The organism is Flavobacterium sp. B330r, assembly GCF_056824325.1.
This window is the reverse complement of the sequence record NZ_CP124860.1, coordinates 3,229,600-3,460,285: the sequence shown is the minus strand read 5'-3', so window position 1 is coordinate 3,460,285 and position 230,686 is coordinate 3,229,600. Positions and strand designations below refer to the sequence as shown.

General features: G+C 33.1%; 202 protein-coding genes, 2 tRNA genes and 2 pseudogenes (2 of these 206 running past the window's edge). 135 read left to right on the top strand and 71 right to left on the bottom strand.

Annotated features, from left to right (window positions below):
• The 3 genes in view from QLQ95_RS15275 to QLQ95_RS15265 are tightly spaced (at most 53 nt apart) and all read left to right on the top strand, a layout consistent with a single transcriptional unit that may run on beyond the window.
• A protein-coding gene (locus QLQ95_RS15275) for a serine hydrolase domain-containing protein (protein ID WP_482500482.1) crosses the window boundary here: on the top strand, window positions 1-120 show its 3' end. It extends 975 nt beyond the left edge of the window; the window shows 120 of its 1,095 coding nt (coding positions 976-1,095); the start codon falls outside the window, past its left edge; its stop codon occupies window positions 118-120.
• A gap of 53 nt (window positions 121-173) precedes the next feature.
• Window positions 174-413 carry a hypothetical protein gene (locus QLQ95_RS15270; RefSeq protein ID WP_482500481.1) on the top strand — a complete coding sequence of 80 codons (240 nt, stop codon included), beginning with the start codon at window positions 174-176 and terminating at the stop codon, window positions 411-413.
• Between the two features lie 20 nt (window positions 414-433).
• Entirely contained in the window at window positions 434-706 is a 273-nt protein-coding gene (locus QLQ95_RS15265) for a hypothetical protein (protein WP_482500479.1), read from the top strand.
• An 88-nt stretch (window positions 707-794) separates the two neighbouring features.
• On the opposite strand, the gene QLQ95_RS15260 is transcribed toward QLQ95_RS15265, so the two are convergent.
• The gene (locus QLQ95_RS15260) at window positions 795-1,166 is read right to left on the bottom strand and encodes a GreA/GreB family elongation factor (protein ID WP_482500477.1); all 372 of its coding nucleotides are present in this window, start codon (window positions 1,164-1,166) and stop codon (window positions 795-797) included.
• 514 nt (window positions 1,167-1,680) lie between these two features.
• Here QLQ95_RS15260 and QLQ95_RS15255 point away from each other — a divergent pair.
• The 10 genes from QLQ95_RS15255 (at window position 1,681) to QLQ95_RS15210 (ending at window position 10,346) form a co-directional block, all read left to right on the top strand.
• Window positions 1,681-3,588 (top strand): S9 family peptidase, encoded by a 1,908-nt coding sequence (locus tag QLQ95_RS15255; RefSeq protein ID WP_320494007.1) that lies wholly within the window; start codon window positions 1,681-1,683, stop codon window positions 3,586-3,588.
• Window positions 3,589-3,741: 153 nt separating this feature from the next.
• Entirely contained in the window at window positions 3,742-4,236 is a 495-nt protein-coding gene (locus tag QLQ95_RS15250; RefSeq protein ID WP_482500476.1) for an SRPBCC family protein, read from the top strand.
• Between the two features lie 4 nt (window positions 4,237-4,240).
• The gene (locus QLQ95_RS15245) at window positions 4,241-4,720 is read left to right on the top strand and encodes a hypothetical protein (protein WP_482500475.1); all 480 of its coding nucleotides are present in this window, start codon (window positions 4,241-4,243) and stop codon (window positions 4,718-4,720) included.
• A 35-nt stretch (window positions 4,721-4,755) separates the two neighbouring features.
• Window positions 4,756-5,184 (top strand): hypothetical protein, encoded by a 429-nt coding sequence (locus QLQ95_RS15240; RefSeq protein ID WP_482500473.1) that lies wholly within the window; start codon window positions 4,756-4,758, stop codon window positions 5,182-5,184.
• A 7-nt stretch (window positions 5,185-5,191) separates the two neighbouring features.
• Window positions 5,192-5,605 carry a lysozyme inhibitor LprI family protein gene (locus QLQ95_RS15235; RefSeq protein WP_482500472.1) on the top strand — a complete coding sequence of 138 codons (414 nt, stop codon included), beginning with the start codon at window positions 5,192-5,194 and terminating at the stop codon, window positions 5,603-5,605.
• Window positions 5,606-5,701: 96 nt separating this feature from the next.
• Entirely contained in the window at window positions 5,702-8,011 is a 2,310-nt protein-coding gene (locus QLQ95_RS15230; protein WP_482500470.1) for a type IA DNA topoisomerase, read from the top strand.
• A 334-nt stretch (window positions 8,012-8,345) separates the two neighbouring features.
• Window positions 8,346-8,822 carry a DUF6265 family protein gene (locus tag QLQ95_RS15225; protein ID WP_482500469.1) on the top strand — a complete coding sequence of 159 codons (477 nt, stop codon included), beginning with the start codon at window positions 8,346-8,348 and terminating at the stop codon, window positions 8,820-8,822.
• Between the two features lie 49 nt (window positions 8,823-8,871).
• Window positions 8,872-9,300 (top strand): hypothetical protein, encoded by a 429-nt coding sequence (locus tag QLQ95_RS15220; RefSeq protein ID WP_482500467.1) that lies wholly within the window; start codon window positions 8,872-8,874, stop codon window positions 9,298-9,300.
• Window positions 9,301-9,343: 43 nt separating this feature from the next.
• Entirely contained in the window at window positions 9,344-9,805 is a 462-nt protein-coding gene (locus tag QLQ95_RS15215) for a hypothetical protein (protein WP_482500466.1), read from the top strand.
• Window positions 9,806-9,815: 10 nt separating this feature from the next.
• Window positions 9,816-10,346: a hypothetical protein gene (locus tag QLQ95_RS15210; RefSeq protein WP_482500465.1), complete on the top strand. Its 531-nt coding sequence runs from the start codon at window positions 9,816-9,818 to the stop codon at window positions 10,344-10,346.
• A 112-nt stretch (window positions 10,347-10,458) separates the two neighbouring features.
• On the opposite strand, the gene QLQ95_RS15205 is transcribed toward QLQ95_RS15210, so the two are convergent.
• Window positions 10,459-11,619, bottom strand: coding sequence for an MFS transporter (locus QLQ95_RS15205; RefSeq protein ID WP_095929814.1), 1,161 nt, complete (start codon window positions 11,617-11,619; stop codon window positions 10,459-10,461).
• 218 nt (window positions 11,620-11,837) lie between these two features.
• Here QLQ95_RS15205 and QLQ95_RS15200 point away from each other — a divergent pair, with 218 nt between their 5' ends.
• The 4 genes from QLQ95_RS15200 (at window position 11,838) to QLQ95_RS15185 (ending at window position 18,989) form a co-directional block, all read left to right on the top strand.
• Entirely contained in the window at window positions 11,838-14,156 is a 2,319-nt protein-coding gene (locus QLQ95_RS15200) for a TonB-dependent siderophore receptor (RefSeq protein WP_482500463.1), read from the top strand.
• Window positions 14,157-14,301: 145 nt separating this feature from the next.
• Complete coding sequence (locus QLQ95_RS15195) at window positions 14,302-15,027, top strand: DUF4198 domain-containing protein (RefSeq protein WP_482500462.1); 726 nt, start codon at window positions 14,302-14,304, stop codon at window positions 15,025-15,027.
• A 282-nt stretch (window positions 15,028-15,309) separates the two neighbouring features.
• Window positions 15,310-17,538, top strand: a complete 2,229-nt coding sequence (locus QLQ95_RS15190; protein ID WP_482500461.1) for a TonB-dependent siderophore receptor — start codon at window positions 15,310-15,312, stop codon at window positions 17,536-17,538.
• Between the two features lie 140 nt (window positions 17,539-17,678).
• The gene (locus QLQ95_RS15185) at window positions 17,679-18,989 is read left to right on the top strand and encodes an APC family permease (RefSeq protein WP_482500460.1); all 1,311 of its coding nucleotides are present in this window, start codon (window positions 17,679-17,681) and stop codon (window positions 18,987-18,989) included.
• A 56-nt stretch (window positions 18,990-19,045) separates the two neighbouring features.
• On the opposite strand, the gene QLQ95_RS15180 is transcribed toward QLQ95_RS15185, so the two are convergent.
• From QLQ95_RS15180 to QLQ95_RS15170, 3 genes are all read right to left on the bottom strand, one after another.
• A complete protein-coding gene (locus tag QLQ95_RS15180; RefSeq protein ID WP_320493991.1) occupies window positions 19,046-21,397 on the bottom strand; it encodes a hypothetical protein in 2,352 nt (783 codons plus the stop codon).
• The gene (locus QLQ95_RS15175; RefSeq protein ID WP_428237871.1) at window positions 21,357-22,382 is read right to left on the bottom strand and encodes a hypothetical protein; all 1,026 of its coding nucleotides are present in this window, start codon (window positions 22,380-22,382) and stop codon (window positions 21,357-21,359) included. Before QLQ95_RS15175 ends, QLQ95_RS15180 begins: the two co-directional genes overlap by 41 nt.
• A 177-nt stretch (window positions 22,383-22,559) precedes the next feature.
• On the bottom strand, window positions 22,560-25,193 hold the full coding sequence (locus QLQ95_RS15170) for a valine--tRNA ligase (RefSeq protein ID WP_482500459.1): 2,634 nt from the start codon (window positions 25,191-25,193) through the stop codon (window positions 22,560-22,562).
• Between the two features lie 289 nt (window positions 25,194-25,482).
• On the opposite strand from QLQ95_RS15170, the gene QLQ95_RS15165 reads away from it, so the two are divergent.
• Window positions 25,483-25,863 carry a DUF1573 domain-containing protein gene (locus tag QLQ95_RS15165; RefSeq protein WP_320493987.1) on the top strand — a complete coding sequence of 127 codons (381 nt, stop codon included), beginning with the start codon at window positions 25,483-25,485 and terminating at the stop codon, window positions 25,861-25,863.
• 106 nt (window positions 25,864-25,969) lie between these two features.
• Here the strand turns inward: QLQ95_RS15165 and QLQ95_RS15160 are convergent, their stop codons facing one another.
• From QLQ95_RS15160 to QLQ95_RS15140, 5 genes are all read right to left on the bottom strand, one after another.
• Window positions 25,970-26,452, bottom strand: coding sequence for a hypothetical protein (locus QLQ95_RS15160; RefSeq protein WP_095929808.1), 483 nt, complete (start codon window positions 26,450-26,452; stop codon window positions 25,970-25,972).
• A gap of 138 nt (window positions 26,453-26,590) precedes the next feature.
• Window positions 26,591-28,720: an OmpA family protein gene (locus QLQ95_RS15155; protein WP_482500458.1), complete on the bottom strand. Its 2,130-nt coding sequence runs from the start codon at window positions 28,718-28,720 to the stop codon at window positions 26,591-26,593.
• A 10-nt stretch (window positions 28,721-28,730) separates the two neighbouring features.
• Window positions 28,731-29,657 (bottom strand): PorP/SprF family type IX secretion system membrane protein, encoded by a 927-nt coding sequence (locus tag QLQ95_RS15150; protein ID WP_095929807.1) that lies wholly within the window; start codon window positions 29,655-29,657, stop codon window positions 28,731-28,733.
• Between the two features lie 30 nt (window positions 29,658-29,687).
• The gene (locus tag QLQ95_RS15145; protein ID WP_482500457.1) at window positions 29,688-32,324 is read right to left on the bottom strand and encodes a T9SS type B sorting domain-containing protein; all 2,637 of its coding nucleotides are present in this window, start codon (window positions 32,322-32,324) and stop codon (window positions 29,688-29,690) included.
• A 148-nt stretch (window positions 32,325-32,472) separates the two neighbouring features.
• Window positions 32,473-33,798, bottom strand: a complete 1,326-nt coding sequence (locus QLQ95_RS15140) for a PDZ domain-containing protein (RefSeq protein ID WP_482500456.1) — start codon at window positions 33,796-33,798, stop codon at window positions 32,473-32,475.
• 123 nt (window positions 33,799-33,921) lie between these two features.
• Here QLQ95_RS15140 and QLQ95_RS15135 point away from each other — a divergent pair, with 123 nt between their 5' ends.
• From QLQ95_RS15135 to QLQ95_RS15125, 3 genes are all read left to right on the top strand, one after another.
• Window positions 33,922-35,115: a pyridoxal phosphate-dependent aminotransferase gene (locus QLQ95_RS15135; RefSeq protein WP_482500455.1), complete on the top strand. Its 1,194-nt coding sequence runs from the start codon at window positions 33,922-33,924 to the stop codon at window positions 35,113-35,115.
• Between the two features lie 249 nt (window positions 35,116-35,364).
• Window positions 35,365-36,909, top strand: coding sequence for a DUF6770 family protein (locus tag QLQ95_RS15130; protein WP_482500453.1), 1,545 nt, complete (start codon window positions 35,365-35,367; stop codon window positions 36,907-36,909).
• 5 nt (window positions 36,910-36,914) lie between these two features.
• Window positions 36,915-38,510 carry a hypothetical protein gene (locus QLQ95_RS15125; RefSeq protein WP_482500451.1) on the top strand — a complete coding sequence of 532 codons (1,596 nt, stop codon included), beginning with the start codon at window positions 36,915-36,917 and terminating at the stop codon, window positions 38,508-38,510.
• A 21-nt stretch (window positions 38,511-38,531) separates the two neighbouring features.
• Here the strand turns inward: QLQ95_RS15125 and QLQ95_RS15120 are convergent, their stop codons facing one another.
• Window positions 38,532-39,833, bottom strand: a complete 1,302-nt coding sequence (locus tag QLQ95_RS15120) for a M48 family metallopeptidase (protein ID WP_482500450.1) — start codon at window positions 39,831-39,833, stop codon at window positions 38,532-38,534.
• Between the two features lie 232 nt (window positions 39,834-40,065).
• Between QLQ95_RS15120 and folE the strand changes: the two genes are divergently transcribed.
• The 4 genes from folE to lgt all read left to right on the top strand — a co-directional run bounded on the left by folE (window position 40,066) and on the right by lgt (window position 43,704).
• Complete coding sequence (gene folE / locus QLQ95_RS15115) at window positions 40,066-40,737, top strand: GTP cyclohydrolase I FolE (RefSeq protein WP_095929803.1); 672 nt, start codon at window positions 40,066-40,068, stop codon at window positions 40,735-40,737.
• A gap of 130 nt (window positions 40,738-40,867) precedes the next feature.
• Complete coding sequence (gene cysS, locus QLQ95_RS15110) at window positions 40,868-42,349, top strand: cysteine--tRNA ligase (protein ID WP_482500448.1); 1,482 nt, start codon at window positions 40,868-40,870, stop codon at window positions 42,347-42,349.
• A 109-nt stretch (window positions 42,350-42,458) separates the two neighbouring features.
• The gene (gene yidD, locus QLQ95_RS15105; RefSeq protein ID WP_428237878.1) at window positions 42,459-42,707 is read left to right on the top strand and encodes a membrane protein insertion efficiency factor YidD; all 249 of its coding nucleotides are present in this window, start codon (window positions 42,459-42,461) and stop codon (window positions 42,705-42,707) included.
• Between the two features lie 64 nt (window positions 42,708-42,771).
• Window positions 42,772-43,704 (top strand): prolipoprotein diacylglyceryl transferase, encoded by a 933-nt coding sequence (gene lgt / locus QLQ95_RS15100; RefSeq protein WP_320493975.1) that lies wholly within the window; start codon window positions 42,772-42,774, stop codon window positions 43,702-43,704.
• Window positions 43,705-43,759: 55 nt separating this feature from the next.
• Here the strand turns inward: lgt and QLQ95_RS15095 are convergent, their stop codons facing one another.
• The 12 genes from QLQ95_RS15095 to QLQ95_RS15040 all read right to left on the bottom strand — a co-directional run bounded on the left by QLQ95_RS15095 (window position 43,760) and on the right by QLQ95_RS15040 (window position 62,329).
• Window positions 43,760-44,371, bottom strand: a complete 612-nt coding sequence (locus tag QLQ95_RS15095; RefSeq protein ID WP_482500446.1) for an acyloxyacyl hydrolase — start codon at window positions 44,369-44,371, stop codon at window positions 43,760-43,762.
• Window positions 44,372-44,457: 86 nt separating this feature from the next.
• Window positions 44,458-47,448: a protein translocase subunit SecDF gene (secDF, locus tag QLQ95_RS15090; protein WP_482500445.1), complete on the bottom strand. Its 2,991-nt coding sequence runs from the start codon at window positions 47,446-47,448 to the stop codon at window positions 44,458-44,460.
• A 225-nt stretch (window positions 47,449-47,673) separates the two neighbouring features.
• Window positions 47,674-48,609: a malate dehydrogenase gene (gene mdh, locus QLQ95_RS15085; RefSeq protein WP_250835262.1), complete on the bottom strand. Its 936-nt coding sequence runs from the start codon at window positions 48,607-48,609 to the stop codon at window positions 47,674-47,676.
• Between the two features lie 110 nt (window positions 48,610-48,719).
• Window positions 48,720-50,660: a DNA topoisomerase (ATP-hydrolyzing) subunit B gene (gyrB, locus tag QLQ95_RS15080; protein WP_095931436.1), complete on the bottom strand. Its 1,941-nt coding sequence runs from the start codon at window positions 50,658-50,660 to the stop codon at window positions 48,720-48,722.
• Between the two features lie 374 nt (window positions 50,661-51,034).
• Window positions 51,035-52,651, bottom strand: a complete 1,617-nt coding sequence (gene asnB, locus QLQ95_RS15075) for an asparagine synthase B (protein ID WP_482500444.1) — start codon at window positions 52,649-52,651, stop codon at window positions 51,035-51,037.
• Between the two features lie 311 nt (window positions 52,652-52,962).
• The gene (asnB, locus tag QLQ95_RS15070) at window positions 52,963-54,639 is read right to left on the bottom strand and encodes an asparagine synthase B (protein WP_482500442.1); all 1,677 of its coding nucleotides are present in this window, start codon (window positions 54,637-54,639) and stop codon (window positions 52,963-52,965) included.
• Between the two features lie 441 nt (window positions 54,640-55,080).
• On the bottom strand, window positions 55,081-55,278 hold the full coding sequence (locus QLQ95_RS15065; protein WP_482500441.1) for a hypothetical protein: 198 nt from the start codon (window positions 55,276-55,278) through the stop codon (window positions 55,081-55,083).
• A 12-nt stretch (window positions 55,279-55,290) separates the two neighbouring features.
• Entirely contained in the window at window positions 55,291-55,740 is a 450-nt protein-coding gene (locus QLQ95_RS15060; protein WP_482500440.1) for a hypothetical protein, read from the bottom strand.
• Window positions 55,741-55,805: 65 nt separating this feature from the next.
• Entirely contained in the window at window positions 55,806-56,336 is a 531-nt protein-coding gene (locus QLQ95_RS15055) for a GNAT family N-acetyltransferase (RefSeq protein ID WP_482500439.1), read from the bottom strand.
• A 131-nt stretch (window positions 56,337-56,467) separates the two neighbouring features.
• Window positions 56,468-58,219, bottom strand: coding sequence for a TonB-dependent receptor (locus QLQ95_RS15050; protein WP_482500437.1), 1,752 nt, complete (start codon window positions 58,217-58,219; stop codon window positions 56,468-56,470).
• Between the two features lie 139 nt (window positions 58,220-58,358).
• Entirely contained in the window at window positions 58,359-59,222 is an 864-nt protein-coding gene (locus QLQ95_RS15045; RefSeq protein WP_482500436.1) for a PhzF family phenazine biosynthesis protein, read from the bottom strand.
• A gap of 92 nt (window positions 59,223-59,314) precedes the next feature.
• Window positions 59,315-62,329 (bottom strand): tetratricopeptide repeat protein, encoded by a 3,015-nt coding sequence (locus tag QLQ95_RS15040; RefSeq protein ID WP_482500435.1) that lies wholly within the window; start codon window positions 62,327-62,329, stop codon window positions 59,315-59,317.
• 309 nt (window positions 62,330-62,638) lie between these two features.
• Here QLQ95_RS15040 and QLQ95_RS15035 point away from each other — a divergent pair, with 309 nt between their 5' ends.
• From QLQ95_RS15035 to QLQ95_RS15025, 3 genes are read left to right on the top strand one after another with little or no spacing between them, the layout of a single operon-like run.
• Window positions 62,639-63,322 (top strand): cell division ATP-binding protein FtsE, encoded by a 684-nt coding sequence (locus QLQ95_RS15035; protein ID WP_095931427.1) that lies wholly within the window; start codon window positions 62,639-62,641, stop codon window positions 63,320-63,322.
• A complete protein-coding gene (locus tag QLQ95_RS15030) occupies window positions 63,322-64,203 on the top strand; it encodes a glycosyltransferase family 2 protein (RefSeq protein ID WP_482500434.1) in 882 nt (293 codons plus the stop codon). The genes QLQ95_RS15035 and QLQ95_RS15030 overlap by 1 nt, the downstream gene beginning before the upstream one ends.
• Window positions 64,204-64,209: 6 nt before the next feature.
• Window positions 64,210-65,139: a glycosyltransferase family 2 protein gene (locus QLQ95_RS15025; RefSeq protein ID WP_095931425.1), complete on the top strand. Its 930-nt coding sequence runs from the start codon at window positions 64,210-64,212 to the stop codon at window positions 65,137-65,139.
• Here the strand turns inward: QLQ95_RS15025 and QLQ95_RS15020 are convergent.
• Window positions 65,122-65,529 carry a sugar 3,4-ketoisomerase gene (locus QLQ95_RS15020; RefSeq protein ID WP_253251869.1) on the bottom strand — a complete coding sequence of 136 codons (408 nt, stop codon included), beginning with the start codon at window positions 65,527-65,529 and terminating at the stop codon, window positions 65,122-65,124. The two genes, QLQ95_RS15025 and QLQ95_RS15020, sit on opposite strands and share 18 nt — an antisense overlap.
• Window positions 65,530-65,531: 2 nt before the next feature.
• Window positions 65,532-66,611 carry a glycosyltransferase gene (locus QLQ95_RS15015; protein WP_095931423.1) on the bottom strand — a complete coding sequence of 360 codons (1,080 nt, stop codon included), beginning with the start codon at window positions 66,609-66,611 and terminating at the stop codon, window positions 65,532-65,534.
• 46 nt (window positions 66,612-66,657) lie between these two features.
• Between QLQ95_RS15015 and QLQ95_RS15010 the strand changes: the two genes are divergently transcribed.
• Window positions 66,658-67,794, top strand: a complete 1,137-nt coding sequence (locus tag QLQ95_RS15010; protein WP_095931422.1) for a glycosyltransferase — start codon at window positions 66,658-66,660, stop codon at window positions 67,792-67,794.
• On the opposite strand, the gene QLQ95_RS15005 is transcribed toward QLQ95_RS15010, so the two are convergent.
• The 6 genes from QLQ95_RS15005 to QLQ95_RS14980 form a co-directional block, all read right to left on the bottom strand.
• A complete protein-coding gene (locus QLQ95_RS15005) occupies window positions 67,791-69,065 on the bottom strand; it encodes an O-antigen translocase (protein ID WP_253251868.1) in 1,275 nt (424 codons plus the stop codon). The two genes, QLQ95_RS15010 and QLQ95_RS15005, sit on opposite strands and share 4 nt — an antisense overlap.
• A gap of 1 nt (window position 69,066) precedes the next feature.
• Window positions 69,067-70,164, bottom strand: coding sequence for a DegT/DnrJ/EryC1/StrS family aminotransferase (locus QLQ95_RS15000; protein WP_482500432.1), 1,098 nt, complete (start codon window positions 70,162-70,164; stop codon window positions 69,067-69,069).
• Window positions 70,161-71,111, bottom strand: coding sequence for a GNAT family N-acetyltransferase (locus QLQ95_RS14995; RefSeq protein ID WP_095931420.1), 951 nt, complete (start codon window positions 71,109-71,111; stop codon window positions 70,161-70,163). The genes QLQ95_RS15000 and QLQ95_RS14995 overlap by 4 nt, the downstream gene beginning before the upstream one ends.
• A gap of 6 nt (window positions 71,112-71,117) precedes the next feature.
• Window positions 71,118-71,720, bottom strand: coding sequence for a trimeric intracellular cation channel family protein (locus tag QLQ95_RS14990; RefSeq protein ID WP_095931419.1), 603 nt, complete (start codon window positions 71,718-71,720; stop codon window positions 71,118-71,120).
• A 176-nt stretch (window positions 71,721-71,896) separates the two neighbouring features.
• Window positions 71,897-72,751, bottom strand: a complete 855-nt coding sequence (locus tag QLQ95_RS14985) for a hypothetical protein (RefSeq protein WP_095931418.1) — start codon at window positions 72,749-72,751, stop codon at window positions 71,897-71,899.
• A 106-nt stretch (window positions 72,752-72,857) separates the two neighbouring features.
• Entirely contained in the window at window positions 72,858-73,601 is a 744-nt protein-coding gene (locus QLQ95_RS14980) for an RDD family protein (RefSeq protein WP_482500430.1), read from the bottom strand.
• A gap of 20 nt (window positions 73,602-73,621) precedes the next feature.
• Between QLQ95_RS14980 and QLQ95_RS14975 the strand changes: the two genes are divergently transcribed.
• The 18 genes from QLQ95_RS14975 (at window position 73,622) to QLQ95_RS14890 (ending at window position 92,329) form a co-directional block, all read left to right on the top strand.
• A complete protein-coding gene (locus tag QLQ95_RS14975) occupies window positions 73,622-74,602 on the top strand; it encodes a stage II sporulation protein M (protein WP_095931416.1) in 981 nt (326 codons plus the stop codon).
• Between the two features lie 9 nt (window positions 74,603-74,611).
• Entirely contained in the window at window positions 74,612-75,388 is a 777-nt protein-coding gene (locus tag QLQ95_RS14970; protein WP_482500428.1) for a DUF4129 domain-containing protein, read from the top strand.
• Complete coding sequence (locus QLQ95_RS14965; RefSeq protein WP_428237887.1) at window positions 75,381-76,583, top strand: DUF4350 domain-containing protein; 1,203 nt, start codon at window positions 75,381-75,383, stop codon at window positions 76,581-76,583. The genes QLQ95_RS14970 and QLQ95_RS14965 overlap by 8 nt, the downstream gene beginning before the upstream one ends.
• A gap of 98 nt (window positions 76,584-76,681) precedes the next feature.
• Window positions 76,682-77,695 (top strand): AAA family ATPase, encoded by a 1,014-nt coding sequence (locus QLQ95_RS14960; protein WP_320493958.1) that lies wholly within the window; start codon window positions 76,682-76,684, stop codon window positions 77,693-77,695.
• 115 nt (window positions 77,696-77,810) lie between these two features.
• A complete protein-coding gene (locus tag QLQ95_RS14955; RefSeq protein ID WP_095931412.1) occupies window positions 77,811-79,142 on the top strand; it encodes a DUF58 domain-containing protein in 1,332 nt (443 codons plus the stop codon).
• 121 nt (window positions 79,143-79,263) lie between these two features.
• Complete coding sequence (locus QLQ95_RS14950; protein WP_428237888.1) at window positions 79,264-80,349, top strand: phosphoglyceromutase; 1,086 nt, start codon at window positions 79,264-79,266, stop codon at window positions 80,347-80,349.
• A 182-nt stretch (window positions 80,350-80,531) separates the two neighbouring features.
• Window positions 80,532-81,320, top strand: a complete 789-nt coding sequence (locus QLQ95_RS14945) for a TrmH family RNA methyltransferase (protein ID WP_428237889.1) — start codon at window positions 80,532-80,534, stop codon at window positions 81,318-81,320.
• Window positions 81,321-81,504: 184 nt separating this feature from the next.
• Window positions 81,505-83,724: a RelA/SpoT family protein gene (locus QLQ95_RS14940; RefSeq protein ID WP_095931408.1), complete on the top strand. Its 2,220-nt coding sequence runs from the start codon at window positions 81,505-81,507 to the stop codon at window positions 83,722-83,724.
• A gap of 17 nt (window positions 83,725-83,741) precedes the next feature.
• Entirely contained in the window at window positions 83,742-84,284 is a 543-nt protein-coding gene (locus QLQ95_RS14935; protein ID WP_428237891.1) for a hypothetical protein, read from the top strand.
• A 183-nt stretch (window positions 84,285-84,467) separates the two neighbouring features.
• Window positions 84,468-84,932 (top strand): Fur family transcriptional regulator, encoded by a 465-nt coding sequence (locus tag QLQ95_RS14930; protein ID WP_008462215.1) that lies wholly within the window; start codon window positions 84,468-84,470, stop codon window positions 84,930-84,932.
• A 100-nt stretch (window positions 84,933-85,032) separates the two neighbouring features.
• Window positions 85,033-86,304 carry an adenylosuccinate synthase gene (locus tag QLQ95_RS14925; RefSeq protein WP_095931407.1) on the top strand — a complete coding sequence of 424 codons (1,272 nt, stop codon included), beginning with the start codon at window positions 85,033-85,035 and terminating at the stop codon, window positions 86,302-86,304.
• Window positions 86,305-86,358: 54 nt separating this feature from the next.
• Window positions 86,359-86,943, top strand: coding sequence for an NUDIX domain-containing protein (locus QLQ95_RS14920; RefSeq protein WP_320493953.1), 585 nt, complete (start codon window positions 86,359-86,361; stop codon window positions 86,941-86,943).
• Between the two features lie 55 nt (window positions 86,944-86,998).
• Window positions 86,999-87,823, top strand: a complete 825-nt coding sequence (locus QLQ95_RS14915; protein ID WP_482500424.1) for a DUF4261 domain-containing protein — start codon at window positions 86,999-87,001, stop codon at window positions 87,821-87,823.
• A gap of 154 nt (window positions 87,824-87,977) precedes the next feature.
• A complete protein-coding gene (locus QLQ95_RS14910; RefSeq protein WP_095931403.1) occupies window positions 87,978-88,862 on the top strand; it encodes a L,D-transpeptidase in 885 nt (294 codons plus the stop codon).
• A gap of 301 nt (window positions 88,863-89,163) precedes the next feature.
• Window positions 89,164-89,754, top strand: coding sequence for a TetR/AcrR family transcriptional regulator (locus QLQ95_RS14905; protein WP_482500422.1), 591 nt, complete (start codon window positions 89,164-89,166; stop codon window positions 89,752-89,754).
• A 110-nt stretch (window positions 89,755-89,864) separates the two neighbouring features.
• Window positions 89,865-91,004 carry an FAD-dependent oxidoreductase gene (locus QLQ95_RS14900; protein WP_482500420.1) on the top strand — a complete coding sequence of 380 codons (1,140 nt, stop codon included), beginning with the start codon at window positions 89,865-89,867 and terminating at the stop codon, window positions 91,002-91,004.
• A gap of 52 nt (window positions 91,005-91,056) precedes the next feature.
• Window positions 91,057-91,428: a hypothetical protein gene (locus QLQ95_RS14895; protein WP_482500419.1), complete on the top strand. Its 372-nt coding sequence runs from the start codon at window positions 91,057-91,059 to the stop codon at window positions 91,426-91,428.
• 67 nt (window positions 91,429-91,495) lie between these two features.
• Window positions 91,496-92,329, top strand: a complete 834-nt coding sequence (locus QLQ95_RS14890) for a hypothetical protein (RefSeq protein ID WP_482500418.1) — start codon at window positions 91,496-91,498, stop codon at window positions 92,327-92,329.
• Window positions 92,330-92,398: 69 nt separating this feature from the next.
• On the opposite strand, the gene guaB is transcribed toward QLQ95_RS14890, so the two are convergent.
• The 4 genes from guaB to QLQ95_RS14870 all read right to left on the bottom strand — a co-directional run bounded on the left by guaB (window position 92,399) and on the right by QLQ95_RS14870 (window position 96,956).
• A complete protein-coding gene (guaB, locus tag QLQ95_RS14885) occupies window positions 92,399-93,871 on the bottom strand; it encodes an IMP dehydrogenase (RefSeq protein ID WP_095931398.1) in 1,473 nt (490 codons plus the stop codon).
• Between the two features lie 198 nt (window positions 93,872-94,069).
• Window positions 94,070-95,464, bottom strand: a complete 1,395-nt coding sequence (locus QLQ95_RS14880) for a DUF5723 family protein (RefSeq protein WP_482500416.1) — start codon at window positions 95,462-95,464, stop codon at window positions 94,070-94,072.
• Window positions 95,461-95,937: a hypothetical protein gene (locus tag QLQ95_RS14875; RefSeq protein WP_379797547.1), complete on the bottom strand. Its 477-nt coding sequence runs from the start codon at window positions 95,935-95,937 to the stop codon at window positions 95,461-95,463. Before QLQ95_RS14875 ends, QLQ95_RS14880 begins: the two co-directional genes overlap by 4 nt.
• Before the next feature lie 152 nt (window positions 95,938-96,089).
• Window positions 96,090-96,956, bottom strand: coding sequence for a hydroxymethylglutaryl-CoA lyase (locus QLQ95_RS14870; RefSeq protein ID WP_095931395.1), 867 nt, complete (start codon window positions 96,954-96,956; stop codon window positions 96,090-96,092).
• 210 nt (window positions 96,957-97,166) lie between these two features.
• On the opposite strand from QLQ95_RS14870, the gene QLQ95_RS14865 reads away from it, so the two are divergent.
• A complete protein-coding gene (locus QLQ95_RS14865) occupies window positions 97,167-97,781 on the top strand; it encodes a hypothetical protein (protein WP_428237898.1) in 615 nt (204 codons plus the stop codon).
• The gene (locus QLQ95_RS14860; protein ID WP_320493945.1) at window positions 97,778-98,494 is read left to right on the top strand and encodes a DUF3307 domain-containing protein; all 717 of its coding nucleotides are present in this window, start codon (window positions 97,778-97,780) and stop codon (window positions 98,492-98,494) included. Before QLQ95_RS14865 ends, QLQ95_RS14860 begins: the two co-directional genes overlap by 4 nt.
• Here the strand turns inward: QLQ95_RS14860 and QLQ95_RS14855 are convergent.
• On the bottom strand, window positions 98,480-99,514 hold the full coding sequence (locus tag QLQ95_RS14855; protein WP_428237899.1) for a quinone-dependent dihydroorotate dehydrogenase: 1,035 nt from the start codon (window positions 99,512-99,514) through the stop codon (window positions 98,480-98,482). The two genes, QLQ95_RS14860 and QLQ95_RS14855, sit on opposite strands and share 15 nt — an antisense overlap.
• A 245-nt stretch (window positions 99,515-99,759) precedes the next feature.
• On the opposite strand from QLQ95_RS14855, the gene QLQ95_RS14850 reads away from it, so the two are divergent.
• The 5 genes from QLQ95_RS14850 to QLQ95_RS14830 all read left to right on the top strand — a co-directional run bounded on the left by QLQ95_RS14850 (window position 99,760) and on the right by QLQ95_RS14830 (window position 105,249).
• A complete protein-coding gene (locus QLQ95_RS14850; protein ID WP_482500413.1) occupies window positions 99,760-100,980 on the top strand; it encodes an OprO/OprP family phosphate-selective porin in 1,221 nt (406 codons plus the stop codon).
• A gap of 73 nt (window positions 100,981-101,053) precedes the next feature.
• Complete coding sequence (locus QLQ95_RS14845) at window positions 101,054-102,040, top strand: DUF6515 family protein (RefSeq protein WP_482500411.1); 987 nt, start codon at window positions 101,054-101,056, stop codon at window positions 102,038-102,040.
• Window positions 102,041-102,136: 96 nt separating this feature from the next.
• Window positions 102,137-103,267 (top strand): formylglycine-generating enzyme family protein, encoded by a 1,131-nt coding sequence (locus tag QLQ95_RS14840; RefSeq protein WP_482500410.1) that lies wholly within the window; start codon window positions 102,137-102,139, stop codon window positions 103,265-103,267.
• A gap of 117 nt (window positions 103,268-103,384) precedes the next feature.
• On the top strand, window positions 103,385-104,662 hold the full coding sequence (gene pepT / locus QLQ95_RS14835) for a peptidase T (RefSeq protein WP_095931388.1): 1,278 nt from the start codon (window positions 103,385-103,387) through the stop codon (window positions 104,660-104,662).
• 8 nt (window positions 104,663-104,670) lie between these two features.
• A complete protein-coding gene (locus QLQ95_RS14830) occupies window positions 104,671-105,249 on the top strand; it encodes a YdeI/OmpD-associated family protein (protein WP_428237904.1) in 579 nt (192 codons plus the stop codon).
• A 165-nt stretch (window positions 105,250-105,414) separates the two neighbouring features.
• Here the strand turns inward: QLQ95_RS14830 and yajC are convergent, their stop codons facing one another.
• From yajC to QLQ95_RS14815, 3 genes are all read right to left on the bottom strand, one after another.
• Complete coding sequence (gene yajC, locus QLQ95_RS14825) at window positions 105,415-105,690, bottom strand: preprotein translocase subunit YajC (protein ID WP_053471036.1); 276 nt, start codon at window positions 105,688-105,690, stop codon at window positions 105,415-105,417.
• A gap of 110 nt (window positions 105,691-105,800) precedes the next feature.
• Window positions 105,801-106,712, bottom strand: coding sequence for a transcription antitermination factor NusB (nusB, locus tag QLQ95_RS14820; RefSeq protein WP_095931444.1), 912 nt, complete (start codon window positions 106,710-106,712; stop codon window positions 105,801-105,803).
• A gap of 286 nt (window positions 106,713-106,998) precedes the next feature.
• Window positions 106,999-108,105: a Glu/Leu/Phe/Val family dehydrogenase gene (locus QLQ95_RS14815; RefSeq protein ID WP_095931386.1), complete on the bottom strand. Its 1,107-nt coding sequence runs from the start codon at window positions 108,103-108,105 to the stop codon at window positions 106,999-107,001.
• Between the two features lie 203 nt (window positions 108,106-108,308).
• On the opposite strand from QLQ95_RS14815, the gene QLQ95_RS14810 reads away from it, so the two are divergent.
• The 4 genes from QLQ95_RS14810 (at window position 108,309) to QLQ95_RS14795 (ending at window position 112,072) form a co-directional block, all read left to right on the top strand.
• Window positions 108,309-110,087 (top strand): ABC transporter ATP-binding protein, encoded by a 1,779-nt coding sequence (locus tag QLQ95_RS14810; RefSeq protein ID WP_428237905.1) that lies wholly within the window; start codon window positions 108,309-108,311, stop codon window positions 110,085-110,087.
• Window positions 110,088-110,155: 68 nt separating this feature from the next.
• On the top strand, window positions 110,156-110,524 hold the full coding sequence (locus tag QLQ95_RS14805) for a PUR family DNA/RNA-binding protein (RefSeq protein WP_306157030.1): 369 nt from the start codon (window positions 110,156-110,158) through the stop codon (window positions 110,522-110,524).
• Window positions 110,525-110,678: 154 nt separating this feature from the next.
• Complete coding sequence (locus QLQ95_RS14800; RefSeq protein ID WP_482500407.1) at window positions 110,679-111,503, top strand: alpha/beta hydrolase; 825 nt, start codon at window positions 110,679-110,681, stop codon at window positions 111,501-111,503.
• A gap of 23 nt (window positions 111,504-111,526) precedes the next feature.
• A complete protein-coding gene (locus QLQ95_RS14795) occupies window positions 111,527-112,072 on the top strand; it encodes an RBBP9/YdeN family alpha/beta hydrolase (protein ID WP_482500405.1) in 546 nt (181 codons plus the stop codon).
• Window positions 112,073-112,293: 221 nt separating this feature from the next.
• Here QLQ95_RS14795 and QLQ95_RS14790 read toward each other — a convergent pair whose 3' ends face one another.
• Window positions 112,294-112,629: a tRNA-binding protein gene (locus QLQ95_RS14790; RefSeq protein WP_202000200.1), complete on the bottom strand. Its 336-nt coding sequence runs from the start codon at window positions 112,627-112,629 to the stop codon at window positions 112,294-112,296.
• A 130-nt stretch (window positions 112,630-112,759) separates the two neighbouring features.
• Between QLQ95_RS14790 and QLQ95_RS14785 the strand changes: the two genes are divergently transcribed.
• From QLQ95_RS14785 to QLQ95_RS14775, 3 genes are all read left to right on the top strand, one after another.
• A complete protein-coding gene (locus QLQ95_RS14785) occupies window positions 112,760-113,653 on the top strand; it encodes an alpha/beta fold hydrolase (protein WP_095931380.1) in 894 nt (297 codons plus the stop codon).
• A 127-nt stretch (window positions 113,654-113,780) separates the two neighbouring features.
• Complete coding sequence (locus QLQ95_RS14780) at window positions 113,781-114,335, top strand: thioredoxin family protein (protein ID WP_428237908.1); 555 nt, start codon at window positions 113,781-113,783, stop codon at window positions 114,333-114,335.
• A gap of 372 nt (window positions 114,336-114,707) precedes the next feature.
• A complete protein-coding gene (locus QLQ95_RS14775; RefSeq protein WP_095931379.1) occupies window positions 114,708-115,103 on the top strand; it encodes a GreA/GreB family elongation factor in 396 nt (131 codons plus the stop codon).
• Window positions 115,104-115,209: 106 nt separating this feature from the next.
• On the opposite strand, the gene QLQ95_RS14770 is transcribed toward QLQ95_RS14775, so the two are convergent.
• From QLQ95_RS14770 to QLQ95_RS14760, 3 genes are all read right to left on the bottom strand, one after another.
• Window positions 115,210-115,515 (bottom strand): cytochrome c, encoded by a 306-nt coding sequence (locus QLQ95_RS14770; protein WP_428237909.1) that lies wholly within the window; start codon window positions 115,513-115,515, stop codon window positions 115,210-115,212.
• Between the two features lie 103 nt (window positions 115,516-115,618).
• Complete coding sequence (locus tag QLQ95_RS14765; protein WP_250835211.1) at window positions 115,619-116,551, bottom strand: peptidylprolyl isomerase; 933 nt, start codon at window positions 116,549-116,551, stop codon at window positions 115,619-115,621.
• A gap of 42 nt (window positions 116,552-116,593) precedes the next feature.
• Window positions 116,594-117,748 carry an MFS transporter gene (locus QLQ95_RS14760; protein ID WP_253251866.1) on the bottom strand — a complete coding sequence of 385 codons (1,155 nt, stop codon included), beginning with the start codon at window positions 117,746-117,748 and terminating at the stop codon, window positions 116,594-116,596.
• A gap of 440 nt (window positions 117,749-118,188) precedes the next feature.
• On the opposite strand from QLQ95_RS14760, the gene QLQ95_RS14755 reads away from it, so the two are divergent.
• Window positions 118,189-120,852 carry a CDC27 family protein gene (locus tag QLQ95_RS14755; protein WP_482500403.1) on the top strand — a complete coding sequence of 888 codons (2,664 nt, stop codon included), beginning with the start codon at window positions 118,189-118,191 and terminating at the stop codon, window positions 120,850-120,852.
• A gap of 197 nt (window positions 120,853-121,049) precedes the next feature.
• Here the strand turns inward: QLQ95_RS14755 and QLQ95_RS14750 are convergent, their stop codons facing one another.
• The 5 genes from QLQ95_RS14750 to QLQ95_RS14730 all read right to left on the bottom strand — a co-directional run bounded on the left by QLQ95_RS14750 (window position 121,050) and on the right by QLQ95_RS14730 (window position 124,191).
• On the bottom strand, window positions 121,050-121,400 hold the full coding sequence (locus QLQ95_RS14750; RefSeq protein ID WP_482504062.1) for a cupin domain-containing protein: 351 nt from the start codon (window positions 121,398-121,400) through the stop codon (window positions 121,050-121,052).
• A gap of 4 nt (window positions 121,401-121,404) precedes the next feature.
• On the bottom strand, window positions 121,405-122,313 hold the full coding sequence (locus QLQ95_RS14745; protein ID WP_320493929.1) for a reprolysin-like metallopeptidase: 909 nt from the start codon (window positions 122,311-122,313) through the stop codon (window positions 121,405-121,407).
• A gap of 9 nt (window positions 122,314-122,322) precedes the next feature.
• Window positions 122,323-123,201, bottom strand: a complete 879-nt coding sequence (locus QLQ95_RS14740; protein WP_320493928.1) for a sugar phosphate isomerase/epimerase family protein — start codon at window positions 123,199-123,201, stop codon at window positions 122,323-122,325.
• A gap of 31 nt (window positions 123,202-123,232) precedes the next feature.
• Window positions 123,233-123,769, bottom strand: coding sequence for an NADPH-dependent FMN reductase (locus QLQ95_RS14735; protein ID WP_482500402.1), 537 nt, complete (start codon window positions 123,767-123,769; stop codon window positions 123,233-123,235).
• 68 nt (window positions 123,770-123,837) lie between these two features.
• Window positions 123,838-124,191, bottom strand: coding sequence for a hypothetical protein (locus QLQ95_RS14730; RefSeq protein WP_095931442.1), 354 nt, complete (start codon window positions 124,189-124,191; stop codon window positions 123,838-123,840).
• 179 nt (window positions 124,192-124,370) lie between these two features.
• Here QLQ95_RS14730 and trmD point away from each other — a divergent pair, with 179 nt between their 5' ends.
• Window positions 124,371-125,051, top strand: a complete 681-nt coding sequence (trmD, locus tag QLQ95_RS14725; RefSeq protein ID WP_095931371.1) for a tRNA (guanosine(37)-N1)-methyltransferase TrmD — start codon at window positions 124,371-124,373, stop codon at window positions 125,049-125,051.
• A gap of 77 nt (window positions 125,052-125,128) precedes the next feature.
• On the opposite strand, the gene QLQ95_RS14720 is transcribed toward trmD, so the two are convergent.
• Complete coding sequence (locus QLQ95_RS14720; protein ID WP_482500400.1) at window positions 125,129-125,866, bottom strand: hypothetical protein; 738 nt, start codon at window positions 125,864-125,866, stop codon at window positions 125,129-125,131.
• Window positions 125,867-126,125: 259 nt separating this feature from the next.
• Between QLQ95_RS14720 and rplS the strand changes: the two genes are divergently transcribed.
• From rplS to QLQ95_RS14635, 17 genes are all read left to right on the top strand, one after another.
• On the top strand, window positions 126,126-126,476 hold the full coding sequence (gene rplS / locus QLQ95_RS14715) for a 50S ribosomal protein L19 (protein ID WP_095931369.1): 351 nt from the start codon (window positions 126,126-126,128) through the stop codon (window positions 126,474-126,476).
• Window positions 126,477-126,756: 280 nt separating this feature from the next.
• On the top strand, window positions 126,757-128,976 hold the full coding sequence (locus QLQ95_RS14710; RefSeq protein ID WP_095931368.1) for an NADP-dependent isocitrate dehydrogenase: 2,220 nt from the start codon (window positions 126,757-126,759) through the stop codon (window positions 128,974-128,976).
• A gap of 143 nt (window positions 128,977-129,119) precedes the next feature.
• Window positions 129,120-131,501, top strand: coding sequence for a TonB-dependent receptor (locus QLQ95_RS14705; RefSeq protein ID WP_482500397.1), 2,382 nt, complete (start codon window positions 129,120-129,122; stop codon window positions 131,499-131,501).
• A gap of 31 nt (window positions 131,502-131,532) precedes the next feature.
• Window positions 131,533-132,354, top strand: coding sequence for a DUF4249 domain-containing protein (locus QLQ95_RS14700; protein ID WP_482500395.1), 822 nt, complete (start codon window positions 131,533-131,535; stop codon window positions 132,352-132,354).
• A 3-nt stretch (window positions 132,355-132,357) separates the two neighbouring features.
• A complete protein-coding gene (locus QLQ95_RS14695) occupies window positions 132,358-132,840 on the top strand; it encodes a GyrI-like domain-containing protein (protein WP_095931365.1) in 483 nt (160 codons plus the stop codon).
• A gap of 21 nt (window positions 132,841-132,861) precedes the next feature.
• Window positions 132,862-133,440, top strand: coding sequence for a hypothetical protein (locus QLQ95_RS14690; RefSeq protein WP_482500393.1), 579 nt, complete (start codon window positions 132,862-132,864; stop codon window positions 133,438-133,440).
• Window positions 133,441-133,453: 13 nt separating this feature from the next.
• Window positions 133,454-133,900, top strand: coding sequence for a DinB family protein (locus QLQ95_RS14685; RefSeq protein WP_482500391.1), 447 nt, complete (start codon window positions 133,454-133,456; stop codon window positions 133,898-133,900).
• Between the two features lie 126 nt (window positions 133,901-134,026).
• A complete protein-coding gene (locus QLQ95_RS14680; RefSeq protein ID WP_320493921.1) occupies window positions 134,027-134,689 on the top strand; it encodes a thiamine diphosphokinase in 663 nt (220 codons plus the stop codon).
• A gap of 134 nt (window positions 134,690-134,823) precedes the next feature.
• On the top strand, window positions 134,824-136,116 hold the full coding sequence (locus tag QLQ95_RS14675; protein WP_482500389.1) for a Fic family protein: 1,293 nt from the start codon (window positions 134,824-134,826) through the stop codon (window positions 136,114-136,116).
• 195 nt (window positions 136,117-136,311) lie between these two features.
• Window positions 136,312-137,262, top strand: coding sequence for a 23S rRNA (adenine(1618)-N(6))-methyltransferase RlmF (gene rlmF / locus QLQ95_RS14670; protein ID WP_482500387.1), 951 nt, complete (start codon window positions 136,312-136,314; stop codon window positions 137,260-137,262).
• A gap of 80 nt (window positions 137,263-137,342) precedes the next feature.
• A complete protein-coding gene (locus QLQ95_RS14665) occupies window positions 137,343-137,579 on the top strand; it encodes a uroporphyrinogen decarboxylase (RefSeq protein ID WP_111365373.1) in 237 nt (78 codons plus the stop codon).
• An 82-nt stretch (window positions 137,580-137,661) separates the two neighbouring features.
• Window positions 137,662-138,603 carry an alpha/beta fold hydrolase gene (locus tag QLQ95_RS14660; protein ID WP_482500385.1) on the top strand — a complete coding sequence of 314 codons (942 nt, stop codon included), beginning with the start codon at window positions 137,662-137,664 and terminating at the stop codon, window positions 138,601-138,603.
• A gap of 157 nt (window positions 138,604-138,760) precedes the next feature.
• A complete protein-coding gene (gene uvrB / locus QLQ95_RS14655) occupies window positions 138,761-140,752 on the top strand; it encodes an excinuclease ABC subunit UvrB (protein ID WP_250835195.1) in 1,992 nt (663 codons plus the stop codon).
• Between the two features lie 114 nt (window positions 140,753-140,866).
• On the top strand, window positions 140,867-142,096 hold the full coding sequence (locus tag QLQ95_RS14650) for a hypothetical protein (RefSeq protein WP_320493917.1): 1,230 nt from the start codon (window positions 140,867-140,869) through the stop codon (window positions 142,094-142,096).
• A 41-nt stretch (window positions 142,097-142,137) separates the two neighbouring features.
• Entirely contained in the window at window positions 142,138-143,148 is a 1,011-nt protein-coding gene (locus tag QLQ95_RS14645; RefSeq protein WP_095931357.1) for a dipeptide epimerase, read from the top strand.
• A gap of 1 nt (window position 143,149) precedes the next feature.
• Window positions 143,150-144,184: an aminotransferase class I/II-fold pyridoxal phosphate-dependent enzyme gene (locus tag QLQ95_RS14640; protein ID WP_482500383.1), complete on the top strand. Its 1,035-nt coding sequence runs from the start codon at window positions 143,150-143,152 to the stop codon at window positions 144,182-144,184.
• Between the two features lie 36 nt (window positions 144,185-144,220).
• Window positions 144,221-144,688, top strand: coding sequence for a DUF1456 family protein (locus QLQ95_RS14635; RefSeq protein WP_320493915.1), 468 nt, complete (start codon window positions 144,221-144,223; stop codon window positions 144,686-144,688).
• A 135-nt stretch (window positions 144,689-144,823) separates the two neighbouring features.
• On the opposite strand, the gene QLQ95_RS14630 is transcribed toward QLQ95_RS14635, so the two are convergent.
• Together QLQ95_RS14630 and QLQ95_RS14625 are read right to left on the bottom strand one after the other, a co-directional pair.
• Window positions 144,824-145,537 (bottom strand): LytR/AlgR family response regulator transcription factor, encoded by a 714-nt coding sequence (locus QLQ95_RS14630; RefSeq protein ID WP_379797477.1) that lies wholly within the window; start codon window positions 145,535-145,537, stop codon window positions 144,824-144,826.
• Between the two features lie 3 nt (window positions 145,538-145,540).
• Window positions 145,541-146,581, bottom strand: coding sequence for a sensor histidine kinase (locus QLQ95_RS14625; protein WP_427872575.1), 1,041 nt, complete (start codon window positions 146,579-146,581; stop codon window positions 145,541-145,543).
• Window positions 146,582-146,802: 221 nt separating this feature from the next.
• On the opposite strand from QLQ95_RS14625, the gene QLQ95_RS14620 reads away from it, so the two are divergent.
• Complete coding sequence (locus QLQ95_RS14620) at window positions 146,803-147,600, top strand: DUF5694 domain-containing protein (protein ID WP_095931352.1); 798 nt, start codon at window positions 146,803-146,805, stop codon at window positions 147,598-147,600.
• 82 nt (window positions 147,601-147,682) lie between these two features.
• Window positions 147,683-148,480 carry a DUF5694 domain-containing protein gene (locus QLQ95_RS14615; RefSeq protein WP_095931351.1) on the top strand — a complete coding sequence of 266 codons (798 nt, stop codon included), beginning with the start codon at window positions 147,683-147,685 and terminating at the stop codon, window positions 148,478-148,480.
• Between the two features lie 270 nt (window positions 148,481-148,750).
• Here the strand turns inward: QLQ95_RS14615 and sucC are convergent, their stop codons facing one another.
• Window positions 148,751-149,944 carry an ADP-forming succinate--CoA ligase subunit beta gene (gene sucC / locus QLQ95_RS14610; protein ID WP_095931350.1) on the bottom strand — a complete coding sequence of 398 codons (1,194 nt, stop codon included), beginning with the start codon at window positions 149,942-149,944 and terminating at the stop codon, window positions 148,751-148,753.
• Between the two features lie 416 nt (window positions 149,945-150,360).
• Here sucC and gltB point away from each other — a divergent pair, with 416 nt between their 5' ends.
• The 20 genes and pseudogenes from gltB to QLQ95_RS14510 all read left to right on the top strand — a co-directional run bounded on the left by gltB (window position 150,361) and on the right by QLQ95_RS14510 (window position 169,321).
• A complete protein-coding gene (gene gltB / locus QLQ95_RS14605; protein ID WP_320493911.1) occupies window positions 150,361-154,878 on the top strand; it encodes a glutamate synthase large subunit in 4,518 nt (1,505 codons plus the stop codon).
• Window positions 154,879-155,009: 131 nt separating this feature from the next.
• Window positions 155,010-156,464: a glutamate synthase subunit beta gene (locus QLQ95_RS14600; protein ID WP_012024227.1), complete on the top strand. Its 1,455-nt coding sequence runs from the start codon at window positions 155,010-155,012 to the stop codon at window positions 156,462-156,464.
• A 433-nt stretch (window positions 156,465-156,897) separates the two neighbouring features.
• Window positions 156,898-158,124 (top strand): annotated as a pseudogene (lysA, locus tag QLQ95_RS14595) (diaminopimelate decarboxylase); the annotation flags it as partial.
• A gap of 135 nt (window positions 158,125-158,259) precedes the next feature.
• A complete protein-coding gene (locus tag QLQ95_RS14590) occupies window positions 158,260-158,733 on the top strand; it encodes a DUF6934 family protein (RefSeq protein ID WP_095931347.1) in 474 nt (157 codons plus the stop codon).
• Window positions 158,730-158,885, top strand: coding sequence for a hypothetical protein (locus QLQ95_RS14585; RefSeq protein WP_482500379.1), 156 nt, complete (start codon window positions 158,730-158,732; stop codon window positions 158,883-158,885). Before QLQ95_RS14590 ends, QLQ95_RS14585 begins: the two co-directional genes overlap by 4 nt.
• Window positions 158,886-159,114: 229 nt before the next feature.
• Window positions 159,115-159,648 (top strand): hypothetical protein, encoded by a 534-nt coding sequence (locus QLQ95_RS14580; RefSeq protein ID WP_095931346.1) that lies wholly within the window; start codon window positions 159,115-159,117, stop codon window positions 159,646-159,648.
• An 89-nt stretch (window positions 159,649-159,737) separates the two neighbouring features.
• Window positions 159,738-160,141: pseudogene (locus QLQ95_RS14575) on the top strand (helix-turn-helix domain-containing protein).
• Window positions 160,142-160,304: 163 nt separating this feature from the next.
• Entirely contained in the window at window positions 160,305-160,607 is a 303-nt protein-coding gene (locus tag QLQ95_RS14570; protein WP_482500377.1) for a hypothetical protein, read from the top strand.
• Between the two features lie 418 nt (window positions 160,608-161,025).
• Entirely contained in the window at window positions 161,026-161,478 is a 453-nt protein-coding gene (locus QLQ95_RS14565) for a hypothetical protein (protein WP_482500375.1), read from the top strand.
• 44 nt (window positions 161,479-161,522) lie between these two features.
• Window positions 161,523-161,990 (top strand): DinB family protein, encoded by a 468-nt coding sequence (locus QLQ95_RS14560; protein WP_482500374.1) that lies wholly within the window; start codon window positions 161,523-161,525, stop codon window positions 161,988-161,990.
• A gap of 76 nt (window positions 161,991-162,066) precedes the next feature.
• Complete coding sequence (locus QLQ95_RS14555; protein ID WP_095931341.1) at window positions 162,067-162,432, top strand: hypothetical protein; 366 nt, start codon at window positions 162,067-162,069, stop codon at window positions 162,430-162,432.
• Between the two features lie 218 nt (window positions 162,433-162,650).
• Complete coding sequence (locus QLQ95_RS14550) at window positions 162,651-163,811, top strand: acetyltransferase domain-containing protein (protein WP_482500373.1); 1,161 nt, start codon at window positions 162,651-162,653, stop codon at window positions 163,809-163,811.
• Window positions 163,812-163,910: 99 nt separating this feature from the next.
• Window positions 163,911-164,474 (top strand): hypothetical protein, encoded by a 564-nt coding sequence (locus QLQ95_RS14545; protein ID WP_320493903.1) that lies wholly within the window; start codon window positions 163,911-163,913, stop codon window positions 164,472-164,474.
• Window positions 164,475-164,506: 32 nt separating this feature from the next.
• Window positions 164,507-164,980, top strand: a complete 474-nt coding sequence (locus tag QLQ95_RS14540; protein WP_482500372.1) for a DUF1572 domain-containing protein — start codon at window positions 164,507-164,509, stop codon at window positions 164,978-164,980.
• A gap of 59 nt (window positions 164,981-165,039) precedes the next feature.
• On the top strand, window positions 165,040-165,405 hold the full coding sequence (locus QLQ95_RS14535) for a hypothetical protein (RefSeq protein ID WP_095931337.1): 366 nt from the start codon (window positions 165,040-165,042) through the stop codon (window positions 165,403-165,405).
• A gap of 242 nt (window positions 165,406-165,647) precedes the next feature.
• Window positions 165,648-166,835, top strand: a complete 1,188-nt coding sequence (locus QLQ95_RS14530; protein ID WP_320493901.1) for a hypothetical protein — start codon at window positions 165,648-165,650, stop codon at window positions 166,833-166,835.
• A gap of 155 nt (window positions 166,836-166,990) precedes the next feature.
• Entirely contained in the window at window positions 166,991-167,317 is a 327-nt protein-coding gene (locus QLQ95_RS14525) for an ArsR/SmtB family transcription factor (RefSeq protein WP_095931335.1), read from the top strand.
• The gene (locus QLQ95_RS14520; RefSeq protein ID WP_482500371.1) at window positions 167,307-167,804 is read left to right on the top strand and encodes an SRPBCC family protein; all 498 of its coding nucleotides are present in this window, start codon (window positions 167,307-167,309) and stop codon (window positions 167,802-167,804) included. The genes QLQ95_RS14525 and QLQ95_RS14520 overlap by 11 nt, the downstream gene beginning before the upstream one ends.
• A gap of 47 nt (window positions 167,805-167,851) precedes the next feature.
• Window positions 167,852-168,355, top strand: a complete 504-nt coding sequence (locus tag QLQ95_RS14515) for an SRPBCC family protein (RefSeq protein WP_320493900.1) — start codon at window positions 167,852-167,854, stop codon at window positions 168,353-168,355.
• A 96-nt stretch (window positions 168,356-168,451) separates the two neighbouring features.
• Window positions 168,452-169,321: an alpha/beta hydrolase gene (locus tag QLQ95_RS14510; protein ID WP_482500370.1), complete on the top strand. Its 870-nt coding sequence runs from the start codon at window positions 168,452-168,454 to the stop codon at window positions 169,319-169,321.
• 55 nt (window positions 169,322-169,376) lie between these two features.
• Here QLQ95_RS14510 and QLQ95_RS14505 read toward each other — a convergent pair whose 3' ends face one another.
• Window positions 169,377-170,912, bottom strand: coding sequence for a YifB family Mg chelatase-like AAA ATPase (locus QLQ95_RS14505; protein ID WP_482500369.1), 1,536 nt, complete (start codon window positions 170,910-170,912; stop codon window positions 169,377-169,379).
• A 154-nt stretch (window positions 170,913-171,066) separates the two neighbouring features.
• Here QLQ95_RS14505 and QLQ95_RS14500 point away from each other — a divergent pair, with 154 nt between their 5' ends.
• On the top strand, window positions 171,067-171,768 hold the full coding sequence (locus tag QLQ95_RS14500; protein WP_482500368.1) for a DUF1963 domain-containing protein: 702 nt from the start codon (window positions 171,067-171,069) through the stop codon (window positions 171,766-171,768).
• Here QLQ95_RS14500 and QLQ95_RS14495 read toward each other — a convergent pair whose 3' ends face one another.
• The gene (locus QLQ95_RS14495) at window positions 171,769-172,731 is read right to left on the bottom strand and encodes a Gfo/Idh/MocA family protein (RefSeq protein WP_482500367.1); all 963 of its coding nucleotides are present in this window, start codon (window positions 172,729-172,731) and stop codon (window positions 171,769-171,771) included.
• Window positions 172,732-173,046: 315 nt separating this feature from the next.
• Between QLQ95_RS14495 and QLQ95_RS14490 the strand changes: the two genes are divergently transcribed.
• On the top strand, window positions 173,047-174,363 hold the full coding sequence (locus QLQ95_RS14490) for an ammonium transporter (protein WP_095931329.1): 1,317 nt from the start codon (window positions 173,047-173,049) through the stop codon (window positions 174,361-174,363).
• Window positions 174,364-174,661: 298 nt separating this feature from the next.
• On the opposite strand, the gene QLQ95_RS14485 is transcribed toward QLQ95_RS14490, so the two are convergent.
• The 3 genes from QLQ95_RS14485 to QLQ95_RS14475 form a co-directional block, all read right to left on the bottom strand.
• Window positions 174,662-176,743, bottom strand: a complete 2,082-nt coding sequence (locus tag QLQ95_RS14485) for a protein-disulfide reductase DsbD family protein (RefSeq protein ID WP_428237940.1) — start codon at window positions 176,741-176,743, stop codon at window positions 174,662-174,664.
• Window positions 176,743-178,053, bottom strand: coding sequence for a tRNA lysidine(34) synthetase TilS (tilS, locus tag QLQ95_RS14480; RefSeq protein ID WP_482500366.1), 1,311 nt, complete (start codon window positions 178,051-178,053; stop codon window positions 176,743-176,745). Before tilS ends, QLQ95_RS14485 begins: the two co-directional genes overlap by 1 nt.
• Window positions 178,054-178,216: 163 nt before the next feature.
• Window positions 178,217-179,503 (bottom strand): anthranilate synthase component I family protein, encoded by a 1,287-nt coding sequence (locus tag QLQ95_RS14475; protein WP_482500365.1) that lies wholly within the window; start codon window positions 179,501-179,503, stop codon window positions 178,217-178,219.
• 299 nt (window positions 179,504-179,802) lie between these two features.
• Between QLQ95_RS14475 and QLQ95_RS14470 the strand changes: the two genes are divergently transcribed.
• A complete protein-coding gene (locus QLQ95_RS14470) occupies window positions 179,803-180,177 on the top strand; it encodes a DoxX family membrane protein (protein WP_095931855.1) in 375 nt (124 codons plus the stop codon).
• A gap of 57 nt (window positions 180,178-180,234) precedes the next feature.
• On the opposite strand, the gene QLQ95_RS14465 is transcribed toward QLQ95_RS14470, so the two are convergent.
• Window positions 180,235-180,777, bottom strand: coding sequence for a lipocalin family protein (locus tag QLQ95_RS14465; protein ID WP_320493892.1), 543 nt, complete (start codon window positions 180,775-180,777; stop codon window positions 180,235-180,237).
• A gap of 265 nt (window positions 180,778-181,042) precedes the next feature.
• Here QLQ95_RS14465 and QLQ95_RS14460 point away from each other — a divergent pair, with 265 nt between their 5' ends.
• On the top strand, window positions 181,043-181,612 hold the full coding sequence (locus tag QLQ95_RS14460; RefSeq protein WP_482500364.1) for a hypothetical protein: 570 nt from the start codon (window positions 181,043-181,045) through the stop codon (window positions 181,610-181,612).
• 58 nt (window positions 181,613-181,670) lie between these two features.
• Here QLQ95_RS14460 and lpdA read toward each other — a convergent pair whose 3' ends face one another.
• Both lpdA and QLQ95_RS14450 read right to left on the bottom strand, forming a co-directional pair.
• Window positions 181,671-183,074 (bottom strand): dihydrolipoyl dehydrogenase, encoded by a 1,404-nt coding sequence (lpdA, locus tag QLQ95_RS14455; protein ID WP_320493890.1) that lies wholly within the window; start codon window positions 183,072-183,074, stop codon window positions 181,671-181,673.
• A 387-nt stretch (window positions 183,075-183,461) separates the two neighbouring features.
• Complete coding sequence (locus tag QLQ95_RS14450; RefSeq protein ID WP_095931859.1) at window positions 183,462-183,920, bottom strand: Lrp/AsnC family transcriptional regulator; 459 nt, start codon at window positions 183,918-183,920, stop codon at window positions 183,462-183,464.
• A gap of 325 nt (window positions 183,921-184,245) precedes the next feature.
• On the opposite strand from QLQ95_RS14450, the gene QLQ95_RS14445 reads away from it, so the two are divergent.
• A complete protein-coding gene (locus QLQ95_RS14445) occupies window positions 184,246-185,490 on the top strand; it encodes an aminotransferase class I/II-fold pyridoxal phosphate-dependent enzyme (protein WP_482500363.1) in 1,245 nt (414 codons plus the stop codon).
• 241 nt (window positions 185,491-185,731) lie between these two features.
• Here QLQ95_RS14445 and QLQ95_RS14440 read toward each other — a convergent pair whose 3' ends face one another.
• Both QLQ95_RS14440 and QLQ95_RS14435 read right to left on the bottom strand, forming a co-directional pair.
• Window positions 185,732-186,826 carry a DUF695 domain-containing protein gene (locus tag QLQ95_RS14440; protein WP_482500362.1) on the bottom strand — a complete coding sequence of 365 codons (1,095 nt, stop codon included), beginning with the start codon at window positions 186,824-186,826 and terminating at the stop codon, window positions 185,732-185,734.
• Window positions 186,827-186,974: 148 nt separating this feature from the next.
• Window positions 186,975-188,909, bottom strand: a complete 1,935-nt coding sequence (locus tag QLQ95_RS14435; protein WP_095931867.1) for an amino acid permease — start codon at window positions 188,907-188,909, stop codon at window positions 186,975-186,977.
• Between the two features lie 364 nt (window positions 188,910-189,273).
• On the opposite strand from QLQ95_RS14435, the gene QLQ95_RS14430 reads away from it, so the two are divergent.
• The gene (locus QLQ95_RS14430) at window positions 189,274-190,434 is read left to right on the top strand and encodes a Gfo/Idh/MocA family protein (protein WP_482500361.1); all 1,161 of its coding nucleotides are present in this window, start codon (window positions 189,274-189,276) and stop codon (window positions 190,432-190,434) included.
• Window positions 190,435-190,677: 243 nt separating this feature from the next.
• Here the strand turns inward: QLQ95_RS14430 and QLQ95_RS14425 are convergent, their stop codons facing one another.
• The gene (locus tag QLQ95_RS14425; protein WP_482500360.1) at window positions 190,678-193,584 is read right to left on the bottom strand and encodes an FAD-binding and (Fe-S)-binding domain-containing protein; all 2,907 of its coding nucleotides are present in this window, start codon (window positions 193,582-193,584) and stop codon (window positions 190,678-190,680) included.
• A gap of 280 nt (window positions 193,585-193,864) precedes the next feature.
• Entirely contained in the window at window positions 193,865-194,308 is a 444-nt protein-coding gene (locus QLQ95_RS14420; protein ID WP_482500359.1) for a DUF6896 domain-containing protein, read from the bottom strand.
• A 370-nt stretch (window positions 194,309-194,678) separates the two neighbouring features.
• Between QLQ95_RS14420 and QLQ95_RS14415 the strand changes: the two genes are divergently transcribed.
• The 3 genes from QLQ95_RS14415 (at window position 194,679) to QLQ95_RS14405 (ending at window position 196,518) form a co-directional block, all read left to right on the top strand.
• A complete protein-coding gene (locus QLQ95_RS14415) occupies window positions 194,679-195,653 on the top strand; it encodes an IS110 family RNA-guided transposase (RefSeq protein WP_320494668.1) in 975 nt (324 codons plus the stop codon).
• 100 nt (window positions 195,654-195,753) lie between these two features.
• On the top strand, window positions 195,754-196,098 hold the full coding sequence (locus QLQ95_RS14410) for a hypothetical protein (protein WP_428237949.1): 345 nt from the start codon (window positions 195,754-195,756) through the stop codon (window positions 196,096-196,098).
• 186 nt (window positions 196,099-196,284) lie between these two features.
• Window positions 196,285-196,518, top strand: coding sequence for a hypothetical protein (locus QLQ95_RS14405; protein ID WP_066035086.1), 234 nt, complete (start codon window positions 196,285-196,287; stop codon window positions 196,516-196,518).
• An 89-nt stretch (window positions 196,519-196,607) separates the two neighbouring features.
• On the opposite strand, the gene QLQ95_RS14400 is transcribed toward QLQ95_RS14405, so the two are convergent.
• From QLQ95_RS14400 to QLQ95_RS14390, 3 genes are read right to left on the bottom strand one after another with little or no spacing between them, the layout of a single operon-like run.
• Window positions 196,608-196,982 (bottom strand): hypothetical protein, encoded by a 375-nt coding sequence (locus tag QLQ95_RS14400; protein WP_482500358.1) that lies wholly within the window; start codon window positions 196,980-196,982, stop codon window positions 196,608-196,610.
• A 33-nt stretch (window positions 196,983-197,015) separates the two neighbouring features.
• On the bottom strand, window positions 197,016-197,972 hold the full coding sequence (locus QLQ95_RS14395) for a DUF3137 domain-containing protein (protein WP_482500357.1): 957 nt from the start codon (window positions 197,970-197,972) through the stop codon (window positions 197,016-197,018).
• A complete protein-coding gene (locus QLQ95_RS14390; RefSeq protein WP_095931747.1) occupies window positions 197,972-198,529 on the bottom strand; it encodes a LemA family protein in 558 nt (185 codons plus the stop codon). Before QLQ95_RS14390 ends, QLQ95_RS14395 begins: the two co-directional genes overlap by 1 nt.
• Window positions 198,530-198,737: 208 nt before the next feature.
• Between QLQ95_RS14390 and QLQ95_RS14385 the strand changes: the two genes are divergently transcribed.
• The 18 genes from QLQ95_RS14385 (at window position 198,738) to QLQ95_RS14300 (ending at window position 216,637) form a co-directional block, all read left to right on the top strand.
• Window positions 198,738-199,946 carry an anhydro-N-acetylmuramic acid kinase gene (locus tag QLQ95_RS14385; protein WP_482500356.1) on the top strand — a complete coding sequence of 403 codons (1,209 nt, stop codon included), beginning with the start codon at window positions 198,738-198,740 and terminating at the stop codon, window positions 199,944-199,946.
• Window positions 199,947-200,111: 165 nt separating this feature from the next.
• The gene (locus QLQ95_RS14380) at window positions 200,112-201,683 is read left to right on the top strand and encodes a glycoside hydrolase family 10-like protein (RefSeq protein ID WP_320495649.1); all 1,572 of its coding nucleotides are present in this window, start codon (window positions 200,112-200,114) and stop codon (window positions 201,681-201,683) included.
• Window positions 201,670-202,941, top strand: a complete 1,272-nt coding sequence (locus QLQ95_RS14375; protein WP_482500355.1) for an MFS transporter — start codon at window positions 201,670-201,672, stop codon at window positions 202,939-202,941. The genes QLQ95_RS14380 and QLQ95_RS14375 overlap by 14 nt, the downstream gene beginning before the upstream one ends.
• Window positions 202,942-202,962: 21 nt before the next feature.
• Window positions 202,963-203,304, top strand: coding sequence for a hypothetical protein (locus tag QLQ95_RS14370; protein WP_379797308.1), 342 nt, complete (start codon window positions 202,963-202,965; stop codon window positions 203,302-203,304).
• 25 nt (window positions 203,305-203,329) lie between these two features.
• Window positions 203,330-203,776 (top strand): GNAT family N-acetyltransferase, encoded by a 447-nt coding sequence (locus QLQ95_RS14365; protein ID WP_320495651.1) that lies wholly within the window; start codon window positions 203,330-203,332, stop codon window positions 203,774-203,776.
• A 2-nt stretch (window positions 203,777-203,778) separates the two neighbouring features.
• Complete coding sequence (locus QLQ95_RS14360) at window positions 203,779-205,392, top strand: glycoside hydrolase family 3 protein (protein ID WP_482500354.1); 1,614 nt, start codon at window positions 203,779-203,781, stop codon at window positions 205,390-205,392.
• Window positions 205,393-205,515: 123 nt separating this feature from the next.
• The gene (locus QLQ95_RS14355) at window positions 205,516-206,154 is read left to right on the top strand and encodes a peroxiredoxin (protein WP_012024184.1); all 639 of its coding nucleotides are present in this window, start codon (window positions 205,516-205,518) and stop codon (window positions 206,152-206,154) included.
• A 186-nt stretch (window positions 206,155-206,340) separates the two neighbouring features.
• The gene (locus tag QLQ95_RS14350; protein WP_007805605.1) at window positions 206,341-206,649 is read left to right on the top strand and encodes a thioredoxin family protein; all 309 of its coding nucleotides are present in this window, start codon (window positions 206,341-206,343) and stop codon (window positions 206,647-206,649) included.
• A 110-nt stretch (window positions 206,650-206,759) separates the two neighbouring features.
• The gene (locus QLQ95_RS14345) at window positions 206,760-207,017 is read left to right on the top strand and encodes a DUF6952 family protein (RefSeq protein ID WP_008462029.1); all 258 of its coding nucleotides are present in this window, start codon (window positions 206,760-206,762) and stop codon (window positions 207,015-207,017) included.
• A gap of 839 nt (window positions 207,018-207,856) precedes the next feature.
• Window positions 207,857-208,354 (top strand): thiol peroxidase, encoded by a 498-nt coding sequence (tpx, locus tag QLQ95_RS14340; protein ID WP_095931755.1) that lies wholly within the window; start codon window positions 207,857-207,859, stop codon window positions 208,352-208,354.
• A gap of 13 nt (window positions 208,355-208,367) precedes the next feature.
• On the top strand, window positions 208,368-208,742 hold the full coding sequence (locus QLQ95_RS14335; protein ID WP_095931756.1) for a diacylglycerol kinase family protein: 375 nt from the start codon (window positions 208,368-208,370) through the stop codon (window positions 208,740-208,742).
• Between the two features lie 18 nt (window positions 208,743-208,760).
• A complete protein-coding gene (locus QLQ95_RS14330) occupies window positions 208,761-211,214 on the top strand; it encodes a DNA translocase FtsK (RefSeq protein WP_482500353.1) in 2,454 nt (817 codons plus the stop codon).
• Window positions 211,215-211,287: 73 nt separating this feature from the next.
• A complete protein-coding gene (gene lolA1, locus QLQ95_RS14325) occupies window positions 211,288-211,914 on the top strand; it encodes an outer membrane lipoprotein periplasmic chaperone LolA1 (protein WP_465254288.1) in 627 nt (208 codons plus the stop codon).
• A gap of 8 nt (window positions 211,915-211,922) precedes the next feature.
• Entirely contained in the window at window positions 211,923-213,377 is a 1,455-nt protein-coding gene (locus QLQ95_RS14320) for an LptF/LptG family permease (protein WP_250835139.1), read from the top strand.
• Window positions 213,378-213,379: 2 nt separating this feature from the next.
• Window positions 213,380-214,513: a 3,4-dihydroxy-2-butanone-4-phosphate synthase gene (gene ribB, locus QLQ95_RS14315; protein ID WP_172426962.1), complete on the top strand. Its 1,134-nt coding sequence runs from the start codon at window positions 213,380-213,382 to the stop codon at window positions 214,511-214,513.
• Between the two features lies 1 nt (window position 214,514).
• Window positions 214,515-214,913: an acyl-CoA thioesterase gene (locus QLQ95_RS14310; RefSeq protein ID WP_320495669.1), complete on the top strand. Its 399-nt coding sequence runs from the start codon at window positions 214,515-214,517 to the stop codon at window positions 214,911-214,913.
• 151 nt (window positions 214,914-215,064) lie between these two features.
• Window positions 215,065-215,152: transfer RNA gene (locus QLQ95_RS14305), tRNA-Ser, on the top strand.
• A 261-nt stretch (window positions 215,153-215,413) separates the two neighbouring features.
• Entirely contained in the window at window positions 215,414-216,637 is a 1,224-nt protein-coding gene (locus QLQ95_RS14300; RefSeq protein ID WP_482500352.1) for a site-specific integrase, read from the top strand.
• A gap of 477 nt (window positions 216,638-217,114) precedes the next feature.
• Here QLQ95_RS14300 and QLQ95_RS14295 read toward each other — a convergent pair whose 3' ends face one another.
• Entirely contained in the window at window positions 217,115-218,137 is a 1,023-nt protein-coding gene (locus tag QLQ95_RS14295; RefSeq protein WP_482500351.1) for a PDDEXK nuclease domain-containing protein, read from the bottom strand.
• Window positions 218,138-218,974: 837 nt separating this feature from the next.
• Here QLQ95_RS14295 and QLQ95_RS14290 point away from each other — a divergent pair.
• The 5 genes from QLQ95_RS14290 to QLQ95_RS14270 all read left to right on the top strand — a co-directional run bounded on the left by QLQ95_RS14290 (window position 218,975) and on the right by QLQ95_RS14270 (window position 226,779).
• Window positions 218,975-220,348 (top strand): hypothetical protein, encoded by a 1,374-nt coding sequence (locus tag QLQ95_RS14290; protein WP_482500350.1) that lies wholly within the window; start codon window positions 218,975-218,977, stop codon window positions 220,346-220,348.
• The gene (locus QLQ95_RS14285; protein WP_482500349.1) at window positions 220,321-220,992 is read left to right on the top strand and encodes a chromosome partition protein MukE; all 672 of its coding nucleotides are present in this window, start codon (window positions 220,321-220,323) and stop codon (window positions 220,990-220,992) included. Before QLQ95_RS14290 ends, QLQ95_RS14285 begins: the two co-directional genes overlap by 28 nt.
• Window positions 220,989-224,141 (top strand): hypothetical protein, encoded by a 3,153-nt coding sequence (locus QLQ95_RS14280; RefSeq protein WP_482500348.1) that lies wholly within the window; start codon window positions 220,989-220,991, stop codon window positions 224,139-224,141. The genes QLQ95_RS14285 and QLQ95_RS14280 overlap by 4 nt, the downstream gene beginning before the upstream one ends.
• Window positions 224,138-225,055, top strand: a complete 918-nt coding sequence (locus QLQ95_RS14275) for a hypothetical protein (RefSeq protein ID WP_482500347.1) — start codon at window positions 224,138-224,140, stop codon at window positions 225,053-225,055. The genes QLQ95_RS14280 and QLQ95_RS14275 overlap by 4 nt, the downstream gene beginning before the upstream one ends.
• 662 nt (window positions 225,056-225,717) lie before the next feature.
• Window positions 225,718-226,779, top strand: coding sequence for an AAA family ATPase (locus QLQ95_RS14270; protein ID WP_482500346.1), 1,062 nt, complete (start codon window positions 225,718-225,720; stop codon window positions 226,777-226,779).
• Between the two features lie 5 nt (window positions 226,780-226,784).
• Here QLQ95_RS14270 and QLQ95_RS14265 read toward each other — a convergent pair whose 3' ends face one another.
• Window positions 226,785-229,220, bottom strand: coding sequence for a S8 family peptidase (locus QLQ95_RS14265; protein ID WP_482500345.1), 2,436 nt, complete (start codon window positions 229,218-229,220; stop codon window positions 226,785-226,787).
• Window positions 229,221-230,052: 832 nt separating this feature from the next.
• On the opposite strand from QLQ95_RS14265, the gene QLQ95_RS14260 reads away from it, so the two are divergent.
• A tRNA-Ser gene (locus tag QLQ95_RS14260) sits at window positions 230,053-230,140 on the top strand.
• Between the two features lie 171 nt (window positions 230,141-230,311).
• On the opposite strand, the gene QLQ95_RS14255 is transcribed toward QLQ95_RS14260, so the two are convergent.
• Window positions 230,312-230,593, bottom strand: a complete 282-nt coding sequence (locus QLQ95_RS14255) for a helix-turn-helix domain-containing protein (protein ID WP_482500344.1) — start codon at window positions 230,591-230,593, stop codon at window positions 230,312-230,314.
• Between the two features lie 43 nt (window positions 230,594-230,636).
• Window positions 230,637-230,686: the end of a hypothetical protein gene (locus tag QLQ95_RS14250; protein ID WP_482500343.1), read on the bottom strand. 379 nt of this gene lie beyond the right edge of the window; 50 of the gene's 429 nt are visible here — the last part of the coding sequence; its start codon lies off the right edge, out of view; its stop codon occupies window positions 230,637-230,639.

The window sequence follows — 230,686 nt, the reverse complement described above, 5'->3', positions numbered from 1 at the left end:
ATGGTAATTTTACTCAACCACAACAGTCCTCAATTAATTGGAGAATTAATGGATGCCAATTACGAGCAGGTCTTTAAGAAAAAGATTGCTTCAAATAACACTAAAAAAATGCAGCTTTAAGTGTTGGATTAATAAAAAACAAATCATGGAAAACTTCGACTGAACCGCTTAAAATGGATTTTGAACAAATAATAGTAGGACGAATTATTCTGGAGTTTTTAGGCGCTTCAGCGAGATTTCTTGGTTATAATTTATGGACTCTTTCCAACGACAATGATTTTAGAACATTTTCAAGTTTCTGGTCGCCAAGCGGAAGTAACCAGAAAAAAGATGATAACAGTAATCGAAATCATATGATTGGGGTTCTTTTTTTAGGCGGTTTCATAATGCTGCTCATTATCTTTAATACGTAATAAGAAACCATTCAAGTAAAATGGGATATCATTTTTACAATGTTGAAACAGAGATTTTATATCTCAATAATTCTAGCGAATACGATACTTTGTCGGTTTTTAAATTCTGCGCCAATCATCTTTACAGAATAAACGAAAGGATTAAAAACGGAGAAACGATCAAAATCATTGAAAATATTGGCAAAGAATATACTAAAACGTATGTAATTGAAAATACCGCAGATTTTAAAAAATGGGTCGAAAAAATATACAACGGAGGTTTTGAAGATTATCTCGAAACTGGAATGAAATAGATTATTCTAAAATAGTATTCATAAAAAAAATCCCAAAAGAAATACTCTTTTGGGATTTTACTAAACTTAAAACGAAACGATAGTAAACCTACTCCTCTACTTTTAAAATCTCTAATTTGAGATTTCCTTTTTTAGCAGGCCATTCAACAATATCGCCTTCTTTGTAACCTACCATTGCAATTCCTTCGTCTGAAAGAACCGAAATTTTGTTTTTACTTGCTTTTGCTTTATCTGGACCAACTATGAGAATTGTTTTTTCTTCGTTATTGATATGATCTTTGTAAGTAACTTTTCGATCTATCGAAACTACATCTTCAGGCAAATTTTTTCGCAATACTTGCGTAGCATGTTTTAGCTGGCCTAATAAAAGTTCTTCTTCTTGTATGGTTACTTTTTTTCTTCTTACGTGATCTTTAATTAAATCGTATGTTCCTGTTGTTAAAATTATATTTTGTGACATGACTTTCTTGTTGGTTTCATTTTCTCTAAAATAGGACACAACTCTTCAGTGAATAGCACGCAAAACGAACTACTCAGTGATATCCTATCCGGAATAAAAATGAGATTAAATAATAAAAATTAAATACTAAAATATCCCCCTGTCTAGAGTTGTGACAGGGCTAAAGAAATAAACTCTTTTGAGTTTTTTAAGAAAGTATCGTCATGCAAATACAATAACGTGCACATTAAGCACATTAAAGAACTGTTTATTAAATAAAAATTTGCAGTGACCATTATAATATCAAATTATTTTGGCAATATACGCCTTTTTTATCTTACAAAAAAATGAAGCGTCTAGAGAACTTCCTTTAATTTTTCTAGTGCTATCCAATAAAGCAGCAAAATAATTTAACTCCATTTATATTGCAAACTTTTTCCTATTTTTGAGTTGATAAAAAACAGATTATCAATACCATTACAATATATTCCCAGAGTAGTTTTATAATTCATCAATCACCAAAAACAAACCAAACATGATTAAAAAATCCATTTTATCCATTTTAGTTCTTTTGGCAATCACTTTAAATTCCTGCAAACAGGAACCAAAAGAAACACCTGCCCCATTAATTGATGTAAAGACCTTCTTCAAGAATGGAGAAAAAAGCTCTTTCAAAATTTCGCCCGACGGAAATTACTTTAGCTATCGTGCCGATTATAAAGGAAAAACCAACGTTTTTGTTCAGAAAGTAAACGACACCAAAGCGGTTCGCGTAACAAACGACACTTTGCGAAGCATTTTCAATTATTTCTGGAAAGGTGACCGAATTATTTATGCGCAAGACGTAGGCGGAGACGAGAATTTCCAACTCTTTTCGGTAAAAACAGATGGAACCGATTTAAAAGCATTAACACCTTTTCCGGGTGTTAGAAGTGACATTATAGACGCTCTAATTGATGTTCCAGGCAAAGAAAAAGAACTAATTGTACAAATCAACAAAAGGGTAAAAGAATACTTTGATCCTTATCTTTTAAATGTCGAAACTGGAACTCTGACACTTCTTTACGACAACAAGGAAAATTTTGACGGATGGGTTACAGACAATAATGGCGTTATCCGTCTTGCTTCAAAAACGGACGGTGTAAACATTACTTGGAATTATCGAAATTCTGATAAAGAACCTTTTACGCCTCTTATTACCACAACTTTCAAAGATTTCTTTTCTCCTGCTTCTTTTGACAAAGACAATAAAAACATTTATGCTTTGAGTAATATTGGCAAGGATAAAGTGGTTTTGGTTGAATATGACCCAATTGGCAAAAAAAATGTAAAAGAATTGTTTGCTGACCCTAAATATGATTTAGATGCGGTTAATTACGATCGAAAAAAACAAGTCTTGACTTCTGTAACTTGGGAAGCCGAAAAACAAGAAGAACATTTTTTTGATAAAGAATGGGAAGCAATCAAAAACAATCTGAAAAAGCAGATTGAAGGTTACGAAACTGAAATTGTAAACTACGACGATGCAAGAACCAAAGCTATTGTTTGGGCTGGAAACGATAGAACTCCAGGAAAATACTATATATACGATTTCAAAACTACAAAAGTTAAAGAAGTTGCGAATCCGTTTCCTTGGATCGAAGAGAAACACATGAGCCATATTAAACCTATTACGTATAAATCGAGAGATGGTCTTGAAATTCACGGCTATTTAACGCTTCCGTTGGGAGTTGAACCTAAAAATCTGCCTGTCATTATTAACCCTCATGGCGGTCCGTGGGCAAGAGATGGCTGGTATTATAATCCAGAAGTTCAGTTCTTGGCAAATCGTGGTTACGCTGTCTTACAGATGAACTACAGAGGAAGCACCGGTTATGGAAAGGAATTTTGGCAATCTAGTTTTAAACAATGGGGTAAAAAAATGCAAGACGACATTACCGATGGTGTCGAATGGCTGAAAAAAGAAGGCATTGCAGACCCAAATAGAATTGCTATTTATGGCGGTAGTTACGGTGGTTATGCAACACTTGCCGGAATCACTTTTACACCCGATTTGTATGCCGCGGCTGTAGATTATGTGGGCGTGAGCAATTTGTTTACTTTCATGAATACGATTCCGCCTTATTGGACACCTTATCTAGATCAGTTTCATGAAATGGTGGGCGATCCTAAAAAAGATAGTTTGTTGCTGGCCTCTGCATCGCCTGCATTACACGCAGACAAAATAAAAACGCCTTTGTTTATTGCACAAGGAGCAAACGATCCAAGAGTAAATAAAGCTGAAAGCGACCAAATGGTTGAAGCGCTGAAAAAACGTGGTGTCGTTGTAGAATACATGGTTAAAAATGATGAAGGACATGGTTTTAGAAATCAAGACAATCGTTTTGATTTTTATGGCGCCATGGAAAAATTCCTAGACAAACATTTGAAACAAAAGAAATAAATAATATCAAGCGTAAAATTAAAAGCTGCAGAGAAACATTTTCTGCAGCTTTTTTTCTGAAATAAAAAGTAAGAAGAAATAGCTTACATTTGTTTTAATCAATGTTATAATTTTAGATCTCTTTTCGCTAACCGCAAAATACTATAAACCATCATGGAAAACTTCGATTGGACTTCTTTCACCAAAAAAATAGCCGTTAAAGCTCAACTTTCAGACATTTACGATGCTTGGACAAAAGCAAATGAGTTAGAAAAATGGTTTCTTGAAAAAGTATCTTTTTTTGGCGCTAATCAGGAATCTATAGGCAAAGACAAAAACGCAGAAAAAGATAATACGTACGAATGGCTTTGGTATTTGTATGATGATGCTATGTCAGGAAAAATCGTTTCTGCCAATGGAATTGATCAACTGCAATTTACTTTTGAAGGAAACTGTCTTGTAGATATAAATCTAAGCCAGAAAGACGATTACACGATTGTAGAACTTCGCCATTACAACATTCCAACAGATGATCATTCGAAACAATACATTAGATTGGGCTGTTCCAACGGTTGGCATTTTTATCTCACAAATCTAAAATCGGTTTACGAAGGTGGATTAGATTTGAGAAATAAAGATCGTAATTTGGATCCGATGATTAATAATTAAGAATATGATATCACAAATTGATATTAGCGAATTCAGAAAAAGACTTAAAGCCAATACCAAACAAGGAAATCCAAAAATTAGTGGCACTCCTCTTCATGCCTTTAATATGATTGGAGAAAAAGACAAACTTTTTTTTGGCATAATAAATCAAAATGATTTTAGAATAACCCAAAATGCTATACTTCATCCTATTCCATTTATTTTAAAAGGAAAATTTAAATCAAAAAATGCAACTCAAACAGAGATTTTATATGAAATAATTCCAATTAAGTTTGGCTATTACTGGAGTCGTTATTTTCCTTATTTTGCATTTTTATTATTCAATACAGTATTTATTGTTAAAAAAGCGCCATTTATAGTATACATTATTTTCAATTCGTTTCTTTTAATTGCTAGTTTGATTTCCAGAACAATCACCAGCTACAAAAAAAGAAAATTTATAAACAATTTTAGAAAAGTATTTGAAATAACAGACAATGAATAAGAAATAATCCGCTAAAATTCAACCAATTAAACTCTATGAAATCACTAATCACCTCTTTTCTTTTAATTCTCACCTTAACTTTATCCGCACAATCCAATCAATTTGTTGGCGAATATTCTCGTTCACTTTCTGAAAAAGAAAAACACACAATCGAATATAAACTGACTTTAAACCCAGACGGAACTTTTCTGTTTCATTCGTATTCGAAAATACAAGGCGGAAATTCAGCAGAAGACAATAAATACGGAAAAGGAAAATGGATTGCAAAAGACAATCTGATTACTTTTTCAGCAAACAAAAAAGAAGATTTCGACTCAAAATATACTTTAGATTTCAATAATTCAACCGCTAGATTTATTGCTAAAAATCCGCGAGATAAAAGCGATAAGGTTGTTAAGACCAAACTTCAATTTTTAGAATCGGAAATTTTCTGGATGAAGAGTATCGATGTTTTTAAATTATAAATGAAAAATGAAAAAAGTATTTCTTTTAACTTGTCTGATTTTATCAGTCGCAGCATTTTCACAAACCAAAAAAGATTATCCAATCGATCTTTTAGAATCAAAATGTATAAATCAAAAAGACATCTCTGATGCAGACAAGTGCAATTGTATCATACAAGCCCGCGAATCTTGGGACAAAGAATTGAACAAAAGTTATAATTTACTAAAAACAAAACTCCCAAAAGAAAATTTTGAAACTTTAAAAGAATCTCAAAAACAATGGCTTCTTTTTCGCGATAAAGAATATGAGTTTAGCTCGAAATACTTTTCCGAAATAAAGCAAGGAACTTTGTGGTATGCCGTTTCCGAAAGCTTAAAAAGAGACTTAGTAAAAAGAAGAGCGATTGAATTGGAGGCATATTACAAAATGTTTGATTATTAAACTTTCTTTTAGAAAGCTTTGCCCCTTTGGACCTAATAATCTTTGCCCCTTTCCCATAAAATCCGTACTTTCGCATGTCAAACTAGAAAAGAAAAAATGAAGGTCTGTATTGCTGAGAAACCAAGTGTAGCGCGTGAAATTGCATCTGTTTTGGGTGCCAATACCAAACACGATGGCTATTACGAAGGGAATGGTTATGCAGTAACTTACACTTTCGGGCATTTATGCACTTTAAAAGAACCCAACGATTATAAACCGCATTGGAAAAGCTGGGATTTGAACAATCTGCCCATGCTTCCTGAAAAGTTCGAAACCAAAGTGGTTCAAAACTCAGGAATTCAAAAACAGTTTAAAATCATTAAAAGTCTTTTTGAGAAAGCCGACGTGGTTATCAACTGCGGGGATGCTGGACAAGAAGGAGAATTGATTCAGCGCTGGGTGATGAACGAAGCGCATTACAAAGGCGAAATTCAGCGATTATGGATTTCATCTCTTACCACAGAAGCTATTAAAGAAGGTTTTGAAAACTTAAAACCCTCTGCCAACTACGATAATTTATTCTACGCCGGATTTTCTAGAGCTATCGGCGATTGGCTTTTAGGAATAAATGCCACACGTTTGTACACTGTAAAACATGGCGGCTACAAACAAGTTTTGTCTATCGGTCGTGTACAAACGCCAACGTTGGCGATGGTTGTAGAGCGTTTTAGAGAAATCGAAAACTTTAAACCGCAGCCGTATTGGGAATTGCAGACTTTATACAGAGAAACGCTTTTTAGTTACGAAGAAGGACGTTTCCTAAACCAAGAAGATGGACAAGTTATCGCAGCCAAAGTCAAGGAAAGTGATTTCGAAATCGTCTCTGTTGATAAGAAGAACGGAAATGAATATGCTCCAAAGCTTTTCGACTTAACGGGTCTACAAGTTTATTGCAATCAAAAATTTGGATTTTCTGCCGAAGAAACATTGAAGATTGCACAGACTTTGTACGAACAGAAAGTGATTACATATCCCAGAGTTGATACGACTTTTTTACCAGGTGATATATATCCGAAAGTGCCTGGAATTCTGCAGAAATTAACCAATTATGCCGAATTGACTCAGCCTCTTTTAGGAAAAAAAATCAAAAAATCGCCAAAGGTTTTCAATGATAAAAAAGTAACCGATCACCATGCGATTATTCCAACGGGAGTTCAAAATAATCTGCCTCATAATCAGCAGCAGGTTTATGATATTATTACCCGACGCTTTATTGCTGTTTTTTATGATGACTGTTTGGTTGCCAATACCACAGTTATTGGAAAAGCTGCCGATGTGACTTTTAAAGCGACCGGAAAAGAAATCTTGAAGAAAGGTTTCCGCGTTGTTTTTGAAGATCCGAATGCAAAGGAAAAAGAACCCGATTTACTGCCGAGTTTTACCGTGGGCGAAAAAGGTCCACACGAACCTTCATTTCTTCAAAAAGAAACCAAGCCGCCCAATCAGTTTACAGAGGCAACTTTACTGCGTGCCATGGAAACCGCAGGAAAACAGGTTGATGACGAAGATTTACGCGAATTAATGAAAGAAAACGGAATCGGTCGTCCGTCAACGCGTGCGAATATTATTGAGACGCTTTTCAAACGCCAATATATTGTTCGAAACAAAAAACAAGTTTTACCCACTTTGACTGGAATTCAATTGATTGATACGATTCAGAACGAATTGGTAAAATCGGCCGAACTTACAGGAACTTGGGAAAAACAATTGAAAGATATTGAAAAAGGGACTTTCACCGCAGCGGCCTTCATCAGAAACATGAAACGTATGGTTGAAGCTTTGGTTTATGAAGTTCGAAGCGAAACCAAGCACGCCAATATTTCGCATGCGGCAACGATTCAGAAACCAGTTGTAAAAGCGGAAAAAGAGAAAAAGAAAGCCTCTGGAATTTCGGCAGAAACTTGTCCGAAATGCCAAAAAGGAAAGATACTGAAAGGAAAATCGGCCTTTGGCTGCAGCGAGTACAAATCGGGCTGTGATTTTGTATTGCCTTTTGTTTTTCATGATAAAAAAATAACCGAAAGTCAGTATTTACGATTGGTTCAGAAAGGTTCTACAGTAAACATAAAAGGCTTTAAAACCGATTCTGGAACTGTTGAAGGCTTAATTCGTTTTGAAGAAAATTACAAACTGAAATTGGAACCAAAGAAAACCGATAAAAAAGCCGAACCCAAAGAAAGTTCAGATGCATTGGTTTGTCCGAAATGTAAAAAAGGAACAATTCTAAAAGGCAAAACGGCTTATGGTTGCGCAGAATATAAATCGGGCTGTGATTTTAAAGTGACTTTTGACGAAGTTCGCGAAAAACTAAAAGATCAAAAACCAACTAAGGAATTGGTTTACTCTATTTTGAGTGCAAGCGTTTGATTTTTTTTTAGCCACGAATTCACGAATTTTATTTTTACAATCTTTGAGCAAAACAAAAAACTTGTGGTTATTTTTTACTCGCAGATTTAGCAGATTTGACAGATTTTTATAATGCAGAGTACAAAATAAATCTGCTGAATCTGCTAAATCTGCGTGAGACAAAATCATTCTAATCTTTTTAATCTGTGGCTAAAAATAATTTTACTCTTCAATAATAATTCGAAAAATTCACAGAAAACTTTCCATTCCGTTTATCAAGAAAAATTCGTGAATTCGTGGCTAAAAAAATTTTCATACTTTAGTAGCATATTACCAAACCCAAAATCTCATAAATATGTTTCAGAAAATTACTCTTTTAGCACTTGTTATAGCCGCAGTTTCATGCCAGAAAAAAGAAACGGTAGAAAAAGATAAAATCAAAAAAGCCGACTGGTTAATTGGAAACTGGGAAAACAAAACTCCTGAAGGCATTTTATCTGAAAACTGGCAAAAACTAAACGACAGTACTTTTAGCGCTTCTTCTTATTTTATAAAAGGAAAAGACACTCTACATTTTGAAACTATTGTTTTGGCGCAATTAGGCGAAACACTAACTTACAAAGCAACTGTAAAAGGTCAAAACGATGACAAACCCGTTTTCTTTCCTTCTACTTCAGAAACAGAGCAACAATTGATTTTTGAAAATCCGAAACACGATTATCCTCAAAAAATCACTTATACAAAAGGGGCAAATAATACTTTAACCGCAGAAATCTCTGGGAACATGAATGGAAAACCAAGTTCTGAGAAGTTTGTTATGACGAAGAAGTAATTCAATGTTTTTTGTAAAAAATAAAATGACAAAAAGAAGAATTAGAATAATGATTAATATTATTTTAATTCTTCTTTTTGTGTCTTGTAACAATTATCTATTAAGCTATAAAAGCATTAAATCAGGTTTTTTGTATAACGATGGAATTTACACTATTTCTGGAAAGGATCGAAATATTTTGATCAAAGAACTAAAAGATGGATCGAAAATATTTGCCATAAGAAACAGTAAAAACAAAATACTGTTTCAACAAAACTTAGATGAAACTTTTAGCGCTTATCACTATTGGGTTTTATATGTGGATAAAAATGCTGATGTATGGTATTATAATTCAGATTACCTTTCGTCTCAGGCAGTAATTTTTAATAAAGAAACTCAGCAATATGAAATAAAAGATATCTGTAAATTTAAATTAGAATTACCTATCGAATTTAAAAAGGAAATAGAATCGAAAGGAGCTAAAATGTGTGATTTTTGATATAAAGTTTTGTCTTTTCAGAAAATAAATAACTATAACTTTAATGAAAAAGCTTTTCTTATTAATTCTGTTTTCAACTTTAATAATAAGCTGTAACGAAAAAACTCAAAATTATATTGATACTATTTGGGATAATTTTTCATTTAATTCTACATTATCAAATAGTACTCAAATCGTCATAAAAGCTTATGATTCGACTGCAACATATAGAAGATCTAGCAATATAGAATCTTTTAACCCAATAAAAGAATTTAAAACCAATAACAGACAACAAATAAAAGACTTTGAAAGTGTCTTTAAAAATGCAGAAAAAACAGGCTATTGTTGTTGTCCAACTAGTTCCTATTCTATTCATTTCCTTAATCAAAAAGAGCAGCTTGGCTTATTTTATGTTGATACATTACAAATTAAAGATAAGGTTCGAATTTATGAAGGGAGTTTTCAATATTCTTATATTATAGAAAAAGAAAAATGGAAAGAATATCTTAAAGAAATATCAGATTAAAGTGTACAAATTGCCTAAAGTAAATCAATCAAGCCGAAAATTTATTTTTGGAAAATTAGAAGCGAGAAAATTTATAGTATCCGATTATTTATATTTAGCCGGATACATAATTGGAATAATGTTATATGTGTTTGCTAGCAAATATCAACCAAGAAATATATTTGCAATCTCTTTTACTGTATCTATAATATGTGGTGGACAAACAATTTCGTCACCCTTTGGGCTGAGATTTAGAAACGTTTATTTTTCAATTCTCTGGTTAATACTTTCTCTCATTTTTTTAATTGCTAATTATTTTACAGCATTGATTCCTCTATTAACTTTTATTCTCTATCATATAATCAGAATGATATTTTGGAAGAAAAACAAAAGAGAATTTATTCCATATGAAACTGGAAAAGGGCAAATGTACCGATACAAAAGTTATTTTGAAGGCAGATATGGAGATCTGAAAGATAAAAGATATACTAAAATTCTTTTAGGAATCGGTATTTTAATAATCCTTCTTTGTTTTATCCAAACAATTGGATTAAAGGTTTAAAACGACAGTATGCCTAATTTAAAGCTATGTATAAATTAATTAATTAATTTATATAATAATCCTAAAAAACCTTAGAACCTCAGCATCTCAGAACCTTAGCATCTTAAAAAGACTACTCATTCTCCCCAATCTTATTCACCATAAAAATCATCAGAATACCGAGAAGCGCCATAACTAGAAATGCCCATTTCATGCTTAAATATTCAGAGATAAAACCAACCATTGGCGGAACCAATAAAAATCCGAGGTAACCAATTGTTGATATCGAAGTTAAAGCAGAACCACTGCTTAATTTTGAAGATCTTCCGGCAATACTAAATACTAACGGAACCACGCAAGAAACCCCAAATCCGATTAAAACATAACCGAAAATTGTTGGGTAGGCATACGGCAAAATAAAACAAACACCGAAACCAGCTGTGATTAAAATTCCGCTATAAAGCAAGATTTTTTTAGTTCCAAATTTCATTACGCCATAATCTCCAAATATACGTCCTAACGTTACTGCCGAAGCAAAAAACACGAATGCTGCACTGGTTAATTTTGGAGAAGCTTTCAATATATTTTCGAAATAAATTCCGCTCCAGTCGTACATGGTATTTTCACAAGCCATTGAAACGAAACAAATTAGAGAGAATTTTACCAGATTTTTTTCCGGCATCGAGAAGAACTTCTTTTTAACTGGAACAGGTTCATTGTGAATACTCATCGGATAAAAACAAGCCGTTAGCGCCAGCATAAAAATACTTACTCCCAATAAATGATGCGATGGTGCAATTTTCTGCGTCACCATTACATAACCTAATCCCGCACCCGAGAAAACGGCAATACTCCAAACGGCATGAAAACGCGTAATAATAGATTTCGGATATAGTTTCTGCACTTCTAGAGACTGTGCATTTATAGATAAATTGAAAATATTACGAGAAGCCCCAAAGAATAAAAGTATAATAACCAACTGCCAAACAAATGCCGCCAAACCAGGCAAAGACAGTGCAATATTGAACATAACCGCACCAAGAAGCATGATATAACGGCTGCTGTATTTATTTAATAGTTTTCCTGTAAAAGGCATTGTTAGCATTAAACCTATCGGAAAAGCAAATAAAACTGCACCAAATTCGGCCTCAGACAATTTTAATTGGGCTTGTATATGTGGAATTCTTGAAACCCACGAAGAATATCCAAAACCAGAAAGGAAGAAAAAAACAGTATTGGCAATACGATATCCTCTAGGCGTATTTTGAATCTTTTTAAAGAATGGTAAAATCATGAAGTCATTTTTCAGACTGCAAAATTAAGGCTTTAAAACTTTATCTCGCTAAAACATCAACTAAGAATTTCATTTAATTATCTCAATAATCAACATTTAACAATTTCAAAACTAAATGACAAAAAAATAAAATTGTTAAAGTTATTTTAATTTTTACATTTGCATTGTTTTTATTTATTCTAAATAAATATTATTTATAAACCAATTAATAAATAGCAATGAATTACCTCAGTTTGAAAACTTCACGTTTTCTATTTTCTATCAGTTTTTTATTTTCGTTTTTATCTTCCTTTGCACAAAACCACGGAAAAATTAAAGGAACCATAACTACCTCAGACGGCGATGCTGCTGCAGGTGTAAATATTATTCTTAAAAGCACAAAATACGGTACCGTTTCTAATGACGATGGCACTTTTGATTTTAATAAAGTAAGAGCCAATTCTTATACACTTCAAGTATCTTTGGCAGGTTACGAAACCGCAGAAACTGAAGTTACAGTTACAGAAAATGAAACCTCAACAATTAATTTACAGCTTAAGGTTTCTAATAAGGAATTGAATGAAGTTATCGTAAATGGCAAGAAAAGCAACTTATCAAAAAAGACCGATTATGTAGCCAGAATGCCACTAAAGAATCTGGAAAATCCTCAGGTTTATAATGTTATTCACAAAGAACTATTACAAGAGCAAATTGCGGTAGACATAAGAAGCGCGGTTCAAAATGCTACGGGCGCAATCTCAAAAATATATCCTTCTGGCGGACTTGAAATTAGTTTTAGAGGATTCAGCACGGGTGTAAATGCACGAAACGGCATGGAGACTCTTTCTGGACGAAGCTCTATCTCAATTGATAATGCCGAACGAATTGAGGTGCTAAAAGGGCCTTCTGGAACTTTGTTTGGTTCTTCTGTTTCTTCATTTGGAGGAGTTGTAAACTTGGTTACCAAAAAGCCTTTTGAAACTAGCAAAACAGAGATATCTTATACAGGAGGAAGCTTTGGACTACAGCGCGTTGCGGTTGATTTTAATATGCCTTTGACTCCAAACAAAAAAGTTTTGTTTAGAATGAACGCTTCGGCAAATACAGAAAACAGCTTCTTAAATTATGGTTTTAATAAAACGGTCTTATTTGCACCGAGCATTATTTATAAAGCAACCGATAGGTTAACGCTGAGTTTAGACACCGAGATTTTCAATACCAACAATACACGCCCTACTTATGGACGTTCGTATGCGGCAGGACTTACCAACCCAACAGACCTAAAAGTAGATTACAGAACAAGCTTATTTGCAGATGATCTTGATGCTAAAACAAGTTCTCCTAAAATATTTGCTCAGGCAGAATATAAACTTTCTGATAATTGGAAATCTACCACACTATTCTCATTGGTAGACGAACGTGTCGATCATAGTTATCAGTACTATACTGCATGGCAATCGCCAACAGAAGTTCAAAGAATGGTATCCCGTTTTGGACCAATTCATAATAATTTTACCAATTTTCAGGAAAATATTAATGGTGAATTTTCTACAGGAAGCATCAAACATAAACTCTTAACAGGTATTAATTACAGATTTACAAAAGGAACATTTAAATATGCTACCACACAAGTATTAGATGAAATTGATGTAACAACAGATTTCGAACCAATTCGAAAAAGCGATGTAGACCCAAAATTGAAAGAAATGCAATTTGGCGTTCCAAATGAACAGACTTTTAGCGTTTATGCTTCAGATGTAGTTAGTTTTACAGATCGCTTATCTGTAATGCTTAGTCTTCGTTTGGATAACTTTGTTCAGAAAAAAATCGAAGATACAGAGGGCTACAACCAAACTGCTTTGTCTCCAAAATTAGGTTTGGTTTATGAAGTAGTTAAAAATCAGGTTTCTTTATTTGGAAATTACATGAATGGTTTTCAAAATTCAGGTCCAGTAAATCAGCCAGATGGATCAATATTAATCTTAAAACCAGTTTATGCTAATCAATATGAAGGCGGTGTAAAAGTAGAAGCTTTCAATAAAAAATTAAGCACAACACTGAGCTATTATAACATTACAATTGATAATGCTACAAGAACAAAACCAGACGGATACAATGTTCAGGATGGAAAACAAGTAAGTAAAGGAATTGATTTTGAATTTATTGCCAATCCAATAAACGGTTTAAACGTGACGGCTGGTTATGCTTATAATGACAATCGTATCGTTAAATCGTCTGACCCTCTAATTGAAGGCAACAAAGCTAGCGGAGCACCAGAAAATGTGGTTAATTTTTGGGTTTCGTACAAACTTCAAAACACACTAAAAAATTTAGGCTTTGGTTTTGGAGGAAATTATGTAGACAAACAGTATAAATTTGAAGACGAAAGCTTTTATGCTCCTTCTTATTCTATTTATAGTGCAACAGTATTTTACGACAGACCCGTTTGGAGACTTGGAGTTAAATTCAACAACCTGACCAACACAAAGTATTGGGATTCTTATGGAATGGCTCAAACTCCAGCAAACTTCTTAGTAAACCTAACCGTAAGACTTTAGTTTTCTTACTCAAATATTTTCCACAACCTCGAAATACGTTCCATATGAAATGAATTTCGAGGTTTTTTAGTGTTTTATTTTTAATTATTCTAAATAAGACTTATGTTTGTAAAAAATATCATTCTAATAATTTAAACTTGATCTTATGAAATCAAATACTTTAAAAACACTAAGCTTTTTATTTCTAATGCTTTTTGCTGCACCTCAGCTTTTTGCCCATGCTTTATGGATTGACACCAATGCAACAGGAACAAAAGGAAAAGCTCAGGAAATTTCTGTTTATTTTGGAGAATTCTCTGATAATGATATTACAAAAGCTGATAAATGGTTTTCTGATTTAAAGGATTTCTCTTTAGTTGTAATTTCTCCTTCAAAAAAAGAAACTAAACTAACTTCTAAAGCTCTAGATAATAAATACCAAGCTTTCTTTACACCAGATGAAGACGGAGTTTATACAATCGTAATGCATCATACCGTTGGAGATGTTTACGGAACAATGAAATTAGACTACAATTCAAGCGCAACCGTTGTTGTTGGAAACAAATCGGCTGGAAATGTAGCTGCTGCTAACAATAATAAAATTAGCGTTTTTTCTGAAAATGCCGATATCGCGAAAAAAAATACTGTAATTAATGTTTCTGCTTTATACGAAGGTGCTATTGCAAAATCTCAAAAAATTAAAGTAATCGCTCCAAACGGATGGGAAAAAGAATTGTGGACAAATGATAAAGGAGAAATCTCTTTTACTCCTATCTGGTCTGGAAATTATATGGTTGAGTTTGCTTATACAGAGAAATCTGCAGGTGAACATAACGGAAAAAAATACGATGAAATCTGGAAAATGGCAACTTACCAAATTGCTGTAAAATAACTTCAGGAAATCTCATTCTTAGGTTTTAATTTCAATTGAAACAGGGCTGACTCAAAAATGAGCCAGCCCTGTTTTTTTATAAAATACCTTCCTAGAATATCCTATGAGACATTTTAATCTGTTTTAAATACAAAATTAAAATAACATTAGAAAATCCTTAAGCAAATCTTAAGAAAAGACTAAGAAAGGTTTAAGTAAGAAATCCACTTCATAATTTCCTGTTAAAGAATATGTCTATTTATATTTGCACTCGACAATTTTTATTGAATCTAAATAAATACCATGAAATATAATTTACTATTTGTATTAGGATTATTGAGTTTTGCCTCTTATGCGCAAGATTATTCAAGCGCCGAATCTACTTCTTCAGTAAACGATACCGTTAAGAATAAAAAAGGGGAAATTTTAAATGAAGTAGTTGTTACTAAAACCAAAGAACCAAAACCCGTAACAGCGGTTCGCTCTGGATTAAAACCAATGGATAATCCACAAAGCATACAAGTTATTGGTTCTGAAATTATCGAACAACAGCAAGCAATTAGATTAAGCGAAGTTCTTAAAAACGCTAACGGTGTTTACGTTGGTTCTGCTCGTGGTGGTGCGCAGGAATCTTTCTTCTCTAGAGGTTATGACATGTCTGCAAACAATATGTTTAAAAACGGATTCCGTTATAATGCAGGATCAATTCCAGATGTTTCTGGCTTAGATAAAGTAGAATTCTTAAAAGGTGGTTCAGCATTACTATTTGGAAACGTAGCGCCAGGAGGAATTCTTAATTTAGTAACCAAAACACCTCAATTTAAAAGTGGCGGAGAAGTTTCAATGCAAATTGGAAGCTACTCTTATTATAAGCCAGCATTTGATTTATACGGAGGTCTTACTAAATCAATCGCCTTTAGAATTAACGGTTCTTACGAGAATTCTGAAAGCTTTAGAGATGTTGTAAAAAACAAACGTGTATATGTAAATCCATCGTTGCTTTTTATCATTAATCCTAAAACTCAAATTACACTACAAGGAGATTATTTAAGTGCAGATTGGACACCTGATTTTGGAACTGGAATTATTGGCACACAAATTCTTGATTTACCTAGAAATACTTTTTACGGAGCACTTTGGTCTAATGGTAACACAAAATCGGCTAGTGCATCTGTATTCTTAAATCACGATTTCAATAAAAACTGGAAGCTTAACTTCAATAGCTCTTATCAGACTTATGACAGAGCTTCGAAATCTACCGCGCAGTTATCTTCAGTAAAAGAAAATGGAGATTGGACAAGACCTTTGGTTCAAAACGATAATTCGGAGCAAATTTTAGGAGATCAATTAAGTCTTCAAGGAAACTTTAATACAGGATCTGTAAAACATCAAATTTTTACAGGTGCAGACTGGGAAAACTCATTTGCAACAGCGTATACTTTTGCATTTAATCCTGCAAATTATGATACTATCAATCTTTTCAACTTTGATCCGTCAACACAAAGAAATGATATTCCAGATGCTAGAGCAACTCAAATTGCAAAAACAGAAACCAACCGTTTTGGTGTTTATTTTCAAGATTTAATTTCGATTACAAAGAAGTTTAAAATATTAGCAGGTGTACGTTGGTCTTGGCAAGAAGCTGAAGTTACAACTTACAAAGAAACTTTTGCTGGAGGAAAACAAACTGTTACGCCTGAAAATGCAGTTCCTACAGTAGGCGCTAAAAAATTAGACAATGCATTTTCTCCAAAATTTGGATTAATTTATCAGCCTAGAAAAGAGGTTTCTATCTTTGGTAGCTACTCTACTTCGTTTACTCCAAACACAGGAACCACAGCAGATTTAAAACCAATTGAGCCCTCTATTATCGATCAATATGAAGCTGGTATTAAAACCGATTTCCTACAAGGATTGTTAAGCACAAATATTACGGTATATCAAATTACAAACAACAACTTGGCTCAAACTGCAGAATTTAAAGCTGATGGAAGTTTAAACACAGACACAAACGTAAAAGTTTTAAGTGGCGAAACTAAAAGTAAAGGTGTTGAAGTGGATGTTACTGCAAGACCAATTGATGGACTTAGCATTATTGCAGGTTACAGCTACAACGATATGCGTTATACTAAAACATCTGGTTTAAACGGAAGTTTTATAGAAGGCGATCGTCTTGTTAGAACTCCAGCAAACACAGCCAACTTAAGTTTCTTTTATACGGTACAAGAAGGCTTATTTAAAAATTTATCTGTTGGAGCTGTTGGAAACTACATCGGTGATCGTTTAGGAGGCTGGAATGACCAATACAGTACAGATCTTACTAAATATCCTGATGGAATCTACCATAGAGAAATTCCGTTAGAAGGTTATATTACAATTGATGCATCTGTTGGATATACTTGGAGAAAATTCTCGATCCTTTGTAAATTATCAAACATTACAAACGAATTAAATTACACCGTTCACGAAAATTATAGTGTGAACCCAATCGCGCCTCGTCAAGTTATGACAAGCTTGCGTTACAAGTTCTAAAATATTGAATTAGAGTTTTGATTTTATCCCAAGATTTTCAGTTTCACTCGAAAATCTTGGGATTTTTATTTTAAGCTCAAAACTAATTCAATTAATACTATTTTTGCTTGAAATTATAATCCTTAAAACCCAATTCAAGAATGCCAGATTCTACAAAAAACCAATTACAAAAAAGTTTAGGACTTAGTTTCAATATTGCCGTTTTAATTGGCGGAACAATTGGTGTTGGAATTTTAAGAACGCCAGGAACTATTGCAGAAATGTTGAATAATTACTGGCTTATTCTTGCTTCTTGGCTCTTTGGAGGTTTGTATGTTTTATTAGGAGCAAATTCGTATTCAGAATTGGCTACAATGCTGCCAAAAGCCGGTGGATCGTACAATTATATTAAAAGAGCTTTGGGCGAGTATGCCGGTTTTCTTTCTGGCTGGTACGATTATATTGTAAACGCTATTCCGCCCGCGTTTTATTGCATCGTAATTAGCGAATACACGATTATTTTATTTCCGCAATTAGCCAATTATTCGACAGTATTGTCTATTTCTTTATTGGTTGCATTTGTTTTGCTGCACTTAAGCGGCGTAAAAAACGGAAGTGTAATTCAGCAGATTACCAGTTTACTAAAAGTCATTTGCTTTGTGGCTTTGGTTGTGGCTTGTTTTATGTATTCTGGAGTTGAAGTTCCAGCGATAAAAACGGATAGTTCTATTTTTCAAATCGGGCTTATTTTTGGATTTTTTAAATCATTACAACTCATTATTGGAACTTATAATGGTTGGAATGCCGTTTGCTTTTTTGCAGAAGAAAATGATAATCCAAGTAAAAATATTCCGAAATCTTTATACAGTGGTGTTTTACTAGTTGTGGCCATTTATATTTTGGTAAACGCAGCATTTTTTCATGTTTTGCCAATCGAAACTTTAGCCAAATCTAATCTAGCTGCTGCCGATGTTGCCAAAATTCTTTTTGGAGAAAGTGGTGCAAAAATTGTAACCGTAATTTCGATCTTCTCTTTAATTAGTATTTTGAATGCCTTTATGATGATTCCGCCAAGAATCCTTTACGGATTAAGCCGTGACGGTTTCTTTATCGAAAAAGGAACAACAGTAAACAAAGGTGGAACTCCAATTGTTGCGCTATTGGTTTCCTCTCTTTTCAGTTTGTTTTTAATTTGCATTGGCTCTTTTGAAGTATTATTTTCTTTCGCTGCCTTTATCTCTATAATCGTTTGGGGATTGGCTTATTATTCGCTTTTAAAACTAAGAACTTCTGAACCTGATTTGCCAAGACCTTACCGTTCTTTCTGGTATCCTTGGACAACTATAATTGCGATTATATTTTCTATTGCATTACTTGGAGGATTTATTTACAGTGACCCTAAAAGTTTTATTATTATTGTTGCGATTACGATAGTTTCTTATCCTTTGTTTTTGTTTTTGAAGAAGAAGTAAAATATTATAACAAAACAAAATCCCAATACTGAAATTCAATATTGGGATTTTGTTTTTTACCTTCTCGCCTTAAAATATTCTTCAAAAGAACTGCAGTCAGACATTAGATCAACATAATCATCTGCATATTTCGATTTTAAATCCTGATAGTATTTATTTTTACTTAAAAGAAAATCATCGTAATTTTCAATTTGGCTATTGTAATCATCAGGGTATTGATATTGTAGTTTGTTTTTTTCGCACCTTCCTATCATTCTCAAGCATAAAGCTTTAAACTTCTCTGTTTTAGCATGCTTTAACGCTAAAAGATAATATTGCTGTGCTAAATTACCTTGAAAATATTCTTTCTCATCTTCAAATGGAGTATCATCAACATAATGATGCCAATTGTAACGGCGCATCATCCATGAATTTCCATTTTGTGTCATGTTATAATAAGCATTCCCTGCTAAAAAATAATAATAGTCCTTATTGACTTCTTTCGGATTAGAAGCCTTTTTAAGATATGATATTAAATGTTCCGTAATGCTTCTTTTATTTAATCTAAAGGACTTTTCTTGCTTAATAAACTCAGGAGTATACTTAAGGACAAAAAACGGATTTACATCAAACATATCTGATTCTTTGCAATTTGGTTTTTCCCAAAGACAATCTGCATAACTGGCAATTTCGTCAATATCCAATTTACCAAAATAGTCAGAGGCTAGTTTGAGATTGTTTTGACGAATGTATTTTGTTCCAATCAAATCGTATAATCTTGGAATTTCTTTTTTAAGATAACTTTGTTTCCATTCTGAAAACGAATCTAGCTTCTCTCTTTTATTTTCAATCCTTTCTACTATTTCCCGCACTTGTTCTGGCGAATAAATCACATCAATGTATTCAAAGTAATTAGAATAAAAATCCCTGTATGAATTGCTTTTGTTTTTTAAAGTTTTCCAAACTGCTGTATTATTTTCAGAATAATCAGCAGGCTCTGTCACAACTTCATTAAGTTTTGAATATAAAAAAGCGGCATCCAATGTATTCTGCTTGTATTCTAATTCCCTTCCAATAGCAAATAAAAATTTTCTATTTTTTTTATTTTCAAGAAGAATTGGTTTTACTGCATCCAAAATGACAGCTTTTCCTTTTTCCTGATTGGCAGTTAAGGCTAATGCTTTTATAATTTTTATTTGATTATAAAGGGGACCTGTTTTCGGAATTTCCTTTTCTATAATGGCAATTTCATTCAAACAGCTCTGGTTGTCTTTTGTTACAAATGATAAATAAGACTTTCCTAACTTCCATAAAATTGGGTCATTAATTTTTTTAAGTTTTACGTTGCTTACAAATTGCAACACTTTGCCAGCGTAAATCCTATCATTTTCTACCCTATTTAAAACATCTTTTATCGAATTATTTGCATCTTCTGACCAATAGTCATATTTTGAAACTGCTGGGTTAAATAAAGAATAATAAGGTGTAAAAACCCAATCCTCAATTTTATGAATTTCTCTAAGAAGCAAAAAAGAAAGACCTTCAAATTTCGGATAGTACTGATAGACTTTCTCTAAACAAAACAAGGCTTGATCGCTCTTTTTTACACCTGCTAAAAAATAAACATTGGCCCTTTCTTCATCATTTTTAGCATACTTTAAAACATCTTCCAATGAAATTTTAGAGTTAAATACCTGAGAAATCATAAAGCGCTTATCTGGAGCTTTTACAAAAACCTGTGCCGCATAAAAATTTGCTAAGGCTTTATCGGTTTCGGCAAATGTCCTAAAATATAAACTCCAGTAATTAAGTATATCTTTCTTTTTTTGGTTTTTAAAAATAGTATCATACAATGATTTGATTTGTTCCAAATCATTATTATAATAGGCTAGTCTAATAGCCAAAAAAGTATATCGTAATTTGATTTCTTTATCTTTAACCTTATTAGAAATTTTTATGGCTTTATCTATAAGATTTTTTCTCTTTGGCATTGTAGCTCCTTCCTTTTTTTCCCATGGATCGCCATACATTCCATTAAGAGATTCACAGGTTTTAGCAAATTTCAAATAATTTATGGCTTCTATATTTTTAGTTTTATAAAAATACAGAAGCATTTCATTCGAAGATTTTTCATTAATATCCTCTTCATTAAAATCATATAAAATGCTTCGTATAGCTTCGATAGAAACTTTACTTCGACAATATTTCATCCAAAGGTTTTCATTCTCATCGATTGAACCTTGCGGGTACACTCCGTCAATATTTGGATAGAATGAATTATAAGAATAATTAAATTCTGAATAAGAATAGTAATTAAAATTCGAAGGGTTAAAAAATGAATATCGGATTTCTTCCCCAAACGGATAAAACCCACAAGCAAAAATGCTATTACTTACTAAAATTGCTATAAAAACTAGAAAGTTCTTCATTGCTATAATTACTTAATTGTTCTTCGTCTAAATGAAATAATGTTACTGTTGTATTGGCGTCAAAGTCGACATTCTTTTTGATGACTTCAATTGCCTCATTAATTTTCTTTGAGGTTAAATTTTCGTATTTAATCTTGTCTCCAATTCTTAAATAAAAATTATCGACGACCGTATCTTTTGTAACCTCATACCATAAAGGTTTAATTTCTTTTAAAGATTTTAAAACCTCTTTCTGTCCCTCATAAATCACTTTGTAGAAATGATCATTTTTATATACCTGCATCCAAGAATAAGTGGGCAGCGCAATATCTAAGTGGAGTGGATATTTTCTTTTCTTATTGAGATAAAGTTTTAATTCTTCTATATCTAGAATGGAGTTTTTAGAATGATTCGCTAATGGGTTTATCAAATTATAACACATTAAAGTAGCTTTATCAACTGGAGGAATACCCATTTTTTCAGGATATTTATAAGGATATAATCTCAATGTGCAGCTAATTTCTTTTTTTGAAACTGCCTTTAATTTCTTCAAAAAATAAAAATAATTATCCTTTGTTGTCAAAGTCCAATCACAATCCATTTGAAATTCTTTTGCCGCAATAGCACCTTCAAATCTTTCATTTATATATTTATTAATCAAAAAAGCAACATTATTGGCAAGTGTATCTATCCTTTCTCTATTCGTATCTTTAAAAACCTCATTTTTAATATATACCGTTGGAACAATTAAAAAAGCTTCCTTTTGATAAAAATGTAAAGACGTTTTGGAAACAGGAAAATCTCCATAAGCTTCATTATGATCAATCTCAAAAAACTTAATGTACAATTTCTTGACTTCTAAATCTTTTAAAACCTGACTTTCCTTTGAATTCAAACTCCAGTTGTTACTTTTCCAGTAATAAAAAGATTTCTCAACATTCTCAATTTTGTTGGAGCAAGAGAAAAAAAGAGTCAAAATGGATGCAAAAAATAAGATTTTTTTCATTTGAAAAAGAAAATTTAGGTAGTGAAAAATCGTATTAAATTTATACCTTTTTGAAATACAAAAATCATAAAAGTCCGATTTATTTTTTATAAAAAAATTGATGTGATTTACACCAAAATAAAACCCGACAAATTTTAAAAATCTGTCGGGTTTAGTATTAAAACTAAGTTTGATTTCTTACTTCAAACCAGCCAAACTCTGCTCAATTGTAGCAATTTTTGCTAGAGCATCAGCTTGTTTTTGTTTTTCTAAATTAAGGACTTTCTCTGGAGCTCCGTTTACGAATTTCTCGTTTGAAAGTTTTGCTTCAACAGATTTCAAGAATCCTTTAGTATAATTTAATTCTTCTGTCAGTTTTGCAATTTCAGCCTCAACATCAATGTTTCCCGTAATCGGAATGAAATATTCATTTGATTTTACACGGAAAGACAATGCTCCGTCTACTTTTTCTGAAACATATTCGAATGCAGAAACGTTTCCTAGTTTCCTTATGATTGAATCAAAATAAGTAGAAACATTTTCGCTGTTGATTCCTTTTAATTCGATGGCATCTTTAAACGGAATATTTTTGTCTTTTCTAATTGTTCTAATTCCAGAAATTACTTCAATTGAGTTTTCAAAATCAGCAATTAATTTTGCGTCAAACGGTTTAACTTCTGGCCAAGTCGAAACAATTAAAGCTTCTTCTGGAGTTCTTTCTGCAATTAACTGCCAAATTTCCTCTGTTAAGAAAGGCATAAACGGATGCAATAACTTCAAGTTGTTTTCTAACATTTCGATCGCTTTCGCGAAAGTTACGCTGTCAATTGGCTGTTGGTATGCAGGTTTGATCATTTCTAAGAACCAAGAACAGAAATCGTCCCAAACCAATTTATAAATTGCCATAAGAGAATCTGAAATTCTGTATTTCTCAAAATTATCTTCGATGTCAACTAAAGTCTGCTGTAATTTCGCTTCGTACCATTCAATAGCCACTTTTGATGATTCTGGCTGTGCGATAGTTTCTGAAACTTCCCAACCTTTAATCAATTTAAAAGCATTCCAAATCTTGTTTGAAAACGCTTTTCCTTGACTGCACAATTCCTCATCAAACATAATGTCGTTTCCAGCAGAAGCACTTAAAAGCAATCCTACACGAACTCCGTCTGCACTAAATTTATCGATCAAATCTAAAGGATCAGGAGAATTCCCTAATGACTTAGACATTTTACGACGTTGTTTATCACGAACTAAACCAGTCAAATATACATTTGTAAATGGTTTTTCTCCTGCATATTCATAACCTGCAATAATCATTCTCGCAACCCAGAAAAATAAAATATCCGGACCAGTTACCAAGTCGTTTGTTGGATAATAGTATTTAAAATCTGGACTTTCTGGATCCATAATTCCACCGAAAACTGACATTGGCCATAACCAAGATGAAAACCATGTATCTAAAGCGTCAACGTCTTGTTTTAAGTCAGATGTTGTAAGTGAGCTGTTAGATGTTTTTTCTTTTGCTAAAGCTAAAGCATCTTCGATATTTTCTGCAACTACAAAATCTTCTTTTCCGTCTCCATAATAGTATGCTGGAATTTGTTGTCCCCACCATAATTGACGAGAAATGTTCCAGTCACGAATATTGTTTAACCAATGCGCATATGTATTTTCGAAACGTTTTGGATGTAATTTAATTTCTCCTGTTTCTAAAACCGACTTAATTGCTGGTTTTACTAATTCTTCCATTTTCAAGAACCATTGGTCAGATAATCTTGGTTCGATTACCGCTTTGGTTCTTTCAGAAGTTCCTACTTTATTTAAGTGTGTTTCTGTTTTTGCTAAAGCCCCAATTTCTTCTAGTTCTTTTGCAATTTCAGTACGAACCACAAAACGGTCTTTTCCTTGATAATGTAATCCGAAGCTGTTTAATGTCGCATCTTCATTAAAAATATCAACAATCTCAAGGTTATGTTTTTCACCAAGAGTTTTGTCGTTCATGTCGTGCGCAGGTGTTACTTTCAAACATCCTGTTCCGAATTCTACATCAACATATTCATCTTCAATAATTGGAATTACTCTTCCGCAGATTGGAACAATCGCTTTTTTACCTTTTAAATGTGTAAAACGCTCATCGTTTGGATTGATACAGATGGCAGTATCTCCAAAGATAGTCTCAGGACGTGTCGTTGCAATCGTCAAGAAATCTTCTGAACCTTCAATTTTATATTTTAAGAAAAATAATTTTCCTTGCTGTTCTTCATAGATTACCTCTTCGTCAGAAAGAGTCGTTTTTGCTTCTGGATCCCAGTTAACCATACGGTATCCTCTGTAGATCAAACCTTTGTTGTATAAATCTACAAACGATTTAATTACAGATGCAGACATATCTGGATCCATCGTAAATTTAGTACGTTCCCAATCGCAAGAAGCTCCTAATTTCTTAAGTTGTTCTAAGATTGTTCCACCATATTTATCTGTCCATTCCCAAGCATGTTTTAGGAATTCTTCGCGGGTCAAATCGTTTTTATTGATTCCTTCTGCTTTTAATTTCGCTACCACTTTTGCTTCAGTTGCAATAGAGGCGTGATCTGTACCTGGAACCCAACAAGCGTTGAATCCTTTAAGACGTGCACGACGAATTAAAACATCCTGAATCGTATTATTCAACATATGTCCCATGTGAAGGACTCCAGTGACGTTTGGCGGCGGAATTACAATGGTGTACGGTGTTCTATGATCTGGTTCTGAATGAAAATAGTTGTTTTTCATCCAGTAATCATACCATTTACTCTCAATCGTCTTAGCGTCAAATTGTGCTGGAATTGTCATTTACTAGGGTTGTTTAATCGTTAATTTGTTTAACCGTTTAATCGGTTTTGATCATCGAATTTCAAATTGATTTGTTTTCTTATTTTCTGTTAAAAAAAGTCTTTTATAAATCAATCTCAACGATTAAACAAATAAACGACTAAACAGTCAAACAAAAAACTGGTTCAATTTTTGTATTTATAACTGACAGCAAAAGTAAATAATTAAGTAGACTATAAAAAGAGAAATAATAATTTGTGTGTTAATTAAAAGAATGTATATTTACTTACAATTAAAAAAAAGATTTCATATGAAAAATGCAGCCTCTTTTATTGCAGTCTTATTGTTTAGCGCAGTAAGTTATGCACAAAACGGCCCGAAAATTGAATTTGCAGCCCCAGACAATACAATTGATTATGGAAAAATTTCTAAAGGTGACAATGGACTTCGTTCCTTTGAATTTACAAACACTGGTGATGCTCCTTTATTAATTACAGGCGCAGAATCTACGCTAAGTTCAATCGTTGTTACCAAACCTGCAGCAGCAATTATGCCGGGCAAAAAAGGGAAAATCGATGTAAAATATAACATGGTAGCAGGACCTATTCGTAAAACAATTACTGTTGAAACAAACGCAGTAAACTATCCTGACGGAAGAGTAGCTCTTAAAATTAAGGGTGAAGTTCAATAAGAATTTAAAAACTTTAAATAACAAAAGCCGTTTCTAAATCTAGAAACGGCTTTTTATCTTTATAAAGAAACTCTTGCTTCTCACATCTTTATTCTTTATTCTTTATTTACTTCGCAGCGCATTCAACAGAATCAAATTTATATTTTACGCTTTCAAAATCAATTGGCTTATCTTTTACCAAATAAGTAACACCCATTGTAGTTTGCATAACACCATTTCCTAAAATAAGCTGGTTGTTACGCTTTAAAAGTGCCATCGGGTTCTTGAATGTTTTTTCTCCATTTACATTGTCTTTAAAAGTGTAGTCCACAAATAAAGTATCGCCATGAAACTCACCTGCAACTTCTCCTGTTCTAACAGTTGAAGGCGCAACTCTCATAATCATATCTCCTGCTAGTTTTCCGTTTTTTAAAGTATTCAATTTTAAATCTATTGTGTCCTTTTCATAAATCGCTTTATAGCATGCAGTGCTTACCACCGCTTCACCTTCTGCTTTTGCAGCTTCAGTAGCTTTTTGTTTTTCTTCATTTTTACAGCTTTGCAATCCAATAAAGGATAAAAGCAAACAAGACAAGGTTAGATTTCTCATATTTTTTTCTATTTCGTTGATATCACTATAAAATTAAAGAAAAAAGATTTCCGCAAAAAGGTTTTGGCAAAGTTTTTCTGTAAAAATGAAACCCGCCAGTTTTTTAAAATCTGTCGGGTTTACTATGTTTCAAAAAAATTACAAACTTTTGATTACAAATTCAGATCGTCTGTTCAATTCATGTTCTTCCTCTGAGCAAGATTCGTCTGTTTTACATTTTATAATTGGCACCGATTCTCCGTAGCCTTTTGCTGTAACTCGTTTTGCATCAATTCCAGACTGAATTATAAATTCTCTTGTCGAATTGGCTCTTTTTTGAGACAAATCTTCATTAAATTTGGCATTCCCTCTAGAATCGGTATGCGAACCAATTTCGATTTTCATATCTGGATATTTCTTCATCAGCTCTACTACCCTGCCCAAAACTACTTTTGATTCTTTTCGGATATACCACATATTGTAATCAAAGTAAATTGGATCTGTTTTAATGATTAAACGATCTTTATCTTTAACAACATCTTTTTCCTTTGCCAATATCTCTTTTACTTTTTCCTGCTTTTTAACTTCAGCTGCAACTATTGCCGCTTCTTTGGCTTTTTTCTCTTTTTCTTTCAATTCAATTGCCACCAAAGCTTCTTTTTTCTTGTTTTCTTCTTCAATAATAATTTCTTGCTTTCTCTTATTTTCAGCAATTAATTTTTCTTCCTGTTTAATAACTTCCAATGATTTTAAAGCTAAAGAACCGTCATTAACTTTATCTCTTGTTTTGTCTAAAGTCAGTATTTTTGAAGCATTTGTATAGTTTTCTTTGGAAGCTGAAATTTTATACGAAGCCTCGCAAGGAACCGTAAAACTGAATTTCCCATCAGCAGAAGTTGTAATGGTATTTAAAGTCTTATTTTCTGAATCTTGTAATAATACCGTTGCATTTTCTAGAGCCAATTGCGTATCAATATCTGTAATTGTTCCCGCGATTAATTGCTTGCAATCTTCAACAATCAAATCTTTTATTTCTTTGAATTGATAAATATCATCGCTCCCTTTCCCTCCTTCTCTATTAGAAGCAAAAAATCCTTCTTTGGTATTAGAATCAATGTTAAACGCGAAATCATCTAAATTAGAGTTTACTGGAAGTCCGACATTAATAGGTTTTGAATATTCATTTCCGTTAATATCAGAAACAAAAACATCTAAAGATCCGTAGCCCAAATGTCCGTCAGAAGAAAAATAAAGCTTATTATCTGCTGAGGCAAAAGGAAATTGCTCCCTTTTATCTGTATTAATTTCTGGACCCAAATTTTTCGGAGTATCAAATGCTCCTTTATTAATATTAACAGAATAAATATCGAAAAAACCCAGAGATCCTGGCATGTCTGAAGCAAAATACAATACTTTTTCATCTGCACTCAAAGCAGGATGCTCCACAGAATAATTCGGACTGTTGAATGGAAGCGACGTAATATTTGTCCACTTTCCTTCAACCCATTCTGCTTTAAAAATCTGAAGATTGGAAATTTTCTTGTCGTCTTTTTTCTTCTTTCCGTTTTTAGAATTGTTTCGGGTAAAATACATCGTTTTGCCATCTTTTGTAAAAATAGCATTCGATTCGTGCATTCCGGTTTTTAATTCTTTAGCAAAATAATGAACTATAGAATCTCCTGAATTAATATTTTTTAAAGGAATTGAAACCAAATTCAAATACGTTTCGTTATCCCATTTAAACTTTTTATCAAATAAACCAGGCTTCAATTTCACCCCAGCAAAAACTAAATCCTCTTTATATTTTACAGCTCCAAATTCAGAATTTGGTGTATTTATCGCAAGGTTTTTAATCTCAAAACGTTTGCCAATTGCCGTAACATTTTCTAATGTTTTAATGTCTTTTTCAAAATTGGCAAGATCGTCTGCATTGGCAGATTTAGAATAATATTCTTTTAAATTGGCATTTGCATCGTCATAACTATTTGTTGCTTTAAGAGTCTGTGCGTATCTAAAATAATATTCTCGGTCTAAATTATTGCTGTAATTTGAAATCAAAAGACGATAATAACGCTGTGCTTTTACTAAATTGTTAGTATAGAAATAAGAATCGGCTAGATTTTTAATGACTTCTTGAGACGGTTTTTCGTCTGCCAATTTTTGGTATAAAATAATAGCTTCGCTGTAATATGTTTTATCAAAAAAACGTTTTGCTCTAGCTAGTTCTAGATCCTGTGCATTTATAAACTGTATTGAAAATACGAATATAATAACGAGTAATTTTTTCATATTTTTCATTTTAGAAGAATCTTGGAGATTTATCAAATCCTTTTCCTAACAAGTCCAGATCGAACAACAGCATAATTTCATGTGTTCCAGAATTAAACTGTCCGAAGTTTGTAAGCGTATAATCGTAAGCATACCCCACTCTTAAGGTCGGTGTAACATTAATATTGAAAAGCGCACTTACAGAATCATCTATTCTATAAGAAGCTCCAAATTCGAACTTTTCGTTGTAAAGAACATTGGCTGAAACATCTAAAGTTATTGGCGCACCTTTTACAAATTTTGACATAAATGCAGGTTTCAATTTCAATGCGTTGTTGAGCTGAAAAACATAACCAGCAGTCAAAAAAGTATGAATCTCTTCGGAACCAAAAGCATTCATTCCTGACTTTTCTTCAATATATTTTGACTTCAATAAGTTTGGGGCAGACAATCCCACATAAAGATTATCTCTAAAATAATACGCTCCAACTCCAATATTAGGTTTTGTTGCATTTATATTTTCTGAAAAAGCAATATCTGTTTGAGGGTCAGTAAAACGAAAACCATTAAAATTGCTTTGCATAGACGAAAATCCAGCTTTTAAACCCAGAGACAATTTATTTTTTCCGCCTAGTTTTAAAACATATGCAAAATCGGCATACACATTATTCTCTTTTTTAGCTCCATCTCCTATATCATCTGAAACGAATGAGATACCGGCTTCTATTTTATCATTAATAGCTGTGTGTCCAAAAAAGGTAAATGTTTTTGGAGCGCCATAAGCACCAACCCATTGCGTTCTGTACAATCCGCCAAAATTCATCATGGCAGGAACTCCAGTCGCATAAGCAGGATTGACCACACTCATGTTATACATATAATGGGTATATTCTGGATCTTGCTGAGCAGAAACGGATAAATAGAAAAGGAAATTTATAAGAAGTATTATTTTTTTCATTTGAAAATTATATTAAAATGTAAAAAGGTTTTATCGATTTAAATAAAGACGGCCTTGCTGTGGCGGTTTATTGTCTTTATTGAAATGCAACACATAAAAATAAACTCCATTGGGTGCAACACCTCCAGCGATACCGCTTTTTTCGTAGTTTTTGCCATCCCAAGCAGGTTTATTATTATCTCCTTTATACATTCCGTTTCCGTATCTATTATAAATTTCAAGTGTATAATTTGGATATAAAAATTCAATATCTTTTATCACAAACGAATCGTTTACACCGTCTCCGTTTGGCGAGAATCCATCTGGAATAAAGAACTCGTACTGTGCGACCTCGCAGTCCTGCAGTGAGACTTTTACTTCTTTATAGCTTTCTGACAAACAGTGGGTTGTTTCATTTAAATCATATCCAAAATAAATCGCATTATGAACTAATAATGTGGTCGATGCCAGTAAATTTCCATCCACCGCATCATACCAAGCCACCGTTGCTGGAACATTTGTTTTATTAGAAAGATCACTTATTTTTGGATTGGCCAGTCCGCAAAAATCTGCCGTTTCATTCATTTCCGGTGCAGCTGTATCATTTATAAGTACCGAAACTTTTGCAGGTTCTGAAACGCAGCCTGTAGCAGCAGTTTCTCTAACGAAGTAATCTTCTGTTTTTAAAACATAATCGACTGCAAGTGGCGTAGTTGCTGTTGCAGAATTGTACCATTTGTACTGAGTTCCCTTTGGCTCTAAATTGGCTATTACAGCTTCATCAACTTTACAAAATTGCTGATCTGAAACAGTTGGCGCTGGAGGAATCGGATTTATTATAAAATTATCTGTAACGTTGATTAAATCTACATCACAATTTGTAACTGTATTCGTTAGATTCAATAATGTAATTTTTGTCTCACCTGCATTTAAAAGCAATTCGGCAGGAATAACAAAATCTAGCTTACCATTTGCTACTGCTTTAGTAATGGTTTGTACCGCAGAAATATTAGCTTCTGACAATGCATAAGAAATACTGACATTAGTTAAAGTTTCTAATCCTGAAACGGCAACAGTAACAGGCGCATTCAAACAATAATCTTTTACCGCAGCTTTTACTGTTATGGCATTTGGCAATGGATTTATATACAGATTTCCTGCAACATTTGCTGTATTGGTACATTGTGGTGAAGGATTGGTAATATTTGTTATGCTATAAATAGTAATTACCGACAATCCGCTTCTTCTGCTCAAGTTACCTGGAATTGTAAATGATGCTTTTCCGCCAACAGACTGTATTTCTGCTGTTTCGCCTAGAGCTAGATTGTCTCCGTTTATATTGTAGGAAATACGATAAAGCCCATCAAGTAATTGAGGTGCAGCAATTTCAATTGTTGCCACATCATTTTGGCAAATTGGAAGTGCTGTTAATGTAGCATCATTTAAGCGTGGCAACGGATAAATCTTTAAAATAGTTGAAAACGGATTAAATATGTTTACACATGTTCCTTTGCTTGTTGTAGACGTTATACCTGTAACAGTAATAGTATAATCTCCTACTTGCTTAAAATAAGACGCTCGTATTGGGAAATTAAATTCGCCATTTACAAAATTCCCCCTTACATTTTCAGATGATGACACTCCTGGACCGACAACACTAAAATTGATATCGTATGTTCCATTAGGAATATTATCTGGCCCTTGCGTAATTTTTGCCGAATAAGTCGCTGTCGAAATCTCAGATTCGCAAATATCTTTGCTAGCTTCAATTTTAGATCCTGTAAAATCAAGTCTTTTTTCAAGAGTTATATTTACTTTGACATCTTTATTGGCGCATATATTATTACCAGGAACTGCTAAAACAGTATAGGTATAAGAATATACTCCAGGTCCATTCGTATCAAACAATTCTTGAAGATTAATATTATGATCTGTAGCAGAGGTTAAACCTATACCCGTCCAGGCACCACCTCTGTCTCCTCCAATTAGCTGGTCAAATAAATCTAAATTGGTGTAACCTGCCAAATCTGTAGTTCCGCATAACTCCAAATCTTGTGGTTTTCCTATTTTCGGAGCTATATAAATGGTTACTTGCACATTGGTCGATTTTGAGCTAGGAGAACAAGCAAGCACTGGCGGCACAGTATAAATGAAGTTAAGTGTCGTTTTGGTTGTATATTGTCCGATCGCTATTGTAGATTCTACAGGCTGACCTGTATCTGTGGTAAATCTTCCGTTTACATGTGGTCCCATTACCTTACTATCAAAAGCGGTAAAAAGATTAAAAAAATTGTTTTCATTACAAACTGTTGCTTGAGATCCGACTCCAACGTATGCACCAATAGTAATCGTGACTACCGCTTTGTTATCAGTACAGCCCGAAGTAGCTGGAGCTGTGTAGGTATAGTGATATTCTCCTCCGCTAAGGATAAATTGCGCATTTAAAATACCAGTAGAAGGATTTAGGCCTTGTAAATTATTATCATCTGTCCATGTTCCGCCAGGAACTGGAGAACCGCCTAACAAAGAAAATAAATCTACGGTTTGATAAATCGGATTAGTAACATCGCAAATTAATTCATTTACGTTATCAACACCAGCACATTGTGCCGTTAGTTTTGAAGGAAGAACGGTAAAAAAAATAAAAAACAATACAAAATGTAAGTAGCTAATGTAGTTTTTTGCCATAGATTAATTTTTTGTTAAACATAAGAAAATATTTAACCAAAAAACTAATTTTTAACAAACTTATTTTCACAAAAAACAGTCATTCCTTCAATATAGCAACATGAAACGCGGTTTTTAAAAAATCGACCAAATACTATAATTCAATCTTTTACAATTCATCTTCCAGTTTAAATCTAAATTTAAGCACCAAACTATTTCGTTCGACTTCAAGATTAATCCAAACATCATCTTCTGATTTTAAAAGATTATTTATTTGCTGGAGAGTATATTTATAGGGCTGCGTTTTGTTAATACTGACAATAATATCTCCTTTAAGCAATCCGCATTTTTCGGCAGCAGAATTTTTTCGCACATTCACTATTTCATAAACAGGCTTAAGAGCAAATTTATATTTAAAATTATTGTCGTTTTTGTCCTTTTCCTGTAATTCTCCCATTGAAGATGCAACTCGTACGGTTTCTAAATGCACTGTTTCCTGTACCCACTGAAGTCCGTTGTGCTGAACAGTGATTCCACTTTTATTATATGTAAATGGTTCTCCAAATTTCCCATTTTTTTTCAAGTACAGTTTTTTTCCTCCATAGTCTAAAACCAAAGTAAATCGTTTCAAAACTTCGCCTCCAACAGATCCTATACGTCCTGGAACCATCTTAACGTTGCGAACCGATACAGAATCAGGAAAAGAAACAATTGGCTTTTTAAAATCAAATTCGTCAATAGAAAATTTATCGATTTTAGCACGATGTCCTTCAATGTCTCCACTGAATCCTTTTCCTAGAAAGTCAGGAAAATTTTTATTCGGAAGTTTGATTTTATCATTTTCAAAAATCCAGAAAGCATCGCTATTTCCAATATCAATTAAAAGCTTCGCTGGAACTTGCTCATTATTAACTGTCGCTGTTGTCATGATGTATGGTTTCGCTTTTTCAACAGTTATCGGAACCATTTTGAACTTTTTTTCTAATTTTTCTTGATATTTAGCAGTCTTTGCATGAACTATTATTTTCTTTTTCTGATAATTAACTTCGACAAAATTATCTCTAAAGAATTTATGACCGATAATTCCGTTGACAGGAATTCCGATATGAGAAGACAAATTAAAACTTTGATCTAGGATAATAAAAACCATATGATCGTTTGATTTTAGACCATGAGTTTCTAAAATATTTTTTGTCGATTTTAGACCTTCTATTTCCTCTTCACTTCCTAAACCACGAAGCTTAATCTTTACAACATTATTAAAACTAACTTCTTGTTGTTCTTCCATACTAAACAGAATTGTTTCTTCGACGCCCGAATCCAACAGAAAATTTAGCTCGACTCCATTTACTTTTATAGGAATAAAAATAAGATTATTAATCAGTTTAAAAGGTATTGTAGCCTTAGTTGCATTGTTTTCCAATATGAAATCGCCTTGTCCAAAAAGCAAAAAAGGTAAGAATAACCCAAAAAACAATACTATATATTTTTTCATTGACAATATTTTATTATAAAATTAGTAAATATATTTATTATTGTTACATTTTTAGAAGTACCCTTATTATTTACGTTAAATACGAAAAAAATATGCAAATTTGCACTTCAATAATTTATACTCATGCCGACAATTTCACTCAAGGGAAAAAACATGCCCGAATCTCCGATACGCAAGCTGGCTCCTTTTGCTGATTTAGCAAAGAAAAAAGGACACAAGGTGTATCACTTAAACATTGGTCAACCGGATATCAAGACACCGGAAGTGGCCATCGAGGCGGTAAAAAATATTGATTTAACTCTTATAGAATACAGTCCGTCTGCCGGATACGAAAGCTATAGAAAAAAATTAGCAGAATTTTACCAGCGCCAAAATGTAAACGTTAACACAGAAGATATCATTGTAACTACTGGTGGTTCTGAAGCCTTACTTTTTGCACTGGCCACAATTACAGATCCTGGAGATGAAATTATTATCCCAGAACCTTTTTATGCTAATTATCATGCTTTTGCATCTTCAACAAGTGCAACTGTAGTTCCATTAGTTTCTACTATCGAAACTGCTTTTGCATTACCAAGTATTGAAGAAGTTGAAAAATTAATTACACCCAAAACAAAGGCCATTCTGATTTGCAATCCTGGAAATCCGACTGGATATTTATATTCTGAAGCAGAAATTAAACAACTGGCTGGTTTAATTAAAAAACACGATTTATACTTAATCGCAGATGAAGTGTATCGCGAATTTTTATACGATGGAGATGATGTTCATTTTTCCGTAATGAATTTAGAAGATGTACAGCAAAATGTAATCATGGTCGATTCTGTTTCTAAACGTTACAGTATGTGCGGGGCAAGAATTGGATGTTTGGTAACAAAAAACAAAGACGTTTTAGCAACAGTAATGAAATTTGCTCAAGCACGTTTGAGTCCGCCAACAATTGAACAAATTGCCTGCGAAGCTGCAATTGATACACCTCAAAGTTATTTTGATGAAGTAATTGCAGAATATAAAGAACGCCGCAACACACTGATTGCCGAATTAAATAAAATTGAAGGCGTTATTGTAACAAAACCAAAAGGTGCTTTTTATTGTATTGCAGAACTTCCGATAAAAGATTCAGATGATTTTGCGCAATGGCTCCTTGAAAGTTACAATTTAAATGGCGAAACGGTAATGATTGCTCCTGCCAAAGGTTTCTATTCGACACCTGGAATGGGACTAAATCAGGTTCGTATTGCTTATGTTTTAAACAAAAAAGATCTGATTACAGCGGTAAATATTTTAAAAGAAGCACTTTTAGTTTACAAGAAATGAGTACAAACATATTCAAAGCAAGTAATATTTAAATAATATTATCTTTTAATTTTTAGCCACAAATTCATAAGTCACTTTATGAATTTGTGGCTAAACTTGTTTTTAGAGCTTTCAACAATTGAAATACATGAAAAACATTTAAATTTCTTACAAATTAATTTTTTATTAATATATTTATATAGGTTTTTTCTTATTTTTGTATTGTTTCTTCACTTTATGAAGTGCAAAAGCAATAATTAAAAAATATTTATGAAAAAACATTTTATACTATTATTTCTTCTTTTAGCTATTGCTGTAGGAAGATCTCAATCACAAGATTTAGCAAATTTAGCTAATGGAACTCTAATTAATTTTAAAATACTATACGAAAAAAATGATAAACTCTTCGGATATTTCGCCTTGTACACGACCGGAAAATTAGAAGAGGGCAAAAAAAACTTTGAGTATATTATCTTAGATAAAAATCTGAATAAAGTTGCAAATAATGAATTTGAAGCTGAATCAGTTGTAGAAACTTATGATGCTTACATAAATATGCATAGTAAAATCGTTTTGACACCTTCGATAGATGCAGGCGATAAAAGCTATAAAAGTAAACACTTCATATATCCAAGTTCAAAAATTATAGACATTAAAAAGAATGAAATTGAAAAAGAAGAAAAGTTTTGTTATGAAAACGGTGCCGTTATGCATTGTTCAAATAGCAAATCTTTAAGCGATAAAAAGAAAGATAACGAAATTGAACTCAAAGAAAAAGGTTATATATATGAGTCTGTTGTAAAAGAAATAAAACAAGGGGGGTTTATAATTCTAGATTATCAAGATCACAAAGAATACGCTAATAACAATAACATTACTAGATTTAATGAAAATAAAAAAAAACTATGGACATATTCTTACAATCAAGATGGCAATAAAAAAAGCTATGAATCTCTTAATGTGATAGATATTGATGACAAGAATATGTATTGCATTTTGGAAAAAACAGAATCACGTACCAAATACAGTTTTTCTTTAATCGTACTTGATTTAGCGACAGGTAAAATTGTTGCTAATTCACCTTTAAATAATGATCTGGATAAACGTACAATACAAAATATAACTACATTTTATTCTCTTTTTCCAACTTACAGAGTAAACAATAGTAAATCTTTTGATAACGACAAGATTGTACTAGTTGGAAAATATTTTTCTAATAAATTTATGAATGCTCATGATTATGATTTTAATGGATATATCCGACTATTGATTGATAAAAAAACATTTGAAGTTCGTACCGATGTTATAGATTTTGCAACTGACTTAAAAAAATACTTCCCAGAAATTGATCGTATCGGCACACTAAAAAATAGATATTCTCTAGAAATAAGGGATTTCTTTTTTATGAAAGATGGAAGTACTGGAATACTTACAGAAAAAATCAAGGTAGGAGATGGCAACAATACTTCCGACATGGTATATCTAAATACAGATAAAGATTTTAAATTACAAGGAATAAAAGCTTTTGAAAAAGAAAAAGATAAAAGGTACACTATTAATGATTATCTCTTTTCTCAATATTGTAATGATGATAAAGATTTTGTCTTCTTTTACAAAGACGAAGGAAAAGATAAAAAAACATCTCTTTTTATAAATACTATAATTAAAGGTAAATTTAACCAAGAACAGATTACGATTTCATCTGAAAATATTAAAATCACTCCATATGTTGCCAAGGAAGGTTATATTCTGCTAAGAGAAAATAACGAAAACGAAAAATACAACCAGATTCGTTTAGAGAAACTGAATTATTAAAAAAGATGAAAAAAATAACACTTATAATTTTCTGTTTTCTTACGATCTCAGTTACAGCTCAAACACAAGATTTAATTAATTTATCATCTGGGCGAATGTTAAATTTTTCAGCTTTATATAAGCCCGAATATAATAAAAATGGAGTACTAAGAAACAAGCTTTGGGGATATTATGCCATTTATGATTTAGGAAAATCAGATAAAAATCAGATAAAAAGAAAATTGATTTTTTTTGATAAAAATCTTAATAAATTTAGTGATTTGGAGTTTAATCAAATTTTTGATCAAACAAAATTCTTAAGATATAGTATATATATTAATTTAGATTCCGAAATTAAACTAATATCACAATTTTCAAATAAACTAAACATCTACAATGTTATTGATTTAGATAAATCAGAAATCGGTAATCCTTTTGTTTATGTTTTTGGACAAAGGAAGGAGCTAAAACCGTCTAAAAATAATTTTAAAACTCTTACCAAAGATTATTTAAAAATGTTTCCGGATAAATCGAATTTATACGTTAAAAATGATTTTACTACATACGTATATGAGGACAAAGATCATTATTATAAAAAACACCATAAGGGTCTCGGCAAATATGATGATGATAGCTATTGTGTGACTACGATGGAATATTGTCAAACAAAAGATTCAACAAAATTGTGGGAAATCGAGGTTAATAAATTATTCGATGCTAAAAAAGACGAATACTCTAATAATGAACTTTCGGATTTAGGGCTTAAAGATGATAATTATTTTTATTTTATGATACTATCTAAAGCAACTTCTTCTTATATCATTAAAGGAATTAAGGTAGTTGAGAAAACATCTGGAAAAGTAGTTTATGAAACTAATAACCTAAATACTAAATCTGAAAATTTATTAGATTATAAAATTATTACAAATCATCAATTAATTATTTTAGAAGGAACTCCTAATACTAATAAAAATGATTGTTTATATAAAAAAATTATAATTAATTTGGATGATAATGGCAAAAACATTTCAGAAACACATTTTCAATTTTTAGATGCCAAAGATTTCATTACCGTAGACAAACACGGTAAGATGGATGGCAAATTTAATTTAGGTCAAAGAGATTTTACTATTCATGAAGACGGGTCTATTGCAATGCTTTTTGAAAAATATAAAGATGAAAAAAGACCTCTTACTGCACTATCATTTATACCAATTGCTGGTGTAATTGCTGATTTGGCAACCAGATCTCCTTATAAAACAGAGGACTTTTTACTATTCAATTTTGATAATAACTTTAAATTAAAAGAAGTAAAAACCATTTATAAGGATATTAGCAAAGGAGAATATTCTGATTTTCTCTTTTCACAATATATCAAAGATGATTTGGGATCTGTCTATTTCTATAGTGATCAAAGAAAAGATGAAATAACCAAAGAAAAAACTTGGATTCTAGGTATTATCTCTGTTATTAATGGTAAAGTAAATACTGAAGAATTTCCTATTACTTCTAAAGAAAATACTATTGTTCCATATGTTGCCAAAGACGGCTATCTTATTTTAAGAGAATACAACGAAAAAGAAAAATACAACCAGATTCGTTTAGAGAAACTAAACTATTAAAAAAGCAAAAGCTCCTAAAATTTAGGAGCTTTTGTTATTATAAAAATCAGCGAAGTTTTTTAATTCATCCAAAGAGAGATTCCACATAAAACTTAAAAATTGCTGATAGCTCTCACTTTGATTTTTAGGGTCTATTCGGTCGAGATAACGATTGAGGGTATAGTTTTTTCGAGCTTCATATATTTTCTGAAAACATTTACCCATCCATTCTTTGTAATAAATAACATCATTATCTCGTTGCAAATTTAATAAGGCCAAATAAATTCCAACTCCATAATCCTCACTGCCATAAAGGTTAGGAAGTCTTTCATATTCAGCAACCTTACTTAACTCGTTAAATGAATCTGTTGTTTTAACTTCCTTGCTTTTCTCGTTAAGCTCTGGAAAAAGTTCTTTTAGTCTTTTTATTCGGTCTGCCATCTCAGGATGAGAACTTAAAGAATCCTTATTCAGTTTTTCTTTATATAAAGAATAATCATAAGACGAGAAATCTTCTCTCTTAAGCCAATTTTCTTTAAATTCCTGATTCGGAAGACTAAAATATTTTTTATAAACTTCTACTTTTAATTCTTTCGATTTTAATGTATCATACTTCGCTAATAATTCTAAGGCACTGACAAAACTCAATTTATCATATTTTGTTTCTTTTAATAATTGATAACCTAAAGAATCTGCTTGTAGCTCTGCGGTTCTTTTATAATCGGCTGTTTCGTAGGTTTTGTTTTTAAAAAGTTCAAAAGCAGTGGCAGAACGATTGTATCTCTGCTTTTTAATTTGTTTTACCTTATCTTTATCCTGTTCGTTTTGATTAATTCGTCTCAATTGACTTTTTGTAGAATGGCTTAATAGATAATGACCAAGTTCGTGACAAATTACGCTTGCAACCTGATCTTCGTTTTCAAGAAGATAATACAATCCCATATTTACAACAAAAGTTCTATCGCCCATACAATACGCATTTGGAGTATTATCTTTTGAAATTAATATTTGCAAATCATCTGGAACACTATCATTTGTCTTTCTAATTTCAGTAATAACATTATTAAGGTCATTACTAAATTTAGGATAAAAAGAAAAACTTCCCTTACTTATTTCTTTTATAAATTCTCCTTGAAACTCTTTATAATTTTGCTCTAATTCCCTTCCCGTTTTACCTGAGTACTTTGCTCTAATGTTTTTATTAAATTTTTCACTTACCTGCTTATAATGAGTGATAAATTCATCTCTTTGAGGTCTATCTAGTGTATCTATAGGAACATAATTTTGTGAGTAGCCAAATACAGCTGCTATTAATAAAACAAAACACAATATCTTTTTAATCATAACTATGGTTTTAAAATGCAAACATATTCAATAGTAAAGAATAATCCTACAATTAAAATTAAATAGCTAAATTATTAAGAATTATAAAATCCAAACTATCAATAGATTTCTTATAATTTAAATTATATCCAAAAACAGACGATTAAATAGTAAAAACGATAGAAAAGGTTTCCTATTTATTAATTATCTTTACCGCCTTAAAAAGGAATACATATACTAATAGTAGTTTTTAATGATAAACAACGAAGAATTTTTAGACGAAATAGGAGATAATCACTTTAGCAGTAATGCAAAAAATCCTCTAAGAGAAGATGCTTTTGATATAACTGACGAAGAAAAAATAGAAAAAATTAAAAAAGATGTTGAAAGCATTCTGCAAACTCTTGGAATGGATTTGACAGACGACAGCATCAAAGGAACTCCAAACCGAGTTGCAAAAATGTTTGTAAAGGAAATTTTTGGTGGTCTTAACCCAGCAAAACAGCCAAAAGCTTCTACTTTTGACAACAATTATAAATATGGCGAAATGCTTGTAGAAAAAAACATTACGGTTTATTCTACTTGCGAACACCATTTACTGCCAATTATCGGGCGTGCTCACGTGGCTTATATCTCAAGCGGACGTGTAATTGGTTTATCAAAAATGAATCGTATCGTTGAGTATTATGCTAAAAGACCTCAAGTACAGGAGCGTCTTACAATGCAGATTGTTCAAGAATTACAAAAAGCTTTAGGAACAGAAGATGTTGCTTGCGTTATCGATGCAAAACACCTTTGTGTAAACTCTCGCGGTATTAAAGATATCGAAAGTAGTACAGTAACTTCTGAGTTCGGCGGAAAATTCAAAGATCCTCAAACGAAAAGAGAATTCTTAGACTATATTAAACTAGACACTCAGTTCTAAATATACAATATTTCTATTATATTTATGATCTAGCCCTGATGGAAGCGACATCCTTTTATGGTCTCGTTTTCACGAGATAAAAGATACAGCGTACAGCAGGAATAGCTTCTAAAAAAATCAACTAAAAAATATGCCACTATATAGCAGTCAACCGCTCAAAATATACAATTCGCTTTCTGGCGAAAAAGAAGATTTCAAACCCATCCATGATGGAAACGTTGGAATGTATGTTTGTGGACCTACCGTATATAGTAATGTCCATTTAGGAAACGTGAGAACTTTTATGTCTTTTGACGTAATCTTCAGGTATTTTCTGCATTTGGATTATAAAGTTCGCTATGTTCGAAATATTACCGATGTTGGGCATATCGTAGATGATGTGGATGAAGGTGAAGATAAAATTGCTAAAAAAGCACGTTTGGAGCAATTGGAACCTATGGAAGTTGTACAGCGCTATACTGTAGATTTTCATAACATTCTAAAAGCTTTCAACTTTTTACCGCCAAGCATTGAACCTACAGCTACAGGCCATATTATTGAGCAAATCGAAATTATTAAAAAAATCATAGATAAAGGCATTGCTTATGTTGCCAATGGATCTGTATATTTTGATGTTGTAAAATATAACGAAACAAATAATTACGGTATCTTAAGCGGTAGAAATATCGACGATATGTTGGCAAATACGCGTGATCTTGACGGACAATCTGACAAGAGAAACCCACAAGATTTTGCATTGTGGAAAAAAGCCGAGCCAGAACATATCATGAGATGGCCTTCTCCTTGGAGCGATGGTTTCCCAGGATGGCATCTTGAATGTACTGCAATGAGCACCAAATATCTTGGCAATCATTTTGACATTCACGGAGGTGGAATGGATTTAAAATTCCCACACCACGAATGTGAAATCGCTCAAAACGAAGCTTGCACAGGTCAGGCTCCAGTAAATTATTGGATGCATGCCAACATGCTTACTTTAAACGGAAAGAAAATGGCAAAATCGACTGGAAATAATATTCTTCCAGGCGAAATTCTTAGCGGAGACAACAACATCTTAAGCAAGCCATTTTCTGCTTCAGTGACGCGTTTTTTTATGCTTCAAGCACACTACAGAAGTATTTTAGATTTCTCTGATGATGCAATTGTGGCTGCCGAAAAAGGATATAAAAGATTAATGGAAGCACTTGATGCTTTACCAAACATTACTGCAGGAAGTTCTAGTTCAATAGATTTCGCAGCATGGAAACAACTTTGCTACGACGCAATGAATGATGATTTCAATACGCCAATTTTAATTGCGCAATTATTTGAAGCTGTTCGTTATATCAATCTATTAAAAGATGGCAAAGAAACGATTTCTAGCGAAGATTTATCTGATTTCAAAACAGCGGTAAATGCTTTCGTATATGACGTTTTAGGCCTTAACGATGACAAAGCGGCTGATGCTGATAGCGATAAATTGGAAGGTGTAGTAAATATGCTTATTGGCATGAGAAATCAAGCTAGAGCAGATAAAAACTTTGCGCTTTCTGACCAGATTCGCGATCAATTAATTGCTTTAGGGATTCAGCTTAAAGACGGAAAAGAAGGAACTACTTTTAGTATACAATAAAAAAAGTGGTCAGTGTTCAGTATTTTAGTATTCAGATTCAAACTTTGAACTGACTGTACACTAAAATACTGAACACTGACCACTACAAACTAACTTATACAAAAAAAATATGTTTTCAAAAATTCTAATATATCCATTTGTATTGTTAGTCCGTTTTTATCAGACTGCCATTTCACCATTTACACCTGCTGCCTGCAGATTTGAGCCAACTTGTTCGACTTACATGATTCAGGCACTACAAATTCACGGACTGTTTTATGGCGGCTATTTAGGCATTAAACGTATCTTGAGTTGTCATCCTTGGGGAAGAACCGGTTACGATCCTGTACCAGAAAAGAAATGCAACCACAAACATTAACTTTTTAGAAAGCGGTACTTTACATTAAATATTTATTTTTACAGCTATATAAAAACATTTATACATGACACACGCCTTAAATTTAGTTTGGAATCCTTCTGAGGGAATCAACTTAGGATTTTTTATGATTCGCTATTACAGCTTAATGTTTGTAATTGCCTTTGGATTAGGATGGTTCTTAATGAAAAAGATTTTCGAAAGAGAAAATGAATCAATTGAAAAACTAGATTCTTTGTTTGTTTGGACTGTTCTAGCAACCTTGATTGGAGCACGTTTAGGTCATGTTTTCTTTTATGATTGGGAATATTTTAGAAATCATTTACTTGAAATTTTCTTGCCATTTAAATTCGAGCCTGAGTTTCAATTCACAGGTTTCCAAGGATTAGCAAGTCACGGAGCTGCAATTGCAATTATTATTGCAATGTACTACTACAGTAAAAAAATACTAAAACGCTCTTTATTATGGATATTAGACCGTGTAGTAATTCCTGTTGCAAGCGGAGCTATTTTTGTGCGTTTAGGAAACTTCTTCAACTCTGAAATTATTGGTCACGAAACTAATTCTGCATTCGGAATTCGATTTCTTCACGATACATTCAGTAAAGCCGAAGCAGTACAGAAAACCGGAATTGCAGACCCTAAAGACGCTTATACCGCAATTGCAACCGATCCAAAATTTGCAACATTATTAGCAGAAGTCCCTTCGAGACATCCAACTCAATTGTACGAAGCTTTCTGTTATATATTTGTATTCGCTATTTTATTCTTTTTATACTGGAGAACAAATGCAAGACTTAAATCTGGTCTTTTATTCGGATTATTTTTAGTGTTATTATTTGCTGTTCGTTTCGTTGTAGAATTTGTAAAAGAAAGCCAAGGAGGTTTTGAAAGCGAATTAGGATTATTTTCAACAGGACAATGGCTAAGCATACCCTTTATCATTATTGGGCTTTTCTTTATCATAAGAGCTCAGAGAAATCCTTTAGCTGAAGCATAAAATCAATTACTCTAAATAAAGAAGCCCAATATCGTACGTATTGGGCTTTTTCTTTTTATAATTGATAAGATATACCAAATTCAATATTCTTTGTATTATAGCCCGCATTACTACTTCCTAATCCAGCATTAGAAACATGTCTTATACTTGGACGAATATCAAACTGAAATTTATTATAACTTGCAGTAAAACCGACCGCCAAAACATCGGCAAAAGCAAAACCTTTAGAAATTCGCTCTGTTTCTGTATCTGTAATCATAGGACCAATACTGCCCAAAACATAAAAAGAACAAACTTGACCAATAGGCTTGCGAATTAAAAAACCACAATTAAGCACATATTCGCGAACATCTTTTAAACGCGTATATTGATCTCTTTTTTGCTGATAGTTTGGTGTTTCAGGCTTCACAAAATAGAAATTCAATAATTGATGCTCAGCAAAATTAATCTCCGGCTGAACTAAAATCTGATATTGAAAATGCTTTGTTTCCTTTATTTTATAATACAGCTGAAATTTATAAAAGTGGTTTGTAAACGTATAGTTTCTATTACTAAATTCACTTCCAAAACCATAATTAAAACCTAAAGAAAAATTTGAATCGTCTTTCTGTGCAGTCATTTTTACAGCTATAAGAAACAATAATACTAAAAGTAATTTTCTTGTCATAAATCATTTTAAAATTCTATTTAAATATAGTACAAAAAAAAGATCCAGCTTTCGCTGGATCTTTTTTTATATAATTAAAACAGTAATTATGCTTTATTATGTTTGTCTTCGATTGTGTGTTTCTCATCACTAGAAATCGTATCAACCAATACAGGAGTAGCGATAAATAATGAAGAGTAAGTACCAACGATAATACCAATTAACATTGCGAAGATAAATCCTCTGATAGATTCTCCACCAAAGATAAACATCGTTAATAATACGATAATCATCATTAATGAAGTATTCAATGTTCTTGATAATGTAGTATTAATAGAAGCGTTTACGATATCTTCGAAACTTCCTTTACGGTTTCCGATGATAAACTCTCTCACCCTGTCAAATACAATTACCGTATCGTTCATAGAGTAACCAATTACAGTCAAGATCGCAGCGATAAAGTGCTGGTCCATTTCCATGTGGAAAGGCATGAATTTATAACATAATGAATAAACTCCTAATACAAACACAACGTCATGCGCAACAGCTGCAATCGCACCTAATGAATACTGCCATTTACGGAAAGATACCATTAAGTATAAGAAAATAACTGCCATCGCTCCAAGAACTGCCCAGTATGAGTTAGTTTTAATATCCTCAGAGATAGAAGCTCCAACTTTAGAAGCTTGTAATACTCCAACTTTTTTACCGTCAAAAGAGTTGATAAATTTATCGTAAGAAGTATTTGGGAAATATTTCTGTAATGAAGCGTATAATTTTTGGTTTACTTCCTCATCAATAGCTACACCATCTTCTTTAATTTTATATTTAGTTGTGATTTTCAACTGATCATCATCTCCTAAAATTTTAGCTTCAACCGGAGTACCGAAAGCAGCAGATAATTCATCAGAAACTACAGTTGCATCAACTTCTTTTTCAAATTTAACTTGGAAAGTTCTACCTCCAACAAAATCAACACCCTCATCTAATCCGTTAACGAAGAAGATAGAAACCAAACTTACTACTGTTACAATAGAAGAGAAGATATAAGTGAATTTTTTCACTTTGATAAAATCAAAGTGGAAATTAGTAAACCAGTTTTTAGTAATATTTGTAGAGAAAGTTAAATCCCCTTTTCCTGCAATGTTTCTGTCAATAAAGATTCTAGCAATAAAGATTGATGTAAACAATGAAGTTACGATACCAATTAACAATGTTAACGCGAAACCTTTAATAGGACCTGTTCCAAAAATAAACAAGATAGCTCCAGTTAAAACGTGAGTAACGTTAGCGTCGATAATAGAACGCATTGCACCATGCCATCCGTAAGAAGCTGCAACTGCTTCAGAAAGTGATTTACCTTCACGCAATTCCTCTTTTGCTCTTTCGTAGATAATAATGTTCGCATCTACCGCTGTACCTAATGTAAGTACGATACCTGCAATACCTGGCAATGTTAATACAAAACCAAAACTTGCCATAATTCCGAATAAGAATAGTAAGTTTAATAATAAGGCAAGATTTGCATACCAACCTGCTTTACCATAATAGAATACCATCCAAACACAAACTAATAAGAAACCTAATACAGAAGAGATTGTACCTGCATCAATAGCCGCTTGTCCTAAAGATGGACCAACAACAGTTGACTGGATAATATCTGCAGAAGCTGGTAATTTACCTGCATTTAATACGTTTGCTAAATCTTTAGTTTCAGCTACATCAAATGAACCTGTAATCTCAGATCTTCCTCCAGCAATAGGACCGCTTGTTACACCTGGAGCAGAATATACGATATCATCTAATACAATAGCAATGTAGCTTTTTTGAGCGAAAGCTCTTCCTGTTAACTCTTCCCAAACTTTAGCACCTTGGCTGTTCATCTGCATAGAAACTGCAGGTTTACCCATTTGGTCAAAAGTATCTTTTGCATCAGTTACAACACCACCGCTCATAGCTGGGTTATTGTCTCTGTTTCCTTTTAAAGCATATAATTCAACAACTTCGATATCAGCTGCACTTTTTACATCTTTAGCTTTAGGATCTTTTATAGTTGTTGGCTTGCTCCATACAAATTTCGCATAGTGTTGGTCAGCACCTAATAAAACTCTAATTTCTGGTCTTTTAAAATATTCATTGATAGCAGCAGTATCTTTAGGAGCAAAGTACCCTAAAACTGGTCCACCACCATTACCAATAATTTTATCAAATAAAGGATTGTTTCCTTTTTTAACGTCTGAAGAATCTTTAGCATCTGTTAATAATGCATTCAATGAATCTTTAACAACTGTTTTAGTTTCAGTCTTTTTAACTTCAGTTTTCTTTAAAGCCTCGTTAGCAGAAACTAAGAAATTACCAATTTCTTCAATTTTATAAGTTTCCCAGAACTCTAATTGAGCTTTTCCACCTAATAATTTTTTAATTCTATCCACATCCTTAGCACCTGGAAGCTCTACTAAGATTCTTCCTGTTTCTCCTAATTTCTGGATGTTTGGCTGTGTAACACCAAATTTGTCGATACGCTCTCTTAATACTTTAAAAGCACTTTCTACAGACTCATCAACTTTTCTTTTGATAACTTTTTGAACTTGCGCATCAGACATTTGAAAGTCTACTCCACCTTCTCCTTGAAGACTTCTGTTAGCGAAAATATCTGGCGATGCCAATTTTACTGTTCCTTTTGAATTTGCTTCAAAAGCTTCAAAAAACTTATTTAAATACGTTTTGTTTCCTTCTAAATTTGCAGATGCATCAGCTAATGATTTATTAAAAACTGGATTTTTAGAATTATTAGCCAAACCTTTTAATACATCTTTAATAGAAATTTGAAGAATCACGTTGATTCCTCCTTCTAAGTCAAGACCTTTATTAAGCTGTTTGTTTTTCACTTCGTTGTAAGTGAAATCAGTAAAACCAAGGTTTAATACTTTTTCTTTACCAATAGAATCTAAATATTTCAGCTCTTTATCAGGATTATCTCCTGCAAAAGCTTTAGCTTCACTTTTGACGCCATTTGCCACAAAAGTGAATGATAGTTGGTAAATACTTACCAATGCAAATAGAATTGCGAAAAATTTAATAAGTCCTTTATTCTGCATTATTACTAAAAATTAATTATGTTTTATTTTTGTTTTTGTTTTAAACTCCCATAAAATAAGCCCTGACATGATTTTTTAAAACAAAAAAACGAGATCACGAATTACCAATTTTTTTTTAAACCGAGCAAATATATAATTAACGAAAATATTAACCAATTTATTTATTAATTAATCTCAAAAAAAAAGCTGCAAAAGTGCAGCTTTTTTTCTTTTTTGCCGTTTTTATTATACTAAAATCGTTTTTAGGGCATCATTCATACTACGAACTGCATCTGCACTTTTCGCAAATAAAGCCTTTTCCTGATCGTTTAAGTTTATATCGAGAATTTCTTCGACACCGTTTTTACCAATTATACACGGCACTCCTATGCATATATCATTTTGACCATATTCTCCTTCTACAAAAACAGAACATGCAATCATTTTTTTCTGATCATTCAAAATACTGTCTACTAAATAAGCTACAGAAGCCCCTGGAGCATACCAAGCAGAAGTTCCTAGAAGACCTGTAAGGGTTGCTCCTCCTACCATTGTATCTGCAGCAACTTTTTGCAATACTTCTTCTGAAAGAAACTCCGATACTGGAATTCCGTTATAAGATGCTAAACGAGTCAACGGAATCATAGTTGTATCTCCATGACCTCCAATTACCATTGCCGAAATATCGTTTGCTGGTTTATCTAGAGCTAATGAAAGATATGTTCTAAAACGAGAACTATCTAAAGCACCTCCCATACCTATAATTCTATTTTTTGGAAGACCTGTGGCTTTTAAAGCCAAATACGTCATCGTGTCCATCGGATTGGAAACTACAACAATTATAGTATTTGGAGAATATTTCAGTACATTTTCGGCAACTGTTTTTACAATGCCTGCATTTATACCTATCAACTCTTCTCTTGTCATTCCTGGTTTTCTCGGAATTCCTGATGTAATTACTACTACATCGCTTCCTGCAGTTTTAGAATAATCGTTGGTAACGCCAGATACTTTAGTATTAAAACCAGTATTTGTCGCACATTGTGTAATATCCAATGCTTTACCTTCGGCAAAACCTTCTTTAATATCCAACAATACTACTTCGCTAGCAATTCCTCTATAAGAAATAACATCTGCACATGTAGCTCCAACATTTCCTGCTCCTACAATGGTAACTTTCATATTTTATACTTTATCGGTTATTAATCTTGTCTATTCTTTAAAAAGACAATTCGTTTAATTGTCTAGTAAATTTAAACAATTAAACGAATTGGAATTATTAAATTTTCATTTTATGCATCAATATTTGCATAAACTGCATTTTTCTCGATAAATTCTCTACGAGGCGGTACCTCATCACCCATCAACATAGAGAAAACCTGATCAGCTTCGGCAAGACTATCAATATTTACTTGGCGTAAAGTTCTGAAATTCGGATCCATTGTAGTTTCCCATAATTGCTCCGCGTTCATCTCTCCAAGACCTTTATAACGTTGAATATTGGCACTTCCTCCCATTCTTTCGTTAGCCTGATCACGCTGAACATCATTCCATGCGTATTCTTTCTTATTTCCTTTTTTAACTAAGTACAAAGGCGGTGCTGCAATGTAAACGTGACCTTCTTCAATAAGTTCTTTCATAAAACGGAAGAAGAACGTTAATATTAAGGTAGAAATGTGGCTACCATCGACATCGGCATCACACATGATGATTACTTTGTGATATCTTAGTTTTTCAAGATTTAATGCTTTACTATCTTCTGCAGTTCCTACTGTAACTCCTAATGCAGTAAAGATATTTCTAATCTCTTCGTTTTCGAATACTTTATGATGCATCGCTTTTTCAACGTTCAAGATTTTACCACGCAATGGCAGAATCGCTTGAAAGTTACGATCACGTCCTTGTTTTGCTGTTCCACCAGCCGAATCTCCCTCGACAAGGTAAACCTCACATCTTGCTGGATCTTGCTCCGAACAATCCGATAATTTTCCTGGCAATCCGCCGCCGCCCATAACGGTTTTACGCTGTACCATTTCACGCGCTTTTTTCGCTGCGTGACGTGCTTGAGCTGCTAAGATTACTTTTTGGATAATCAATTTCGCATCATTTGGATTTTCTTCCAAATAATTCTCCAACATTTCTCCAACCGCTTGAGAAACTGGAGAAACAACTTCTCTATTTCCAAGTTTAGTCTTCGTTTGTCCTTCAAACTGAGGCTCAGATACTTTTACCGAAATAATAGCTGTTAATCCTTCACGGAAGTCATCTCCAGCAATTTCGAATTTTAATTTGTCCAATAAACCAGAAGCATCTGCATATTTTTTAAGTGTTCTTGTCAAACCACTTCTAAAACCTTGTAAATGCGTTCCTCCCTCGTGCGTATTGATATTATTTACGTAAGAGAAAATATTCTCAGTATAACTTGTATTGTAAATTAAGGCAACCTCAACAGGAATTTCGCCTTTATCATTATCCATACTAATAACATGAGAAACAATTGGCTCACGGTTACCATCTAAATAACGAATATATTCTTTAAGCCCTTCATCAGAATGGAATACTTCGCTTTTAAATTCGCCTTTTTCATCAACTTCTCTCTTATCTGTAAAAGTAATTGTGATTCCTTTATTTAAGAAAGAAAGCTCACGCATACGAGCTGAAAGCGTATCGTATGAAAACTCGGTAGTTTGAGTAAAGATGGTATCATCTGGATAAAAAGTCTGGCGTGTACCTCTTTTATCTGTTTCTCCGATTTGTTTTACTGGATATAAAGATTTTCCTCTTTCGTATTCTTGCTCATAAATCTTACCTTCTCTAAATACAGTAGATTTCATGTGAACAGAAAGGGCATTTACAACCGAAACCCCAACCCCGTGTAAACCTCCGGAAACTTTATATGAATCTTTGTCGAATTTACCTCCGGCTCCAATTTTTGTCATTACAACCTCAAGAGCAGAAACTCCTTCTTTTTTATGTAAATCTACTGGAATACCACGTCCGTTATCTTCAACTGTAACAGAACCATCTTCGTTTATTGAGACACCAATAGTATCACAATGCCCTCCCATGGCCTCATCAATAGAGTTATCAACAACCTCATAAACTAAATGATGCAGTCCTCGAACTCCTACATCTCCAATATACATTGATGGACGCATTCTTACGTGCTCCATTCCTTCTAATGCCTGAATACTATCTGCTGAATAATTGTTCTTCTTGATTTCTTCGCTCATATAATTTATTCTAAAATGTATTTATTGTCTAACACGCAAATATATGAAATCGCAAGCTATATACCCATTAAAATACGAGTTAAAGCACTTAAGTTATTAACACAATTGTCTGAAAAACCAAAAAATAAACCCAAAAATGAGTTTAAATTCAAATTTTTTAAAAATCCCACAATTTTAAATATCAAATTCCAATTTTGAAAATCCAAATTCCAAATCTCGAACTCCACATCCCAAATCTGAAAGACCAAATCAAAATTTTAAAATCTACATATTACATTAAAAATAAAAAACCGAAACACATTTAATGCATTTCGGCTTTCTTATATCAGTTCCAAATTGGAATTTGGAATTTCCAAAATTGGGATTTTCCACTTTTAAGCAATAACACTCGTTTTCACAGGTTCAAAATTACCATTTAAATGGGCTGCATTTGCTCTTCCACTTGGATCAAGATTTTCTTGCCATTTCGGAATCCATTTACGAACAGTTTGCGCTGCGCTGACCTGTGGATAGAATTTATGAAAAATTGATCTGTACAAGTACGCTTCTTTAGTCGTTGGCGAGTTATATGGAAATTCTGCACTTGCCCCAAATAATTGCTCATCTGTAACCTGCGACGCACAATACTCAATTAATTCATCAACCCAGTTGTAGCCAACTCCGTCAGAAAACTGTTCTTTTTGTCTCCATAAAACTTCCGAAGGCAAATAAGGATCTTCTGGAGTATCAAACGCTTTTCTTAAAATATACTTTTCAACGCCATCATAGGTTTTAGGCTGTTTTTCTTCTGTTTTAATTCGAATGGCAACATCTAAAAATTCTGTGTCCAAAAACGGAATTCGAACCTCTAAACCATTTGCCATTGTCGTTTTATCTGCGCGAAGTAAATCGGCCGTAAACAACTTCTGAACTCTTTCTATTGTTTCATCTTGAAATTCTTCTTCTGAAGGTGCATTTCTAAAGTATAAATGTCCTCCAAAAACTTCATCTGCCCCTTCTCCTGATAAGATTACTTTAATGCCTTGCTCAGCAATAGCTTTAGAAAGCAGATACATTGGAACACCCGAACGCACAGAAATAATATCATACGTTTCAATATGATAAATTACTTTTTCTAAAACTTTTACTCCTTCTTCTACAGAAAAATGTATTTCGTGATGCTCTGTTCCTAAAAATTCCGCAGCCTTTCTAGCCGCAATATTATCTGGCGCATCAGCATCTAATCCAATAGAAAACGAATGCAATTTCTGTCCTTTTTCTTTTAATAATCTTGAAGTAATAGCCGAAATTAAAGAAGTATCCAAACCTCCTGACAATACAACTCCTAGAGGCACTTCTGCCAATAAGCGTTTGCGCGTTGCTTGAATAAGACTTTCACGAATTAACCCTAAGTTTAATGTCTGATTTGCATTTTTATGATCTTCGTATTCTGGATGATAATATTTTACAAAACCTGTTTTTGCAGTGTAATAATGTCCTGGAGGAAAAGTAGAAAACGATTTACATTGATCTGAAATAGCTTTCATTTCTGATGAAAAATAGATTCGTCCTCTTTCATCTAAACCATAATACAGCGGCTTTACTCCTATCGGATCACGACCTGCAATGTATTTATCGCCGTCCACAACCACAAAAGCAAAATCTCCGTCTAGTTTATTACAGAAATCATATCCAAATTCTTCATAAAGATGCACAATTACTTCAGAATCAGATTCGGTTCTAAAAGTATGATGTTGCAAAACTGTATTTTTCAGTTCCTGATAATTATAAATTTCGCCATCATGCACCATCCAAGCTTTATCAGTTCCTTGAATTGGCTGCCTACCCGAATTAAGATCGATAATCGATAAACTCTCATGACAAAGTATACTGCCATTTTCCATAATGCGAACATCACTTTCATCAGGACCACGATGCAACATTCTTTCAGAAAGTTCTTTTACAAGTTTCGGGTCTTTTCCTTTACCAATTACGGCCAACAATCCAGACATAATATTCTATTTTTTTATTTTTCATTATTGCTCAGCCGTGAAGCGAACATTAAAAAATCATTAAAACTTTCGACTGAAAGCAAAACTAAATATTAATTTTCGCTTTCCATTATTAAATTCGTTAAAATATCAAGTGTTTAACAATAATACTGCAGACACCAAATATATCAAAAGAAAATCAATTAATAGCTTGCCTCTTTGCAGTTCAATGAGAAATTTTAGACCGTAAATTACTTTAGACAAGAAAAACGCTCTCGACAGAGAACGTTTTTCCTAAAAAATATATACTAATTCTAAAAATTAAACTCGTATTATGCTTTAACGTAAGCATCATCGTGAACGCTTGAAACCGCTCTTCCAGATGGATCGTTCATGTTTTTGAAAGCTTCATCCCATTCCAAAGCAATTTTTGTACTACAAGCCACACTTGCTTCCTGAGGCACACATAACGCCGCAGCATCACTTGGGAAATGTTCTGTAAAAATAGAACGATAGTAATATTCTTCTTTTGAAGTTGGAGTTTGTAACGGAAATTTAAACCTAGCATTTGCTAATTGCTCATCCGAAACTTCTCTTGCCACTACTTCTTTCAAAGTATCAATCCAGCTGTATCCTACTCCATCAGAAAATTGCTCTTTTTGTCTCCAAGCCACACTTTCTGGAAGCATGTCTTCAAAAGCTTTACGAACAACCCATTTTTCCATCGGATGTTCTTTGTTGATCATTTTATCTTGTGGGTTAATGCGCATTGCAACATCCATAAATTCTTTATCTAAGAACGGTACACGCCCTTCGATTCCCCAAGCCGCTAAACTTTTGTTTGCACGTAAACAATCGTACATATGAAGTTTTCCTAATTTACGAACGTTTTCTTCGTGAAATTCTCTTGCATTTGGCGCTTTGTGGAAATATAAATATCCTCCAAATAACTCATCTGCCCCTTCACCTGAAAGAACCATTTTGATTCCCATAGATTTGATAACTCTTGCCATTAACCACATTGGAGTTGAAGCTCTAACTGTAGTTACATCATATGTTTCTAAGTTGTAAATTACATCACGAACCGCATCTAAACCTTCTTGAATAGTGAATTTAATTTCGTGGTGAATAGTTCCAATATGATCTGCTACTTTTCTCGCTGCTGCTAAATCTGGCGATCCTTCTAAACCTACAGAAAATGAGTGCAATTGTGGATACCAAGCATCTGTAGTATCATCTGACTCAATTCTCTTTTGAGCAAATTTCTTAGCTACAGCCGAAGTAATAGACGAATCTAAACCTCCAGAAAGTAAAACTCCGTAAGGAACGTCACTCATTAATTGTCTGTGAACCGCAGCTTCCAATGCTTTTCTGATTTCTGGAATGCTAGTTTCGTTGTCTTTTACAGCATCATACTCTGTCCAATCTCTTTTGTACCATTGTACAAATTCACCGTCTTTGCTTGATAAATAATGTCCAGGAGGGAATAATTCGATTTTTGTACAATATCCTTCTAGAGCTTTTAACTCAGAAGCTACGTAGAAAGTTCCGTGTTGATCCCATCCAATATACAATGGAATAATTCCCATGTTGTCACGAGCTACGAAATACTCATCTTTATCAACATCATAAATCGCAAATCCAAAGATTCCGTTTAATTCATCTACAAAACTTACTCCTTTTTCTTTATATAAAGCTAAAATAACCTCACAATCACTTTCAGTTTGAAAGTTATATTTTCCTTCAAATTGTTTACGTAAATCTCTGTGATTGTAAATCTCACCGTTTGCAGCCAAAACCAATTTTTTATCTTCTGTAAATAAAGGTTGTTTTCCTGAAGCTGGATCTACAATAGCCAAACGTTCGTGAGAAAGAATCGCCTTATCATTGCTGTAAATTCCGCTCCAGTCTGGTCCGCGGTGACGAATGATTTTTGACATTTCTAATACTTGAGGTCTTAACGCTTCGGCTTTTTGTTTAAGATCAAAGGCACATACAATTCCACACATAATTTTATATTTTAATTCTTTAAATTTTAATTTGATAAGGCAAAGATGGAATATTAGTTACAATTGAAAAACACAAACATTGATTTCAATTACATTTTATAACCATAATTTTATTTTTACATATAAAATGTAAAAATTAGAAGTAAAAATAAGCTCAAAACTTGAAAATTTTAATTTTGACTAGAAAACCGGTTGAAAATTGAAAGTTTAAAGCCTTTTTTTGAATTAATTTTTGAGTTATTCTATTACAGATGAAAGATTCGTAAAGAAGAGACTGAAAGTTGTTCTGGAATTATTGTTTATCTAGTGTTATCTAGATTTTGAGTCTTACTTGTCATCTTGACGAAGGAAAGATCACACAAGTAATTCCGCATGCTAGTTCGCCAATCTTTATCGAGTTTCTAGTGTGATCCTTCCTTCGTCAGGATGACAACTGTGTGGTTAAGGCATTGCTTTAAAAAAATAAACTATTGCTATAATTACCAACATTCCAATTAGCAACCAATGCTCAAAGGTTTCTCCTTTTATTTGAAACTTATAAAGCTTATCATTTTCCGTAACATCTTTTTTCCATAATTTATGAATCTTATAAAAGGCATAAGAAGCTCCAAAGAATGAGAAACTACATATTAAGTGCATAAAATTCATATACTAGCTAATTTCTTCAATAGTATAATGCGTCTTATTTATTTCAAACTGAAACCCTACTTTATTTCCCATTAAATGATTTCCTAAAGGAGATTGCGGAGAAAGCGCAATAACATTAATTCCGTCAATTGTTATTTTAGGAAGTGCCACACTCACATACAAATAGATTCCGTTTGCTTTAACCAAACTTCCTAAAATTATATTTTCAGTAGTTTTAAGCGGGTCTATTTTGTCTAAAATTGCTTTTTGTTCTATCGCTTCTTTTAGTTTAGTAGTCAGTTTTTCCTGCTCGATATGCATCATCGATAAGGCAGTTTCGTGCTTATCGCCGGCAGAACCTTTGGCATCGTTTTTTGAATCTTCGGTTAGATTTGAAATCATGTCTCTAAAAACATCAATTCGGTCCTGAACCATTTGGGTGTAATGGGAATATATTTTTTCTTTGAAAGTCATTTTTTTTTTAGGTACTGAGGTTCTGAGTTGCAAAGATGCTAAGGTTTTTTTTCTTTGACTAAATTTTATTCGAAAAAAGCTTTTGGATAAACTACTTCTCCACTTACATCTTTTAATCCATCTTCGGTTAATGCAATTACCATACAGTTCTCAGCAGGAACATCAAACGGCATTTTGATATTGTATTTTTCGCAAAGTTCATATCCAAATCTTGGATAATAATCTTGATGCCCAAGCAGAATAACTGATTTATAACCCAAACCTTTTGCTATTTTATGTCCGTATAAAATAAGTTTAGAACCAATTCCTTTTCCTTGAAATTCAGGCAAAACTGAGACTGGTGCCAATGCTAAAGATTCAAAAGAATCAGATTCGTTTACAACCTTTAATTTGGTAAATAAAATATGCCCAACAATTTTATTATCAACTTCTGCGACTATAGACAATTCTGGAATAAAAGCTTCCGATTTTCTTAATCTTTCTACCAAAAACTGTTCTTTATGATCGCTGTATTCTTCCTTTTCAAAAGCTTTTTCTATCAATTGAAAAACACTTTCAAAATCATTTTTATTTTCTTGACGCAGTTTAATTTCCATATTATAAAATTAAAAAAAACAGCCACGAATTCACGAATCTACTCCAAAAAATTCATGAGTTCATGGCTGAAAAAAAAAGGCACATTCATGTAAAATGTTTTTGTGCCTAGGTATCTTATGGCAAAGATCTCTTAAAAATCAAATTTATAATTTGCGCCTCCTAAAACCTGGAATCCTTGTACTGGATAATTCAACCATTTTTGGTACGCTTGATTTCCAATATTGTTCGCTTTTAAGAAAAACGTTAAACGCTCGCTAAATTTGTACCCAACATGAGCATTGGCATCAAAATAGCTTTTTAAAGTAATTGGTGTCGTATCAATTCCCAAAGAAGTATTTGTCTGCATATCTTTTCTTTCACCCACATAAAACACATTCAATCCTGCATACCACTGCTTAGTAATAGTAACGTCTAAAGTTGAACTTAATTTCATTGTTGGCAAATTCCATGCTTCAACAACGTTATCTGTATTGTAACTATTAAAAGTTCCGTTGATCCCGAAAGTTACATTCTGCGAGAAATCAGCTTTTAATTCTGCATAAAAACGTAACGTTCTAATGTCTTCATAAACCACTCCAAAAGAGTTTCCAAAAGCATAATCTTCATTCGTAATCACTTCTGTATAATCATTAGCTTTAAATAATGCTTTATCTTTTTCATTTAAGTACGAACCTGTCAAATTATAGTTTACGTTGTTTGCCAACTTCCCTTTTAAACCAGCAAAAACATTATATTGTGTACTTGACGGACGCATGTTTAAAGTAGGTGATAGAAACGGATTTTCGGTTACAAAATCGGCGTAAGAATTCTGCTTTAAACCTCCATCAACTCCTGTGTAAAAAATCATTAAATCTCCAACCAGTTTGTACGAGGCGTTTACCTTTGGATAAAAATAAAATTTATTCCCACTATTTTCTGTATCTCCACTGTAGAAAACTCCCGCTCCTAATTCTAAAGTCCAATCGTTTTCATGAATCACAAAACTTGGCTCGATTCCTACATTGGTAAAACCATATTTTACAGCTTCTGTATTGTTTTGCAAATAATTATTTTTAAAAGAACCACTTACGTGATCTACAATTACATTGGTTTTAATTTCCTGATCCATTACATCAACAGTAAAAGTCGGCTTTACGTAAAACCTGTTTTCTGACGAAGAATAACTGTCTGAAAAGTGCGTGAATTTTGAAGCAAGATTACTAAAAATGCTTTCTGTAAATTCGGCATTTCCGCCCAACCAAATCGTATTATAAGAATGATCCGGATTGATGCTGTTTACTAAATCATAGCGCTGATCTGGAATTGTAGAACCAAAGTCAGCTGGAAGTCCGTACCAATTGTAAATCTGGTTTTGATATCCTAAATCTACATTCCAGTTATTATCTCTATTATTCTGACCATAACCTACATTAATTGCCGTATCGTAAAATTCATCATTCAATTCTACATCCTTAATTCCGCCTTGAGAAGAATGATGACGAAACATTCCTGCCACATAATCGTTATTTCCTAAATCCTGATTAACAAACAATTCTGCATTTAAAGTGCTGTAATTTCCAACACCCAAAGTTGCGTAGTTATTAAACAATCTTTCTTTTTTAGCTTTCTCAACCCCTTCCGCTTTTCCTTTTGAAGGAGTAAAAGTCGATGCTACAGGAACAGACAAAATACTGTATTTAATAACTTCTTTCGGCTGATTCCCGCTATCGTCAAGCGAAGGCGTTTCTTTTACTTTAAAAGCATCTGAAATAGTTGGCGAATACGGCTTTACAACGTTTACAGTTTCCGTTCCTATACTTTCATTTTTCTTCTGTGCAAACGAAAATTGACCTACAAACAATACGAGTAAAACGATAATTTTATACTGGCAATTTAATTTCATATTTCTTCTTTTTAAGAGTATAGAGAAAAGAGTATAGAAAATAGACTCACGCTATTTCTTAATTCTTATGCTAAAAACTCTTTGTTCTCTTTCTATATTCTAAAATCTTTTTTCTTTGTTCTATTTTCTATATTCTCACTTAAGCTTCCCAATCACCTTTAGCCACAAACTGAGCTTTACCTCCTATTCTAATATCAAACAAATCTCCATTTAGTTTTCCGTTAAAATAAATTTCAGATGGACGTCCAATGTAATCTCCTTGATGATTTGTCAATTCAAATTCAGGTTTATGATATTTTAGCAAAAAGGCTTGTAAACAAGTACTGGCACTTCCTGTCGCAGCATCTTCTACCAACTGATTATGCTCTACACACAACATTCGGCTAAACAGTTTTTCTCCTTCTAAATAATAAAAGTATAAACCTCTATGATCTGTTTTGCAGTGTTGTTTCATCCATTCATCAGCTTTATCTTTATCCAGAACCAAATTTTCTAAAGCCCTTTTACTGCTTAATCCAACCATAACAAAAGCGCTTCCAGTTGTAACTTCCTGAATTGGAAATTGATTTTCGAAATCACTCACTTGCAGATTACTGAAAAATGTAAAATCTATTTTAGAAAAAGTATCCCAAAACTTTGGCTGCGCCGCTTTTAACCAGATCAAACCATCTGATTTAGAAATTGCAATTGGCCCGATCGGAACTTCCAGTTTAATTTCATTAGGCGAATTATCAAAAATCTTATTCATCAGAACCCAAGAAGTACCAATGATTGGATGTCCTGCAAACTGCATTTCGTGAGCAGGAGTAAAAATTCTAATCTCTGCTTTATTATTTTCTCTATCTAGTTTGGTTACAAATGTGCTTTCCGCAAAATTAATCTCGCGAGCCATCTGCTGCATTTGTGCTGTACTTAAATTTTCTGCATCCATAAAAACCGCCAACTGATTTCCAGCATATTTTTTATCAGCAAAAACATCAACTATGTAAAAAGGTAAACTCATTGTTTTTTCTTGTAAAATGTGATTTGTGAGATGTAAAATGTTTTTCGTTATTTTCTATTTTACAGAAAACATTTCACTTTTCACTACTTAAACTATTTATTAATCGACGAATTTGTTTTAGACTCTTCCGATTTAATAGCAGCTAATTCTTTTTTAGCTTCTTCAACAACATCCGGGTAATCTGTAAAATTGTTGATTACATTATCTAAAATATATGTCGCTTGATAGCTGTCTTTTAATCCGTAGAAATTTTTAGCCATTAAAACCAAACCTTTTGCTCCGTAATATTTATAGGCAGAATAGCTTTTTGCTAATTTTTGAACAGCAACATTAGAAGCATCATATTTTCCTTCTTTTGTTTTGAAATACGCATCATAATACAAAGCTTCTGCAGCCAATTCTCCTTTTGATGAAGCTGAAAGTTTAGCGTAAGCTGTTTTAGCTTTATCTTCATTTCCTGTCTGCATTGCTGCACGCGCTACAATAATCTGAGCATCTGCTTTTACACCTGCGTCTGATTTCGGATTTTCTAGTACTTTCTCAGCCGCAACTACAGAGTGGTCATAATCTTTTTTGTCGTAATAACACTTCATCAAGTTCGCTTGAGCAAAAGTTTTATTCTGAGGATAATCAGCTTCGCTTTCTAATCTTGTTAGAACTGGAATTGCTTTATCGCAATCTTTTGCTTTCAAATAAATCTGAGCCAATCTGTTTAAAGCTTGTTCTGTAAATTCATTTCTAGGCTGATCAATTACAAACTGATAATTTGCAACAGATTTTGTTTCAGAACCTTCTGCATAAGTAAGCTGTCCTAAATAGAAATTAGCTTCCAATGCATGCAATCCGTTTGGAAATTTAGAAACATAACCTGCAAAACCAGTAATAGCTTGCTTAGAATTGTTTTGGCTGTATTGTTTGAAAGCCGCATCGTAAGTATCGTTATCCAATTCTGCATCTGTAACCGCTACGAAATCCAATGTACGAACCCAAGTCGCATATTCATCAACTTTTCCAGAGTCTACATAAATTAATCTTGCTGTTGCAACCGCTTCTAAAGCTTCTGGCGTTTTTGGGAATTCAGCAGCTACTTTTTTAAATTTTGTCAAAGCCAGTTGATCACGATCTGAATTGTAATAAATCAAACCTTGTTTTAAAATTGCTTTTGAAGTGAATGATCCATCTTTAAATTCAGAGATCAATTGATCGTACGTTTTTATTGCCTGATCGTTTTTCTTTTCTGCAACATAGGTGTTTCCTAACTCAAATAAAGCATCATCACGATAAGATGACTTTTTGTACATCTGAAGAAAATTATTCAACTCATCTATTTTCTTCGCATTATTTGACATAAATCCGTAAGAAAGTGCTTTTTGGAATTGAGCATAATCTGCATCTACGCCTTTTGCAGCAATTGCTTTTGCATAAGCTTCATTTGCCGCACTATATTTTGAAGTTACAAAACGACAATCTCCCAAACGCAAATAAGAATCGTTTAAACGCACTTTATCTGATGGAGCATTATCAATTTGAGCTTGAAAAGAATTTGCTGCCTGATCGTATTCTTTCAATTTAAAATACGTGTAACCAATATTATAATTGATATTTTTATATTCGTCTGTAGATTTTGCCGCAGCCATTCCTGCAAACTGTTTGTAAGTCAGAAGAGCATTCTGCATATCATCATTCAAATATTCAGTTTCCGCTTTCCAGAAAGTGGCACGCGCTGTAAATTCAGGAGTTTTTTGCTCGCTGATTGCGCTTTTAAACATTTTACCTGCTTCTTGATAATTAGATTCATTGTACAATTCTAGTCCGCGGTAAAAAAGCACTTTTTGGTAAGCCGCTTTGTTTTCAGCAGTTCTATTTTTTTCTAATAAAACCAAAGCTTCTTTGTAGTTTTTAGAAGAAATATAAGAATCAACCAAAAGTTTTTCTACTTCTGCACGGCTTGAATTGTTTGGATATTTTTTAAGGAAATCCAACAAAATACCTGGAACAGCTTGGTAAGCGTTTCCGATATCATAACTCAATTTAGCGTAATTTAAAGCTGCGTCTTCTTGAATTTGAGCATTAAAATCCATTTCAGAAGCATTCTTAAAAGCGTTTAAAGCTTCTTGCTTTTTACCTGTATTTAAATAGCTTAAACCTAAATGATAATAGGCATTCTGGGCCACAAAATCTTTTCCTTCAATAATTTTGTTGAACTGAGAAATCGCTTTTTCGTACTCTTTCTGCTCATAATACGCATAACCTAATTGATAGAAATCGGTATTGTTCCATTTTCCTTTTTTACCCGCATATTGTTCTAAATACGGAATTGCTTTTCCGTATTGCTTCAAGTTGAAATAACTTTCTCCAATAATTTTATTCAGTTCTGATTTTTCAATGTCGTTCGATTTGTTCATGGCTACCAATCCTAAATCAATCGCTTTTTGGAAATTTCCTAACTTGAAATTCATATCAGCTTGATAATACGAAAGCTTTTCTTTGTATTTTTCTTCACCCGAAACCTCATCAAAATACTTCGTTGCTTCTTTGTAATCGTCACCCTCATAAGCCATAAATCCTAAATAATATTTGGCTTGAGAACCATATTCTTTAGAATTTACCACTTTATTAAAATAGTTAGTTGCTTCTTTTTTCTTTTTAGCATTAAAATAGCTGTAACCTTTCATGAAGTTAAACTTATCCGATTCTGTTTTACTCATGTAGCTTTCGTCCACTTTATCAAACCATTGCAAAGCTTTTGGATAATTTCCTTGTTCGAAGAAAAATTGCGCGGCGTCAATGTAAGCTTGATTTTGTTTGGTGCTTGTTGGATAATCATTCACAAATTGTTCTACCAGAGCATCGGCATTTGCTTTATTGGTTCTTATGGCAGAATTTGCAATATAGTAAGCACAGTCAGACTGCACTTCTTCATTTGTAGTATTGTTTTTTACTTTTTCAAAAATCAATTGTGCCGAAGCATATTGTTTGTCGTTATATAAAGCCAGTGCTTTGTCAAAATCCTTTAACTCATACGTATAAATCGCCGATTTTTGTGCCGAAGCTATAGTCGAAGCAAGGAAAATTTGGAATAAAAAGAACCTGGAAAGTTTACGCATTTTAATAATATTTAGTATTCAAATGTATCATTTTATAAGGGTTATAACGAAACGTTTTGAGGTTTTATTATGAACAAATTATGAAACTGCTACTATTTTACGCTCTGTAAAACTTCAAATTATTGGTTCTCAAACTTTCTTAAACAAATAATTTTAAACCATATAAGCTCTCTTAAGTTATTATAAGCAGGAACCGTTATATAGATGCTGTTAAAATGCACTTCTATAGCAATTTTATTCAGAATTCAGCGAAATTTATTTTGAATACAACCGTTATCTTATTACTTTTACCATTCAAACCAATTTATTATGTCACAAACCGTACTATCTCTTAAAGAAGTCACTATATATCAAGAAGGAAGAAAAATTATATCTCATATTAACCTAGACGTTAATCATGGTGAGTTCATTTACATTATCGGAAAAACTGGTTCTGGAAAAAGTAGTTTTCTAAAAACTTTATATGCTGATTTACCGTTAGTTGAAGGCGAAGGACATATTGTTGAATTTGATTTGGCAACATTAAAAGAAAACGACATTCCGTATTTAAGACGTAAAATCGGAATCGTGTTTCAAGATTTTAAACTACTTCCAGACCGTTCAATAAAAGACAATATGCTTTTTGTTTTACGAGCTACAGGATGGGTCGAAAAAGAAGCCATGCAACACAAAATTGATGAAGTTTTGGATAAAGTTGGCATGAAAGATTTTGTAAACAAAATGCCTCATCAGCTTTCTGGTGGAGAACAGCAGCGTGTTGCGATTGCAAGAGCGCTTTTAAACGATCCAGAATTTATCTTGGCCGACGAACCAACAGGAAACCTTGATCCTCAGACTAGTTCTGAAGTTTTAGAAGTTTTAAAAGCAATTAATGCTGCAGGCAAAACCATCATTATGGCCACTCATGATTATGCTTTATTGATGAAATTCCCATCTAAAACCCTAAAATGCGAAGATGAAAGAATCTTCGAAGTGGTACAAAGAAGCGTATAATGCTTTCCGTTTTAATTCCGGTTTATAATTACAATGTTTTACCGCTTGCTAGCGAACTCGTAAAGCAGTGCAATTCGTGTGGAATTACTTTTGAGATTATTTTTTTAGACGATGCTTCTCAAAAGTTTGCAATTGAAAACGAAAGAATTAATCTATTTGAAAACGCCTCTTATTCTATTTTAGAAAAAAATATCGGACGAAGCGCTATTAGGAATTTATTGGCTGAAAAAGCAGTTTACGAAAATTTACTTTTTCTAGACGCCGATACTTTTCCTGCCAATGCAGATTTTATTTCTATCTATATTTCTCAAATCAACAATACTGAAAAGATAGTTTATGGAGGAATTTTATATGAAAGTTCTAAACCTCCAAAAAAGGAACTTTTAAGATGGATTTACGGAAAGGAAAGAGAAGCTTTATCAGTTTCCGAACGTATAAAAAATCCGCATCTTTCTTTTCTGACTTTAAACTTTCTCATAAAAAAAAACATTTTTTCTAAAGTCAGATTTAACGAAAATATTCCAAATCTAAGACACGAAGACACCTTGTTTTCGTTTGAGTTAAAGCAAAATCAAATTGAAGTTCTTCATATTGACAATCCTGTTTTTCATCTTGGTTTAGAAGACAGTAAAACATTTTTGCAAAAATCTGAAGAAGCCGTTTTGGGTTTGAAAAATTTAATCGATTCGAATCTAATTTCTCCGGATTACGTTAAACTGGCACATTATTTTCAACTCATTAAAAAATATCATCTTGTCTCTTTAACCGCTTTTGGTTTTAGGATTTTTAAACCTTTATTTAAAAAACAGTTATTAAGCGCAAAACCTTCGCTTTTTCTTTTTGATATTTATAGATTGGGTTATTATTGCATTATAAAATAAACTGAAATGGCTTTTTTTTCCATAATAATTCCGTTGTACAACAAAGAAAATTTTATCGAAAACACGATACAAAGTGTCTTGAGCCAGACCTTTCAGGATTTTGAAATTATTATAGTAAATGACGGATCAACAGATAAAAGTGAAGAAAAAGTTTTACAGTTTAAAGACGATAGAATTCGATATTTGATTAAAAAAAATGAGGGTGTATCAACTGCAAGAAACTACGGCATTGAAAAATCTTCTGCAGATTTTATCACTTTTCTAGATGCAGATGATTATTGGTATCCAACGTTTTTAGAAACCATGTTTACTAACATTTCGAAACTATCTGATCAAAAAGTATTTTCTGCAGCGGTTGAATTTGATACTTCAAAAAAAGTAATCCTGGCGCAGTATTCTATTTTCAAAACAAATGAAGATTTAGAAATTGTAAATTACTTTAAAGCAAGTAAAAAAGAATCCGTACTATGGGCGTCATGTGCCGTTTTTCATAAATCTGTTTTCGAAAAAACAGGAAGCTTTGATACCAAAATCAAAAGCGGTGAAGATACTGACTTATGGATTCGAATTGGACTTATTTATCCAGTTGTATTTTCATGGAAAATCTTGGCACGTTATGTTTACGATTCTAAAAGTCTATCAAAAAATAACAAATTAATTATAGATAATTTAGATCTTTCGAAATTTAAAGAGGCCGAAAAAACAAATCCAGACTTAAAATATTTTTTAGACTTAAATCGTTTTTCGCTTGCTATAAAAAGTAAATTAGTCGGAGAAAAATCGCTTTTTTATAAATACTACAATCCCATTGATTTAAAGAAAATAGGCTGGAAGAAAAGAACTTTGTTGCTTTTTCCAGCATTCGCTTTACGTTTTTTAATTTCTTTTAAAACCTTTTTAGCAAATTTAGGAATAGGATCATCTGTCTTTAAATAATCGGAATTTTTTGTATTCTCGAATATAATCTTCTTCACTAAATTCGCCAGAAGACAAAACCAGACAAACACTTCCCGATGAGAAATTTTTAAGTTCGCGCCAAATGCCAGAAACAATAAGCAAACCAACATTAGGCTTATTTAACGTAATTGTTTTTATGTTTTTACCGTCCTTTAAAACCACATCAAAGCTACCGCTTAAAGCGATTAAAAGTTCCTGCTGTTCAATATGCGCATGCCCTCCTCTTTTGCTTCCGCTGGGTACATCGTACAAGTAATAAATTCTTTTAGAAACAAAAGGAATTATGTCGCCTTCAACAACTGAAAGATTTCCTCTTCGATCCTGAATTTTAGGAATTTCTATCAATTGATTGTCTGAAATATTTGTCATTATTAAGTGTTTAGAAGATTTTTCCATTGATCCGAAATGTGTTCTAAAGATAAATGGTTTACGCTTTTCGTAGCATTCTGTCTGCAAAAATGATACAATTCAGCATCATCTACAAATCGATTCATTGCCAGCGCAAGAGTTTTTATATTATGATTTTCAACCAGCAAACCATTAAACTCATTCTGAATAATTTCTCGAGGGCCAGAATAGCAGTCAACAGCAACAACAGGTGTTCCTAAAGCTAGTGATTCTATAATCGACAACGGAAAACCTTCATAATTACTTGTCAAAATCGTAAACTTTGCTTCTCGAACCTCATTAAAGGGATTTTGTTTAAAGGGAAGAATTTTCACATAATCATTTAAATTCAAATCTTTAATTTTCTGCCAAATAAAATCTTCGTCATCTCCAGATCCCATCAAATGCAAATGATATTCTTTTTCATATATTTTTGATTGTAAAAAAGCCTCTAGCATCAATGTGAAATTTTTCACTTTCTCTTCAAATCGTCCAAAAAACAAGATTACTTTTTGAGGTTCTAAAACTGTTTTTTTCAATTCTTCTTCGGCAATAAAAAAAGGATTATAAATCGTAAGTGTATTTTTAAAATCATACCACTTCCTTACTTTTTCTTCGATCGCTTTTGAAACGCAAACCAAATTTTTTACATCCTTATAAAGTATTCTAGACCAAAATTTTGAAGAAGGAAAATAATCCTTAAAATTAAAGCTGTGAACGATGTAATAGACTTTCGAATTTCGGTAAATAAATTTGGTAATTAATTCGCGTAAGAAGACATTTTTTGGCCTGCTGTCAATAACAATATCAATGTTATTTTCAATCAAATAGCCTCTCAATAATCTTCCTTTTTTTAATTTTTTAAAAACAGAAAACGAGCCAGCACTTTCTTTTTCTAAATTGAATAGGTTTCCTGTATAATCGTAATCTACGTCGTCATTAACAATAATAGAATAAACTTCAAAACCAGAACTTTCTAACATAAAAGTAAGCAAAGCTGCAAAACGTTCTGCGCCTCCTTTTCCTAAGGAAATCGAAACAATAGCAACTTTCTTTTTATTCATGTTTTTTAATCGAAAAAGTAAATATATTTGTCAAATATACATATAAATGAAAGTTTTACTAGTAGGCGAATACAGCCATTTGCACAATTCTTTAAAAGATGGTTTAAAGGCTTTAGGGCATGAAGTTTTTATTATTGGTCACAATGACGGTTTTAAAAATTTTCCTGTTGATTTTACTATCCAAAAAAAATGGGATTCTGGCTTTCTGAAAAAAATAAAAATTGCGGTTTATAAAATTTCTGGATTTGATATTAGTTCATACTTGACTTTTAGGCAATTTTTAAAATTCAAAAAACAATGTTCTGGTTTTGATGTTGTACAATTGATTAACGAAAACAGCTTTTATTGCACTTCTTATTTTGAAAAAAAAATCATTTCAAGTTTTCTAAAAAACAACCAAAAATTTTTCCTTTTAAGCACAGGTTATGATTATTTGAATGTGAAATATTGTTTTGAAAATCCTGACTTTAAATCTATAATTCCGTTATATCTTAACCATAAAATTGATAAAAAATCTTTTGGAAATATTTTAAAATTCCGCGAAAAAGCATTTTTAGAACTGCATCAGTTTATTTATAAAAACATAAACGGAATTATCGCTACAGATTTAGATTACCATATTCCATTACAAGGAAATGAAAAATATTTAGGAATGATTCCGAATCCAATTAATATTGAAAAGCTTTTATTTCAGCCATTAAACATCACTGATAAAATTGTCATTTTTCACGGAATCAATAATGAGAATTATCTAAAAAAAGGAAATGATTATTTTGAAAAAGCATTAGAAATAATCGAGCAAAAATATGCTTCAAAAGTTGAAGTAGTAACGGTTCGCAGTGTTCCTTATGCTCAGTATATTAATTTATACAATAGCTGCCATATTTTACTGGATCAAATTTATGCCTACGATCAGGGCTATAATGCCCTAGAGGCAATGGCAAAAGGAAAAGTGGTTTTTACAGGCGCTGAAAAAGAATTTACTGAGAGATATAATCTCTCGGAAAAAGTATGCATAAACGCCATTCCAGACGTCGATTATCTAGTCAAAGAATTGTCTTTTTTAATTGAAAATCCAGATAAAATTATTGCGATTGGAAAACGTGCGAGAGCTTTTATAGAAAAGCATCATCATTACAAAAAAATTGCAGAAAAGTATATTTTGAAGTGGAATGAAAATTAGAATAGAATTTTTCTAAAATAAACCACCAAAACCAGTAGATAAACCAAATTATCAAAAGCATAAGCGATTACAACACCTTCAATTTGAAAGATTTTTATAAAATACAAACAGACAAAATATAAAACCGAAAACGAAAATAATTCGGTAATGATAAAGGCCGAGGTCATCTTTTTAGCAAAAAACTGAAAACCCAAAATCAGAGCACAAACTTTGAAAACATCGCCTAAAAGCTGCCAAAAAAACAAATTGACTACGGGCAAAAATTCTTCTGAAAAAAGAAGTTTTACTACAAAAAACCTCGCTAAGTAAAGCACAACTAAAACTAAAACAAAAACAGGAAGAATGAATTTGTAATACTGCCAAAAAATGCTTTTGGTTTCCTCATTTGAAGATGCTTTAGATAATTTTGGAAGAAAATAAACACTCAAAATCGTACTAACAAACATTAAATAATAGGTCGAAATTCTAGTCATTGATTCCCAATATCCTGCTTGTTCGATTCCTAAATTATGAATAATATGATTTCGAATTGCAAGAAATACAAAAGGCCCAAAAACAGAAGAAACAAGCGCCATTAAAGAATAAGAAGAAAGGTTTTTTAAAATTTTAATATCGAAAAAACTGAATTTTATCATTTGAAAAAACTGAATTTCCTTCTGAATCATATAAAAGGTAACCAAAAACAATAACGCTGGTGCAATTACAATCGACATCAAAGCTCCAATGGTTTTAAACTGCATAATCAGAAAAACCGAAGTCAACAAACCAATGATATTTCCGATAATATTAATCCAAATTACTTTTTTAAATTTACCCAAACCATTAATTACAGCTATAAAAAAAATGGAAAATCCGTAAGTTGGCAAAACCAATGCTAAGACTTTAAAAACAGCCCAATATTCGGTGTTATTTCCAAAAATACTCTGGTTCCAATAAGAAGCTGTAAAAAATAAAATTCCGCTTAACAGAAGCGCAACAAATAATAAACTGATAAAAACCGTAGAAACTATTTTTTGAAGTTCGCTTTTAGATTTCTCATCTTCAGACGCATATTTTACGATTCCGTTTTGAAAACCTAAAGTAGAAATATTTTCTAATGAAGTTAAAAAATTACGAAGATTTCCAACCAAAGCCATTCCGCTTGGACCAACGAAAATGGCTAATATTTTCGAAGTAATTAATCCGATTCCAATTTTTAAAGCAACGCTCAAGCTGTTTAAAGACGTAATCTTAAACAAATTGGTTTTAATTATTTTTCTATAGAAATTCAAATTAATATTGATTTAGAATTTCTATAATAAAATCAACCTCAACTTCGGTTAAAACTGGACTCATTGGCAGACTCAGAACTTCATTATGAATTTTCTCTGTAATTGGAAATGACAGATTATTCCATTCTGGAAAAACTTTTTGCTGATGTGGCGGAATTGGATAATGAATAACCGTTTGAATATTATTTTGAGTTAAATATTCTTGTAAGTCCTTTCTATTTTCTGTTCGAATAACAAACAAATGAAAAACATGATTATTTGAAAAATCCCAAAACGGCAACGCTATTTTTTTGTTCTTAATTTCGGATAAATATCGTTTTGCAACTGTTCTTCTTTTCTCATTATCTGAATCCAAATGGGGTAATTTTAGATTTAAAAAACCCGCCTGTAATTCATCTAATCGCGAATTCAAACCAATGTATTCGTTATAATATTTTTTCTCTGAACCATAATTTCGAAGCGAAAAAAGCACTTTTGCCAAATCCGAATCATTTGTAGTAATCGCTCCACCATCGCCCAAACATCCTAAATTTTTTCCTGGATAAAAACTATAACCGATTGCTGATTTTATATTGTTGCTTTTAGATTTTAGTTTTTCAGCTCCGTGAGATTGTGCTGCATCTTCAACGACAATTAAATTATGTTTTTCTGCAATTTCATTTATGCTCTCCATTTCGGCTACTTGTCCGTATAAATGAACAGCTAAAACAGCTTTGGTTTTTGGAGTTATTTTCTCCTGAATTAAATCTGGATTTATATTGTACGTTTCTAATCTTGGCTCGACCAAAACAGGAACTAAATCGGCTTGTAGAATGGCCAAGATACTGGCAATGTAAGTATTTGCAGGAACTATAACCTCATCTCCTTTTTTAAGTTTTCCGAGTTCGATATACCCCTTAAAAACAAGAACTAAAGCGTCAAAACCATTTCCTACTCCGATACAATATTTTGACTGGCAATTTTCGGCAAAAGCTTTTTCAAATGCTTCCACTTCTTTTCCTAAAATATACCAGCCGTTTTCTAAAACCAATTTCAGTTTTTCCTGAAAGGCAGTTTCATACGGTTCGTTTATTTTTTTTAGGTCTAAAAATGGTATCACTTTATTGCTATTTTATAAAAATCCTGATTGTAAACTGTACAGCCTAATTCTTCTTTCTGTTTTAAAAGCCCAGAATTATAACCTGATTCATTTTCGTCGTCTACAATTCCCATATCAAAAAAATGCTTTCCTTTTCTTTTGTATTTATGAATCAGATTAATGAATAAAAAATCTAGTGCTCTAAATTCTTCTCCAGTTTTTGAAGTCGCACCATATTGCGATTTTACAACATTTTTGGTTTCAAAAATAGTTATTCCGGCAATTATCTCGTCATTCCTGTAAGCAGAATATTGCCTGATATTTTTCGGAAATTTAGATTTTAAAAGCGAGATTTCTTCTTTTGAATGCACTGGTTTTGCGTTAAATTTTTCTGTTAATCTCGGTTCTAGAATTTTTTCCCAAAACGGATCGAAATTCTCTTCTTCAAAAATATCTAAATCTAGATTTTCAATTCTTCTAAAATGCTTCATTTTGCTTTTAGAAATTTTTAGCGGAACCGTCAGATTAATGGCCAGATTCATTTCTTTTCGTTCTAGAACGGCTCCTCTTTTCAATAAAAAAAAATCAATTTCTTTGTTTCCTTCAGAAAAATAAAAATCTGGAACAGGCTTATAATAAAAACTATCAACCTTATTTTCTTTCAAAAAAAGCAAAATTTCATCTAAAATCGATTCTACCTTTTCTGCTTTTAGTTTTGACAAATAAACCAATCCGCCGTAAGTAAGTCCTTGGTGCGAATAAACAGCATTTTCTTTTTTATTGGCAGGAAGAATAGCAAGTAACTTTTTATCTTCAAAAACCAAAAGCGAAAAATCTTCAAAGCGATCTTTGTGGTATTCCATAAAATCGCGATGAAACAAAAAAGTTGCATTTTTAGCCTGAGCGACAAAATCGTTCCAAACCGAATAATCTTTCTGATCGTATTTTTTAATGATAAATTTCTCCATACTGAATTACATGTGATCAAATGCTTTTAAATGCCATTTGTATTTAACTGCCATTAATCGAATCACAATAATCACCAGAGAAGTAACTAAATATAAGATATCGTCATTTAAATTTAATTTTCGCAATCCAAAAAAAACAATTCCACCCAAAATACAGATGGTTGCATAGATTTCTTCTCGAAAAACATTTGGAATTTCGTTACATAAAATATCACGAATTACACCGCCAAAACAGGCAGTCATTGTTCCTAACGCGATACAAATTGCTGGATGAAGTCCCGTTATAAGTCCTCTTTCTAGACCTATTAAAGTAAAAACTCCAAGCCCAATGGTATCAAAGAGAAACAATGAGGTTCGAAGTTTATCAAATCTTTTTCTGAAAATAATGGCTAGAAAAAATCCTAAGATAATCACATACACGTATTGCATGTCACGCATCCATCCAACGGGAGTTCTTCCAATTAAGACATCGCGAAGCGTTCCGCCGCCAACTGCAGTGACAAATGCAATGATAAAAACACCAAACGGATCTAGTTTTTTATGCATTGCTGTTAAGGCACCAGACATAGCAAACGCCATTGTCCCAATAATATCAAGTAAGTGAAACATTTTTTCTGAGTTACAAAGATGCAAAGCGTCAAAGTTACAAAGTTGTAAGGAATAATCTTAGTAAATCTGACTCAGAAAAAAACCTGTCCTTTTTTCTAAGCTACAAAAAAGCAAAGTATCAAAGCTACATAGTTGTAAAGAACGATCTTAGCCAATCCAACTCATAGAAATACTTATCATTTTTTTACATAAATCGGACTTCTTTTTAATAAATACGAAATAGAATCCATCCATCCATCTTTTAATGCTAACAAAGGTTTACGGGTTTGAGAATAGATTTTATCTGTGTTTCTGTACATATCAAAATAAACCGTATAGTAATAATAGGTTTGGTTGTTTGCTGTTGTAGTCGAAATATCGCTGGTTGTTACTTTTTTATTGTTGTTGCTTACTTTAGCATTTCCGCTATCATAAGTCGTAGCTGTAGTGCCCGTTCCTATTGTGTATGAAACTTTTGCAGCAACAATATTATCTACTCCTAATATTTTTTCCAGATCTTCTATTGGCGTTTCGTCAATATTATTATGATCAATTCCAGCTTTGTGCAATAAACTATTTGTTGTTCTTAAATCCTGAACCGTCAACGGAAAAATATTAGCTGATTTATCCAATAACTTGTTATACAAATCGTTTTGAGCAAATTTTGCCATATCCTCAGAACCTTGCTGATTATCTGCATTTACATAAGGAATTGGCAATACAGCAATTGTATTGTGCTGTTTCTCTGCACTTACTATGGGTTGTGATGATGTGCTTTGAGCACTGTTTGTTGTGTTTGGAGAAATGTCAAAAGTTTGAGATCTTCCGCTTGCAAAATCGATTTTCGCAATCTGAGAAACGTCTAGCGAGATTTGAACGGTTTCGCCTGGAAGTGAATATTCTACCGTTTTATCAGACATTTTTAAAACCGTACATTCAATAATCTGATAATCTTTTTTTATAATTTTATCTAATTTTTTTCCGCTTTGAGCAAAACTTACGCAAGCAGATAACAGTACTAATAATACGAGAAAAGGCTTTGTAATTTTCATTTGTTTAGAAATTTATGAATTAATTATCTATATATAAATTTACGAAGAAAAATTAAAAAATAATCAGCAAAAATTAGAAAAATCAAATAATTATTCAAAGAAAAAATTACATGTTTTGGGTATAAAAATTATAATCTTTTAAAATTATTCGAATAAAATCGATGTTGTTTCCAGATTGATTTTTAATGCCTGTTACACTTTCAATTTTTGCTACTAATTTGTAAAGAACTTCGTGATCATTTTTAGCTGCTGCTTTTTGATACGTTTCTTTAATAATTCTCATATCATTGTCTGAAAGCTTGATAACCAAAGGATAAGTTGGCACATAGGCTTCACCGATTTCTTCTAAAATAGTATGACTGATATTAATTCTATTCTTTAAAGTAATTACTGCTGTTCCTGCCGCCATATCTCCCAATCGTTGCGATTTCTGACTCGTAATAACTGAAATAAGTCCCGGAAGTCCGAAAAAAGTAAAAAAGTCAATTACTCTAAAAAACCATCGAATTAAATAATCTCCAAAACCCGCTTGATAACCGTCAATTTTAACGACTTTAATCTTCAATAATTTTTTACCCAATGACTGTCCTTCAAAAACACTTTCTAAAACCAGTGAGTACACTATAACTGGCGAATAGAGCAGTAAAAAAATCGCACCTCGCGACCAACCATCCAAATTAACCATCAATCTATCTAGTTGCAACCAATCAAGAAGTATTATTGAAAGCGCTGTTATATAACAGATTATTATAAACAAATCAATAAAAAAAGCTCCTAGTCTTTCACCAACAGAAGCGGCAATAAAATTTATTTTGACATTTTGTGTCGTATTAATAGATAATTCTGACATATTTCATATTTTAGCCTACAATGAGAGAAATCGCCTTTATAAAACAAAACAGAGAAAAATGGCTCGAGTTTGAGCTGGCAATTTTTGGTAAAGCTAAAAAAAATCCTGATGAATTAGCTAATTTGTACATTCAAATGATGAATGATTTATCGTATGCGCAAACGTATTATCCTAAAAGTAAAACGGTTGTATATTTAAATCATCTTGCTTCTCAGATTTATCAAAAGATTTATAAAACCAAACGCACAGACCAGAATCGAGTTATAGATTTCTTTAAAATCGAAGTTCCTTTATTGGTCTACGAATACAGAAGGTATTTGGTATATGCTTTTGTCTTGTTTTTTGTTACCGTTTCAATCGGAGTTCTTTCTGCTCGCTACGATCGTGATTTTGTACGTCTGATTTTAGGCGATGATTACGTCAATATGACTTTAGAAAACATCAAAAAAGGCAATCCGATGGCCGTATATGGTTCGGGCAGTAATTGGGGAAGTTTTATTGGCATTACTGTAAACAACCTATTTGTAGGCGCCAAATGTTATTTCTATGGTATTTTTGCCGGAATCGGAACTTTCAATGTTTTTCTTCAAAACTGTATCATGCTGGGTTCTTTTCAATACTTTTTCTACGAACAGGGCGTTTTCTGGAAAAGCGTTCGAGGAATTTGGATTCATGGTTCTATGGAAATTTTCGCAATTGTAATTGAAACAACTGCTGGATTTATTTTAGGCGCTTCTATCCTATTTCCTAAAACTTTTTCGAGAATGAATTCTTTTAAAATTGGTTTCAAAAATAGCTTCAAAATATTCTTAAGCACTTTTCCTTTTACGATAAGTGCAGGATTTTTAGAAGGTTTTATTACGAGATATTCTATCGATATGCCCAATTGGCTAAGCAGTTTTATTATCTTGTTTACGCTTGCAATAATTTCATTTTATTACTTGATATACCCTTTCATTGTACACAAAAAAATTCATTCTTTAACCGCCGAAAAACTTTAAGACCAAGTAATGACAAGATTATTATTTATTTTATCTTTTCTTTTGTGCTGTGGTATTTCTCAGGCTCAGGATTCTATTCCTATTACTGAAGATCCTCCAAAAATTACTGCAATTAAATATACCGAAAAAGACATTCAAGTAGATTCTGGCACTGTAGAAACCAAACATTTTGAAAAGAATTTCAAGAAAAAATACACCGATAAAGAATTTATTTACGAATACAAAGCTCCCGAAAAAAACTGGTGGGATCACTTTAAACATTGGCTGGCTAGACTAATTTTTAATTTATTTAATTTCAGCAGCGTAAAAACATCGCTGAATTTTGTCGCTATTTTGTTTAGAATAATTGCTGTTTTGGTGGTAATTATTTTGATTTATTTTATTGCAAGAGCCTTAACTAAACAAGAAGGAAGATGGATTTTTGGAAAAAATGCCAACAAAAAAACCTTATTTTATTCTGATGCCGAGAAAAATATTCATCTTTTAGATTTCGAAAAACTTATTAAAGAAAGTATTGAAGCGGGCGAAAGAAGAATCGCAATTCGATATTATTATTTATGGCTTTTAAAGGTAATGGCGCAGAATAATTACATTGAATGGGATATCGAAAAAACCAATTCTGATTATTTGTACGAATTATACAACCCTGCTCATAAGGAAGAGTTTACCTATCTCTCTTATTTGTACAATTATATTTGGTACGGTGAATTTGAAATTGATGATGCAAAATTCAGAAAGACTGAAAACAGATTTAAAAAAGCATTAAAAACCTTTGGCAATGGATAATAAAGTTAAAATATACATTGCTATTCTGGTTTTAATTTTCGGAATAACATTATTAGTAGACAAAGGGCAGCCAAAACCTATTGATTGGACTCCCACATACTCTGTTGATGATAAAATTCCGTTTGGTTTATACATTTTTGATCATGAAGCAGACGGCCTTTTCAAACAGAAAGTAGAAAGAATTTCTACACAAACTCCTTACGAATACCTAGATTCGCAATATGATGCAAGAGAGAATGTAGAAACGTATAAAATAAAAGGAACTTTTGTTAACATTTCTGAAGTTAATAATATTGACGAGCAGTCAATGAAAGAAATTTTATATTTTGTTTCTCACGGAAATAATGCTTTTCTAAGCATGAAAGCATTTCCGAAAGTATTGCTGGATTCTTTAAAAATCGAATTAAAAGCCGATTTTATGCCCGTTGACAGCGTTTCGGTTTGGATGGCAAATAAAAAAGTAAACGCTAAAAAATATACTCTTAATACAGGATTAAGCGATTACTTTTCAAAAATAGACACTTTAAACACCAAAGTTTTAGGCTATCAAAATAGTACTAAAAACAAAAGACAAGTCAATTTTATTGAAGTGCCTTATAAAAATGGTTATCTCTATCTGCACACGCAGCCAGTAGCTTTTACCAATTATAATCTGCTGAAAAAAAATTATTATCAGTACACCGAAAATCTGGTCTCTTATATTCCGAAAGGAAATATTTTTTGGTACAATAAAAGCTTTAACGACCAACGAATTTCTAGTTCTCCGTTGCGATATATCTGGAGTCAGCCTGCTTTAAAATCGGCTTGGTATTTAGGTTTAATCGGAATTCTAATTTTTATGATTTTCAATGCAAAACGAAAACAGCGCATTGTTCCAATTATAAAACCGTTACAGAATTTAACCGTTGACTTTACCAAAACAGTTGGAAATTTATATTATCAGGAAGGCGATCACACCAATATTATTGATAAAAAGATTATTTACTTTTTAGAAAAAATAAGAACCGATTATTTGCTGGATACAACCAAACTCGATGACGATTTTATAACCAAATTACATTATAAAACAGGAAAAGACGAAAAAGATATTCGAGACTTGGTGCAATTAATTAATGATCACCGAAATAGTTATCACGGAAGCCTGGAAGAAGATCTCCTTAGATTAAACAAAGCGATAGAAAAGATTTTACATTAACTAAAATAGTTTGTCACAGATTAAAATGATTTTATAAAAATAATCTACGTTAATCATTTTAATCTGCGACAAAAAAACATAAAATAACAGACCAAATTATGGACGATATCAATACAACATCAAGCGAAATCACAAACGAAAATGTGAATTTTGAAACGAGAATTAACTTAGCGCCTCTTTTAGAACACGTAAACACGATTAAGAAAGAAATAGAAACTGTAATTGTTGGTCAGCACAAAATGGTTGATCAGCTTTTGGTGGCTATTTTATCAAACGGTCACGTTCTTTTAGAAGGTGTCCCTGGAGTTGCCAAAACAATTACGGCAAAATTATTGGCTAAAACTTTAAATATTGGTTTCAGTAGAATCCAGTTTACACCCGATTTAATGCCTTCTGATATCCTAGGAACTTCAATTTTCAATCTAAAAAACTCAGAATTTGAATTCAAAAAAGGCCCAATTTTTTCTAATTTGATTTTAATTGATGAGATCAATCGTGCTCCTGCTAAAACTCAGGCCGCTCTTTTTGAAGTTATGGAAGAACGCCAAATTACAATTGACGGATCTGCTTATCAATTAGAAGCTCCGTTTCTGGTAATTGCAACTCAGAATCCTGTAGAGCAAGAAGGAACGTATCGTTTGCCTGAAGCCCAATTGGACCGTTTTCTTTTTAAAATTACGATTGATTATCCAAAATTGAATGAGGAGATTTTAATTATCCAAAGAGAACATTCTTTACAAGATCACGGAAAACTAGATGCTATTAAAACAATTCTTTCTGGAGAGGAAATCAAAGGATATCAAACTTTGGTAAAACAAATTAGAGTAGAACAAAATTTACTGGAATACATTGCCCGAATTGTAGTAAATACGCGCGAAAATGCCTTTTTATATTTAGGAGCTTCGCCTCGTGCTTCAATTGCTATTTTGAATGCCTCAAAAGGTTTTGCTGCAATCCGCGGACGCGATTTTGTTACGCCTGAAGACATTAAAGAAGCGGCAATTCCAGTTTTACAGCACCGTGTAATTGTTGCGCCAGAACGTGAAATGGAAGGAATTACAAGCTCTGAAATCATTAAACAGATTATCGAAACAGTAGAAATTCCGAGATAATTATCAATTGTCAATTATTAATTATTCGTCTCCCTGAGCAAAGTCAAAGGGCGCATAAGGCTTCGACTTCGCTCAGCCTGACAAAGCGAAACTTGAAACCTGAAACAACAAAAAGATGAAATTCATAAAAAGCCTATATCTAAATAATTTCTTTTTCTATGTGCTAATAGGCATTATAGGATTGTTTATCTGTGCCTTTATTTTTCCAAATATGTACAATGCAGTTTGGTTGTTGGTTTTAGGTTTGGTTACTTTTTTAGGGCTTGATATTTTACTTTTATATTTATCCCGAACAGGACTTGAAGCAGAAAGAATTACACCCGAAAAATTATCAAACGGAGATTTAAATCCAATTACAATAAATCTTAAAAATCATTATACTTTTCCTATTTCGGTGAAGATTATTGATGAAATTCCGTTTCAATTTCAGATTCGCGACTTCAAAATAAAAAAAACAATAAAAGCGGCCACACAAAAAGAAATTGGTTACGATCTTCGTCCAACAGAACGCGGAGAATACCATTTCGGTTCTTTAAACATTTACGTTTCTTCGCCTTTAAGACTTATTTCTAGAAGATTTTCTTTTGATAATAATCAAATGGTTCCGACCTATCCTTCTTATATTCAATTAAGAAAATACGATCTGATTGCTTTTTCAAACAATTTATTTCAATACGGAATCAAAAAAATACGCCGAATTGGCCACACAATGGAGTTTGAGCAGATTAAAGAATATGTTCAAGGCGACGATTTAAGAACCCTGAACTGGAAAGCGACTGCAAAAAGAAATTCGCTGATGGTCAATCAGTTTCAAGATGAAAAATCGCAATCGGTTTATATGGCAATCGATAAAGGCCGCGTCATGCAAATGCCTTTTGACGGATTAAGTTTATTGGATTACGCAATTAATTCTTCCTTGGTTTTATCGAATGTGATTCTGAAAAAACAAGATAAAGCAGGTCTTTTTTCTTTTTCTAAAAAAGTAGAAAATCGAGTTTTTGCTGAAAGAAGAGGCTCGCAAATGCAGAAAATTCTTGAAACGCTATACAATGTAAAAACGGATTTCTTTGAAAGCGATTACAGCCGATTGTATGTAGACATTAAAAAAAACATCAATCAGAGAAGTTTAATTATTCTGTATACCAACTTTGAAACAATGGATGGTTTAAATCGTCAATTGCCTTATTTAAAAGGAATTGCTAAAAGCCATTTATTGGTTGTGGTTTTCTTTCAAAACACAGAACTTAATTCAATTATCAATAAAAAGACAGCAACCATTCAGGAAGTTTACGACAAAGTTATCGCGGAAAAATTCATGTTCGAAAAACGACTGATCGTAAATGAATTGAAGAAATACGGAATCCATTCGGTATTGACACAGCCAGAAAATCTTACGCTTGACGCAATAAATAAGTATTTAGAGATTAAGTCGAGAGGGATTTTGTAGCCATACTGAATCTGTTAACTTATGGTTATTTTAAAGATTGGCTTAACTATTATTCTCTTTTATTAAATTAGTTTTGAAAGAAAATAACAATCTGAATATAACAACATAAAACAGATAAAAAATGAAAAAAGCAATCCTAGTTCTGTTCCTTTTATTAAGCATTCAATCTCAAGCACAAAAAACAGAAAATATTATCATTATAACTACAGATGGTTTTAGGTGGCAGGAAGTTTTTAAAGGAATTGATCCTGCGATTGCCAATGACAAAAAATTCAATCAAGGAGACAGCGCTTACATTTATAAAAAATATAGTGATGCCGATGTCAAAGAAGCTCGTAAAAAGCTAATGCCTTTTTTCTGGTCTGAAATCGCTTCGAAAGGTCAAATTTATGGAAATAGAGATTTAGGAAATAAAGTTGATGTAGCCAATCCGTACTGGTTTAGTTATCCTGGTTATAGTGAAATTATGACTGGAAATGTAGATTTAAAAGTCAATTCAAACAGCTATAAAGCCAATCCGAATGTGAATGTTTTGGAATTTTTAAATCAGCAGTCTAAATTGAAAGGAAAAGTTGCCGCTTTTGGTGCATGGGATGCTTTTGACCGAATTTTAAATGAAGAAAGAAGCGGATTTCCTGTAATTTCAGCCTTTGACAAAGTGGGCGGAAACAAACCAACAGCAGCTCAGCATTTGTTAAATGAAATGCGTGACAATTCATATAAACCATTTCACATGGATGAATGCCTAGATGTCTTTACGCACTATCAAGCTTTAGATGAATTGAAAACTAAAAAACCAAAAGTACTTTATATTGCATACGGCGAAACCGATGAATGGGCACATCACGCACAATATCGTTCGTATCTGGATGCAGCCAATCAAGTCGATAAATGGATTCAGGAAATCTGGAATTTTGTTCAAAATGATCCGCAATACAAAAACAAAACAACCTTGTTTATAACGGTAGATCACGGACGCGGAGACAAAGTAAAAGCGCAATGGACCGATCACGGTTCTGACGTTCCAGGTGCTTCAGAAATTTGGTTCGCCGCAATGGGACCTGAAATTACTCCAAAAGGCGAAATCAAAACCAATTCTCAATTTTATCAAAAACAGTTTGCTCAAACTTTAGCAAAAATTATGGGATATAATTTCAAAACAGATCATCCTGTAGAAACTGAGATTAAAGAAATTTTCGAGAAATAGTTTTTTTTCGCCACGAATTCCACTAATTTTCACTAATTTCTTTTGACTAAATTATAATTCGTGAAAATTCGTGGAATTCGTGGCAAAAGAAATATCGTTTAAAACCTACAAGGTTTTAAAAACCTTGCAGGAAGAAAAAAACTCTGTACCTTTGCCCTTCTGCAACTTTGAGCCTTAAAAAAATGAAACAAATTACTTCAGTTCAAAATCCGTTTATCAAATCTTTGGTTTTACTTCAAGAAAAATCCAAAGCCAGAAAACAAACCGGAACATTTTTGATTGAAGGTTTAAGAGAAATTTCATTAGCCATAAAAGGTGGTTACGAAATTGAAACGGTTTTGTTTTTACCCGAATTAGTTTCTGAATCAGAAATCAATAAACTGATTCGCAATCCTTTTCAAATCATAGAAATCAATAAAGAGGTTTATCAAAAATTGGCGTATCGTGATACTACAGAAGGAATTTTAGCTGTTGCGAGAACCAAATCATTGAAATTATCAGATTTAAAATTATCAGATAATCCATTGATTTTAGTGGTAGAATCTTTAGAAAAACCAGGAAATATTGGTGCCGTTTTACGAACTGCAGATGCAGCCAATTTAGACGCTGTTTTAATTGCCAATCCAAAAAGCGATTTATACAATCCGAATATTGTACGTTCGAGCGTTGGATGTCTTTTTACCAACCAAATCGCAACAGGAACATCTGAGGAAATTATTGCTTTTTTGAAAGAAAAAAAGATTAATTTCTACAGCGCAACTTTACAAAATTCGACTTCTTATCATACTCAAAACTTCACTACACCAACCGCTTTGGTCGTTGGTACAGAAGCAACTGGTTTAACTCAGCAATGGCGTGACGAAGCAACTCAAAACATTATTATCCCAATGCAAGGAGAAATCGACAGCATGAATGTTTCTGTCGCAGCTGCAATCTTAATTTTCGAAGCTAAAAGACAAAGAGGGTTTTGATTTTAGATTTTAGATTTTAGATTTTAGATTTTAGATTTTCTAAAAGTCGCTTCGCTCTTTTTGGGAATTTGGGATTTAAAAAATTTGGAATTTTACCTAAAATCTTCACTCTAAAATCTACAATTTGTAAAGCCTTGCGTATGTTCAAACTAATTCTTATTTTTAGTACTTGAACTATGCCGTTATGACAGAAATAGATATTGAAAAAGAAAACAAAGCTATTGCGCAGGAATACAAAGAATTACTCCGAATAAGTTACCAAACTTTAAGCCCAACAGACAAAAAATTAATTCGAAAAGCTTTTGATGTTGCCGTTGATGCCCACAAAGAACAGAGACGTAAATCGGGCGAAGCGTATATCTTTCATCCTATTGCAGTTGCAAAAATTGTTGCCTCAGAAATTGGTCTGGGAGCGACCTCTATCGCCGCGGCCTTATTGCACGATGTTGTTGAAGACACTCCTGTAACTGTTGATGAAATAGAACGCCTATTTAATCCGAAAGTAGCACAGCTTGTTGAGGGTTTAACAAAGATTTCATTAGTCCAAAAAGATTTGAACGCTTCCATGCAGGCGGAGAATTTCAGAAAAATGATTCTAACGTTAAACGATGATGTTCGTGTAATTTTGATCAAATTGGCCGATCGTTTGCATAATATGCAAACCATGGATTCGATGGCGGAATACAAACAAACCAAAATCGCTTCTGAAACTCTATATATTTATGCTCCTCTAGCCCACCGTTTGGGACTTTACAATATTAAAACCAAACTCGAAGATTTAGGATTAAAATACACAGAACCGGCAGTTTACAATGACATTGTAAGTAAAATTCGTGAAACAAAAGAAGAACAAGATGCTTACATCAAAGATATTTCAGATGTTTTAAAGAAATCTTTAGATAGCGAAGGTGTAGACTATATCATCAAAGGAAGACCAAAATCTATTTATTCTATTCGTCGAAAAATGCGTGCGCAAAATGTAACTTTTGATGAAGTTTATGACAAGTTCGCTCTTAGAATTGTATACAAAGCAGATCCGCATGAAGAGAAATTCATTGCCTGGAAAATATATTCTATCGTAACAGATCATTATCGCCCAAGCCCTAGCCGTTTGCGCGACTGGATTTCATCACCAAAATCAACTGGTTATGAAGCGCTCCACATTACTGTAATGGGGCCAAAAGGACGCTGGGTTGAAGTTCAGGTTCGAAGCGAACGTATGGACGAAATCGCCGAAAAAGGTTATGCAGCACACTACAAATATAAAAACGGCGCAACAGAAGAAAGCGGTCTGGACGTGTGGTTAAATTTACTTCGTGAAGCTTTAGAAAATCCGGAAACTAATGCAGTAGATTTTGTTGAAGATTTTAAAATGAATTTGTATTCAAAAGAAATCTTCATCTTTACTCCAAAAGGAGAAATCAAATCGTTGCCAAAAGGCGCGACTTCTCTTGATTTTGCTTTCAGCATTCACTCTGAAATCGGAATTAAAACTCGCGGAACTCGTGTAAACGGAAGACTAGTTCCATTAAACTACGAACTAAAAAGTGGTGACCAAGTTGAAGTAATTACTTCTCCAAACCAAAAACCCACGGTAAACTGGTTAGAATACGTTACAACTTCGAGAGCTAAAAATAAAATTAAAAACGTTCTTAACGAGAACACTAAAAAAATTGCGGAAGAAGGAAAAGAATTACTTGTTAGAAAATTAAAACATCTAAAAGTTACATTTAACGAACAGGTAACAAATGAGTTAGTTAACTTCTTTAAACTAAAAACAAGTTTAGATTTATTTTATAGAGTTGGAATTGGTGCAATCGAAAATCAGCAATTAAAAGATTTTGCGGCGCAGAAAAGCAATTCGTTTATCAATTTCTTTAAAAATAAAATTAAACGAACGAAAGACACCGCAGATGAGGATATTCACAAACCAGTCATTAGCAGTAACTATGACATGCTGGTTTTTGGAACCGAACATGATAAATTAGACTATAAACTTTCGCAATGCTGTAATCCAATTCCTGGTGATGATGTTTTTGGTTTTGTTACCATTAACGAGGGAATAAAAGTGCATAAAAAAGACTGTCCGAATGCGATTGGAATGCAGTCGAATTACGCTTACAGAATTATGAGTGCCAAGTGGATTGATTCTTCGCAAGAGGAATTCAAAGCCATTATCAATATTACAGGAATGGATGTTTTAGGACTTACCAACCAATTGACAAAAGTAATTTCGAACAATATGAGCGTAAATATTCAAAGTATTTCGCTTAGTACCGATGCTGGAATTTTCCACGGGCAAGTTGCCGTAATTGTTAAAAACAATACGATTTTGAAAAAAATGATTAGCGCCATCAAGAAAATTGACGGAGTTGATAAGGTTACTAGAGAGTATAGAACTTAAACTAATGAATATTAATCATGGAAAATCAATCCTTAGAAATTCCTAAAATAGAATTTGATGAAAATGGAGAGCTTTTAATTACGGCATCTGAATCTTCATCAAAAGACGATTTTGATTTTTTTCAAGGAAAATCTATTATTCGAAACAGAAAATTAAAATCCAGATTGACGAATTGCGATGAGTGGATTGAATTTCCTTCAACACAGGAGATGTACAAGATTTTAAATGGAATTGGAAACATTGATAATTTTCTAGCCACTTTTGATGGAGAGCCTTTTGAAGGTATGACAGTAAGATTATTTAATCCGATAACAAAATTGTGGAGCATATACTGGTCAGATTCTACTACGGGAACATTAGACAAACCTGTAGTTGGTTCTTTTGAAAATAAAGTTGGGCATTTTTTTTCTAAAGATGTTTTTGATGAAAAACCAGTTATTCAAGTATTCCGATGGGATGCTCGAGACGAAAAGAATCCTGTCTGGAGCCAAGCAATGTCTGATGATAAAGGAAAAACTTGGGAATGGAACTGGTATATGTATATGTCGAAATCAAGTTAACCATTGTTAGTTTTTTCATAAATTAAAAAAATTATGTTAATTAAGCTAAATTAACCTTTGAAAATATTTTTAACGTAAAAGCCTGTATTTAGTGCATTATAACTAATCAAAAACAAGTTTAAACGTTAAACTTTAAACCCGAAACTTTTATTCATTAAAAATAAAAAATTATCTTTGCCGGATATGACACTTATTTCAACTGACAACACTAAGAATCAAGAAATTGTAAAAAATGTTTTTACACTATATCTTGAACAAAAAGGGCATCGCAAAACTCCTGAGCGTTATGCTATACTTCAGGAAATTTACGATAGCGAGGAGCATTTTGATATAGAGAACCTTTACATCAAAATGAAAAACAAAAACTATCGTGTAAGTAGAGCTACTTTATACAACACGATCGAGTTATTGTTGGACTGCGCTTTGGTTAGAAAACATCAATTTGGACAAAATCAGGCTTACTACGAAAAATCATATTTTGATAAACAGCACGATCATATCATTATGACAGATTCTGGTGAGGTAATCGAATTTTGTGATCCAAGAATTCAAACCATCAAAAAAACTATCGAAGAAATTTTTGATATTGAAATTACAAATCACTCGCTTTATTTCTACGGAAACAAAAAGCAAAACTCAAATTCATAGTCTTTTCAAATTAGACTTTTCGAAAAAAAATAAAAAAAAATAAAATTAACTACATAATCAGTAGGGCAACTTAGATTGTCTCAACGCAAATTAAAACAGAATGACCGTAGATTTATTACTAGGATTACAATGGGGAGATGAAGGTAAAGGAAAAATTGTTGATGTACTTACCTCAAATTACGATATTATTGCACGTTTCCAAGGAGGACCAAATGCAGGACATACTCTAGAATTTGACGGAATTAAACACGTACTAAGAACAATTCCTTCTGGAATTTTTCATAAAAACTCGGTAAATATCATCGGAAATGGTGTTGTAATTGATCCAGTAGTTTTTCAAAAAGAAATTGAAGGTTTAGAAAAATTCAACCTTGACATCAAGAAGAAATTAATCATTTCTAGAAAAGCACATTTAATTTTACCAACTCACCGTTTGCTTGACGCTGCTTCTGAAGCTTCTAAAGGAAAGGCTAAAATTGGTTCTACTCTTAAAGGAATTGGACCAACTTATATGGACAAGACTGGTAGAAATGGTTTACGTGTTGGAGATATCGAACTAGAAGATTTTAAAGAGCGTTACAGAGCTTTAGCTGACAAACATGAAGCAATGATTGCTTTTTATGATGTTGCTATTCAATATAATTTAGCTGAATTAGAAAAAGAATTCTTTGAAGCTATTGAAGAATTAAAAAAATTAGATTTCATTGATAGTGAAGAATACATGCACCAAGCTCAAAAAGCTGGAAAATCTATTCTTTGCGAAGGGGCTCAAGGATCTTTATTAGATGTTGATTTCGGAACTTATCCTTTCGTAACTTCATCAAACACTACTGCTGCTGGAGCTTGTACTGGTTTAGGAATTGCTCCTAACAAAATCAAAGAAGTATACGGAATTTTCAAAGCTTATGTGACTCGTGTAGGTAGCGGACCTTTCCCAACTGAACTTTTTGACGAAGTTGGTGCTACAATGGCAAAAGTGGGTAACGAATTTGGTTCTGTAACAGGAAGACAAAGACGTTGCGGATGGTTAGATCTTGTTGCTTTAAAATATGCCGTTCAAGTTAACGGAGTTACTCAGTTAATGATGATGAAAGGTGATGTACTTTCTGGTTTCGAAACTTTAAAAGTTTGTACGGAATACAACTACAAAGGACAAAACATTTCTCACTTTCCTTACAACATTGAGCCAGAAAATGTTACTCCGGTTTACAAAGAGTTTAAAGGATGGAAACAAGATTTAACTGGATTGACAACTTATGATCAATTGCCAATTGAGCTAAAAGAATATATTGAGTTTATTGAGAAAGAAATCGAAGTGCCAATCAAAATTGTATCGGTTGGTCCAGATAGAAAGCAAACAATAACAAAATAATACATTTAAACGCTCTGATAATCAGGGCGTTTTTTTTATGAAATAATTTTCCAAATGAGAAAGAATCCAGAAATCGAAATAACAGACACCAAATTATTATCAGATAATTGGTATATATTGAACAAAGTAACTTTTAACTACAAAAAGGAAAACGAAAAAATAGAATCACATATTCGTGAAGTTTATGATCGCGGAAATGGCGCTGGGATATTATTATACAATACCGCAAAAAAAACAGTCATCTTAACGAGACAATTTCGTCTTCCGACTTATCTTAACGGAAATAAAACCGGAATGATGATTGAGGTTTGCGCAGGACTTTTAGACAAAGACAATGCTGAACAAGCTATTATTCGCGAAACAGAAGAAGAAACTGGCTATCGTTTAAGCAAAGTCCAAAAAGTAATCGAAACGTATATGTCTCCGGGTTCTGTAACCGAAATTTTATATCTTTTTGTGGGCGAATACAACGAAAACATGAAAGTAAGCGAAGGCGGCGGATTGGATGCCGAACAGGAAAACATAGAAGTTTTAGAATTTACTTTTGATGAAGCTTATGCCATGATCGAATCTGGGGAAATTTCAGATGCTAAAACTATTATGTTATTGCAGCATGCTAAAATAAAAGGTTTGATATAAAAGTTTTTTGAGTATTTTAGAATCCTATTTAATTTAAACCAATATCAAATTATTTATGGGATTATTTGACTTTATTAAGAAAAAAGAAACTCCGCAGAAAAACGAAACTTCTCAGAAAAACGAAACTCCTCAAAAAGATGAAAAAGGGGTATTACTTGCAATGCCTTTGTTTAATAATAACGAAAGTTACAGTATAGACCGCGTAATCGATAACCTGAAAAATTTCTGGGGATTATCTATTGTCAATTTTTCAGGAAATGATACTTCGGCTGTTTTTAAATTGGATAATGAATTAGTAGCTATAGCTTACGTGCCGGCACAAATTCCTGGCGAAGAACTTTCAACAACCATTCAATATGCATACAATTGGCATACTGCAGGAGAAGATTTAAAAAACTACACGGGACATGCAATCGTTTCTGTTATGTCTTCACAGGGAAGTCAAGTAGAACGATATACCCTTTTAAGCAAATTATTATGCTCTATTCTTGCCACTTCAAATTCAATAGGCATTTATCAAGCAAAACAAACCCTTTTGATACCTAGAGATCAATATTTGGAAAACATTCCTGATTTACAGCAAGGAAAATCTCCTGTCCAAGTATGGATTTATATTGGCATCAAAACCTCTGAGCAAGGAAACTACATATATACTTATGGATTGCCTGAATTTGAAAAACAAGAAATGGAAGTCTTACAATCGCCTTTGGAGCTGCCAGAACTCTTTAATTTCTTTACTAGCATTATTTCATATGTTATTAATAGTGATGTTACATTGAGAAACGGAGAAACTTTAGGATATACTGAAGACCAGAAAATAAAAATTACAGCCTCGAAAGGATTTTTTGTGGAAGGGCAAACTTTAAGATTAGAAGTATAATCTCTTCAATAACAGAATCTAAAAAACATTTTTGTTTTATACGAGTTCTTTTCTTTCATCAATTTAAAATGAAAATCCCGAAACCTATTCCAAAAATTATGTAACCCTTTTCAGCTATCATAATCATAACTTTATATTCATAAAAATACGACCTATGAAAAAGTTATATTACACAGCAAACGCCCTACTTTTATTAATGTTAGTCTTATTAGGTTCTTGCAAAAAAACCGATACGATAACATTGACTGAAAACAAAAAAGAGAAAAAGAAAGTAATTGAATATAAAAAACCAGAAACCGTTTCTTACCAAGTTGAAAAAACAAAAGAATGGCTGAAACTCAATGAAGCTGATAGCTCAAAAATGGATATTGTTTATGCTTTAAACCGAACTGATAAGGCTAATTTCAAAAAACTGGATTCTGTTGTTATTCCGGCAGATTTTAGCGGGGATTTAGTTTATTATCTTCCGTTCCCAATTCATGTTTCGGCTTTAGAGGAGGTTTCAAAAATTATTCTTTTTTCTTATCCAACCCAAACTTTTGCGGCTTATGAAAATGGTGAATTAGTTAGAACAGGGCCAACAAATATGGGAAGAAAAAAAGATCCGACTCCAACAGGATTATTTTTCACGAATTGGAAAGCAGAAAAAACAACCAGTACTTTTAATGACGAATGGGATTTAAAATGGAATTTTAATATCGAAAATAAATTAGGGGTTGGCTTTCACGAATATGATTTGCCTGGTTATCCTGCTTCTCATTCTTGTTTGAGATTATTAGAAAAAGATGCTAAATACCTTTACAAATTTGCCGACGAATGGATTCTGAAGGACAAAGAAAATGTAAAAGTAAAAGGTACGCCTGTAATCGTTTTTGGAAGCTATAATTTTGATGGACCAAAACCGTGGCTTCAATTGGCTTCAGATCCAGAAGTTTTAAATATCTCTCAAAGCGATATTGAAAATACTGTAAAACCCTATTTAAAAGAAATCTTAGAAAATCAAAACCTAAGAGAAGCCGATCCCACAAAAACTTTATAAAATATACTATAAATAAAAAAATCAGCTGAAATGATATACTATCGTTTCAGCTGATTCTTTTTTGCTTTTAAATGTAAAATTTGACTAAAGCCCTTCTCTTTTGTCCTTTCTTAAACCTCCTGCTAAAGCTGGAGGCAATTCATACTTTCAAGTCTTTAGCCTCTGCCTCTTTGCACCTTTGAACCTAAATAAAAAAACTCAGAACCTCAGCACCTTAGATCTTTAGCATCTCAAAAAAAAGTCATAAATAAGCGATCGTTCATTTATTATTTATATCTTTGCATCATAATTAGTTAAAATTATGAGAACTAGAGATACAAATAAAGAAGAAATTGTAAAGCAAAAAGCAATAGAAATGATCGTTGCACAAGGTATAGAAGGCTTTGGAATGAATCGTCTGGCTAAAGAATGCGGCGTTTCTGTAGCAACACTTTACATTTATTATTCGGATAAAGAAGATCTGATTCGCAAAATTGGAATTGAAATCGGTCAAAATTTCTTTGAAAAGATGTTTGATGGTTTCACTACCAATATGTCTTTTAGAGAAGGATTACGAAATCAATGGGAAAATCGTATTTATTTCAATCTAAATTTTCCACTACAAACTACCTGTTTTGAACTTTTAAGGCATTCTACTCACGGCGATGCAATCCTACAAGAAGTAACAGGAAAGTACAAGCAAATGATGACTGAATTTATGGTTTTGGCAATTGAGCGAAAAGAGCTCATTTCTGTCCCTTATGAAGTATTTTGGAGTATTGCTTACGGCTCACTTTATTCTCTTTTAGAATTTCATAGAGATGGAAAATCAATGTCTGGAAAATCTTTCGTTCTTAATGACAAGATTAAAAATGAAGCTTTTAACCTTGTTCTAAAAGCATTAACTCCCTGATTAAAATTCAACAGCAATAGCAATTTCAATAGCAATTTCAATAACAATTTCAATAACAATAGCAATAGCAATATCAATAACAGATTTAAATACAATATAATTTCAATAAAATGGAAACTTCAATTATAGAAAATAAAAAAATTGCCATTATTGGCGGTGGGCCTGTTGGACTAACCACTGCAAGAATTTTACAAATTAATGGCGCAAATGTTACGGTTTATGAAAGAGACATTAATGCACAAGCGCGAACATCTGGAGGAACTTTGGACATTCATTCTGATTCTGGTCAATTTGCGATTCAGAAAGCGGGTTTAATGGAGGAATTTAAAAAATACGCACGACCAACTGGAGAGAAAATGGCTGATATGAACGGAAATATTACTTCTGACGAAATGCCTGATGAAACTAATGCTTTTTCACGCCCAGAAATTGACCGTAACGATCTTCGAAAAATTATGCTGGAGAATCTAACCGAAAATACTGTAGTTTGGGATAGCCAACTAATTAATATTGAAAAACTTGAAGACCAATATGTTTTAGAATTCAAAAATGGCACAACAGCAACTGCCGATTTTGTAATCGTTGCAAATGGCGGAAGATCGAATGCTAGAAAATTTGTGAGCGATCAAGAACCTCAGCTTTCTGGAACTTATATTATTCAAGGAGAAATTGTGAATCCTGATCAAGATTATCCAGAATTTAAACCAAAATACGGAAACGGAAATGTAATGGCAATGGGAGAACACAAAATGTTTTACACCCATACCATGCGCGACGGTTCTGTTCATTTTGGAGTTTCTTTTAAAGCCGATGAAGATTGGGTTTCGAACCACGGAATCAATTTTGAAGATGATCAATCTGTTATTTCTTTTTTGAATGAAACTTTTGAAAACTGGGGAGAGGATTACAAAAAATTCTTTGCCGCTTCTACGGAGTTTTCTGGTTTGCCTTTAAGATTGTTTTCTTTGGAAGAATCTTGGAAAGAACATTCAAATCTTACACTTGTTGGCGACGCAGCACATTTAATGCCTCCATTTGCAGGCGAAGGTGTAAATATGGGCTTGTTTGATGCTTTCCATTTAACCCAAAATTTGACCAACGGAAAATTTAAAACAATTGATGAAGCAATCGCTGATTACGAGAAAAAAATGTTCGGTTATGCATTAGAAGCACAGCGCATGACAAAGAAAATGGAAGATTTACTGCATTCGGATATTGTGGCTGAAGATATTTTGAATAGTAGGTTTTAAAAAAAATGAGTTTTTTCAATATCTTTAAAAAATTAAAACTACAAATAAGATTATGGAGTCAAAACAATCGCTTGATATTTTTGGAGAATTTTTAGTTAAAAATCTAAGAGATAAAGGAATTGGAAATACTGAAACTCTTTTAAGCAATAAATCTAAATCACCATCAAACTTAAAAATACAAACTGAAATTGGTCAATTTAATGAACCACAAAAAGATTTAATCAAAGAAATCGTAATTAAAAGCATAGATGTGGCAATTCATGATTTTCTTTTTTCATTACAAGAATTGGCTGATTTTGAAAACAATATTCAAATATCCGTAAATGGCAAAAATATTGTTGAACTTAGCGATGGTATTCATGGAGAATCTTATTCAGAAAATGGATGGAATGCTAAATTTAGTGAGTACGGAGCAAAAGAATAAAATGATAAGTTGTTTTAAATTCTTACTTTCGTTTTAGACAAGTGGAAAATCCACATTAAAAACAATTATGAAACAACTATTCTTTCTTCTTTTTATTTGCACAACGACTTTAAGCTATGGTCAATCTAATCAAATTTTAGATTTTAAAGCTGGGTATGCTCCGGAAACCAACTATCTTCAAACCACGATTAATTCATCTGATTATGAAGTTTTGTATTCCGGTAGCGAAACATTTTTAGAGACCTTAAAGAACAATAAAGTACAAAACCCTTCTAAAATAAAGACTGTCTTTAATTTAGAAACGGTTTCTAAAACTGGTAAAAGCGATAAAAGCGGTAATTTCCCAATAACAATCGAATACTTGAAATCGGTAGATTTAGATGGAAAAACTATAATTCCGAACGGCACCCTTATTTATGGAAAAGCTTCCTTATCTACTATGCCAGAAATAGATTCTATTGTTTCAAAAGACATGGAAGAGGATTTTAAAAATACTGTTTTTCAAATGGTTAAAAACACTTTTTCACAATTGGCTCTTCCGCATAAAAAGCTAAAAATAGGCGAATCTTTTACTCAAGAAAGCCCATTAACATTGCCTATCGCAGGCATAAATATTGAAATGCAAATTACTACTGTGTACAATTTAAAAAGCATAAATTCTAAAAATGCTTTCTTTGATATTACGCAGACTTACACAATGAAAATGTCTGACAACAGATTTGAAACCAACGGATCTGGGATTGGAAAAGGCAATTTGATTTATGATATATCCAATCATTTTATAAGTGAGAACAATTTGGAAATGGATTTTACTCTCGGCTTAAAACACACTGATTTTGCCTTAGATTTAAAATCTAAAAGTGATTTCAAACAAACATCAACCATATCAAAAGGCAAATAAAAAAAGGCGTAAGAAAAAAAGGCGTAAGAAAAAAATCTTACGCCTTTTGTTTTATATCAAAACTTAAAATTATCTAGAATAATTTGGAGCTTCTTTTGTAATCGTCACGTTATGTGGATGGCTTTCAGTGATTCCGCTAGAAGTGATTCTAACAAAACGTCCAGATTCTTGTAAAGTTGGAATATCTTTTGAACCACAGTATCCCATACCTGCACGAAGACCTCCAATAAACTGAAGCATGCTTTCGTTTAATTCTCCTTTGTAAGGAACACGTCCTACAATTCCTTCTGGAACTAATTTTTTAACGTCGTCTTCAACATCTTGGAAATAACGATCTTTAGATCCTGTTTGCATTGCTTCAACAGAACCCATTCCGCGGTAAGATTTGAATTTTCTTCCTTCAAAAATGATAGTTTCTCCTGGAGATTCTTTTGTTCCTGCAAGTAATGAACCCAACATTACACAGTCGGCACCCGCAGCGATTGCTTTAGGAATATCTCCTGTATAACGAATTCCACCATCAGCAATAACTGGAACTCCAGTTCCTTTAATTGCCGCAGCTACTTCTAAAACTGCTGAGAATTGAGGAAAACCAACACCTGCAACGATACGAGTTGTACAGATAGAACCAGGTCCGATTCCAACTTTTACTCCATCAGCACCATTTTCTACTAAATATTTAGCAGCTTCTGGAGTTGCAATGTTTCCAACAATTACATCTATTTGAGGGAATTTTGATTTTACTTCTTTCAGTACATTCACCACACCTTCTGTATGTCCGTGAGCTGTATCGATAATAATTGCATCTACACCTGCAGCGACCAAAGCTTCTGCTCTTAAAACAGCATCTCCAGTAACTCCAATTGCAGCAGCAACTCTTAAACGACCAAAACTATCTTTATTAGCAATTGGTTTTTGAGTCAGTTTTGTAATATCTCTAAAAGTAATTAGACCAACTAATTCATTTTGAGCATTTACAACTGGTAATTTTTCGATTTTATGGCCTTGCAAAACTACTTCAGCTTGCTCAAGTGAAGTTCCTTCTGCTACAGTTACTAAGTTTTGGCTTGTCATAACCTCAGCGATTGGCCTCGCACCGTTTTTCTCAAAACGTAAATCACGATTTGTAACAATCCCTTTTAAGATTCTGTTTTCGTCAACGATTGGAATACCACCGATTCCAAATTCTTTCATAGCATTTTTTGCATCAGCAATTGTAGAGTTGGTTGGTAATGTTACCGGATCGATAATCATACCTGCTTCTGCACGTTTTACTTTTCGAACTTTTCCTGCTTGTTGTTCGATAGTCATATTTTTATGTAAAACACCTATTCCGCCTTCTTGTGCCATAGCAATTGCCATTGCGCTTTCAGTTACTGTATCCATAGCAGCAGATACAATTGGAACGTTTAATGTAATGTTTCTTGAGAATTTTGATTTAATGCTCACTTCGCGAGGAAGCACATTCGAGTAGTTAGGTACTAATAATACATCGTCGTAAGTTAAACCTTCGCCGATAATCTTGGAGTTGTGTGCTATCATGTTGCAATTTCTAGTTGAATTGCGTGCAAATATAGTGAATAAATTGGAAACTTGAATACTAACTTATTCATAAAATTGACTTTACACGAAAAACCTTACGGTTTTAAAATTTCAATAATTAAATTCCAAATTCCAAAACTTAACCTAAATTCTAATACTCCATAGTTTGTATATTGGAATTTAAAAAATTGAAAATTTCTATTCTTTGTCTTGAAAAACAAAATTGATTCCGAGTTGGAAGGCGGCACTGCTGGCTTTGGAAATGTCTTTATATTCTAAAACATTATTGACCAGAGCATAAATATTTACAGGGCCAATTGTTCCTGCAAGTCCTAATCCGACGTTTTTATTTGAAAAAGTATCTAGGGTGTAGGTTGCTTTAAAATCTAATTTTTTAAAAATATTTCTTCTATAAAAAGCGGTTATCGCAAACAAAGGTGTTCGAGGGGCAGACATTGCAAAAACTTGTATACCTGTCGCATTTTTATAATATTTATTGACTTTTCCATGACAATTGCATTCGTCATCTGGACGCGCTTCTCCAAATGAATATTCGATTGAAGAATAAAGTTTTGTCGGACGCCAAGTGGTGTATTTATTATAAAGTGTGTCTCTAGGAATTGCTTTGTCAAATTCGTCAAAAACATTTTCAGGGTCATCTGTACCCATAAAATCTGGATTTGCACCATTGTAACGGTAAATTCCTTTATAGGTAAGTGTTTCGATATCTTTGGTCTGTCTCACAAAACCCAAATCTATAACACTTGCGGTAAATTGTAAATTGTCTTTTATATAATAGGTAATTCCGGCATCTATTCCAAAACCTAGACTTCCGTTAAAAAAGGTATTATTAGCAATATCACGAACTACATTTCCTTCGTATTCATCTTTTGTAAAACGAGAAAGACCAGATGTTTTTAATTCTAAATTGGAAGAAATAACCTGACTGTATAAATTTGGTGTTCCTGGCTCCTCGCCTGTATAAATGTAACCTGAGTTTTTTGTAGAAGTTGCATTTGCACCGCTTGAATAGATTTTAGCGCGACCTCCGTAAACAAATTTGTCATTGAGTTTTTTATGAAACCCAACATGAAAAACAGAAAGAACTTCGGCTTTCATGCTTAAATCGCCTAGATTAAACGATTTTCCGATATAATCTCGATTTCCGTTTAAAGCCAGTAAAGCAAGATCTTTGGGAACAAACATAAAAAAATCGAATTCCTGATACAATCCGAACGAAATATAAGAACGGCTTTCTCTGCCTCCAATTCTAAATCCGCCAGAAAATATTTCCAATTGCTGATTGGTTACTACTTTATCTCTGCTGGAAGATTTATTTACAACATTTCTAACCTTTTGATTAAAATCGACTCCATCGTCTGAAAACAGATCATAGGCTGAGAAACTGCTAGATCCAATATTGGCTGAAATTCCAGACAAAACGGGAAATCCAAAATAATATTTATACGAAACATCTGCTCCTGGATTTACAAGCGAAGACTGCGGAATTGAAGTGAAATTATACAACAATTCTCTGTTTTGGGCAAAACAGAAAATAGGAAAAAACAAGCAAAGTAGTAGCGCCTTTCTCATTCGATTACTAAATAAGCCGTTGCACTTGATCTTAATTTTAAGTTTCCTTCACTCTGGCTATTTAATGGAGGCCCTGAGGCAATTACTACCACAAAACCAATTTTTTGAGTTTGTTTTAAAAGATCCAATCGAGCATTTTCAAAAACTTCTGTCGGATATTTTATAACATTTGGCGTTCCTTTATAAGATGGAACGGTAAAAGATATGGTTTGCAAAACCTCATTTTGATCGTTAAGCAAAAGCATATTTAGAACGAAAGCACGATTGATGTTGTTTTCGACTTCAAAATCAAACTCTGCTTTTTTAAGACGTTCGGTAAAGAATTTCTCTTTAAAAACATCAAAATCTCGTACATCTGGATATACATTAGTTCCTCCATCGTCTATAAGTCTATTGGCTGGAATATTAAAATACGCTAGGTTGGCTACAAAAACAGGCTCTATCTTAAAATCGTTTACCTGATCAAAATTCAAATCGCTTGAACAGGAAAATAATAAAAAGACACAAAATAGTAGGCTTGAAATTTTATTTATCGGGCTTGACCTCATGACAATAGTTATAGCTATAATAAATGTAACGCATTATGCAAACAATCATTATCTAAGGTAAGAAAAATAACTATTTTTTAATGAAACTTTCCAAACAATTTTGAAGCTTCATTGTATGCGCTTTCAAAACTAAGAGAATTAAGTCCGGTTATTTTTTTATTGGCAGTAAAATAGGAAACGAGTTTTTCTGTTGGCATATTTCCTGTTAGTTTATCGGTTGCCATAGGGCAGCCTCCGAAACCTTGAATGGCTCCATCAAAACGAATGCAGCCTGCTTTTGCCGCAGCATCGATTTTTTCGAACCAGCTTTCTGGTGTGGTATGAAGATGGGCTCCAAACTCAATTTCAGGATATTTCGGAATTAAATCTGAAAACAAATAGGTAATTACTTCTGGCGTAGAAGTTCCAACGGTATCAGAAAGTGATAAAATTTTTACGCCCATTGCTGCCAGTTTTTCGGTCCATTCTGCAACAATTTCAACATTCCACGGATCTCCATATGGATTTCCGAAGCCCATGGAAAGATAGGTCACTACTTCTTTATTTTTCTTATCGGCAACTTCCAGAATTTCTTCTAAGGTAACTAAAGATTCTGCAATAGTTTTATGCGTATTACGCATCTGAAAGTTCTCAGAAATAGAAAAAGGAAAGCCCAAATATTGAATCTGCTCATAATTGGCTGCCGTTATCGCTCCTTGAGTATTAGCAATAATAGAAAGCAGTTTACTTGTTGTTTGAGACAAATCTAACTGCTCTAGAACCTCAGCAGTATCTTGCATTTGTGGAATAGCTTTTGGAGAAACAAAACTCCCAAAATCGATTGTATCAAAGCCAACTCGTAACAAAGCTTGTATGTAAGTAACTTTATTTTTTGTCGGAATAAAAGCCTTAATGCCTTGCATGGCATCTCTAGGGCATTCGATAATTTTGATTTCTTTACTCAAAGCGTATTCTTTTGTAAAGGCTAAGTTAGTTTCTTTTTTGATGATATAAAAGAGATTTTTACTTGAAGTCTATTATTACAAAATAGCATCATATTATAAAATATTACCAAAAAGAGTAATAATTTAAATTATTACCAAAAAACGTAATAATAAATCTTATTACGTATATTTGTAATAGAAAATTTATAATTTTTTACTTATATTTGAGTTATGACTAGTGTAATTACAGGGGACATAATTGGTTCAAGACAACAAGAATCTCAGCATTGGGTTGAGGATTTAAAGAAGATCTTGGCTCCATTTGGCAAAACTCCAAATCAGTGGGAAGTATATCGAGGCGACGAATTTCAAATTGAAGTCAGTAATCCCGAAGACTCTTTGTTAACTGCTATTTTGGTAAAAGCGCATTTAAGAGCCATAAAATCTGATGCCCGAATGAGTATTGGTTTTGGAGATAAAACACACAATGCCGAAAGAATATCAGAAAGCAACGGTTCTGCGTTTATTAATTCTGGAGAACTTTTTGAAACCTTAAAAAAACAGAAAGTAAATCTAGCCCTGCGAACAGGAGATTTAGATTTTGATGAAAAACTGAATTTAATGCTGCAACTGGCTTTGACTTTTATGGACAGCTGGCTGGTACAATCTGCAGAATTTGTTGCCGCTGCTATTGAAAACCCAACTTTATCGCAAGAAGAATTAGGACAAAAATTAGGCATCAACCAAGCTGCTGTGAGCCGTAGACAAAAAAGAGCTCAGTTTGATTTGGTTATGAATTTAGATCGCTATTTTAGAAAACAAATAAAACAAATTTCAGCCTCATGATTTTATTTATAAAACTGTTTCTTGCTCATTTATTAGGAGATTTTATTTGGCAGCCCAATTCTTGGGTAGCCGACAAAGAAATAAAAAAACATAAAAGTGTTTATTTGTATATTCATATTTTACTGCACGGAGTTTTAGCAGCGGTTTTAGTGGGCGAAATAAGTTTTATACCTTATGCTGTTTTAATTGCTGTGACGCACGGGATTGTAGATTTAATCAAATTAAATTTTCAGAAAAAGAAAACCAAACGAACTTGGTTTGTGGTTGATCAAATTGCGCATATTCTCATTTTAATTGGTGTTGCTCTTTTGTATGAAAACAAAACGATAATCCATTTTTGGCAGAATAATGAATTCTGGATTCTGCTTACAGGAATTTTATTGCTAACCAAACCCTCCTCTATTTTTATAAAAACTATAATTTCAATATGGGCTCCAGAAAGCAGAAACAGCCATCAGGATAATTCTCTGATAGCTGCCGGAAATTATATTGGTATTTTAGAACGCTTATTTGTTTTCGGTTTTATTTTAACCGGACATTTTGAAGCAATCGGTTTTCTACTTGCTGCTAAATCTATTTTTAGATTCGGTGATTTAAAAGAAGCCAAAGACCGAAAACTTACAGAATACGTAATGATCGGAACTTTAATCAGTTTTGGTATTGCAATAATAGCTGGCCTTTTAGTTCAAGCGCTACTTTTACAACTGTCCTAAAACCTTTTTGTTGATTGCTTTTATCAAAGCTGGACCTTCGTAAATAAAGCCAGTGTACAACTGTACTAAACTTGCACCTGCATTTAGTTTTTCGATTGCATCATCTGCAGAATGAATTCCTCCTACTCCAATAATTGGGAATGCTTTATTGCTTTTTTCAGATAGAAAACGAATCACTTCTGTAGAACGTTTCGTTAATGGTTTTCCAGATAAACCTCCCGTTTCTGTTTGGTTTCCAGATTGTAAACCTTCTCTAGAAATTGTAGTGTTTGTTGCAATAACACCTGCAATTTGCGTTGTTTTTACAATATCAATAATATCTAATAATTGCTCATCTGTTAAGTCTGGAGCTATTTTTAAAAGAATTGGTTTTACTTTTTGAGTACTTGTTTTTTGCTTTTCAACGTTTCTATTTTGCAAAGTCTGCAATAAAGCTGTCAAAGGCTCTTTGTCTTGTAAAGCTCTTAGATTTGGTGTATTTGGCGAACTTACATTTACTACAAAATAATCTACGTGATTAAAAAGCGCATCAAAACAGATGATATAATCTTTAACGGCATCTTCGTTATCGGTAACTTTATTTTTTCCGATATTTCCACCAATTAAAACACCCGAATTCTTTTTCAAACGTTCTACCGCTTCTAGAACACCGCCGTTATTAAATCCCATTCGGTTAATAATCGCTTGGTCTTCTTTTAAACGGAACAAACGTTTCTTCGGATTTCCTTCTTGTCCAACTGGCGTTACAGTTCCGATTTCGATAAAACCAAAACCAAAATCACCAAGTTCTTTGTATAGTTTTGCGTCTTTATCAAAACCTGCTGCAAGTCCAACCGGATTTTTGAATTTAATTCCGAAAACTTCTCTTTCTAATCGAGCATCTTTTACCTCATAAATTGATCTTATAATCGCCGAAACTCCAGGGATTTTTGAAATGAATTTTACAAAAGAAAAAGTAAAATAATGCACTTTTTCAGGATCAAAACAAAAAAGTATCGGACGAATTATCAATTTATACATAAGAGTTGTGTTGTTGTTATTTTGGCTGCAAATTTAGATATTATAGTTTAAAAAGGTGTCTTTTTATAAAAACAAATAATTTCCTTTTTGTTTCAATTCTTCTATTTACAAATTAATCGTTCTGCTTTTTCATGTTGCAAGTTATAATTTGAAACCAGTTCAAGCTTATCAACAATCAACTCTCGTTCATTTATTATTTAATTTTGAGATGCTTAACAAAATCTTTTATACAAACCATCACACTTATGTATAAAGAAAAAATCGTAAATCTAAAATTTAAAAACGTCCTTTTAGCTCTGCTATTAGCAATTAGCTATAAAGGACTTTCGCAACAAGAAAAAGATACTACAAAGCTGATGAATGTTCGGTATGGCAGTAAAGGAATTGAATTGGAAACCCGTGACAAAAAGTTCCTTTTTCAACTACAAAGCCGATTCCAATTTCGTTTCTCCACTCCTTACGATACAGATCCTTTAACTTATGACGATTACAGTCAAGAGGCTAAAACGACTTTTAAAATAAATCGTGCGAGGCTAAAAATTGGCGGCCATGCTTTTGAACCTTGGCTGAAATATTATTGGGAATATGAATTGAGTCAGTCCAACTTACTTGATTTCAGAATTATGATTGAAAAGTGGGATTGGCTGAGTTTTAAAGTTGGACAATGGAAAACTGAATTTACGCGTGAACGTTTCATAAGCAGTGGCGAGCAGCAAATGGTTGAGCGATCTTTAATTAATCGTCCCTTTACGGTAGACAGACAATTGGGAGTTGAAGTCTACGGACACTTAAAAGGAGCTGGAATTGCCGATTTTAATTATTGGGCCGCAGCTTTGACAGGAACAGGACGCGGAAGCACCTCTAATGACGATAATCATTTAATGTATTTTGGAAGAGCACAATGGAATTTTCTCGGAAGATTTCTTGATTTTGAAGGCTGTGATTTAGAATTTCACGAAAAACTCACTCCGATTATAGCCTTTTCAGCCATAACCAACCGAAGCCCTTATACCCGTTTCTCTCAAGCGGGAGGAGGTTCTCTAGACGGATTTGAAAATGGTCTACCGGGACAATACAGAGTCAATCAATGGAATTTTGAAACTGCTTTTATGTATCGTGGTTTTTCTTGGCAAAGCGAATTACATACCAAAGAAATTATTGATAAAATAAACAATGATGACACAACCATAATGAAAGGATATTACGTTCAGGCAGGATATTTTTTTCATAATGTTTTCGAATGGTGGCCAAAACACTTAGAAATGGCTGGTCGCCATGCTGCTTACAGACCCGATAATTCGATAAGAGAAAATAGACAAGACGAATCTACATTGGCTTTTAACTGGTTTTTTAAAGGACACAAAAACAAACTGACCTCAGAGGTGAGTTATTTTACTTTTCAAGACAAAACGCTTTCCTTACAGCAAGGATGGCGATTTAGAATACAATGGGATATCTCATTATAAATCAAACTTTTAATCTATTAATTCAAAACGGACATTTTTTTTTCATAACTTTAAATCACATAAATTACTGAATATGAAAAGTATATCGAAAACAGTAAAAAAACTGGCACTTGTAATGTGTTTAACTGGAGCATTTTTCTTTATTTCAATTGACAGTTTAGCACAGCGTCACCGTGGTGGCGGTGGCGGATTCAATAGAGGCGGCGGTGCAGTCCAAAGTCGTCCGGCAAGACCTGCTACGCAGTCTAGGCCAAATGTGACAAGACCTAGCACAACAAGGCCAGCGGCAACAACTAGACCAGCAACGGTTAGACCTGGAGCAAACAATTCTGGAACTAAAATAAACAGACCTACAAACAATTCCAACAGAAACAATACTGTAAATAGAAACAATACCGTAATCAGAAATAATGTCGGTAACAGAAATACAAACATTAGCGGCAATACGGTTAACAGAAACAGAAATAACGTCAATATTAATGTTAACAATAGCGTTCATGTTCGCAATAATCGAAATACAGTAGTTCGTCCAGGATATAGACCATATACGCGCCCACCTTATGTGTATGGCGGTTATAGATACAACTGTTATCATCCGTATTATCCGCGTCCCTATGTGCCTTTTTATTGGGGGCCAGTTTGGCATCCTTGGGGATTTTTTGTCGCCACTCTGGCAACTACTGCTATTATTGTCAGTGTTGAAAACAATAAATACCATTACGATCAAGGAGTTTGGTACACCTCGACCAACGGCGGTTATACTGCTGTACCTGCGCCAGTTGGAGGAACTGTAAACAACATTCCAAGTGGAGCAGAAACAGTCAATACCGGAACAGTAAACAATTACTATTACGGTGGAACGTATTATGAAAAAGATGGAGAAAAATATACTGTCGTTGCTCCTACAGCAGGAACAATAGTAGAAAAACTGCCCGAAGGTGGAGAAGAAGTCACTATAGGTGATGTAAAATATGTAAAATTTGGAGAAACCTACTATCAACCCGTACAAGTTGATGGTAAAGACAAATATGAAGTGGTTCAAGTTGAAAAAGATAGTTAATTTTATTAATTCTATAAAATTAATATACTATAAAAGTAATTTTACCTAATTTTATGCCCACTATTGATAACCATTATAAGCTCAAACACATAAACCATGAAAAACAAAACCTTTTGGATTTTTGCGTTACTAACATTATCCATTATTTCAATCGCTTACAGTTATACCAGATTTACAACAAAGGCTGAAACAACAGCTGTAGAATGTCATGAAATTCCAAGTAATGTTGAATCTGAATTTAAACCAACTGTCGAAAATAAATTTAAACCTGCAGAAAAAGCACCAAAAGGTATGGTTTGGATTCCTGGTGGCGAATTTTCTATGGGAACTAATGTTGAAGACGAAAGTCTGTGCAGTATTAAAGGCGTAACGAAAGATGCAGCTCCAATTCATAGAGTGTATCTTGATGGCTATTATATGGATGAAACTGAAGTAACTAATGAAGAATTCGAAAAATTTGTAAAAGCCACAGGATATGTAACTGTTGCCGAACAAAAACCAACAAAAGAAGAATTTCCATCAGCAAGCGAAGAAGATTTAGTGACAGGTTCTGTGGTCTTCACTCCTACACCATCTGCCGTTAATTTGAATAATTTCTTGCAATGGTGGCGTTATGAACCAGGTGCAGATTGGAGACATCCTGAAGGCCCGCAAAGCAACATTATAGGAAAAGAAAAATATCCTGTTGTTCATGTGGTTTATGAAGATGCTCAAGCTTACGCAAAATGGGCTGGAAAAAGACTTCCCACAGAAGCAGAATGGGAATTTGCAGCAAGAGGCGGTAAAACTGGAAATTTGTATGCTTGGGGAAATGATTTAAAACCTAAAGGAAAATTTCAAGCTAATATTTATCAAGGACATTTTCCAATTAAAGATGGCGATACAGGAGAAGATGGTTTCAAAGGAATTGCTCCAACAAAACAATACGCTCCAAACGCATATGGCTTGTATGATATTGCTGGAAATGTTTGGGAATGGGTACACGATTGGTATAGTGTAGATTATTACAAATCATTAGCAGAAAGCGGGAAAGTAACAAAAAATCCGCAAGGTCCAGACGCTTATTATGATCCAAACGATCCTACTGAAATAAAACGCGTTCACCGTGGCGGTTCGTTCTTATGTACAGATCAATATTGCACGCGATACATGGTTGGAACAAGAGGAAAAGGAGAAATCAGATCTGCTGCAAACCACGTTGGTTTTAGATGCGTAAAAAGCAAATAACAAACTCAAAATACCAAAAAGGGATTCTAAATTGAATCCCTTTTTTATTAATTCAGATATTGAAAGCTAGATTTTCGCGGAGAAAAATTTTTCTATATTTGCTAAAAATTCAAAAAAATGCAACATATCATAGATCGCTTTATCAGTTATGTAACGATTGATACGGAATCGGATCCAAATTCACAAACAACACCAAGTACGCAAAAACAATGGAATCTTGCCAATAAATTAGTTGACGAACTAAAAGCAATTGGCCTTGAAGATGTAACGATTGATGACAAAGCTTATATCATGGCGACGCTGCCAAGTAATGTTGATCATGAAGTACCAACCATTGGTTTTGTTTCTCATTTTGACACTTCTCCAGATTTTAGCGGAGCAAATGTAAAACCTCAGATTGTTGAAAATTACGACGGAAAAGATATCGTATTGAATGCTGAGAAAAACATTATTTTATCTCCAGACTACTTTAAAGATCTATTATTATATAAAGGGCAAACGATCATTACGACTGACGGAACAACTTTATTAGGAGCTGATGATAAAGCCGGAATTACAGAAATCGTTTCAGCAATGGAGTATCTGATCCAGCATCCAGAAATTAAACACGGAAAAATCAGAATTGGTTTTACTCCTGATGAAGAAATCGGTCGCGGCGCGCATCATTTTGATGTAGAAAAATTCGGAGCACAATGGGCTTACACAATGGACGGAAGTCAGATTGGCGAATTAGAATACGAAAATTTCAATGCTGCTGGAGCTAAAATCACTTTTAAAGGAAAAAGCGTTCACCCAGGTTATGCTAAAGGAAAAATGATCAATTCTATGCTTTTGGCAAATGATTTCATTAACGAACTTCCGAAAGGTGAAACGCCGCAGGAAACTAGAGGTTATGAAGGCTTTTTCCACGTTCATCACATCAAAGGAAACATTGAAGAGACAGTTTTAGAATTGATTATTCGTGATCACAACAGAAAGAAATTCGAAAAAAGAAAAGAATTGATTCATAAATTGGCGAAACAATTCAATAAAAAATTCGCGAAGAAATTTGGCGAAGATATTGTAATTGCCGAAGTAAAAGATCAATATTATAATATGAAAGAAAAGGTGCTTCCTGTAAAACATATTGTAGATATTGCTGAAAAGGCAATGAGAGAATTAAACATCAAGCCGATCATTAAACCAATTCGTGGCGGAACAGACGGTTCTCAATTGTCTTTTATGGGACTACCTTGTCCGAACATTTTTGCTGGTGGGCATAATTTCCACGGAAAATACGAATATGTTCCAGCAGAAAGCATTCAGAAAGCAACTGATGTTATTGTAAAAATTGCTGAATTAACAGCTATTCCAGGTATTTTTGATGCGACAGAAAAATCTAAAAAAAGAAAATAATCCACAAAATGCCTGACAAAAAATACGTTTGGGACAAAATGAATCAGTGGGAAGAAGAAATTCTTATTCTCAAATCAATTATTGATAAAACTGAGCTGATTGAAACTGTAAAATGGGGAGCGCCTGTTTATGTTTTCAATAAAAAAAACATTGTTGGCCTAGGCGGTTTTAAAGATTATTTTACCATTTGGTTTTATAATGGCGTTTTCCTGAAGGATGAAAAGAAGAAATTAATCAACGCTCAGGAAGAAGTAACAAAGTCATTACGTCAATGGCGTTTTAAATCAAAAGAAGAAATAAACGAGAAGGATATTTTAGAATATATACACGAAGCCATTGAAAACGAAAAACAGGGAAAAGTAATAAAACCTTCTAAAAAAGAAGCCATTATTTCTGAGCTTTTAAACGAAGAAATGGTGAAAAATCCAGCTTTAAAAGAAGCTTTTGAAAAATTTGCTCCTTACAAACAATATGAGTTTTTAGAATATATTGAAACTGCAAAACAGGAAAAAACAAAGCTTTCGAGAATAGAGAAAGTGATTCCGATGATTTTAGCAAATGTTGGATTGAATGATAAATACAGATAGTTTAAATTCCAATATTTAAAATCCAAATTCCAAAACTATACAAGACTAAACCTTTGTCATCCTGATGAAGGAAGGATCACAAGATTACCGTGAATAAAACAAAAAAAATCCCAAACTCCTTATTTGGAATTTGGGATTTTAAATATTGTAATTTTTAAAAAAAAATTATGCTTTTTTATTCAAAGCAGCACTCAATTCAAGAGAAATTGCAGAACGCTCTAATTTTAATTTTCCTGACATAGTTTCGATTACAACAGTAGTTTCTGCTAATTCAGCGATTTTACCGTGGAAACCACTTTTTGTTACTATTTTGTCACCTACTTTTAGGCTGCTTTCAAATTCTTTTTCGTTTTTAGCTCTTTTTTGTTGTGGTCTAATCATGAAGAAATAGATTACCACGAACATCAAAAGAAATGGCGCAAATTGAGTTAATTGTCCCATAATTTAAATTTGTTTTTGATTTATATTTAATATTTTTTTTAGCTCTTCGACTTCGCTCAGAGAGACAAAGCAGTTGGAATTTGGATTTAAAAAATTGATTATTTTAAATCTTACATTAATCCTCTTCCAGCTTTTACCATCTTTTTATTGGCAGTAAGCTCTTTAACAAGATTATCTAAAATTCCGTTGATAAAAATACTACTTTTTGGTGTAGAATACTCTTTCGCAATTTCTAAATATTCGTTAAGAGTTACTTTTACTGGAATTGACGGAAATTTAATAAACTCGCAAATTGCCATTTTCAAGATAATAGTATCAATTTCTGCAATACGATCACTGTCCCAATTTGGTGTTTTATCTTCATATTCTTTTGCAAATGCCGTTTCGTTTAGAATTGTTCTTCTAAATAAATCTTTTGCAAAATCTTTATCCTCAACATCTTTATACAATTTTGGCACTCTAAAATCGTCTGGATCTTCTGTTTTAATTGCTTTCAATTGTTTCACAATATGAGTATTTACAACAGGAATATCATCAACCCAAGTCAATTTATCGTCTTCTAAGTACTCGTATAATTTTTCATTTGGAACAATAACATTTTCAAACAAATCAATAATAAATTGTCTGTCTTCTTCAAACGTATTTACGTTATTGCTCATATATTTTTGGTAGATATCGCTTGCTTTAACATCATTTAAAAGCAAAATAATATAATCATCGTTTAATGACCAGTTATTGATTTTACGATTTTCTAAAGCGATACTAAGAGAATTGCTTTCAGCAAGAAGTTGAAAAATTTTATTCTTTACAAATTTTTCATTCGGATTACGTTCTGCGGCAGTTGCCAGGTGTTTTTTGCTTGACAGATGCAAATAGACAGCTTCTTTTTTGCAAATTTCTATCAATGAAGAAAGCATTATAAGATATAAGTCCTGAATATTGTCAATGCTGTAGAAAAGAAATTTCTCTTCTTTTTCCATGTTATCAGAACCGCTTTGGTGCATTGCATAAATGGATTGCATTACTTTAACGCGTATGTGTCTTCTATTTACCACCTTGTAAGAACATTTAAAAATTAGTCTGCAAAAGTATAACTTTTGATACGTATTTTAAAATTAATTCGTAAAAAAGTAGTTGTTTTAGCGGTTAGTTTTCAGAATTTAGCGGTTAGTCTCTATTTATAGTGGGCAGTGAGCAGTTTTTAGTGGGCAGTACCAAACATGCACAAAAAAAATCTCAGTTACAGATTAAACTGTAAACTGAGACTTTAAGACTGAACACTTAAAAAGTGAACACTGAATACTTACATTACTTCTTAGCGTTCTCGATTCTTCTTTGATCGATACGATTTTGAGCAATAGTAAGAGCCGCTTTATGTGTTGTGATTCCGTTTTTAGCAGCGAAATCAATAATTTCTAAAGTTGTATTGTAGATATTCTCTGTTTTAGTCATGATTTCAGCTTTACCGTAGTTAGCTAATTCAGCATAAACATTGATAATTCCACCCGCATTGATTAAGAAATCTGGAGCATATAAAATTCCTCTTTCTTGTAATCTTGCACCGTGAACATTCTCATCAGCTAATTGGTTGTTGGCAGCACCAGCAATCACTTTTGCTTTAATTTTATCTACTGTATTATCATTGATTGTTGCTCCCATCGCACATGGCGCATAGATATCAACATCGGCAGTATATAAATCTTCACCAGTATAAATTGTTGCATTGTATTTTGAAGCAACTTGGAATAATTTCTCTTCGTTGATATCAGAAATAGTTACCTGCGCTCCTTCTTTAGTTAAATACTCAACCAAAGTTTCACCAACGTGTCCAATTCCTTGTACCAAAACTTTTTTACCCTCTAAAACATCAGTTCCAAACTGGCTTTTAGCGGCCGCTTTCATACCCAAATAAACACCATAAGCTGTAATTGGAGAAGGATTTCCAGAACCACCTCTTTCTTCAGAAATACCAGTAACATAAGGCGTTACATCTCTTACAGTATCCATGTCTTTAGTTTCCATTCCGACATCTTCTGCTGTAATATATCTTCCGCTTAATGAGTGAACAAACTCTCCAAACTTACGCATTAACTCAGGAGTTTTTTGCGTTTTAGCATCACCAATAATAACTGCTTTACCACCACCAATATTCAGTCCAGTTATAGCCGATTTAAAAGTCATACCTCTCGAAAGGCGTAAAACGTCATTTAAAGCTTCCCATTCTGTGTTGTAATTCCACATTCTGGTTCCTCCCAAAGCTGGCCCCATAACCGAATTATGAATACCAATAATTGCTTTTAATCCTGTATCTTTGTCATTGCAAAATACAATTTGTTCGTGATCGTCAAAAGATAACTGTCCAAAAACAGGATCCATTTTTTGAAGTTCCTTTCCAGTTGCGAAAGTTGCATCCATAGCGCTAGTATAAATTAGTTAAAATTATGAATTCGTCAAAAAGACTTCTCAAACATAATTAAAAAATACACATGTGCTAATTTTTTATCTTTAAAATAACAATATTACAATATAATTGTTTTGATTAAATCGCAAATTATTATAATTTTCTTTAATAATAATTCTTAAAAACAAATCAATTCAATATTAGATTTCTTAAAAAAATGAAAGAATTAAGCTATTTAAATAAATATTTCATTAAATATAAATACAGTTTCTCTGCAGGTATTTTAATAACCATAATCGCACAAATATTTTCTTTATTTACACCAAAACTTATCAGTAAGTCTTTAAATGCTATTGAAAATTTTGATAAACTTTCTGTTGCAGAGCAAAACTCCGAAGCTGTAATCGCCAGTTTTCGTCAGGATCTCATTCATAATGTGCTACTTATCATCGGAACTACGATTGTCGCAGGTTTTCTGACTTTCCTAATGCGCCAGACTTTGATCGTAATGTCACGTCATATTGAATTTGATTTAAAAAATGAAGTTTTCAGACAATACGAGAATCTTTCACAGAATTTCTACAAACAAAATAGAACGGGAGATTTAATGAACCGTATTAGCGAAGACGTTTCCAAAGTTCGTATGTATGTTGGGCCTGCAGTAATGTATACTATTAATACATTTATTCGTTTTGCGATCGTTATAATATATATGTATAATGTATCGCCACTTCTTACTTTATATACTATATTACCTTTGCCAATTCTTTCATATTGCATTTTCAAGTTAAGTTCTGAAATCAATAAAAGAAGTACCACTTTCCAACAATACCTTTCTAAAGTTTCCAGTTTTACTCAGGAAATTTTTTCAGGAATTCGCGTAATAAAAGCCTATTCGTTAGAAAATCAACATCAAAACAATATGGTTGATTTGGCCGAAGAAAGCAAACGTAAAAGTTTAAGTCTTGCAAGAGTTCAATCTTTGTTTGGTCCGTTGATGATTGCGCTTATCGGAATCAGTAATTTGGTTGTAATCTACTTTGGAGGTGTAATGTACATTAATGGAAGCATTCCAAATATTGGAACCATTGCCGAATTTATCTTATACGTAAATATGCTGACGTGGCCTGTTGCGTCTTTAGGATGGGTTTCGTCTATGGTTCAAGAGGCAGAAGCTTCTCAAAAACGTCTGAATGAATTTTTGAAAATCGAACCAGAAATCAAAAATAAAAACGAAAACTCATCTGATATTCAAGGAAATATTGCTTTCGAAAATGTTTCTTTTACTTATAAAGACACTAATATTGAAGCATTGAAAAATGTTTCTTTCACAGTAAAAAAAGGAGAAACATTAGCAATATTAGGTAAGACAGGTTCTGGAAAATCGACTATTCTCTCTTTAATTTCGAGATTGTATGATGTAAGTGAAGGCAAGATCAAAATTGATGAAAACGAAATCAGCACTTTAAACCTAAACGATCTTCGCAACAACATCGGAATCGTTCCTCAAGATGCTTTCTTGTTTTCTGATACGATTAAAAACAATATCAAATTCGGAAACCAAAATGCAACTGATGATGAAGTAATCGAAGCTGCTAAAAACGCGGTGGTTCATGATAACATTATCGCTTTTAATAAACAGTATGACACCGTTTTAGGAGAAAGAGGAATTACGCTTTCGGGCGGACAAAAACAGCGTGTTTCTATTGCTAGAGCGATTATTAAAAACCCTGCAATCTTACTTTTTGACGATTGTTTGTCGGCTGTTGATACCGAAACCGAAGAAATGATTTTGAATAATTTATTTGAGATTTCTAAAGACAAAACAACCATAATTGTAAGTCATCGAGTTTCATCTGCAAAGAATGCAGACAAAATTATCATATTAGAAGATGGTAAGATAATTCAACAAGGCTCTCATAATCAATTAATAAATCAAGAAGGATATTATTCGGCGTTATATTTAAAACAACTTTCGGAAAAAGAATTACTTTAATTGTTGCGTAATAGATAATTTTTTATGATTTTTGAGTACTATTAATTCCAAAAATGATAGAACGTATTATGAGAGAAAATGACATGTTAGAAAAAGAAGAGATTTTTTCTAAAGTATTACGAGCAGGAAGAAGAACTTATTTCTTTGATGTGAGAGCTACCAAAGCTGATGATTATTACATTACTATTACCGAAAGCAAAAAATTTACTGAGGAAGATGGTTCTTTTCACTTCAAAAAACACAAAATTTACTTATACAAAGAAGATTTTAGTGCTTTTGCCGAAATATTAGAGGAAATGACTTCTTATGTTTTGAACCACAAAGGCGAAGAAGTAATTTCTGAAAGACACCAAAAAGACTTTAAAAAAGAATACAGTTCTGAAAAAGCTGAAAGTCAAAGATCTAGTTTTACAGATATCGATTTTGACGATATTTAATCAAAATCATCTACATAAAGTAGAAGTCCAATTTGTTCTGCATTTTGGACTTTTTTTATATATTTAGTTTTCGTATAAAGTTAAAAGTTATTAGGTTAAGAGTTAAACGTCATAACTTACACCTCATAACTCATAACATTCAACTTCCATAAAAATGAAAAAATTAATTCTTCTTTTAAGTTTCATCTTCTTCGGAATTTCACTTTCTGCGCAGAATACAGAATATGAAACGAAAAATAATATTCAATATTATAATGCATCCGTAAATAAATCAGATAAATACATTAACGAAAGATGTGTGCTAGATATTTACTATCCAAAAAATAAAACCGGATTTGCTACAATCGTTTGGTTTCACGGCGGCGGATTAACTGGCGGAAATAAAGAAATTCCTGAAGCTTTAAAAAATAAAGGTTTTGCCATTATTGGCGTAAATTATAGATTGTCACCAAAAGCAAAAGCTGAAAAAGCGATAGAAGATGCAGCAGCAGCTGTTGCATGGACTTTTAACAACATTGCAAATTATGGAGGTGATAAATCTCAGATTTTTGTTTCTGGACATTCGGCTGGAGGATATTTAGGAATGATGATTGGTCTGGATAAAAAATATCTCCAAAAAGAAAACATTGATGCCAATCAAATTGCTGGACTTATTCCGTTTAGCGGACAATGTATTACACATTTTGAAATTAGAAGAGAAAATGGAATTCCTGAAAAACAGCCTACAATTGACCAATTTTCTCCTTTATACCACATTCGCGCCGATGCTCCGCCAATGTTATTAATTACTGGAGATCGTGAATTAGAAATGTTGGGACGCTATGAAGAAAACGCATACATGGCCAGAATGATGAAATTGGTTGGCCACACACAAACTAAATTGTATGAATTGGACGGTTACGACCACGGAATGACCGAACCTGGTTTTCCTCTTTTGGTAAAAGAAGTAAACCGAATTTTAAAAGAACGCAAAAAATAATCACTAAATAAAATTCCACGGCAATGGAGACACAACTATTAATTATACCAGGACTTGGAGATTCTGGAGAAAAACATTGGCAAACCTTTTGGCACGAAAAATTCCAAAACTCGATTCGTGTTGTACAAGATAATTGGGATGAACCTATTCTAGAAGAATGGCTTGACCGATTAAACGAGAATATCTCTAAACTTAATAAACCAACTATTTTAGTAGCACATAGTTTAGCCGTATCATTGGTTTTGCATTGGGCAGAAAAATACAATAATCCGAATGTTATCGGTGCTTTTTTAGTCGCTCCTGCAGATGTCGATTCGCCAGAACACACGCCAGAATGCACAAGAAATTTTTCGCCAATTCCGCTTTATCACTTGCCTTTTTCTTCGGTAGTTGTGGCAAGCGAAAATGATCCTTATGCTTCTTTTGAAAGAAAAAAATATTTCGCTGAAAAATGGGGAAGTGATTTTGTAAATGTTGGCCAACAAGGTCACATTAATTCTGATTCCGATTTAAAATATTGGGAAGAAGGACAGGTTATTTTGCAGAAGTTGATTGAGAAAATTTCTTAGTTTCAAGTCTCAGTTTTCAGTCTGATCGTAAAAAGTGGGCTTCATCGTTGCGCAAAATTTAACCGCAAAGATCACAAAGATTTACGCAAAGATCGCAAGGCTTTAAGGTAAGTTTTTGTCGGTTAAAGTTCGCAAAGCTTTGCGAACTTTAACCTTTTCTAAAAATATCACTTGCAAAAAAAACTTTGCGTGCTTTGCGGTAAAATTTATTGATTAGAAAACTATCCGATACGCAAACCATTTTCAATTTTAAAATCTGGAGCCAATAAAATAACATCTCCTTCCTCGCCTACTGCGCCAAGCACCAGACATTCACTCATGAACTTTCCGATTTGTTTTCTTGGGAAATTGACAACTGCCACAATCTGACGATTTACTAAATCTTCCTTTTGGTATCGTTTTGTAATTTGTGCAGATGATTTTCTAATTCCGATTTCTGAGCCAAAATCGATCGTTAATTGATAGGCAGGTTTTCTTGCTTCAGGAAAATCATTGACTTCAATAATAGTTCCTACGCGCATATCTGTGCGCTCAAATTCATTCCAGGTTAAATCCATTTTTAAATTGTATTATTTACAAACCTATAAATTTTGTAATTAATGCGCCTAATTCTATAACCTATTTCTTCTACTTACGAGCTAATTTTACTTGAAGAAAAACGAAAATACTCACGTAAAAAGATATAACATGGAACATACTGAACCAAATGCATGCATGTCAATTAAGGATTTTGAATCTAATTTAAAACAGGTTCATACCGATAAATATATAGAAACTGCTCAAAATGTGAGGCTTTATGTAAAGGATTACGGTCAGGGAAAACCTGTTATCTTAATTCACGGCTGGCCGCTTTCTAATGAAATGTGGGAATATCAGATTGATCATTTAGTACAAAATAATTATCGCGTAATTGCCTACGACCGACGCGGATTTGGAAAATCTTCTCAACCGTGGGATGGTTACGATTATGATACTTTAGCAGATGATCTAAAGGAAATTATTGAGCAATTAGAATTAGAAAATGTAACTCTTGTTGGTTTCTCAATGGGCGGTGGCGAAGTGGTTCGTTATTTCAGCCGTCATGGCGGAAAAGGAGTTACAAAAGCAGCTTTGATTTCGTCAATCATTCCTTTTCTGCTAAAAACGCATGATAATCCAGACGGACATCCAAAAGAGAAAAGCGAAAATACGGCAGCAGCAATAAAAGAAGATAGAATTGCTTTTATTGATAATTTCGGAAAAACTTTTTTTGGCGTCAATATTATCAATAAACCTTTAAGTACGCCTTTATTAGAATACTACAGAGCTTTATGTTCAGCGGCTTCTCCACGCGCTACTTTAAAATGTGCTGAATCTTTTTCATTCACAGATTTTAGAGATGAAGTAGATTTCATTAAAGTTCCAACTTTAATCATTCACGGAGACGATGATAAAATTGTGCCAATTGACCTTACATCCAGAAAAGCAGCAAAATCTATAGCCAACAATACTTATATCGAATACGAAGGTGCACCTCACGGACTTTTTTATACCGATAGAGAAAAGCTAAATGAAGATTTACTGGCTTTTTTGAATTCATAAAAACTTAAAAAAGTATCCAAAGAAGCAAGCTGGATCAGCTAACTGCTTTCTTTGGGTATTTTTTATTATTGTGCTCTTTTATTTACAGATTTTTAAAGCTACTTTTGAAAATCAAATTTCGAATAAAATGGCACGAACTGAATCAACAATGCTTCCATTAGGAACAGTTGCACCTGATTTTTACCTAAAAGATACCAACTCGAACAATACTTTTTCTTTTGAAGATTTAAAAGGTTCGAAAGGCACTTTGGTAATATTCATTTGCAACCATTGCCCATTTGTGCATCATGTAATAACTGAAATTGTAATGATTGCGAATGATTATCGCGTTCAAGGACTTGGAGTAATTGCCATTTCTAGCAATGATGTTGTTAAGTATCCTGAAGACAGTCCAGAATTAATGACGGACTTTGCCATGGAAAATAAAATTGATTTTCCTTATTTGTACGATGAAAGTCAGGAAACAGCAAAAGCTTATCAAGCGGCTTGCACCCCAGATTTCTATTTGTTTGATAATCAAGACAAATTATTCTATCGCGGACAACTTGACGATTCAAGACCTGGCAACGGAATTCCCCTTAGCGGAAGTGACCTTAGAGGGGCGATTGACGCCTTAATTTACAACAGAAGTTTAAAAGAACCACAGAAACCTAGTTTGGGCTGTGGCATTAAATGGAAGTAAAACCTCACTAAATTCAAAAAGATTAACTATCTTTGCAAATCAATTTAATCCTCCTTATGGGAAATAAAACACCATTTACAGCTTCTATAAAGTCGTTTTGCTTAGCAAAACCGCTACCTGCTGTAATTATTTCACATAATAAGGCCTTTATTTTTTAGGCCTCCGTCTACTTCACTTTTCTTCTTTTTGACGGAGGATTTACATCAGCTTAAACATTTTATTATTTGACAAAAATCAATTTTTGATCAGATTTTTTTTTGTTTTTCAGATTAAACATTTCGATTCTGTTAAAGTCAGAGAAATTTTTACTTGTAGATTATTCTAAGAAGAAAACATCATTTAAAATTTTATAACAATAAATTCAATATAGATATGAAACCAACACCCACTTTCTGTAAATCAGATTATCAATTTTTAAGAGAATTGATTTTAAAAAGTAAAAACTCGACAAATACTAAAGAAGCCAATCAGCTTTCGCAAGAATTAGATCGCGCTGTAATTAGTAAAGAAAGCGAATTGGATAGTTCGGTAATCCGAATCAATTCATTTGTAACGATAGAAGATGTAAAAGCCAAGAAACAAATGAAAATTCAAATCGTTTTACCTTCAGCAGCAGATGTAAAACAATCTAAAATATCAATTCTAGCACCTTTAAGTGTTGCTATTATTGGATTTAAAGAAAATGACGAAGTTGATTGGGAATTACCGGCTGGCATCAAAACTTTAAAAGTAATAGCTGTAGATAACTCTGCAGTACATCATTCTTAAATTTAAAAACACCTCATTTTGTGACGGTGTTTTTTTTATATCTATTTGAAAACAAAAAAAACTGTTCGATTGAACAGTTTTTTTATTCTTATTACTTAAATCTAAATTACAATTGCGAATCAATATAATTTGTAATTGAAACCATTTGAGTTTCGTTTAATTTTGCTTTTTTACCCATTTTTACCAAAATCGGCGTCCATTCTGTTTTTGTATACTCTTTTGGTTCATAGAGTTTATGACATCTCGCACAACTATTCTCGTAAAGACTTTTGCCTTCTGCTAATTCTGGAGTTAATTCTTTTGCTTTAACTTCCTTTTCAACAGGAGCTGTTTCTGCAACAGCCGTTTTTTTAGTACCACATGCCGCTGCAAACAACATTATGGCCATTAAACTTAAAATCGTTTTTTTCATTTCTTGGTTTTGCTTTTTTTAATTCAAGTAAATATAAAAAAATCCCATACGCTACGGCGCATGGGATTATTATTTAAAACAATACTAAATTGCTTTTAAAGTCTTATTTTACGTCCATTAATTCAACGTCGAAAATCAAAGTTGCGTTTGGTGGAATAACTCCTCCAGCACCAGCTGGTCCGTATCCTAAATCAGAAGGAATAACAAAACGAGCTTTGTCTCCAACTTGCAATAAAGCAATACCTTCGTCCCATCCTTCAATAACTTGTCCAATTCCTAATTTGAATTCGATTGGTTTTTTACGTGGGTAAGAAGAATCAAATACTTTTCCGTTTTCTAGAGATCCTTCGTAGTGAACAGAAACTGTTTTTCCTGCTTCAGCTCTTTTTCCTTCTCCTTTTTGAATCATTTTATAACGTAAACCGCTTTCTGTTCTATCAAAACCAGCAGCTAATTGTTCCATTTTTGCTTCAGATTCTGCTTTTAAAGCTGCTTCTCTTTTTAGACGAGCACCTTTTAAACCAATGAAAGCTTCAATTGCATTCCATTTTTGAGCTTCTTCTCCAACTCTGATAATCTCAACTGACTCTAAATTGTCTCCTTGAGCAACAGCATCAACAACATCTTGTCCTTCAACAACGTTTCCAAAAACAGTATGTTTATTATCTAACCAAGGAGTTGCAACGTGAGTAATGAAAAATTGAGAACCATTACTTCCAGGTCCTGAATTTGCCATAGATAAAACTCCTGGGCGATCGTGTTTTAAACTTGGGTGAAATTCATCATCAAATTTATAACCTGGATCTCCAGTTCCAGTTCCTTTTGGACAACCACCTTGAATCATGAAATCTGCAATTACTCTATGAAAAGTTAATCCGTCATAGAATTTTTGTCCTTGAGGCTTCACTTTATTTTCCATATTTCCTTCTGCAAGAGCTACAAAGTTACCTACAGTTCCCGGTGTCAAATCGTGTGTCAATTTTACTAAAATTGAACCTTTGCTAGTATTAAATTTAGCGTATATTCCGTTTTCCATGTTGTTATTTTTAATTTGAACGCAAATTTACAAATTAATTTTTTAATCAATTTGCGCTTTTGCCTTTTTAGATTTTGATTTATAAGTAAGTCCGTAGACTATTAATGACAAAGTAGATAAAATCATACATCCAATAGCTACAGCGTGCCATCCGCCCCATTTCCATAGCATTAAACCATAAGCAGATCCTGCAGCGGTACCTAGAAAAGTAAGCGACATAAACACCGTATTTAATCTGTTTCTAGCTTCTGGCAATAATGAATAAACTCGTGTTTGGTTTGAAATGTGAACGCCTTGAATTCCGATATCAATAAACACAATTCCGATTGCAATTCCGATTACACTTTCAATAGCAAAATAGAAAACTATAAAGCTTATTAAAACTAACAAACAGCCATAACCTACTGCAATTCTAGAGTTTCCTTTATCTCCCAATTTCCCAACCAAAGGCGCAGCCAAAGCTCCAGAAGCTCCAACAATTCCGAACAGACCAATTGTAGCACTATTAAAATTAAAAGGTTCGCCAGAAAGCAATAAAACCATTGTAGTCCAGAATGCTCCAAACTGAGCAAAACTAAAAACATTAATTGCCGTTGCTTCGCGCAAAACAGGTTGTGTTTTGATTAGCGTAAACAAAGATTGGATTAATTGACCATAAGTTCCTTGAAACTGTGGTTTATTCTGCGGAAATTTACTTTGAATGACAAAAAAGATCAAAAGACAAATTCCAGCCGCGATATAAAACATCGATCTCCAGCCTAAAACTTGGCCGATAAATCCGCTTAAAGTTCGCGAAAGCAAAATCCCAACTAAAAGTCCGCTCATAATAGTTCCAACCACTTTTCCTCGTTCTTCAGGCGCGCTTAAAGAAGCGGCAAGAGGAAGAATAAGCTGTGGTACAATCGACGTGATTCCAATTAGCAATGAAGCAATTTGCAAAACAAGAAAACTTTTGGCTGTTGCTGCAATTAATAAAGCAATTACAGTAGCAAAAGTGGTCATTAAAATTTGCCTTTTTCGTTCTATTTTATCGCCAAGCGGAACCATAAAAAACAGTCCGATCGCATAACCTGCTTGAGTTAGATAGGTTATTGTTCCAGCGCTGGCTTCAGGAATTTTAAATTCGTTGGCAATTAAAACAATCAAAGGCTGGCAGTAATAAAGATTTGCAACTATAAGACCAGTGCAAACTGCCATAAACAGTACATTAGTTTTAGATAAATTCATGCTGCAAAAATACCACCTATATTTAATCTAAACTTATAATTTAAGTTTTTTTTAAATTAAATCTGCGTCTTCGCGATAGCGAATCTGCAAAATCGGTGTCAACTTTTAGATCCCTATAAATAAACGCTTTACTATTTTGTAATTTCGTAATAACAATGATTTTTAAAAGCCAAAAATCGTTTTGAAACGTTTTTAGCTGTTTTCGTGACTCCTTTTCGTCACTCGTTATTTTTTTCTTGTAGAATGTTTGCTACTCGTAGAATTATATAAGAACCTTAAATTTATTTGAGAATAATACATAAATGTTAAACGTTTTGCTAATCGTATTTTATTAGATCTAATTTATTTTTTTTCTAAAATAAATATTGAGTTTTTTCTTAATATATTTGTTAAAATCAATAACTGTTAACATGGCAAAAATTACTGAAATAAGATTAACCTTAGCGGCATTTATATACGGACTGGAAATAGATTTAAAAAATGTGCTAAAAAAATATGTAACTCCATTTCATGAAGATATAAGTTTTTTTAGGGATGAAGACCTACAATCACGAGTTATTGATAGATTTAAAAAAGATAATCCTGGAGTTAATTTTAATTCGAATATCGATGATGTTCTCGATTATATTGATTTTTATGATTCATTTAATATATTGAAAAAGAACGATGTTTTCTTGCCTAAACAAACGGCTGATTACCTTACCTCTATTTTTCAGCAATTGGTTGATTTAATACCGATTAGAAATAGAGTGATGCATACAAGGCCTTTATTAGGTGGAGATTTTTCCACTGTTCATGATTTTGTTCAAACTTTAAAGAATGATTCTCCAATAGATTGGAAATTCACAATTGAAGCTAGAGAATTAATTGAAAAAGACCCTTCTTATTTACTCACTTTACGTCTACCACCAGTTTCATTATATACGCAGAATAGTAAAGTGGTACATAATTTACCTGCTCCCGATTTTGATGATACTGGATTTATAGGAAGAACGAAGGACTTAGATGAAATAAAGAAATTAATTTTTTCCAATAAAGTTGTTAGTATTTTGGGTGATGGGGGTATAGGGAAAACTGCATTAGCCGTAAAAGTTGCTTATGATTTGGTCGATATGGGTGAAAAATGCCCATTTGAACTTATAATTTGGACATCAGCGAAAACAACAATGTTAACTTCGAAAGGAATTGAAGAAATTTATACTGCTATTACTGACTACACTGGTCTTATATCAGTGATAACGGATTCTCTAGACAGTTCAGTTGTTTCGAATAAATTTGATGTTATTATTGAGTATCTTGATTTGTTTAAAACACTTATTATTATTGATAATTTAGAAACAATTCAAAGCGAGGAGGTTAGAAATTTTATTAGAAGCGCTCAAACAAAATGTAATATAGTCATAACTTCGAGGATTGGTTTAGGAGAATTGGAATATCCAAGAACATTAAGTGGACTTACTGAAAATGAATGTGCAAAATTGATTAGAGAAATTGCAAGAATTAGAAACAGTGATATTTTAATGAAACTTCCTCAAAGTACTTTGATTGACATTGCCTCAAAACTATATTATAATCCTTTAGCTCTTAAATGGTTTGTGAGTACTGTTGAAACAGGAATATCTCCTCAAGAGGTCTTAAATAATAAAGATGATTTATTAAATTTTTGTCTAACCAATGTATACGAAAAATTAAGCGAAGGTGCTATTTCTGTTTTAAATTCGATAAGAGCATCTAGAAGAAAATTAAGTAGTGCTGAAATTTTATACTTATCTGATTATGAAACACTAGACGCTCGTAAATATTTAATTGAACTGTTTAAAACTACTTTAATAAGCAGGGAGATAATTGATGTGACAAATATTGAAGAGGTCTATTATTATATTCCTGAATTTGCTAAGGAATATTTATCTCAAAAGCATCCAGTAGACCAAAATTATGTTAAAAAAATAACAGCAAAATCTCGAGAACTTACATCTGGCATACATGATATTAAGAAAATTAATAGTTATAATGAATTTTCGATAAATGCCTTAGCATGCGAAACTCCTAATCAAAGAATTGCGGCAAAATTATTATCTGAAGCCCTAGCTTATTCTAAATCAAGCAATTACACAAAGGCTTTTCAAAAGGTTAATGAAGCAAAAAATGTTGACCCAAATTATTATGAGGTGTATAGGGTTAGTGCTTTTATGAAAGCTACCAACGGTGATACATTAAGTGCTGAAGATGATTATTTAATAGGATTGGAGATTGCGCCTGATAATCCAAGACTTCTATATTTTTATGCCCAATTTCTTCTTTTCCATTTAGAAGATACTAAAAAAGCTCTTGAATGTGCGGAAAAGGTTTATAAGCTTAAACCAAATCATCCTAATTCTGCATTCTTATTTGCTAGATGTTATAACGTGATGAAAGAATTCAACAAAGCTATTCAAATAATAAAAACTTTGATAAGTGAAACTACTCTAGACCCTTTAAATTTAAGAGTGGCTTACACTGAACTGATAACTCTATATTCAAACGCAGGTCAAAGTTATTTGAAAATCGAAAATGACATCGATGCAGGAATTAGTCATTTTAAGAAAGCTTTTGATACATTTCATTCTTGTGTGAGATTAAATATTGTAGATGTCAAAATGATAAAGAATTTTTGTGATGCTATTTACACTTTTATGACAATGATACCTACAACGGAAATCCTTAAAAATAAAGAATACATAAAAAATGTAATTGAAGGTAATCAGTATCATATCAGTTTGACTTATTTAAAAAGAAAAGTAGTCTTAAAATTCAATGAAAAATTTGAAGATGAGTCACTTAATTATTTGTTGGACACTCAAATTGAAGAAGGTACTAAACTTGGAAATTTAATAAAAACTCAAAATGATTCATTTGTATTTATTGAATCTGATAACGAGAGGTACTTCGCCCATTATACAGATTTTACAGATTTAAAAAGTAGCGCTGAATTGAAAAAAGTAAAACAAGGTCAATTAGTATCTTTTGAAGAATATCAAAATGCAAAAGGATTGTGTGGGAAAAATGTTAAAATTATTACGGGAAAAACTCCTTAGTTATGATTTATAAAAACAATTGGTCACAAATTTATGACCAATTGTTTTTATTTATCTAACATTTTTTTAATTAAGATATCTTCTTTTGTCTTTATAGCAAAGATACTCTTTCCATTTCTGCCACATTACTTAAAACACTGATAACGCAGATTCGCTATCGCGAAGACGCAGATATTTACGGATTTTTTATTTTTTTTTTAATACTTCAAAAAATCTTCTCTCGCAGGGCCAAAAACATCCGTTAGCATTCCTGTTTCCAAACAAACAACTCCATGAATTGCATGAGGCGGAATGTAAAAACTATCGCCTTCCTTTAGCGTTTCGGTCACACCGTTTATCGTAACATCGAATTTTCCACTTGCTACGTAAGTAACTTGTGTATGATAATGTTCGTGTAAAACACCAATTCCACCTTTCTCAAAATGCACATTTACCAGCATCACTCTTTCGTCAAAAGCTAAAATCTTGCGTTTTATTCCTTCTCCGACTACTTCCCACTCGATTTCGTCTCCTTTTATAAATTCTTTGCTTGTTCCTAAACTCATGATCTTTTTATTTTTGTTGAATGCTTTTAAGGTCTTTTTCCATCAATTCTAAACCTTCATTTAATTTATTCTCCTTGAAGTACTTTTCTAACTCAAGTAACCTTTTTTTATTATCGTATTTAAATCCCGAATTTAGTTTTCTTTGACAAAGAGAACACAATCTAAGGGAATGTCTATCTGTTTCTACCATGCTATTTGTTCCATTCATAACACAATTCGCTTCAATGCAATGATGCAAACCGAACATATGCCCTATTTCGTGCGAACAAATCTTCAATAATCGATCTAAACTCAAATTAAAGTCTGCTTCTTTTTGCATTCTGTACATCGAACTTACCGCAATTTTATCCCTATAAGATGCTAATCCAAAAACGTAGTTCCATTCTGGCTTTGGGTACAAATCTTTTTCTGTTATGGCCATTAAAGCAACTCCTTTATCGGGCTTTTCTTTTTTTAACACATCGGTTAAAATATAGCCTGCTAAAAATTGCTCCTGCCCAACATCTCCAATTCTTCTAGCATTATTCGGAATAATATCATTTGAAACATCTTTTAAAACTTTGGTTTCCAGCTGAAAAAATATTTGTAAATATTGACGAACCAATTCAATTTGTTTGACCTGCAACGAATTAAATGTTCCTATAGGTTGCAGATAAATAATATTTTCTTCTTTGGATGGAACAACATGTTTTGTTTTAATAAACTGCTCAAAAGTCTGCCCTTTTTCTTTACGAGAATACAGCCAATCGCCAAAAACTGGCTCAGCAAGCTTAACATCATTAACTTTAATATCTACAAAATAAGGCTCAGGCGGTAATATTTGCTGTAAAGTTTGTGGCAACAAACTTTCTTTTTCCTTTTTATCAGATTGACATGAACAAAGAATTACAAATACCAATAAAAGAAGTCTCTTCATAAACATGAATTAGATTAAATTTTTCGAAATAAAATCACAACTCGTTTTAATCGATTCAAAAGAACTTGTAGCAAAATTATTCTCCTGTTCTACAAAAAAATGAACCATTCCCGATTGTTTTGCTTCTTTAAAAATAGGTTTAAAATCGATTGTTCCAGAACCAATTTCGGTATTTAGATCATTATTTATTTTGTCTTTATCTTTATCTTTTACGTGCCACATTTTAAAGCGACTAGGATTTTCTCTAAATAATTTTAAAGGATCATTTCCAGAATGAATTACCCAATACAAATCCAATTCAAAAAAGACCAAATCTTTGTCGGTTTCCTTTAATAAAATTTCATAACCCGTTACGCCATCGTGCTTTTGAAATTCAAAATCATGATTATGATAGGCCAGTTTTAAACCTGCACTTTTACACATTTTTGCGGCTTCATTTACACGAGCGGCTATCTTTTTATAATCTTCAATATTTCTTCTGAAAGGTTCGTCAACCCACGGAACAGTTAGAAATTCGCTTTTTAGAATTTTAGCAGCTTCAATTGACGCAATTAGTTCCTCGGTGTTTCCATCGTACAAAAAGCTTCCTAAATTGTAATGTCCGCTAACAGCTTTCAATCCATTATCATCTAAAATCTTTTTAAGTTCTTTTGGCGTTAATCCCCAAAACTGATCTTTTGTCGAAAAACCATATGTTTCGACATTGGTATAACCTGCTTGGGCAACTTTTTCTAAAGTTCCTTTTACATCTTTCGGAAGTTCTTCACGAAGCGTATACAGTTGTAAGCCTATTTCTTTTTTATTCATAGAAAATGCAAATGATGGTGAAGCCAAAACAGCAGTTGTAGCAAGACCTGTGGTTACGATAAAATTTCTTCTGCTAATCATTTTATGATATAAATTTCAGAAAGTAAATATATTATAAAAATTGATTCTTAACGTTTTCTACAAAATTTTGAAGTGCTTCTGCAGTTTGTTCTGATGTGATTTCGCCTTCAGCGCTAACTTTTCCGCGAACTCCCTGAATTAAAAGCTGTGTTGCATCATCAAATTTAGCTTCAAGCGTTTTCATTACCAGCAAAAGCTGCTCATGTCCCATTTCTCCAGAGGCAGAAGCTGTAATAAGACCTGTATTTTTGTTTGAAAAAATCGTGGTTGAAACACACCATTCTAAAGCATTTTTTAAACTTGCCGGAAGGCTAAACACGTATTCGGGCGTGCAAATAATAACGCCATCAGCATCTCTTATTTTATTTCTAAATGAAGTGATTTCTTGCGGAGGATTATCAGTATCTAAATCGGGATTAAAATGAGGAAGGCTTTCTAAATCTTCAAAAATTTCCATTTCGAAATTAGGTTTTAAATAATTTGAAATGTATTTCAGAATTTTGAAATTACTGGAATTACTTCTCGTACTTCCAGATATGGCAAGGATTTTTATTTTGGGTGAAGTCATTAAATAAACAATTCGTATTTCTAAATAAATCTAAAAATACGAATTGTATAAAAATATAGTCCAAAAAATTACTTAGAAGTCAATAAGTTTAGTCCTTCCATTTTTACAGAATCAATTGCTTGAGGCGGATAATTCTGTTTCTCTTGTCGTGTTGCCGTTACTTTACCAACCGTATTTATATAAATATAATTGTAACGCCAATAATTTGATCCGGCCAATGACGTTGTTCCGTCTTCAGAAAAAACCTGATCTGCATAGACTAGTATTTCTCCATTTCGATTATTATCTAAGGTTCTTACCGGATTACCTAGGATCTTGAGGACTTTCGATTTTTCTTCTCCCACGGCTACACTTGCCGTATTGGTACTTGCGCACGACATAAAGAGCGCAAATACAGCGGGAATTAGTATTGTTTTTTTCATAACTAAGTTTAAATTTATGTTCGGCATTTGGATATTATTATCTGATAATCAACATTGTAATAATAAATAAAGTTATTACTTTAAATTTTATACAATTCAAAAATTATGTTATATAATTATTACCAAAAGACTCTCTGCAATATTTGTATCTTTGCCAGCAAGAAAACTATCAAATAAAGATGCGAATTGACATTATTACACTTTTACCTGAATTATTAAGAAGTCCGTTTGAGGCCTCAATTATGAAACGCGCCATTGATAAAGGTTTGGTCGAAGTGCATTTTCACAATCTTCGTGATTACAGTACAAATAGACAAAAAAGTGTAGATGATTATCCTTTTGGTGGAGGTGCGGGAATGGTAATGACAATTCAGCCTATTGATGATTGTATTACGCATTTGAAAAGTCAGCGAGAATACGACGAAGTAATATATATGTCACCCGATGGCGAGACTTTAGACCAAAAAATGGCAAATAAGATGTCAATGTATGAAAACATTATCATTTTATGCGGACATTACAAAGGTGTAGACCAAAGAGTTAGAGATCATTTTATTACAAAAGAAATCTCAATTGGCGATTATGTTTTATCTGGAGGAGAATTGGGCGCCATAGTTTTATCTGATGCTTTAATTCGATTAATTCCTGGTGTTTTAAGTGACGAAACTTCAGCCTTAACAGATAGTTTTCAGGACAATTTGCTTTCAGGACCAATATATACAAGACCTGCAGATTATAAAGGATGGAAAGTTCCAGAAGTTTTAACCAGCGGACACGCAGCCAAAATCGACAAATGGCGAGAAGACATGGCGTATGAACATACTAAAAATAGACGACCAGATTTGTTGGAAGATAAATAGTAATCAGTGTTCAGTGTTCAGTTTTTAGTGTTCAGTTTTTAGTGACTGAGACCGAAAACTGTGACTGAGACTAAAATCTATCCGCTATAATTCATAGATGTAATTTGATTGCCAGATAGTTCTATGTCCAGCAAATGATCTCGGTAAAAATCATCTCCAGCAGTAACAGATGTGAAAGTACCATCATCATTAATAATTATTAAAACTCGATATAATTCTAAAGTATCATACCAATCAAGATCTGCTCTAATTTGCGAATCATATTGTTCTTTGTTATAAAAATCAATTAATTCGTTTTTACAATTTGAAAGCCAATTAATGTGCTCAACTATTTTATCAAAATACGCTTCAATATGATTATTTGGTAAGCAAATCGAAAATTTACCTTTTTCAAGAACCTTATTAAATACAACAATATTTTTGTTTTTAATTTTAAATTTCTTTTCGTCTTTTTTTGACTGTGAGAAATCATTCAGAACTAATTGCACTTTTTCTTTTTTCCCTCTAAGTTTCCTAAGATCCTTTATAATAAAATTGTTTTCATGCGATTTCGCTTTCTGCTCCAAAACATACAGTTTAGAAGTATCCTTTGTGTTTTTTGAATCTGCAGCTTCTTTAAAAGTTTCAAAAGCTGATCTATGAAAACCCAAAAGAATATAAACATTTGAAAGAACTAAACTTTCCTGTTTGTTTTTCTCAATGCTTTCTAGTTCATACAAAAGGTCATACATTTTCTCAACACTTTCTTTAGAACCATTCGATTTTCTAAATTCATTAGAAAAATCGATATATTCTTTCATATAATTTTTATCCATCGTATTTTAATCAAAACCTATACAAATGTAAGATTTCACCTTAAATAACATAGCAAAAATACAATTCTCATGTTCAAACATTAATAACAACAAAAACCATAAATTAGAACCATAAAACACATTTTATCAAACAGTTAAAATAATTTACAATTTATAATTCATAATTTATAATTATTTTTTACATTTGCACCCGAATTAGACTAACCTCTGGCGAGATCCGTGAATGTTACTCTATTAAAAACAATAATAAAAAATTATCATGGCAGATTTATTAAAATTCGTTCAAGACGAATTCGTTGCTAGAAAAGATTTCCCTGTATTTGGAGCTGGAGATACTATTACAGTTTTCTACGAAATTAAAGAGGGTGAAAAAACTAGAACTCAGTTTTTTAAAGGAGTTGTTATTCAAAGAAGAGGTTCTGGTAACACAGAAACTTTTACTATTCGTAAAATGTCTGGAGCTATTGGAGTTGAGCGTATCTTCCCAGTAAACTTACCAGCTTTACAAAAAATCGAAATCAACAAGAAAGGTGCTGTACGTAGAGCTAGAATTTTCTACTTCAGACAACTTACTGGTAAAAAAGCTAAGATTAAAGATAAAAGAAGATAATCATTTATCAATCTGTTATAAAAAACTCGTTTCATATTGCTTGAAACGAGTTTTTTTTATGTTCTATTTCTACCACTAACAAAACCGTAATTTTTTAATACCAAAATCATCGATTTAGCAATTTAATGAGCTCGAAATAACAATCTGTTAATTTCGTCTTTTCTCATCAAAACTCAACCGTTTTCGTTGTGATTTTATTATATTTGCTCCGCTCATTTTGAGCCGAATATATCTTTTACATCGTTAACTCCTGACGATACGATTATAAAAAAAAAAGAAAATGAATAAATCAAAAATTTTTTACACCTTAACTGATGAGGCGCCGTTATTGGCAACTTACTCTTTGTTACCAATTGTTCAAGCTTTTACAGCAACAGCTGGAATTGAAATCGAAACCAGAGATATTTCGCTGGCAGGAAGAATTTTATCAAATTTCCCAGATTCTTTGACAGATGCTCAAAAAACTGGAGATGCATTGGCAGAATTAGGTCAATTAGCAACTCAGCCAGAAGCTAACATCATCAAATTACCAAACATTTCAGCATCTGTACCACAATTAAAAGCGGCTATTGCTGAATTACAATCGCACGGATACAACGTACCAAATTTCCCAGAAGATCCACAAAACGATGCTGAAAAGGAAATTAAAGCTAAATATGCAAAAGTATTAGGTTCTGCTGTAAACCCAGTTTTACGTGAAGGAAACTCTGACCGTAGAGCTCCAAGAGCAGTTAAAAACTTTGCAAAAGCAAACCCGCACTCTATGGGTGCTTGGTCTGCTGACTCAAAAACTAAAGTGGCTTCTATGTCAGGCGGTGATTTTTACGGAAGTGAAAAATCACTGACTGTAAATGAAGCTAATGATGTAAAAATCGAATTTGTTGCTAAAGACGGAACTGCAACTGTTCTTAAAGCAAGTACGCCATTAAAAGCTGGAGAAATTATTGATAGCTCTGTTTTAAGCGTAAGCAAATTAAAAGCTTTTGCTGCTGATGTTATCGCTGAAGCTAAAGCTGCAGGAGTGTTACTTTCTGTACACTTAAAAGCTACAATGATGAAAGTTTCTGATCCAATTATCTTTGGCGCTATCGTTGAAGTATATTTTGCAGATGTTTTCGAAAAATACGCTTCTTTATTTGCTGAATTAAACGTTGACACTAGAAATGGTTTAGGCGATATCTACGCTAAAATCGCTGGAAGACCTGAGCAAGCAGAAGTTGAAGCTGCTATCGATCAGGCAATCGCAAACGGACCAGCTTTAGCAATGGTAAATTCTGATAAAGGAATTACAAACTTACATGTTCCTTCAGACGTAATTGTTGATGCTTCTATGCCAGCAATGATCCGTACTTCTGGACAAATGTGGAATAAAGAAGGTAAAGCACAAGATACATTTGCTGTTATTCCAGATAGATCTTATGCTGGAGTTTATACTGCAACTATCGATTTCTGTAAAAAACATGGTGCTTTTGACCCGAAAACAATGGGAAGTGTTCCTAACGTTGGATTGATGGCTCAAAAAGCTGAAGAATACGGATCTCACGATAAAACTTTCCAAATTAAAGGTGACGGTGTTGTACGTGTGGTTGATGCAAACGGAAATGTTTTAATGGAGCAAAATGTTGAAGCTAATGACATTTTTAGAATGTGTCAAGCAAAAGACGCTCCTATTCAAGACTGGGTTAAATTGGCTGTAAACAGAGCTCGTTTATCTAGTACTCCTGCTGTTTTCTGGTTAGACGAAAATAGAGCACACGATAGAGAATTGATCGTAAAAGTTCAAAAATACCTTAAAGACTACGATACTACAAACTTAGATATTCGTATTTTAAACCCAATTGCTGCTACAGAATTTACTTTAGACAGAATCATCAAAGGTTTAGATACGATCTCTGTAACAGGAAACGTTTTACGTGACTACTTAACAGATTTATTCCCAATCTTAGAATTAGGAACTTCTGCTAAAATGCTTTCTATCGTTCCGTTAATGAACGGTGGTGGATTGTTTGAAACGGGTGCTGGAGGTTCTGCTCCTAAACACGTTGAGCAATTTACAGAAGAAGGATACTTACGTTGGGATTCATTAGGAGAATTTTTAGCTCTTGGTGCTTCTTTAGAGCATTTAGGACAAACTTTAGACAACTCTAAAGCTATTGTTTTATCTGAAACTTTAGATCAAGCTAACGATAAATTCTTAGCAAACGATAAATCTCCAGCTCGTAAAGTAGGTCAAATTGACAACCGTGGTTCTCACTTCTATTTAGCTTTCTATTGGGCTCAAGCTTTGGCTGCTCAAACTAAAGATGCTGAATTGCAAGCTATCTTTACTCCAATTGCTGCTGAATTTGAAGCTAACGAAGCTAAAATCGATGCAGAATTAATTGCTGCCCAAGGAAAAGCTCAGAACATTGGAGGTTACTACCAACCAACTCCTGAGTTAATAAGCAAAGCAATGCGTCCTAGTGAAACTTTCAACGCTATTGTTGCTAAAATCAAATAATTCAGAATACATCTGTATTTCGAAATAAACAAAAAGGACAACCCACAAAGGTTGTCCTTTTTTTATCTTAACTTATGTTTAACAAAAGTTCCGTAAGAATATTTAGTAAGAATTCATTATCTATGTAAATCAAAATCAATATAATGATTACAAAAAATACCTGCACATTTCTTCTTTTCATTTTAACGGTCTTCACCTCATTTGCGCAGGAAAAATTTACTTTAAGCGGAACTATCAGCGACAGTAAAAACAACGAAACTTTAATTGGAGTTAATATCTTTATTCCAGCTTTAAAAATTGGAACGACAACCAACGAATACGGCTTTTATTCTCTTTCTGCACCAAAAGGCGAATATGAAATCGAAATTAGCTACGTGGGCTATCAAACCATTCAAAAAAATATTGTTTTAGATCAGAATATAAAAAGCAATTTCTCGATCAAAGAAGGTGGCGAAGAACTGCAGGAAGTCATCATTACAGAAAACAAAAGCAAAGCCAATATCAAATCACCTGAAATGAGCGTGAACAAACTCTCCATTTCAACCATAAAAAAAATGCCTGTTGTTTTAGGAGAAGTGGACGTCTTGAAATCTATTTTATTACTTCCAGGCGTTACCAATGCAGGCGAAGGAGCTTCCGGATTTAATGTCCGCGGAGGCGGTGCAGACCAAAATCTGATTCTTTTAGATGAAGCGACTATTTTTAATTCGTCTCACGTTTTCGGATTCTTCTCTGTCTTTAATCCAGATGCTATTAAAGATTTAAAACTGTATAAAGGTGGAATTCCTGCACGATATGGCGGAAGAGCTTCTTCGGTTTTAGAAATTTATCAAAAAGACGGGAGTAGTAAAGATTTTCATATGAATGGCGGAATCGGATTAATTTCGAGCCGTTTACTGGCAGAAGGTCCAATTGTAAAAGACAAAGGTTCTTTTTTGATTGGCGGAAGGGCTTCTTACGCACATCTTTTTCTTAAACTTTCTGAAGACAACAAAGACAATGCTGCTTATTTTTATGATTTAAATACCAAATTAAACTATAAACTCAACGATAATAACAGTTTGTATTTATCTGGATATTTTGGACGAGACGTTTTCAGATTAAATAAAAGTTTTACCAATACTTATGGAAATTCAACTTTAAATCTGAGATGGAATCATCTGTATTCTGATAAATTATTCTCCAATCTATCCTTAATTTACAGTGATTACTATTACGGATTGGATCTTGATTTTGTTGGTTTCAATTGGGATTCAGGAATCAAAAACTATAACATCAAATACGATTTCAAACATTATCTTTCAGACAAATTAAAACTGAATTATGGCGTTAATGGAATTTATTACAACTTTAATCCAGGAACCATAAAGCCAACCGGGGAAGATTCTGGTATTAATCCAGATCAATTAGACAGAAAATATGCTTTTGAACCTTCTATTTATTTAGATGCCGAAAGTCAGATTTCTAAAAGACTTACTGTCGCTTACGGATTGCGATACAGCTTATTTTACAGATTAGGCGCTTCCACTATTAATTACTACGATAACAATGAAGCCGTAGTTTTTAATACCGACATGCAGATTTACGAAAAAGGCACGCCAACTTCAACACAATATTTTGGCAAAAACAAAGTCATTACGAGTTACAACAATCTTGAACCCCGTTTTTCTATTTCGTACCAATTAAACGAAGAACAAGCTCTAAAAGCGAGTTACAATAGAATGGCGCAATATCTTCAATTAATTTCTAATACCTCATCTCCTACTCCGCTAGATGTTTGGATGCCGAGCGATAATTACATTAAACCTCAACTTGCAGATCAGGTGGCGCTAGGTTATTTTAGAAATATTTATAATGACGCTTATTCGCTAGAAGTAGAAACCTATTACAAAAAAATACAAAACAGACTGGATTATATTGACGGAGCCGATTTAATTGCCAACAATGCCATAGAACAGGTTATTTTAAATGGTCAGATGCGCTCATATGGTTTAGAACTGATGATAAAGAAAAACAAAGGCCGCTTTAATGGCTGGATTTCGTACACACTCTCAAGATCAGAACAACAGACTCCAGGAAGAACTTCAGAAGAAATTGGCATTAACGATGGCAAATGGTACGCATCTGCTTATGACAAAACGCATAATTTAGCGATTACATCTGCATACAATTTAAACGAAAAATGGTCATTTGGTGCTAACTTTGCATTGCAGTCAGGACAACCCGTAACATATCCGAACGGGCAGTACCAATATCTAGGCATTATAGTTCCAAGTTATGGTTTACGAAACGAAAATCGACTTCCTTCTTATAATCATTTGGATATTTCTGCAACACTAACGCCGCGCAACAACAAAAATAGAAACTGGAAAGGCGAATGGGTTTTCAGTATTTACAATCTTTATAATCGAATGAATGCCGCTTCAATCAACTTTAGGCAAAATGTTGATACGGGGGCAAATGAAGCAGTGAGATTATCCATTTTCGGAATTGTTCCTGCAGTAAGTTATAATTTCAAATTCTAAAAAAATCAGTTCAAAAACTAAAAATAAGCTTATGAGAAAATTAGTTTTTTTAATCGTATTTTTTACATCATTGTTTTTCACTAGTTGCGAAGAAGTAGTTGATGTTGACTTAGATACCGCTCCTCCAAAACTGGTGATCGAAGCCGCTATAACTTGGGAAAAGGGCACGACTGGAAAACAACAAGTTATCAGATTAACCTCGACAACAGGCTATTTTGAGGATGTAATTCCCGCGGTATCAAACGCTGTGGTTTATGTGACAAATAGCAAAAATCAGAAATTTAATTTTATTGAATTTAATAATACAGGGCGTTATATCTGCCCTAATTTCAGACCTGAAATTAATGAAGAATATACTTTAACCGTTATTGACAAAGAAAACACTTATACAGCATCTGAAGTTTTAAAATCGGTAGCGCCAATTACTCGAATCGAACAAAAAAACAACAGCGGTTTTACCGGAGAAGATATCGAAATAAAAGCTTATTTTACAGATCCAGCAGACGAAGACAATTTTTATTTATTTAAATATATTTATTCGAATAAAGTAACTTCAAATTATTATGTTTCTGAAGATAAATTCTATCAGGGAAATGAAATTTTCAGTAGCGCCATTGATGAAGATTTAAAAGCAGGAGATGAAGTCGAGGTAACGCATTACGGGATTTCTAAACAATATTATAATTACATGAACATCTTGGTAAGTATAGCAGGAAGTAATGTTGGAGGTCCGTTTCAATCGCCGCCAGCAACCGTAAAAGGAAACATCATCAATACAACAGACAAAAACAATTATCCGCTTGGGTATTTCTCTCTAAGCGAAACCAGTACACAGAAATACAAAATTGAATAATTTATGCTACCCATCATTAAAAACTTAACCGAGAAAAAACTCGTTGGACATTCTATCGAAATGTCATTTATCGAGAATAAAACGTTTCAATTATGGAGTGGTTTTATGCCCAATCGAAAAGAAATAAAAAATGCTATTGATGCCAATTTATATTCTTTAGAAGTGTATGCAGAAAACCATTTTGATAATTTTGATCCTAATGACAGTTTCCAGAAATGGGCCGCAGTAGAAGTTTCAGACTATCAAACTATTCCAGAAGGAATGAAAACTTTAATTGTTCCAGATGGTTTATATGCCGTTTTTCTTCATTTAGGCCCAGCAACAGAAGCTCATAAAACATATCATTACATTTTTGCAGAATGGCTCCCAAATTCGGAATACACGGTAGATGACAGACCGCATTTTGCCGTAATGGATCATAAATACAAAAAAGACGACCCAACTTCTGAAGAAGAAATTTGGATACCGATAAAAAATAGAAATTAATCGACCGAATTTGTTATTGATATGAATTACAAAAATTACTCTGACAAAGATCTTGAAGAAGCTTATATTACTATGGTTGATTACTCTGGAAAAGCTAGCACGGAAATACTTTCGGAAATAAATAACAGAGGAGGAATTGACGTTTTTCTAGCTACTTTAGAATCCAATAAAATTAATAAAAAAGAAATACAAAGAATAACAAAGGAAGTATATGATTTGAGTAATGATTATTCTGATTTGGACTTCATAAAACAATTTATACAATCAGACATACTAGATTCCATTGAATTAAATAATTTAATCGACTCTAAATTTAATGAACATCAAGCAATTTTAAAAGATAGAGAAATTAATCAAAAAACAATTTATGGAAGTCTAGCAGGAATGGCTTTAGGAATTATAATCAGTTTAATTTTCTACATCTTGATTATCAATATTTTAGGAAAATTTATATATTATCCTATTATAGCTGTATATTTCATTTGTTATCGAAGCATTAAGTTCATAACCAAACAAACAAGAGATAATACATTTGTGTTTCTAACATCACTGGCAGGAACAATACTGACATTGATTTGTCTTTTCTTCATTTACCATTAATTCAAATAAAACAATGTCATTACAAACTTTAAAAACACTGTTCAACAGAGATTTAAACAAACTAAAATTTGAAATCGAATCGTACGAATTCGAAAAACAAATTTGGGTAATAGATAAAAACATTTCCAATTCAGCTGGAAACTTATGTTTGCATTTAATTGGCAATCTTAATACTTACATTGGCGCAGAAATAGGCAAAACAGGCTATGTGCGTAATCGTCCGTTAGAGTTTTCATTAAAAGATATTCCAAAAGCAGAATTGATTTCTAAAATCGAAGACACGATTGAAGTGATCAATAAAAGTTTAGATTCCTTAACTGAAAAAGATTTAGAACAGATTTATCCGCAGATTGTTTTTGAAAAAGAAATGACAACAGGCTTTTTCTTAATTCATCTTTCAACACATTTAGCATATCATTTAGGACAGATAAATTATCACAGAAGACTTCTTGATTTCTGATTGTAGATTTTAGATTGTAGATTGTAGATTGTAGATTTTTACTACGATTTAAAAAAAATCTAAAATCTAAAATCATAAATCTAAAATTCTAACCCGTACCTTTACACCACATTCAAAAAAACGCTTATGTCATCACACCATATAGTCCGCGACGATCAAGAACCCGCTTTAATAATTGCAAATGGCGCAGCCTGCGATCCCGAATTATTAGGACAATTATTAGAATGGTCGCCACTGGTTATCGTTTTAGATTCGGCTATTGAAAGAGTGATTGAATTAGGCATAAAAGTCGATGTGCTTTTGGGTGATTTTGACCGCGGTTTTGATCCTGAAATTTATAAAACTTCGCAATTTCCAATCGAAATCGTTCATACGCCAGATCAAGATAAAACAGATCTGGAAAAGGCTTTTGATTATCTTATCGAAAGAAAAATTCCTGCCGTAAATGTTGTTTGGGCAACCGGAAAACGTGCCGACCATACAATTACAAACCTTACACAGATTGTTCGTTACAGAAATTCACTCAAAATTGTAATTCTCGACGATCATTCAAAAATATTTTTACTTCCAACAAAATTTGAGAAATGGTACACCGCTAAAACACCAATTTCACTTATTCCAATTGGTGTTGTAAACGGAATTTCTTCTGCCAATTTAAAGTACGAATTAAACAACGATACACTAACAATGGGTTACAGAACCGGAAGCAGTAATTCTGTCGAAAAAGATGGCATTGTAACCATTACACATCTTGAAGGCGATTTGCTTTTAATGGAGTGTTTTGATTAATCTATTTTCTTATCTGTAAAATTTTACAAATCGAAAATAAAGCTTATTCTAATCCAATAAATATTGTTTGGGAAAATTTGCACACATATTAAAATATAGTAACTTTGATATAAAAGTTACCATATTTATACACTATGAAATTAGAACAACCACCTATAGAAATCAAATTTAAGGAAGTTTTTCAAGATTATATTGATAAAAAATTTGAGAATTTTCTACGAGTTTCTGACGGCAGGTATGTATATTGGGATATATTAAAATATCGAAAAAATTTACCTTATCCTGAGGATACTGTAAAATCTTGGAGTTTACTTAAATTCCATCGTTCAATAAACTACAAAAGCATTAATTTCGGAGAAAAGGATTTTTATTACTACATAACCGAAAACATTCAACAAAATTTACATGAGTTTGATTTAAAACTAATTGGGGGATTATATAAAACACCAATTACTCAAAATGATAAGGCTGAATATTTAAAAGGCTCTATTCTTGAAGAAGCAATTGCTAGTTCGCAAGTCGAAGGAGCAGCAACTACTACAAAGGTAGCTTTCGAAATGCTAAAATCTGAGCGTAAACCAAGGAATGAATCTGAACAAATGATTTTTAATAATCTTCGAAGTATACAATTCATAACAGAAGAAAATACTAGATCATTAGATTTTAATTTTATAATAGAGATACATAAAATTATGACTGCTAAAACTTCTGCTGAATATTGTTCAGGAAGTTTTAGAAAAAGTTCTGTATTTGTTACTGATCACGTAGATGGCGAAATTGCACACATGCCGCCAGAGTCCAAAAACATAGAAAAATTCATGCAAGATTTATGCAATTTTGCTAATTCTGAAAAACCATTCATCCATCCCATCGTTAAGGCATCAATTATACATTTTATGTTTGGGTATATTCACCCATTTATGGATGGAAATGGTAGAACTGCAAGAGCACTATTCTATTGGTATTTACTTAAAAAAGATTATTCTTTAATCAAAAACATATCTATTTCTAGAGCTATTTTAAATTCTAGAACTCAATATGACAAAGCTTTTTTAATGACTGAATACGATGGTAATGATTTAACTTATTTTATTAACTATTCAATTCGAAACTTAAGAGTTGCATTTGAAAATTTAATTAATTATAGGGATAAGAAAAAAGAAGAAAGCGATAGGGCCAATCTAATAGCTTATAAGTTAATATCAAAAGGTCTAAATAAAAGACAAGCTGATTTAATTTCTTATTTATATATCAAATCTGATCCAAATGTAAATATTGCATCCTATTCAAATCGACACGAAATTGTTAGGTTGACTGCTAGAAAGGACATTAATGAGTTATTGAAAAAAGGTCTAATTGTAGAGGAGAAACTAGGGCGCGATATTATATTAAATATTTCTTCAAAAAAAGTATTGAAGAATATGTAAATCTATAATAGTAATTCTACTAACAACGCTTTGCTTGATTTGTTTTTTTGTGTATTGCTTACTTGAAACAAAATATAAATAAAAACATTATTTCCCAACCGGAAGTATCATGGATTTGAACAATTTCTTTAATGCAAAATCTCACAAAATCTTTCTAAAAAGGAATACCTATCTTTGCAATCGAAACCAAAGAAAATGAAAGCAGAAAACAATTCCGAAAAAAGTAATTTACACCCAAGAAATCTTCATCGAAACCGATATGATTTTGAAAAACTGATTTCAAATTGCTCAGAATTGAAAGCTTTTATTTCTATAAATAAATACGGAATCGAAACTATTGATTTTAGTAATCCGTCTGCTGTAAAAACATTAAACAAGGCTTTACTGAAAACCTATTACGGCATTCAAAACTGGGATATTCCTAAAAATTATCTTTGCCCGCCAATTCCAGGGCGTGCCGATTATATTCATTATATCGCCGATTTATTGGCCGAAAGCAACAATAATCAAATTCCAGAAACTTCGCATGTTTTAGGATTAGATATCGGTACGGGTTCCAATTTAATCTATCCGATATTAGGGAATTCGATTTATAACTGGAGTTTTGTCGGAACAGATATTGATCAAAAATCAATCGAAAATTGCAGTAAAATTATCGAAGCCAATCCAGAATTAATCGATTCTATCAGTTTGCAACAACAGACTGAACCGCGATTTATTTTTAAAAATATTATCACGCCCGAAGACCGTTTTACATTCACGATGTGTAATCCGCCTTTTCATGCATCTGCTGAGGAAGCGAATAAAAGTACTTCTAGAAAAGTTTCTAATTTAAATCCGAAAGAAAAAAGAAATACAAATCCCATTTTGAATTTTGGTGGACAAAATGCCGAATTGTGGTGCAATGGCGGCGAAATCGGATTCATCACGCAAATGATTTATGAAAGCGCTAAATATCCTTCGCAAGTTTTATGGTTCACCACTTTAGTTTCTAAAAAAGAAAATCTTTCTTCAATCTACAAAATATTGAAAAAAATAAACGCCGTTTCTGTCCAAACAATCGAAATGTCGCAAGGACAAAAAAATAGCCGAATTGTAGCTTGGAGTTTTTTTGAAACCCCAAAATCCCAAAAACAATTCTTTTAAAATACTGATTTCCAAAACAAAACCTTGATTTTATAATTAGCTTTTGCTACATTTATTGTAAACTATTTAAAATCAAGATTATGGCAGAATACATTGGTTATCTCGCGTCTGTATTTATCGTTGGAGGTTTTTTGCTAAAAAACCTTAGAGCAATCCGATTCATTAATATGTTTGGCTGTATCTGTTTTGTCATTTACGGTATTTTTTTAAATGATTACAGAGATTTCAACCAATGGCTTTGGCCGGTAATTATTCCGAACGCTATTTTAGCTTTTGTACAGATTTATTATTTAACCTCCAAAAACGATAAATCTTAAAATTATGATATTTTAAAATAAAATTCTGATACCCTTTTCACCTACTCTAATCGTAACTTTAAGCTGAAAATTGAATTTTATTATGATATTAAAAATATATTACCGCTTAGCAATTGTACTTTTTTTAGTGACAAGTTGTGCTTCAAAAAAAGCAAAATTTGACGATTACGTTTTTAAAACCAAAGCCGAAGAAGCAAAATACCAAACTGCTTACGACAAAGCTTTAAAACTTTGGAACATTCCATACACTGAAGAAGACGTAAAAACAAGTTTTGGAACGGCGCACATTGTAATCGCAGGGCCACAGAACGGGAAAAGCCTAGTCTTACTTCACGGAATGGACGCGAGTTCTACTATGTGGTACCCAAACATTAAAGTTCTGGCCAAAAATCATCGCATTTACGCCATCGATTTTATCATGGAGCCCAACAAATCCCATCTAACCGCAAAATCGCTTTCATCTGATGACATTGTTGTTTTTTATAACGAAATTTTCGATCATTATAAATTAAAGAAATTTGATCTAATCGGGGCTTCACGAGGCGGCTGGATTGCTACATTATTAGCTACTCAAAAGCCAAATTCGATCGACAAGATTGTTTTATTAAGTCCTGCGCAGACTTTTAAATTTCTTGATAAACCCAGAAAAACGACTTCTGCATTAATGCTGAAACTTTTTCCGAGCGAAAAGAAATTCAGTAAAACCGTATCCACTTTTTCAACTCATCCTGAAAACATAAGCCGTATTTATAAAAGACAGTTTTATTTGGCTAATAAATATGCAAAATCCAATTCTAGCATGCTTAAAATGATGCCTTTTTCAGATAAAGAATTAGAATCGATTCAAAATCCTGTTTTGGTTTTAATTGGAGATAAAGACGTTATCAATTCAGAAGAAAGTCTAGAGAGGGCGAAAAAACATTTATCAAAAAGCGAAACTAGAATCATCAAAGATGCAGGGCATTTTCTAACTATTGATCAGCCCAAGATTGTAAATGAAGCTGTTATTAGTTTTTTAGATTAAGAGCGTTTTCTGTCACACATTTTTACAAATAAGCTTTGCATTTACATTGGTTTCATAAACAAAATTAGTGCAAATTAGTACAATTCGGGACAGACTTTAAACTACTTACTTACACAAACTTTGTATCTTTACAAAACCAAATTTTCAGTATACGCAAATGAAATTTCAAGTTTCTTCAGAATATAGTCCAAAAGGAGATCAGCCACAAGCCATACAAAAGTTGGCACAAGGCGTGGTTGACGGAGATAAATACCAAACATTATTAGGAGTTACCGGTTCCGGAAAAACGTTTACTGTTGCCAATGTTATTCAGGAAGTGCAAAGACCCACTTTGGTTTTGGCGCACAACAAAACTTTAGCAGCGCAATTGTATTCGGAGTTCAAACAGTTTTTTCCAAACAATGCGGTGGAGTACTTCGTTTCTTATTACGACTATTATCAGCCAGAAGCTTTTATGCCCGTAACTGGAGTTTTCATTGAAAAAGATTTATCTATCAATGAAGAATTGGAGAAAATGCGTTTAAGCACCACTTCTTCCCTACTTTCAGGAAGACGTGACGTTTTGGTTGTAGCTTCTGTTTCTTGTCTATATGGTATCGGAAACCCTGTTGAATTTCAGAAAAACGTAATTGAAATTAAACGTGATCAGGTTATTTCGAGAACTAAATTATTGCATAGTTTAGTTCAGAGTTTATATGCCAGAACTGAAGCCGATTTTAATCCTGGAACTTTCAGAATTAAAGGAGATACGGTCGAAGTTTATCCAAGTTATGCAGATGATGCATATCGAATTCATTTTTTTGGAGATGAAATTGAAGAAATCGAAGCATTTGATGCGAAAACTTCTCAAGTTATAGAAAAATTCCAAAGATTAACGATTTATCCTGCCAATATGTTTGTGACTTCTCCAGAAGTTTTACAAGGTGCGATTTGGCAAATTCAGCAGGATTTAGTGAAACAAGTAGATTATTTCAAAGAAATTGGAAAACATCTTGAAGCGAAACGTTTGGAAGAAAGAACCAATTTCGATTTAGAAATGATTCGCGAATTAGGATATTGTTCTGGAATTGAAAATTACTCAAGATATCTTGACGGACGTGAAGCAGGAACAAGACCTTTCTGCTTGTTAGATTATTTCCCAAGTGATTATTTAATGGTTGTTGATGAAAGTCACGTAACCGTTTCGCAAGTTCATGCCATGTACGGAGGTGACCGAAGCCGAAAAGAAAACTTGGTCGAATATGGTTTCCGTCTTCCTGCAGCAATGGACAACCGACCTTTGAAATTTGAAGAATTTGAAGCGTTGCAAAATCAGGTAATTTATGTTTCTGCAACTCCTGCAGATTACGAATTGCAAAAATCGGATGGTATTTATGTTGAGCAAATTATTCGCCCGACTGGATTATTAGACCCTGAAATTGAAGTTCGTCCAAGCTTAAATCAGATTGATGACTTGATTGAAGAAATTCAGGTTCGTTGTGAATTAGACGAAAGAGTTCTCGTTACGACTTTAACCAAAAGAATGGCCGAAGAATTGGCCAAATACCTAACAAAAGTAAGCATTCGATGCCGCTACATACATTCTGAAGTTGATACTTTAGAACGTATCGAAATCATGCAAGACTTGCGAAAAGGTATTTTTGATGTTCTTATTGGAGTAAACTTACTTCGTGAAGGTTTAGATTTACCAGAGGTTTCTCTTGTTGCCATTTTAGATGCCGACAAAGAAGGTTTCTTGCGTAACCATAGATCTTTAACACAAACTATTGGTCGTGCAGCGAGAAACTTAAATGGTAAAGCAATTATGTATGCTGATAAAATTACAGCGAGTATGCAGCGAACAATTGACGAAACCAATTACAGAAGAACCAAACAGATTAATTACAACGTAGAAAATAATATAACTCCTCAAGCTCTAAACAAGAAAATCGAAAGCGCTTTCACCAAAAACCCATTGGTAGAATATGAATTAGGTCATCCAATTCCTGTTGCTGCTGAGCCAGAAACTGCCTATTTATCTAAAGCTGAATTGGAAAAAATGATTCGTGAAAAGCGTAAAACAATGGAAAAAGCGGCAAAAGAACTAGACTTTTTGCAAGCCGCAAAGCTTCGTGACGAAATTAAAAAATTACAGGAACAGCTGCCTTAAAAAACTTTATTTCAAAACAATTAAACCTATAATAAAGAAATTCATTTTTTAAAAATTAAACAATCTAATCTTTTTAAAATTCATTAGATTTATCAAAAATTTTTAAATTCTAGAATGAAATATTATTTACTCTTTTTTGTTTTTTTAATTTTTAATGGCGTATCAACAGCACAATCAAATAAAAGTGATTTTTGGAATGAAGAATTAGAAAATTCATCCGACCTTATAAAACCTAATACTCTTTCCACTCATCCATTTGGTATTTATATATCAAGATTAAACCACAATTTCAACGTTCGCTCGACTGATAAATATTCATTCGCATTTGAAGTCTCAAGTGGAAACGTAGTGCTTCCTTATGTAAAATCATATGAATTGACTGATCCTAATGACCGCGAAATTTCCAAAAACCAGCCCTGGCATACGCGCGAATTTTCATTTGATTTAGATAAAGTGCCATCCAAAATTAAAGAATTTGAAGCCGATGGCGTTATTCGATCGTATCGCTTTAATTTTACCTTACCACTTACAGTTAATCACGAATTGAGTTTCAGCCTTCGAGCTAACTCGCTCGATCGAGGTAAATATCCGTATTCTATTTTTACTTCAGATGAATCAATCGAATGGTTTCATCGCAATATTGCAGGCGGAAAAGATCCTTTTTCTAGATACCATTATGGTATAAACCAAGCTGGAATAGCTTATAAAGATGAAAATAATAAGGTCTTAACAATGGATAACAACGACTTTCTAATTTCCGGGCTTGATATAAATTATACGTATTACCCTAAATTAGAGATGAATGAAAAACATCATATTTACTTAAATTTTGGCGCTCAGCTGGGTATTAATACTTCTAAATATAATCCTGCTTCAGATTTCGGAATTTCTTCTTCTATCTTAAAAAAAATGATCATTAAGGATAAAAATATTCTAAGTTTCGGATTAAGTTTAGGCGTTTTACGTCAGCACATTTTTGAATATGGAGATGGCGTAAATCTTAGCAATCAAGATTTTTTATGCAGTTTTGAAGGTCTTATTAATTACAAAGTAAAACTTAAAAACAACAATCGAATTTCATACGGTATTAATTATAATTTCCAGAATTCTTACAACAAGAAAAAAGATATGGATTATATTGTTCTAACGGGCCAAAGAATAAATACGCACTGGCAAAAGACCATATCTCATTTGTATGAGGATTTAGAAGGATGGAGTGCAATTTGTACTTATTCTACGAAGCGATTTTCTTATTTTGTGTATCTTCGGGAAGATTTAAATCTAGATAATGCACCAGATTTACAAACAGGCATTGGTATAAAAATGTCAATCAAAAAGAGTTAGAATTCTATTTTTTAAACAGAAACACAAAACAAGGATTAGCCATGAAACTAATTTTAAGAGAATACAATCTAAAACTAAAACACACTTTTACGATTTCTAGAGAATCTATAGATTTTCAGCCTTCCTTAATTGTAGAATTACAAAGTGATGGTTTTTCTGGTTTTGGAGAAGCTACTTCAAATCCATATTATCATATTACGGTTCCAATGATGATCGCTGATTTGGAGAAAATTAGATCGATTATTGAAAACACAGAAAATGAAACTCCAGAAGTTTTTTGGTCAAAAATTCATCCGTATTTAAAAGAGGATATGTTTGCTTTATGCGCTTTAGATTTAGCTTATAATGATTTGTATGCTCGTAAAAAAGGAAAGAAATTATACGAATTATGGAATTACAAAACCGATCATAATCCGTTGACTGATTATACGATTGGAATTGATACGATTGAAAAAATGGTTTTTAAAATGCAAGAACTGCCTTGGCCTATTTATAAAATTAAATTGGGAACAAAGGAAGATATTGCTATTGTAAAAGAACTTAGAAAACATACCAATGCCATTTTTAGAATTGATGCCAATTGTGGATGGACGGTTGACGAAACCATCAATAATGCGGCCGAATTAAAAAAATTGGGTGTTGAATTTCTAGAACAGCCAATGAAGGCTGATAATTGGGAAGGCCACAAAGAAGTCTTCAAACATTCTGTCCTTCCTGTAATTGCTGACGAAAGCTGTATTATTGAAGAAGATGTGGCGAAATGTTTTAACCATTTTCATGGCGTAAATGTAAAACTCGTAAAATGCGGCGGACTAACCCCAGGAAAACGCATGATCGAAGAAGCCAAAAAACTAGGTTTAAAAACAATGGTGGGCTGTATGACCGAATCTACTGTAGGTATTTCTGCTATTGCACATTTGCTTCCTCAATTGGATTATGTTGATATGGACGGCGCCTTGCTTTTGTCTGAAGACATTGCAACTGGTGTAACAATTGAAGACGGTGTGGTCAATTATTCAAATCTTAACGGAACAGGAGTTACATTGCTGTAAAATGATAGTCGAAAAATTTCCAGATCGAATCATTGAAATTGACCAAAAACAATATCTGTATTTTGGAGGAACTGCCTATTTGGGACTTCCAACAAACAAGAAATTTCAAGATTTAGTAGTTCAAAACATTTTAAAATGGGGAACAACTTACGGAAGCTCGAGAACTGCAAACATTAAATTGAGCGCTTATACTGCGGGCGAAAATTTTTTAATTCAACATATTGGTTCTGAAGATACTGTAACCGTTTCTTCTGGAATGTTGGCTGGAAAATTGGTTCTAGAAAAATTGAAAAAGCAAACCGATTGCTTTTATCATTTAAACGACATTCATTCGGCTATTCAAATTGAGAATAGTTTTCCTGTTTTTATAAATGAAAAATTGAATGAGCACTTATTAGATCCTAAATCAGAAAAAATAACCATTTTGACCGATGGCGTTCCTTCCTTCCAAACCAAACCTGTTGATTTATCTTTCTTAAAACAGATTTCAAACCATAAAGAAATTACCTTGGTTGTTGATGAATCGCATTCGTTGGGAATTATTGGCAAAAATGGTTCTGGAATCTATTCCTCAATTGATTTTCCAATTAAAAGAAAAATCCTGGTTTCGTCTCTAGGAAAAGCTTTCGGATTAACTGGCGGAGTGATTGCTTCAGATTCGGAATTCATCAAAGAAATAAAAGAAATTGAAACTTTTACAAGCGCTGCAGGAATGAATCCCGCTTTTGTACAAACGCTTTCTGATGCTTCTGAAATTTATAAATTACAGCATCAAAAACTGAAAGATAATTTGAGCTATATCGATTCGATTTTAATTAAAAATAAGAACGTTAAGTTTGATGCAGAATATCCTTTAATTTACTTATTACCAAAAGAATTAATTAGCCAATTAAAAATCGAAAATATAATTATTGCCAGTTTCAAATATACTAAAGAAGCTGAACCGCTTAATCGCATTGTAGTAACCGCAAATCACACAAAAGAAGATTTAGATAAATTGATTGGCGTTTTAAATGAATTTAATTCTCAATTTTAATCATTTTAAAAAACTACCTTTGTAAAAAATAAAACAATGACGAATAACGATATACTTAAAAAACTTCGCGTGGCTTTGATGCTCCGTGATGACCAAATAGTTGAAATTTTAGAATTGGTAGATTTTAGAATTACAAAATCAGAATTGGGTGCTTTTTTTAGAGCAGAAGATCATCCAAATTACATGGAATGTGGCGATCAGGTTTTAAGAAACTTCCTAAACGGATTGGTTATTCATTTAAGAGGAACTAAAGAAAATCCTAAAAATCCTAATGATGTTTTAGCAAAACATAAATCTGAAATTCCGAAGAAAGAAACTTCTAAAGAAAGACCAGAATTTAAAGCAACTCCAAAAGATTCAGAAAAATATAGAGGAGATCAAAGTTCTTCAAAGTCAGGTTCATCAGCTGGAAAACCTAAAAAGAAAGCATTCCCAAAAGGAAATGGAAAACCTGTTGTGGTAGAAAAAGTGGTTTTCAAAAACGGCAATAAGAAAAAATCGTAATTGAGGATTTAACCGCTAAGAACGCTAAGATTTACGCAAAGTTCGCAAAGTTTTATTCACAAAGCTTTGCGAACTTTGCGTTTGTATTCACAATACTTAGTCAAAAATCCTTGCGCACTTTGCGGTTAAAAAAAATTAAATTTTATTCTCTTCTATTTTATCAAAAAAAGCATCTTTAAAAGTAGCTCCAATTGGCAATTCTTTTCCATTTATAAAAACCGAAAAATTATCTGTCGATTCTATATGCTGCAATGAAACCACATACGATTTATGGATTTGAATAAAATCTTTTTCTGGTAATGATTCAATAACATTTTTTAATGACGAATGTGTAATAATCTGTTGCTTTACAGTATGAATACAAACATAATTCTGTAAACTTTCTACGTATAAAACTTCGTTCAAAAATACTTTCTGAAATTTATTTTTCCCATCTGTTTTTATAAATAAAAAATCTGGCGCATTATTATTATTGACACTCGAAACTTCTATTTTCGGTTCAGAGTTTAATTTAGAAACAGCTTGATAAAAACGTTCAAATGCAATTGGTTTTAATAAATAATCGACTGCATTTAATTCAAATCCTTCTAAAGCAAAATCTGGATAAGCCGTTGTAAAAATGACTTTTATATCTTTAGAAATAATTTTAGAAATCTGTAAACCTGTTAATTGAGGCATTTGAATATCTAGAAAAATAACATCTACAGATTGTGAGTTTAGAAATTCTAATGCTTTTAACGAATCATTAAAAACGCCAACCTTCTCCAGAAAATTCACTTTTCCGATGTAATTTTCCAATATTCTAGTTGCAGGCGGTTCGTCGTCGACAATTATGCATTTAAAAGTCATAAATTATTTCTTTAGCGGTATTTTTAAGTAAGTTTTAAAGGTATTATTTTCTTCTGTTTTTTCCAGAATAAATTGGCCTTTATAGGTGTATTCCAGCCTTTTTGTCAAATTATCAAAACCAATTCCTGTTGAAGAATAATTTTCTCCTTCAATGAAATAATTGAAAGTTGAAATTTCTAGAAAATCGTCCTTTATTCGAATTGAAATAATGGCTTTTTCGTCTTCATTATTAAATTTTCCATGCTTGAAAACATTCTCAACAAAGTGAACCAAAGCCGAGGAAATGATTTTTTCGTTTGAATAATTTCCCTCAACCGAAAAATCTAAAAACAACTGATCTTCAAATCTTTTCTTTTGCAAATGAATATAGTTTTGAATGAATTGAATTTCTTTTGAGAGTATCGCTTCATCTTTGTCTGTTTCTGTAATAACATATCGAAGTAAATCAGAAAGAACCAAAATATCATCAGCCATTTCATCTTCTTTTAAAACCAACTGGCTATAAAAAGAATTCAGCGTATTAAACAAAAAATGCGGACTAACCTGTGCTTTCAGCATTTGAAACTCTGCTTTTTTATTCTCCAGAAGCAATTCCTGATTTTGATGTTGCGTAGTATGAAACTGCCAAAATAAAAAAGTCAGTGCGCTTAAAAGTACAGCTGGCAATCCGAAGAAAAAATTGTCTTTTATGTAATAACCTATTTCTCTAGCTTCTTCATAGTAGTTGTGCATTCCGGTAATATTAAACATAACCACTTCTTGCAAAAAATAGCGAACAGCCGCAAAAAGCAATAGCGAAACTGGAATTGTCAGAATATAAAAAACTAATTTCTTCCTGTTTAAAAACCATTCACAGAAGTAATAAAAATTAAGAATGTAAATACAAAATATTGCTAACAAATGAGTTGGCGTAATTCCATAACATATTGCTTTTATTACAATTTCTATTTTTTGATCATTAAGTCCAATATCCCAGAAAATATACGTTAGAAATAATAATAAGAAAAAGACAATGTGATAGTAAAAAGGGATTCTTGATTTCATAGTTTTATGATAATTAGCTCAAAAATACAATTAAGCCTGCAATCGAAAATGACATTTATTTAAAACATGCTTTTTTAGGGATGAACTATCAAAAACTTTACATGAAATTATTAAACTGCAAATTTCATGTGTTTATAAAATGAAATTCTATGTTCATCAAAAACAAAAAATAGAGGTCAAAAGAGGGAATACATTTGTCATGAATTTAAAAACAAAACGTCATGCACAAAATCATTTTATTACTCGCAATTATTACATTAAACTTAACTTCTGCTCAAACTAAGAAAAAACAAATTTTATTAATTGGAACTTTTCATTACGCCAATCCTGGTCATGATGTTGCCAAAATAAAAACTTTTAATGTAATGTCTGATAAAAGCCAAAAAGAGCTCGAAATTATGAGTGACAAAATCAAGAAATTTGGTCCAGACAAAATATTTGTAGAATGGAAATTTAGCAAACAAGCTGAGCTAGACAAGTATTACAATAAAAACACCGACAGTTTACTTAAAAAAGATCTAAATGAAATTACTCAATTAGCATTACGTACTGCTAAAAAACTGAATCATAAAAAGATGTACGGGATTGATTATCGTACCCGTTTTCCTTATGATAGCTTGATGATGTCAATGGAAAAAGCAAATCAGAAGGATTTAATGAAAAAAAACACGGAGTCAACAGAAATGTTTGTAAAAGATAATAACGAAAGAATGGCTAAAAGCTCTTTAACAGATCTTATGCTTTACTACAATGAAAAAGCGTCTAATGAAGATAACATCCAATGGTATTTAGAAGTAGCAAACAGAACTGGAAATCCAGATGACTTTACTGGTGCTTCTTTAGTTTCAAATTGGTACAAAAGAAACTTATACATGTATTCTTTAGTTCAGAAATTAACCGAAAGCTCAGATAATAAAATCATGGTTTTACTTGGAGCCGGACACGCTGCAATGCTAAGAGAATTTCTAGCACATGATCCAGAATTTGAAATCGTAGAATTATCGACTGTTTTGAAATAATACTTTTTTAACCATATTATTAAACTTTGCGTAGACTGCAGTGTGCCTCTACGATATACATTATCCATAAAAACAAAAAATCATGCAAAAAATTATTCTATTACTAGCTCTTATAACATTTAACATGGCATCTGCTCAAACTAAGAAAAAGCAGATTCTATTGGTTGGAACATTTCATTACGCCAACCCTGGTCTTGACGTTGCTCAATTAAACAGTTTTGATATCTTGTCTGAGAAAAGCCAAAAAGAACTCGAAATAATGAGTGACAAAATCAAAAAATTTGGCCCAGATAAAATATTTGTAGAATGGGAATTTAACGAGCAAGCCGATTTAGATAAGTTTTACAATAAAAACACCGACAGTCTTTTTAAAACTAACAAAAACGAAATAACACAACTGGCACTCCGTACGGCTAAAAAACTGAATCATAAAAAATTATACGGAATGAATCTCTATACTTCTTTTCCATATGACAGTTTACTGATGTCAATGGAAAAAGCAAACCAACAGGATTTATTGAAAAGAAATAATGAGTGGAAAAAAAGAAATGAAAAAGATCATAATGAAAGAATAACAAAAAGCTCGTTACAAGAACTCATGCTGCATTACAATAAAAAAGAAACCGAAAATAAAAACATCCAATGGTATTTGGAAGTAGCAAATAGAGCTGGAAATCCAGATGATTTTACGGGACCGTCTTTAGTTTCAAATTGGTACAAAAGAAATTTATATATGTATTCTTTAATTCAGAAACTAACTGAAAGCACAGATAACAAAATAATGGTTTTAGTTGGCGCTGGTCATGCTGCATTGATAAGAGAATTTATAACCCATGATCCAGAATTTGAACTTGTAGAACTATCTACAGTTTTGAAATAAACTTGATGATTTAACCGCAAAGAGCGCAAAGAATTACGCAAAGTTCGCAAAGTTTTTTTTTAGCCACGAATTCACGAATTTTATTTTTTTACAATCTTTGAAAATAATTCGTGAATTCGTGGCTATTTTCAACATACAGCTTTGCGAACTTTGCGTTTGTATTCATAGTCCTTGGCAAAAAACCTTGCTAACTTTGCGGTTAAATAGACTCCAAAAAAAATCCCTCCGAAGCACGGAGGGATTTTCTATATAAATTGATTTCTTATTTAATTAAGAAAGAGCAGCTTTAACTTGGTCAGCAGCTTCTTGGAATTGAACTGCAGATAAGATTGGCATACCAGAGTTGTCAATTAATTCTTTTGCAATTTCAGCATTTGTTCCTTGCAAACGAACGATAATTGGCACTTTAATAGCGTCTCCCATGTTTTTGTAAGCGTCAACAACACCTTGAGCAACACGGTCACAACGAACGATTCCTCCGAAGATGTTAATTAAGATAGCTTTTACGTTTGGATCTTTCAAGATAATTCTGAAAGCTGTTTCAACACGTTTTGCATCAGCAGTTCCTCCTACGTCAAGGAAGTTAGCAGGCTCAAAACCAGCATATTTAATTAAATCCATAGTTGCCATTGCAAGACCAGCTCCGTTTACCATACATCCTACAGTACCGTCAAGGTCAACATAGTTAAGACCAACTTCTTTAGCTTCAACTTCGATTGGATTCTCCTCACGGATATCTCTCATTTCAGCATATTTAGGTTGTCTGTATAAAGCGTTATCGTCGATGTTAACTTTAGCATCAACAGCTAAGATTTTGTTATCAGAAGTTTTTAAAACTGGGTTGATTTCAAACATAGAAGCATCAGAACCAATGTAAGCATTGTAAAGTGCATCGATGAATTTAACCATTTCTTTGAAAGCATTTCCAGAAAGACCTAAGTTGAAGGCAATTCTTCTAGCTTGGAAACCTTGTAATCCAACAGATGGATCTATTTCTTCAGTAAAGATTAAGTGTGGAGTATGCTCAGCAACTTCTTCGATATCCATTCCACCTTCAGTAGAATACATAATCATGTTGCGTCCTGTACCTCTATTCAATAAAACAGAAACATAGAATTCAGAAGTTTCGCTTTCACCTGGATAGTAAACATCTTCTGCAACTAATATTTTGTTTACTTTTTTACCTTCAGGCGGAGTCTGAGGTGTAATCAACTGCATTCCGATGATTTGTTCTGCTAACTCTTCAACTTGTTGTAAGTTTTTTGCCAGCTTAACTCCACCACCTTTTCCACGACCACCTGCGTGAATTTGTGCTTTTATTACATGCCATCCTGTACCAGTTTCGGCAGTTAATTGTTTTGCAGCAGCTACAGCTTCAACCGCATTGTTAGCCACAATTCCGCGTTGTACGCGTACTCCGTAACTCGCTAAAATTTCTTTTCCTTGATATTCGTGTATGTTCATAATATAGAATTTGTCTGGTTCTGAATTTATTTCAGAATAAAAGTGCGACAAAAGTAACAAAATACAACTTAATAGTAAAATCTTTTTCAATTAAATAAATGTTATATATAGGTATTAGGCGTTGATAATTTTTCAAAGCAAACAAATCGTTAACGGAACAATTTGTTAATGTTAACACAATTCGCATAAAACGTTTGATATTTAACAAAAAATTCATTGGTTTTATTGGCCTACCGACGATTTTTCCTAATATATTTTAAGAGTAATTATATTTTTAGCAATTCGGGATGGTTTATATCATAATATTAATAATTAAGAATGCTTTTTCTAATATTACAGCAAAAATGAAAGCAAAAGCACTAATTCACTACATTATGTTTAACGAAATCTTTATTTTTGTAAAAAAAATATCAAGAATGAGAGTTAAAGAACAAGGGCTTTATCTGCCTGAATTTGAACACGACAATTGTGGTGCAGGATTTATTTGTAATTTGAATGGTATTAAGTCAAATGATATTATTCACAAAGCATTAGACATCTTAATTAAATTAGAACATCGTGGTGCCGTTAGTTCTGATGGAAGAACTGGTGACGGAGCCGGAATTTTATTCGACATTCCTCATGATTTTTTTAAGAAAGTTTGTGACTTTGAAATCCCAGAAGCGCGTGAGTATGCAGTAGGAATGGTTTTTTTACCAAAAAGCAAAAACCAAGTTTCTTTTTGTATCAATGCCTTTGAAGCAACAATCAAAGACCAAAACTTAAAAGTTTTAGGTTGGAGAGATGTACCCGTTGACGTTGAAAATCTAGGTGAAATTGCCGCAGAAAAAGAACCAACTGTTAAACAAGTTTTCGTTTCTAAAAACGGACAGGATTTAACTGAACAAGAATTTAATGCAAAACTTTTTGCAGCTAGAAAAATTGCTGAACATGCCGTAAGAGGATCAAAAACTTCTGAAAGCCACATGTTTTATTTTACTAGTTTATCGACAACTACTATAATATATAAAGGTCTATTGATGCCAGAAGACATCAGCCGTTATTATATAGATTTGAAAGATCCAGACTTGGTGACTCGTTTAGCACTTGTACACCAGCGTTTCTCTACAAATACATTCCCATCTTGGGACTTAGCTCAACCGTTTAGATACATGTGTCACAATGGTGAGATCAATACACTTCGTGGAAACGTAAGCCGTATGCGTGCTCGTGAAGAGCTTATGCAAAGCAAAGTTTTTGGCGATGATATCAAAAAACTATTCCCAATTATCTTAGAAGGAAAATCAGATTCTGCTTCTATGGATATGGTAATTGAACTTTTATTAATGACAGGTCGTTCATTGCCAGAGGCAATGATGATGGTTGTTCCTGAAGCTTGGGAAAAACACCAGACAATGTCTGAGGAGAAAAAAGCATTCTACGAGTTCAACGCTTGTATCATGGAGCCTTGGGATGGTCCTGCTTCTATTCCGTTTACAGATGGTAACGTAATTGGTGCTTTACTAGACAGAAACGGATTGCGTCCTTCTCGTTATACATTAACGAAAAGCGGATTCGTAATTATGTCATCTGAAATTGGTGTATTAGACATTGATCCAGAAGATGTAATTCAGCACGGACGTTTGGAGCCTGGAAAAATGTTCTTAGTTGATATGAATGAAGGACGTATCATCGAAGACGAAGAAGTTAAAAAAGCGATCGTTACAAAACGTCCATACAAACAATGGGTTGATGAAAACTTATTGCCATTGGCTAGCGTTCCTTATACAAACAACCCTACTCCTGTTGAAAAATTAGATTTCTTAACAAGACAGCGTTTGTTTGGTTATACTATTGAAGATTTAAAAACAATCATTAACCCAATGGGTAGCGACGGAGCTGAAGCAATTAGTTCTATGGGTAACGATACACCTTTGGCTGTTTTATCTGATCAGCCACAGTTGTTGTACAATTACTTCAAACAATTGTTTGCTCAGGTTACAAACCCGCCGTTGGATGGTATTCGTGAAGAAATCATTACTGATATTAGTTTAGCGATTGGTGGAGATTTCAATATTTTCGAAATTGAATCTAAACAATGCAAAAAATTAAAAATCCAAAATCCAGTTGTTTCTAATGAGGATTTGGATAAAATTAGAAATATAGATCACCCAGATTTCAAATCGGCTACTATTTCTACTTTATACAAAATAGAAAAAGGAGTTAACGGTTTAGAAAGAGCTCTTGAAAAATGTGTTCAGGCAACTTTTAAAGCAGTTGAAGAAGGATGCAACATCATTATCTTATCGGATAGAGGTGTAAGTGAAGAATTAGCTCCAATTCCAATGTTATTGGCTTGTTCTTACATTCACCACTCCTTAAACATTTTACAGGTTCGTTCTAAATTCGGAATCATCATCGAATCTGCAGAACCAAGAGAACCTCATCATTTTGCTTTATTGTTCGGTTACGGTGCAAGTGCAATCAATCCTTACATGGTAAACGAAATCATTCACGATCAGGTTGAAAAAGGTTTTATTACAAAAGTAAAAGCGGATTATGCAGTTGTAAACTACAACAAAGCGATTGCAAAAGGAATCGTAAAAATCATGAACAAAATTGGTATCTCTACTTTACATTCGTACAGAGCTGCTCAGATTTTCGAGATTTTAGGTTTAAACAAAACATTTACCTCTAAATACTTCCCTTACACTCCATCAAGAATTGAAGGAATTGGTTTAATGGAAGTGGAGAAAGAGGTTAAAAAACGTTTCCAAAAAGCTTTCCCAAATTCAAAAGTGGCAAGTTTGCTTTCTCTTGAAATTGGAGGTATTTATAGATGGAGACGTGGTGGCGAAAAACACATGTTTAACCCGACCACTATTTCTAAATTACAACAAGCGGTTCGTTTAAACAGCCCAGAAAGTTATAAAGAATACTCAAACGCCGTTAACGAGCAAAGCTCAAACTTAATGACCATTAGAGGTTTATTTGAATTCAATAATTTAGATCCAATTTCTATTGATGAAGTAGAGCCTTGGACAGAAATTGTAAAGAAATTCAAAACGGGTGCAATGTCTTACGGATCTATTTCTAGAGAAGCACACGAGAATTTAGCGATTGCAATGAACAGAATTGGCGGAAAAAGTAACTCTGGAGAAGGTGGAGAAGACCCAAAACGTTTCCAGAAAGAAATTAACGGAGATTCTAGAAATAGTGCTATCAAACAAGTTGCGTCAGGACGTTTTGGTGTTTCGATCAATTATTTGACAAACGCTAAAGAGATTCAAATCAAAATGGCTCAGGGAGCAAAACCTGGTGAAGGTGGACAGCTACCTGGAGAAAAAGTAGTGCCTTGGATTGCTGAAACTAGAAACTCTACGCCTTATGTAGGTTTGATTTCGCCTCCTCCTCACCACGATATTTACTCAATTGAGGATTTATCTCAGTTGATTTACGATTTGAAAAATGCAAACCGTGAAGCTCGTATTAACGTAAAATTAGTTTCTGAAGTTGGAGTTGGAACCATCGCTGCCGGTGTTGCCAAAGCAAAAGCTGACGTAATCTTAATTTCTGGTTACGACGGAGGAACGGGAGCTGCACCATTAACATCTTTACAGCACACAGGTATTCCGTGGGAACTTGGTTTAGCTGAAGCTCAGCAGACTTTGATCTTAAACGATTTAAGAAGCCGTGTAGTTTTAGAGTGTGACGGACAGTTGAAAACAGGTCGTGACGTGGCGATAGCTGCTTTATTAGGAGCTGAAGAATTCGGTTTCGCAACTGCACCGCTTGTAGCTTCTGGATGTATCATGATGAGAGCTTGTCACTTAAATACTTGCCCAGTTGGTATTGCTACTCAGGATCCTGAATTGAGAAAAAATTTCAAAGGAACTCCAGAGCACGTAATCAACTTCATGTATTTTATTGCTGAAGAGTTAAGAGAAATCATGGCACAGCTAGGTTTCAGAACGTTAAAAGAAATGGTAGGCCAATCACAAAAATTAAATGTGAACAAAGCCATCAAACATTACAAAGCAAATGGTTTAGACTTGTCATCAATTCTATACAAACCGGAAAAAGCAAAAACGCAGCCAAATCATAATACAACAACTCAAGATCACCAACTTGAAAATGTATTGGATTTTGACATCATCAAAGAAGCGATTCCGTCTATCTATAGAAAAGAGAAAACAAGAGTAACCTTTAAAATTAAAAATACAGACCGTTCTGTAGGTGCGATTTTGAGTAACGAAATCTCAAAAATCTACGGCGCACAAGGATTACCTGATGACACTATTTTAGTTGATTTTGAAGGTTCTGCTGGACAAAGTTTTGGTGCTTTTGCAACAAACGGATTGTCATTTAAAATTCACGGAAACTGTAATGATTATTTAGGAAAAGGTCTTTCTGGAGGAAAATTAATTGTAAAAGTACCTCCTACTGCTACTTTCAAACCTGAAGACAATATCATTATTGGAAACGTTGCCCTTTACGGAGCTATTACCGGAGAGGCTTATATTAATGGAATGGCCGGAGAGCGTTTCTGTGTGAGAAATTCTGGAGCAACAGCAGTTGTTGAAGGAATTGGAGATCACGGATGCGAGTACATGACTGGTGGTACAGTAGTAGTTTTAGGAAAAACAGGAAGAAACTTCGCAGCTGGTATGAGCGGTGGTGTGGCTTATGTTTACGATCCAAATAAGAAATTCGATTCTACAGTTTGTAACATGGAAATGGTTGCATTCGATCCGATGGAAGAAGAAGATCTTACGAAACTACGAAAACTGATCAAAAATCATTCATTGTACACAAGCAGTCCATTAGCAAAAAGAATTTTAGCAGACTGGGAAAACCAACAACAGCACTTCGTAAAAGTAATGCCAACTGATTACAAAAAAGCATTACAAAGAATTGCAGAAGAGAAAAAAATAGAAGAATTAATAGCGGGATAAATGATTTTAGAATTCAGATTTTAGATTTTAGATTTATCTACAATGTCTTCCTGAGCGAAGTCGAAGGATGAAATTGGAATTTGGAATTTTAAGAATTGGAATTTTAATCATTTAGATTTAATTAAAATGTCATGGGTAAAATAGGCGGATTTAAAGAATATAACAGAGCCGACGAAAGTAATCTTGCAGTAGCAGAACGTGTTTCAAACTACAACGAATTTACTATTCCGGTACCAAAAGATAAATTAAAAGAACAAGGATCAAGATGTATGGACTGTGGAATTCCTTTTTGCCACAGTGGTTGTCCGTTAGGAAATTTAATTCCTGACTTCAACGACATGGTGCATCAGGAAGAATGGCAAAGCGCATTAGAGATTTTACAATCTACTAATAACTTCCCTGAATTTACAGGACGCTTATGCCCTGCTCCATGCGAGAAATCATGTGTATTAGGAATCATCAAAGATCCGGTTTCTATCGAAAACATCGAAAAAAGCATTGTAGAAAGAGGTTTTGCTGAAGGATGGATCAAACCACAAGCGCCAAAAACAAGAACTGGAAAAACAGTTGCCGTTATTGGTTCAGGACCTGCAGGTCTTGCAGCGGCTCAGCAATTAAACAGAGCGGGTCATACCGTTACTGTTTTCGAAAGAGACAACGCAATTGGAGGTTTATTACGTTACGGAATTCCAAATTTCAAATTAGAAAAAGGAATTATTGATCGTCGTGTAGCAATTCTTGAAGCAGAAGGAATCACTTTCAAAACTAACGTAAACGTTGGTGTAAACTTCAGTGTTGAAGAATTAAACCAATTCGATTCTATCGTTTTATGCGGAGGAGCAACAGAAAGAAGAAGCTTGCCAACTAAAGGAATCGAAAGCAAAGGCGTTGTTCAGGCAATGGATTTCTTAACACAACAGACTAAAGTTTTATACGGAGAATCAATTCCAGATCAAGTTAAAGCAACTGGTAAAGATGTAATCGTTATTGGTGGTGGAGATACTGGTTCTGACTGTATTGGAACTTCAAACAGACACGGAGCTAAATCGGTAACTAACTTTGAGATTTTACCAAAACCTCCAGTTGGAAGAAGCGAGTCAACTCCTTGGCCTTTCTGGCCGTTGCAACTTAAAACATCATCTTCTCACGAAGAAGGTTGTGACAGAAACTGGTTGATCAACACTAAAGAATTCATTTCTAACGATAAAGGCGAATTAACGGGATTAAAAACTGTTGAAGTGCAATGGAAAATGACACCAGGTCAGCGTCCAGAATTAATCGAAAAAGAAGGTTCTGAGAAAATATGGCCTTGCGATTTAGCTTTATTAGCTCTTGGATTTACAGGTCCAGAGAAAACATTAAGCGAGCAATTAGGAATCGAAACTGATATGAGAAGCAACTACAAAGCGCATAACTATCAGACAAACGTGCCTCACATTTTCACTGCTGGTGATATGAGAAGAGGACAATCATTAATCGTGTGGGCTATTTCAGAAGGTCGCGAAGCTGCAAGAGAAGTAGATTTATTCCTTATGGGATCTACAAACTTGCCTACTAAAGGAAAAGGAGATTTACCGAGTTTATAAATCTAAGGTTCTGAGATACTAAGATGCTAAGGTTCTAAGTTTTTTTCTTAGCATTTTATTTAATCTTTTCCGATAAACAACATAACTACTAACAAACCCTTGAATTTATATTCAGGGGTTTTGTTTTTTTTAGCCACAGATTATTTTTTCCGCCACGACCCGAGCGATAGCGAACAGGCGAAGCAAATCAGTGGAAAAAAACAATTTCAACAGCATTTAAGAATAAGTTAATTCGCGAATTCGAGCCAAAAAAACTTAGTATCTTTAGCATCTTAGTCCCGATAGCTATCAGGATAGCACCTTTAAAAAGGTTACAAAATTTCAAAAACAGCAACTTTTTGTTTAAAATAAAACAATTTGTTATAATTTGTTATTTTTCTACAAATTATTTGCTGATAGATAAAAGTGTAATAACTTTGCCCAAAATGATTTAAAAATGCAAGCAAAAGATTTACTGCAGTTAGCAGACCAATTTGGAAGTCCATTGTATGTTTACGATGCTGAAAAAATCCAATCTCAGTACAACAGATTAACTAAAGCTTTCTCTAAGGTAGAAAACTTAAGAGTTAATTACGCCATGAAGGCATTGTCAAACGTTGCGATTCTACAGTTATTAAAGAACATGGGGTCTGGTTTAGACACTGTATCAATTCAGGAAGTTCAGTTAGGACTTCATGCTGGCTATGAACCCGAAAGAATTTTCTTTACACCAAACGGCGTTTCTCTAGAAGAAATCGAAGAAGTTGCCGCAATGGGTGTACAAATTAATATCGACAATTTATCTATTCTGGAACAATTCGGAACAAAACATCCACATATTCCGGTATGTATTCGTATCAATCCACACGTAATGGCGGGCGGAAACGCTAACATTTCTGTTGGACATATCGATAGTAAATTCGGAATTTCTGTTCACCAGATTCCACATATCTTGCGAATTGTTGAAAATACAAAAATGAGTATCGTAGGGATTCACATGCACACAGGATCTGATATTTTAGATATCGAAGTATTCTTGTATGCTGCCGAAATCTTATTTGATACTGCTAAACATTTCAAAGATTTACAATTCTTAGATTTCGGAAGCGGATTCAAAGTTCCTTATAAAAAAGACGATATCGAAACAGACATCGAAGAATTAGGTAAAAAATTATCTAAAAGATTCAACGCTTTCTGTACAGAATACGGCAGAGATTTAACCTTGATTTTCGAACCAGGAAAATTCTTGGTGAGTGAAGCAGGTCATTTCTTAGTAAAAGTAAACGTAGTAAAACAAACAACATCAACTGTTTTCGCTGGAGTTGACAGTGGTTTCAACCACTTAATTCGTCCAATGTTGTACGGATCTTCACACCATATTGAAAACATCTCAAACCCAAAAGGAAAAGAGCGTTTTTACTCAGTTGTAGGATACATTTGCGAAACAGATACTTTTGCAAACAACCGCAGAATTCAGGAAATTACTGAAGGCGATATTTTATCTTTCAGAAATGCAGGAGCATATTGTTTCTCAATGTCTTCAAACTACAACTCAAGATACAAACCAGCCGAAGTTCTTTGGATGAACGGACAAGGAATCTTGATTCGCCAAGCTGAAACATTTGAAGATTTACTTAAAAATCAAATTCCGTTGCCAGAAGAAGTTGCTGCTACGGTTTAACAATAGAAAAAAAGAGAATATCACTTTAATCCCGTTTCTTTATTGAGGCGGGATTTTTTTTATGAAATTTCATCTCAAAAAAAAAAATTGAATACATTTATAAAAGCTTTAAATTTGTAAGAATTTTACATGTAAATGAATTACAAAAATTATACTCTTATTAAAAATGAATTATCTACAGTATTTAATTTTGTAAGCACTGGACGTAAAGGCAATTTTAGAAAAGTAGTTGTTTATTCCCCTACTACAAACCCAAATGTATACAATCTTGGTTTTGGAGATTTAAAATACGATTCTTTAAAAAAGAAATACATTGTAGATGATCAAGTCATAAATGATAATGGAGACATTAGAATGGTTTTGGCAACCGTAGTAAAAACTGCATACGAATTTACAAGTGTTAATCCGCACATAACAATATTTTTTAGAGGAAGTGACACCAAAAGAACAAACACTTACAAAAGAGCCATAATGTTAAATCTAAAGGAATTATCAGAAACTTTTGATATATTTGGTGCAAGAATGATTGAAAATAATAAAATCATAGATGAGCCATTTGATTATAAAAAAGACTATGATGGTTTTTTAATTAAAAGGAAAAGAAGATGAAAAGTGTAAAAAAAATAATTAAGACTAAAAGATTAACTACAAAAGACTCAAAGATTATTGTTGACACATCTCTCAATAATCTTAAAAATATTGAGTTTCAATCTGCAAAACAAGATGAAATTAATAAAATCGAGTTTAAACTAAGCTTTTAATCTTAAAACCAAAATATCATCGAAGTCCCGTTTCTTAATAGAGGCGGGATTTTTTTATTTTAGATTTTTGAGTTCAGATTTTAGATTCCTAAACGTCTGTCCGGCTGAGCGAAGTCGAAGCCCACGCAAAGTAATTGCAATATTTGTCATTTGACAAGAATAAGAGTATACTTGATCCAAAATAAAAAATATTTAATATCTTACCTGAATACTTTCAATACTTACAAAAATGGACTTTGAAGTACTTAACATACGAAAAATAGACTCATCAACTGGAAATTTAAAATTACATGAAGACTATATTCTTTCGTATGACCAGTTTGATGGTTGGACAGAAAGATTATTAAGATTAGGAATTTATATTGATATCATTTTTGAATGTAAGATCGACATGACGTTTCGTACAAAAAAAATTGAGAAATTTGAAAAGCAATTCGAATGCGAAATACCTTCTGAAATTAAAAACATAATTTTAGAAATACAAAAACTCGATCATTTAGAATTGAAACATTATTATTCTGATATATTTATGGAGGACCAAGCCAAGGAAGATTATGTTATTAATCATTTGGGCAAATCACACAATATCAGAATAGGAAATTTGTTCAAAAAGCCGCAACCTGAAAATTCATCCGAAAAATTATTTTTTGACTTAATTGAACTTTTTGAAAAATGGCAAGAAGAAATTTATCAGCAATGTTTAAACGAATTAACACCATCCAATCAAATTCCCATTAATGAAAAGCGTAAACGAAGAAGATAAAAGTTTTTAAAAGAAAAATTAAAATTCTATCAGAAAAAACATCTTTTTACTTTATTCAAATAATCAAAATTTTAAATACCTTTGAAATTATGAGCACAACATCAAAACCAAAACATATCGGCAGAAACATAAGCCGAATCAGAGAGCTTAAAGGTATGAAGCAAGAAGCGCTTGCAATTGCAATTGGTTTAAGCCAACAGACGATTTCTAATATTGAGGCAAGTGAAACTGTTGATGAAGATAAACTTGTTGAAATTGCAAAAGCTTTAGGCGTAACTAAAGAGGTGATTGAAAATTTTTCTGAAGAATCAGTTTTTAATTTCTTTAATAACTTTTATGACAATAGTGCAAATAACGGAGCGCAAGGAAGTGGAAACACTAACAATTCTTGCACTTTCAATCCACTGATAAAGTTGTAGAACTTTACGAACGTTTGGTTCAGGCTGAAAAAGACAAAGTGGAATATTTAGAAAAATTACTAAAAGGAAAATAATTCCTTAGAAATATAAATTTTACAAAAGCACAGAGATTTACTTTGTGCTTTTTTTAAGCCCATAAACAAAATGTCATATCTTCTTCTTGCCCTTTTTATTGTCCTACTAAATTGCTCCATTTTTTATTTTCTAAAACCTGAAAATGGGTTAAAAAAAATACTTTTGTACGCATTAGTTTATTTTGTAATTGCAATAGTTTTTACCAAAATTTATACTTTACTAAACATCGAAGAAATGCCAAATGGTTTTGCATTTTTTATCCTTTTAATGTTTAGCTGGTCAATCGTATTAATGCATTTCTTAAAAACCTTGAATAACAGAAGAGTAAATATTGCAAAACAATTACAGATAGAAAACAATAAACTTATTAATTCTTCTGCTTATCTCACACTTATTACGATATCTATAACTGCATTTCAATTGTATTTAATTTTATCAAAAACAATTAATGTTTTTAGAAGTTAGTTAGAATTTTAAAATCTATCTCAACAAATAAAATATTATGAAAATCATAATAAGGATATTATTTTTTATTGGAGTTTTTCTTTTTTTTGGTAGTTATTTTATTACGCCATATACTATTAACGATGGAGAATACATCGTGATTGACGCAGATGCTTTAGAATTCCTGAAAATGTTATATATCGTCACCAGTGTTATTTTTGGCTATTCATTTTTTGCATTTCTTAGAGTTCTTAAAAACAAAATCTATTTATTTTTTTCCTTAGTTTTTCTTGCCTTTAGTCTAATATTTTTAGCCAAAATGTTTTTATATTTTGATACCTTTTTAGACTGATAGATTTTACTAAATGGATATAAAACCCACGTTTAAAACTCAAATAAAAATTCTATTTTAGCATACCAAATCAATCCCAAAAATTCAATGAAGTCTACTATCCTACTATCAACTTTATTCCTACTATTCACAACAAATTCATTCAGCCAAACCCTAGCCGATTTAAAACTAAAACCAAAAGAAATTCCAAAAGGCGGTTATATGGTAAGCGACGGTAATATTTGCATTACACCACAAGCCTGCAGTTTTTATAATGATATTGAAACGTACAGCAATATTGTTGGAACTGTAAAAAGTAAAGCGATTCAGAGTTTTAAAAGCAAAGCAGATCGTGGTTCAATTATGTATTTTGAATTTGATCATGTTTTTAAAGGCGATAGATTCCTGCAAGGTTTACTTTGGGGAAAAGCTGGCGAGCCAACAGCTGAACATCCAGAAGAATATATAGCAAAAGGTCGATTTCTAGTTATTTGGAGTCTGCAGCCAGATAGTCCGTTAAAAGAAAAATCGGAAACTAAAGTAGAAGCGCTTTTAGAATAAACAAAAAATGAAAAAGCTGAGAAACTTAGTTAAACGTTCAAAACATGACTAAAACATACAGACAAGGCGCCATCGGAGCTTTACTTGATGAATACGAAAGAGCAATTTTAGATTTAAGTAAAACAATCTCTTGCATTAACGCTACTGCAATTACTACAACAATCAATAATCTATCTGTTCAATCGATTCTTGCGCATGTTGTTCGTTCTGGATATGCTTACGCTTTGTATGTTCAAAAATTATTAGGAGAGCAAAATGAAGTTCCTAATCTTGTTTACAGAAATACTATTTCTGATTATCAAAATGATCTAACTGCTTTTTTTGTTTTCACAGAAAATGTGCTTAAAAATTTTAGCGACAGCCAATTAGAAGAATTAGACAATCCGAAAAAAATAGTAACTTCTTGGGGACAAGTTTATGATATAGAACAAATTATGGAGCATGCTATTGTGCATATTTTGCGTCACAGAAGGCAAATCGAAAAATTTAAAATCGAGCTTGATAATTTATGAAGTTCTAGGGTTTCACAATGCATTCAACATTTAGTATTATCTTCGTATAAAAAATATTATCATTAAAAACATCAAAATGAAACCTCAAGTACGAATCCTGATTTACTCTATTCTTTTCTTTTTATACCTTACTTCTACGCATTTTTTTCTTGAATTAAATGAGAAATTTAAAGGTGATGGTTTTGTAACTCTTGGAGTTGGCTTTGGTATCTTGAATCTTATTTATGCTTTTACAGCCCTAAAATGGAAACCTTTGCTTAATGTACTTTGCGCTGTCGGAATTGCGGCTTTGGCTATGTTTCTAGCTTTACAGTTTACCAATTTGCATCTGCTTGTAGATTATGATCCGTATCAGGTTAAAACGGCCATATTTGCGAATGCTGTTCTTTCTATTATTTTTTGGGAGATTGTATATCAGGTAAAGATTAGAAAATCTAAATAAATATATTTTTCCATTGCCTCCAGCTTAGCTGGAGGTTAATAATAAAGTCTTTCTCATAGGGCTTTAGCCAAATCTTTTTTTGGCTAAAGCCTTTTTTACTTTTAACAAATATACCTCCAGCTAAAGCTGGAGGCAATTCATTTACAATTACTAATATTGCTTAAATACTTAAAAAATAATTCATTAGATTTACTCTTAAGTATTTAAAAATCAAACCCATGAAACGACAGCCATCAATCGACATTGTCCGCGGAATTGTAATGATTATTATGGCGCTTGATCATGTTCGAGATTTGATGCATGTTGATTCTATTACGCAAAGTCCAACCGATTTAACAACTACTTCACCTTTACTGTTTTTTACGCGTTGTATAACTCATTTATGCGCGCCTACTTTTGTTTTTCTGGCCGGAACTTCGGTTTATCTTTCGCTTCAAAACAAAAATAATGTTTCTGAAACCAGAAAGTTTTTACTCAAAAGAGGAATTTGGTTAGTTGTCCTTGAATTTACAATTGTCAATTTTGGTTTATTCTTCGATATTGGCTTTCATTCTCTTTTGTTTGAAGTGATTGCAACAATAGGTTTTGGTTTTATCATTTTAAGTGCATTACTGAAAATCCGTTCACAGACATTAGGAATTATTGGACTTCTTATACTCTTTTTTCACAATCTCACACCGCTTATTCCATTTGCAGAAAATTCGATTTTAAAAACTGCCTTAGCACCGCTATTTAGTCCAATAGTATTTCCGTTTTCAGGAAGAGCTTTTATAATGGGTTATCCGCCGATTCCGTGGCTTGGAATTATGCTTGTTGGTTTTGCAGCTGGTAAATTCTTTGAATGGACTGAAGAGAAAAGAAAACAACTATTTACAAAAATTAGTTTAAGCGCTTTAGTCTTATTTATCATAATTCGTTTTGTAAATATTTATGGAGATCCAGCTTTATGGGCCACACAAAAAAATGTCGTTTTTACTTTTTTGTCATTTATTAATGTGACCAAATATCCTCCTTCTCTCCTATTTTGTTTAGCAACTTTAGGAATTATGTTTTTGCTTTTAGCATTTGCAGAACAATTCACAACCAGAATCAAAAAAGTGTCTTTAGTCTACGGAAAAGTACCTTTATTTTATTTTGTCGTTCATTTTTATGTTATTCATTTTCTAACACTTCTTATGCTTTTTGCGCAAGGTTTCAGCTTTTCGCAATTTGAATTTGCAACCGGAACTTTTGGAAGGCCAAAAGGCATAGAAAACGGTTTATCTCTTTGGTTAATTTATCTAATTTGGATTTTTGTTGTTGTCCTACTTTATAAACCTTGCCAATGGTTTGGAAAATATAAATCGGAACATACATATTGGTGGCTACAATACATTTAAAATTCATTGCGTTATTTAAGAACTACTAAAAACACTTTAGACTCTGTACGTATTTTTTTATATTAGCCTTGAATTTTTCAAAGCCAAAATAATAAAATAATGAAAATCCAAACTTTATTGCTTTTGTCCCTAATTGCAATTTCATGTAAAAATGAAACTAAAACCGAAACACCCTCAACTACTCAAAAAGATATTTTAGAAGTCGCATTAAAACCGAAAACTAATGCTGAAATTAACATTGAGGAAGCTGATACATTGGTAATTTCTAAAAAACATAAAACCAACCAAATAAGTTGCGATTTAGACGGAGACGGAAAAAACGAACTCGTAGAAATTATTAGAAGTACAAAAAGTGACAAAAGTGGTCTAAAAATAACTTTTGGAAATAACAAAAGAACAGATTATTTCGGTTTTGGAAAAAATGTTTTAGGTCAAGGATTTGACGAAATTGACTGGGTCGGAATATTTGAGAAAGCACCAAAAGGAGAAATTGTCTGGAACAATGTAAACGATGACGGTGAAATTATGGGCGAAGAAGAAATTAAAGAAGAAGATAAAATAAAACTTCCAAATGATGGGATTTTTATTCATGCCGAAGAAAGCTGTGGAGGCGGAATTATTTATCTAAAAAACGGAAAATACGAGTGGATTCAGCAGGAATAAGCTCATAAATCAAAACTCCTAAATTATTGAATATGAAAAGTACAGTAGAAATTGCCAATCGTTTTAGAGAAGTCATTTTAAACGGAACTTGGATTGCGAACACCAATTTTAAAGATCAGCTCGAAAATCTAGATTGGAAAATTGCAGTTAGTCCCGTTCAAAACTTAAATACAATTGCGGTTTTGGCGCAGCATATTCATTACTACATAAACGGAATCAATCAGGTTTTTAAAGGCGGAACATTAGACATAAAAGACAAATTTAGTTTTGATTTTCCGTCAATTCATTCTCAAGAACAATGGACTTCTTTTCTAACTCGATTCTGGAATGATGCTGAAGAATTTGCATCTTTAGTAGAACAAATGCCAGTCGAAAAACTGGATGAAGGTTTTGTAAACGTCCAGTACGGAACTTATAAAAGAAATATCGAAGCCATGATTGAACATAGCTATTATCATTTAGGGCAAATTGTTTTGATTAAAAAACAGCTTAACAACTTAACGTAAAATTTTCTTTCAAATCATTAAAAGTCATTAAATTAGAGTTCAACTTTAAAAATTTAAAAATGAAAAAATTAATCTTAGCATTTCTGTTTTTAATTGGCTTATCTGCATCAGCGCAAACTTCTAAAGAACTTATTGGAAAATGGCAATTGGTAAAATGGACTAAAAACGGAAAAGAAAAAAGCATTGAAAAACGTTTTAAAACAGATCAGGTTTTTCAGGTTTTTAAAGAAAATGGCGATTTTGAAAGTGTTATTGGAGAGGAATCGCACAAGGCAAAATGGAAATTATCTAAAGACAATTCTCAATTGACAATTGTTTCTGTTATTCTGCCAGTTGTGTTTACGATAAATTCTTTTGACAGTCAGAAACGTGTTATAACCAATCCTGAAGTGGGTACTTTTGAATATAAAAAAGTGGAAGAATAAGTTAGTTTTTTCTTGTTTCCTCTGAAATACAAAAGCTGTAATCTAGCCCCGATGGAAGCGGTATCTCCCGATTTAGAAAAACAAGGCTATTTCAGCCGTAGTTTTTGTTAATCGGGAATTTAGTGGACAGCGGGAGTAAACGTTCTTATGAAAATAGCTTTTTCTGCTCCTTAAATAAATTAGAAAAAGGCATAGTTGTTGAAAGTTAAATAAAATATATTTGCAACTTCAAAAGACACACTATGCAAAAAATTACTTTTCTCGTTTCTATATTGTTTTTAGCCCTTTCTTCTTGTGGGGTAAAAACAACACAATCAATGCTTAGCGATGGAAATTACGACGGTGCAATTGATCGCGCCGTTGAAGCGCTTCGCACCAAAAAAGATTCTAAAGGAAAACAAGATTATGTTTATCTGTTGGAAGAAGCCTTTGCAAAAGCCAAAGACCGCGATTTGCGTAATCTAGAAATGCTGAATAAAGAAAATAATCCGGCAAATGCCGAACGTATCTATAATACTTATGTACAGCTAAATAATCGTCAGGAAAAAATTAGACCTATTTTGCCTTTGCCTTTATTGAAGCTGGGAAGAAATGCAAATTTTCCGTTTGATAATTATTCGAATGAGATTGTAAGCAGTAAAAATGCACTTTCGAAATATTTATATGAAAACGCATCTACTCTTTTGAAATCAAATAACAAATTGGATTTTAGAAAAGCGTATGACGATTTTGCCTATTTGGAAAGCATTAATCCTGGCTACAAAAACACCAAAAAACTGATGGATGACGCTCAGTTTAAAGGAACTGATTTTGTCGATGTTTATGCCAAAAATGAAACCGAAATGGTGATTCCGAAAATGCTTCAGGAAGATTTATTGGATTTTAAAACCTACGGATTAAACGATAAATGGACGGTTTATCATAGCACAAGACAAAAAAATGTGTCGTACGATTATAGTTTGATTCTTAATTTCAGACAAATTGCGATTTCGCCAGAACAAATTAAAGAGAAAGAATTTGTTAAAGAAAGACAAGTTAAAGATGGCGTAAAAACGCTTTTGGACAACCGCGGAAGACCTGTAAAGGATAGTTTGGGTAAGGAAATTAAAGTGGATAATTATAAAATACTTCGCGCAACGGTTTATGAATTCAGACAATTTAAGTCTTGTCTGGTAACTGCAAAAGTGGACTATGTAGATTTAAAAAGCAATCAGCTAGTCCAGACTTTCCCGATAAGCAGCGAATATGTTTTTGAAAATGTGTATTCGACTTACAAAGGGAACAGAAACGCTTGCGATGATAATTATTTAGGGTATTTTGACAAACGCGCTATTGCTTTTCCGAACAACGAACAGATGGTGTATGATACAGGTGAAGACCTGAAAGCCAAGCTAAAAGACATCATTGTAAAGAATAAATTTAGAAGGTAATTATATAACACAATTATAAAGAAAAAGGTGCATTTTTGATGCGCCTTTTTCTTTTTGCTTTAAACTTTTTCAATAAAAAAATGTCTTTTTGAATTGTGCAACCAAAAAGTTGCGTATATTTGCAACTGATTAGTTGCGAATAAATATTCAAAAAAATGAAAAGAGATATTTTTCAAGCTATTGCCGATCCGACAAGAAGAGCAATATTGGTTTTGATTTCCTCAACTGCATTAACGCCAAATGCTATTGCAGAGCAGTTTCAAACTACAAGACAAGCGGTTTCTAAACACATTAAAATATTGAATGAATGTGATTTATTGGAAGAAAAGAAATTGGGCAGAGAAATTTATTATCAGCTCAAAATTGATAAAATGAAAGAAATTGATCAATGGCTGGAGCAATTTAAGGCAATTTGGGAACAGCGTTTTAGTCAATTGGATCAAGTATTACTTAACTTAAAATCTAAAGAAAATGAAGACTGATTTATTAATGAATTTTTCTGTAGACAAGGAAAATAAAAGAGTTAGTATAAAACGCGAATTCGATGCTCCGTTATCAAATGTTTGGTCTGCATGGACAGAACCTGAAATTCTAGATTTATGGTGGGCACCAGCTCCGTTTAAATCTAAAACCAAAAACATGGAGTTTAAAGAAAGCGGTAGAAGATTATATGCCATGGTTGGTCCCGACGGTGCTGAGCGCTGGAGTTATTTTGAATATTCTTCAATTTCTCCTAAAACAAACTTTAAACATTCTGCTACTTTTTCTGATGCCGAAGGAAATCCGAATTCTGAATTTGGAAGTTCGTTTTGGGATATTACTTTTTCTGAACACGGCACTTCTACAATTGTTGACATTGTGATTAAACGTGACAGTTTTGAAGAACTGCAAAAAATAATTGAAATGGGCTTTAAAGAAGGATTTACTTCTGCAATGCAAGGTTTGGACAAAATCTTAGCAGAAAAATAAAGTCAATTCAGCCGAATTATTATTAACGAATTAAAAATCTTAAGAAAATGAAATCAAATCTTTTAATGAATTTTACTGTTGATAAGGAAACTAATACTGTCAATGTAAAACGCGAATTTAATGCCTCTTTGTCTCAAGTTTGGTCTGCATGGACAGAAGCTCCAATATTGGATTTATGGTGGGCGCCAGCTCCGTGGAAATCGGAAACAAAGAGTATGGAATTTAAAGAAGGCGGACGCAGATTGTATGCCATGGTTGGACCAGAAGGCGAAAAGCATTGGGCCATTGCTGATTTTACTTCAATTAGTCCGAAAACTAATTTTAAATATTTAGATGCTTTTAGCGATAGCGAAGGAAATTTAAACAAAGAATTTCCGCGTTCTGACTGGGATGTAACTTTTTCTGAAAAAGATGGTTCTACTTTTGTAGATGTTGTTATTAAACATGAAAAACTATCTGATTTGGAAATGATTATCCAAATGGGCTTCAAAGAAGGTTTTACTATTGCAATGGAAGGTTTGGATGCTATTTTTGCAGAAAAAGCAAAATAATCATCTAATTACATACAAAAGGTCAAAACAAAAGAAGAATTTACTGATATTAAAATTGTAATTTCGTTTTACATAAACATTTTTACTTTACTATCAATGAACAAATTTTTTGCTCTGGCCTTTTTGCTTTTTTCTTCTACTTTAGCATTCAGCCAAAAGAATAAAACTAAAACCATAGAAACTTCAAAGCCTTTTGTTTTAGGCGTTATCGACGAAATTCAATCGAAAGAATTAAACGAAAAAAGAATTCTAAACATTTATCTTCCTGAAGGCTATAATCCAACTGAAGCTACAAAATACCCCGTAATTTATTTACTTGACGGTTCTGCCGACGAAGATTTTATTCATATTTCTGGATTGGTTCAGTTTAATAGTTTTGAATGGATCAATCAAGTTCCAAAATCAATAGTTGTAGGAATTGCAACTGTTGACAGAAAAAGAGATTTTACCTTTCCTACTACTATCGAAAAAGATAAAACTCGTTTTCCTACAACTGGTCATTCGGGTCAGTTTATTGCTTTTATCGAAAAAGAACTACAACCTTTTATTGAAAAAAAATACAAGACAAACGATTCTAAAACCATTATAGACCAATCTCTGGGCGGATTATTAGGAACTGAAATCTTACTTAAAAAACCAGCTCTTTTTAATAAATATGTTATTGTAAGTCCGAGTTTATGGTGGAACAATGGTTCATTACTCGATTTGGATTCTGAAATGCTGAAAGAAAATTTTAAACAGCCAACCGAAATTTATATTGCTGTCGGCAAAGAAGGATTAGCTCCAACAGCAATTCCGCATGTTATGGAAGTTGACGCCAATTTACTTGCAGAAAAACTAAAAGCATCCAAAAGCAAAAATGTAAAAACGTACTTCGATTATTTCCCCGAAGAAAACCACGGATCGATTCTGCATACAGCTGTTTTTAATTCTTTCAAATTCTTTTATCCAAAAAATAAAGAATAGCATTTTTTGCAATTAACAATTAATAATTATCAATTGATAATTATTAATTGTTAATTTATCCAAGCCATCCTTCTCTATCCAGACTTCTGTATTGAATTGCCTCAGCAATATGCGAAGAAACAATATTTTCTGAATGATCTAAATCGGCAATGGTTCTCGAAACTTTCAAAATTCGATCGTAAGCTCTAGCAGATAGGTTTAATCTTTCCATGGCTGTTTTTAGCAATTCTTTTGAAGGTTCGTCTAAAGCACAAAATTCACGAATTAGTTTACTGCTCATTTGCGCGTTGTAATGAACATTTTCTACCGTTTCAAATCGTTTGGTTTGAATTTCTCGTGCTGCTGTAACTCGTTTGCGAATTTCTACACTGCTTTCAGATTTTCGCTCATCTGATAATTTCTCAAACGGAACTGGAGTAACTTCTATATGAATATCGATTCTGTCTAATAATGGCCCTGAAATCTTACTCATATAACGTTGCATTTCGTGCGGTGAAGAAGTATTGGGCATACTTGGATCATTAAAGAATCCGCTCGGACTTGGATTCATACTTGCCACTAGCATAAAAGATGACGGATAGGTTATAGTAAATTTTGCACGCGAAATTGTTACCTCACGATCTTCCAAAGGCTGACGCATCACTTCTAAAACATCACGTTTGAATTCTGGCAATTCATCCAAAAATAAAACACCATTATGCGCCATCGAGATTTCTCCTGGCTGAGGGTAACTTCCGCCTCCGACCAAAGCGACATTAGAAATCGTATGATGCGGACTTCTAAAAGGTCTTTGATTCATCAATCCGACTTCTTTTAATTTTCCTGCAACGCTATGAATTTTAGTAGTTTCTAAAGCTTCACGCAAAGTCATTGGCGGTAAAATACTCGGAACACGTTTGGCCAGCATCGTTTTTCCTGCTCCTGGTGGACCAATCAAAATTATGTTATGTCCGCCCGCCGCTGCAATTTCCATACAGCGTTTAATGCTTTCTTGTCCGCGAACGTCTGAAAAATCATGTTCAGGGAAATCGAGTGTTTTATAAAATTCCGCTCTTGTATCGATAACTGTGGGTTCGAGCGTTCCCTTTCCTCCGAAGAAATCAATTATTTCTTTTAGATTTTCAACCCCATAGACATCTAAACCCGCTACGATAGCTGCTTCTTTTACATTCTGAATTGGGAGAAAAAATCCTTTATAACCTTCCTCTTTGGCTTTGATTGCAATGGGTAACGCTCCGCGAATAGGCTGTAAACTTCCATCCAAAGAAAGTTCTCCCATAATAATATAGCGTTCAATTTCTGGCGCTTTAATCTGATCTGAACCGACCAGAATTCCCATTGCCAATGTCAAATCGTATGAAGAACCTTCTTTTCGAAGGTCAGCAGGTGCCATATTGACTGTAATTTTCTTTCCCGGAAAACTAAAACCGTTATTCTTTAAAGCAGCGGCAATTCTAAAACTGCTTTCTTTTATAGCATTATCTGGAAGTCCAACTAAATGATAACCAATTCCTTTATCCATATGAACCTCAACTGTAATCGTTGTGGCTTCAACTCCAAAAACGGCACTTCCGTAAACTTTTACTAACATAAAAACTCATCTATTATTGAAGAGTAAAAGTATTACAATTAGAAACAAAATTATTCATATTTGTAAATATTTTATTACTTTTTATTTTTATGAAAATAGATTTTTAACTTAGATAATATATTTAAATTTACTTTTCTTTTAAAATCAACTGGCAATGGATGAAATAGAAAAAATAAAAAGAGTACTAGAAAAAAATGCGACTGAATTTATATCTGGCGGGTTCAAGCCAAATAATTCAATTACTGAAAGCTGGATTGGAAAAGTTTATTTATATAATGAAAACGAACAAATTCCATTAGATCAAAAAGGGAACTTAATGCTTCCTTTATTTCAATTATATTTCGATCAGTTTCCTTTTGTACCCGACATTTTAAAAGAAACTAAAATCATTACCGTTTTTATATCTCACGATTTCCCCATGGATTTAACATCTAACGGAAATAATTGGGTTTTGCGCGAATACAAAAACACAGATAAAATTGTTATAAAAGATTTACAAAATGATGCATCGTTTATAAAAGCTTTTCCTTTATCTAATAAATTAATTGAAGAAGATTATCCGGTTTGGGAAGATGCTTCCGGGATTTCAGATGAAATCACAGACAAAATACTGGAGCTGGAAGACTCTGCCACTATTGGCTCTTATTATGATTTTTTTGAAAACAGTAATGGTCATAAAATTGGAGGATATGCAAGCTATCGTCAGTCAGGAATTGATTTTGGCGAAGATTATGAATTTGTATTTCAAATTTCTTCTGATGAAAAAGCAAACTTAAATATCATTGACAGCGGTAACTTCTATTTTGCTAAAAATAGAAAAACTGGTGAATGGATGTATTATATTGATTTTTATTGATTACGATTTATTCTTAACTTCTTCCACTATCCTACTCAAATCCAAACTATTCTGATGCGACCAAAGTTTACTTTCAATTTCATTACTCAGAATACAATTTTGACATTCGATTATTTCATGAGAATATCCTTTTCCTAAAGCTGGTAAAGTAAATGTGGCTTCTTTTTCTTCATTTATATATAAAGAATAGCCATCGGCAATAAACCACGGAGCATTTAATTCTATTCTCCCTTTTGTTCCTGCAATAACGGCTTTCATATCAGATTCAGAAACTATAGAAGCATGCAAAACCGATTGAGCTGTTTCGTATTGTAAAATCATCGAAGTCTGTAGATCGATATCATTTTTATGTTTAATCGCTTTCGCGGCAATCTCTTTTGGGTATCCTAATAATATATAAGACAGAAACAAAGGGTAAACTCCAATATCAAATAGCGCTCCTCCTCCTAGTTCTTTATCAAAAAGTCTTTTGTTTTCTGTTTCACTTCCGTGAAAGGCAAAATCAGCTTTTATATAATTTATGTCTCCAATTATTCCGTTGTCTATTTTCTCAAGAACATCTTGAACGGAGGGAATAAATCTTGTCCAGAATGCTTCCATAAAAAACCTATTGTATTTTTTAGAAGCATTTATTATTCTTTGCGTGTCTTTAAAAGATAAAGACATTGGCTTTTCGCAAAGCACATGTTTACCACTTTCTAAAGCTTTAATAGATAATTCTGCGTGCGAATTATGAGGAGTTGCAATGTAGACGATTTCAACTTCTGAATCTTCAAAAAGTAAATCATAAGAATTGTACATTCTTAAAGCATTAAATTTTCCTCCAAATTCCTCCGCTTTAGCTAAATCTCTTGAAGCAACTGCCGTAAGCTCAGCATTTTCAATCAATACTAAATCTGATGCAAATTGGTTTGCAATGTTTCCTAATCCTACTATTCCCCATTTAATACTTCTATTTCTCATCCTTATATTATAATCATCAAAATTGTTAAAAAGATTAAAAAATATCTTTTACGAGATGTAAGAGACGTTTTTTAAACAACAAATATCTATTATCCTACAAAAAATAGCAATCAATTACCCCAAAAATTATCAAAAATGGTGGTAAGTGAAAAAAAAATGTTGCCAAATTGTAAATTTTAAGTTTGTTTTAAGAAATTCACGCAAAATCATAGGGGTTAAATTTTAAATTTAACAAAAATAAAGCACACAGCCCTATTTTTTTAGGGGGTATTAAATCATTTTATACTTTTATAAAAAATTTAAAACTAAATAACTATGCGAAAAATTATTTTAAGTGTGATTCTTATCACGATTTTGGTACTAACCTTTATTTCAAACTTTATTATTGCAGACAACCCAATACCTGCAGAAGCTGTAAAATTTGATACTGGAGATACTGCCTGGATGATCGTTGCCACTGCTTTTGTATTGCTAATGACACCTGGATTAGGATTTTTCTACGGAGGTATGGTAGGTAAGAAAAACGTAATTAGTACTATGCTTCAAAGTTTTATGGCAATGGTAATTGTTACTATTCTATGGACAGTTGTTGCTTTTGGATTGGCTTTTGGACCAACAATTGGAGGAATTATCGGAAACCCGTCTGAGAATTTGTTCTTTGCAGGAGTTGGAACTAATACCGCATGGAGCCTTGCACCAACAATTCCATTTATATTATTCGCATTATTTCAGGCAAAATTCGCCATCATTACTCCTGCGTTAATTACAGGTGCTTTTGCAGAACGTGTACGTTTCTGGGCTTATTTGCTATTCATGGTTTTATTCATATTATTAATATATGCTCCGCTTGCTCACATGACTTGGCATCCTGATGGAGTTTTCTTCAAAATGGGAGTTCTTGACTTCGCTGGAGGAACTGTAGTACACATGAGTGCTGGATGGGCTGCATTGGCTGGAGCTATGTTCTTAGGAAAAAGAAAAGTTCAAAAAGTTAATCCTGCTAGAATTACTTATGTATTATTAGGAACAGGTTTACTTTGGTTTGGATGGTTTGGTTTCAACGCTGGATCTGCTTTAGGAGCTAATGGTCTTGCTGCTCAAGCTTTAGGAACTACTACTGTGGCTGCTGCCGCTGCTGCAATGGCTTGGGTTTTCCTTGATAAAATTTTAGGACACAAATTATCTGCGCTTGGAGCTTGTATCGGAGCTGTTGTAGGTCTAGTTGCTATTACACCTGCTGCTGGATTTGTTAGCATCCCTCACGCAATCTTCATCGGATTATTCTCTGCAATTGTAAGTAACATCGTAGTAAGTAAATTCCCTAAAGGAAAAATTGACGATGCTCTAGATGTATTTGCTTGTCATGGTGTTGGTGGTATGGTAGGAATGCTTTTAACTGGTGTTTTCGCATCAAAAGCAATCAACCCTGCAGTTGGAGATAATCAAGGTTTAATCTTCGGAACTCCAACTTTATTCATCAATCAATTGACTGCTTTAGTTATTGTTTCAATCTTTGCTTTTGTAGCTTCTTATGCTTTATTCTTCATCGTAAATAAAATTACTCCTCTAAGAGTTACTGAAGAAAAAGAAGAACTAGGATTAGACATCTCTCAACACGGAGAATTCTTATAAGAATAAATTCCCTTCTCACATTACTTGATAAATAAAAAAGCACTCTAAATTTGACTTAGAGTGCTTTTTGAATTAAATACCTTTTATGATTGTAGATTTTAGATTGCAGATTTTAGATTATAGAATATAGATTATAGAATATAGATTATAGATTATAGAATATAGAATATAGATTATAGAATATAGATTATAGATTAGAAATTTTTCTCAGTTCCATTCTCTTTACTCTATTCTCTTTACTCTATTCTCTTTACTCTATAATCTATAATCTATATTCTATATTCTATTCTCCCAAGATTTACTTAAAATTCGAAATTCCTTCTTTTAACCAATGTAAATATTCATCTGCATTTACATAACTTATTGTTGGTTTAGAAGTATTCATATTCTTTCCTTCCAAATCGGTAATAACATATAAAGGCTGTGTATTCGTTTTATATTTTGAGATCATAAAATCGGTCCATTTATCGCCAACAGTAATAATCTTATCTCCTGATGCAGTTGTAAATTGCTCTTCTTTTGGCAATTCACGTTTATCGTCAACGTAAAGCGAAATTAAAACCACATCATTTTTAAGAATTGGTAAAATTGCTGGTTCTGACCAAACATTATTTTCCATTTTTCTGCAATTTACACAAGCATAACCTGTAAAATCAAGCATAATTGGCTTATTGATTTCTTTTGCATAAGCCAAACCATCTTCATAATCATGGAAAACCATAATTCCGTGTGGGCCTAACTCAGCTCCCTCTGGAAGTCCTTTAATAGATTCTGAAGAAACTGCTCCGTTTCCTGAACCTCCAACTCCAAACGGACTCTCACTATATTGCGGCGGCGGCGGGAATGCGCTGATTAATTTTAAAGGCGCTCCCCAAAGTCCAGGAATTAAATACATGGTAAACACAAATGTCAGTAATCCTAAATACAATCTTCCAACAGAAATATGATTCGTAGGACTATCGTGAGGCAAGGTAATTTTTCCAAATAAATATAATGTCATTGCTCCAAAAATAGCAATCCAGATTGCAATAAACACTTCTCTCTCTAAGAAATGCAATTGTAAAACTAAATCGGCATTTGATAAAAATTTGAATGCCAAAGCCAGCTCTAAAAATCCTAAAACTACTTTTACAGTATTTAACCATCCTCCAGATTTTGGCAAAGAATTTAACCATCCCGGGAACATGGCAAATAACATAAACGGAAGCGCTAATGCTAAAGAGAACCCAAGCATTCCGACAATTGGCGCAATTCCTCCATTTGAAGCTGCTTCAACCAATAAAGTTCCAACAATTGGCCCTGTACAAGAAAATGATACAATCGCCAAAGCCAAAGCCATGAATAATATTCCGATTAAACCACCTTTATCTGCTTGCTGATCTGCTTTATTTGCCCATGAATTTGGAAGCATGATTTCGAAAGCACCCAAAAATGAAGTAGCAAAAACAACTAAGATCACAAAGAAAATCAAGTTGAACCAAACATCTGTAGACAAAGCATTTAAGGCATCAGCACCAAATATTTTAGTTACAATAAGGCCTAAAATTACATAAATAGCAATGATTGAAAATCCGTAGATAATTGCATTTCTAATTCCTTTTGCACGGCTTTTACTTTGTTTGGTAAAGAAACTTACCGTCATCGGGATCATTGGGAAAACACATGGTGTTAACAATGCTGCAAATCCTGATAAAAAGGCAATAAAAAAGATCGACCACAAACTTCTTGAAGGCGCTGGTGCAGGAATTTCTTCTTGTGCAGTTTCGTCCGTTTTCTCCACTTTTGGCTGTGCGATTTCTTCTTTTTTAACGGTATCAACCGCTAATCCTACTACTTTTGTTTCATCAGCTTTAGCTTCTGTTACAACTGGAACTTCATCCATTTTGAAAGTTGAAGGAACGGCAATCGAGAATTTCTTGCTCGAATTGATGCAAACTTCTTTACAAACCTGAAAATCAAAATCTACATCAACCGTTTTTAAATTCGGGTTTATGATTTTTATTTCCTGCTCAATGTGTGCTTTTCCTTCAAAAAAAGTTTCATCTACGCCAAAAACATCGTTAAAAGCTGTTCTAGTTTTACCTTCTTTAGCTTTTCCAACTAATTCGTAGTTTCCTTTCTGATTTTTAAAAGTTATTTCTAAAGCCAAAGGTCCGCCGTCTGGAGTAAACTGCGAATACATATGCCAGTCTTTTTCGATTGTTCCATCAAAAATTAAAACGGCATTGTTTCCTTTTTTCTCAATTTTAGAAGTCCATTTTACCGGCTCTAATATTTGCGCATTACCTTTTGCAAAAGCAAAGAAAAATACGAAAAGTAAAATGGTTTTAGTCCAAACATTTTTTGACAAATTTGTCTGAAGATTTCGAGTAAAGTTCATTATTGTAATTCTATTTTTAGTATTTGATTTGTGGTTTTCTCTATTTTAAAACGCTCGTCTTGTCTTATTCCAACAACCCAGACTATTTCATTTTCAGAACATAAAATCCAAGTTTTTTCTTTTTCGATCAATGATAATTTTTCGTCTTTAAAAAGCTTGCTTACTTTTTTAGATTTTCCTCTCATTCCGAAAGGCTGAAAAACATCTCCTTCTTTCCATTTACGCAAAACTAATGGAAAACGGATTTTATTGGAATCGACAAATATAACCTTATTTGAACCGAATGTTGTGTGACCTACGTTACAAAGACTCATTTTTAAGGGAAAATTAACTTCTGTATCGTTTTCACTAATTTCATATTCTTCGTTTTCTGGCATTTCAGAAAACGGACTTAAAATAAGCGTTTCTCTGTTTTTTAGCAATCTAAATTCCTCCGAAAGAACTTGTTTCCCTGATTGTCCTTCAACCAAATCATAAATATCATTCCAGGCAGAAAAACCAAATTCATTTAGCCATTGGTAGAGATACGATTTATAATTTGGAAGTTTTTTTAACTGATTTAAATCAAAATGAATATCATCTCCCGCTTCTTTTGCCACCTGCTGATATACCATAATCGATGCATCTTCAACCATTTCTTTTGATTCTTGAAGAAAGGACTGGGTTTTCTGAAAAGCATCTAGAAAATTAGGATTGATTTCTTTTAAAACCGGAACTAAATTATGACGAATCTTATTTCTGAGATATTTTGTCGAAGCATTACTGCTGTCTTCTCTCCATTCTATTTTATTCTCCTCTGCATACTTCAAAATTTCTTCTCTAGAAAAAGGCAAAAGCGGACGAATAATTTTATCGTTTTGTTCTGGAATTCCAGTTAAACCTTCTAAACCAGTTCCGCGAGTTAGGTTGATAATAAAAGTTTCTAGATTATCATCGGCATGATGTGCTGTCAGGACATAATCGAAGTTTTCTTCTTCCAAAAGTTCATAAAACCAGCTGTAACGAAGTTCTCTTGCTGCAACTTGTGTTGATAATTTATAATCTTTAGCGAAAGCTTCAGTATCAAAATGAGTGGTAAAAATCGGGATATTGTTCTGATCGCAATAGTTCTGAATAAATTCCTGATCTCCAAAACTTTCCAATCCGCGAAGTTGAAAATTGCAATGCAAAACTGCAATTTCATAAGGCAGTCTGTTCAATAAATGTAGCAAAACCATACTGTCTAATCCGCCACTTACAGCCAGAAAAAGCTTTTTTTCGGCTAAAAAAGGAAATCTTGAAACGATATGATTTTGAAATTTTGAAAACATCTGATAAAAGTAAAGAATTAAATTTGATCTATTTTTAAACGAAATGTTAAGCGGGTATTTTTTTATGCCACGACTCGAGCGACAGCGAACAGGCGAAGCAATTCACGAATTATTTTGATAATCTTTGATAATAATAAATCGTGAATTCATGGCGAAAAAAAAATTATTGCAAAACTTCGTGCATTGCTTTTGCCTTTAGCAAACATTCTTCATATTCTTTTTCTGGAATTGAAAGCGATGTTATAGCGCTTCCAACCGAAAAAGAAACATATTTATTCTCTTGATTGTACAAAATACTTCTGATTACGACATTAAAATCAAAATCGCCTTCAGGTGTAAAATAACCAACCGCCCCACTATACAATCCTCTTTTGGTTTCTTCAAGATTTTCGACAATTTCCATCACCGAGATCTTTGGAGCGCCCGTCATACTTCCCATCGGGAAAGTCGTCTTCAAAACATCTACTGCCGCATATTGAGAATCTAATTTGGAAGTGATCGTAGAAATCATCTGATGCACTTGCAAAAACGAATAAATTCCGCAAAGCTCCTCGACTTCAACGGAACCCTTTTGCGAGGTATGCGACAAATCATTTCGCACTAAATCGGTTATCATGATATTTTCAGCTCGCTCTTTGGTGTCTGAAACTAAAACACTCTTTGATTTTTCGTCTTCAATTGGATCTGCAAAACGCTTAGAAGTTCCTTTTATGGGTTGAGAAATGATCTTATCTCCTTCTTTTTTCAAGTAGCGTTCTGGCGAAGCAGAAAGCAAATAGTGTTTGTAATTTTTAAAGAAAACTGAAAAGGGAGCTTGTGAAATCTCATTCAACTTCTGAAATTTTTCTAAAGGATTTATAACAGCATTTTCAACATAAAATTCCATACAGAAATTGGCTTCGTACATATCACCAACATGAATATGTTTCAGCATTTTATTTACTTTCTGAACATATAATTCTTTAGAAATACGTTGCTTCACTTCGACTCCGCTCAGTGTGACAAATGTTTCGGCCTGAACTTTTATTATTTCCTCAAAATCCTCTTCTACCTCATCATCACAAAGCATTAAATATTGAATTTCAAGTTCATTTCCTTTCAGAATAAAAACTTTTTTAGGCTGAAAGAAAAACAAGTCGGGGAAGTTCAAACCATCAAAATTATTGGAATGAAGATTTTCAATACCATTCTTTAAATCATAAGAAAGGTATCCAAAAAGCCAGTCTTTTGTATTTTGCTGATATTGTTTTAAATCTTCAAAAGCATTGTAATAATCTGTTTTTAAAGAAGTAAAAGCATCTACTGCCAATATGCAGTCAAAATTAGAATACTGCTGCGGATAAGAATTGCTGTCTAAAAAAACGACTTCGCGAAATTGCTGCGCCCAACTTAAAATCTGTTCTTTAAACAGTTTCGGATTGGCAATATTTTTACGGATGGAAACTCTCAAAAATGGTAATTTTAAAGGTCAAAATTACGACAAAATTCTTTCATTAGCGGAAAGCAAAAAAAATAATGAAATGATTTGAATTACACTGTAAAACTGTTAAAAATACATTCTTTTTATAAGAAAAAATTCGTTATATTTGATATACAATTAGAATAATCCTAAAACAGCATTAATTTAATTGCAAAATCCTTAAAATAGAACCTCAAAAAAAATAATTTGCGATTCTCATTTGAGCTTTTAGATTGCATCTTTTCCAATAACTTAATTATATTTTTTAACCTTAAAAAATCCTAAGTATTATGAAAATTGCCACTATTATTGTCCGCGTTTTAATTGGCCTTTTGCTACTTTTTGCCTCTATCAGTTATTTTTTCCATCTAATGCCAGAGCCTGAAACCACAGGAAACTTCAAAGCATTTAACGTAGGTTTAATGGCTTCGACGTATTTAATGCCACTGGCAAAATCTATTGAATTACTTTGTGGAATTGCATTTGTAACTGGGCGTTACGTAACTTTAGCAAACATCTTGATCTTACCAATTACGGTAAATATTTTGTTTATCAATTATTTTTTAACTCCCGATGGTCTGCCAATTGCAGTGCTTCTATTTATAGGAAATTTATTTTTGATTTACAGATACTGGGATAATTATAAAAGTGTTTTTACTGCGTAAATCATTTTTCAACATAAAACAAAAAGCCCGTCAAGTTTATACCTGACGGGCTTTTGTTTAATTCGCTTTATCCTGTTTAACCCAAACCAAATCGGTTACATTATATCCAATTTCCTGAGCTTTGATAAGATAATCTGCTTTTACACTTTCTGGAATTGTTTTTTCTCTAGAAAGTATCCACATGTATTTTAAACTTTCTCCAGCCACAAGCGCGTATTTATAATCTGGATCGATTGCTACGACGTTATAACCAGAATAAAAAGGACCAAAAAATGAGACTTTCAGCATACCAATATTGTCTTTTTTGACAAATCTAGCTTTCCCGACACTTTGTTCCCATTTGTCTTTTTTGACATTATAGCCCTTATTATCGACTTTTATAGTTTTATCTTCGTTTAAAGAATATTCGGCAGTTACATTATTCAAATCTCTCTCCCATTTGTAATCTAATCTGGCAATTTCGTACCATTTTCCGAGATATTTATTGCTGTCAAAGTTTGTTACAGCCTGTGCATTTTTTGGAATTCCGCTTCCACAAGAGTACAATGCGATTCCAATTCCTGCTCCAATTAGAATCGGAGCGATATATTTACTTTTCATAATACTATCTTTTTAATAATCATAAAGATAACACCTGAAATACACATCTAATTTACAAAATTTTTCTTCAAGTTTATATTTTTAAGCAGCAAAAAAATAAGGGATTTTGAAAATTTCGATAAAGTTTTTACAACTTGAGTTACAAACCATTAAATTTGACACACAATCAATAACTCAAAAATGAGAATCCATCTATTACTATTCTTTATTTTATTTTCTCTTACTAGCCAATCTCAAACTATACAAACAGTAGATTCTTTAAACAATGAAATATGCCAGTCATTTGGCTGAAAACAAAATTTTAAATAACGAAATAAGACTTCATAGCATTAATAAATCTCATGTCATGCCTTTTTTGGCAAAATTTAAAGATACGATCGCACAGCGAAAAGCTTTTGAAAAAATGATTTATCGTCTTCAAAAAAACTGTAATGAATTTAATGCGCTTTTCCCTAAAGATTCAATACAAAATGACTGGGGAATGCAAAACGAAAAACCTGTAGGTCATGTATCTAAGGAGCAATGCAATACTTTTGACGAAAGCAAAAAATTTCACTACTGGGAAGAAAGAGGAAAAAAAGTCGAGGTAACTATAAATGGAAATCTTTGGATAGAAAAATTCGGCGATAATACTTTCTCGAAGTTGTTGTATCGAAAAAGAAACAATTGCGAATTTGAACTTGAGTTTATTGAAAGCAATAATTTGCCACGAAAAAACCTTAGTGTAAAGGGTGATAAATATCGATACAAAATTTATGATGAAGAAGAAAACATTTACAGCGTTTACTCCAAAAACAAAGAAACCTATTATACTTTCAAATTAATAAAAGAATAAAAAAACCGTCAGAATCCATTTGGAACTGACGGTTTTTCTTTTATGATTAACGTAAAAATTATACGTGTAACGCTCTATTTTCTGTAGCTGCCAAAGCTGCTTCTTTTACCGCTTCCGCGAAAGTTGGGTGTGCATGGCTCATTCTTGAAATATCTTCAGCAGAAGCTTTGAATTCCATTGCAGTAACTGCTTCAGCAATTAAATCTGCTGTACGAGCACCAATCATGTGAACTCCTAAAACCTCATCTGTTTTCTCATCAGCCAAGATTTTTACGAATCCGTCTAAGTCAGCACTTGCTCTTGCACGTCCTAACGCTTTGAACGGGAAACTTCCTGATTTGTATTTCACTCCAGCTGCTTTCAATTGCTCTTCAGTTTGTCCAACTGCAGCAACCTCTGGCCAAGTGTACACTACACCAGGAATTAAGTTATAATCGATATGTGGTTTTTGACCTGCTAAAATTTCAGCAACCATTACTCCTTCTTCTTCCGCTTTGTGCGCTAACATTGCTCCACGAACAACGTCACCAATTGCGTAGATATTTGGAACACTAGTTTGTAAATGATCGTTTACTTCAACTTGTCCTCTGTCTGAAATTTTCACTCCAGCTTTGTCAGCGTTTAATCCGTCTGTGTAAGGACGACGACCAACAGAAACTAATGAATAATCTCCTTCAAGAGTAATCGTTTCTCCTTTTGCATTTTCAGCTTGAACTACAACAGCATCGCCGTTTCTTTCAACTGATTTTACTTTGTGAGAAACGTAGAATTTCATTCCTTGTTTTTTCAACACTTTAGTCAATTCCTTAGACAATGAACTATCCATTCCAGGAATAATTCTGTCCATAAATTCAACTACAGAAACCTGAGCTCCTAAACGAAGGTAAACTTGTCCAAGCTCGATTCCGATAACTCCACCACCGATAATCACTAAGTGTTTTGGAACTTCTTTTAAAGCTAAAGCTTCAGTAGAAGTAATGATTCTTTCTTTATCAATTTTGATGAATGGTAAAGAAGATGGTTTTGATCCTGTAGCAATTACAGTATATTTTGCTTCGATAGTTTCTGATGTTCCATCTGCTTTTGCAACTGCGATGTGCGTTGCGTCTACGAAAGAACCTAAACCATTGAAAACAGTAATTTTATTTTTATCCATTAAGTAGTTGATACCACCTACAGTTTGATCTACAACGGCTTGTTTGCGCGCGATCATTTTCTCTAAATTGATTTTTACATCTCCAGAAACTTCAATTCCGTGATCTGCGAAATGAGCAATTTCAGCATAATGATGAGAAGAAGATAATAATGCTTTTGAAGGAATACAACCTACGTTAAGGCAAGTTCCGCCTAATGAATTATATTTTTCTACAATTGCAGTTTTGAAACCTAATTGTGCGCAACGAATTGCTGATACATATCCTCCAGGACCTGAACCTATAATGACTACGTCAAATGAACTCATAGTATTTTGTTTTTATTTTAGCGGTTACAAAATTAAGCAATAAAGTTCTGTTTGAGGTTTAATTTTCAATGTTTTTTGTGTGAAATTTTGGAGGAAGGTTTTACCGCAAAGGGCGCTAAGAATTACGCAAAGGTCGCTAAGTTTTTTGTTTTTTTAATCTCGCAATCCCGATAGCTATCGGGAGCAGAGTCGCAAAGTTTATACCCATGCTTGTCATCCTGAGGAACGAAGGATCACACTAGAAGCTCCGCATGCAAAATCGCAAATCTTTGTAGAGTTTCGCGTGTGATCCTTCGTTCCTCAGGATGACAAACAGGACGTTAGACGCACTGCTGTGCGTCTCTACATAAAATCTTTGCGCCTTGCCTCTCTGAACCTTTGAACCTCTTAGAACGAAATCACCGTCGAGTTCTTCACTTCACTAATCATAAACATACTTTGGGTGCTTCCAATATGCTGTAAAGAAGTTAATTTGGTTACCAAGAATTCTCTGTACGCTTCCATATCTTTTACTAAGACTTTTAGAATATAATCGTAATCGCCACTTACGTGATGGCATTCTAAAACTTCGTTGAGTTTGATGACTTCACTTTCGAATTTGGTTAGGAATTCTTTGGTATGCTGAATGAGTTTTAGGTGACAGAAAACTACAAACCCTTTCTCAATTTTGGATTTATCGACTAAGGCGACGTAGTTTTTAATTACTCCTTCGCGTTCTAATTTTTTAATTCTTTCATATACCGCTGTAACAGAAAGATCCAGTTTTAAGGATAATTCTTTGGTTGTTTTTTTACTGTCGGTTTGAAGCAAAACCAGAAGTTTTTTATCTGTAGCGTCTAAAGTCATTTTTGTTTGTTTTTAGAAGATGAAAGAAAATCTATTGATTGGGTTTTATTTATTCAAATTTAGATTAAAAATCATTAAAAAACACTTTTTATAGTTTTAAAATCTAATTATTCATTTCATGGTTGATTAATTTTCTCATTAGATCTTATTTTGGATAGAATTTCTTTTGAAAATGAGTGCCCTAGCCCTGATAGAAGCGACATCCTTTTGTGCCGGGGTTCGGCACAAAAGATATAGCGGATAGCAGGAAATAGCTTCTAAAAATCAACACAAGGCTCAAACAACTTGAAACTTGAAACAAATAAAAACTTGAAACTAACTAAAAATGAAAAACTTCAACCCAGCAGATAAAATTCAGGATTTACAATATTTTGGGGAATTTGGCGGTGTGAATCCGTCGATTTCGGATTCTTCGACTTATACTTTTCTTTCGGCTAAAACTATGTTTGATACTTTCGAGGGAAACATGGAAGGCTGTTACTTGTATTCGCGCCATTCATCGCCAAGTAATTTGTATTTGGATCAGGCTTTGGCAGCGATGGAAGGAACGGAAACAGCAAATGTTTCGGCTTCGGGAATGGGAGCGATTACGCCTACTCTATTGCAATTATGCGGTGCAGGCGATCACATCGTTTCGAGCCGAACTATTTATGGCGGAACTTACGCTTTTCTGAAAAACTTTACACCAAGATTCGGGATAGAAACAAGCTTTGTTGACATTACAAAATTGGATGTTGTAGAAGCTACAATTACGCCGAAAACGAAAGTTTTGTATTGCGAAACGGTTAGTAATCCACTTCTGGAAGTTGCTGATATTGCCGGATTGGCTAAAATTGCCAAAAAGCACAATTTGAAATTGGTTGTAGATAATACATTTTCGCCATTATCGGTTTCTCCTGCAAAATTGGGCGCCGATATTGTAATTCATAGTTTGACGAAATACATTAACGGAAGCAGTGATACCGTTGGCGGTGTGACTTGTGCGTCTAAAGAATTTATTAATTCGCTGAAGAATGTAAATTCTGGCGCAAGTATGCTTTTAGGGCCAACAATGGATAGTTTGCGTTCTGCAAGTGTAATGAAAAATTTGAGAACGCTTCATATTAGAATTAAACAGCATAGTCATAATGCACATTATTTGGCGGATCAGTTTGAAAAAGACGGTTTAAAAACGGTTTATCCGGGATTGAAAAGTCACCCGAGTCATGAATTGTACAAAACGATGATTAATCCCGAATATGGTTTTGGTGGAATGCTAACAATTGATGTTGGAACTTTGGAAAAAGCCAATGAATTAATGGAATTGATGCAAGAACGAAACCTTGGATATTTGGCAGTAAGCTTAGGTTTTTATAAAACGTTATTCAGCGCACCGGGAACCTCAACTTCTAGTGAAATTCCGTTAGAAGAGCAGAAAGAAATGGGATTAACAGATGGTTTGATTCGCTTTTCTATTGGATTGGATAATGATATTGATCGTACTTACGAAATGATGAAAGCTTGTATGGTTGAGCTTGGGATTTTAAATTCCGCAAAGACCAACAAAGAGGTTTTCGCAGAGATACGTTAAAACTTTTTCTCTCGCAGATTTGGCTGATTATGCCGATTTATTAATAAGGTTATAAAAAGGAGCTGTTAATCTGCAAAATCTGCGCGAGAAAATTACTCGCAATAAAGGCAAACATTACTCTATAAATAAATTTGCACATTTTTTATTAGATCGTTTGAATCCGCTGGAGATTTTCTCTAAGCGGATTTTTTTTATCGAAAAAAAAGCCGTTTTGAATATTCTCAAAATGGCTTTTTGTACTTTATCTTGGCTCGTAATGTCTAAACGTTTGCCAGTATTTGTCTTTGTAGATTTCGTAACTTATTTCGAATGAACCAGCGTGTTTTTTAATTAATTCATCTGCCACTTTTGTTGGCTTTCTAAAGTCTTTGCAGGCAAAAAAGATTTCCCTCCTGTTTGCCAGTGTTTCCCTTCCTACATTTAAATAACCTTCCAGGTCTTTAAGATCTAATACAACTTCATCTTCTATTTCGTTTAACAACTGATAAGTTTCTTTATCTGGCATTCCGTTATTATTGCTTCCATCAAAAAGAATGGTAATAATAAATACCCAAGGATGTGATGCTTTTTTATCCCATTGCAAAAGATCTGTGTTCATTAATCCTATAATGCCACTTCCATCTTTCGCAGTTGCTTCAAAACCTGAATAGTTATCATTTTCCGTATTATGTCTTGTGCCTTCGTATTTTTCTACAAATTCTTTTTCTCTCCAGATCAAATAATCTTTTAATTTTTCGATCGGAATTAATTCTTCTGAAATACTATTTGAACCGTCTATTTTCATGTTATCAATCAAAGTAACAGAATGCAGTTCTCCTAAATAATTGTCTAAGAAAATATAAACACCGTTGGTTATAACTTGTTTTTTTTCTTCTACAAAATCATCGTAAATAACGGTTAAGTCAATTTCATCTGGATATCCGTCATGAATGTTTGGATAAAATTTTAGATTGTCCTTATTAAATTTGAATCCTTCATAATCAATACCAATATCCTGAATGTCTGATGCTGGTTTTAATGCCGTAATTTTCCAACCTTTAATTTGAGGAGCTGCATTTACCAATTCTTCAATTGCATATATATTTCTAACTGCTCCGTCTGGCGTTAAGATTAATTCTACTGTATTATCATCTAACATTCCCGTTAGAAAATAAATTCCGTTGTGAATTTCATCCAGTTTTGGAGCCAATTTTTCAAAAAAACCTTGGTGTATGTTTTGTCTGTTTTTAACTATTGCAAAGAACTCTTTTTCATTTTTTAAAAACCAATTCCAGAAATCAGTATTAGATTGTATTGCAGCTTCTTTTTTGCCCAATATTTTATCAAGAAAACCCATGTATTACTAATTAAATTTAAAATTTTACTAAAAACAAACTTAAGGAAAAGCACTCTTAAAACATAAGAATATTTCTATAAAATACTAAGAATGCAAAAAGCCGTTCTGAAGTACTCAGAACGGCTTTTTGTAGTATATAATTTTACTTTTATCCTATATTTTCAGTATTCAGCTTACTGTTTTTTCTACTGTATGTAAAATAAATCAGTAATCCAATTATTAGCCAGATTGTAAAATAAATCCAGTTCCAAACGCTTAATTCGGCCATCATATACAGACAGCAGATTAATCCTAAAAGTGGAATTAAAGACAGATTTTTTCTGAAAGCCCAAACAGCTAATCCAACCAAAACGAATAGGAATATCCACATTGGGATTTTGTGTTTGAATAAACTGAAACCTGACTCATATTTAGCAGAATCTGCAATTGGCAATCCTTTTACAACTTCAGCATATTTAGCTTCGTCGTCTTGATATTGTCCTAATAAATGCTCTAAATCTGATGTTTCAGCGGTTTTATTGTTTGCTTCAATGCTTTCTAAATATTTGAAAACCTGCTCTGATTCTGATTTGTCTAAAGAGGTTACGATTGAAGTTGCATCATAAATCTGCGGATCGTTATTGATAAAAGCCATTGTTGCTTTGCTGTTGAAAGCAAAAGCATAATACAATCCAGCAATCATTAAAACTGGCAGAATAAATTTTGAATTAATATAAGGCGTTTTGAATTTTCCTCTTGGAATTTCAGGTTTGTTTTGTAAAACCAAAACTCCAGCACAAACTAATACAAAGGCAAATAAAGTCCCTATACTGCATAAATCGGTTACCATTGTCAGATTCAAAAACAAAGCCGGAATTGCAACCACAAATCCTGTTACAATAGTTGCAAAAGAAGGTGTTTTAAATTTTGGGTGAACCGTTGAGAATTTCTTTGGCAATAACCCATCTCGACTCATACTCATCCAAATACGAGGCTGTCCCATTTGGAAAACCAATAAAACGCTCGCCATTGCCACTACTGCACTTACGGCAATAATTCCAGACATCCATTTTAAGTCTAATTTATCGAAAACAAATGCTAAAGGATCTCCAACATTTAATTCGTGATATTTTACCATTCCGGTTAAAACCAAGGCAATTGCAATATAAAGAATGGTACAAATAATAATTGCCCACATCATTCCGCGTGGTAAATCACGTTGCGGATTTTTACATTCTTCTGCCGTTGTCGAAATAGCATCAAAACCAATATAAGCAAAGAAAACTGCAGATACTCCTTTTAAAACCCCTCCAACTCCATTTGGAGCAAAAGGATCCCAGTTTGCTGTATCTACATAAAATACACCGACAGCGATCACTAAAAGAACTACACAAAGTTTTACAACCACCATTAAATTACTCGCATTACGAGATTCTTTCATTCCTCTGTAAACCAGAGCCGTAATCAAAATAATAATGAATAAAGCTGGAATATCGGTAACAAAATGAAACGACCCTAACGTAGGCGCCGTTGTCCAAGCGGTGTGCGCTTGCTGTAAAGCTGTGCTTAAATTTTCGAATGATTTTCCGCCGCGCATTAAAGCTTCAGCATCATTATATCCGTTTGAAGCGGTTAAGTAATCCATCTGAATCCATTGCGGTAAATGAATGCCGCCACTCTGGAGAAGTCCTGTAAAATAATCACTCCACGATATGGCCACGGTTATGTTTCCGACGGCATATTCCATGATTAAAGCCCATCCGATAATCCAGGCAATTAGTTCTCCAAAAGCCACATACGAATACGTATAAGCACTTCCAGAAACGGGAACCATTGATGCAAATTCGGCATAAGCAAAAGCTGCAAAACTACAGGCAAGAGCAGTAAAAAGGAACAAAAATATTACGGCTGGCCCCCCATCTGCACTTGCTTTTCCGATGGTGCTGAAAATCCCCGCACCTACAATTGCAGCAATTCCGAAAGCAGTTAAATCTTTGGTTGTAAGGTGCTTCCCTAATGCTCCATGTCCATCTGCTTCATTTTTTGCAACCTGTTTCAGAATATCCTGCACTGTTTTTTTTCGGAATAAACTTGAAAATGCCATATATGTTTTTGCTATTATTAATTGATTTAATTCAGTTGTTCTGGTTTTATTTTGCAAATAATGCAAAAAATATCCTGATTTCAAATATATAAAACCATTTTGTTTTTCTGTGATTTTTTTTCTTGCTGCAAAGATTCTTGCCACAAAGGCACTAAGACACTAAGTTTTTTTTTCACAATCACCGTAACGATAGCGAACAGGATAATCTGCTCCAAATCAGCCAAACCTGCGTGAAACAAAAAATCTTTGCGAACCTTGCGTCAATCTTAGCGAACTTCGCGGTTAAATATTAAGCACAAATGTAACATTTATCAAAATGAGCTTACTAATACAAGTAGTATTTAATTTTTAAAGAATCATTTTTATGGAAAAAATCACGAGACGTTCTTTTGTAAATAAATTTGGACTTGGTGTTGGCGCTTCGGTTGTGATGACTACACTTCCTTCTTTTATTACCGAAACAGAAAAGGTTCACAAACCTTACACCGGAAAAAAATTAAATATTGCTTTGTGCGGTTTAGGAAACTATGCTTCATTATTAGCTGAAGGTCTTCAGGTTTCTGAATATTGCCAGCTTGCAGGAATTGTAACTGGAACACCTTCTAAAGCTGAAACATGGAAAAAGAAATATAACATTCCTGAAAAGAATATCTATAATTACGAAAACTTCGATTCAATCATAAAAAACAAAGACATTGATTTAGTATACGTTGTAACTCCAAATGCACTGCACAAAGAATTTACTGTTCGCGCTGCAAAAGCAGGAAAACATGTTATTGTCGAAAAACCAATGGCTATTACTGCTGAAGATTGTGAAGAAATGATCAAAGCCTGCAACGATAATAATGTGCAATTGGCAATGGGATATCGACTGCATTACGAACCAAATCATCTAGAAATAAAACGAATGGGACAAGAAAAAGTCTTGGGACAAGTTCGTTATATTGAAACTGGTCTGGGTTATAGTACTTATGATGTTCGTGACATAAATAAACCTGTTGATCTAAACGCCCGCAAAGAATGGAGACTGACTAAAAAATGGGCCGGCGGCGGTTGTTTGATTAATTTAGGAATTTATTGCATTCAGGTTTCGCGTTATGTTTTAGGCGAAGAACCAATTGCTGTTACAGCACAATTTGGACATGTCAATAACAAAAATATGTTTTCTCAAGTTGAAGAAAATATCACTTGGCAAATGGAATTCCCTAGCGGTGCCGTGGCGAATTGCAGCAGTTCGTGTGGTTTTGGAATTGATCGTTTTTACGCTGCCGCAGATGAAGGTTTCTTCGAAATGAGTCCTGCGGTGAGTTATGGCCCTTTTGTAGGTAAAAGATCTGATGGAAAACCATTTAATTTTCCTGTGATAAACCAACAGCAAACCCAAATGGATGAAATTTGTAAAGTGATTTTAGCAAACCAAAAACTTCCCAATCATATTACTGGTGAAGAAGGAATTAAAGACGTTCGAATCATTAATGCCATTTATAAAGCCGCTGAAACTGGCAAAAAAGTAAGCTTGAAATAATTTTATTTTTCTCGCAGATTAAAAGGATTAAAACGATTTTTCCAATCTTTATCTAACTAATTTTTCACGCAAATTTTACAGATTTAGGCAGATTTAATTTTAAACCAGAGATAACTAATAATCTGCGATTATCTGCTTCAATCTGTAAAATCTGCGTGAAATAAAAATCTTTTTAATCCTTTAATCTGTAGCAAAAAAATCTTAGCGCTCTTTGCGTAATTCTTTGCGACCTTTGCGGTTAATTTACTTCAAACAGCTTCTCAAAATACTAACAGGATGCTGTGCTTCGCGTTTCGTTCCATCATAAATTTGATGGCGACAGCTTGTTCCTGCAGCGGCGATTTTTACATTTTCGGCAGTGTTACGCACTTTAGGAAATAAAGTATCCTCACCCATTTGCATACTCACTTGATAATGTTCTTTTTCATAACCAAAAGAACCCGCCATTCCGCAGCAGCCTGAATTGTAAATTGTAACCGTATTATTTTTAGGAAGATTCAGCATAGCAAAAGTTGCTTCAACAGAACTCAATGATTTTTGGTGGCAATGTCCGTGAATCTTAATTTCTTTACTTTCTTCTGAAAAAGAATCGGCTGTGATTTTACCATCTATGATTTCTTTTTTCAAGAACTCTTCAATTGTAAAAGCATTTCTGGATAATTTCTCAGCAGCTTCTTTATCATCGGCTAAACGAAGATATTCATCTCTAAAAGTCAAAATCGCCGAAGGTTCAATTCCAATTAAAGGTGCATTTCCTAGAACGAGATCTTTAAAAATATTTACGTTATGATTCGCAATTTTCTTCGCTTCTTCCAAAAATCCTTTTGAAAGATACGTTCTTCCGCTTTCCTCATGATCGACAACCAAAACCTGATAACCTAATTTCGTCAATAATTCGAAAGCATCGATTCCGATATTGACATCATAATAATTCGTGAATTCATCTACAAACAAATACAATCTTCCGTTTGGAAAATCGGTTTGTGACGGTTTATTATTAGCGTACCATTTTCTAAAAGTCTTTTTCGCCAATAACGGAACTTGTCTTTCTGGCGCAATTCCCATTGTTTTTTTCACCAAAGACTGATTCGAAATAAAATTCGTAATCGACGGGAATTTACTTCCCATTTTGTTCAATTTGGCATTGTTGGCAAAAATCTTATTTCGAGTAGAAAATCCGTTTGCTTTTTGATATTGGTATAAAAATTCTGCTTTTAGAGTCGCTACGTCCACGTTACTTGGACATTCGCTTGCGCAGGCTTTACAGCTTACACATAACTCAAAAACTTCGTATAGCTCTTTCTGGTCAAATTTATTTTCTTTTTCAGAATACGTTAAATATTCTCGTAACGCATTGGCTCTTGCGCGAGTCGTTTCTTTTTCGTTTCGCGTCGCACGATAACTCGGACACATTGCTCCTCCGCCAGACGGCAGTTTTCTACAATCGCCAGAACCGTTGCATTTTTCGGCGGCACGCAAAATCCCTAGACTGTCTGAGAAATCCTGAAACGTTTTAATATCCGGTTCAATTCTTCCTGAGATAACACGATGATTCTCGTCCATCTTCAAAGCGTTGACAATCTTCCCGATATTCAAAACCGAATTTGGATCGAATGCCAATTTAATTCTTTTCAGCAATTCGTAATTCTTATCGCCAATCATGAACGGAATAAACTCTCCGCGCACAATTCCGTCTCCGTGTTCACCACTTAGCGAACCTCTGTATTTTTTCACCAAATGCGCTACTTCAGTCGCGATGGTTCTGAATAATTTTAAATCAGAAGTTTTCTTTAAATTCAAAACCGGACGAAGGTGCAATTCTCCCGCACCCGCATGCGCGTAATAAATCGCTTCCTGCCCGTGACGCAACATCATCGCCGAAAACTCAGCAATATAAGCAGGCAAATCGCTCAATTCTACCGCGGTATCTTCAATAGAATCGGCTGCTTTATCGTCGCCTACAATACTTCCTAAAAGTCCAAGACCTGCTTTTCTTAGTTCGTTGGCTTTATCAATATCATTTCCGTAGATTTTTACTCGACCGTAACCAAAATTATTTTGCTCTAAATCGGCAATCAAAGCATCGGCTTGTTTTTCGGCATCTTCTAAAGTATGCGATGCGACTTCAAACAACATAATTGCTTTTGGTTCTCCAACCAAAAAGAAACGGTTTTTAATGTGTTCCCGATTGGTTTTGGTACAATCCAAAATCGTATCGTCAATCATTTCGCAAGTGTACAAATGATGTTTCATCGCCACCACAACCGACTCTAGAGATTCCTGAATGGTATGATAATGCCCGACAACCATAATGCTGTGAGGCGGTGGCAAATCATCAACTTTCAGCGTCACTTCGGTTGTAAAAGCCAGTGTTCCTTCGCTTCCGCAAAGTAATTTCCCAAGATTTATGGTGGGTTCAGTTCCGCCAAATAATTCCGATTTCAGCAGAATATCAACGGCATAACCCGTATTTCTTCTATGAATTTCAGGTTTCGGAAACTCTTTTACAATTTCTTCCTGAGCTTCTTTTATAGTAAGCTCGTCGTAAATCGTTTTGTATATCTTATTTTCTAAAGTATCGCCTTTTGTTTTTTCGATAAATTCAGCCGAAGTCAGATCTTTAAAAACCACTTCAGAACCGTCGCTTAAAAGTGCTTTTACTTCAGCAATTTTATCGCGCGTAACACCATAACGAATCGAAGTTGTCCCAGAAGAGTTATTTCCCACCATTCCGCCAATCATGGCGCGGTTTGAAGTTGATGTAATGGGTGCAAAAAATACGTCGTGAGGTTTTAAGAATAAATTCAGCTCATCGCGAATTACGCCTGGCTGAACCGTAACGGTTTTCTTTTCGGCATTGTATGAAATAATTTTTGTAAAATGCTTCGACACATCAACCACCAATCCGTCTCCTACTGCTTGTCCTGCCAGCGAAGTTCCCGCAGTTCTTGGCGTAATCGACAGCTTATGTTTTGCCGCAAATTGAATCAGTTTGGCAATATCTTCAGTCGTTTTAGGAATTGCCACCGCATTAGGCTTAATTCGGTACACCGAAGCATCGGTAGAATAAAGCGTTTTATGAAGATCATCGTATAAAAGTGTGCCTTCGAGTTCGCTTGCTAATTGCTCTAAATCCTTAAGTATTGACATTCTTGCTTTCTTTTGAAATACAAAAATAGTCATTTTTTTAGGTTCAAAGGTTAAGAGTTACAAAGGGACAAAGTTTTTTTCTCTAACTCAATTGTCACCCTGAGCGAAGTCGAAGGCTTATGAAAACAAATGCTTCTTTCTTGGAATTTGAAATTTTAAAAATTGGGATTTATTTTTTCAGGAGCTATTTCCTGCTGTCCGCTATATCTTTTACGCCGAACCCCGGCGCAAAAGGATGCCGCTCCCATCAGGGCTAGGGCACTCGGTTTCATTAGAAGATTTACTGAATAAAAAAAGACTCTTCTACAACTCTATAACATTTAAAGACACATCCAAAAGCTTTGCCTTCAACTCCTTCAATAGTTATCCAATTTAAAAGTCCTTTGTTTATAAGCTGAAACAATTCATACTCGATATAATCTTCACTATAATTTAATTTCTGATATTCTGGATGAGTTCTTATAAGTTCAGTAAGATTCCATTGAGAAAATTCGATTATATCCTTTTCAAAAATTGAAATATCGTAAGCATAAATAACTCCATCTTTTTTTGCAGTGCATCCACTTCCGTGAAAATAATATTCAATTCCGTTAATTGATCCTACTCTTTCAAAAAAAGTTCGAGAAAACGAACATGGATTTACGTTTTGTTTGTATTTATCTTTTAATAAAGCTTCGAAGCTTCTGATAAATGTAATGTAGTGTTTTAAGATTTTTTCGATCATAATTTGCAGTTCAAATCTAAATCTAATAATTCTATTTTCAAAAGAAATTTCCCAATCTTGTCATTTCGACCGAAGGGAGAAATCACAATCGTAACCACATAGATTGTCTATTATGTTTGCGGAATCCCGCGTGTGATTTCTCGTTCCTCCTTTAGATTTGTTTTTTGAAATTTTAAGTAGATTTATGATTGAGAAAGGAAGCAAAAGTAAACTGTTCGTTCCTCCGAGCTTGTGACTCATATTTCGATTAAGACTTTAGCTTCCTTTTCATCAAAGACTCAGATAGAAATTTGGGCTAGTGACCCGTTATTAAGGAGTTGAGCTTATGATGAATTTCTCAAATCATTTGTTGAATCGTAAAAGCAAAGTTATGAAAAACATTATTATCGGCATTGATATCAGCAGCAAGACTTTGGATATTTGTGTTAAAGAGGAATCAGTAAATTATTTTTCTATTGAGAATAAGATTCAGGCAATAAAGCATTTTTTCAAAAAATATTCAGGTGAAAATGTAATGATCGCTATGGAAAATACTGGCAGATACAATTGGAATCTGTTTGAAGCACTTGAAAAATTCAACTTTAAGGTTTATGTAATATCTGCTTTGCATATCAAGAAAAGCATAGGTCTTGTCAGAGGCAAAAATGATAAAATTGATGCGTTGCGAATTTGTAGTTTTATTGAAAAAAATTATCAGGAAAATAGGGAATGGAAACCAAGTTCCTGCTCCATTAAAAAGATAAAAATATTATTAACCGAAAGAGCTTTAAGAATAAAAATCAAAAAACAGCTTATGGTTCAGCAGCATGACTACAAATTAATGAAAGGCATTGCAATGGATAAAGAATTGAAAAGCTTAAACATCAAACTTATTAAAAGCATTGATGCACAGATTAAGATTATTGAAAATGATATTGAAAAAGTAATACATAATGACCAAAGTTTAAGCCAGCAACAGAAACTGATAAGATCTGTTCCTGGAGTGGGCCAAGTTCTATCATGGACATTATTATCAAAAACAGAAGGTTTTACAGTTATAACTGATCCAAGAAAAATGGCATGCTACAGCGGAGTCGTGCCTTTTGATTTTCAATCTGGAACATCATTAAAAAGAAGACCCGGAGTATCAATGCTTGCAGATAAAAACCTAAAAACCATTCTGCATTTGGCAGCAATGAGTGCAATTAGATTCGATAATGATCTGAGAAGATATTACATTAGAAAAGTTGATGAAGGAAAAAACAAAATGAGTGTTTTAAATGCTGTGAGAAACAAAATAATCCATAGAGTTTTTGCAGTAATAAAAAACCAAACCTTTTATGAAAAAGATTTGGTTTTATCATAGAAATCGAAATGACAAACTGCGTGGAAATCTTACTGAACTTATCATATCTCAAAATATCGTTTTATATTTAATCTATATTTGTAATGCTATTAATTAAATCATGGATATACTAAATCGATATGAAGTAAAATTCGTTAATACATTTGAAAAACAAATCCATAGTATTAATACTTGGCTATCCGCTTATATAAATGATCATTACACTATTGAAGAAATTGAAAGACTTTTAAACAAAAACATAAATAAAGTTCTTAATAGCGAAATAGAAAAAGGCGGAGGACAAACTCAAAGTTTATATTTTGCTGATATAACTATTTTAGAAACTAAAATTTACCATGATATGGAAGCTTGGGAATTCGATAACACTATTACACCAGATTTTACTTTACCAACTTCACATTTTAAAATTATAGTAGAAGCTTGGAGAGATTATTTATCACAATAAAAAATATAGTCTTTTTCTTACTATAAAAATATTTTTTGATATCTTTACAGTCCTAAACACAAAGAAATATGATATCAAAAAAACTTTTGCCCGTGTGGTATGGTGGCGGTATTGGAAACAACTGCAACGCACTTTGTGGCGTAGGACACCTTAGCTACGCGGGTTCTTTTCCTAAACACAAAGATTATGAGTACCAACACAATTTCAAAACAAACCGAAATCAAGCTTTTGAATTTCTTCAACGACAGAATCGATCCTGTTGAAATGGCTAAAACTTTAAGACAAGTAAATTTCACACTCGCTTTATGCGTTTTGAGCGAACATGAAACATTTCAAAGCGAAATCATCAAATTAAGAGACAGCTTTTACTGGCTCAATGAATTAGCTGAGACTTTAAATCCTTATTTGGAGGTGGAGTGATGTTTTTAAATGAAAAAAACCTCGATTAAAAAATCGAGGTTTTTTTTATAATATAATTAGTTCATTGATTTTTACTATTAGATCTAAAATTACATTAAATCCTTAAATAAAATATTCAACAAATTTTCTTCTGACTTTAAAAGCAATTCGTCAATATTATATTCAATAAAAGAAAAATCTTTCTTATCAACTAATATGCTAATCCATTTTGGTCTTGAAAACGAATAACCATCATCAAAAATAGCAACATTAAGAAAATTCCAAATATTAGAATTTACACCATTAACTTCAAAATTAGGTTGAATTATAATGGCCTTCATTATGCCATTGTCTATCCAATGAATTCTTCTTTCCTCAAATGTTCTCAAATTTTGAGGATAATCGGGTCTATCTCTAGTCAATCGCGCATTAAGCTTATTTGCTAAGTCATCCAACTTCCAATCTATATTTTCAAATCTGCTCAAATTCTAAATTTTATATATAACAAAATTTGTTTTTTACTCCTTCCCCCAAATCCTAGTATTCAGATCCAATTCATGAACAATATCCTGCATAAACCGAACAATCGAAAGATCATCAGTAAGTAAATCAGACGCTAAAAGTGAAGAATGAACTGGTGCTTCAAAGTAATTGTGAGATAGCGGAAAAGCGATATACATTTTAGAATGTATAAACGAGATCGAAATCGTTTCATCACATTTGTTATTTAAATCCAAAATTCTTTCCATCATGGCAGGCGTCAAAATGTATCGCGCTTCGATTTGATTTTTAGAATAGGTAACAAATATTTCATCAAAGACTGTATTTTCTAATTGTACTAACTCGGAGTTACCGAAACTGAAAACGTTTTTCGAAAACCATGAACCAATGGCATCTGCTATACCTTTTGGACGTACAACAGTCGAAACATTAAAATTTTTATTAAAATCAGCTACAAAAACAATTCCTTTAAAAATCGTATGCCAAGTTGTTTTTGTTCCGTTTTTAGTTCGAGTTTCCGTTTTATACTCGGCGTGGACTTCGGCAAACCAAAAAGAGGTTTTATCGACTATTCCGCTTATTAAATCTTGTGTTTTATAGCGATCTGGTCTTGTTGTAAAAAGTTCCGAACTTATAAATTCATATTCTGGAAGTCCACTTTGTGGCATTATAGTCAGCGTTTCGTTAATGTCTTTTAATGCCGCTCCAACAACGTTCATTTTATAAGCCAACTTGTATTTTATAGCATCGTCTTCTATTCTGAAATACATTACAATGGCAATAATTATAGGAACCAAACAGCCAATAATCCCCAAAGGAACAAATCGAATGATTAATCCAATAGCCAAAATCAACACTGCAAGTCCAATTAAAATGTAACAGGTTTGATAGGTTTCGGCTATTTTTTTTCGATCAACTTCTAAGGTATTCAGAATGTCTTGCAAGTTTGCTTTCGAATTTATTTCTGAATCCATTAATTATTAAATAGTTCTTTTGCACTAATATTTTTACGTTCTTCTTCTGGTGTTTCTAAAACATCAATTTTAGTATAACCCAACATTCCTGCAAACATATTACCTGGAAACATCATAATAGCATTATTATAATCGGTCACTGCTGCATTGTAAGTTCTTCTCGCAGCTGCAATTTGCTCTTCACTTTCTGTCCAAGTTGTTTGAAGATTTAAGAAATTGGTATTAGCTTTTAAATCAGGATAATTTTCTACCGTTACCATTAAACCTTTTACAGCCGAACTTAATTCAGTATCCAAACTTGCTTTTTCTTCATCAGTTAAAGTTCCTGACGTTGCTTTAGCACGAAGCTCAACAATTTTAGTTAAAGTGCTTTGTTCGTAATTTGTGTATTGCTTTACGACCTCAACAAGATTCGGAATCAAATCGAAACGTTTTTTCAGCATTACATCAATCGCCGAAAACGCATTGGTAACTTGATTTCTTTTTCCGATAAGTGAATTGTAGATTACTATTCCGATAATAAAAAGGAAAACAAAAAGTCCTATAATAACTAACATGATTTTATTTTTTTTGAATTGGTTATGAGCAAATATATAGAAAAGACGGTAAGTTTGAATTTTATTTTTTAGGATTTTTATCACAAATTCTTATTCTATAATAATGACATTCAAAAAATAAAAATTGTATAAAATCTATAGCTTTATATCCGAAATAATCCCATTTTAGCGTTATCAATAAACTGACTACTATAAAACCTCATTTTAAATGAATAAAAACATAACCGCACTCTATACTATAGCTCAAAAAGAAACTAGAAAAATATTGGGTTTAATGTCTGGAACTTCTCTCGACGGACTTGATATTGCTTTATGCGCTGTTTCTGGTTCTGGTGAAAATACGAATGTAAAGATCCTAGAATTTGAAACCTTTTCTTATTCTGAAGACATTAAAAACGAGATTAGAAAAGTATTTGCAAAAAAAACAATCGATTTTCAGCATTTGGCTTTATTAAACGAATGGATCGGAATATTGCACAGCGGCATGATTAACGATTGTCTTTCTAAATGGAATATTTCGTCAAGCGAAGTAGATTTAATTGCTTCTCACGGGCAAACCGTTTTACACGCTCCGAAGTTTTTGCATCAGCAGGAAAAATTTCCAAACGCAACTTTGCAAATTGGAGACGGAGATCATATTGCGGTAAAAACGGGAATTATCACACTTTCAGATTTCAGACAAAAACACGTTGCAGCGGGTGGCGAAGGCGCTCCTTTGGCGGTTTACGGCGATTATTTATTATTTGGCAAAAAAGGCGAGAACCGAATCATGCTCAACATGGGCGGCATCGGGAATTATACTTATCTCCCAGCCTCTCTAAACGCCGAGGAAGTTTTTGTAACTGATACTGGAACTGCAAATACGTTAATCGATATTTTTACTAAACATTATTTCCCTGAAAAAAGCTACGATAAAGATGCCGAAATTGCACAACAAGGAACTGTAAATCAAGAACTTTTAAACGAACTTAAAAAAGATGATTTCTTCCAAAAAAGCTTTCCAAAATCAATTGGTCAAGAGCTGTTTAATTTCGATTTTGTGCAGTCGGCTTTGGTAAAATGTGGCTTAGAAAATATTTCGGCATCAGATTTGCTAGCGACTTTAACACGTTTAAGCGCTGAAACTATTGCAGAAGCGATTTTTTTCACCATAAAAAACACTCCTATTCCAGCAGAAGATTTTCATATTTATATGTCTGGAGGCGGAACGAATAATCCGTTATTGGTAAAATGGCTAAAGGAATTATTGCCTTGCCAGTTTCACACCAGCGACGATTTGGGCATTTTAAGTGATGCCAAAGAAGCGGTTTTATTTGCGCTTTTGGCCAACGAAACCGTTTCTGGAGGAGATTACAATTTTGGAAACAGCAAAGGAATTCCATCGGTAACAATGGGGAAAATTTCGTTTCCTGATTAAAATTATAGCCACAAATTCACGAATTTAGCGCTAATCTATGCGAAATAAGCGCAATTAATTACACGGAATATGCCGATTGGATTATCTTCAATCATTAAAAAAATAATTCGTGAATTCGTGGCGGAAAAAAACTATTTTTGATTCTTGTTAAAATAAACATTTGAAATGCATAAAAATCAGCACTTAATATTCTTTCTTTTAATTTCATTTTTCATTACTTCGATTTCTAATGCACAGGAAAAAAACATGCATCCTAAAAACGAATTCAGAGGTGTCTGGATTGCAACGGTTGTAAACATTGACTGGCCAAAAACAAGTACAGATAATGTAGAAAAAGAAAAAGCTGATTACCTTGAAATTCTAGAAGCCTATAAAAAACTGAATTATAATGCTGTAATTGTTCAAATTAGAAGCGTTGGAGATGCTATTTATCCATCAGAATTTGCGCCTTGGTCTCGATTTTTGACAGGGAAAGAAGGTTTGGCTCCAAACCCCTACTACGATACATTGGCCTGGATGATTGAACAGGCTCATAATAGAGGTTTTGAATTTCATGCTTGGCTGAATCCGTATCGTGCGACTTTCGATTTGAATAAAAATCTTTTAAGCCCAAATCATGATCTTTTTAAACATCCAGAATGGATGATTGAATACGGCGGAAAATACTATTACGATCCTGCATTGCCAGAAGTACAGGCGCATTTAACCAAAGTCGTAAAAGAAGTCGTTGATAACTATGATATTGATGCAGTTCATTTTGATGATTATTTCTATCCTTATGCTGTTCCAGGAAAAGTGTTTAACGACAATGCTTCTTATCAAAAATATGGTTCAGGTTTAAGCCGTGCCGACTGGCGCCGTGCAAATGTGAGCAACTTTGTACATTCTATTTCAAATACAATTAAAGAAAGCAAACCTTGGGTTCAATTCGGAATTAGTCCGTTTGGGGTTTGGAGAAATAAATCTCAAGATCCAAAAGGTTCTGAAACACAATCTACATCTAACTACGACGATTTGTATGCAGATCCGATGTTATGGATGGATCAAAAATGGATCGATTATATTTTACCTCAATTGTATTGGAGTATGAATAATCCAAGAGCTTCTTATTCTAAATTGGTAAAATGGTGGTCTGAAAACTCCAATAATACCGCTATTTATATCGGTCACGCGACATACAAAATTAGAGCTGACGGAGATAAAAACTGGAATTATATGACCGAAATTCCAACTCAAATTGATTTCTTAAGAACTTTCAAAAATGTATCAGGTAGCGCTTATTTCAGCTCAAAATGGTTCATGGGGAAAAACTTCGATGTGGTTCGCCATTTAGAAGAAAATCAATACAAATATCCTGCACTTCCAGCTGCAGTTCCAAATTTAAGACACGTCATAATCGATACGCCAAAAGTATTAGAATACAGTAAAGACAGCATTAAATATAATTTCACTTTCCAAAGTCCGCTGAATACGAAAGTTCGTTATATGGTAGTTTATGGAGGCGAGCATGTTTCAAAAATTGACATTAATGATGCTACAAAAATCATCGAAAAAGTAACGGTTAAAGAAGTTGACGGAAAAATTACTTTCGCAATAGCGGCCGGAAAACTGAATCTTTACAAAGCTTGTGCTGTAACTTTTATCGATTATTATGCCAACGAAAGTTCTCCAACTGCAATAGATTTAAAAAAGCCTTTAAAAAACTATATACCAGCTCAGCCAAATGAAAACAGATAATAAACCGTGGTTTTGGATTCCGCTTCTTAACTTCGCTTCTGGATTACCGTATGCTATAATTATCTCTGTTTCGGTAATTATGTATAAAAATCTAGGAATTTCTAATGAAGATATTGGTGTTTACACCAGTTTACTTTATCTGCCTTGGGTTATTAAACCACTTTGGAGTCCGCTTATCGAATTAATCGGAACCAAAAGAAAATGGTTTCTGCTGATGCAATTAATAATTTCGATTGCCTTTCTGCTGGTTGGTTTCACCATTCCGCTCAACGGATTTTTTATCATGACACTTTCCATATTCTGGGTTGCGGCTTTTGCATCCGCTTCTAATGATATTGCCAGCGATGGTTTTTATTTATTGGTTTTACCAGAAGATAAGCAATCTTTCTTTATTGGTATTAGAAGTACTTTTTACAGACTTTCAATGCTGGCAGGAAACGGATTAGTAGTGCTTTTTGCAGGTTATTTAGAACATAAATTTGGAGACAATACAAAGGCATGGTCTTATACCATGATTTGTGTTGGTTTATTAATGGCTTTCATTACCGTTTATAATTTCATTTTCACACCAAAAAATGAAGTTAATGCAGTAAAAAACCACAAAGAAATACCAAATCAAAGTTTCGGAACCATATTTGTCAGTTTCTTCAAGAAAAAACAAATAGGGTTAATTCTAACTTTTATCTTGGTTTTCAGATTAGGAGAATCTCAATTGCTTAAAATGCTAAGTCCGTTTTTACTGGATCCAAAAGAATTAGGCGGAATGGAATTAGACACCGAAGCGGTTGGAATTATTTACGGAACTTGCGGAGTTGCAGCCTTAACAATTGGAGGTATTTTAGGCGGAATTGCAATCTCAAAACAAGGATTGACCAAATGGATGTTTCCTATGTTTTTGGCCATGCACCTTCCAATTTTAGGATTTATATTATTGGCTTTCTTTCATCCTACATCAATTTATTACATTTATGCCGTTGTAATTGTAGAGCAATTCGGTTACGGTTTTGGCTTTACCGCCTTCATGATGTATTTAATTCATGTTGCCGAAGGAGAATCAAAAACAGCACATTATGCACTGGCAACTGGTTTTATGGCATTAGGAATGATGCTTCCAGGAATGTTAAGCGGTTTTATACAAAAATATTTAGGCTATCAAAACTTCTTTGTTTGGGTTTTCTTAGCTACCATTCCAGGTCTTATTTTATCACGTTTTTTAACTTTCCCAAAAGATTTTGGGAAGAAATCAGAAGAAGTTTAACCCCCAAATCAAACTTTACCTATGGAAATCAATGAGAATTTGCAGAACGAACGCAATCTGAAAGGAACTGAGTTCGAGAAAAATGGAAATCTAGAAAAAGCGATTGAGTTGTATGAAGAAAATGTTGCAGAAGGCTTTAAAGGAAATCACCCTTATGATCGATTGGCAACGATCTACAAAAACGAAAACGATCTGGAAAATGAAATCCGCGTTTTAGAAAAAGCAATTGTGGTTTACGAAATAATCACCATTGAAGACCGATTAGAAGGATTGCCAAAGCTTTTCCGTTTTAAAAACAGATTGGAAAAAGCTCTTGAAACCAAAAAACAATTGGCTAAACAAAAGAAGGCAAAGTTGAAATAAGAATACTTTTTAACCTTTTAAAATCATGAGCATAAAACGAACCAATTCAGACGATATCGATTTTATAAATTTGGTTGCTTTACTAGATCAAGATTTAGCGATTAGAGATGGTGAAGATCATGCATTTTACAATCAGTTTAACAAAACCGATAAGATAAAACATGTGCTCGTGTATTATGAAAACAGAATTCCTGTTGGCTGTGGCGCTTTTCGCGAAAAGGAACCAGGAACAACAGAAATCAAACGAATGTATGTTCATCCTGATTATAGAAAAAAAGGTATTGCATCGGCAGTTTTAGCAGCATTAGAAATCTGGGCAAAAGAAGTTGGTTATACTTATACCATTCTCGAAACTGGAAAAAATCAGCCCGAAGCAATCAACTTATATCAAAAATTAAATTACACCATAATTCCCAATTATCCACCTTACGAGAAAATGGATAATAGTGTTTGCATGAAAAAGACTTTATAATAATGAAAATTACAGCAGAAGCATTACTACAAAAAATAGGACAATTTTTCTTTCCAGCAGTATTCATCAACGATACAGAAGAAAATATTCAGGAAACGGAACGTTTAATTGCAACACATAATATAGGAGGATTGACCTTTTTTCATAGTCGTGCGAGTGCTGCAACGAATTACGAAAGCAAGAAAAAAGTTGTTTTCAACGATGACAGTTACGAAAAAATCAAAGTACTTATTGCTCGTTATCAAAAAGCAGCTTCTACTCCACTTTTAATCAGTATTGATGCAGAATGGGGATTGGCAATGCGTATAGAAAAAACACCTCAATATCCGTACGCCATTACGCTTGGCGCATTACCAGAAAACAAATCAAGTTTAATTTATGAAGTTGGAAAACAAATTGGTTTAGATTTAAAAGCAGCTGGAATTCAGTATAATTTATCGCCTTTGGCAGACATCAACAATAACCCGAACAATCCTGTAATTGGTTATCGTTCTTTTGGTGAAAACAAAGAAAAAGTAGCCGATTTTTCGATTGAATATTTAAAAGGAATGTCGGAAGTTGGCGTTTTAGGCTGTCTGAAACACTTTCCCGGACATGGGAACACCAATGTCGACTCGCATTTAGGTTTGCCGGTTTTAAAGGAAACGCTGGAAGAATTAATGGAAAACGAATTATATCCGTTCATTAAAGGAATTGAGAACAATGTCGACTCTATTATGATTGGCCATTTGGCTGTTCCTAGTTTAAATGACGGAAAAGATACTTCTGCAACTTTATCAAAAGCCGTTATTCAAGATCTTTTGCGTGATCAATTAGGCTACGATGGCTTGGTAATTTCTGATGCTTTAAATATGCACAGCGTTTCGAAATTGTACGAAACAAAAGGCCAATTAGAATGGGAAGCTTTCAATGCTGGAAATGATGTTTTATGTTTCGCAGAAAATGTCCCCGAAGGAATTGAAGCGATTTATAAAAATGCTTCTCCAGACCGTATTTTCGAAAGTTATAATAGAATCATGAAAGCAAAAGAAAAAGCAGGAATCCTTTCTGGAAACACTGCCATTTCGGGCGAATTAAACTTCGAAAAAACATCTCAATTAAATCTTGAAATCGCTCAAAATGCAATTACAAAAATCATTGATAATGGCATTTCAGATTTAGCATTTGAAGCGCAGAAAAACAACAAATTAGCCAAACTGAGCTTATATAAAAATACCGATAATACATTCTTTAAAACTTTAAACGCAAAATTACCTTCGCCAGAATTTGCTTTTGAAAGCTTAGAAACTTCAGATATCAATTCTATGAAAACTGAGTTAGACAAATTCGAAACGATCATTATTTCCTTATTTGTTCCAAAAGCAAAACCATTAAATAATTTCGAAGTAAACGATGAAGTTTTAGAACTACTTTCTGATTTACTTCAAACCAAAAAATGCATTGTTTTCGTTTTTGGAAACCCGTACGTTTTACCACTTATTCCGAATCTAAAAAAGGCTTCGGGATTAATTCAGGCGTATCAGGATTTTGAAGAATTTCAAAAAACAGCAGGAATTCAATTTTTAGAAAAAAATAGTTGGAATGGCATTTTACCAGTAAATATTGATATTCAATAACTTAAAATACTGAATAGTCAAAATTTATCAACTTATAAATTTTTATAATCACATCTTATTGTAAGAACCTGTACTTATGCCCTACTTTTGCACCAAATAAATTTTTAACGTAAAACGAATATTATGTCTTTAGTAGGAAAAAAATTCCCAAGTATTGCAGTAGATGCTATCTCAGAAATGGGTGACAATTTAAAAATCAACATTTTTGAAGAAGCAGTAAACAACAATAAAAAAGTACTTTTATTTTGGTACCCAAAAGATTTTACTTTTGTATGTCCAACTGAATTACACGCCTTTCAAGCTGCATTACCAGAATTCGAAAAAAGAAATACTATCGTAATTGGTGCTTCTTGCGACACAAACGAAGTTCACTTTGCTTGGTTAAATACTCCAAAAAACAATGGTGGAATCGAAGGTGTTACTTACCCAATCTTAGCTGATACAAACCGTAATTTAGCTAACATTTTAGGTATTCTTGATATCGAATCTACAAGCTATAGCGAAGATACAGATTCAGTTATCATCGAAGGTTCAAACGTAACTTACAGAGCTACTTACCTTATTGACGAAACTGGAAAAATCTTCCACGAAAGCGTAAACGATATGCCATTAGGACGTAACGTAAACGAATACTTAAGAATGGTTGACGCTTACACTCACATCCAAACTAAAGGTGAAGTTTGTCCTGCAAACTGGGAAGCTGGTAAAGAAGCAATGTCTGCAGACAGAATCAGTACTGCTGAATACTTAAGCGCAAACTAATTTTTAATTAGTTTCTAAGATACTAAGATGCTAAGGTTCTAAGATTTTCTCTTAGACCTTAGTAACTTAGAAATCAAATCCTCTCTCAAAAAATCTCAAAAAAATTATAGTTGCTAAAATCCACAAAGGTTCAAAAAATCAGAACCTTAGAATCTTAGCACCTTAGAATCTCAAAAAATAAAACTTATGTTAATCGACTTAAACGAAGATACGTTAGCAGATTTAGTTGCTAAAAACGAAAAAGTAGTAGTACAATATTCAGCTTCATGGTGTGGAAATTGCCGTATTATGAAACCAAAATTCAAAAAACTAGCAACAGAAAATGAAGCTATTACTTTTGTTTTGGTTGATGCAGAAAATTCTCCTGAATCAAGAAAATTAGCTAATGTGAGCAACTTGCCAACATTTGCAACTTTCGTAAACGGACAATTAGTTGGCGAAACGCAAACCAACAAACAAGAAGTTTTAATTGACTTGGTAAACGCAATTGCTTAATTTTAGATCGTTAGACTTACTTAGATTTTAAGACAACTTAGATGTTGTAAAAAAAATTATAGAAAGTCTAAGAAATCTAAGCAAGTCTAAAAATCTAAGAAATCTACACTATGAAATTACCAGTAATTAAACATTTAACGCAATTCATCGAAGAAAACGATCAAGATTATATCATTGAAACGATCGAAGTTCTAGAAGCAATGACTGAAATTCCTTCTCTTAAAGACGAAGAATTAGACGTAATTGGCGAATTGATTTCGAATATGTACGGCGCACTTGAAGTGCAAAAATTGGTTGCTCAAGGAACAGATAAAAAAGAAGCTTTAAATACGTTCATGAAACGTGTTTTAGGTTCAATCGATAAGTAAATCGTCTTCCTCCCAAAGGATAAATAAAAAAACAAAGCTGAGAAAGCGTTTCTATCTGGAGACGCTTTTTTTAGTTTACAGTGTTCAGGTTTTAAGTATTCAGTTTTTTGTATTCAGTTTTTTGTATTCAGTTTTTTGTATTCAGTTTTTTGTATTCAGTTTTTTGTATTCAGTTTTTTGTATTCAGTCGCAGTATTCAGTCGCAGTATTCAGTCGCAGTATTCAGTCGCAGTCTCTCGAAATCTTTGTCAGGCTGAGCGAAGTCGAAGCCCACGTAAACCAAATCGACAAAGATTATCAATTTAAATTGAAGAGTTACTTGTGTGGGCTTCGACTCCGCTCAGCCTGACAAGCCTAAGCTAAATCTAAAATCTACATTCTAAAATCTAAAATCTAAAATAATCAGGGCGAGACAGTATTTTAAAAAACGGGCAAACATAATTTATCTTAATTCTCCCGCTTTCCCAAATGCTGTCGGGATATCCGCGCTACTTCGGTAGCCAGCTCCTATCCCTCTCGCTGCTAAACGGTTTCAATAGACGCCATATAATTATTGACCAAAATTGTCAGGCTGAGGCAAGTCGAAGCCCGCGCAAAGTATTTCCATAAAGACCAATGACTAAGTTTGCGGAGCCGCTTGCGTCGGCTTCGACTTGCCTCAGCCTGACAGACGTAACAAAACTAAAATCTACCCTCTAAAATCTAAAATATCTAAAAAAATTAGTGAATTTGTAGCCACCCAAAAACCTATCTTAATCTCTCCTTAAACCCATAACAAATACTTTTAGATTCAAATATTAATCCTTACTTTTGAGCCTCATTAATTTTAAACAAAAATCATGGCATCTATCACATTAGGAGGAAATCCAGTTCATACATCAGGCGAATTGCCAGCAGTTGGATCGCAATTAGCTGACTTCAAATTAGTTCAAAACGATTTATCAGTTGCTACATTAAGCACTTTTGCTGGTAAAAAGTTAGTTTTAAATATCTTTCCAAGTGTAGATACAGGAACTTGTGCTGCATCTGTTAGAAAATTCAACCAAAGCGCAAGCGGATTAGAAAACACAACTGTTTTATGTATTTCTAGAGATTTACCTTTTGCTCAAAAACGTTTTTGTGGTGCTGAAGGTTTAGAAAATGTAGTAAACTTATCAGATTTTCAAACTGGTGCTTTTGGAAAAGCAAACGGATTAGAAATCGTTGATGGTCCTTTGGCAGGTTTACACTCAAGAGCAATCATTGTTGTTGATGCTGATGGAAAAATCGTTCACACAGAACAAGTTGCAGAAATTGCAAACGAACCAAATTACGAAGCAGCTTTAGCAGCACTATAATATTTTCCCTTAAATGGAGTTTCAAAAAGATAATACATTTGTTACAGGTAGGTTAAAAAGCATGACTTATGCTTTTAACGGAGCTGTAAAATTGATTAAGACAGAACACAGCATCATGGTACAATTCTCTCTGGGAATTATCATGACGATTGCTGGATTCTATTTTCATATTTCTCAAACCGAATGGCTGTGTCAGACACTGGCCATTGGTTTGGTTTTAAGCATTGAAGGATTAAATACGGCAGTTGAAAAAATTGCCGATTTTATCCATCCTGATTACAGCAAACGAATCGGTTTTATTAAAGATATTGCTGCTGGAGCGGTATTTTTTGCCGCAATGACTGCAATTGCAATAGGCTTGATTATTTATATCCCAAAATTTATTTAGGCAAAGGAAAACGCAAGAATGGCAAAAAATAAAAAAGAAACTGTAGATAAAAAAAACGAAAAACAGGAAGGAGTTAAAAGATCATTTAAGATGTCTAAACAGCAAAGATTTGTTTTAGGATGTCTGTTGGTACTTTTTTCTATTGCACTATTGGTCGCATTTATTTCTTTTTATGTAAACGGACAATGGCAAAATGACCAAAGTGTCGTAAATCAGCTCGGTGATCGTGCCGAAGTTGCTGAGAATTGGCTCGGAAAATTCGGAGCTTATCTTGCCGATTTAATTATCTATAGAGGTTTTGGACTAGCCTCTTTCATTTTTGTACGTTTGTTTTTCCTTACCGGAATGTTTTTAGCACTGGAGCTTTCGACCCAAAAACTAAAAAACACTTGGTTCTGGGACATTTTTGCTATTATTGTTGTTTCTGTACTATTTGGTTTCTTCGCTACTTCTGCACCAGAACTAGGAGGAACAATTGGTTACGAATTAAATTTATTCCTTCAAGATTATATTGGAAAAACAGGTACACTTCTTACACTGCTTTTTGGTTTAATTATCTATTTGATTTTCAAAATCAAATTATCGCCAGAAAAAATCCAATCGTATTTTGATTCTACTAAAAAAGAATTCAAATCAGAATTAGACAAGTTAAAACCAGCTGCAAATCAGCCTGAAAGCGCTTATAATCTAGAAGAATTTGCTATTAAAGAAGAAGTTGAAAGTGACCCTGAAATAGATGATATTCATATCAAAACAGTTGACACGCAGTTTGAACTTAACAAAGAAGCTTTAAAGCCAACTATTTCTCATTCATCAGAAATTGAGCTAAATCCAATTTTAAAGCCAATTACCCCAAAACAAGAACTACCATTAGTTTCTCCTGATGAAGCGTTTGTAATTGAAAAAGCAGAAGAAGAAGATATTATCGAAGAAAACTTAGCTTCTCGCTTAGTTGCCGATTTCGGATTATTTGACCCAACTCTGGATTTATCCAATTACAAATTCCCAACTATTGATTTATTAAAAGAATATTCGACTGGCGGAATTACAATCAATCAGGAAGAATTAGAAGAAAATAAAAACAGAATTGTAGATACACTTCGTAACTACAAAATTGAAATTGCACAAATCAAAGCAACCGTTGGACCATCGGTTACTTTATATGAAATTGTGCCGGAGGCAGGAATCAGAATTTCTAAAATTAAGAGTTTAGAAGATGATATTGCTTTATCATTATCAGCATTAGGAATTCGTATTATTGCGCCAATTCCAGGAAAAGGTACCATCGGTATTGAGGTTCCGAACAAAAACCCTACTATGGTTTCTATGAAAAGCGTTATTGGAGCTGCAAAATTCCAAGAAGCCGAAATGGAACTGCCAATTGCTTTAGGAAAAACCATCTCAAACGAAACTTTTGTTGTCGATCTTGCTAAAATGCCTCACTTATTGATGGCTGGAGCAACGGGACAAGGAAAATCGGTTGGATTAAATGCGGTTTTAACTTCGCTATTATACAAAAAACATCCAGCCGAAGTAAAATTTGTTTTGGTCGATCCGAAAAAAGTAGAGCTTACGCTTTTTAACAAAATCGAAAGGCATTATTTAGCTAAACTTCCTGACACTGAAGATGCTATTATTACTGACAATGCAAAAGTTGTCAATACTTTAAACTCACTTTGTACCGAAATGGACAATCGTTATTCTTTATTAAAAGATGCGATGGTTCGTAATATTAAAGAATACAACGATAAATTCAAGTCTAGAAAATTAAATCCAGAAGCTGGTCACCGATTCTTACCTTACATCGTTTTGGTTGTCGATGAGTTCGCCGATTTGATTATGACTGCAGGAAAAGAAGTTGAAGTTCCGATTGCTCGTTTGGCTCAATTAGCCCGTGCCATTGGTATTCACTTGATTATTGCAACACAAAGACCATCGGTAAACGTTATTACCGGTTTAATTAAAGCCAATTTCCCTGCCAGAATCGCATTTAGAGTAACTTCTAAAATTGACTCTAGAACGATTTTAGATACGCAAGGAGCCGACCAGTTAATTGGACGAGGAGATTTATTATACACAAACGGAAACGACGTAATTCGTGTGCAATGCGCTTTCATTGACACACCAGAAGTTGAAAAAATCACCGATTTTATTGGCGGACAAAAAGCATATGCCACAGCTTATTTGCTTCCAGAGTTCGTTGGAGAAGAAAGTGGCATTAATCTTGATATAGATATTTCCGAAAGAGATACTTTATTTAGAGAAGCGGCAGAGATTATTGTCAATGCTCAGCAAGGTTCTGCTTCTTTATTGCAACGAAAATTAAAATTAGGATACAACAGAGCTGGTCGTTTGATCGATCAACTTGAGGCAGCAGGAATTGTTGGTCCGTTCGAAGGCAGTAAAGCACGCAGTGTAAACATCTTAGATTTAAATGCTCTTGATCAATTTTTTAATAATGAACAAAATTAATCCAATCATGAAAGCAAAAATTCAAGAAATCAACAACAATTCTATCACAAACATGACTAAAAAGTGTTTTCAAATGGCAGTTATTTTGCTTTTGAGCTTCACTTCTATTCAGGCTCAAGATAAAAAAGCGAAAGATTTATTGAACGAAGTGACTTCTAAAATAAAGAGCTACGACAATATTGTTATCGATTTTAAATATTCTTTGAATAATGCCAAAGAAAATATCAATCAAGACAGTAAAGGAAACGTAACGATGAAAGGAAATCAATATGTTTTGAATTTTATGGGCGTTACCAAAATTTTTGACGGTCAGAAAACCTATACTATTGTTCCTGAAGACGAAGAAGTTACTATTTCTAAAGTAAACGAGAAAGATGATAATGCTATCACTCCTTCAAAAATGCTTACTTTCTTCAATTCTGGCTACAAATACAACATGGACATTGTTCAGAATGTAAAAGGAAGAAAAATTCAATACATCAAATTAGTTCCTACAAGCGGAAAAGACCAAAGAAAAGAAATTTTGTTAGGTATTGACGTTCAGACAAAACACATCTATAATTTGATTGAAACTGGAAAAAACGGAACAAAAACAACTTTAACCGTTAATTCTTTTAAAACCAATCAGCCTTTATCAAAAAATCAATTTACCTTTGTAGCGAGTAAATACCCGAAATACTACATCAATAAATTAGATTAATCAGAAGGTTGAAAATACTAGACAAATACTTATTAAAAACATTCTTATTTACATTTACTACGGTATTTGTAATCTTATTTTTCATATTCATACTTCAAACAGTATGGCTATTTATTTCAGAACTAGCAGGTAAAGATCTCGACTTAACATTGGTCGTGAAATTCCTGCTTTTTTCTATGCCACGAATTATACCGCTGGTTTTACCGTTATCGGTTTTACTAGCCTCTATTATGACTTTCGGAAATCTTGCCGAAAATTATGAGTTCGCAGCCATGAAATCTTCAGGAATCTCACTGCAAAGAGCAATGAGAGTACTGATTATTTTTATTTTCGTTTTAAGTATTGTGGCATTTTGGTTTGCAAACAATGTCATTCCGTATGCCGAATATAAATTTGTCAACTTTAGAAAAAACATCGCACAAGCCAAACCTGCGATGGCTATTGCCGAAGGTCAGTTTAATGATGTCGGCACTTACAACATTAAAGTAAACAAAAAATCTGGCGAAAATGGTAATCATCTAACTGGTGTAACTATTCACGAGAAAGCGAATAATATGGGTGAAAACAAAACCGTAATTAAAGCTAAAACCGGTGAATTAGTCAGCAATGAAAAATCTAGTATTTTAAAGCTAGTTTTAAATGATGGCTACTACTACCAAGACGTTACTCCAAAAAAATATGAAGATCGTGCAAAAATGCCTTTTATAAAAGGTAAGTTTAAAACACAGATCATCAACATCGATTTATCTGAACTTAATAAAGTTGATGACAGCAAAGAAAGCATTGCAGGGACAAATGCAATGTTGAATGTTAACGAATTGCGCTATACTCTAGACTCCTTGAGTAAAAATTTAGATAACGAAATTGTTTCTTTTTCTGAAAACATTAATCAACGAGTTGGCTTTAAAAAGTTTTTTACAGATTCGCAAAAAAACATCAAGAAGAAACCGCTTCCAAACGATCTTTTATCTATTTATTCGAACAAAGAAAAAGTAGATGTTTTAAAAATGGCTGGAAGCAATGTTACAAGCAGCATCTATTCAATTGAGACTACTCAACGAGATTTAAAAGACAAACAAAGAGAAATCAACAAGCATTTGACTGCTTTGTACGAGAAATTTGTAATTGCCTTTGCTTGTTTCTTAATGTTCTTTATTGGAGCTCCACTTGGTGCTATTATTAGAAAAGGAGGATTGGGACTTCCTATTGTATTTGCAGTTTTAATCTTTATTACTTTCCATTTTATTAATACTTTCGGAAAAAGAGTATCTCAAGAAGGCGGTATGACTCCATTTTTAGGATCATGGATGTCCTCTTTTATTTTGTCGCCTCTTGCCATATTATTAACCTATCGTGCAACAAACGATAACGGGTTAATTAATTTTGATGCGATTACAACTCCTATTTCACAACTATTTCAGAAAATCTCTGAGCGGTTTTCACCTGCTCAAAAGCAAAAATAATTATGTCAACAACAAAAATACAACTGAATACCATTGAAGAAGCTATAGAAGATATTCGTCAAGGTAAAGTAATCATTGTAGTCGATGATGAGGATCGAGAAAATGAAGGTGATTTTTTGGCTGCTGCCGAAAAAGTGACTCCAGAAATGATCAACTTTATGGCTACTCACGGACGCGGATTGATCTGCACACCACTTACAGAAAGCCGATGCAAGGAGTTGGATCTTCGTGCAATGGTTACCAACAATACAGATCACATGGAAACTGCTTTTACGGTTTCTGTTGATTTAAAAGGTCAAGGAGTTACAACTGGAATTTCTGCAGCAGATAGATCAAAAACAGTTCAATCTTTAGTTGATCCAAATACAAAACCACATGATTTAGCTCGTCCTGGTCATATTTTTCCTTTAATCGCTAAACAAGGCGGTGTATTAAGAAGAACTGGACATACTGAAGCAGCAATTGATTTTGCACGTTTGGCAGGATTTAAACCTGCTGGTGTAATCTGCGAAATTTTGAACGAAGACGGAACAATGTCTCGTTTGCCAGAATTGATTAAAGTGGCAAAAAAATTCGATTTAAAATTAGTTTCTATCGAAGATTTAGTCGCCTATAGAATGCAGCACGATAGTTTGATTGTTAAAAAAGAAGATTTCGATATCGAAACTCGTTTTGGAACTTTCCGTTTAAGAGCTTACGAACAAACTACCAACAAACAAATTCATATTGCTTTAACTAAAGGAACTTGGAATCTTGGCGAACCTATTTTGACCAGAATTCACTCTTCTCAGGTAAACAACGATTTATTGGGCACATTGACTAATAATGCAGAACAGCAATTAGACGATATGTTTAAAGTGATTAATGAAAACGGAAAAGGTGCCGTTATCTTTATCAATCAAGATATGACTGCTGTAAACCTTTTGAACAGAATTTCTGAGCTTAAAACATTACAATCTAACGGAACTTTAAAAGCTCCAAAAGTGATTATTGACAGCAAAGATTACGGAATCGGAGCTCAAATTCTTCATGATATAGATATTTCTAAAATAAGATTGGTTTCGAATACAGAACAAACAAAACGAGTGGGTATGATTGGATACGGACTTGAAATTACAGAATACGTTAATTATTAATATGGGAACAATAGAAGAAAGAATTCAAAAATCGGAAACTCGTATTTTTAAAGCCGTTTTCCCTAGTACAACGAATCATTATGATACTTTATTTGGAGGAACTGCTCTTCATTTAATGGATGAAGTTGCTTTTATCTGCGCGACTCGATTCAGTCGTAAAAAAGTAGTTACGATTTCTACAGGACAAATTGATTTTAAAAAAGCAATTCCTGCAGGTACTTTAATCGAATTAGTAGCAAAAGTAGATAGCGTTGGAAGAACTAGCTGTAAAATTCACGTTGATATTTTCATGGAACAAATGTATTCTGAACTTCGCGAAACGGTAGTTTCAGGAACTTTTTCGTTTGTTGCTGTTGACGAGCACAAAAAACCAACGCCAATTTTAGACGATTTAGATTAATTTTTCAAAAAACATCACTTTCGGAAATACTGATAATTAGACACTTGAAAAATATCTTAAAAAACTTCAAAAAAAAGTCCGGAAAAAGTTTTTATAACCGAAAAACCGTCTTATATTTGCACCCGCAATCAGGCAATGATTGCGACATACTGGAGAAATGGCAGAGCGGTCGAATGCGGCAGTCTTGAAAACTGTTGACTGTAACAGGTCCGGGGGTTCGAATCCCTCTTTCTCCGCCAGTAGAAGTTTCAAAAGAAACTTTAAAAGTCAAAAGCCTTTAAACACTAGTGTTTAAAGGCTTTTTCATTTTTACACACTTTTCAAAAAGCACATGTTTTATCAAAGAATGGTTACCCTATTAGTTACCCTGTCTTTTTTTGAATCTTTTTTCTCAAAAAAGGGTAACTAAAAAGAAAGAATTCCCCGGGAATTCCCTGCTGTCAATGGGCTCTCTTAAAATTTTTAATTCAATTTGATTATTAATTTTAAAACTAGATAGAATGTTAAAAGTAATTTTTTACCAGAAATCCGACAGAGCAAACAAGAACGGCGAATCTCCAATCTATGCCCGTTTAAGCTACAATGACAAACAAATTTCCATGTCAACCGGACAAGGCATTTCAAAAGAAAGATGGGCCAGCACTAATAACCTTAGAAACCAGCTTAAAATTGAAAAGGAAATAGTAATCAAAAACCTGCTTGATCTTTTCCATCTCAATGCAGCCAAAAAATTTACTGAACTCTTCAGAATCGATCCCGAGGTTGACCTTCAATTATTAAAAGCTGAACTCACAGGAAAAGCCAAAATCGACCAGCCTGAGGGCCCAACCATAATTGAAATTATGGAAACATACAATATATTCTTCACTAAAAGAGTCAATTCTGGAGAACGCGCATCGGCTTCACTGCAGAAGTACAAAAGAGCGAAGGATTTGCTTTTGGATTTCATTACCATTACCTACAAAAAGGAAGATATGTCCGCATCTGAAATATCAAGTTCATTTGTCTTTAAACTGGAACAGTTCCTTAAGTACGAGAGCAGTTTTAAAGACCAGAAAGGCATCAAAAACAATTCAGTGGTAAAATATATGAAAATGTATAAAACTGCCTGCAATTATGCGATTAAAATGGATTTGATTATAAAAAACCCATTCAACGTTTATGACGGAAGGTTAAGCGTAAAAGATGCTGTCTTCCTAACCCAGCTGGAACTGAATACAATCGAGAATAAAATATTTTCAACGCCCCGTCTGGAAAAGGTCAAGGATATATTTCTTTTCAGCTGCTATACAGGATATGCGCCCGTCGATGCAATGGATCTGACCGAAAGAAACTTATCCGAAGATTCAAATGGGAACTTATGGATTATGACCAGCAGAGCCAAAACTGCCATTAGAGCCAATGTGCCTGTGTTACCAACCGTTGAGAAAATTATTTCTAAATATAAAAATCAGCACAAAGGTCTTATCCCGAAAATATCCAACCAGAAAATGAATGCTTATCTTAAGGAAATAGCTGACACCTGCGGCATAGACAAACATCTTACATGGTATGTTGCCAGACACACTTTTGCTACCACTGTAACTTTAGGAAATGGGGTAAGGCTTGAAAACGTATCGGCTATGATGGGACATACCAATACTAAACAAACCCAGCATTATGCAAAGGTTTTGGATGTCAACATAATGGAAGATATGGAGAAACTGAAATCTAAATTTAATTAATATTTTTTTAGAAAGAGATCCCTTAATTTGCAACCTCTTTTAAACTTTGATCAAATTTATAACAAAAAATCAAAGCACTATTTGTCGGACATATAAATAAAATGAAACGAACCCTACAAAAACATTTCAAATTGTGTCCGCACTGCAGACACAATTGACATGGACGAAAAAGTTATATTCCTTTTATTTTTTTTAGTGAATAAAGATTATCCAAATCTCTCAACAGTGTTGAGAGATTTCAGCTAAACAGAGATTTTTAATTTGCAGGTTGACGGATAAAGGTTTCAGCTCGGAAACGATAATCACCACATTTAACAGCAATCTACTACAAATTGAATAAATCTATTATTTCTAGACATTTCTAATTACGTCCGCAGTGTGGACGCAATTAGAAACAAATAAAATTGCTTTATTTCCCAATTAATAATTTTTTAATTTCAATTGTGTCTACAGTGTAGACATAATTGGATTTGAAATTTATTCAGAAAGATATTTTCGTTCTATTTTTTCTTTTGCTTCGGTTAATAACGAATGAATTTTTTCTTCAAACTGTTTTTTAGGAGGCAAATCGGTCCAGTACTCAGCAACTATTATTCCGTCTTTATGCATTTCAAGTAATTCAATTTGTTCACGACTGCTTTCCGCGCACAGTATTAATCCAATTGGTGTTTTTTCGCCTTCTTGCTTTTCATACTTATCCAGCCATCTCAAATACAACTCCATTTGTCCTTTATGTTTAGCCTGGAATTTCCCTAATTTTAATTCAATTGCAACTAGCCGCTTTAATTTACGATGATAAAAAAGCAAATCTAAATTGAAATCTTCGCCATCTATGATCATTCGTTTCTGACGCTCCACAAATGTAAATCCTTTTCCAAGCTCAAGAATGAATTTTTCTAACTCATACAATATTGCCTGTTCTAAATCCTTTTCTAAATAGCCATTCCCTAAATTTAAGAAATCCAGTAAATATGGATCTTTGAAATTATATTGTAAATTATTATCAGAAGAAGGTATCTGTATGTTTGCTATTTCTGTACGTTCAAAAGTTTTCTTTTCTATTTGTTTTCGCAACTCCCTTACACTCATTAATTGACTGTTAACCTGATTTGCATAAAAAATCATGGCATCATGATTTTTTATGGGTAATAATTCAATAAAGTGTGACCAGCTTAATTTTTGTGACAATGCTATCACCATTTGCTGATCTGAAAATTGTTCTGCAAAACGAAGCATTCGTCTCAAATTTTTTTCAGTAAAACTTCTACCATATTTAGTTTCTAATTGTGCCGACAGTGTCGGCACAATTTGTTTTCCATATTCAGCACGCTTATTTTGAAGTATCGTTTCATTAATTCTAAAACCTATCTGCCAAAAAAGCAATGTCAAGGTAGCATTATTTTGAACGATAACCTGCTTTTGACTTTGCTCTACAAGTTGAGATAATTCATTAAGTAAATCAATTTCAATAAGTGTTATATCATTTTCTTTATTCGCCATGATGCAATTATTAATAATAAGTGACGTAGAATGTTTCTTACGAAAACAAAAATACTAAAACTAAATTAGCCCAGATATAAATGTAATTTCAAATTTTACTTTAAGACCACCACAATCATTTAAAAATGTAAAAGGAACAATGTAATTTAGAATATAATTAACATATGAGAAATCAAAAAAGTTTTTAATAGAGTTGCTACCTTTTTTGCGACTAAAAATAAAGTCATTTTAAAAAGGATTTGCACCTGAGAAAATCAAAAATTAAACTTGGAGTTGATACATTACTTGCTACTAAAAGTTTTGGACTCGATACTATTTCTACCGCAAACAGTAAGGTGAATATTGTCGTTTTTTTCATCGAGATAAGTTTTGTGGCAGAATCGTGGCACTTGCAGTTATGCAAAGATTTAAGCATGCCTAATCGTGCTCCTTATCCTCAGAAGCATAAAATTAATCTGCCCAGACACAGGATGAGCAGATAATATTTTTTCCAGTTTAATTCAAAACTTAGAAATGCTCTTACCGTTCAGCAGAAAATACAAATTCGAGCATCGAAAAACAAGTACTTATACTTATTGTGCCTCATTTTGAAAATTACTTTCTTGTTACGGTTTTCCGTAAGGAGATATAATAATTTTTAAAGTTATTTACACGGAAAGTATTTCTGTTTCTCCAATTTCTGGTTGCATATCCAGAATTTTGGGTAATATTAATTTTCATAGCCTGTTTACGAAAATAATGCTAAATTTATCACAATTAACTTACAATACATTTTATAAGAATTTCTCTATTTGTATTATTATTTTTGAACCCAGTAGTAACCGTTTTTGAAAAGTAATGAATAATCAGCTTCAAAATATTTACCAATCTTACGAACTTTTGCTGCCAAGCAAGGAGGATGGAATGGTAATTTTTCTCCTGCACCAAAAAATAAAACAGCAAGAAATTGAAGAACCGTTCAGTTATGGAGACTTCAGGCAGATCGTTAAGGAAGTTGCAGATTGGTCACCGGGTGGCATACCGCGTTCTGAAACTTTATTAAAAAATTTTCTTAATAATTTTATAGAGAGGCCAGCAGATCAGAAAAATGGTTACAAATTGACAGAATATGCCTTAAAGTTTATTGCAATGGTGGATCATAAGCTTAACAATCCTTACAGGACATTTCCTTTGAGAAAAAGCTTTGAAAAATATACATCCTTTCAAGCAGGTGAAATCCAGAATATTTTGGAACTTGAAGGTTGGTACGAGCAAGGCTTTAACAATATCAGCAGACAGAACATTGTTGATCACCTGGAAGCACTTAAAGATGTAGTCAGCCAGTCCGTCAGGGAGCTTGGCCTGATCTTACAACAGGAAAATATCGATATAGTAAAGATTGTATCAGATTTTGCAGAAATTTTCACTGGTTTAAATGAAAAAACGGAAGAAATCAGGGACACTTTAAGATTAGGGAATCGTCTTGAAAGAGAACTCCAGCAAGTAGTCGATCATTTTTACTCTCTACTAGATAAAAACAATAATGCTGAATCAATCTCCGATCCATCTTTGTACAAAAAAGCTTCCAAAGATTATGAAAATGCACAAAGGATACAATGGGAAGTCAATACTTTTTTTATGGTGATTGGTGGAAAAATTGGGCAGTTAAGAGAAAAAATTGTTTTTGCCAGTAATAAGCTTAACGACTTGCAACATAACTTTCACTACCAAAGCAGTTACAAGCTTAATATAAAAAAAATGTTGCATTTTGTGTTAACAGAATCCCGTTTTAACAGGGAAGGTCCTGAACTGTCGGCTAGCTTTCCCCGCAAATCAATTCCCTTTGAGTCATTCAAGATAACAATGGTTAATCATATGGAAGAATTTTCCCCTAAAAAAGTTATGGTTACCACAACAGTAATTGACACGGAATACCAGAAATCAGAGAATGCCAAAATTGAAAAGGATATTGCGCGACAGGAAAGAATTGTGGAACTCGTAAGCTATTACAAAGAATTGCTCGCCCTAGATAAACAGATGGATTTTACAGAGAAATTTTATCTTATCCTGGAACAGCATAAGGATGTGGAAATAGCTCTTAACGTAAGCTATGAATTATTGCTCTTCGCCCATCATTCAAAAGAATACAAGGTTAATATTGACCAAAACCTATTAATGAATTCCAAGGACAAAAAAATATACTCATGGCAGACGGATATAGCAAAGAAATAGATTTCACATTTTTATCTGAAGAAGCGGCACAAAATTATTTTGCTGACCTAAATATTGAACTACTCAGAGGCACACACATACAGAAAGAATCGTACTACCTATTTTCCCTACTGCAGGACAAGGAAAGTGAACTTCGCAACTACTACAACTCCCTATATGGACTTGAACTGATCAGAGACAGGCATAACAACGAGACTTTCTATTATCTCGACACACTAGATGGAAAAGGAAAATTATCACGACAGGACAGGCATCGGGAGCTTTCACCTATGAACATCATCACCGGTATCATGTTGCTTAAAATGTATTACGACAAATATTTCGAATTGCAGAAAACCGTAATATGGCAGGATATTCAACATCACATTATGGAATCAGAATATAGTGATAGTTTTAAGAAAGTTTTCTTTGAGGAAATCAGGGAATTTTACAGCGATGCCGAATGGGAAACCGTTAGGAAGAGATTCTTAAAATGTGTGCGTGAGTTTGAAGTTTTAGGCTGGGTTTCAAAAATATCATCTTCTGAACATGAAATACATTTTGTGATCCGCGAAAGCATCAGCCGCTTTGCAAAACTTTATGAAAAAGAGTTACAGCATTTTGATGATTTTGTTGCAAGCTACTTTAATCAGAAAAAATCATGAATAATCCAAAAATATATTCGCTTTCAACTGTAGGAATTGTAAAACATTATAACCAAGATTATCTATTACATGAGCAAAGGACAGATTTTACAGGAAACAATGGGATAGGTAAATCTATCTTGGCCGATCTTATCCAGCTTATATTTATCCATGACGACAGCTTGATCGAATTTGGGACAGACAGTATGGACAAAGATGGAAGGAGTGCCTATACATTACCTAAAGATACCAGCGAAGGATATGCCTTTATGAACATTGAGGTGTCTGAGGATGCATTTATAACTATTGGGGTGTGCATTCCTAATAAAAGAAGTAAGAGACTAAAACCTTTCCTTATATTAAAAGATCTGGATCTTGATAAAAATATTGAAGAACTAACCTTTCCTTCATCACAGCTGCCCTTTCACAACAAATTCATTAACCAGGGACAGTTCCTTGGTCTTACAGACCTTACCCGGCATTTTAGGGATGAGCACACGCTCTGCCTGCAATACTTTATAACTAATGACGACAAGAATCGCTATTATTCCTTTTTATATAAAAAAGATATACTTTCCATCAATCTTAGTATCAGGAGTAATCTTAAATCATTTGCCAAAATCATACAGTCTTTTTCAAGGGCAAAATCACTGAATCTTAAGAGTTCTAAAAGCCTTAAGGACTTTATCTTTGAGGATACGGAAAAAGACTATCAGGAATTGTTCATCTCACATAAAAAAGAGCTTGAAAGGCAAATACAAGAGTACAAGTCATTGGAAAAAGAAATAGAAGAGCTCGAAAATAAGCAGGCTTCACTTACTCATTTGAAAAGCCTTGAGGACGAAAAAAGAATCGCACATCTAATTTCAATAAAATCCGAAATATATCAATTAAAAAGAAACAGAAACAGTTCGATGACAAAATACAATGCAAGTCGAAGCTCACTGGAAGGATTTAAAAAAGAATTTAATGTCCTTAGAGCACGCGAACCAAGACTCTCATTTATTTTATCAAGCAAAGAAACTACAGTTTCACTCCTTAATGATGAAGTTAATGCGCTTAGAAAGCACGAAGAATACAGTAAAGAAATAGAGAAACTGCAAAAGGAAAAAAATAGTCTTGAAGATTGCGATGCCCCAATAGTGGGTACATTTGAAAAAAATGATATCAACACAGATGATTTCCAGACACTGGATCTAATTAAAAGGATCAATGAATTTAAAGATATTTTTATTCAATATGGCTCTGTGCCAGATATGCTAGCAAAGGTTGAGCAACAAAAGTCAGCTCTATCGAAACATAGGATCGAACTCGAAAAGGAGTTTGCAGCTAATGAAATAATTATCTCTTTAATAAATCTGCGTGAGGACGGCTCAATACTTTCGCAGGTTATTGAAAAAAAACAGAGTCTTTCCTCAGGGCAGGAAGCTACAGTATTCAACATGATCAGTACGCATTGGGGCAAACCTTCAAATCCTTCTGACGGAACAATGTATACGGAGAGTTTAAGTGCATTCTCCGAAGAAAAAATAATCCCGGATCAGGCTTCCGGAGGATACTGGCTAAGGATGGGACAAATAAACCGATTTATACCACCACTGCAACAAGCTCCACTATTTAACGATACCGAAAAGTTGGATCAGGCTTTAAAGAATATGGAATCAACAATTACTATAGCCAATTCTATACTTCAGACAGAATTAAAAGCACTGGATGATTTTGAAAGGGGTGGCAGTTTTCAAGCTGAAAAAATCAACCTTGATTATCAGCTTGACCAGCGATTGAAGGATTTTACGGCATACGAAAATTACGAGAAGACTGCTTACCTAATTTCAAAACTAGATGAGAGATTTGATAAAATCGACCAGGAAATTCAGAATTGTAAAGACAAACAAAATGAACTTGGGCTTACAAGCCGAATCGACTTATCAAAATCTGTTGAGTTTTATGAAAAGGATCTTACAGCAAAGAACAAAAATCTTATAAAAATCAGTTCACAGATTGCTACTGAAGATACAAGGATCAAAACGCTGAAGGATGAACTCATCCCATCAATGGAGTCAAAATGTTCTGCAGATGAGATTGATGTAATTAAATTTACTGAAAAATATGACCAAAAGCTAACGGATTTTAAAAAGCTCTATCCTGAAGAAGATCCGAAAAACTATGATCAGGGTTCAATACGCACAATATCTTCTGAAGAGTTGGTCCAAAAGTATCAGTCCGCACGGGAAAGATACAACCAAGAGTACATGCTGATTGTCGCCAAATTTGAAGATACATCCAACGAAAAAAATACTGAAGTCAATGACCAAGTAAACCAGTTAAAATATAATTTTCACATTTTGGAACAGGCTCTGTTGGGATCAAGAATCAAACATATTGACAACATCACAGAAATATTAAGGGAACTGAATGGCTCACGCCTAGGTATAGTAGAAGCGATATTTGAAACTATGTTGGAAATCTTTTCACAAACAAGTAAAAAGTTCAGCCAGTACCGATCTGTCATCAATGGATTAAATGAATTTTTCAAAGGAAAAGTCATCAGTAATAAATATTATTTCCAAATTCAATTTGAACCTCGGAAAGACTTTACCATTGATTGGATCTATAAACTTCAAGACGAATCTGCTTCTGCTTACAAGTCTGGTGAAATAGCCTTTTCAGATATATCTGTAGAGAGCTTTGTTGAAGACTTTTTCAAGAAAGCGACAGGTATCAAACGCGGGATTAAATTTTCTGACCTTCTTGATCCCAGAACCTATTTCGAACTGAATACTAAATTAGAAAATGAGTCAGGAGATAAAGAAACACCAGGTAGTACAGGAGAAACTTATTCCGCCTTGGTGCTCCTTGGCATAGGAAGGCTTTCAAAAGTACAATCGGACAGCAAAAAGGGAATAAAATTCATTATCCTTGAAGAGACTGCTAATCTTGATGCCACAAACTTTGGAACATTTCCTGATCTCGCAAAAGAACATGGCTATCAGATAATAACAATGACACCAAAGCCTTATGGTTCCGACTCAGAAGACGGCTGGATTATGCACCACTTAATTCCTGGCAAAATCGACACTGACATCAATTTTCCGATTCCCAGCAGTTATGTAAAAACCAACAGAACATCTACTCCCCTGATAGAATATATTAAATCGCAAAAAAAATGAATTGGATAGTATTAAAATCTTTAAATGAAATTTATACCGAAGGTAAAACCTCAAAAAAAGAATCATTACTTAAGGATCCTTTTGTACTGCATTTGCTTAAAAATACTAAAGAACTCAGAGTATATAAAAACCATATTTTAAAAGGCAGTGGTTTTGAAAAATTATATGAGCATAAATACCTTAATGAATTCAACACGTTCAATACATTCCTTATGGAAAACACACTCCTTAAATCACAGACTAGATTCGAAGAAAAGGACATACGAATACTGATGAGTATAAGGCAGCAAATGGATAGTGGCGAGCTATACGCAGTTAGGGAACAAATTATCGCAAATCAAGAAAGTGTGAGAGGTGTTTCTCTTATGTTCTTTAAGAACGAGAAATATCTTGAAGAGAAAATTTCATTAGTCAATGCCATAAAGCAACTTTTAAAGATTGAAGAGCTGTCAAACGATAAAGATCAGCAGTACCTTTATGTGCTGCAATGTAATAAACCAAACAAAATAGTTCTCTGTGAAAACCTCGATTTTTTAAAGCGCCCTGCAGCTCCAAGGGCTAACAATGTTGAATTGTGGTATGCCGGTGGCAAGAATATTGCAAAACTTGATTACGTTAATACAAGAGATTTACAAATCTACTACTCATGCGACTGGGATTATGACGGATTAAAAATCTTCGAGGCAGTCTTAGAAAAGATTCCGGAAATAAAGCTGCTATATCCCAACGGTGAACACAGAAGTATTGAAATTACAGAACACAAAAGCTTTTGGCAAAACAACACTTTTTCAGGGTTAAATGAGATGGCTTACAATACAGATCAAAGAAATTTAATTAATAAACTGATTGAGAAAAACCAATGGATTATCGAAGAGTCAAATAACCTTATTGACATGCTTTCAACTCATTCATAGCCTTCTGAATATTAAGATGATTTAAGTGAATTCATTTTTAAAATATATTTAATTTTGATTAGACTTGATACATTTTCTGTCACAAAAACCTAAGACGAATTTACAAATAATCTGCTACCCCCAAGTCTTGTGATGTACTCGTGGCTCATAACTTTGAAATGCTTCTTAAATTCATTAAAATCAAACTTTTCTCAACTGAGGTTCGAATGGCAGAGTGTCTCTCGCTCCCCAAAATTAGAAAATCTATTATTAAAAGTAATAGGACGCTTGTTGTTGTTAAAAACTAAATGTTAGTTAGCTGTTTTTTCTACTGATACGAAAAATGCTTTATTTGTGATCTTATGTTGCGGAGTCTGAAGTTCCGTACTAGAATGTTACCCCAGCCCAGCTTCCAGACCAACCAGGGTGCTAATGAATAATTAGTCATCTTGAAATTTCCATTGATCTAGGAATCCCTGAAGTCTAGTTCAATCATATATTAAACAGGTATTTTTACGTAATTATTTTCAAACAATAAATATTACTTTTATTAAAACATTGTTAGCCAATCAATAACGCATAATAGAATTACTTTCTTGTAGAGTTAAAAGAAGTATAAAAAATACCTCTAGCCTATCGTGTCACCAAAGATTTTTAATATCTTTAAGTAATAATCAATACATTTGCAAAATTTAAATGCAACTTCAATTTTAGAAGCTATGACTCAATCTACTTTCATTAAAGATATAGCCCGATATGGACTTGAAAATGATCAAGAAAGGCTACTTTCAGTTTTAAACGAACTTATTGAGCACTCAAAAAAAACAAAAAAAGTGAATTTTGCGATTCAGCTTCAATCTATACTCAAAGAAAATATTAGACAGCAAAAAACAGCTACACTGAATAAGGTTGGCTCAGATGCATATTTTAATAGAATTGAAGACAGAGAGTTCAATGAATTAATATTAGAGAAAATTACTTCCGATTACACTATGTCCAATATAGTGGCTTCGGAAACAATAATTAATGATTTAAATTTTTTTATAGAAGAACATAGACATTCTGAAATTCTTAAAAAATTTGATCTACCAATTGCTAATAAAATATTACTGCATGGACCTTCAGGATGTGGAAAAACTCTAGCCTCCTATGTCATAGCGGGCGAGTTAGAAAAAATGATGGTTGTGGTGAATTTAGGTGCTATCGTATCATCTAAATTAGGTGAAACCAGTAAAAATCTGTCTAAAATTTTTAGAAATGCTGCAGCTGAAGATTGTATAATTTTTATTGATGAATTTGACAGTCTTGGTAAAGTTAGAGATTATAGTCAGGATCATGGAGAAATGAAAAGAGTCGTAAATACAATATTACAGCTTTTTGATTATCTCCCTCAAAGCAGTATTGTTATAGCTGCAACTAATCAAAAAGAAATGCTTGATGAAGCGCTATTGCGCAGATTTGATTTTTCAATTGGCTTTGATCTTCCTAGTGAAAAGCAAATTAAAGACCTTGTACAACTAACATTATCTAATGGACAATTTTCATTTGATAAAATTTCATCCGCTAATAAAATCATTAAAGAATCTCAAGGATTATCATATTACAGTATTCAAAAAACACTTATTACTGCAATAAAAAGAAGCTTGTTTGCACAAGCTTCTGAAAAAAAGATTATTAGTAATAAAATTAATACTTCTATGTGGAAACAATTAGTAGAAAGTGAAAAAGTATCATTAAAAAAATAATCGCGTTATACTAAAGCATCTAAGTCAGCATCATTGACTGCCTCAATCTCTAGATAGTTATTAATTTTCAACATTTCAGAGTATAAATTAACTCCAGCAGAATTCTGATTAGATAAAAGCTCTGTTATTTTTATCGTAATAGAAAATTCATGCGCTTGTTTTAATAATTCTTCATTGTACTGATTTTTAGCTAAACATCTAACAGCTAATGCTACTGAACCATCACAATTGACAATGTCATTGGGCTGAAACCTATATGACTTACTGTGAGAATTTGAAAAAAGTTTATTATCAATACCGAAATGATCTTCACTCCAGCTGAAACCATTTTTTATACCATACGAATCTTGTTTTTTTGCAATGTTTTTGATGTCGATATTTTTTACAATGTTAAATGAAATATGCAATGGAAGGTAATCTAAATGATTATCTTTTATAGGAAGAAAACTGAAAGAGAGCGATATATCAAAATTTAGTTTATTCTGATTAGTCAATAAATACTTTGGAAGGAAAATTGGTATTTTAATAATCTGGTTGACTTTTATAGAATCCTCAATTAAATACTGTATACTATTATCATTAGTCAGCAGCAAATCTTCTTTTCTTGGTCTTCCAAATCCGATTAAGCTTTTTAGCAATTGTGCGGAATGATCTTTAAAATGCTCTAATTTAGTTCTTTCATAGTAGGATGAAGAATTAATTAAAATTGCCTTTATCGATTGTGCCTTTATATTAGGATACAAATTGAGTACCTCTGCAGCGTATGAGGCTACTAAAGGTGTTGCTAGGCTTGTTCCGCATGTTCTTCCATAGAATTTTTCACTTTCATATATGGGAGATCTTAGAATCTGCATACCGCTGGTATAATTAAAAAGATCACCACCCTCCATAACAAAGTCAGGCTTATTAAGATAACTATTCTTTTGTTTTATTTCTGCACCATTTATTGACTGGCTATAATCAAAATGAAACTTGCGCGTATAATGTGCTGGATAAAAATTTACGGGAGTTACGTCAGAGGAATCGACATCGCTAAAATTTCCTGCTAATGCTCCAACTGAAATATTATTTAAAGATTCAGATGGAGTACAAATATTCGTGTCTTCACAATTATGACAATCTGAATCACTTAACAAACTGTAAAAAAAGTATGGATATTCATGATCAGGATGATCAGTTTCCTCTTTTAGTGATTTTAAATTATCGCTATCAAAATTTCCTACTGCAAGAAATATTACTAGGTCTTCTTGGTAAGCCAATCGATCCAGCTCATATGCAAACTGACTGTAGGACGAATTATATTTTTTTGCACTAGGTATTACAAGTGACATATTAAATATTTTTACGCCATAATTTCTCCTAGCTTCTCTAATATCCTCGATAAGCTGTGGAATATTTAAATCATCATTGCTGAAATGCAGTGCTTTTATATTAAGAAGTTTAGCTTTTGCTTGGTGAACTATTTCGTCATTTAAATAGAAATCTTCCCCAAATGCAACTAGACCTGAAACTAGTGTACCATGTCCTTCTTCATCCCAAAAAGCTGGAAACTCAGTATGATTAAAAGAATCTTTAAGGATAATATCTTTAAGAGGGTCGATTTTTGATATACCTGTATCTATTATTCCAACAGTTGTAATTCCTTCTGGAATTTCAACATCAAATCCATAAGATCTAACTGGTCCGGCAATTCCTGGTCTTATTTTCTCGGTTCTTGAACTGGTTATGGACCGCACTATATCAAAATTATCAGCAATAATTTGTATAAATGTCCTATCAGCATCCCTTATTTCAATAATATCAGGACAAGTTTCACTATAACTAAACGCTACACCTCGAATTGCTAAATTTTCAAATAATATTTCTTTTTGAGATTTATAAATTTTAGTCAGATAAGTAGATATAAGTGATATTAATATACCATTCCCTTTATATGTAAAAATTCTATTTCTGCTATCAAAAAATTCAAAACGAAATATTAAAGCTATTAAATTATAATCACTATTTTTATAATTTGTGTTTTTAGGACTATCAATAACTTGATCAATGTGATCTGTAAAAGTTTTAAAAGCTTCTTTGTTATCAATTTGAAAAATAACAGTTTTATTAAAGTCCAAATATTCAACTGGAGATAGACCATACTTTACTGAGAAATCTCTATTTAATTTTGAATCAAAAGTTTTAAAAAATTGGATTTTTATCAGATCTAAGTGCGCTGGTATTTCAATTGTTCTACTAAGATTTCTTTTCTTTCTCCTACCATAGAAATTTACCTTATTTACTCTTAATCTATTTTTTTGAAATTCTCTTATATATTTAGACAGTTCTTCTTCTTCAACCTGAGCAGGATCTTTCTTTTTATTTCCAGTTACGTTTCGCTGTTTATCAAATCCTATATTTTGAGATTTTTCGTTCTTTAAAAAAACAATTTTATTTTTCATTTACTCACTTTTAGTTAAAATTATTATTTGAATCGAGAATTCTAAAGCATTATTTTATGTTCATCTTTTTATTAATCAAGAGGTCAATTGAAAAAACAATCGATTTAATTTTCGAATATAAAATGCTCAGAGCCTAAATAAAAACGGTTTTCCGTAAAACGTTCAAGTAAAAACTGTTGAGCCAGGTGATACAAACATCGTGTTTCTTATAAATACAGCAATAAGTAGAAACACCTGATTTAAGCAATAATATTTTTTTCTATATCATTAAGTTGTTAGTAAACAATTCTCAAGATATTCTATTGTAATACAGTTCATACTTTAGAAGGCAAAAAACAAGATCTTCATATAAATAAGCTGATTTTCTGTCAGAAACCAAAATAATTCCCAACACCCTAAAAATCATCTCAATTAATAATTTAACTTCTAAATTCTAGTTCTTTATAATCCTATTTGGGACAGTTCCATTGTTTTTAACGTTAATGCGTGGATAACACGTCTAAGAATTAATCATCACATTTACAAATATTTACAATTGTGTCCGCAGTGCGGACACAATTGAACTAATCACATAAAAAAGATGCATAAAAAAAATCGATATTATTATTTCATCGATCTTGTGAAATATAAATAACAATAATTTATTATTACATTTATTGCACAAGCAAATTATGAAATTCACAACCTGCGTCCTATAAAGACCAAACATCTTAAATTACAGACACATACACGAATAACAATTATTTCCTTTATAAAACTATCAAAAAAATTTCTAGAATTGAAAAAACATTTTATCTTTGCACCCGCAATGAGCAAATGATTGCGTCTTACTGGAGGAATGGCAGAGCGGTCGAATGCGGCAGTCTTGAAAACTGTTGACTGTAACAGGTCCGGGGGTTCGAATCCCTCTTCCTCCGCCAAATGAAGTCCTAAAAGTGACTTTTAAAAATAAAAAGCCTTTAAACACTGACGTTTAAAGGCTTTTTCATTTGAAATGGTATCGAACCCTGATTGAAAAAATGGTTACCTTTTTTTACCTAATCAATTTAAGCTCTTTTTTTCCAAATCTGGGTAACTAATTAAATGTCGAATTATGATTCTTTGCTCCTAAGTATCTTATCAATCTTGTCGCTGTCATACAAAAAAATATCTCCAAGCTTCGTATAGGGAAGAATTCCGGTCTGCCTATATTTTATAATAGTATTATTGGACAGCCCGAATATCTTTTTTAAATCTTCATTACGGTAATATTCAGGTCTCAAGACTTTTCCCTGGCTGATTTTTGAATCAATCCTTTCCAGTTTTGCCACTACAGGCCCTATCAACTCCTTCATTTCCATCATATAGGACAACCACTTTTCCTTCTTCATCATCATTGAGTCTTTTACATATTATTAATCTTCTCTCTAATCCATTCTACCAGCTCTCTAGCCTTTTCTTACGTTCCTGCATTACTGAAATAAATT

Excerpts from the sequence above, each read along its gene's own strand:
- QLQ95_RS15270 (WP_482500481.1), top strand. The coding sequence starts at position 174 with ATGGATTTTGAACAAATAATAGTAGGACGAATTATTCTGGAGTTTTTA.
- QLQ95_RS15265 (WP_482500479.1), top strand. The coding sequence starts at position 434 with ATGGGATATCATTTTTACAATGTTGAAACAGAGATTTTATATCTCAAT.
- QLQ95_RS15260 (WP_482500477.1), bottom strand. The coding sequence starts at position 1,166 with ATGTCACAAAATATAATTTTAACAACAGGAACATACGATTTAATTAAA.
- QLQ95_RS15255 (WP_320494007.1), top strand. The coding sequence starts at position 1,681 with ATGATTAAAAAATCCATTTTATCCATTTTAGTTCTTTTGGCAATCACT.
- QLQ95_RS15250 (WP_482500476.1), top strand. The coding sequence starts at position 3,742 with ATGGAAAACTTCGATTGGACTTCTTTCACCAAAAAAATAGCCGTTAAA.
- QLQ95_RS15245 (WP_482500475.1), top strand. The coding sequence starts at position 4,241 with ATGATATCACAAATTGATATTAGCGAATTCAGAAAAAGACTTAAAGCC.
- QLQ95_RS15240 (WP_482500473.1), top strand. The coding sequence starts at position 4,756 with ATGAAATCACTAATCACCTCTTTTCTTTTAATTCTCACCTTAACTTTA.
- QLQ95_RS15235 (WP_482500472.1), top strand. The coding sequence starts at position 5,192 with ATGAAAAAAGTATTTCTTTTAACTTGTCTGATTTTATCAGTCGCAGCA.
- QLQ95_RS15230 (WP_482500470.1), top strand. The coding sequence starts at position 5,702 with ATGAAGGTCTGTATTGCTGAGAAACCAAGTGTAGCGCGTGAAATTGCA.
- QLQ95_RS15225 (WP_482500469.1), top strand. The coding sequence starts at position 8,346 with ATGTTTCAGAAAATTACTCTTTTAGCACTTGTTATAGCCGCAGTTTCA.
- QLQ95_RS15220 (WP_482500467.1), top strand. The coding sequence starts at position 8,872 with ATGATTAATATTATTTTAATTCTTCTTTTTGTGTCTTGTAACAATTAT.
- QLQ95_RS15215 (WP_482500466.1), top strand. The coding sequence starts at position 9,344 with ATGAAAAAGCTTTTCTTATTAATTCTGTTTTCAACTTTAATAATAAGC.
- QLQ95_RS15205 (WP_095929814.1), bottom strand. The coding sequence starts at position 11,619 with ATGATTTTACCATTCTTTAAAAAGATTCAAAATACGCCTAGAGGATAT.
- QLQ95_RS15200 (WP_482500463.1), top strand. The coding sequence starts at position 11,838 with ATGAATTACCTCAGTTTGAAAACTTCACGTTTTCTATTTTCTATCAGT.
- QLQ95_RS15195 (WP_482500462.1), top strand. The coding sequence starts at position 14,302 with ATGAAATCAAATACTTTAAAAACACTAAGCTTTTTATTTCTAATGCTT.
- QLQ95_RS15190 (WP_482500461.1), top strand. The coding sequence starts at position 15,310 with ATGAAATATAATTTACTATTTGTATTAGGATTATTGAGTTTTGCCTCT.
- QLQ95_RS15185 (WP_482500460.1), top strand. The coding sequence starts at position 17,679 with ATGCCAGATTCTACAAAAAACCAATTACAAAAAAGTTTAGGACTTAGT.
- QLQ95_RS15180 (WP_320493991.1), bottom strand. The coding sequence starts at position 21,397 with ATGAAGAACTTTCTAGTTTTTATAGCAATTTTAGTAAGTAATAGCATT.
- QLQ95_RS15175 (WP_428237871.1), bottom strand. The coding sequence starts at position 22,382 with ATGAAAAAAATCTTATTTTTTGCATCCATTTTGACTCTTTTTTTCTCT.
- QLQ95_RS15170 (WP_482500459.1), bottom strand. The coding sequence starts at position 25,193 with ATGACAATTCCAGCACAATTTGACGCTAAGACGATTGAGAGTAAATGG.
- QLQ95_RS15165 (WP_320493987.1), top strand. The coding sequence starts at position 25,483 with ATGAAAAATGCAGCCTCTTTTATTGCAGTCTTATTGTTTAGCGCAGTA.
- QLQ95_RS15160 (WP_095929808.1), bottom strand. The coding sequence starts at position 26,452 with ATGAGAAATCTAACCTTGTCTTGTTTGCTTTTATCCTTTATTGGATTG.
- QLQ95_RS15155 (WP_482500458.1), bottom strand. The coding sequence starts at position 28,720 with ATGAAAAAATTACTCGTTATTATATTCGTATTTTCAATACAGTTTATA.
- QLQ95_RS15150 (WP_095929807.1), bottom strand. The coding sequence starts at position 29,657 with ATGAAAAAAATAATACTTCTTATAAATTTCCTTTTCTATTTATCCGTT.
- QLQ95_RS15145 (WP_482500457.1), bottom strand. The coding sequence starts at position 32,324 with ATGGCAAAAAACTACATTAGCTACTTACATTTTGTATTGTTTTTTATT.
- QLQ95_RS15140 (WP_482500456.1), bottom strand. The coding sequence starts at position 33,798 with ATGAAAAAATATATAGTATTGTTTTTTGGGTTATTCTTACCTTTTTTG.
- QLQ95_RS15135 (WP_482500455.1), top strand. The coding sequence starts at position 33,922 with ATGCCGACAATTTCACTCAAGGGAAAAAACATGCCCGAATCTCCGATA.
- QLQ95_RS15130 (WP_482500453.1), top strand. The coding sequence starts at position 35,365 with ATGAAAAAACATTTTATACTATTATTTCTTCTTTTAGCTATTGCTGTA.
- QLQ95_RS15125 (WP_482500451.1), top strand. The coding sequence starts at position 36,915 with ATGAAAAAAATAACACTTATAATTTTCTGTTTTCTTACGATCTCAGTT.
- QLQ95_RS15120 (WP_482500450.1), bottom strand. The coding sequence starts at position 39,833 with ATGATTAAAAAGATATTGTGTTTTGTTTTATTAATAGCAGCTGTATTT.
- folE (WP_095929803.1), top strand. The coding sequence starts at position 40,066 with ATGATAAACAACGAAGAATTTTTAGACGAAATAGGAGATAATCACTTT.
- cysS (WP_482500448.1), top strand. The coding sequence starts at position 40,868 with ATGCCACTATATAGCAGTCAACCGCTCAAAATATACAATTCGCTTTCT.
- yidD (WP_428237878.1), top strand. The coding sequence starts at position 42,459 with ATGTTTTCAAAAATTCTAATATATCCATTTGTATTGTTAGTCCGTTTT.
- lgt (WP_320493975.1), top strand. The coding sequence starts at position 42,772 with ATGACACACGCCTTAAATTTAGTTTGGAATCCTTCTGAGGGAATCAAC.
- QLQ95_RS15095 (WP_482500446.1), bottom strand. The coding sequence starts at position 44,371 with ATGACAAGAAAATTACTTTTAGTATTATTGTTTCTTATAGCTGTAAAA.
- secDF (WP_482500445.1), bottom strand. The coding sequence starts at position 47,448 with ATGCAGAATAAAGGACTTATTAAATTTTTCGCAATTCTATTTGCATTG.
- mdh (WP_250835262.1), bottom strand. The coding sequence starts at position 48,609 with ATGAAAGTTACCATTGTAGGAGCAGGAAATGTTGGAGCTACATGTGCA.
- gyrB (WP_095931436.1), bottom strand. The coding sequence starts at position 50,660 with ATGAGCGAAGAAATCAAGAAGAACAATTATTCAGCAGATAGTATTCAG.
- asnB (WP_482500444.1), bottom strand. The coding sequence starts at position 52,651 with ATGTCTGGATTGTTGGCCGTAATTGGTAAAGGAAAAGACCCGAAACTT.
- asnB (WP_482500442.1), bottom strand. The coding sequence starts at position 54,639 with ATGTGTGGAATTGTATGTGCCTTTGATCTTAAACAAAAAGCCGAAGCG.
- QLQ95_RS15065 (WP_482500441.1), bottom strand. The coding sequence starts at position 55,278 with ATGCACTTAATATGTAGTTTCTCATTCTTTGGAGCTTCTTATGCCTTT.
- QLQ95_RS15060 (WP_482500440.1), bottom strand. The coding sequence starts at position 55,740 with ATGACTTTCAAAGAAAAAATATATTCCCATTACACCCAAATGGTTCAG.
- QLQ95_RS15055 (WP_482500439.1), bottom strand. The coding sequence starts at position 56,336 with ATGGAAATTAAACTGCGTCAAGAAAATAAAAATGATTTTGAAAGTGTT.
- QLQ95_RS15050 (WP_482500437.1), bottom strand. The coding sequence starts at position 58,219 with ATGAAATTAAATTGCCAGTATAAAATTATCGTTTTACTCGTATTGTTT.
- QLQ95_RS15045 (WP_482500436.1), bottom strand. The coding sequence starts at position 59,222 with ATGAGTTTACCTTTTTACATAGTTGATGTTTTTGCTGATAAAAAATAT.
- QLQ95_RS15040 (WP_482500435.1), bottom strand. The coding sequence starts at position 62,329 with ATGCGTAAACTTTCCAGGTTCTTTTTATTCCAAATTTTCCTTGCTTCG.
- QLQ95_RS15035 (WP_095931427.1), top strand. The coding sequence starts at position 62,639 with ATGTCACAAACCGTACTATCTCTTAAAGAAGTCACTATATATCAAGAA.
- QLQ95_RS15030 (WP_482500434.1), top strand. The coding sequence starts at position 63,322 with ATGCTTTCCGTTTTAATTCCGGTTTATAATTACAATGTTTTACCGCTT.
- QLQ95_RS15025 (WP_095931425.1), top strand. The coding sequence starts at position 64,210 with ATGGCTTTTTTTTCCATAATAATTCCGTTGTACAACAAAGAAAATTTT.
- QLQ95_RS15020 (WP_253251869.1), bottom strand. The coding sequence starts at position 65,529 with ATGACAAATATTTCAGACAATCAATTGATAGAAATTCCTAAAATTCAG.
- QLQ95_RS15015 (WP_095931423.1), bottom strand. The coding sequence starts at position 66,611 with ATGAATAAAAAGAAAGTTGCTATTGTTTCGATTTCCTTAGGAAAAGGA.
- QLQ95_RS15010 (WP_095931422.1), top strand. The coding sequence starts at position 66,658 with ATGAAAGTTTTACTAGTAGGCGAATACAGCCATTTGCACAATTCTTTA.
- QLQ95_RS14995 (WP_095931420.1), bottom strand. The coding sequence starts at position 71,111 with ATGGAGAAATTTATCATTAAAAAATACGATCAGAAAGATTATTCGGTT.
- QLQ95_RS14990 (WP_095931419.1), bottom strand. The coding sequence starts at position 71,720 with ATGTTTCACTTACTTGATATTATTGGGACAATGGCGTTTGCTATGTCT.
- QLQ95_RS14985 (WP_095931418.1), bottom strand. The coding sequence starts at position 72,751 with ATGAAAATTACAAAGCCTTTTCTCGTATTATTAGTACTGTTATCTGCT.
- QLQ95_RS14980 (WP_482500430.1), bottom strand. The coding sequence starts at position 73,601 with ATGTCAGAATTATCTATTAATACGACACAAAATGTCAAAATAAATTTT.
- QLQ95_RS14975 (WP_095931416.1), top strand. The coding sequence starts at position 73,622 with ATGAGAGAAATCGCCTTTATAAAACAAAACAGAGAAAAATGGCTCGAG.
- QLQ95_RS14970 (WP_482500428.1), top strand. The coding sequence starts at position 74,612 with ATGACAAGATTATTATTTATTTTATCTTTTCTTTTGTGCTGTGGTATT.
- QLQ95_RS14965 (WP_428237887.1), top strand. The coding sequence starts at position 75,381 with ATGGATAATAAAGTTAAAATATACATTGCTATTCTGGTTTTAATTTTC.
- QLQ95_RS14960 (WP_320493958.1), top strand. The coding sequence starts at position 76,682 with ATGGACGATATCAATACAACATCAAGCGAAATCACAAACGAAAATGTG.
- QLQ95_RS14955 (WP_095931412.1), top strand. The coding sequence starts at position 77,811 with ATGAAATTCATAAAAAGCCTATATCTAAATAATTTCTTTTTCTATGTG.
- QLQ95_RS14950 (WP_428237888.1), top strand. The coding sequence starts at position 79,264 with ATGAAAAAAGCAATCCTAGTTCTGTTCCTTTTATTAAGCATTCAATCT.
- QLQ95_RS14945 (WP_428237889.1), top strand. The coding sequence starts at position 80,532 with ATGAAACAAATTACTTCAGTTCAAAATCCGTTTATCAAATCTTTGGTT.
- QLQ95_RS14940 (WP_095931408.1), top strand. The coding sequence starts at position 81,505 with ATGACAGAAATAGATATTGAAAAAGAAAACAAAGCTATTGCGCAGGAA.
- QLQ95_RS14935 (WP_428237891.1), top strand. The coding sequence starts at position 83,742 with ATGGAAAATCAATCCTTAGAAATTCCTAAAATAGAATTTGATGAAAAT.
- QLQ95_RS14930 (WP_008462215.1), top strand. The coding sequence starts at position 84,468 with ATGACACTTATTTCAACTGACAACACTAAGAATCAAGAAATTGTAAAA.
- QLQ95_RS14925 (WP_095931407.1), top strand. The coding sequence starts at position 85,033 with ATGACCGTAGATTTATTACTAGGATTACAATGGGGAGATGAAGGTAAA.
- QLQ95_RS14920 (WP_320493953.1), top strand. The coding sequence starts at position 86,359 with ATGAGAAAGAATCCAGAAATCGAAATAACAGACACCAAATTATTATCA.
- QLQ95_RS14915 (WP_482500424.1), top strand. The coding sequence starts at position 86,999 with ATGGGATTATTTGACTTTATTAAGAAAAAAGAAACTCCGCAGAAAAAC.
- QLQ95_RS14910 (WP_095931403.1), top strand. The coding sequence starts at position 87,978 with ATGAAAAAGTTATATTACACAGCAAACGCCCTACTTTTATTAATGTTA.
- QLQ95_RS14905 (WP_482500422.1), top strand. The coding sequence starts at position 89,164 with ATGAGAACTAGAGATACAAATAAAGAAGAAATTGTAAAGCAAAAAGCA.
- QLQ95_RS14900 (WP_482500420.1), top strand. The coding sequence starts at position 89,865 with ATGGAAACTTCAATTATAGAAAATAAAAAAATTGCCATTATTGGCGGT.
- QLQ95_RS14895 (WP_482500419.1), top strand. The coding sequence starts at position 91,057 with ATGGAGTCAAAACAATCGCTTGATATTTTTGGAGAATTTTTAGTTAAA.
- QLQ95_RS14890 (WP_482500418.1), top strand. The coding sequence starts at position 91,496 with ATGAAACAACTATTCTTTCTTCTTTTTATTTGCACAACGACTTTAAGC.
- guaB (WP_095931398.1), bottom strand. The coding sequence starts at position 93,871 with ATGATAGCACACAACTCCAAGATTATCGGCGAAGGTTTAACTTACGAC.
- QLQ95_RS14880 (WP_482500416.1), bottom strand. The coding sequence starts at position 95,464 with ATGAGAAAGGCGCTACTACTTTGCTTGTTTTTTCCTATTTTCTGTTTT.
- QLQ95_RS14865 (WP_428237898.1), top strand. The coding sequence starts at position 97,167 with ATGACTAGTGTAATTACAGGGGACATAATTGGTTCAAGACAACAAGAA.
- QLQ95_RS14860 (WP_320493945.1), top strand. The coding sequence starts at position 97,778 with ATGATTTTATTTATAAAACTGTTTCTTGCTCATTTATTAGGAGATTTT.
- QLQ95_RS14855 (WP_428237899.1), bottom strand. The coding sequence starts at position 99,514 with ATGTATAAATTGATAATTCGTCCGATACTTTTTTGTTTTGATCCTGAA.
- QLQ95_RS14850 (WP_482500413.1), top strand. The coding sequence starts at position 99,760 with ATGTATAAAGAAAAAATCGTAAATCTAAAATTTAAAAACGTCCTTTTA.
- QLQ95_RS14845 (WP_482500411.1), top strand. The coding sequence starts at position 101,054 with ATGAAAAGTATATCGAAAACAGTAAAAAAACTGGCACTTGTAATGTGT.
- QLQ95_RS14840 (WP_482500410.1), top strand. The coding sequence starts at position 102,137 with ATGAAAAACAAAACCTTTTGGATTTTTGCGTTACTAACATTATCCATT.
- pepT (WP_095931388.1), top strand. The coding sequence starts at position 103,385 with ATGCAACATATCATAGATCGCTTTATCAGTTATGTAACGATTGATACG.
- QLQ95_RS14830 (WP_428237904.1), top strand. The coding sequence starts at position 104,671 with ATGCCTGACAAAAAATACGTTTGGGACAAAATGAATCAGTGGGAAGAA.
- yajC (WP_053471036.1), bottom strand. The coding sequence starts at position 105,690 with ATGGGACAATTAACTCAATTTGCGCCATTTCTTTTGATGTTCGTGGTA.
- nusB (WP_095931444.1), bottom strand. The coding sequence starts at position 106,712 with ATGCAATCCATTTATGCAATGCACCAAAGCGGTTCTGATAACATGGAA.
- QLQ95_RS14815 (WP_095931386.1), bottom strand. The coding sequence starts at position 108,105 with ATGGATGCAACTTTCGCAACTGGAAAGGAACTTCAAAAAATGGATCCT.
- QLQ95_RS14810 (WP_428237905.1), top strand. The coding sequence starts at position 108,309 with ATGAAAGAATTAAGCTATTTAAATAAATATTTCATTAAATATAAATAC.
- QLQ95_RS14805 (WP_306157030.1), top strand. The coding sequence starts at position 110,156 with ATGAGAGAAAATGACATGTTAGAAAAAGAAGAGATTTTTTCTAAAGTA.
- QLQ95_RS14800 (WP_482500407.1), top strand. The coding sequence starts at position 110,679 with ATGAAAAAATTAATTCTTCTTTTAAGTTTCATCTTCTTCGGAATTTCA.
- QLQ95_RS14795 (WP_482500405.1), top strand. The coding sequence starts at position 111,527 with ATGGAGACACAACTATTAATTATACCAGGACTTGGAGATTCTGGAGAA.
- QLQ95_RS14790 (WP_202000200.1), bottom strand. The coding sequence starts at position 112,629 with ATGGATTTAACCTGGAATGAATTTGAGCGCACAGATATGCGCGTAGGA.
- QLQ95_RS14785 (WP_095931380.1), top strand. The coding sequence starts at position 112,760 with ATGGAACATACTGAACCAAATGCATGCATGTCAATTAAGGATTTTGAA.
- QLQ95_RS14780 (WP_428237908.1), top strand. The coding sequence starts at position 113,781 with ATGGCACGAACTGAATCAACAATGCTTCCATTAGGAACAGTTGCACCT.
- QLQ95_RS14775 (WP_095931379.1), top strand. The coding sequence starts at position 114,708 with ATGAAACCAACACCCACTTTCTGTAAATCAGATTATCAATTTTTAAGA.
- QLQ95_RS14770 (WP_428237909.1), bottom strand. The coding sequence starts at position 115,515 with ATGAAAAAAACGATTTTAAGTTTAATGGCCATAATGTTGTTTGCAGCG.
- QLQ95_RS14765 (WP_250835211.1), bottom strand. The coding sequence starts at position 116,551 with ATGGAAAACGGAATATACGCTAAATTTAATACTAGCAAAGGTTCAATT.
- QLQ95_RS14760 (WP_253251866.1), bottom strand. The coding sequence starts at position 117,748 with ATGGCAGTTTGCACTGGTCTTATAGTTGCAAATCTTTATTACTGCCAG.
- QLQ95_RS14755 (WP_482500403.1), top strand. The coding sequence starts at position 118,189 with ATGGCAAAAATTACTGAAATAAGATTAACCTTAGCGGCATTTATATAC.
- QLQ95_RS14745 (WP_320493929.1), bottom strand. The coding sequence starts at position 122,313 with ATGAAGAGACTTCTTTTATTGGTATTTGTAATTCTTTGTTCATGTCAA.
- QLQ95_RS14740 (WP_320493928.1), bottom strand. The coding sequence starts at position 123,201 with ATGATTAGCAGAAGAAATTTTATCGTAACCACAGGTCTTGCTACAACT.
- QLQ95_RS14735 (WP_482500402.1), bottom strand. The coding sequence starts at position 123,769 with ATGACTTCACCCAAAATAAAAATCCTTGCCATATCTGGAAGTACGAGA.
- QLQ95_RS14730 (WP_095931442.1), bottom strand. The coding sequence starts at position 124,191 with ATGAAAAAAACAATACTAATTCCCGCTGTATTTGCGCTCTTTATGTCG.
- trmD (WP_095931371.1), top strand. The coding sequence starts at position 124,371 with ATGCGAATTGACATTATTACACTTTTACCTGAATTATTAAGAAGTCCG.
- QLQ95_RS14720 (WP_482500400.1), bottom strand. The coding sequence starts at position 125,866 with ATGGATAAAAATTATATGAAAGAATATATCGATTTTTCTAATGAATTT.
- rplS (WP_095931369.1), top strand. The coding sequence starts at position 126,126 with ATGGCAGATTTATTAAAATTCGTTCAAGACGAATTCGTTGCTAGAAAA.
- QLQ95_RS14710 (WP_095931368.1), top strand. The coding sequence starts at position 126,757 with ATGAATAAATCAAAAATTTTTTACACCTTAACTGATGAGGCGCCGTTA.
- QLQ95_RS14705 (WP_482500397.1), top strand. The coding sequence starts at position 129,120 with ATGATTACAAAAAATACCTGCACATTTCTTCTTTTCATTTTAACGGTC.
- QLQ95_RS14700 (WP_482500395.1), top strand. The coding sequence starts at position 131,533 with ATGAGAAAATTAGTTTTTTTAATCGTATTTTTTACATCATTGTTTTTC.
- QLQ95_RS14695 (WP_095931365.1), top strand. The coding sequence starts at position 132,358 with ATGCTACCCATCATTAAAAACTTAACCGAGAAAAAACTCGTTGGACAT.
- QLQ95_RS14690 (WP_482500393.1), top strand. The coding sequence starts at position 132,862 with ATGAATTACAAAAATTACTCTGACAAAGATCTTGAAGAAGCTTATATT.
- QLQ95_RS14685 (WP_482500391.1), top strand. The coding sequence starts at position 133,454 with ATGTCATTACAAACTTTAAAAACACTGTTCAACAGAGATTTAAACAAA.
- QLQ95_RS14680 (WP_320493921.1), top strand. The coding sequence starts at position 134,027 with ATGTCATCACACCATATAGTCCGCGACGATCAAGAACCCGCTTTAATA.
- QLQ95_RS14675 (WP_482500389.1), top strand. The coding sequence starts at position 134,824 with ATGAAATTAGAACAACCACCTATAGAAATCAAATTTAAGGAAGTTTTT.
- rlmF (WP_482500387.1), top strand. The coding sequence starts at position 136,312 with ATGAAAGCAGAAAACAATTCCGAAAAAAGTAATTTACACCCAAGAAAT.
- QLQ95_RS14665 (WP_111365373.1), top strand. The coding sequence starts at position 137,343 with ATGGCAGAATACATTGGTTATCTCGCGTCTGTATTTATCGTTGGAGGT.
- QLQ95_RS14660 (WP_482500385.1), top strand. The coding sequence starts at position 137,662 with ATGATATTAAAAATATATTACCGCTTAGCAATTGTACTTTTTTTAGTG.
- uvrB (WP_250835195.1), top strand. The coding sequence starts at position 138,761 with ATGAAATTTCAAGTTTCTTCAGAATATAGTCCAAAAGGAGATCAGCCA.
- QLQ95_RS14650 (WP_320493917.1), top strand. The coding sequence starts at position 140,867 with ATGAAATATTATTTACTCTTTTTTGTTTTTTTAATTTTTAATGGCGTA.
- QLQ95_RS14645 (WP_095931357.1), top strand. The coding sequence starts at position 142,138 with ATGAAACTAATTTTAAGAGAATACAATCTAAAACTAAAACACACTTTT.
- QLQ95_RS14640 (WP_482500383.1), top strand. The coding sequence starts at position 143,150 with ATGATAGTCGAAAAATTTCCAGATCGAATCATTGAAATTGACCAAAAA.
- QLQ95_RS14635 (WP_320493915.1), top strand. The coding sequence starts at position 144,221 with ATGACGAATAACGATATACTTAAAAAACTTCGCGTGGCTTTGATGCTC.
- QLQ95_RS14630 (WP_379797477.1), bottom strand. The coding sequence starts at position 145,537 with ATGACTTTTAAATGCATAATTGTCGACGACGAACCGCCTGCAACTAGA.
- QLQ95_RS14625 (WP_427872575.1), bottom strand. The coding sequence starts at position 146,581 with ATGAAATCAAGAATCCCTTTTTACTATCACATTGTCTTTTTCTTATTA.
- QLQ95_RS14620 (WP_095931352.1), top strand. The coding sequence starts at position 146,803 with ATGCACAAAATCATTTTATTACTCGCAATTATTACATTAAACTTAACT.
- QLQ95_RS14615 (WP_095931351.1), top strand. The coding sequence starts at position 147,683 with ATGCAAAAAATTATTCTATTACTAGCTCTTATAACATTTAACATGGCA.
- sucC (WP_095931350.1), bottom strand. The coding sequence starts at position 149,944 with ATGAACATACACGAATATCAAGGAAAAGAAATTTTAGCGAGTTACGGA.
- gltB (WP_320493911.1), top strand. The coding sequence starts at position 150,361 with ATGAGAGTTAAAGAACAAGGGCTTTATCTGCCTGAATTTGAACACGAC.
- QLQ95_RS14600 (WP_012024227.1), top strand. The coding sequence starts at position 155,010 with ATGGGTAAAATAGGCGGATTTAAAGAATATAACAGAGCCGACGAAAGT.
- QLQ95_RS14590 (WP_095931347.1), top strand. The coding sequence starts at position 158,260 with ATGAATTACAAAAATTATACTCTTATTAAAAATGAATTATCTACAGTA.
- QLQ95_RS14585 (WP_482500379.1), top strand. The coding sequence starts at position 158,730 with ATGAAAAGTGTAAAAAAAATAATTAAGACTAAAAGATTAACTACAAAA.
- QLQ95_RS14580 (WP_095931346.1), top strand. The coding sequence starts at position 159,115 with ATGGACTTTGAAGTACTTAACATACGAAAAATAGACTCATCAACTGGA.
- QLQ95_RS14565 (WP_482500375.1), top strand. The coding sequence starts at position 161,026 with ATGAAGTCTACTATCCTACTATCAACTTTATTCCTACTATTCACAACA.
- QLQ95_RS14560 (WP_482500374.1), top strand. The coding sequence starts at position 161,523 with ATGACTAAAACATACAGACAAGGCGCCATCGGAGCTTTACTTGATGAA.
- QLQ95_RS14555 (WP_095931341.1), top strand. The coding sequence starts at position 162,067 with ATGAAACCTCAAGTACGAATCCTGATTTACTCTATTCTTTTCTTTTTA.
- QLQ95_RS14550 (WP_482500373.1), top strand. The coding sequence starts at position 162,651 with ATGAAACGACAGCCATCAATCGACATTGTCCGCGGAATTGTAATGATT.
- QLQ95_RS14545 (WP_320493903.1), top strand. The coding sequence starts at position 163,911 with ATGAAAATCCAAACTTTATTGCTTTTGTCCCTAATTGCAATTTCATGT.
- QLQ95_RS14540 (WP_482500372.1), top strand. The coding sequence starts at position 164,507 with ATGAAAAGTACAGTAGAAATTGCCAATCGTTTTAGAGAAGTCATTTTA.
- QLQ95_RS14535 (WP_095931337.1), top strand. The coding sequence starts at position 165,040 with ATGAAAAAATTAATCTTAGCATTTCTGTTTTTAATTGGCTTATCTGCA.
- QLQ95_RS14530 (WP_320493901.1), top strand. The coding sequence starts at position 165,648 with ATGCAAAAAATTACTTTTCTCGTTTCTATATTGTTTTTAGCCCTTTCT.
- QLQ95_RS14525 (WP_095931335.1), top strand. The coding sequence starts at position 166,991 with ATGAAAAGAGATATTTTTCAAGCTATTGCCGATCCGACAAGAAGAGCA.
- QLQ95_RS14520 (WP_482500371.1), top strand. The coding sequence starts at position 167,307 with ATGAAGACTGATTTATTAATGAATTTTTCTGTAGACAAGGAAAATAAA.
- QLQ95_RS14515 (WP_320493900.1), top strand. The coding sequence starts at position 167,852 with ATGAAATCAAATCTTTTAATGAATTTTACTGTTGATAAGGAAACTAAT.
- QLQ95_RS14510 (WP_482500370.1), top strand. The coding sequence starts at position 168,452 with ATGAACAAATTTTTTGCTCTGGCCTTTTTGCTTTTTTCTTCTACTTTA.
- QLQ95_RS14505 (WP_482500369.1), bottom strand. The coding sequence starts at position 170,912 with ATGTTAGTAAAAGTTTACGGAAGTGCCGTTTTTGGAGTTGAAGCCACA.
- QLQ95_RS14500 (WP_482500368.1), top strand. The coding sequence starts at position 171,067 with ATGGATGAAATAGAAAAAATAAAAAGAGTACTAGAAAAAAATGCGACT.
- QLQ95_RS14495 (WP_482500367.1), bottom strand. The coding sequence starts at position 172,731 with ATGAGAAATAGAAGTATTAAATGGGGAATAGTAGGATTAGGAAACATT.
- QLQ95_RS14490 (WP_095931329.1), top strand. The coding sequence starts at position 173,047 with ATGCGAAAAATTATTTTAAGTGTGATTCTTATCACGATTTTGGTACTA.
- QLQ95_RS14485 (WP_428237940.1), bottom strand. The coding sequence starts at position 176,743 with ATGAACTTTACTCGAAATCTTCAGACAAATTTGTCAAAAAATGTTTGG.
- tilS (WP_482500366.1), bottom strand. The coding sequence starts at position 178,053 with ATGTTTTCAAAATTTCAAAATCATATCGTTTCAAGATTTCCTTTTTTA.
- QLQ95_RS14470 (WP_095931855.1), top strand. The coding sequence starts at position 179,803 with ATGAAAATTGCCACTATTATTGTCCGCGTTTTAATTGGCCTTTTGCTA.
- QLQ95_RS14465 (WP_320493892.1), bottom strand. The coding sequence starts at position 180,777 with ATGAAAAGTAAATATATCGCTCCGATTCTAATTGGAGCAGGAATTGGA.
- QLQ95_RS14460 (WP_482500364.1), top strand. The coding sequence starts at position 181,043 with ATGAAATATGCCAGTCATTTGGCTGAAAACAAAATTTTAAATAACGAA.
- lpdA (WP_320493890.1), bottom strand. The coding sequence starts at position 183,074 with ATGAGTTCATTTGACGTAGTCATTATAGGTTCAGGTCCTGGAGGATAT.
- QLQ95_RS14450 (WP_095931859.1), bottom strand. The coding sequence starts at position 183,920 with ATGACTTTAGACGCTACAGATAAAAAACTTCTGGTTTTGCTTCAAACC.
- QLQ95_RS14445 (WP_482500363.1), top strand. The coding sequence starts at position 184,246 with ATGAAAAACTTCAACCCAGCAGATAAAATTCAGGATTTACAATATTTT.
- QLQ95_RS14440 (WP_482500362.1), bottom strand. The coding sequence starts at position 186,826 with ATGGGTTTTCTTGATAAAATATTGGGCAAAAAAGAAGCTGCAATACAA.
- QLQ95_RS14435 (WP_095931867.1), bottom strand. The coding sequence starts at position 188,909 with ATGGCATTTTCAAGTTTATTCCGAAAAAAAACAGTGCAGGATATTCTG.
- QLQ95_RS14430 (WP_482500361.1), top strand. The coding sequence starts at position 189,274 with ATGGAAAAAATCACGAGACGTTCTTTTGTAAATAAATTTGGACTTGGT.
- QLQ95_RS14425 (WP_482500360.1), bottom strand. The coding sequence starts at position 193,584 with ATGTCAATACTTAAGGATTTAGAGCAATTAGCAAGCGAACTCGAAGGC.
- QLQ95_RS14420 (WP_482500359.1), bottom strand. The coding sequence starts at position 194,308 with ATGATCGAAAAAATCTTAAAACACTACATTACATTTATCAGAAGCTTC.
- QLQ95_RS14415 (WP_320494668.1), top strand. The coding sequence starts at position 194,679 with ATGAAAAACATTATTATCGGCATTGATATCAGCAGCAAGACTTTGGAT.
- QLQ95_RS14410 (WP_428237949.1), top strand. The coding sequence starts at position 195,754 with ATGGATATACTAAATCGATATGAAGTAAAATTCGTTAATACATTTGAA.
- QLQ95_RS14405 (WP_066035086.1), top strand. The coding sequence starts at position 196,285 with ATGAGTACCAACACAATTTCAAAACAAACCGAAATCAAGCTTTTGAAT.
- QLQ95_RS14395 (WP_482500357.1), bottom strand. The coding sequence starts at position 197,972 with ATGGATTCAGAAATAAATTCGAAAGCAAACTTGCAAGACATTCTGAAT.
- QLQ95_RS14390 (WP_095931747.1), bottom strand. The coding sequence starts at position 198,529 with ATGTTAGTTATTATAGGACTTTTTGTTTTCCTTTTTATTATCGGAATA.
- QLQ95_RS14385 (WP_482500356.1), top strand. The coding sequence starts at position 198,738 with ATGAATAAAAACATAACCGCACTCTATACTATAGCTCAAAAAGAAACT.
- QLQ95_RS14380 (WP_320495649.1), top strand. The coding sequence starts at position 200,112 with ATGCATAAAAATCAGCACTTAATATTCTTTCTTTTAATTTCATTTTTC.
- QLQ95_RS14375 (WP_482500355.1), top strand. The coding sequence starts at position 201,670 with ATGAAAACAGATAATAAACCGTGGTTTTGGATTCCGCTTCTTAACTTC.
- QLQ95_RS14370 (WP_379797308.1), top strand. The coding sequence starts at position 202,963 with ATGGAAATCAATGAGAATTTGCAGAACGAACGCAATCTGAAAGGAACT.
- QLQ95_RS14365 (WP_320495651.1), top strand. The coding sequence starts at position 203,330 with ATGAGCATAAAACGAACCAATTCAGACGATATCGATTTTATAAATTTG.
- QLQ95_RS14360 (WP_482500354.1), top strand. The coding sequence starts at position 203,779 with ATGAAAATTACAGCAGAAGCATTACTACAAAAAATAGGACAATTTTTC.
- QLQ95_RS14355 (WP_012024184.1), top strand. The coding sequence starts at position 205,516 with ATGTCTTTAGTAGGAAAAAAATTCCCAAGTATTGCAGTAGATGCTATC.
- QLQ95_RS14350 (WP_007805605.1), top strand. The coding sequence starts at position 206,341 with ATGTTAATCGACTTAAACGAAGATACGTTAGCAGATTTAGTTGCTAAA.
- QLQ95_RS14345 (WP_008462029.1), top strand. The coding sequence starts at position 206,760 with ATGAAATTACCAGTAATTAAACATTTAACGCAATTCATCGAAGAAAAC.
- tpx (WP_095931755.1), top strand. The coding sequence starts at position 207,857 with ATGGCATCTATCACATTAGGAGGAAATCCAGTTCATACATCAGGCGAA.
- QLQ95_RS14335 (WP_095931756.1), top strand. The coding sequence starts at position 208,368 with ATGGAGTTTCAAAAAGATAATACATTTGTTACAGGTAGGTTAAAAAGC.
- QLQ95_RS14330 (WP_482500353.1), top strand. The coding sequence starts at position 208,761 with ATGGCAAAAAATAAAAAAGAAACTGTAGATAAAAAAAACGAAAAACAG.
- lolA1 (WP_465254288.1), top strand. The coding sequence starts at position 211,288 with ATGGCAGTTATTTTGCTTTTGAGCTTCACTTCTATTCAGGCTCAAGAT.
- ribB (WP_172426962.1), top strand. The coding sequence starts at position 213,380 with ATGTCAACAACAAAAATACAACTGAATACCATTGAAGAAGCTATAGAA.
- QLQ95_RS14310 (WP_320495669.1), top strand. The coding sequence starts at position 214,515 with ATGGGAACAATAGAAGAAAGAATTCAAAAATCGGAAACTCGTATTTTT.
- QLQ95_RS14300 (WP_482500352.1), top strand. The coding sequence starts at position 215,414 with ATGTTAAAAGTAATTTTTTACCAGAAATCCGACAGAGCAAACAAGAAC.
- QLQ95_RS14295 (WP_482500351.1), bottom strand. The coding sequence starts at position 218,137 with ATGGCGAATAAAGAAAATGATATAACACTTATTGAAATTGATTTACTT.
- QLQ95_RS14290 (WP_482500350.1), top strand. The coding sequence starts at position 218,975 with ATGAATAATCAGCTTCAAAATATTTACCAATCTTACGAACTTTTGCTG.
- QLQ95_RS14285 (WP_482500349.1), top strand. The coding sequence starts at position 220,321 with ATGGCAGACGGATATAGCAAAGAAATAGATTTCACATTTTTATCTGAA.
- QLQ95_RS14280 (WP_482500348.1), top strand. The coding sequence starts at position 220,989 with ATGAATAATCCAAAAATATATTCGCTTTCAACTGTAGGAATTGTAAAA.
- QLQ95_RS14275 (WP_482500347.1), top strand. The coding sequence starts at position 224,138 with ATGAATTGGATAGTATTAAAATCTTTAAATGAAATTTATACCGAAGGT.
- QLQ95_RS14265 (WP_482500345.1), bottom strand. The coding sequence starts at position 229,220 with ATGAAAAATAAAATTGTTTTTTTAAAGAACGAAAAATCTCAAAATATA.
- QLQ95_RS14255 (WP_482500344.1), bottom strand. The coding sequence starts at position 230,593 with ATGATGAAGAAGGAAAAGTGGTTGTCCTATATGATGGAAATGAAGGAG.